Source organism: Thermotoga petrophila RKU-1, from assembly GCF_000016785.1.
Taxonomy (GTDB): Bacteria; Thermotogota; Thermotogae; order Thermotogales; family Thermotogaceae; genus Thermotoga; species Thermotoga petrophila.
In genome coordinates this window covers 286450-517135 of sequence record NC_009486.1, presented here as the reverse complement: position 1 = coordinate 517135, position 230686 = coordinate 286450, and the positions used below count along the sequence as shown (strand labels likewise).

General features: G+C 47.3%; 218 protein-coding genes, 11 tRNA genes, 1 other RNA gene and 1 pseudogene (2 of these 231 running past the window's edge). 129 read left to right on the top strand and 102 right to left on the bottom strand.

What is annotated here, in order from left to right:
• The 3 genes from TPET_RS02650 to TPET_RS02640 all read right to left on the bottom strand — a co-directional run.
• On the bottom strand, positions 1-198 hold the 5' end (the start) of the coding sequence (locus tag TPET_RS02650; RefSeq protein WP_004083229.1) for a glutamate synthase-related protein. The gene continues 1326 nt to the left of window position 1, outside the view; the window shows 198 of its 1524 coding nt (coding positions 1-198); the start codon lies at positions 196-198; its stop codon lies off the left edge, out of view.
• On the bottom strand, positions 191-1324 hold the full coding sequence (locus TPET_RS02645; RefSeq protein WP_012895854.1) for a class II glutamine amidotransferase: 1134 nt from the start codon (positions 1322-1324) through the stop codon (positions 191-193). Before TPET_RS02645 ends, TPET_RS02650 begins: the two co-directional genes overlap by 8 nt.
• Before the next feature lie 217 nt (positions 1325-1541).
• A tRNA-Gln gene (locus TPET_RS02640) sits at positions 1542-1615 on the bottom strand.
• 115 nt (positions 1616-1730) lie between these two features.
• Here TPET_RS02640 and TPET_RS02635 point away from each other — a divergent pair.
• Both TPET_RS02635 and TPET_RS02630 read left to right on the top strand, forming a co-directional pair.
• Positions 1731-2402, top strand: a complete 672-nt coding sequence (locus TPET_RS02635) for a response regulator transcription factor (protein WP_011943151.1) — start codon at positions 1731-1733, stop codon at positions 2400-2402.
• Entirely contained in the window at positions 2383-3600 is a 1218-nt protein-coding gene (locus tag TPET_RS02630; RefSeq protein ID WP_011943150.1) for a sensor histidine kinase, read from the top strand. Before TPET_RS02635 ends, TPET_RS02630 begins: the two co-directional genes overlap by 20 nt.
• On the opposite strand, the gene TPET_RS02625 is transcribed toward TPET_RS02630, so the two are convergent.
• On the bottom strand, positions 3584-4138 hold the full coding sequence (locus tag TPET_RS02625; protein WP_011943149.1) for a thymidine kinase: 555 nt from the start codon (positions 4136-4138) through the stop codon (positions 3584-3586). The two genes, TPET_RS02630 and TPET_RS02625, sit on opposite strands and share 17 nt — an antisense overlap.
• A 306-nt stretch (positions 4139-4444) precedes the next feature.
• Here TPET_RS02625 and TPET_RS02620 point away from each other — a divergent pair, with 306 nt between their 5' ends.
• The 20 genes from TPET_RS02620 to TPET_RS02525 all read left to right on the top strand — a co-directional run bounded on the left by TPET_RS02620 (position 4445) and on the right by TPET_RS02525 (position 22280).
• Positions 4445-5752: an ammonium transporter gene (locus tag TPET_RS02620; protein WP_011943148.1), complete on the top strand. Its 1308-nt coding sequence runs from the start codon at positions 4445-4447 to the stop codon at positions 5750-5752.
• 13 nt (positions 5753-5765) lie between these two features.
• Positions 5766-6107, top strand: coding sequence for a P-II family nitrogen regulator (locus TPET_RS02615; RefSeq protein WP_011943147.1), 342 nt, complete (start codon positions 5766-5768; stop codon positions 6105-6107).
• A gap of 143 nt (positions 6108-6250) precedes the next feature.
• On the top strand, positions 6251-6760 hold the full coding sequence (locus tag TPET_RS02610; RefSeq protein ID WP_004083243.1) for a deoxycytidylate deaminase: 510 nt from the start codon (positions 6251-6253) through the stop codon (positions 6758-6760).
• Positions 6757-7557, top strand: coding sequence for a 2-oxoacid:ferredoxin oxidoreductase subunit beta (locus TPET_RS02605; protein ID WP_004083245.1), 801 nt, complete (start codon positions 6757-6759; stop codon positions 7555-7557). Before TPET_RS02610 ends, TPET_RS02605 begins: the two co-directional genes overlap by 4 nt.
• Complete coding sequence (locus tag TPET_RS02600) at positions 7554-8156, top strand: 2-oxoacid:acceptor oxidoreductase family protein (protein ID WP_004083247.1); 603 nt, start codon at positions 7554-7556, stop codon at positions 8154-8156. The genes TPET_RS02605 and TPET_RS02600 overlap by 4 nt, the downstream gene beginning before the upstream one ends.
• A complete protein-coding gene (locus tag TPET_RS02595) occupies positions 8137-8619 on the top strand; it encodes a diacylglycerol kinase family protein (protein ID WP_011943146.1) in 483 nt (160 codons plus the stop codon). The genes TPET_RS02600 and TPET_RS02595 overlap by 20 nt, the downstream gene beginning before the upstream one ends.
• Positions 8582-9616 (top strand): protein-glutamate methylesterase/protein-glutamine glutaminase, encoded by a 1035-nt coding sequence (locus TPET_RS02590; protein ID WP_008191974.1) that lies wholly within the window; start codon positions 8582-8584, stop codon positions 9614-9616. Before TPET_RS02595 ends, TPET_RS02590 begins: the two co-directional genes overlap by 38 nt.
• Before the next feature lie 13 nt (positions 9617-9629).
• The gene (locus TPET_RS02585) at positions 9630-10445 is read left to right on the top strand and encodes a peptidoglycan DD-metalloendopeptidase family protein (RefSeq protein WP_011943145.1); all 816 of its coding nucleotides are present in this window, start codon (positions 9630-9632) and stop codon (positions 10443-10445) included.
• Positions 10442-10903: a 2-thiouracil desulfurase family protein gene (locus TPET_RS02580; protein WP_011943144.1), complete on the top strand. Its 462-nt coding sequence runs from the start codon at positions 10442-10444 to the stop codon at positions 10901-10903. Before TPET_RS02585 ends, TPET_RS02580 begins: the two co-directional genes overlap by 4 nt.
• Before the next feature lie 142 nt (positions 10904-11045).
• Positions 11046-12137, top strand: coding sequence for an ROK family transcriptional regulator (locus tag TPET_RS02575; protein WP_011943143.1), 1092 nt, complete (start codon positions 11046-11048; stop codon positions 12135-12137).
• 13 nt (positions 12138-12150) lie between these two features.
• The gene (iolM, locus tag TPET_RS02570) at positions 12151-13335 is read left to right on the top strand and encodes a scyllo-inosose 3-dehydrogenase (protein WP_011943142.1); all 1185 of its coding nucleotides are present in this window, start codon (positions 12151-12153) and stop codon (positions 13333-13335) included.
• A 10-nt stretch (positions 13336-13345) separates the two neighbouring features.
• On the top strand, positions 13346-14317 hold the full coding sequence (gene iolN / locus TPET_RS02565; RefSeq protein WP_008191988.1) for a 3-dehydro-scyllo-inosose hydrolase: 972 nt from the start codon (positions 13346-13348) through the stop codon (positions 14315-14317).
• A gap of 4 nt (positions 14318-14321) precedes the next feature.
• On the top strand, positions 14322-15326 hold the full coding sequence (iolG, locus tag TPET_RS02560) for an inositol 2-dehydrogenase (protein WP_008191990.1): 1005 nt from the start codon (positions 14322-14324) through the stop codon (positions 15324-15326).
• On the top strand, positions 15323-16180 hold the full coding sequence (locus tag TPET_RS02555; protein ID WP_008191991.1) for a PfkB family carbohydrate kinase: 858 nt from the start codon (positions 15323-15325) through the stop codon (positions 16178-16180). Before iolG ends, TPET_RS02555 begins: the two co-directional genes overlap by 4 nt.
• A complete protein-coding gene (gene iolO / locus TPET_RS02550) occupies positions 16149-16958 on the top strand; it encodes a 5-keto-L-gluconate epimerase (protein WP_012895857.1) in 810 nt (269 codons plus the stop codon). The genes TPET_RS02555 and iolO overlap by 32 nt, the downstream gene beginning before the upstream one ends.
• Before the next feature lie 209 nt (positions 16959-17167).
• Positions 17168-18499, top strand: coding sequence for an ABC transporter substrate-binding protein (locus tag TPET_RS02545; protein ID WP_011943139.1), 1332 nt, complete (start codon positions 17168-17170; stop codon positions 18497-18499).
• 36 nt (positions 18500-18535) lie between these two features.
• Positions 18536-19420 carry a carbohydrate ABC transporter permease gene (locus TPET_RS02540; RefSeq protein ID WP_011943138.1) on the top strand — a complete coding sequence of 295 codons (885 nt, stop codon included), beginning with the start codon at positions 18536-18538 and terminating at the stop codon, positions 19418-19420.
• Positions 19417-20268, top strand: a complete 852-nt coding sequence (locus TPET_RS02535; protein ID WP_015918758.1) for a carbohydrate ABC transporter permease — start codon at positions 19417-19419, stop codon at positions 20266-20268. Before TPET_RS02540 ends, TPET_RS02535 begins: the two co-directional genes overlap by 4 nt.
• On the top strand, positions 20268-21347 hold the full coding sequence (locus tag TPET_RS02530; RefSeq protein ID WP_011943136.1) for an ABC transporter ATP-binding protein: 1080 nt from the start codon (positions 20268-20270) through the stop codon (positions 21345-21347). The genes TPET_RS02535 and TPET_RS02530 overlap by 1 nt, the downstream gene beginning before the upstream one ends.
• Before the next feature lie 18 nt (positions 21348-21365).
• A complete protein-coding gene (locus TPET_RS02525; protein ID WP_011943135.1) occupies positions 21366-22280 on the top strand; it encodes a TIM barrel protein in 915 nt (304 codons plus the stop codon).
• Here TPET_RS02525 and TPET_RS02520 read toward each other — a convergent pair.
• The 13 genes from TPET_RS02520 to TPET_RS02465 all read right to left on the bottom strand — a co-directional run bounded on the left by TPET_RS02520 (position 22273) and on the right by TPET_RS02465 (position 38445).
• Complete coding sequence (locus tag TPET_RS02520) at positions 22273-23367, bottom strand: glycerol dehydrogenase (protein WP_011943134.1); 1095 nt, start codon at positions 23365-23367, stop codon at positions 22273-22275. The genes TPET_RS02525 and TPET_RS02520 overlap by 8 nt on opposite strands.
• A 286-nt stretch (positions 23368-23653) precedes the next feature.
• Positions 23654-24544 (bottom strand): AEC family transporter, encoded by an 891-nt coding sequence (locus tag TPET_RS02515; RefSeq protein WP_011943133.1) that lies wholly within the window; start codon positions 24542-24544, stop codon positions 23654-23656.
• A gap of 12 nt (positions 24545-24556) precedes the next feature.
• A complete protein-coding gene (locus TPET_RS02510; protein ID WP_011943132.1) occupies positions 24557-25543 on the bottom strand; it encodes a Gfo/Idh/MocA family protein in 987 nt (328 codons plus the stop codon).
• A complete protein-coding gene (locus TPET_RS02505; RefSeq protein ID WP_012310597.1) occupies positions 25537-26754 on the bottom strand; it encodes a Gfo/Idh/MocA family protein in 1218 nt (405 codons plus the stop codon). The genes TPET_RS02510 and TPET_RS02505 overlap by 7 nt, the downstream gene beginning before the upstream one ends.
• Before the next feature lie 17 nt (positions 26755-26771).
• On the bottom strand, positions 26772-28766 hold the full coding sequence (locus TPET_RS02500; RefSeq protein WP_011943130.1) for an FAD-dependent oxidoreductase: 1995 nt from the start codon (positions 28764-28766) through the stop codon (positions 26772-26774).
• Positions 28763-30070 (bottom strand): NADH:flavin oxidoreductase, encoded by a 1308-nt coding sequence (locus TPET_RS02495; protein WP_038051441.1) that lies wholly within the window; start codon positions 30068-30070, stop codon positions 28763-28765. The genes TPET_RS02500 and TPET_RS02495 overlap by 4 nt, the downstream gene beginning before the upstream one ends.
• A gap of 143 nt (positions 30071-30213) precedes the next feature.
• Positions 30214-30441, bottom strand: coding sequence for a DJ-1/PfpI family protein (locus tag TPET_RS09695; protein ID WP_416376430.1), 228 nt, complete (start codon positions 30439-30441; stop codon positions 30214-30216).
• 530 nt (positions 30442-30971) lie between these two features.
• Complete coding sequence (locus TPET_RS02490; RefSeq protein ID WP_011943128.1) at positions 30972-32666, bottom strand: glycoside hydrolase family 2 protein; 1695 nt, start codon at positions 32664-32666, stop codon at positions 30972-30974.
• Between the two features lie 25 nt (positions 32667-32691).
• Positions 32692-33654 carry an ABC transporter ATP-binding protein gene (locus tag TPET_RS02485; protein WP_011943127.1) on the bottom strand — a complete coding sequence of 321 codons (963 nt, stop codon included), beginning with the start codon at positions 33652-33654 and terminating at the stop codon, positions 32692-32694.
• Entirely contained in the window at positions 33641-34648 is a 1008-nt protein-coding gene (locus TPET_RS02480; protein WP_011943126.1) for an ABC transporter ATP-binding protein, read from the bottom strand. Before TPET_RS02480 ends, TPET_RS02485 begins: the two co-directional genes overlap by 14 nt.
• Position 34649: 1 nt before the next feature.
• Complete coding sequence (locus TPET_RS02475) at positions 34650-35504, bottom strand: ABC transporter permease (protein WP_011943125.1); 855 nt, start codon at positions 35502-35504, stop codon at positions 34650-34652.
• Positions 35505-35514: 10 nt separating this feature from the next.
• Positions 35515-36522, bottom strand: a complete 1008-nt coding sequence (locus TPET_RS02470; protein WP_011943124.1) for an ABC transporter permease — start codon at positions 36520-36522, stop codon at positions 35515-35517.
• A 63-nt stretch (positions 36523-36585) separates the two neighbouring features.
• Positions 36586-38445 carry an ABC transporter substrate-binding protein gene (locus TPET_RS02465; RefSeq protein WP_011943123.1) on the bottom strand — a complete coding sequence of 620 codons (1860 nt, stop codon included), beginning with the start codon at positions 38443-38445 and terminating at the stop codon, positions 36586-36588.
• Between the two features lie 199 nt (positions 38446-38644).
• On the opposite strand from TPET_RS02465, the gene TPET_RS02460 reads away from it, so the two are divergent.
• The 8 genes from TPET_RS02460 to TPET_RS02425 are packed head-to-tail and all read left to right on the top strand — an operon-like array spanning position 38645 to position 48099.
• Positions 38645-39748 carry a zinc-binding dehydrogenase gene (locus TPET_RS02460; RefSeq protein WP_011943122.1) on the top strand — a complete coding sequence of 368 codons (1104 nt, stop codon included), beginning with the start codon at positions 38645-38647 and terminating at the stop codon, positions 39746-39748.
• A complete protein-coding gene (gene pelB / locus TPET_RS02455) occupies positions 39745-41091 on the top strand; it encodes an exopolygalacturonase PelB (RefSeq protein WP_148186709.1) in 1347 nt (448 codons plus the stop codon). Before TPET_RS02460 ends, pelB begins: the two co-directional genes overlap by 4 nt.
• A 17-nt stretch (positions 41092-41108) precedes the next feature.
• Entirely contained in the window at positions 41109-42518 is a 1410-nt protein-coding gene (gene gndA / locus TPET_RS02450; RefSeq protein WP_011943120.1) for an NADP-dependent phosphogluconate dehydrogenase, read from the top strand.
• A complete protein-coding gene (locus tag TPET_RS02445; RefSeq protein ID WP_004081527.1) occupies positions 42515-43159 on the top strand; it encodes a GntR family transcriptional regulator in 645 nt (214 codons plus the stop codon). The genes gndA and TPET_RS02445 overlap by 4 nt, the downstream gene beginning before the upstream one ends.
• 6 nt (positions 43160-43165) lie before the next feature.
• On the top strand, positions 43166-44611 hold the full coding sequence (gene uxaE / locus TPET_RS02440; protein WP_011943119.1) for a D-tagaturonate epimerase UxaE: 1446 nt from the start codon (positions 43166-43168) through the stop codon (positions 44609-44611).
• Positions 44612-44616: 5 nt separating this feature from the next.
• The gene (locus TPET_RS02435; protein WP_011943118.1) at positions 44617-45375 is read left to right on the top strand and encodes an SDR family oxidoreductase; all 759 of its coding nucleotides are present in this window, start codon (positions 44617-44619) and stop codon (positions 45373-45375) included.
• Positions 45376-45388: 13 nt separating this feature from the next.
• Complete coding sequence (locus tag TPET_RS02430; protein WP_011943117.1) at positions 45389-46672, top strand: lactate racemase domain-containing protein; 1284 nt, start codon at positions 45389-45391, stop codon at positions 46670-46672.
• The gene (locus TPET_RS02425; RefSeq protein WP_011943116.1) at positions 46669-48099 is read left to right on the top strand and encodes a gluconokinase; all 1431 of its coding nucleotides are present in this window, start codon (positions 46669-46671) and stop codon (positions 48097-48099) included. The genes TPET_RS02430 and TPET_RS02425 overlap by 4 nt, the downstream gene beginning before the upstream one ends.
• Here TPET_RS02425 and TPET_RS02420 read toward each other — a convergent pair.
• The 7 genes from TPET_RS02420 to TPET_RS09520 form a co-directional block, all read right to left on the bottom strand.
• The gene (locus tag TPET_RS02420; RefSeq protein WP_011943115.1) at positions 48087-49463 is read right to left on the bottom strand and encodes an aspartate ammonia-lyase; all 1377 of its coding nucleotides are present in this window, start codon (positions 49461-49463) and stop codon (positions 48087-48089) included. The two genes, TPET_RS02425 and TPET_RS02420, sit on opposite strands and share 13 nt — an antisense overlap.
• Entirely contained in the window at positions 49460-50674 is a 1215-nt protein-coding gene (hydF, locus tag TPET_RS02415; RefSeq protein WP_011943114.1) for a [FeFe] hydrogenase H-cluster maturation GTPase HydF, read from the bottom strand. Before hydF ends, TPET_RS02420 begins: the two co-directional genes overlap by 4 nt.
• Positions 50675-50794: 120 nt before the next feature.
• On the bottom strand, positions 50795-51310 hold the full coding sequence (gene purE, locus TPET_RS02410; protein ID WP_004081520.1) for a 5-(carboxyamino)imidazole ribonucleotide mutase: 516 nt from the start codon (positions 51308-51310) through the stop codon (positions 50795-50797).
• Positions 51298-52440 (bottom strand): 5-(carboxyamino)imidazole ribonucleotide synthase, encoded by a 1143-nt coding sequence (purK, locus tag TPET_RS02405; RefSeq protein ID WP_011943113.1) that lies wholly within the window; start codon positions 52438-52440, stop codon positions 51298-51300. Before purK ends, purE begins: the two co-directional genes overlap by 13 nt.
• A gap of 13 nt (positions 52441-52453) precedes the next feature.
• Positions 52454-54589, bottom strand: coding sequence for a BamA/OMP85 family outer membrane protein (locus TPET_RS02400; RefSeq protein ID WP_011943112.1), 2136 nt, complete (start codon positions 54587-54589; stop codon positions 52454-52456).
• Positions 54586-55248, bottom strand: a complete 663-nt coding sequence (thyX, locus tag TPET_RS02395; protein ID WP_011943111.1) for an FAD-dependent thymidylate synthase — start codon at positions 55246-55248, stop codon at positions 54586-54588. Before thyX ends, TPET_RS02400 begins: the two co-directional genes overlap by 4 nt.
• Positions 55249-55338: 90 nt before the next feature.
• Positions 55339-55491, bottom strand: coding sequence for a hypothetical protein (locus TPET_RS09520; protein ID WP_011943110.1), 153 nt, complete (start codon positions 55489-55491; stop codon positions 55339-55341).
• A gap of 56 nt (positions 55492-55547) precedes the next feature.
• Here TPET_RS09520 and TPET_RS02390 point away from each other — a divergent pair.
• The 14 genes from TPET_RS02390 (at position 55548) to rpoC (ending at position 68901) form a co-directional block, all read left to right on the top strand.
• Positions 55548-55623 (top strand) — tRNA-Met (locus tag TPET_RS02390).
• 106 nt (positions 55624-55729) lie between these two features.
• Positions 55730-55802: transfer RNA gene (locus TPET_RS02385), tRNA-Met, on the top strand.
• A 23-nt stretch (positions 55803-55825) separates the two neighbouring features.
• Positions 55826-55901: transfer RNA gene (locus tag TPET_RS02380), tRNA-Thr, on the top strand.
• Positions 55902-55910: 9 nt separating this feature from the next.
• A tRNA-Tyr gene (locus tag TPET_RS02375) sits at positions 55911-55997 on the top strand.
• A gap of 25 nt (positions 55998-56022) precedes the next feature.
• Positions 56023-56172, top strand: a complete 150-nt coding sequence (gene rpmG, locus TPET_RS02370; protein ID WP_004081515.1) for a 50S ribosomal protein L33 — start codon at positions 56023-56025, stop codon at positions 56170-56172.
• A gap of 4 nt (positions 56173-56176) precedes the next feature.
• A tRNA-Trp gene (locus TPET_RS02365) sits at positions 56177-56252 on the top strand.
• A 26-nt stretch (positions 56253-56278) separates the two neighbouring features.
• Positions 56279-56476 carry a preprotein translocase subunit SecE gene (gene secE, locus TPET_RS02360; protein WP_004081514.1) on the top strand — a complete coding sequence of 66 codons (198 nt, stop codon included), beginning with the start codon at positions 56279-56281 and terminating at the stop codon, positions 56474-56476.
• 11 nt (positions 56477-56487) lie between these two features.
• A complete protein-coding gene (nusG, locus tag TPET_RS02355) occupies positions 56488-57549 on the top strand; it encodes a transcription termination/antitermination protein NusG (RefSeq protein WP_011943109.1) in 1062 nt (353 codons plus the stop codon).
• 47 nt (positions 57550-57596) lie between these two features.
• On the top strand, positions 57597-58022 hold the full coding sequence (gene rplK, locus TPET_RS02350) for a 50S ribosomal protein L11 (RefSeq protein ID WP_011943108.1): 426 nt from the start codon (positions 57597-57599) through the stop codon (positions 58020-58022).
• A 23-nt stretch (positions 58023-58045) separates the two neighbouring features.
• A complete protein-coding gene (gene rplA, locus TPET_RS02345; protein WP_011943107.1) occupies positions 58046-58747 on the top strand; it encodes a 50S ribosomal protein L1 in 702 nt (233 codons plus the stop codon).
• Between the two features lie 141 nt (positions 58748-58888).
• Positions 58889-59428 (top strand): 50S ribosomal protein L10, encoded by a 540-nt coding sequence (gene rplJ / locus TPET_RS02340; RefSeq protein ID WP_011943106.1) that lies wholly within the window; start codon positions 58889-58891, stop codon positions 59426-59428.
• 15 nt (positions 59429-59443) lie between these two features.
• Complete coding sequence (gene rplL / locus TPET_RS02335) at positions 59444-59830, top strand: 50S ribosomal protein L7/L12 (protein WP_011943105.1); 387 nt, start codon at positions 59444-59446, stop codon at positions 59828-59830.
• A gap of 190 nt (positions 59831-60020) precedes the next feature.
• Entirely contained in the window at positions 60021-63812 is a 3792-nt protein-coding gene (gene rpoB / locus TPET_RS02330) for a DNA-directed RNA polymerase subunit beta (protein ID WP_011943104.1), read from the top strand.
• A 16-nt stretch (positions 63813-63828) separates the two neighbouring features.
• Positions 63829-68901, top strand: a complete 5073-nt coding sequence (rpoC, locus tag TPET_RS02325; protein WP_011943103.1) for a DNA-directed RNA polymerase subunit beta' — start codon at positions 63829-63831, stop codon at positions 68899-68901.
• A gap of 50 nt (positions 68902-68951) precedes the next feature.
• Here the strand turns inward: rpoC and TPET_RS02320 are convergent, their stop codons facing one another.
• The 26 genes from TPET_RS02320 to TPET_RS02200 all read right to left on the bottom strand — a co-directional run bounded on the left by TPET_RS02320 (position 68952) and on the right by TPET_RS02200 (position 92686).
• Positions 68952-70799 (bottom strand): ABC transporter substrate-binding protein, encoded by a 1848-nt coding sequence (locus TPET_RS02320; RefSeq protein WP_011943102.1) that lies wholly within the window; start codon positions 70797-70799, stop codon positions 68952-68954.
• A gap of 60 nt (positions 70800-70859) precedes the next feature.
• Entirely contained in the window at positions 70860-73388 is a 2529-nt protein-coding gene (locus TPET_RS02315) for a helix-hairpin-helix domain-containing protein (RefSeq protein ID WP_011943101.1), read from the bottom strand.
• Entirely contained in the window at positions 73385-74266 is an 882-nt protein-coding gene (locus TPET_RS02310) for an RluA family pseudouridine synthase (protein WP_238374327.1), read from the bottom strand. The genes TPET_RS02315 and TPET_RS02310 overlap by 4 nt, the downstream gene beginning before the upstream one ends.
• The gene (gene lspA / locus TPET_RS09575) at positions 74178-74738 is read right to left on the bottom strand and encodes a signal peptidase II (protein WP_011943099.1); all 561 of its coding nucleotides are present in this window, start codon (positions 74736-74738) and stop codon (positions 74178-74180) included. Before lspA ends, TPET_RS02310 begins: the two co-directional genes overlap by 89 nt.
• A complete protein-coding gene (locus TPET_RS02305; RefSeq protein ID WP_012895879.1) occupies positions 74739-75587 on the bottom strand; it encodes a CheR family methyltransferase in 849 nt (282 codons plus the stop codon).
• Complete coding sequence (locus tag TPET_RS02300; protein WP_011943097.1) at positions 75529-76245, bottom strand: hypothetical protein; 717 nt, start codon at positions 76243-76245, stop codon at positions 75529-75531. Before TPET_RS02300 ends, TPET_RS02305 begins: the two co-directional genes overlap by 59 nt.
• Positions 76246-76253: 8 nt before the next feature.
• Positions 76254-77015 (bottom strand): YebC/PmpR family DNA-binding transcriptional regulator, encoded by a 762-nt coding sequence (locus TPET_RS02295; protein WP_011943096.1) that lies wholly within the window; start codon positions 77013-77015, stop codon positions 76254-76256.
• The gene (locus tag TPET_RS02290) at positions 77015-78352 is read right to left on the bottom strand and encodes a PP2C family protein-serine/threonine phosphatase (RefSeq protein ID WP_011943095.1); all 1338 of its coding nucleotides are present in this window, start codon (positions 78350-78352) and stop codon (positions 77015-77017) included. Before TPET_RS02290 ends, TPET_RS02295 begins: the two co-directional genes overlap by 1 nt.
• Positions 78345-78713: a response regulator gene (locus tag TPET_RS02285; RefSeq protein ID WP_011943094.1), complete on the bottom strand. Its 369-nt coding sequence runs from the start codon at positions 78711-78713 to the stop codon at positions 78345-78347. The genes TPET_RS02290 and TPET_RS02285 overlap by 8 nt, the downstream gene beginning before the upstream one ends.
• Positions 78706-79299: a TIGR03936 family radical SAM-associated protein gene (locus TPET_RS02280; protein ID WP_011943093.1), complete on the bottom strand. Its 594-nt coding sequence runs from the start codon at positions 79297-79299 to the stop codon at positions 78706-78708. Before TPET_RS02280 ends, TPET_RS02285 begins: the two co-directional genes overlap by 8 nt.
• A complete protein-coding gene (locus TPET_RS02275) occupies positions 79296-80285 on the bottom strand; it encodes a lysylphosphatidylglycerol synthase transmembrane domain-containing protein (protein WP_083756011.1) in 990 nt (329 codons plus the stop codon). Before TPET_RS02275 ends, TPET_RS02280 begins: the two co-directional genes overlap by 4 nt.
• A 40-nt stretch (positions 80286-80325) precedes the next feature.
• Positions 80326-80955, bottom strand: a complete 630-nt coding sequence (locus tag TPET_RS02270) for a nucleotidyl cyclase domain-containing protein (protein WP_011943091.1) — start codon at positions 80953-80955, stop codon at positions 80326-80328.
• Positions 80952-81518 carry a pyridoxal 5'-phosphate synthase glutaminase subunit PdxT gene (pdxT, locus tag TPET_RS02265; RefSeq protein ID WP_011943090.1) on the bottom strand — a complete coding sequence of 189 codons (567 nt, stop codon included), beginning with the start codon at positions 81516-81518 and terminating at the stop codon, positions 80952-80954. Before pdxT ends, TPET_RS02270 begins: the two co-directional genes overlap by 4 nt.
• 3 nt (positions 81519-81521) lie before the next feature.
• Positions 81522-82403 (bottom strand): pyridoxal 5'-phosphate synthase lyase subunit PdxS, encoded by an 882-nt coding sequence (gene pdxS, locus TPET_RS02260; protein ID WP_011943089.1) that lies wholly within the window; start codon positions 82401-82403, stop codon positions 81522-81524.
• A 13-nt stretch (positions 82404-82416) separates the two neighbouring features.
• The gene (locus TPET_RS02255) at positions 82417-83712 is read right to left on the bottom strand and encodes a nicotinate phosphoribosyltransferase (RefSeq protein WP_011943088.1); all 1296 of its coding nucleotides are present in this window, start codon (positions 83710-83712) and stop codon (positions 82417-82419) included.
• A gap of 10 nt (positions 83713-83722) precedes the next feature.
• The gene (locus tag TPET_RS02250; protein WP_011943087.1) at positions 83723-84247 is read right to left on the bottom strand and encodes a cysteine hydrolase family protein; all 525 of its coding nucleotides are present in this window, start codon (positions 84245-84247) and stop codon (positions 83723-83725) included.
• A 37-nt stretch (positions 84248-84284) separates the two neighbouring features.
• Positions 84285-84373: transfer RNA gene (locus TPET_RS02245), tRNA-Ser, on the bottom strand.
• A 67-nt stretch (positions 84374-84440) separates the two neighbouring features.
• Complete coding sequence (gene ompB, locus TPET_RS02240) at positions 84441-85694, bottom strand: outer membrane porin OmpB (protein ID WP_011943086.1); 1254 nt, start codon at positions 85692-85694, stop codon at positions 84441-84443.
• A gap of 34 nt (positions 85695-85728) precedes the next feature.
• Positions 85729-86931 carry an outer membrane anchor protein OmpA1 gene (gene ompA1, locus TPET_RS02235; protein ID WP_011943085.1) on the bottom strand — a complete coding sequence of 401 codons (1203 nt, stop codon included), beginning with the start codon at positions 86929-86931 and terminating at the stop codon, positions 85729-85731.
• Between the two features lie 82 nt (positions 86932-87013).
• On the bottom strand, positions 87014-88219 hold the full coding sequence (gene tyrS, locus TPET_RS02230) for a tyrosine--tRNA ligase (protein WP_011943084.1): 1206 nt from the start codon (positions 88217-88219) through the stop codon (positions 87014-87016).
• Between the two features lie 4 nt (positions 88220-88223).
• Complete coding sequence (secG, locus tag TPET_RS02225) at positions 88224-88454, bottom strand: preprotein translocase subunit SecG (protein ID WP_004081487.1); 231 nt, start codon at positions 88452-88454, stop codon at positions 88224-88226.
• 19 nt (positions 88455-88473) lie between these two features.
• A complete protein-coding gene (uvrA, locus tag TPET_RS02220) occupies positions 88474-91224 on the bottom strand; it encodes an excinuclease ABC subunit UvrA (RefSeq protein ID WP_011943083.1) in 2751 nt (916 codons plus the stop codon).
• Positions 91221-92369, bottom strand: coding sequence for a TIGR00529 family membrane protein (locus tag TPET_RS02215; protein WP_048810851.1), 1149 nt, complete (start codon positions 92367-92369; stop codon positions 91221-91223). The genes uvrA and TPET_RS02215 overlap by 4 nt, the downstream gene beginning before the upstream one ends.
• Positions 92370-92432: 63 nt before the next feature.
• Positions 92433-92507: transfer RNA gene (locus TPET_RS02210), tRNA-Gly, on the bottom strand.
• An 11-nt stretch (positions 92508-92518) separates the two neighbouring features.
• A tRNA-Leu gene (locus tag TPET_RS02205) sits at positions 92519-92605 on the bottom strand.
• A 5-nt stretch (positions 92606-92610) separates the two neighbouring features.
• Positions 92611-92686: transfer RNA gene (locus TPET_RS02200), tRNA-Lys, on the bottom strand.
• Between the two features lie 96 nt (positions 92687-92782).
• Between TPET_RS02200 and TPET_RS02195 the strand changes: the two genes are divergently transcribed.
• Complete coding sequence (locus TPET_RS02195) at positions 92783-97030, top strand: acyl-CoA dehydratase activase (protein WP_011943081.1); 4248 nt, start codon at positions 92783-92785, stop codon at positions 97028-97030.
• On the opposite strand, the gene TPET_RS02190 is transcribed toward TPET_RS02195, so the two are convergent.
• From TPET_RS02190 to TPET_RS02175, 4 genes are read right to left on the bottom strand one after another with little or no spacing between them, the layout of a single operon-like run.
• Positions 97014-97793: an ABC transporter ATP-binding protein gene (locus tag TPET_RS02190; RefSeq protein ID WP_235231264.1), complete on the bottom strand. Its 780-nt coding sequence runs from the start codon at positions 97791-97793 to the stop codon at positions 97014-97016. The two genes, TPET_RS02195 and TPET_RS02190, sit on opposite strands and share 17 nt — an antisense overlap.
• The gene (locus tag TPET_RS02185; RefSeq protein ID WP_011943079.1) at positions 97718-98668 is read right to left on the bottom strand and encodes an ABC transporter substrate-binding protein; all 951 of its coding nucleotides are present in this window, start codon (positions 98666-98668) and stop codon (positions 97718-97720) included. Before TPET_RS02185 ends, TPET_RS02190 begins: the two co-directional genes overlap by 76 nt.
• Entirely contained in the window at positions 98665-99417 is a 753-nt protein-coding gene (locus TPET_RS02180) for an ABC transporter permease (protein ID WP_011943078.1), read from the bottom strand. The genes TPET_RS02185 and TPET_RS02180 overlap by 4 nt, the downstream gene beginning before the upstream one ends.
• Complete coding sequence (locus TPET_RS02175; RefSeq protein ID WP_011943077.1) at positions 99389-99673, bottom strand: thiamine-binding protein; 285 nt, start codon at positions 99671-99673, stop codon at positions 99389-99391. Before TPET_RS02175 ends, TPET_RS02180 begins: the two co-directional genes overlap by 29 nt.
• Before the next feature lie 72 nt (positions 99674-99745).
• On the opposite strand from TPET_RS02175, the gene TPET_RS02170 reads away from it, so the two are divergent.
• The gene (locus tag TPET_RS02170; RefSeq protein WP_011943076.1) at positions 99746-100054 is read left to right on the top strand and encodes a metal-sulfur cluster assembly factor; all 309 of its coding nucleotides are present in this window, start codon (positions 99746-99748) and stop codon (positions 100052-100054) included.
• Positions 100003-100851 (top strand): peptide chain release factor N(5)-glutamine methyltransferase, encoded by an 849-nt coding sequence (prmC, locus tag TPET_RS02165; protein WP_011943075.1) that lies wholly within the window; start codon positions 100003-100005, stop codon positions 100849-100851. The genes TPET_RS02170 and prmC overlap by 52 nt, the downstream gene beginning before the upstream one ends.
• Here the strand turns inward: prmC and TPET_RS02160 are convergent.
• The 3 genes from TPET_RS02160 to TPET_RS02150 are packed head-to-tail and all read right to left on the bottom strand — an operon-like array spanning position 100832 to position 102664.
• Positions 100832-101356, bottom strand: a complete 525-nt coding sequence (locus TPET_RS02160; RefSeq protein WP_011943074.1) for a DUF6115 domain-containing protein — start codon at positions 101354-101356, stop codon at positions 100832-100834. The two genes, prmC and TPET_RS02160, sit on opposite strands and share 20 nt — an antisense overlap.
• On the bottom strand, positions 101353-102087 hold the full coding sequence (locus TPET_RS02155) for an NAD-dependent protein deacylase (RefSeq protein WP_011943073.1): 735 nt from the start codon (positions 102085-102087) through the stop codon (positions 101353-101355). Before TPET_RS02155 ends, TPET_RS02160 begins: the two co-directional genes overlap by 4 nt.
• Positions 102059-102664 carry a DUF4897 domain-containing protein gene (locus TPET_RS02150; RefSeq protein ID WP_004081475.1) on the bottom strand — a complete coding sequence of 202 codons (606 nt, stop codon included), beginning with the start codon at positions 102662-102664 and terminating at the stop codon, positions 102059-102061. The genes TPET_RS02155 and TPET_RS02150 overlap by 29 nt, the downstream gene beginning before the upstream one ends.
• Positions 102665-102730: 66 nt before the next feature.
• Here TPET_RS02150 and trpS point away from each other — a divergent pair, with 66 nt between their 5' ends.
• The 3 genes from trpS to scpB are packed head-to-tail and all read left to right on the top strand — an operon-like array spanning position 102731 to position 104897.
• Entirely contained in the window at positions 102731-103717 is a 987-nt protein-coding gene (trpS, locus tag TPET_RS02145; RefSeq protein WP_011943072.1) for a tryptophan--tRNA ligase, read from the top strand.
• 9 nt (positions 103718-103726) lie between these two features.
• On the top strand, positions 103727-104416 hold the full coding sequence (locus TPET_RS02140; RefSeq protein WP_011943071.1) for a segregation and condensation protein A: 690 nt from the start codon (positions 103727-103729) through the stop codon (positions 104414-104416).
• Positions 104394-104897, top strand: coding sequence for an SMC-Scp complex subunit ScpB (gene scpB, locus TPET_RS02135; protein WP_011943070.1), 504 nt, complete (start codon positions 104394-104396; stop codon positions 104895-104897). The genes TPET_RS02140 and scpB overlap by 23 nt, the downstream gene beginning before the upstream one ends.
• Here the strand turns inward: scpB and TPET_RS02130 are convergent.
• From TPET_RS02130 to TPET_RS02090, 9 genes are read right to left on the bottom strand one after another with little or no spacing between them, the layout of a single operon-like run.
• Positions 104862-106118 (bottom strand): PhoH family protein, encoded by a 1257-nt coding sequence (locus tag TPET_RS02130; protein WP_011943069.1) that lies wholly within the window; start codon positions 106116-106118, stop codon positions 104862-104864. The genes scpB and TPET_RS02130 overlap by 36 nt on opposite strands.
• Before the next feature lie 4 nt (positions 106119-106122).
• Positions 106123-106683: a 3'-5' exonuclease gene (locus TPET_RS02125; RefSeq protein WP_011943068.1), complete on the bottom strand. Its 561-nt coding sequence runs from the start codon at positions 106681-106683 to the stop codon at positions 106123-106125.
• A 12-nt stretch (positions 106684-106695) separates the two neighbouring features.
• Positions 106696-107550 carry a VIT1/CCC1 transporter family protein gene (locus TPET_RS02120; RefSeq protein ID WP_011943067.1) on the bottom strand — a complete coding sequence of 285 codons (855 nt, stop codon included), beginning with the start codon at positions 107548-107550 and terminating at the stop codon, positions 106696-106698.
• The gene (locus TPET_RS02115; protein WP_008192160.1) at positions 107534-108526 is read right to left on the bottom strand and encodes an ABC transporter ATP-binding protein; all 993 of its coding nucleotides are present in this window, start codon (positions 108524-108526) and stop codon (positions 107534-107536) included. Before TPET_RS02115 ends, TPET_RS02120 begins: the two co-directional genes overlap by 17 nt.
• A gap of 12 nt (positions 108527-108538) precedes the next feature.
• Positions 108539-109027, bottom strand: coding sequence for a hypothetical protein (locus TPET_RS02110; protein ID WP_008192162.1), 489 nt, complete (start codon positions 109025-109027; stop codon positions 108539-108541).
• Positions 109024-110178 carry an ABC transporter ATP-binding protein gene (locus tag TPET_RS02105; RefSeq protein ID WP_011943066.1) on the bottom strand — a complete coding sequence of 385 codons (1155 nt, stop codon included), beginning with the start codon at positions 110176-110178 and terminating at the stop codon, positions 109024-109026. Before TPET_RS02105 ends, TPET_RS02110 begins: the two co-directional genes overlap by 4 nt.
• A 3-nt stretch (positions 110179-110181) precedes the next feature.
• Positions 110182-111186 (bottom strand): ABC transporter ATP-binding protein, encoded by a 1005-nt coding sequence (locus TPET_RS02100; RefSeq protein WP_008192165.1) that lies wholly within the window; start codon positions 111184-111186, stop codon positions 110182-110184.
• Between the two features lie 12 nt (positions 111187-111198).
• Positions 111199-112140 carry an ABC transporter permease gene (locus TPET_RS02095; protein ID WP_004081440.1) on the bottom strand — a complete coding sequence of 314 codons (942 nt, stop codon included), beginning with the start codon at positions 112138-112140 and terminating at the stop codon, positions 111199-111201.
• Between the two features lie 13 nt (positions 112141-112153).
• The gene (locus tag TPET_RS02090) at positions 112154-113191 is read right to left on the bottom strand and encodes an ABC transporter permease (RefSeq protein WP_011943065.1); all 1038 of its coding nucleotides are present in this window, start codon (positions 113189-113191) and stop codon (positions 112154-112156) included.
• A gap of 136 nt (positions 113192-113327) precedes the next feature.
• Between TPET_RS02090 and ssrA the strand changes: the two genes are divergently transcribed.
• The 3 genes from ssrA to groL all read left to right on the top strand — a co-directional run bounded on the left by ssrA (position 113328) and on the right by groL (position 115788).
• Positions 113328-113684, top strand: a transfer-messenger RNA (tmRNA) gene (gene ssrA, locus TPET_RS09270).
• Between the two features lie 197 nt (positions 113685-113881).
• Complete coding sequence (gene groES / locus TPET_RS02085; RefSeq protein WP_008192171.1) at positions 113882-114157, top strand: co-chaperone GroES; 276 nt, start codon at positions 113882-113884, stop codon at positions 114155-114157.
• Positions 114158-114171: 14 nt separating this feature from the next.
• Positions 114172-115788 (top strand): chaperonin GroEL, encoded by a 1617-nt coding sequence (groL, locus tag TPET_RS02080; protein WP_008192177.1) that lies wholly within the window; start codon positions 114172-114174, stop codon positions 115786-115788.
• A gap of 188 nt (positions 115789-115976) precedes the next feature.
• Here the strand turns inward: groL and TPET_RS02075 are convergent, their stop codons facing one another.
• From TPET_RS02075 to tmung, 4 genes are read right to left on the bottom strand one after another with little or no spacing between them, the layout of a single operon-like run.
• Entirely contained in the window at positions 115977-117776 is a 1800-nt protein-coding gene (locus TPET_RS02075) for an AAA family ATPase (RefSeq protein WP_011943063.1), read from the bottom strand.
• The gene (locus tag TPET_RS02070) at positions 117748-118677 is read right to left on the bottom strand and encodes an SDR family oxidoreductase (RefSeq protein WP_011943062.1); all 930 of its coding nucleotides are present in this window, start codon (positions 118675-118677) and stop codon (positions 117748-117750) included. Before TPET_RS02070 ends, TPET_RS02075 begins: the two co-directional genes overlap by 29 nt.
• Entirely contained in the window at positions 118674-119192 is a 519-nt protein-coding gene (locus TPET_RS02065; RefSeq protein WP_011943061.1) for a metal-dependent transcriptional regulator, read from the bottom strand. The genes TPET_RS02070 and TPET_RS02065 overlap by 4 nt, the downstream gene beginning before the upstream one ends.
• Position 119193: 1 nt before the next feature.
• Positions 119194-119775 (bottom strand): type-4 uracil-DNA glycosylase, encoded by a 582-nt coding sequence (gene tmung / locus TPET_RS02060; protein WP_011943060.1) that lies wholly within the window; start codon positions 119773-119775, stop codon positions 119194-119196.
• 109 nt (positions 119776-119884) lie between these two features.
• Between tmung and fliJ the strand changes: the two genes are divergently transcribed.
• Positions 119885-120319 carry a flagellar export protein FliJ gene (gene fliJ / locus TPET_RS02055; protein ID WP_011943059.1) on the top strand — a complete coding sequence of 145 codons (435 nt, stop codon included), beginning with the start codon at positions 119885-119887 and terminating at the stop codon, positions 120317-120319.
• Here the strand turns inward: fliJ and TPET_RS02050 are convergent.
• Together TPET_RS02050 and TPET_RS02045 are read right to left on the bottom strand one after the other, a co-directional pair.
• Complete coding sequence (locus tag TPET_RS02050) at positions 120316-121821, bottom strand: YifB family Mg chelatase-like AAA ATPase (protein ID WP_011943058.1); 1506 nt, start codon at positions 121819-121821, stop codon at positions 120316-120318. The genes fliJ and TPET_RS02050 overlap by 4 nt on opposite strands.
• Entirely contained in the window at positions 121818-123551 is a 1734-nt protein-coding gene (locus tag TPET_RS02045) for a proline--tRNA ligase (RefSeq protein WP_011943057.1), read from the bottom strand. The genes TPET_RS02050 and TPET_RS02045 overlap by 4 nt, the downstream gene beginning before the upstream one ends.
• A 71-nt stretch (positions 123552-123622) precedes the next feature.
• Between TPET_RS02045 and mnmL the strand changes: the two genes are divergently transcribed.
• The 4 genes and pseudogenes from mnmL to TPET_RS02025 all read left to right on the top strand — a co-directional run bounded on the left by mnmL (position 123623) and on the right by TPET_RS02025 (position 126371).
• Positions 123623-124534: a tRNA modification radical SAM protein MnmL/YtqA gene (gene mnmL, locus TPET_RS02040; protein ID WP_011943056.1), complete on the top strand. Its 912-nt coding sequence runs from the start codon at positions 123623-123625 to the stop codon at positions 124532-124534.
• 115 nt (positions 124535-124649) lie between these two features.
• Positions 124650-125569, top strand: a pseudogene (locus TPET_RS02035) (clostripain-related cysteine peptidase).
• A gap of 5 nt (positions 125570-125574) precedes the next feature.
• On the top strand, positions 125575-126180 hold the full coding sequence (locus TPET_RS02030) for a hypothetical protein (protein WP_238374324.1): 606 nt from the start codon (positions 125575-125577) through the stop codon (positions 126178-126180).
• Positions 126177-126371 carry a DUF6485 family protein gene (locus TPET_RS02025; protein ID WP_004081411.1) on the top strand — a complete coding sequence of 65 codons (195 nt, stop codon included), beginning with the start codon at positions 126177-126179 and terminating at the stop codon, positions 126369-126371. Before TPET_RS02030 ends, TPET_RS02025 begins: the two co-directional genes overlap by 4 nt.
• A 9-nt stretch (positions 126372-126380) precedes the next feature.
• Here the strand turns inward: TPET_RS02025 and TPET_RS02020 are convergent, their stop codons facing one another.
• Positions 126381-127310: a GAF domain-containing protein gene (locus TPET_RS02020; RefSeq protein ID WP_008192214.1), complete on the bottom strand. Its 930-nt coding sequence runs from the start codon at positions 127308-127310 to the stop codon at positions 126381-126383.
• Positions 127307-128383: a tRNA 2-thiouridine(34) synthase MnmA gene (mnmA, locus tag TPET_RS02015; protein WP_011943054.1), complete on the bottom strand. Its 1077-nt coding sequence runs from the start codon at positions 128381-128383 to the stop codon at positions 127307-127309. The genes TPET_RS02020 and mnmA overlap by 4 nt, the downstream gene beginning before the upstream one ends.
• 81 nt (positions 128384-128464) lie before the next feature.
• Here mnmA and hslV point away from each other — a divergent pair, with 81 nt between their 5' ends.
• The 18 genes from hslV (at position 128465) to TPET_RS01925 (ending at position 145393) form a co-directional block, all read left to right on the top strand.
• Entirely contained in the window at positions 128465-128995 is a 531-nt protein-coding gene (gene hslV / locus TPET_RS02010; RefSeq protein ID WP_011943053.1) for an ATP-dependent protease subunit HslV, read from the top strand.
• Between the two features lie 11 nt (positions 128996-129006).
• Positions 129007-130398, top strand: a complete 1392-nt coding sequence (hslU, locus tag TPET_RS02005; protein WP_011943052.1) for an ATP-dependent protease ATPase subunit HslU — start codon at positions 129007-129009, stop codon at positions 130396-130398.
• A gap of 10 nt (positions 130399-130408) precedes the next feature.
• Positions 130409-131038, top strand: a complete 630-nt coding sequence (locus TPET_RS02000) for a hypothetical protein (protein ID WP_011943051.1) — start codon at positions 130409-130411, stop codon at positions 131036-131038.
• Between the two features lie 31 nt (positions 131039-131069).
• On the top strand, positions 131070-131321 hold the full coding sequence (locus tag TPET_RS01995) for a heat-shock protein Hsp70 (RefSeq protein ID WP_238374314.1): 252 nt from the start codon (positions 131070-131072) through the stop codon (positions 131319-131321).
• Positions 131248-132012 carry a class I SAM-dependent methyltransferase gene (locus TPET_RS01990; protein ID WP_011943050.1) on the top strand — a complete coding sequence of 255 codons (765 nt, stop codon included), beginning with the start codon at positions 131248-131250 and terminating at the stop codon, positions 132010-132012. The genes TPET_RS01995 and TPET_RS01990 overlap by 74 nt, the downstream gene beginning before the upstream one ends.
• Entirely contained in the window at positions 132009-132926 is a 918-nt protein-coding gene (miaA, locus tag TPET_RS01985) for a tRNA (adenosine(37)-N6)-dimethylallyltransferase MiaA (protein ID WP_011943049.1), read from the top strand. Before TPET_RS01990 ends, miaA begins: the two co-directional genes overlap by 4 nt.
• A 36-nt stretch (positions 132927-132962) precedes the next feature.
• Complete coding sequence (hfq, locus tag TPET_RS01980) at positions 132963-133235, top strand: RNA chaperone Hfq (RefSeq protein ID WP_008192227.1); 273 nt, start codon at positions 132963-132965, stop codon at positions 133233-133235.
• Positions 133236-133248: 13 nt separating this feature from the next.
• Entirely contained in the window at positions 133249-134469 is a 1221-nt protein-coding gene (hflX, locus tag TPET_RS01975) for a GTPase HflX (protein ID WP_011943048.1), read from the top strand.
• Entirely contained in the window at positions 134466-135407 is a 942-nt protein-coding gene (fmt, locus tag TPET_RS01970) for a methionyl-tRNA formyltransferase (RefSeq protein ID WP_011943047.1), read from the top strand. The genes hflX and fmt overlap by 4 nt, the downstream gene beginning before the upstream one ends.
• On the top strand, positions 135404-135616 hold the full coding sequence (locus TPET_RS01965; protein WP_011943046.1) for a heavy-metal-associated domain-containing protein: 213 nt from the start codon (positions 135404-135406) through the stop codon (positions 135614-135616). The genes fmt and TPET_RS01965 overlap by 4 nt, the downstream gene beginning before the upstream one ends.
• Before the next feature lie 16 nt (positions 135617-135632).
• The gene (locus tag TPET_RS01960; protein WP_011943045.1) at positions 135633-136802 is read left to right on the top strand and encodes an ABC transporter ATP-binding protein; all 1170 of its coding nucleotides are present in this window, start codon (positions 135633-135635) and stop codon (positions 136800-136802) included.
• A 15-nt stretch (positions 136803-136817) separates the two neighbouring features.
• Complete coding sequence (locus tag TPET_RS01955; protein WP_011943044.1) at positions 136818-138557, top strand: ABC transporter substrate-binding protein; 1740 nt, start codon at positions 136818-136820, stop codon at positions 138555-138557.
• A gap of 58 nt (positions 138558-138615) precedes the next feature.
• Complete coding sequence (locus tag TPET_RS01950; protein WP_004081376.1) at positions 138616-139581, top strand: ABC transporter permease; 966 nt, start codon at positions 138616-138618, stop codon at positions 139579-139581.
• A 13-nt stretch (positions 139582-139594) separates the two neighbouring features.
• Positions 139595-141145 (top strand): ABC transporter permease, encoded by a 1551-nt coding sequence (locus TPET_RS01945; RefSeq protein WP_011943043.1) that lies wholly within the window; start codon positions 139595-139597, stop codon positions 141143-141145.
• A 1-nt stretch (position 141146) separates the two neighbouring features.
• On the top strand, positions 141147-141728 hold the full coding sequence (locus tag TPET_RS01940) for a sigma-70 family RNA polymerase sigma factor (RefSeq protein WP_004081373.1): 582 nt from the start codon (positions 141147-141149) through the stop codon (positions 141726-141728).
• A gap of 6 nt (positions 141729-141734) precedes the next feature.
• A complete protein-coding gene (locus tag TPET_RS01935) occupies positions 141735-142352 on the top strand; it encodes a hypothetical protein (RefSeq protein ID WP_008192245.1) in 618 nt (205 codons plus the stop codon).
• A gap of 183 nt (positions 142353-142535) precedes the next feature.
• Positions 142536-143120 carry a hypothetical protein gene (locus TPET_RS01930; RefSeq protein ID WP_008192247.1) on the top strand — a complete coding sequence of 195 codons (585 nt, stop codon included), beginning with the start codon at positions 142536-142538 and terminating at the stop codon, positions 143118-143120.
• The gene (locus TPET_RS01925; RefSeq protein WP_011943042.1) at positions 143117-145393 is read left to right on the top strand and encodes an ATP-binding protein; all 2277 of its coding nucleotides are present in this window, start codon (positions 143117-143119) and stop codon (positions 145391-145393) included. Before TPET_RS01930 ends, TPET_RS01925 begins: the two co-directional genes overlap by 4 nt.
• Here TPET_RS01925 and TPET_RS01920 read toward each other — a convergent pair.
• On the bottom strand, positions 145390-146244 hold the full coding sequence (locus TPET_RS01920) for a cation diffusion facilitator family transporter (protein ID WP_011943041.1): 855 nt from the start codon (positions 146242-146244) through the stop codon (positions 145390-145392). The genes TPET_RS01925 and TPET_RS01920 overlap by 4 nt on opposite strands.
• 13 nt (positions 146245-146257) lie before the next feature.
• Positions 146258-147526 (bottom strand): TrpB-like pyridoxal phosphate-dependent enzyme, encoded by a 1269-nt coding sequence (locus tag TPET_RS01915; RefSeq protein ID WP_011943040.1) that lies wholly within the window; start codon positions 147524-147526, stop codon positions 146258-146260.
• Positions 147527-147571: 45 nt separating this feature from the next.
• Here TPET_RS01915 and TPET_RS01910 point away from each other — a divergent pair, with 45 nt between their 5' ends.
• Genes TPET_RS01910 through TPET_RS01900 form a run of 3 tightly spaced genes read left to right on the top strand, consistent with a single transcriptional unit; the run spans position 147572 to position 150010 of the window.
• Positions 147572-148390 (top strand): fumarate hydratase, encoded by an 819-nt coding sequence (locus TPET_RS01910; RefSeq protein WP_011943039.1) that lies wholly within the window; start codon positions 147572-147574, stop codon positions 148388-148390.
• Positions 148380-148874, top strand: coding sequence for a FumA C-terminus/TtdB family hydratase beta subunit (locus TPET_RS01905; RefSeq protein ID WP_011943038.1), 495 nt, complete (start codon positions 148380-148382; stop codon positions 148872-148874). Before TPET_RS01910 ends, TPET_RS01905 begins: the two co-directional genes overlap by 11 nt.
• A gap of 5 nt (positions 148875-148879) precedes the next feature.
• Entirely contained in the window at positions 148880-150010 is a 1131-nt protein-coding gene (locus TPET_RS01900; RefSeq protein WP_011943037.1) for an NAD(P)-dependent malic enzyme, read from the top strand.
• Here the strand turns inward: TPET_RS01900 and TPET_RS09570 are convergent.
• The 6 genes from TPET_RS09570 to TPET_RS01875 form a co-directional block, all read right to left on the bottom strand.
• Positions 150002-150208 (bottom strand): hypothetical protein, encoded by a 207-nt coding sequence (locus TPET_RS09570; protein ID WP_238374313.1) that lies wholly within the window; start codon positions 150206-150208, stop codon positions 150002-150004. The two genes, TPET_RS01900 and TPET_RS09570, sit on opposite strands and share 9 nt — an antisense overlap.
• A 102-nt stretch (positions 150209-150310) precedes the next feature.
• The gene (locus TPET_RS01895; protein ID WP_238374312.1) at positions 150311-151240 is read right to left on the bottom strand and encodes an ABC transporter permease; all 930 of its coding nucleotides are present in this window, start codon (positions 151238-151240) and stop codon (positions 150311-150313) included.
• On the bottom strand, positions 151222-151956 hold the full coding sequence (locus tag TPET_RS01890; RefSeq protein ID WP_011943036.1) for an ABC transporter ATP-binding protein: 735 nt from the start codon (positions 151954-151956) through the stop codon (positions 151222-151224). Before TPET_RS01890 ends, TPET_RS01895 begins: the two co-directional genes overlap by 19 nt.
• 11 nt (positions 151957-151967) lie before the next feature.
• Positions 151968-152813, bottom strand: a complete 846-nt coding sequence (thrB, locus tag TPET_RS01885) for a homoserine kinase (protein WP_011943035.1) — start codon at positions 152811-152813, stop codon at positions 151968-151970.
• Positions 152810-153856, bottom strand: coding sequence for a threonine synthase (thrC, locus tag TPET_RS01880; RefSeq protein ID WP_011943034.1), 1047 nt, complete (start codon positions 153854-153856; stop codon positions 152810-152812). Before thrC ends, thrB begins: the two co-directional genes overlap by 4 nt.
• Positions 153856-156018 carry an aspartate kinase gene (locus tag TPET_RS01875; RefSeq protein WP_048810850.1) on the bottom strand — a complete coding sequence of 721 codons (2163 nt, stop codon included), beginning with the start codon at positions 156016-156018 and terminating at the stop codon, positions 153856-153858. Before TPET_RS01875 ends, thrC begins: the two co-directional genes overlap by 1 nt.
• Positions 156019-156246: 228 nt before the next feature.
• Between TPET_RS01875 and ilvB the strand changes: the two genes are divergently transcribed.
• The 9 genes from ilvB to leuB are packed head-to-tail and all read left to right on the top strand — an operon-like array spanning position 156247 to position 167153.
• A complete protein-coding gene (gene ilvB, locus TPET_RS01870; protein ID WP_011943032.1) occupies positions 156247-157992 on the top strand; it encodes a biosynthetic-type acetolactate synthase large subunit in 1746 nt (581 codons plus the stop codon).
• Entirely contained in the window at positions 157989-158504 is a 516-nt protein-coding gene (gene ilvN / locus TPET_RS01865; RefSeq protein WP_004081340.1) for an acetolactate synthase small subunit, read from the top strand. Before ilvB ends, ilvN begins: the two co-directional genes overlap by 4 nt.
• A complete protein-coding gene (gene ilvC / locus TPET_RS01860; protein WP_011943031.1) occupies positions 158504-159514 on the top strand; it encodes a ketol-acid reductoisomerase in 1011 nt (336 codons plus the stop codon). The genes ilvN and ilvC overlap by 1 nt, the downstream gene beginning before the upstream one ends.
• Positions 159504-161168 (top strand): dihydroxy-acid dehydratase, encoded by a 1665-nt coding sequence (gene ilvD, locus TPET_RS01855; RefSeq protein ID WP_011943030.1) that lies wholly within the window; start codon positions 159504-159506, stop codon positions 161166-161168. Before ilvC ends, ilvD begins: the two co-directional genes overlap by 11 nt.
• Positions 161169-161180: 12 nt before the next feature.
• Positions 161181-162797 carry a citramalate synthase gene (cimA, locus tag TPET_RS01850; RefSeq protein ID WP_011943029.1) on the top strand — a complete coding sequence of 539 codons (1617 nt, stop codon included), beginning with the start codon at positions 161181-161183 and terminating at the stop codon, positions 162795-162797.
• A complete protein-coding gene (gene leuA, locus TPET_RS01845) occupies positions 162784-164325 on the top strand; it encodes a 2-isopropylmalate synthase (protein ID WP_011943028.1) in 1542 nt (513 codons plus the stop codon). Before cimA ends, leuA begins: the two co-directional genes overlap by 14 nt.
• A 1-nt stretch (position 164326) precedes the next feature.
• Positions 164327-165580, top strand: a complete 1254-nt coding sequence (leuC, locus tag TPET_RS01840; protein WP_011943027.1) for a 3-isopropylmalate dehydratase large subunit — start codon at positions 164327-164329, stop codon at positions 165578-165580.
• Positions 165581-165584: 4 nt separating this feature from the next.
• Positions 165585-166085 carry a 3-isopropylmalate dehydratase small subunit gene (leuD, locus tag TPET_RS01835; protein WP_011943026.1) on the top strand — a complete coding sequence of 167 codons (501 nt, stop codon included), beginning with the start codon at positions 165585-165587 and terminating at the stop codon, positions 166083-166085.
• A gap of 3 nt (positions 166086-166088) precedes the next feature.
• Positions 166089-167153: a 3-isopropylmalate dehydrogenase gene (gene leuB, locus TPET_RS01830; protein ID WP_011943025.1), complete on the top strand. Its 1065-nt coding sequence runs from the start codon at positions 166089-166091 to the stop codon at positions 167151-167153.
• 18 nt (positions 167154-167171) lie between these two features.
• Here leuB and carB read toward each other — a convergent pair whose 3' ends face one another.
• Both carB and carA read right to left on the bottom strand, forming a co-directional pair.
• On the bottom strand, positions 167172-170471 hold the full coding sequence (gene carB / locus TPET_RS01825; RefSeq protein WP_011943024.1) for a carbamoyl-phosphate synthase large subunit: 3300 nt from the start codon (positions 170469-170471) through the stop codon (positions 167172-167174).
• The gene (gene carA / locus TPET_RS01820; RefSeq protein WP_008192299.1) at positions 170471-171649 is read right to left on the bottom strand and encodes a glutamine-hydrolyzing carbamoyl-phosphate synthase small subunit; all 1179 of its coding nucleotides are present in this window, start codon (positions 171647-171649) and stop codon (positions 170471-170473) included. Before carA ends, carB begins: the two co-directional genes overlap by 1 nt.
• A gap of 211 nt (positions 171650-171860) precedes the next feature.
• Here carA and TPET_RS09565 point away from each other — a divergent pair, with 211 nt between their 5' ends.
• The 5 genes from TPET_RS09565 to TPET_RS01800 all read left to right on the top strand — a co-directional run bounded on the left by TPET_RS09565 (position 171861) and on the right by TPET_RS01800 (position 176411).
• Complete coding sequence (locus TPET_RS09565; RefSeq protein WP_235231259.1) at positions 171861-172124, top strand: PHP domain-containing protein; 264 nt, start codon at positions 171861-171863, stop codon at positions 172122-172124.
• Entirely contained in the window at positions 172121-172585 is a 465-nt protein-coding gene (locus TPET_RS09560; RefSeq protein WP_238374311.1) for a PHP domain-containing protein, read from the top strand. The genes TPET_RS09565 and TPET_RS09560 overlap by 4 nt, the downstream gene beginning before the upstream one ends.
• A gap of 97 nt (positions 172586-172682) precedes the next feature.
• Positions 172683-173231 carry a DNA protection during starvation protein gene (gene dps / locus TPET_RS01810; protein WP_004081317.1) on the top strand — a complete coding sequence of 183 codons (549 nt, stop codon included), beginning with the start codon at positions 172683-172685 and terminating at the stop codon, positions 173229-173231.
• A gap of 81 nt (positions 173232-173312) precedes the next feature.
• A complete protein-coding gene (gene corA / locus TPET_RS01805; protein WP_011943023.1) occupies positions 173313-174368 on the top strand; it encodes a magnesium/cobalt transporter CorA in 1056 nt (351 codons plus the stop codon).
• A 129-nt stretch (positions 174369-174497) separates the two neighbouring features.
• On the top strand, positions 174498-176411 hold the full coding sequence (locus TPET_RS01800; RefSeq protein ID WP_011943022.1) for a methyltransferase domain-containing protein: 1914 nt from the start codon (positions 174498-174500) through the stop codon (positions 176409-176411).
• A 1-nt stretch (position 176412) separates the two neighbouring features.
• Here TPET_RS01800 and TPET_RS01795 read toward each other — a convergent pair whose 3' ends face one another.
• Positions 176413-176952, bottom strand: coding sequence for an SNARE-associated domain-containing protein (locus TPET_RS01795; RefSeq protein ID WP_011943021.1), 540 nt, complete (start codon positions 176950-176952; stop codon positions 176413-176415).
• Positions 176953-177002: 50 nt separating this feature from the next.
• Between TPET_RS01795 and TPET_RS01790 the strand changes: the two genes are divergently transcribed.
• The 5 genes from TPET_RS01790 to TPET_RS01770 are packed head-to-tail and all read left to right on the top strand — an operon-like array spanning position 177003 to position 180229.
• Positions 177003-177590, top strand: a complete 588-nt coding sequence (locus tag TPET_RS01790) for a DUF2238 domain-containing protein (protein WP_011943020.1) — start codon at positions 177003-177005, stop codon at positions 177588-177590.
• Complete coding sequence (locus TPET_RS01785; RefSeq protein WP_011943019.1) at positions 177587-178966, top strand: MFS transporter; 1380 nt, start codon at positions 177587-177589, stop codon at positions 178964-178966. The genes TPET_RS01790 and TPET_RS01785 overlap by 4 nt, the downstream gene beginning before the upstream one ends.
• Positions 178887-179366 carry a flavin reductase family protein gene (locus TPET_RS01780; protein WP_011943018.1) on the top strand — a complete coding sequence of 160 codons (480 nt, stop codon included), beginning with the start codon at positions 178887-178889 and terminating at the stop codon, positions 179364-179366. Before TPET_RS01785 ends, TPET_RS01780 begins: the two co-directional genes overlap by 80 nt.
• Positions 179363-180031, top strand: a complete 669-nt coding sequence (sfsA, locus tag TPET_RS01775; RefSeq protein WP_011943017.1) for a DNA/RNA nuclease SfsA — start codon at positions 179363-179365, stop codon at positions 180029-180031. The genes TPET_RS01780 and sfsA overlap by 4 nt, the downstream gene beginning before the upstream one ends.
• A gap of 3 nt (positions 180032-180034) precedes the next feature.
• Positions 180035-180229 (top strand): hypothetical protein, encoded by a 195-nt coding sequence (locus tag TPET_RS01770; RefSeq protein WP_011943016.1) that lies wholly within the window; start codon positions 180035-180037, stop codon positions 180227-180229.
• Positions 180230-180247: 18 nt separating this feature from the next.
• Here the strand turns inward: TPET_RS01770 and TPET_RS01765 are convergent, their stop codons facing one another.
• Genes TPET_RS01765 through ftsY form a run of 4 tightly spaced genes read right to left on the bottom strand, consistent with a single transcriptional unit; the run spans position 180248 to position 183840 of the window.
• Positions 180248-180661, bottom strand: coding sequence for an Rrf2 family transcriptional regulator (locus TPET_RS01765; RefSeq protein ID WP_011943015.1), 414 nt, complete (start codon positions 180659-180661; stop codon positions 180248-180250).
• A 1-nt stretch (position 180662) separates the two neighbouring features.
• Positions 180663-182327, bottom strand: a complete 1665-nt coding sequence (locus TPET_RS01760) for a peptidoglycan DD-metalloendopeptidase family protein (protein WP_048810849.1) — start codon at positions 182325-182327, stop codon at positions 180663-180665.
• A complete protein-coding gene (locus TPET_RS01755) occupies positions 182303-182959 on the bottom strand; it encodes a DUF2225 domain-containing protein (protein ID WP_011943013.1) in 657 nt (218 codons plus the stop codon). The genes TPET_RS01760 and TPET_RS01755 overlap by 25 nt, the downstream gene beginning before the upstream one ends.
• Positions 182956-183840 carry a signal recognition particle-docking protein FtsY gene (gene ftsY, locus TPET_RS01750; RefSeq protein ID WP_011943012.1) on the bottom strand — a complete coding sequence of 295 codons (885 nt, stop codon included), beginning with the start codon at positions 183838-183840 and terminating at the stop codon, positions 182956-182958. Before ftsY ends, TPET_RS01755 begins: the two co-directional genes overlap by 4 nt.
• Positions 183841-183953: 113 nt before the next feature.
• Between ftsY and TPET_RS01745 the strand changes: the two genes are divergently transcribed.
• The 6 genes from TPET_RS01745 (at position 183954) to polC (ending at position 193689) form a co-directional block, all read left to right on the top strand.
• Complete coding sequence (locus TPET_RS01745; protein ID WP_011943011.1) at positions 183954-185333, top strand: DegQ family serine endoprotease; 1380 nt, start codon at positions 183954-183956, stop codon at positions 185331-185333.
• A gap of 96 nt (positions 185334-185429) precedes the next feature.
• A complete protein-coding gene (locus TPET_RS01740; protein ID WP_011943010.1) occupies positions 185430-186581 on the top strand; it encodes a DegT/DnrJ/EryC1/StrS family aminotransferase in 1152 nt (383 codons plus the stop codon).
• Positions 186574-188037, top strand: a complete 1464-nt coding sequence (lnt, locus tag TPET_RS01735) for an apolipoprotein N-acyltransferase (RefSeq protein WP_011943009.1) — start codon at positions 186574-186576, stop codon at positions 188035-188037. Before TPET_RS01740 ends, lnt begins: the two co-directional genes overlap by 8 nt.
• The gene (gene queA / locus TPET_RS01730; RefSeq protein WP_011943008.1) at positions 188012-189019 is read left to right on the top strand and encodes a tRNA preQ1(34) S-adenosylmethionine ribosyltransferase-isomerase QueA; all 1008 of its coding nucleotides are present in this window, start codon (positions 188012-188014) and stop codon (positions 189017-189019) included. Before lnt ends, queA begins: the two co-directional genes overlap by 26 nt.
• An 82-nt stretch (positions 189020-189101) precedes the next feature.
• Positions 189102-189599: a crossover junction endodeoxyribonuclease RuvC gene (ruvC, locus tag TPET_RS01725; RefSeq protein ID WP_011943007.1), complete on the top strand. Its 498-nt coding sequence runs from the start codon at positions 189102-189104 to the stop codon at positions 189597-189599.
• Positions 189586-193689, top strand: coding sequence for a DNA polymerase III subunit alpha (gene polC, locus TPET_RS01720; RefSeq protein WP_011943006.1), 4104 nt, complete (start codon positions 189586-189588; stop codon positions 193687-193689). Before ruvC ends, polC begins: the two co-directional genes overlap by 14 nt.
• Here polC and TPET_RS01715 read toward each other — a convergent pair.
• Both TPET_RS01715 and proC read right to left on the bottom strand, forming a co-directional pair.
• Positions 193686-194225 carry a GNAT family N-acetyltransferase gene (locus TPET_RS01715; protein WP_011943005.1) on the bottom strand — a complete coding sequence of 180 codons (540 nt, stop codon included), beginning with the start codon at positions 194223-194225 and terminating at the stop codon, positions 193686-193688. The two genes, polC and TPET_RS01715, sit on opposite strands and share 4 nt — an antisense overlap.
• Positions 194226-194993 (bottom strand): pyrroline-5-carboxylate reductase, encoded by a 768-nt coding sequence (proC, locus tag TPET_RS01710; protein ID WP_011943004.1) that lies wholly within the window; start codon positions 194991-194993, stop codon positions 194226-194228.
• Positions 194994-195082: 89 nt separating this feature from the next.
• Here proC and TPET_RS01705 point away from each other — a divergent pair.
• The 6 genes from TPET_RS01705 (at position 195083) to TPET_RS01680 (ending at position 201440) form a co-directional block, all read left to right on the top strand.
• Positions 195083-195158 (top strand) — tRNA-Thr (locus TPET_RS01705).
• Between the two features lie 63 nt (positions 195159-195221).
• On the top strand, positions 195222-196481 hold the full coding sequence (tilS, locus tag TPET_RS01700; protein WP_011943003.1) for a tRNA lysidine(34) synthetase TilS: 1260 nt from the start codon (positions 195222-195224) through the stop codon (positions 196479-196481).
• A complete protein-coding gene (gene ftsH / locus TPET_RS01695; protein WP_011943002.1) occupies positions 196468-198300 on the top strand; it encodes an ATP-dependent zinc metalloprotease FtsH in 1833 nt (610 codons plus the stop codon). The genes tilS and ftsH overlap by 14 nt, the downstream gene beginning before the upstream one ends.
• Complete coding sequence (locus TPET_RS01690; RefSeq protein WP_011943001.1) at positions 198297-198722, top strand: thioesterase family protein; 426 nt, start codon at positions 198297-198299, stop codon at positions 198720-198722. Before ftsH ends, TPET_RS01690 begins: the two co-directional genes overlap by 4 nt.
• Positions 198682-200142 (top strand): B12-binding domain-containing radical SAM protein, encoded by a 1461-nt coding sequence (locus tag TPET_RS01685; RefSeq protein WP_011943000.1) that lies wholly within the window; start codon positions 198682-198684, stop codon positions 200140-200142. Before TPET_RS01690 ends, TPET_RS01685 begins: the two co-directional genes overlap by 41 nt.
• Positions 200136-201440, top strand: a complete 1305-nt coding sequence (locus tag TPET_RS01680; RefSeq protein WP_011942999.1) for a nucleotide sugar dehydrogenase — start codon at positions 200136-200138, stop codon at positions 201438-201440. Before TPET_RS01685 ends, TPET_RS01680 begins: the two co-directional genes overlap by 7 nt.
• Here the strand turns inward: TPET_RS01680 and TPET_RS01675 are convergent.
• Genes TPET_RS01675 through TPET_RS01660 form a run of 4 tightly spaced genes read right to left on the bottom strand, consistent with a single transcriptional unit; the run spans position 201427 to position 205682 of the window.
• Positions 201427-202134 carry a rhomboid family intramembrane serine protease gene (locus tag TPET_RS01675; RefSeq protein ID WP_011942998.1) on the bottom strand — a complete coding sequence of 236 codons (708 nt, stop codon included), beginning with the start codon at positions 202132-202134 and terminating at the stop codon, positions 201427-201429. The genes TPET_RS01680 and TPET_RS01675 overlap by 14 nt on opposite strands.
• Complete coding sequence (locus TPET_RS01670; protein WP_011942997.1) at positions 202131-203213, bottom strand: Gfo/Idh/MocA family protein; 1083 nt, start codon at positions 203211-203213, stop codon at positions 202131-202133. The genes TPET_RS01675 and TPET_RS01670 overlap by 4 nt, the downstream gene beginning before the upstream one ends.
• Positions 203143-204048 carry a DMT family transporter gene (locus tag TPET_RS01665; protein WP_011942996.1) on the bottom strand — a complete coding sequence of 302 codons (906 nt, stop codon included), beginning with the start codon at positions 204046-204048 and terminating at the stop codon, positions 203143-203145. The genes TPET_RS01670 and TPET_RS01665 overlap by 71 nt, the downstream gene beginning before the upstream one ends.
• On the bottom strand, positions 204045-205682 hold the full coding sequence (locus TPET_RS01660; RefSeq protein ID WP_011942995.1) for a putative manganese-dependent inorganic diphosphatase: 1638 nt from the start codon (positions 205680-205682) through the stop codon (positions 204045-204047). The genes TPET_RS01665 and TPET_RS01660 overlap by 4 nt, the downstream gene beginning before the upstream one ends.
• Positions 205683-205763: 81 nt before the next feature.
• On the opposite strand from TPET_RS01660, the gene mreB reads away from it, so the two are divergent.
• Genes mreB through TPET_RS01640 form a run of 4 tightly spaced genes read left to right on the top strand, consistent with a single transcriptional unit; the run spans position 205764 to position 209408 of the window.
• A complete protein-coding gene (gene mreB, locus TPET_RS01655; protein ID WP_010865154.1) occupies positions 205764-206774 on the top strand; it encodes a rod shape-determining protein in 1011 nt (336 codons plus the stop codon).
• Complete coding sequence (locus tag TPET_RS09515) at positions 206774-207397, top strand: hypothetical protein (protein ID WP_011942994.1); 624 nt, start codon at positions 206774-206776, stop codon at positions 207395-207397. Before mreB ends, TPET_RS09515 begins: the two co-directional genes overlap by 1 nt.
• Positions 207394-207738 carry a hypothetical protein gene (locus TPET_RS09510; protein WP_011942993.1) on the top strand — a complete coding sequence of 115 codons (345 nt, stop codon included), beginning with the start codon at positions 207394-207396 and terminating at the stop codon, positions 207736-207738. Before TPET_RS09515 ends, TPET_RS09510 begins: the two co-directional genes overlap by 4 nt.
• Positions 207735-209408: a penicillin-binding transpeptidase domain-containing protein gene (locus tag TPET_RS01640; protein WP_011942992.1), complete on the top strand. Its 1674-nt coding sequence runs from the start codon at positions 207735-207737 to the stop codon at positions 209406-209408. Before TPET_RS09510 ends, TPET_RS01640 begins: the two co-directional genes overlap by 4 nt.
• Here TPET_RS01640 and TPET_RS01635 read toward each other — a convergent pair.
• The 5 genes from TPET_RS01635 to TPET_RS01615 form a co-directional block, all read right to left on the bottom strand.
• On the bottom strand, positions 209353-210081 hold the full coding sequence (locus TPET_RS01635) for an amino acid ABC transporter ATP-binding protein (protein WP_011942991.1): 729 nt from the start codon (positions 210079-210081) through the stop codon (positions 209353-209355). The two genes, TPET_RS01640 and TPET_RS01635, sit on opposite strands and share 56 nt — an antisense overlap.
• Positions 210078-210728 carry an amino acid ABC transporter permease gene (locus TPET_RS01630; RefSeq protein ID WP_011942990.1) on the bottom strand — a complete coding sequence of 217 codons (651 nt, stop codon included), beginning with the start codon at positions 210726-210728 and terminating at the stop codon, positions 210078-210080. The genes TPET_RS01635 and TPET_RS01630 overlap by 4 nt, the downstream gene beginning before the upstream one ends.
• Before the next feature lie 14 nt (positions 210729-210742).
• The gene (locus tag TPET_RS01625) at positions 210743-211483 is read right to left on the bottom strand and encodes a basic amino acid ABC transporter substrate-binding protein (RefSeq protein ID WP_011942989.1); all 741 of its coding nucleotides are present in this window, start codon (positions 211481-211483) and stop codon (positions 210743-210745) included.
• 38 nt (positions 211484-211521) lie between these two features.
• Positions 211522-212838: an NCS2 family permease gene (locus tag TPET_RS01620; RefSeq protein WP_011942988.1), complete on the bottom strand. Its 1317-nt coding sequence runs from the start codon at positions 212836-212838 to the stop codon at positions 211522-211524.
• A gap of 124 nt (positions 212839-212962) precedes the next feature.
• Positions 212963-214222: an ABC transporter substrate-binding protein gene (locus tag TPET_RS01615; protein WP_011942987.1), complete on the bottom strand. Its 1260-nt coding sequence runs from the start codon at positions 214220-214222 to the stop codon at positions 212963-212965.
• A 94-nt stretch (positions 214223-214316) separates the two neighbouring features.
• On the opposite strand from TPET_RS01615, the gene TPET_RS01610 reads away from it, so the two are divergent.
• From TPET_RS01610 to TPET_RS01595, 4 genes are read left to right on the top strand one after another with little or no spacing between them, the layout of a single operon-like run.
• Positions 214317-215579 (top strand): carbohydrate ABC transporter permease, encoded by a 1263-nt coding sequence (locus TPET_RS01610; protein ID WP_011942986.1) that lies wholly within the window; start codon positions 214317-214319, stop codon positions 215577-215579.
• A 9-nt stretch (positions 215580-215588) separates the two neighbouring features.
• Positions 215589-217694, top strand: a complete 2106-nt coding sequence (locus TPET_RS09505) for a carbohydrate ABC transporter permease (protein ID WP_011942985.1) — start codon at positions 215589-215591, stop codon at positions 217692-217694.
• Positions 217695-217707: 13 nt separating this feature from the next.
• On the top strand, positions 217708-219348 hold the full coding sequence (locus TPET_RS01600; protein ID WP_011942984.1) for a CehA/McbA family metallohydrolase: 1641 nt from the start codon (positions 217708-217710) through the stop codon (positions 219346-219348).
• A 3-nt stretch (positions 219349-219351) separates the two neighbouring features.
• Entirely contained in the window at positions 219352-220695 is a 1344-nt protein-coding gene (locus TPET_RS01595) for an NAD(P)/FAD-dependent oxidoreductase (protein ID WP_011942983.1), read from the top strand.
• Here the strand turns inward: TPET_RS01595 and TPET_RS09500 are convergent.
• Complete coding sequence (locus TPET_RS09500) at positions 220683-220997, bottom strand: hypothetical protein (RefSeq protein ID WP_235231254.1); 315 nt, start codon at positions 220995-220997, stop codon at positions 220683-220685. The genes TPET_RS01595 and TPET_RS09500 overlap by 13 nt on opposite strands.
• A 77-nt stretch (positions 220998-221074) precedes the next feature.
• On the opposite strand from TPET_RS09500, the gene TPET_RS01585 reads away from it, so the two are divergent.
• From TPET_RS01585 to rpsR, 4 genes are all read left to right on the top strand, one after another.
• Complete coding sequence (locus tag TPET_RS01585; RefSeq protein WP_011942981.1) at positions 221075-221530, top strand: metal-dependent transcriptional regulator; 456 nt, start codon at positions 221075-221077, stop codon at positions 221528-221530.
• 76 nt (positions 221531-221606) lie between these two features.
• The gene (rpsF, locus tag TPET_RS01580) at positions 221607-221993 is read left to right on the top strand and encodes a 30S ribosomal protein S6 (protein WP_011942980.1); all 387 of its coding nucleotides are present in this window, start codon (positions 221607-221609) and stop codon (positions 221991-221993) included.
• Complete coding sequence (locus tag TPET_RS01575; protein ID WP_011942979.1) at positions 221993-222418, top strand: single-stranded DNA-binding protein; 426 nt, start codon at positions 221993-221995, stop codon at positions 222416-222418. The genes rpsF and TPET_RS01575 overlap by 1 nt, the downstream gene beginning before the upstream one ends.
• 14 nt (positions 222419-222432) lie before the next feature.
• Positions 222433-222660 carry a 30S ribosomal protein S18 gene (gene rpsR, locus TPET_RS01570; protein ID WP_011942978.1) on the top strand — a complete coding sequence of 76 codons (228 nt, stop codon included), beginning with the start codon at positions 222433-222435 and terminating at the stop codon, positions 222658-222660.
• 25 nt (positions 222661-222685) lie between these two features.
• On the opposite strand, the gene TPET_RS01565 is transcribed toward rpsR, so the two are convergent.
• Positions 222686-223033 (bottom strand): hypothetical protein, encoded by a 348-nt coding sequence (locus TPET_RS01565; RefSeq protein WP_011942977.1) that lies wholly within the window; start codon positions 223031-223033, stop codon positions 222686-222688.
• 117 nt (positions 223034-223150) lie between these two features.
• Here TPET_RS01565 and TPET_RS01560 point away from each other — a divergent pair, with 117 nt between their 5' ends.
• The 7 genes from TPET_RS01560 to TPET_RS01530 form a co-directional block, all read left to right on the top strand.
• Positions 223151-224026: an MBL fold metallo-hydrolase gene (locus TPET_RS01560; RefSeq protein ID WP_011942976.1), complete on the top strand. Its 876-nt coding sequence runs from the start codon at positions 223151-223153 to the stop codon at positions 224024-224026.
• The gene (locus TPET_RS01555) at positions 224026-224736 is read left to right on the top strand and encodes a queuosine precursor transporter (protein WP_011942975.1); all 711 of its coding nucleotides are present in this window, start codon (positions 224026-224028) and stop codon (positions 224734-224736) included. The genes TPET_RS01560 and TPET_RS01555 overlap by 1 nt, the downstream gene beginning before the upstream one ends.
• A 5-nt stretch (positions 224737-224741) precedes the next feature.
• Complete coding sequence (locus tag TPET_RS01550; RefSeq protein WP_011942974.1) at positions 224742-225836, top strand: glycosyltransferase family 4 protein; 1095 nt, start codon at positions 224742-224744, stop codon at positions 225834-225836.
• On the top strand, positions 225833-226891 hold the full coding sequence (wecB, locus tag TPET_RS01545; RefSeq protein WP_011942973.1) for a non-hydrolyzing UDP-N-acetylglucosamine 2-epimerase: 1059 nt from the start codon (positions 225833-225835) through the stop codon (positions 226889-226891). Before TPET_RS01550 ends, wecB begins: the two co-directional genes overlap by 4 nt.
• A gap of 17 nt (positions 226892-226908) precedes the next feature.
• Entirely contained in the window at positions 226909-228102 is a 1194-nt protein-coding gene (locus TPET_RS01540) for a glycosyltransferase family 4 protein (protein ID WP_048810848.1), read from the top strand.
• Position 228103: 1 nt separating this feature from the next.
• A complete protein-coding gene (locus TPET_RS01535) occupies positions 228104-229507 on the top strand; it encodes a lipopolysaccharide biosynthesis protein (protein ID WP_011942971.1) in 1404 nt (467 codons plus the stop codon).
• Between the two features lie 334 nt (positions 229508-229841).
• Positions 229842-230686 carry the 5' portion of an AAA family ATPase gene (locus TPET_RS01530; protein WP_011942970.1) on the top strand. Its footprint extends 313 nt past the window's final position, so only the first 845 of its 1158 coding nucleotides appear in the window; the start codon lies at positions 229842-229844; its stop codon lies beyond the right edge, outside the window.

The window sequence follows — 230686 nt, the reverse complement described above, 5'->3', positions numbered from 1 at the left end:
CGTGATGGCCTCTGTTGGACAGATAGCCTCACAGAAGTGACATCCAACACACTTGGTGTTTTCTGTGTACACTCTGTTGGCGTTTTCATCGTAGAAATTCGCACCGTAGGAACAAACCCTCACACAGGCGAGACACCTTATACATTTATAATCATCGCGTTCCACAACAAATTCGGGGGGTACTTTTCTCTTAGCCATTTTCTCCCTCCAGTACCACCTGAGTTTTCCTGGCGGATTTCAGCACTCCAACGACGGGATCACCGGCTTTTGGAGCCCAGACCTCATCAGGTTCCGGACAAACAACTCTTATAGCGGACTCCTCGGAAGCGATGTATAGAAAGTCGTCTTTTGTAGCGGCGACGAGTGGTCTGAGCTTTATTCTGTCGTTCAGCCCCATCATCATGTTGTTGTTCGCAACGATAATGGCAAACGGTCCGTTCAAAAGTGCTCCTCCGTAGTTCATTCTCAAAGCGGTGTAGAGTTTTCTTTCCTCTTCTGGCATGAGGTCTATATCTTTCCAGAGAGGCGCTGCGAGGATCTTTGCCGTGAGCTGAGGACTGTAGCCGAACCGTCTCATGAAGAGATCCACCAGGTACGCCACCACTTCAGTGTCCGTCATGAGTGTACATTTGTAGCCGTACGCTTCCAAAAACCTTCTGTTTATACCGTAGGAAGATATTTCTCCGTTGTGAACGACCGTCCAGTCGAGAATACCGAACGGATGTGCTCCTCCCCACCATCCGACGGTGTTCGTGGGGAACCTGTTGTGCGCGGTCCAGATGTAACCCTTGTACTCGTCTATTCTGTAGAAATCAGCGATGTCTTCCGGGAATCCCACTCCTTTGAAAACACCCATGTTCTTTCCACTGGACATGACGAAGGCTCCGTTAATTTTTTCGTTTATGAACATGACAGTGCTGACGACAAAGTCCTCTTCGCTCATGTCTTCAGGAATGAATTTTGGCTTCAAAAAGTATCGCCAGAGGATGTGGACTTCCTTGATGTGGGGATTTTTCCTGGTGGGGATGGGTTCACTTTCGATGATTTCGTAGTGATCTTTTATGTATTCTTCGGCATTTTTCTTATCGAGATCGCTGTCGTAGAGCATGTGGAAACAGTAAAGATCTTTCAACTCCGGATATATTCCATACGCAGCGTATCCAGCCCCAAGCCCGTTTCCTCTTTCTCTCATGAGCGCCATGCTTTCCACGATCATGTTTCCACTGAATCTCTTTCCAGAGGTGTTCATTATCCCGGAGACTCCACAGGCGGATGGGACTTTGAAATCTTTATCTGGTATCAGACGGGGAAGGTCATAGGACAAGGCATTCACCTCCTGAAGGAGAAGAGCATGAATATAAAATCTTGTGTATAACATTTATACCATATGTGTTCTCTCAATCAAAGGACTGTATCAGTATTGTTTCGTTTGAGAAAAGTAAAAGTCTGTTATGAAACATCCGTGTAATTATTCCAGTTATGGCATAAAAATTAATTTAGTCTGTGGATAAAGAAAAAGGGGATGCATTGCATCCCCTTTCTGGCTGGGAGGGGAGGACTCGAACCTCCACCAGCGGATCCAGAGTCCGCCGTCCTACCGTTAGACGACCTCCCAACGGCCTTTCAAATTATACATCAAGAACAGGGATAGTTCAAGGGGTGGTGTTTCACGTTTTTTTCACGTTCAAACTGATAGAATTTGATCAAGGTCAAAAATCGGGGTGATGAACGTGAGAGTTCTTGTGGTAGAAGACGAAAGAGATCTCGCCGATCTGATAGCCGAGGCTTTAAAGAAAGAAATGTTCACCGTCGATGTTTGTTACGATGGAGAAGAGGGTATGTACATGGCTCTGAACGAACCTTTCGATGTTGTGATTCTTGATATAATGCTTCCCGTCCACGATGGGTGGGAGATCCTGAAGTCTATGAGGGAAAACGGAGTGAACACCCCCGTTTTGATGCTCACAGCTCTTTCAGATGTAGAGTACCGTGTGAAGGGTCTCAACATGGGGGCGGACGATTACCTTCCCAAACCTTTCGATCTCAGAGAGCTCATAGCCAGGGTGAGAGCTCTCATCAGAAGAAAAAGCGAAAGCAAAAGCACAAAACTCGTGTGCGGTGACTTGATTTTGGATACAGCCACTAAAAAGGCATACAGGGGCGGTAAAGAAATAGATTTGACAAAGAAGGAGTACCAAATTTTGGAATACCTTGTGATGAACAAAAACAGAGTTGTCACAAAGGAGGAGCTCCAGGAACACCTGTGGAGCTTCGATGATGAAGTTTTCTCCGATGTTTTGAGAAGTCATATAAAGAATTTGAGGAAGAAAGTGGACAAAGGGTTTAAAAGGAAAATAATTCACACGGTGAGAGGTATCGGTTATGTTGCCCGTGACGAATGAGAGGAAGGCTTTCAGAAAAACACAGCTCATCTGGACAGCTGTGTTTACACTTTCTATACTCCTCATAGTTGCCATCACGGTGGGTGCTGTTTTCATTGTGGAAAAGAGAAGAATAACCAGTCAGTTCGATGGAGAACTGAGAAGAACGGCTGATCTCATCGAAAGAAGGTTGAAAGCTCCCGGGATGATGGGAATGCTCCGCACGTTCAGAGGATTGGATCCTCTTTTTGTGCCACGTGGTGAGGCGTTCCAGTTTTTGTTTCCGTCTGGTGAGGTCTTTCTGGAAGTGGGAGAACAGATAGGAACTCCCGAAACTCCCGTGGAAGAGGGGTTTTCCACGGAAGGGAACTACAGGATTTTCACCAAAAAGATAGATCTGGGAGACACCACAATATTCCTGAGGGTGGGAAAGGACATCTCCGATCTCATAGAGCGAAGCAGAAGACTTCTTTCCATGTATTTGCTCGTGATTCTGTTTTCTGCGGGGGGAGCCGCTGTATTCGGATATTTCGTGTCCAGCCTGGCTCTGCTTCCCGTGAGGAATGCCTACAACAGCCTGAAAAGATTCTCGATGGACGCCTCCCATGAACTGAAAACACCTCTCTCTGTTCTGAAAACAAGTCTCGATGTTCTGAAGTATCGGGAAGATTTACCGGATGACGTGAAAAGCAAATTGAATGTTATGGAAAAAAACGTGGATAAAATGAGCAAGCAAATTAACCAGCTCCTTCTTCTCGTGAAAAGCGAAAGTTCTTTCAACGGTGTTGTGAAAGAGAGAATAAACCTCAAGGAGTTTCTCCAGCAGATCGTGAATGAATTCAAACCGAAAGCAGAATCAAAGGGTTTGGTGCTGGAAATAGATTGCCCAGAAGATCTATTTTTAGAAACCGAGAAAGATACCTTGAGGGTGATACTGGAGAATCTGATCGATAACGCTGTGAAGTTCACAGAGAAAGGGAAAGTGATCGTCGGTGCAAGAAAGGAAGGTAGATTAACCATCTACGTTCAGGACACAGGACCTGGAATTCCGAAAAAAGAACAGAAGAGAATCTTTGAGAGATTCTACAGAATATCCAGAAACACAGAGGGTTCTGGACTGGGTCTTTCCATAGTCAAGGAACTCGCCTCCAGATTGAAAGCGAAAGTGATTCTTGAAAGCGAAGAAGGAAAAGGTAGCACCTTCAAACTCGTTTTTTGAGGGTGTTGTAACAATCCCTGCAGACCGCAATGTATTTCTCCTGTCCCCCAACGTCTATTTCTTCTTCGCCTCCTGCTACTTTTAATGTGAGAGTAGCGTTGTACTCACCACATCGGTGACAGACTGCCTTCTTTTTGATCACGGTGTCGGCGAGGCTGAGAAGCAGAGCGGTTGTTTCAAAGGGATTTTGCTTGTGTGTGAGATCGAGTCCCGCACAGAAAACATCTATTCCTCTGTCGAGAAGATCTTTCACCACTTCAAACAAACCGGGGCTGAAGAACTGCACCTCATCTATGAAAACTCCCCGGGTGTCTTCTTCGATGTACTTTCGAATTTCCTCAGGACGTTCTATCACGTGTGCTTCAACACCGTTTCCAGAATGAGAGACGATCATGGTGGAGTGATATCTGCTGTCGATTTTTGGTTTAAAGACAGCAACTTTTTTCTTTCCCAGTTTGTATATCTCCACAAAGGAGAGAAGTTCTGTCGTTTTTCCAGAGTACATAGGACCCGTGATTATGGTTAATTTTCCTGACATGTCGATCCCTCCCCGACGATTATACAACCCGGAGTGTTAACAATCTTCCCAGTCAAACTGAAACATTCTCATAATTGACAGCGGTTTTTTGAATTGATAGTATTGAGACATATAAAATCCTCCAGAAATTTATTCCCGGAAATTAGTAATAAATATCCAATCCAACATGGGGTTTGTACCCTCAAGAAAACGAACCCCATGGTGTTTGTTTTTTGTTTTTCAAGAATATTGTTTATTTGTATCATATTGATAGAGAATTAATCTTAAAAGAGTCAACAAACATATTTACCAAAAGGAGGTGTTTTTATGCGAAAGAGAGTTTTTTCCTTGTTGCTAGTTCTTGCTTTTCTTTCTGTGGGTTTCGCCCAGAACGGTGTCACAGATGTCGGCTGGTCACTCGACATGGTCTGGATCCTCATTTCCGCAGCGCTGGTCTTCTTCATGCAGGCGGGTTTTGCCATGGTAGAGTCTGGTTTCACCCGCGCAAAGAACACGGTGAATGTGCTCATGAAAAACCTCATGGATTTTGCGATCGGATCTGTGGTCTTCTTCATCTTCGGTTACTGGATTATGTTCGGGAAACATCCTCTCACCTTTGATCCCTCCACAAAAGAAGGTCTCTGGGATTTTGCCATGTGGATGTTTCAGATGGCTTTCGCAGGTACGGCCGCGACGATTGTGTCCGGAGCGATGGCAGAGCGCACTAAGTTTTCCGCGTACCTCGCTTACACAGGTTTCATAACAGGAATCATCTATTCGGTTGTTGGAAGGTGGATCTGGGGAGGAGGATGGCTTGCACAGAAAGGTTTTATCGATTTTGCAGGTTCCACAGTTGTTCATTCTGTTGGTGGATGGGCTGCCATGATAGGTGCGGCTCTTCTTGGGCCCAGGTTTGGAAAGTACGACAGTCAGGGAAATCCCAGGCCTATTCCAGGGCATAACATTCCTCTTGCTGCTCTTGGAACCTTCATCCTCTGGTTTGGATGGTTCGGGTTCAATGGAGGGAGTACCCTTGCCGGAACGAACGGTGCGATAGGGATGATCATATTGAACACCAACCTCGCTGCCGCCACTGGAGCACTTGCCGCGATGTTCACCGTATGGGCAAAATATGGAAAGCCGGATGCGAGTATGACGATGAACGGTGCTCTTGCTGGCCTTGTTGCCATCACCGCACCGTGTGCTGTGGTGTCTCCTGTGAGTTCTTTGATCATAGGAGCGATCGGAGGGGTGCTCGTAGTGTTTGCGGTTGAGTTCTTCGACAAAGTTTTGAAAATCGACGATCCCGTTGGGGCCATATCCGTTCACGGTGTCAACGGTGCTTGGGGGACTCTCGCCGTGGGGCTCTTTGCGGAGAGCAAGTACGCTCTTGCAAGCGGGATGGGGGATGTGAACGGACTCTTCTTCGGAGGAGGAGTGCATCAACTTGGAGTTCAGTTTCTGGGGGTGGTCAGTGTGTTTGCCTGGACAGTAGTGACCAGTTTCCTTGTTTTCTGGTTCATCAAAAAGACAATTGGTTTGAGGGTGGACAGAGACATAGAGTTGAAGGGGCTGGATATAGAGGAGCACGGCATGGAAGGATACGCTGATTTTGAAATCTTCACCACAAGATGAAGGAGGTGACAGTATGAAACTGATCATAGCTGTTATACAACCCCACAAGTTACCGGATGTGAAAAAGGCACTTTTCGATGCTCAGATTTACAAGATGACTGTCATGAACGTTCTTGGATGTGGTCAACAGAAGGGATACACAGAAACGTATCGAGGTGAAGTAGAAGAGGTGAATCTTCTCAAAAAGGTGATGCTTCTCATAGCGGTCAATGAAGAATTCGTTGAACCAACTATCGAGGCGATTCAAAAAGGAGCAAGGACAGGAAACATAGGAGATGGGAAAATTTTTGTGCTGGATCTGCTGGATTGCATTAGGATCAGAACGGGAGAAAGAGGACGGGAGGCCATAGGATAAGGTTTCCTTTCGGGAGGAGAAACCTCCTCCCCTTTTTTCGGCCTCCCTTGAAACGACGTCTGGGATTGAAATTATACTACAGAAGGCGAGGGCACGTAAAGCCCTCGCTTTTGTTTGTGATACAATCTCATAAGGGTGAGTTTGTGAAAGACAGGCTGGAGGAATACCTGAACAATCTGAAAATAGAGAAGAAACCGGATAGTAGAGAATCCTGGGACTCCTACTTCATGAGGATTGCCAGGATGGTTAGTGAGCGATCGACCTGTGTTCACAGAAAAGTGGGAGCTGTGATTGTGAAAGATCACAGAATCCTCGCCACCGGATACAACCAGCCTCCCTCGAAATTTCCCCACTGCAACGAAATCGGATGTATCCGCGATGACCTTGAAATAAATTCTGGAGAACACCAGGAGATATGCTACGCGCTACACGCGGAGCAGAACGCATTGATGCAAGCGGCAAAGTTCGGTATAGCGGTCAACGGTGCTACCATATATGTCACGCACAAACCGTGTTCAATCTGTGCAAGACTCATAGTTAACGCTGGAATAAAGAGAGTCGTTTACGAGAAGGATTATCCTGATCCTCTGACAGATTTCTTCTTCAAGTTCACGGGAGTGGAAAGTGTTCGCTTTGTAGGTGATGAGATGTGAAGACGGAAAGACTCATTTCTTACCTCAGGCCGGGCAGGTGGCCGAGCGTCTGGTGCCCGGGTTGTGGGAACGGAATAGTCCTGAAAGCGTTCCTGGAAGCCGTGGATGACCTCGCACTTCCAAAAGAAAAAGTGGCTGTGGTGTCTGGAATCGGTTGTTCCTCGAGGGCTACAGGGTACCTCGATTTCAACACGTTGCACACCCTTCATGGAAGGGCAATCGCCTTCGCAACGGGAGTGAAGCTGGCAAAGCCGGATTTCGAAGTGGTTGTGATGGGAGGAGACGGAGACATTCTCTCGATAGGTGGGAACCATTTCATACACGCGTGTAGGAGGAACATAGATATAACCGTTGTCATTTTCAACAACATGATATACGGCATGACAGGTGGCCAGGTTTCTTCAACGACTCCTCAGTATTATCAGACTTCGACAACTCCTCTTGGGGCCTTTGAAAAACCGTTCGACGCGGTGGAGATAGCTCTCTCCGCTGGAGCCACTTTCGTTGCGAGAAGTACCGTTTATCACTACGATCACCTGGTGAGAGTCCTAAAAAAGGCCCTTCAGCACCGGGGAATTTCTGTTGTTGACGTTCTAACGAACTGTCACACCTACTTTGGACGGTACAACGGCATGCCCGAACCTCATCAGATGATGGAATACTTCAAGAACAACACGTGTTTTCTGGAACGACCCGAAGAAGGTAAAATAAAGATAGGAATCTTCCGTGAGGAAGAAAAAGAAGACTTTCTGACTGTTTACAGGCGTTTGACCAGAAAAGAAGGTGCGATGGAATGACAGAGCCTGTTTCCATACGAATAGCGGGTATCAGCGGACAGGGAAACATACTGGCGGGTTTGATACTCGCGAAGGCTCTCGTTTATGAAGGTAAATGGGTTGTCCAAACGCAGTCTTACAGCGCTCAGGTGAGAGGAGATGTCAGTTACTGCGACGTGCTTTACGACGACTCACCGATAGACTATCCAGAGAGTGAATATTTCGACATTGTGTGTATTCTTCATCAGAAAGCGATGGACGAGCTTTACAAGTCGGTGAAAGTAAACGGTGTGGTCATTCTCGATCAAACTTTTGTGAAGAACGTTCCTGACTTCGTAAAGAGAATAACCCGAAAGATTCTGTTTGTACCCGCTACAGAAAGGGCCATTTCAGAATTCAAGACGGCTATGGTTTCTAACGTCATAATGGTGGGGGTACTTGCCAAAGTTTGTAACATAGTGAAGCTCGATTCTTTGAAAAGAGCACTGAAAGATCACGTGAGGAGGCCTCTGTGGGACATAAACCTGAAGGCTTTGGAGTTCGGCTACAACATGTTCGAAAAACAGTTCAAGATAAAAACAGAGAGGGTGTGGAAGAGGCTTGCAGCGGGATTCGAATAATATTTTGAAATCCTTCAAAAACGCCTTTGAAGGAATAGAAAATGCCTTAAAACTGGAAAGAAATCTCAAAATACATTTCTTCATAGGGATCGTTGTGGCTATTTTTTCTCTCTTTTTGCCGTTGAGTGCGAATGATCTTTTGTGGATATACTTTGCCATATTCTCTGTCATTGGAGCGGAGCTTCTCAACACGGTGGTGGAAAAATTTCTCGATCTTTTCTTCAAGGAGTACAGTGAATCGGTAAAGCTCGTGAAAGATATAGCGGCCGGTGTGGTTCTCTGGTATTCACTTTTTTCAGTGGTTGTGGGTATTTTGATACTGGGAAAAGCTCTTTTCTCCTGGGAACCTTCGTTTGCCAAGTTCTTCGTTTCTGGTGTTTTGATATTCTTTCCTGTAATCTCTTTTTCCATGAGGAGGTACAGAAATGACAGACAGGGTGATAAGAGTACTGGTGGTAGATGACTCGGCGTTCATGAGGATGGTACTCAAAGATATCATAGATTCTCAGCCAGACATGAAGGTAGTGGGATTCGCTAAAGACGGTTTGGAAGCCGTTGAAAAGGCTGTAGAACTCAAACCAGACGTCATAACCATGGACATCGAAATGCCGAATCTGAACGGAATTGAAGCGCTGAAACTCATCATGAAAAAAGTCCCCACACGAGTCATCATGGTGAGCAGTTTGACGGAAGAAGGCGCGGCGATCACAATAGAAGCTCTCAGAAACGGTGCGGTGGATTTCATCACCAAGCCGCACGGTTCGGTTTCTCTCACTTTCAGACAAGTTGCCCCGGAACTTCTGGAAAAGATCAGACAGGCGATGAACGTGGATCCACGCACTCTCCTCTTTAAGCCGAAGGTTTCACGGCTCACCATAACCAAACCAGCTGTAAGTGGGAAAATCGTGGTTATAGGTTCCTCAACCGGAGGGCCCAGATCGCTCGACATGATCATCCCAAACCTTCCGAAAAACTTCCCAGCTCCAATAGTGGTGGTCCAGCACATGCCTCCTGGTTTCACAAAATCGCTCGCAATGAGGCTAGACAGCACCTCTGAACTCACAGTGAAGGAGGCCGAAGACGGAGAAGAGGTCAAGCCCGGTTTTGTTTATATCGCTCCCGGGGACTTCCATCTTGGTTTGAAAGCCCAGAACGGCAAGGTTTTTTTCTTCCTGGACAAGTCTGATAAAATAAACAACGTGAGGCCATCGGTGGATTTCACCCTGGACAAAGCAGCGGAGATATACAAATCCAAAACGATAGCTGTGATTCTCACGGGTATGGGCAAAGATGGCACCAAGGGAGCATTCAAGGTCAAGTTTTACGGTGGAACGGTAATAGCCGAAGATAAAGAAACATGTGTCGTCTTTGGAATGCCCAAGTCGGTGATCGAAGAAGGTTACTCTGATTACGTTCTTCCGGCCTATAAAATACCTGAGAAGCTGATAGAACTCGTATGAAAGGATGGGGAGGATGAAGAGAGGCTTCTTTTTGCTTTTTCTTGTTGTCTTTTTCGTACACGGATTCTCATCCTACTTCCTGATTCATTACAAGGTCCAGAAGAACGACACCCTTTACAGTATATCCCTCAACTTTGGGATTTCCCCCTCTCTTCTTCTTGACTGGAATCCCGGACTCGACCCTCACAATCTCAGAGTGGGGCAGGAGATCGTGATTCCTCAGCCGCCTGGCTACCTCTACACAGTAAAAAAAGGAGACACCCTCGATACTATTGCAAAAAGGTTCTTCACAACCGCTACTTTCATAAAGGAAGCGAATCAGCTCAAGTCTTACACCATATATGCGGGACAGAAGCTGTTCATACCTGAAAGTATCATTGGAAAGGCGTTCAACGATGAGAAATTCTTCATCTGGCCTGTTTATGGTGTCATTTCCTCCGGTTTTGGCTGGAGGATTCACCCCATAACCGGGAAATATTCCTTTCACTCAGGAATTGATATATCGGCACCTGAGGGTACACCCATATTCGCTGCTGAAAGCGGAGTGGTGGAGTTCGCCGGGGAAAACGGCGGGTACGGTCTCATGATAAAAATAAAATCTGCTTCTTACGAACACATATACGGGCATCTTTCCCAAATAGATGTATACGAGGGTCAGTACGTAAAGAAAGGTCAGATAATAGGAAGGGTTGGAAACACCGGTTTGAGTACAGGGCCTCACCTTCATTTCGAGGTTAGAGTGAATGAGAAAGCCGTGAATCCGATCAATTACCTGCCAAACCAGATCTGGGTGTTGAAAAAAGAACTCATAGGAACCGGTGGAGAATGAAGATCCTGGTAAGCGCGTGCCTTCTGGGACTTCCCACAAGATACGACGGACGTTCAGCAGCAGATGAAAGAGTTCTTTCGCTGCTGGAAAGGCACGATCTGATACCTGTCTGTCCCGAGCAACTTGGTGGTCTTCCAACTCCAAGGCCCCGGTGTGAGATTTATGGAGGCTGCGGATGGACCGGGAAGGAAAGAGTTCTCGATGAGTTTGGAAGCGACAGAACTGAGAATTTTTTGAAAGGCGCGGAAACCACCCTCAAGGTTGCTCGCCTTCTGAAAGTAGACCTCGCCATTCTGAAATCTAAAAGTCCCTCCTGCGGGAAAAACTTTGTCTACGATGGATCTTTTTCTGGAAGGCTTGTTCCAGGAAAAGGTGTCACAGCCTTTCTGCTGGAAAAAAACGGGTTGAAAGTCTTCGAGGAAAACGAAGTATTCGTGAATAACAATGATCTTCTTTGAAAATAGTCCCTTTCAGGCGATTGTTTTCTTTTGATGAAAGGAAACGTTTGTTTCTTACTCTTTTCTTATTTTTCTTTGTATTGACAAATTGATTATAATATGGTTGGTTAGTAAATGAAAACAAACCTACTGGGGGATTCCAATGCTGGGCGAGGTCGAAAGAAGGATTCTTCAGACGATCAAAGACAAAGGACAAATATCGAGGGTGGAGATAAGCAAGATTCTGAACATCAGCAAACCCGTGGTATCTCAAGCTGTGAGCAGGTTGATCGAACTGGGATTTGTGAAAGAAACGGGTAAAAAGGAAAGCTCTTCAAGAGGTGGTAGAAGACCAGTTTTGCTTTCTTTTGTTCCTGAAAGCAGATACGTTGTAGGAGTGGACGTTGGAGGCACGAAGATCGATGCCGTTCTCACCGATCTGAATGGTAGCATCCTGAAGAAAGAACACGTCGTTCTTCCTTCTGACCTAGACAAGGAAAAGCTTTTTGAGGAGATAAAAAGGGTTATGAAACCACTTCTCAAATACGACAAAATTTTGGGAATCGGAATAGGAATCCCGGGAACGGTTGATGAGAATCAACTGATAAAGCGCATACCAGCATTCAACATCACAAACTGGAATCTGAAAAAGGAACTGGAAAGTTTTGCTGGATATCCTGTCTTCATCGAAAACAACGCAAATCTCGATGCCTTCGCAGAGACCAGAGTGGGTGCAGGGAAGGGTTACAGATGTGTGTTTCTCATATCCATAGGCTGGGGTATCGGCTCTGGGATCGTTTACGAGGGAAGGATCTTCAGGGGAGCGCGGGGAAAAGCAGGTGAGTTCGGCCACATGATAACAGACTGGACGGTGGACAAAACCGTAGTGCCAGAGAAAGGTTTTGGTCATCTCGAAGAGTGGTTCTCCGGTTACTCTCTGAAGAAGAAATTTAGAAAACCCATTGAGACGGTGTTTGAGCAGAATCCAGAGGAATTGAGAGAAAGTCTGGAACACCTTGGAGTTGCGATAGCAAATACCACTGTGATACTCGATCCGGACGTGGTGATCATAAAGGGAGGAATAGGGTTTCACCAGTTCGACAGGATAGCACCCATTGTGAAATCAATCGTAGAGCGAACAGTTCCAAAAGATATCCTGGAAGATATCGTCATTAAAAGAGGAGAAATAGAAGAGTATGGAGTTGCAATCGGTGGAGCCCTGTATGTGATCGAAAATGTTCTGGGATTGAAATGAAGGGGGTGATTCTATGAAGGCGGTGAGGCTTCATGCAAAGTGGGATCCAAGGCCTGATTTCAAACTGGGGCCCAAGGATGTTGAAGGAAAACTTACCTGGCTTGGAAGCAAGGTGTGGAGATATCCGGAGGTGCGAGTTGAAGAAGTCCCGGAGCCAAAGATCGAAAAGCCCACAGAGATCATCATCAAAGTGAAGGCCTGCGGGATCTGTGGCAGTGACGTTCATATGGCCCAGACCGATGATGAAGGCTACATTCTTTACCCTGGTCTTACTGGTTTTCCCGTCACTTTGGGCCACGAGTTTTCCGGAGTTGTGGTGGAGGCAGGACCGGAGGCCATCAACAGAAGAACAAACAGAAGATTCGAGATCGGAGAGCCCGTCTGTGTAGAGGAAATGCTCTGGTGTGGTCACTGCAGGCCCTGTGCTGAAGGCTTCCCAAACCACTGCGAAAACCTGAACGAACTGGGATTCAACGTCGATGGAGCTTTCGCAGAGTACGTGAAGGTCGATGCCAAATACGCCTGGAGCCTCAGAGAACTGGAGGACAGGTACGGTGACAGACTCTTTCTTGCAGGAAGTCTCGTGGAACCCACCTCCGTTGCTTACAACGCTGTAATTGTGAGAGGAGGTGGAATCAGGCCTGGAGACAACGTGGTGATACTCGGAGGAGGTCCTATAGGACTTGCAGCCGTTGCGATTTTGAAACACGCAGGAGCAGCGAAAGTGATCCTGTCAGAGCCTTCCGAAACTAGAAGAAACCTTGCCATAGAGCTGGGAGCAGATCACGTGATAGATCCCACAAAGGAGAACTTCGTGGAAGCGGTGCTTGATTACACGAACGGTCTTGGAGCAAAGCTTTTCCTCGAAGCGACAGGTGTTCCTCAGATCGTCTGGCCACAGATAGAAGAGGTAATCTGGAGAGCCCGCGGTATAAACGCCACCGTGGTGATCGTGGCAAGAGCCGACGCGAAGATACCTCTCACTGGGGAAGTGTTTCAGGTCAGAAGGGCACAGATCGTGGGATCTCAGGGACACTCTGGTCATGGTACCTTCCCGAGGGTGATCAGTCTCATGGCCTCCGGGATGGACATGACCAAAATCATCTCCAAGACCGTTACCATGGAGGAAATACCTGAGTACATAAAGAGGCTTCAAACCGACAAGTCCCTGGTGAAGGTTACCATGGTGAACGAGTGAGGTGAGAGTTATGGGTAAGTGGCAGATACCACCTGAGGGAGGTCACATGGAAAGACCAACGGGTGTCTATTATCAGACGATGACGATGAAACAGATAAAGGAAAGACTAAAGGAATGTGACCTCATAATAATCCCTGTGGGAAGCACGGAAAACCACGGTCCAAATGCACCAACAGGAGAAGATACCTTCCTCGTCACGAGGATGGCCGAGCAGGTCGCATTGAAAACAGGTTGTACAGTTGCAGAGCCCATCTGGTATGGATACCATCCGTACCACCACATAGGAATGCCAGGAACGGTTCCAGTAAAAGATGAGGCGTTCATAGACTATCTTGTGAGCGTCATAGCAGGATTCTGGAACACTGGTTTCAGAAAGCAGATCCTTCTGAACGGCCATGGCCAGGAGTTCGTGATTCCTGTAGCCATTCACAAGTTCGCAAAGATTTTCCAGGTTCCTGCCATCATCATCAATCTGAACTGGTATCACGCCATACAGGACAAGTTCAAGACGAAGGAAGAAGGCGGCCCCTACGAAACACCGTTCATTCACGCAGACGAAGTGGAGACGTCATGGAGCCTTGCGCTCTTTCCGGAACTCATGCACCAGGAATGGGCTGTCGACACAGAGCCGAAAGGGTTCCTACCGGAAGGACACATAGACAAGGCGGGAAATCTCCTTCACAGACCCATTGCATGGTACGGACACGTAGGGGGAGGTCCCATAGAGGTTGTGGCGTATCCTGAGGGGGTTGTAGGAAAGGCAACCCTTGCGTCTGCGGACAAGGCCAAGGAAGGAGTTGAAGCCCTTCTGGATTACCTGGAAAAACTCGTGAGGGACATCATGGAAAGGTTCCCGCCGGGGAAACTGCCACCTGCGGAGATGCTGTCTCAGAGGCCAAAGGAAGAACTCGATGCACTCACAAAAGAGCCACTTACGGAAGGCTGGAGGAACCTGTACACGGCTGGGAACCTGTGGGGATGAGACCGTGAAACTTGGAATAATCGGTCTGGGGCGCATAGGAACGATACATGCCGAAAACGCAAAACTCCTGGAAGACGTGGAACTGGTGGCGGTGTCCGATATAAGGATTGAAAGAGCAAAGGAAGTGGCCGAGAAGTTGAAGGTGAAAAAGGTCTTTGCCAGCCCGGAGGACCTCATACGTGATCCAGAAGTGGAAGCGGTGATGATCTGTTCCAGTACCAACACGCACGCACCACTTGTCCTTGAATGTGCCAGAGCAAGAAAACACGTGTTCTGCGAGAAACCCCTCTCCCTGGATCTGGTGGAAGTGGACAGGATGATAGAGGCAATGAAAGAGGCTGGAAGGATCCTCTTTGTTGGATTCAACAGAAGATTCGACAGGAATTTCAAAAAGGTAAAAGAAGCAGTAGAGGAAGGAAAGATAGGGACACCCCATGTTTTGAAGATAACGAGCCGGGATCCTGAGCCACCCCCGATAGAGTACGTGAAGGTCTCAGGAGGAATATTCCTCGACATGACCATACACGACTTCGATATGGCGCGCTACATAATGGGTGAGGAAGTGGAAGAGGTCTACGCCAGTGGATCTGTGCTTGTGGACGAGGAGATAGGAAAAGCAGGGGACGTGGACACAGCCGTGGTCGTTCTGCGTTTCAGAAGCGGGGCTCTCGGGGTGATAGACAACTCCAGAAAGGCTGTTTATGGTTACGATCAGAGACTGGAGGTCTTTGGAACAAAAGGGAAAATCACCGTCGACAACATCAGAGAAGACACCACCATGCTCACAGATGAACAGGGTGACCACGGTTCGAAGTATCTCTACTTCTTCCTGGAAAGGTACAGAGAGTCGTATCTGGAAGAGTTGAAAACGTTCGTTAAAAACGTAGCAGAGAACGAACCACCGGCCGTGAGTGGAGAGGACGGGAGAATGGCTCTTCTGCTGGGATACGCTGCAAAGAAATCTCTGGAAGAAAAAAGGGCCGTGAGATTGGAAGAGGTGATTCCATGATCACCTTCATTGGACACGTGTCGAAGGACATCAACGTGATACATGGAAAAGAGGAAACAGCGTACGGTGGAGGAGTGGTGGCTGGTTCTATCACCGCAGCTCTTCTTGGGGTGAAAGCGAAGGTGGTTACAAAGTGTGCAAGGGAAGATATCGTACACTTTGAGTTTTTACGTGAAAACGGAGTTGAAGTGGTCTTTCTGGAAAGTACCAGGACAACCAGCATAGAGAACAGGTATGGAACCAGTCCAGACGAAAGGGAAAGTTTTCTGATTTCGGCAGCTGATCCGTTCACAGAGGAGGATCTTCTGCACGTTGAAGGAAAGGTTTGCCACGTGAATCCCCTGTGGTACGGTGAGTTTCCAGAAGAGCTCATAACAAAATTGCGCGAAAAGGTGGATTTTCTATCTGGAGACGCACAGGGTTTTGTCAGAGCCCCAGAAAACGGAAAACTCGTCTACAGAGACTGGAGAAAAAAAGAACACCTGAGATTTTTTGATCTCTTCAAGGTCGATATCAAAGAAGCAGCGGTTCTGACAGGAACAAAGGATCTAAAAGATGCGTGTAGAATCATCGGCTCCTTCGGGACCAGGATTGTACTTGCAACTCACTCCGCCGGTGTTCTTGTGTTCGATGGAGAGTTTCATGAAGCACCCTTTGAAGGATGGACTCTGGAGGGGCGAACAGGAAGAGGCGACACGTGTACAGCCGCGTTTCTCGTTGCTTTTCTCTTCAAAGGAATGAGTGTGGATGAGGCCACACGGTTTGCAGCAAGGGTTACTTCTGTTAAGATGAGACATCCAGGACCTTTGAGGAGGGATGATGTTGAAACTCTCTCTGGTAATCAGCACCTCTGATGCTGCCTTTGACGCACTGGCTTTCAAAGGAGACCTGAAAAAAGGAATGGAACTTGCAAAAAGAATCGGCTATCAGGCGGTGGAGATCGCTGTCAGAGACCCTTCTGTTGTGGATTGGAACGAGGTAGCCAGGCTCTCAAAGGAGCTGAGTCTTCCTATCTGTGCCATAGGAACTGGTCAGGCGTTCCTCGCTGATGGGCTTTCTCTAACACATCCGGATGAGAAGATCAGAAAAAAGTCGATCGAGAGGGTCAAGAAACATGCGGAAGTTGCAGAGTCATTCGGAGCATTTGTTATTATCGGCCTTGTTCGTGGAAAAAGGGAAGGAAGGCCATATCGAGAGGTAGAAAAACTCTTCCTTGAAAGTATGAACTCTTTACTGAGCGATACAAAAGAAGTGAGATTCGTCATAGAGCCTCTCAACAGGTACGAGTCAGATTTCATAAACACCGTTGAAGAGGCACTGAGGGTGATTGAAAAAATCAACTCTGACAGGGTGGGAATTCTCGCAGACACCTTCCACATGAACATAGAGGAGGTAAACATTTCAGAGAGTCTGAAAGTAGCGGGAAAGAAACTGTACCACTTCCATGTGGCAGACAGCAACCGATGGGCACCGGGATGCGGACACTTTGATTTTGAAAGCACTTTCAAAACCCTGAAAGAGATTGGCTACGATGGATACATCTCCGTTGAGTGTCTTCCTCTTCCGGGAGGGATGGAAAAGGCTGCGGAGGTTGCCTTCAGGACTCTAAAAGAACTAATTGTTAACTTGTAGTAACACAATGAGGGCAGTCTTGATTAATGATAAACAGGACGATTGCTCATACTCTTTAGTTGTGGGAGTAAAAATCAACCTGAGATGGCTTTTCTATTACAATGGGTAGCACTGCACCTGACCTTCCGAGCCTACAGGAAAGAAATTTGATGTTTTTTAACGGAAATTGAAAAAATAGTGATAAAATTAATAAAACGGGGGGTGAAAGTATGAGAAAGCTTCTACTTGTGATCATCTTGACCATAGGTCTTTTGATGTTCGCAGAAGAGATCACCATCACCGCGTGGACCGTGGGACCCGATAATCCATCTTACTACAGGTTTGACAATCTGAAAACAGCTGCAGAGAGGCTGAACAAGATTCTGAAGGACCTTGGAGTCGATCTCACCGTCAAAGTCGATGGCTACTTTGATACGACGGATTGGAGTTCTTTCAAGCAGAAGGTTGTCTTTGGAATCAAGTCTGGTCAGGTAGTGGATATCATCTGTTCGGGACACGACGACATAGGAGCCTGGGCGAAAGCGGGTTACATCATTCCTCTAGACGACTATGTGAAGAAGTACTGGGACGAGGAGTACTATGACTTCATTCCATCGCTCTGGGAGGCTACCAAGTACAAAGGAAAGATCTACGGAATCCCACAGGACACAGAAGCAAGACCTTTCTACATCAACAAGCAGGTCTTGAAAAAACTCGGCTGGTCGGATGAAGAAATCAACTCTCTGCCAGACAGGATCGCCAGGGGAGAGTTCACCTTTGAAGACTTCATTGAAGTGGCAAAAGAAGCCGTTGAAAAGGGTCTTGTGGAGTGGGGACTCTACCACAGACCGAAAGCAGGTATCGACTACTACCAGCTCATGATCAGCATGGGTATCGACTTCTACGATGAGGAAAAGGCTGTGTTCGTTTACAACGTAAAAGAGATGAAAGACTACTTCAAGCTCCTCTACGACCTTGCGAACACCTACAAGATTCTTCCAAAGAACATGATAGGAACACCGTGGACCTCTGTTCACAAGGATGTCACGAGCGGAAAGGTCCTGGCATGGATGGGTGGTACATGGAACTGGGCTGAATGGAAGAAAGATTACGGAAAGACAGAGGAAGAACTGCAGGACATGTTCATCCTCGCTCCTGTTCCGAAGTTCAAAGGCAGAGGAAGGCCGAACACCCTGTCCCATCCAATCGTTTACATGATCCCGAGCACGAGTAAATACCCAGACATTGCATTCTTGCTCATAACCTTGGCTTCTGCACCGGAACTCAACATGAGACACGCTGTTGAGAGCGGGCACCTGCCGATCAGATGGCAGCAAACGGTGCTTCCTGAGTACACCAAGGAATTTATCATGGTGGAAGGAACGAAGCTTTTGCCGTACTCCGGTTTCATTCCAAACGATGACATGTTCAACCTCTACACCCAGATCATCTTCGAAGGAATGCAGATGGCCGAAAGCGGTATGGATCCAGAGAAGGTGGCAGAAGACGTTGCAAAAAGGCTGAAGTCCCAGCTGAAAGATAGGGTTGTGATCGTGGAGTGAGGGGGTTTCCCTCACTCCTTTTGTGGGGTGAACAGGGTGAAAAGACTGAAGCCGTTACTTTTGCTTTTTCCTCTTCTTGCCTTCGTGATCATTTTCTTTGTGATCCCTGTTGTTCTCACCGTAGTGATCGCGTTCACAGACATGGACTATTCGTTCGTATGGAATTTCGTGGGGTTTCAGAATTTCAGGGATATTTCCACGGATTTCATTATTCCACGTGTGATAGCGAACACCTTCATATACACTTTCGGTACGTTGGGACTTTTCAACCTTGGAACGGCCCTTCTTATTTCACTTCTCACAACGTCGATCAGCGATAGATGGGGTAACTTCTTCAGGACTCTCTGGATGCTTCCAAGACTCACGCCGTCTGTTGTTTATGGACTCCTCTGGCTCTGGATGTTCGATCCCACAGAGTACGGACTTGTGAACTTCATACGGGGACTCTTCGGCCTTCCTCCACAGGACTGGCTTCACAGTGCTCCTATGTGGATGGTGATCTTCGCAAACGGTTTCATAGGTGCTTCGATGGGAATGCTTGTCTTCACAGCGGCGATAAAATCCATACCAGAAGATTACTACAGGGCAGCCCGTATCGATGGAGCGAGTTGGTTTATGGTGGTGAGGAGAATCACCCTTCCTCTGATAAAGTGGCATCTTCTCTTCGTGACTGCATACCAGACACTTTCCCTTCTTGCCTCTTTTGAATACATACTCATCATCACGGACGGTGGACCCGTTTACAGAACAGAGGTGTGGGCACTCTACACGTACCACAACGCCTTTTCACACTTCAGATTCGGCTACGGTGCAGCCCTTTCGATCATCCTCGTTATCATAGGTGTGGTTTCTGCTCTTGTCTACATGAAGTTCTTCGGTTTTGAATCTCTCATGGAAAAACCGAAGGTCGAGGTGGAATGATGAAACTCTCGTTCTGGCAAAAAAATTCGGAAAAAATCAGAAATTTTGTGATAATCCTCGTGCTTTTTCTCATAACCTCACCGATTCTGGTGGGGTACGTCTGGCTCATTCTGAGATCTTTCAGCGAGGATCTGGTGAACGGCTTTGTCCCCACGAAGCTCACCCTGAAAAACTGGAGATTCCTCTGGCAGGAGATCAAGGGATATCCGAACATCTGGCAAACCACGCTGAACACCGCTCTGCTAGCACTCGGTGTGATGGGAATTGAGGTGTTGATCACAAGCCTTGGTGGGTATGCACTCTCAAGGTACGATTTTCCTGGAAGGTCCTCTATGATGAAGTTCATTCTTGCACTTCATGCTTTTCCGGCAATATCTCTCATGACAGCTGTGTTTTACCTCCTCTGGACGCTTAGACTGCTGGATACCCTCTGGGGAGTGATACTCCTCAAAGCCTCTCTGGAAGTGCCGTGGGGCACCTGGATTATGAAGGGGTTTTACGATGGTATTCCCTGGGAACTCGAGTGGGCAGGCCTTGTTGATGGCTACAGCAGATTCGAGGTGTGGAGAAAGATTCTTCTTCCACTTGTAAAACCAGGGATCGCCGTTACGGCCATCTTTGCTTTCCTTTCCGGATGGTCTGAATTCGTTTTCGTGAACACGTTCATCTTCTCGCAGAACCTGTGGACACTCTCAAAGTACGTAAAAGGGTTCATCGGAGACTACAGATTCGCAGACTACGGGCTTGTGACTGCCGTGGGATTGTTCTACATGATACCAACGATCATCTTTTTCTTCTTCGTCAGCAAGCACATGATAAAACTGACCATTGGGGGAGTGAAAGGATAATGCCCAGTATCAGGGTTGTGAATCTGAAAAAGTACTTCGGAAAAGTGAAAGCAGTAGATGGCGTGAGCTTCGAGGTGAAGGATGGAGAGTTCGTGGCGCTGCTTGGTCCATCCGGTTGCGGCAAAACCACCACTCTCTTGACGCTCGCGGGTATTTACAGACCCACCGCGGGAGAGATCTACTTCGATGACGTGCTGGTCAACGATATCCCTCCGAAGTACAGAGAGGTGGGGATGGTCTTTCAGAACTACGCGCTCTATCCACACATGACCGTCTTCGAAAACATCGCCTTCCCCCTGAAAGCGAGAAAACTCCCGAAGGATGAAATAGAAAAGAGGGTCTTGGAGATCGCCAGGAAACTCCTCATCGACAACCTTCTCGATCGAAAGCCGTCACAGCTTTCCGGAGGACAACAGCAAAGAGTGGCGCTCGCAAGGGCTCTGGTGAAACAACCAAAGGTGCTCCTTTTTGATGAACCGCTGTCAAACCTGGATGCAAACCTCAGGATGATCATGCGGGCGGAAATAAAACACCTTCAGCAGGAACTTGGAATCACCTCTGTTTACGTCACACACGATCAAGCTGAGGCGATGACGATGGCTTCAAGAATCGCTGTTTTCAATCAGGGGAAACTCGTTCAGTATGGAACACCCGATGAGGTTTATGACTCTCCAAAGAACATGTTTGTCGCTTCGTTCATAGGGAATCCTCCAACGAACTTCCTGAGGGATTTCTCTGTCTCCGTGGAAAACAAACAAACAATTTTGAAAAGAGACGATGTCATCATTAAACTGCCAGAGCCAGTTGATGTAAAATTGAAGGAAGTCGTTGTCGGCATTAGACCTGAGCACTGCAGGATTTCCTGCGAGCGTGTGGAAAACTCAATTCCCGGTGTTGTCTATGTTGTAGAACCATTGGGAAGGGATATAATAGTGAACGTGAAAACGGAGAAAGGAGAGATAATAAAGGTCTTCGGCGACACTGGAAAAGCTCCACAACCGGGTGAGAATGTATTTCTGGTTCCTGATCTCGGGAGGATTCATCTGTTTAATCCAGAAACGGAGGAAACGATTCTGTAAAAGAAAGAAGGTGCAGTTATGATAAAGGGAATAGGAACCAACGTGGATACAAGGAGGGTAAACGGTTCAATAAAAAGACTGGTGAGCGAACTCGAGTTTTTCAAAAGCATAGGATTCGATTATGTGGAGATTCCAGCTGCTGGCCTCGATGTGATAGCACGGGGCAGGATCATTAGGAAAAGGCTTGAGCGAGTGAAAGAACTTCTTTCCAACTACAATTTCCGATACACGGTTCATGCTCCCGATGTGATAAATCTGAAGATAAAAACCAATCCCTGGCACTACCAGGTTATGGAAGCCACAATAGAATTCGCCGGTGAGATAAATGCGGAAGTGGTGGTTTACCATTACGGAGAAGTGGATCATTCGATAGATGTTCCCGAGAGAGTTCAAAGAAAGACTGAAATCGTGGCTCTCCGTGAATTGGCGGATCTTGCAAAAGAGAAGGGTGTTGTCATAGGCGTTGAAAATGTTGGTCATCCAGTTTCTGAGGTGTTGAAGCTTGTAAGAGCGGTGAATCATCCAAACGTGAAGCTCGTCATAGATGTGGGTCATTTGTTTATAGTTTCAAACTACACCGGTATAGATTTCTACGATGAGTTGAAGAAGGGCCTTCCATATGCAGTTGAACTGCATCTCAGCGATAACTTCGGGGAGTCTCCGCAGACTTATCAAAAAATACCGGATGTAGAAGCCTTTCGTTTCGTCTATGGAATAGGAGATCTTCACCTTCCCATTGGAGAAGGAGATATTCCGTACAACAAGGTCTTCAGGATAATCAGAGAGTCTGGTTTCGATGGTATCGTAATTTTAGAAATAAATTCCATGGACAGATTCGCTGATGAGTATGCGGACTCCCTCAACCTTCTGAGAAGGCGTCTGATTCTTGCAGCAGACAACAACAAGACTAAAAAAAGAAGAAAGGTCAAGTGAGGTTTTTTCTCATCCTTCCGTACCTGTCTGCTGCTTTTAGGGCGAAAAACACATCTTTTGATGTCAAAGGTTGGGGTTCGTTGTGTATTGTTTCATTCTTGTCACAGGCTTTCTCAGCCACTTTCATCAGATCCTCGTCCGAAACACCATCAAGTCCTATCTCTGCCAGAGTAGTAGGTAATCCCACTTCTTCACAGAAAGAGTAGACCTCTTCGATCATCTTTCTGGGTTTGTCAGTCAAAAACAGTGATGCGAGAACTCCTATGGCCACTTTTTCCCCGTGTAAATACTTGTGGGTATTTTCCAGAACGGTGAGACCGTTGTGAATAGCATGTGCAGCTGCCAGTCCTCCACTTTCGAATCCCAGACCACTTAAAAGGGTGTTCGCCTCAACGATTTTTTCAAGGGCAGGTGTGACAGACTTTTCCTCCACCGACCTTTTCGCGAGTACACCGTATTCTAAAAGTGTCTCATAGCAAAGTCTTGCGAGTGCGTAGGCTGTCATCGAACCAAGTCTTCCCGTCATATTTGGAGCATATTTCTGTTTACAAGATTCTGCCTCAAACCACGTGGCAAGGGCATCTCCCATTCCGGCAACGAGAAATCTCGCGGGGGCTTTCGCTACAATCTCCGTGTCTACTAGAACGACATCTGGATTCTTTGGCAAAAACAGGTATCTTTTGAACTCCCCGTTTGGTGTGTAAATCACGGAAAGGGCACTGCATGGAGCATCTGTAGAGGCAATAGTTGGAACAATCACAACAGGCTTCTTCAACTTATAGGCGACCGCTTTAGCGGTATCGAGTGTTTTTCCGCCACCTATGCCCACCACCACGTCTGTTTCTTCTTCAACAAGACCTGAAAGTCTCTCTATCTCTTCGTCTGAACACTCTCCACCAAAGATCTGTTTGTTTACCCTGACGTTTATAAAAGAGCTGAAGAAATTTTCTCCTAGCACGTTTTTGTCCACAAAATCATCGATCACCACAAATGCCCTTCCTCCAAAACGAGAAAGTTCTTCTTCTAGAATGTCGATAGCACCTGCCCCCTGAACATATCTACCTGGAAATATGGTGGTTGTTATCATGATTATCACCTCCTACCATTATTATCAACCTTAATTGTTAAATTTTTCACGAAGTATAGAAAAATTTTTATTAAGACTTGCAAAGAGGACTCCATCTTCTACAAGGTGCTTGAATGTTAGAGAATGGACGTGAAGTGCATGTGGAACGCATCACGATAGGGACAGGAACCGTCCGAGTTCATGCCCGTGGAACGTACTCTGGCGGCAGAACCCGAAAAGAGGCTACGATCTATCACGGGTCGAAGCGGAGAGCCTTGCCTCCTATGGAACAGGGTAGCTGACAATATCAACTGAATATTCTCTCTAAGATGACAGCCCAGACAGGAAGAGTGAAGATGGCAAAGAAAGTGGTGAGAGTAACACCGTAACCCACTGTTTCACTGTCTCCATCGAGGGCAGAAGTGAGAACCACTGCGTTCACAGCAGCAGGCATCGCGGTTTCCAGCACGAAAACCTTGGCTGTGAGTCCTTCAAGACCGTAAATCAGAGCGAAAACCAGTGCAATGAGGGGGGCAAGGAAGAGCTTATTCACAACGATGATCCCGCCAATCTTCGAAAGATGTCTTCCCAGTTTCAGTTTGGAAACAGACAATCCCACGTAAAGAAGAAGGTACGGTATGGCAGATTGCTTCAACATCAAAATAGCATTTACAAGCCATTCGGGAAGTTCTCGAAAACTCCAGCCCAATTTTCCGGTTAGAAATCCTGCAATCAGAGCGTACACGTAAGGAAGTCTGAACAGATTTTTAATGTTCACTTTCTCACCAAGGAACATGGGAAGAACTGCGGAGAACATGATGATGTTCAGGGTGGCGTAAACCACTCCGAGAGAAAGTGCTTCTTCTCCCCACAAAGAAAGAAGGATAGGATATCCCAAATAGCCAACGTTTGCGGTAACTGCGGTGACGTGAATCACTTCTTTTTTCTCCTTGAAGAGTCTGGAATAAAGATAGAAGATAACAAAAATAATAGCCACTCCAAGTCCGAATTCTCCAAGAGTTGAAAAACTGGGAGTGTATTCGTTTATAAAGGTAAACGTTACCGTTGGAACCATGACCCAGATTGCAACTTTTGAAGCAAGACCCATTGTTTCTTCAGAAAAAACTTTCCCCAAAGTGTAGCCGATGAGGATTATGAGAAAAGAAGGAATTATCGCCGAGAACGTCGTATAGAGCATTTTTTTCCTCCTTCAAATCCTAACGATTTGCCCTGTATCTGCTGAAAGTCTTGCTTTCAATGCGATCTCGGTGGTGAGAATAGAGTCTTCCGGGGTTACCATGCACTTTCCTTGACCACGAATTTCCCTCAAGAAATCTTCGAAAATCTGCCCTTTTTCAACGAGTGGTACTTCTCTGTGTCCTTTCTCGTCAGTGAGAAACACTCTTTCATTAATGACCTCGACGATTCCCTTGGTCCCCACTATTCTCATTCTGTCGTCGTCGTGGGTAGGGGCACCATGGGGTCTGAGATAATCTATGGAAAGGGATGCGAAAACTTCGTCTTCCAATGTGAAGTGGCAGAGTGCCGTCGTTTCGAGTTCTCCATGGCCTGAATTGTGAAGACGTGAGTGAGTAGCATAAACGGAGAGAAATTTTTTTTCGGTGATCCAGTGGATCCAGTCAATCGCGTGTATTCCAACCCAGGGAATGGTCCCTCCGTATGTTTCCCTCTTTTTGTAAAAATCTGGTCTTTGTCCGAGTTTGTATGACTTCTGTGTGTTCACGAGTCTGATTTCACCCACAGCACCTTCACTGACAAGTTTTTTGGCGGTGAGAAAATGTGGCCGGTATCTGATACCAAACATGGCTGTGAAGAAAACCTCGTTCCTCACCTTCTGATAGACAGACCTGATCTTTTCCAGATCTTCGAAGGTGGTAGCTATGGGTTTCTCTACGAAGGCATGGATTTTTCTCTCTAAAGCTTCTAGCAGGATCTTTCCGTTCAGAGAAAAAACGGTATTTATAACCAGAATATCGGGTTTTTCTTTTTCTAACATTTCCCACCAGTTGTTGTATTTCTTCGGTTTTATGTTCATTTCAGATATAGCTTTTTCCAGCTTTGACAAATCTTCTTCTGGTACCCCTGGTGCGATTCCGGTAACGGAACACTCCTCGTCGAGTCCTTCTAAAGCATATCTGAAATGACCAGAGGAGCCAATTACGCATATCTTCAGCATGTTATCTCCCCTTCGAGCCCCTCGAAGTTTTCAAGCTTTACTTCTTCACCACGCTTCGCCCACGGTAGATTCAGTTCAGAAAAGATTTTTTCCTCCTCGTAGGCTCTCTCCATGGCCTCTTTTAATCCTTCTACCCAAATCAGAGGAGGTTCTCCCTCTACTCTTTTCAGTTCTGTTGGAAAATCCTGGATTTCTTTCATGGAAACGTGTGCTTCATTTATAGCAATTGTGTGGGCCATGGCCGATTCAAGGGTACAGATGAATTCCTTTTGCCCCCTCACTGCATCTACCACAACCCAGAGTTTTCTCATACTACCGTGATCTGTTGGACCGTAAATCTCTTTTCTGCCATCTTCATAAACAACGAGAAGATTCTCTTCACTTTCAGGATATTCCGGGTAATTACATATGACCCGGGCCTTTTCAAATCTGTATTCAAAAACAGGTCCTTTACGTTCTTTTACAGCGTGTGTTGCGAAGAAAAGAACGGGTATCTTTCTCACAGTCATTTTCAAAGCACAGGTGTCGAAACTTTCTATGTCGTTGGCTCTGTAGAGCTCCGCAACTATACTTTCAGGATACGCACTTTCTTCCATTTTTTCACCCAGCAAGAAAAGCATGTTGTGGAGAAAGTGTGCTGTAGCGTTTCCCGCCACACTGTCTAAAACCCATCGATTGTTCACCTTCAATTTTCCTGCCCAGGAGTTTCTTCTGTAATAAGCCGTATCTCTTGGCCAGAGGACAAGAGTTTTAAAAAGAACCGGCTTTCCAAATTTTCCAGCGAGAATATCCTCCTTGAGCTTGAGAACCGCAGGATTATAGGACCACTGATAACCTATCGCTACGATCTTTCCGTATTTTTCTCTGCATTCGATCATCTTTTTTACTTCCTTTACAGTAGCTGCAGCGGGTTTTTCACAGAGCACGTGACTTCCGTTTCTGACTGCCGTACAGGTTTGCTCGCAGTGATAATGGATAGGAGAAGAAATGATAGCAAGATCTGCTGTATGGTGAGAGTAAAATTCTTCGAGTGTGTTGTACATAGGAACGTTTAACGAACGGAGTTCATCATAGAACCTGCTGTTCTGTGGATACGGATCTACCACACCAGATATTCGAACACCTTTTTCTCTTCCTTCTCTCAGTATGTACTCTACATATTTGTTACCGTAACCCCCGATGCCTACGAGAACCACAGAGACTTCTTTCATGAGTTGTTGCCTCCTTCTCATCTGAGAACTTCTCTCCTCATGAAGCTATTCCATACCGTTTCGAACCAGGTATCTTCCCTTGGAATTTCCTTCACAGGATCCCAGAAAAATTCACACCTGTTTTCTTTGCAACGAACTCTCTGAATTTTCTTGTTAAAAGATTCGCCAGCCAGGCTGTATCTGAACATCTCTGGTAGATTCGGGATGGGAAGTTCTCCGGTCGGATCGTGAACGATGTAAGAACCTCTACTCTTTCCACCCGATTCTATGTAATTTTCAACTGCTGAAAGATACACGTATTGTGTGAGAAGAACGTCGTAAAGTCTGAATGCGAAAGGAAGTTGTCTTATAGAGGAGAGTTCTACTTTTTCAATCAGATTATTGAAATCTCTGAGGGTCTCGTTTTTCCCTTTTCTCGCTTCTTCAAGAGATCTCACTATACCCATACTTCTCATGGAACGCTCGCTTATCTCTTTGAGAATGGATGACACATTGGATTTTCCAGTGATTCTTTTCACAAAACTTTCGCCCAGTTCAATTTTTTTGAGGATTTGATCTTTCGCCTCTTCCAGAATTTCCTCTTCGCACAGAGGATCACCAGAGTAGTTCTCTACTATGTACTGGGCGGCCCTCACTCCTCCCACCTGTCCAGAGTTCAGAGCGCTACCACCGGGTCTGTATACTCCATGGGATCCGTTCACTTCTCCCACCGGGAAGAAATGTTTCAGATTGCTTTCCCACCAAATGTTTCCATGAAGACCTCCGTTGTTATGCTGGGCGCAGACTCCGATTTCTAAGTATTCTTTTCTCAGATCTATTCCGTGCTGTAAATAGACTTCTATCGCGGGTCCGTTCATTTTTTCAAGCCTGTCTATGGGTCGACCGAAGAGAGCACCTGAATTTTTCAGGTATTCGTACGCTTCTTTTCCAAGAAGGGAGAAGTCCAGTTCCCCGTTTTTGCTTCCCCAGCTGGGGTTTCTTGTGAAATCCAACCAGACCCTTCTACCTTTGATTACTGTTTCGTAGAACACGAGGATATCTATCAGAGAGGAACCGTAGTTTTTTATCTTTCTCACATCGAACGGCCACTGGTAACCTTTCAGAAAAATGGCGTTCAGCATCGTGGAAGGATCCGGGAAGTACTCTTCAAGGAACTCTCTTTCATCGTTTCCATTTTCATCCGTAGAAACGTACCTCGGTATGACCTGTTGATAGGTACCAGACAGGTTCCATCTGAACTTTTTGGAAGCGATTCCAAACTGCCATTCCGTCAGATTCTTCCCCATAACCCCCGCTTCGAAAGCGATACCAGTGGCTCCAAAATGCACAGGAGGATAAACCGAGTGGAAATAGAACATTCCCGCAGGTCCACCGGTTGCATAGATTATGTTTTTCACGTTGAAGAGAACGTATCTCTTTTCCGGATCATAGAGGTTGTTCAGATCGAGCGCGATGAGACCAATTGTTTTTTCTTCGTTTCTGTCTGTTAAGATACCAATCGCCTGGTAACCTTCAAAGATCTTTATACCCTTTCTTCTGATCTCCTCCAGGAGTTTTTCGCACATGTAATAGGAAGTCAGAGGACCTGCAGAGGTAGCGCGCTGTTTGGGATCATGATCTGTCTTGTATCCAACGTACTCACCGTACCTCGAATGGGGAAAAGGAACCCCAAGTTCCACGAGCCTGAAAAACGCCCGGGCCGAAAGGGCAGCTTCAACGAGTGCGATGTCACCGTCCATACTTCCTCCGTTGAACAATGTTTCAGCAAGTTCATAAACGGAATCAGGTACATTACCTGCGAGCGTGAGCTTGTAGTATGTTTGCTTGTCAGAGCCAGTGTTTCTGGATGTTCCCCATTTCAGGTTGTCCGTTAAAAGTGCCACATCTTTCTGACCAAAAGAGAAAACCCTGTCTACCGCATTCAAACCCGCAGCACCAGAACCCACCACGATAGTATTGAGAGAGAAAATTCTCAGGGTGTGTTCGTTTAACTTAACAACCGACTCTCTCATGATTTCTTGTTCTCCTCCATCTTTCTGTATATGGGAAGGTACACTTCACTGTCTCTGACAACGCAACCACAGCTTTCTCCCGCGGCTTTCAGTTCTGCACATTTGTTACAGGTGATACAGACCTTCTTCGGATCGAGTTCCCCCTTTGTCAGTATGTCTTTTGGATAGTCTGGATAAGCGAATGTCATTCTTCCAAAACCCACAAGGTCGCACCAGCTGTTCTTCAGCATACCGGCTGCAACGTAGGGTGCGAACTGTCTGAACCAGGTGAAGCCGCTCGCAACAACGAGCGTTCTTGAAAGAGTTTCTTTGGCCAGTTTCGCCAGGTTCAGAAGTCTCATGGCTCCAACGATGGGATGCTCAGGGGGATTGTACTTTCCCATTTCATCATACGGTCTGTTTATATGAGGTTTCAGATACGGTGTGGAAGCGGTCACGTTGATTATTTTCACACCGAGTTCTTCCAGTTCTTTCAGAAGTCTTCCAGGTTCTGTGAAATCGAGTGTTCCTTCTTCTGTCGATCCCCATCCGTATGGGTAAGGAATGAAGTCAGAAAGGTTCAATCGCACGGTAATATCTATTTCGACTTCCTCTCTAACGAGTCTTACGATGTCTTTCAGAAGTTTTGTTCTGTTTTCGTAGGAACCCCCATATTTTCCCTCGCGTGTGTGTGCTGCAAGTAGTTCGGAAAGAAGGTATCTGTGACACGCTTTGATATCAACCGCATCGAATCCAGCTATTTTTGCGAATTTTGCAGCTCTCAGGTACTGTTCTTTCAAGCTGTCCAGTTCTTCATCGGACATGAGGGGGAAATCTTCTGTTATACCGTATTTTTCATCCAAGAATTTATCGTGGAAGAGAATCTTTCTGTTCTTTCCAAATCTTCCAGGATGGGTAAGCTGGGCTACAACGTACGGTTCAAAGTTGTTTGTTTTCAAGGAAGCACTTTTTATCTCTGCAACAAAGCTTCTGAAAGAGTTCACAGTTTCTTCTGTTAACATTAGTTGTCTGTCGTTTCCCCTCGCTTCCCTAGAAATGGCGATGGCTTCCACCCATATCACACCAGCTCCACCTTCGGCGAGTCTTCTGTAACGTCTCAGTGTGAGGGGACCAGGGGTTCCATCGAGCTGTGCGTCGTTTCCTTCCATGGGTTGATCAACGAACCTGTTCGGTATTGTCTTTAAACCAAGATCAACAGGATCTCTGAAAACATCGAAATCATCCAACAGTGGAAGATCCATTCCCAACGTAATAGCTTCCCAGCGCATCTCTTCGAGTGTTCTGTATTTGAACCTTTTTTTCACTCAGATTCACCTCATATTTTAAGTTTCTTATCATAATTCGAAAAACTTTCAGAAAAAAACGCACAGCTATTTTCGTGAGAAAGAACTTTTGCTTTTTAAGACAATAACTGGCTTAGTTTAACTGTTTACTATCTTTTTTTCTTTTAAAACTCATTCAACAAAGTAACAGTGCGAATATCCACAAATTCTGGTATTTCAGGAGGAGTTCTGACGCTGACTATACGACCACAAATAACCGCTACGTGTTCTGGAACAAATTCTACTCCCATAATTTCGATAGGGTCCTTACAGGCAAACCACCCAGTAAGCTTTTTACCTGCTACTATATCAGCTACCGCCAGAGCAATCAGACCATGACAAATAGTTGCTATTATTTTTCTAGGTACTTCATTACAGCTTTTATAAAGTCCACAACCTTATCTTTTTCATATAAAACGTCTCCAGACCAACCGCCTACAATAATGAGCGCATCATAATCATCGGACTTTGCCGTTGGGAATTCTCATGGCCTTTGCCTGGCTGCAGGAGGACAGGAGAAATTATTCTTGCCTCTTTAAAACCAAGTCCCACATTGAATGTATAACCCTGTTCGTCCAGTTGGTTCTATTGGTGCTTCGCTTCCAAAAAGAAAACGAGAAACTTTCCAGAGATGATTATTATCAAGAATGAATTGAAGCATGCCACCATATTCTCCGATGTAAACTGCTAGATAATATGCCTATCAATCTCTGAAATCACTTTCCACTATTATACTGATCTTTTTCCAGCAAGAGTACTATTGGGGTTCATTCTTCCTCCATATGGTCCCGACCAAAAAATTGTGTTGCCTTCCTTCTTAATACCTATGCCTAACTCAGACATTTTTTGGAGAAGATCACTGGTGTCAAGTATGTTTCTTCTTCTAATCACCATCACTCCACAGTCTTCTCAGTACATGAGCAACGAGTTTGGGTTGTCTGTCTCTTGTGAAAACACCTTTGTGGTTGAGAATGGGTCTTCTCACATTCTGAGGAGTCTTGAAATCTGCAAAGGCCCACACGTGCGTTCCAATGATGTAGTCTTTCTTCAAAAGAAGTCTGATCGTCTTTTCAACGAGCTCTGCTTGGTACTCTTCGGAGAACATTTGAGGTGGATCGTAGTGGATGCCGGCTATCGCGTCCGCACCGAATTCTGTGACAAAGATAGGTTTTCTGTGCCTTGCGTAGAGCTCTTCTATGTCTTTTTCCAGAGCCTGAAGCCCTTCTTCTATCCTTCCCTGATAGATGTACCAGCCGTAGTATCTGTTCACACAGACGATGTCGAAGTACTTCAGCGCCACGTCTCTTGTTCTCTTGTCTGGTGCGTCCATCATGCTCACCATGACCACGGGACGTGTTCGATCCATCTCTTTGGCAGTCTCATAAAGGGCTTTGAAGAAACCCTCCGCGTCTGGATGGTTGGACTCTGGTTCGTTCGCCACACTCCACATGATCACACTGGGATGGTTCTTGTCTCTGTCTATCATTCTTCTTATGTTGTCTTCTGCTATCTTTTGGGTCTCTGGGTTGTAGTGATACCTTGTGATACCAACGTGCGGGGCTTCGTCTATCACAAGGATTCCGAGTCTGTCGGCAAGATCCAGCCACTCTTCACTGTAAGGATAGTGAGAGGTCCTGAAAGAATTCGCGTTGATCCACTTCAGAAGGTTGAAGTCTTTTATCATCAGTGGATAGAAAGTACCCTGCCCCAGAACGGGAAATTCTTCGTGCTTTCCAAAGCCCTTCAGAAAGACGGGTTTCCCGTTCAGGTAGAGCTTTTTCTCGTCCCAGCTGATCGTTCTGATTCCGATGTCCAGAGTGTACTCGTCTCTTTCGAGTTCCACCTTGAGAGGATAAAGATACGGATCTTCGAGGTACCAGAACCTGGCGTTTTCGAGGATGAACTCCTCCTCGACGAATCTGTCGGATGTTCTGACCTTTTTTTCTGCCTCTCCAAGTTTGATCGTCATCTCCTGTCCCACCGCTTCTTCTGAGACTTCTATCTTCACTTTCACTTTTCCAAGTTTCTTCTCCGGTTCAGATTCACTCGTGTCCACCCAGATGTCAAGTATCCTTGCGTGATTTGAGAACTCTACCAAAACAGGCCTTATGATTCCACCGTAAGGGAAGAAGTCAAAGTTCGCGGGTGGAAAGCTTCCAAAGAATCCCACGGTGTGCGTGCCACTGTCTGGAACCTTCGAGGGAAATCCTCCCACCTTTAACCTGTTCTCAACAACCACTCTGAGTTCGTTCTCTCCAGGTTTCACTTTCCCTGTCACATCTACTTCGAAGGGAAGGTATCCAATGTGATTCTCTCCCACTTTCTCTCCGTTTAGGAAGACATCGCAGTCTGTGTTCACGGCAGCAAAGTAAAGTCTGATGTGTTTTTGTGAAAGTTCCTCTGGAACGTAGAAGGTGGTTTTGTAGGTGAAGGGTCCTTTTTCGTAGCACAGATCCTGGTACTGCTCATTCCAGCTTCCAGGAACGGCGATGGGCCTTTCCTCCCCGTTCACTTCAAGGGACCAGATACCAATCAAGACTTGAATCTGTCTTCTTGCATTCCTCTGGCTTCTCAACATTTACATCCCTCCCAAACTTTGTTAATTATTTATACAACCAGCACTTCACCTGCACACCATCTACTTCAAAATATGGAGGAGGCTCCTTTCTGCATATATCCATGGCCTTTGGACATCTTCCTGCGAACTTGCAGCCCTGTCTCAGATACTCTGCCTGCTCTGTCTCGGACAGTTTTATCCTGATGTCCCACTTTTTCTTCGGATCCGGTTCTGGAACGGATTCCCTCAAAAGCTGGGTATATGGATGCTTTGGTTCCATGAGAACTTTCTCTGCGGGTCCCAGTTCCACTATGTTTCCTCTGAACATGACGGCGATTCTGTCAGAGACGTAGTAAGCCGTTGTGAGATCGTGGGTGATGTAGAGCACGCTCACACCGTACTGTTCTTTGAGATCCTTGAAGAGGTTCACGATCGACATTCTCAAAGAAGCGTCGACCATCGAGACAGGTTCGTCTGCAACGAGAAGAGAAGGATTCGTGAGAAGTGCCCTTGCGATGGAAATTCTTTGAAGCTGACCTCCCGAGAACTCACTTGGGTACTTCTCGGAGAATTCTTCAAAGGAGATACCGACTGCGGAGAGTTTCTCTTTGATGATCTCTTCTGCCTTCTTTTTTGTATCCGCTATGCCAAGGTTGAAGAGTGTCTCATAGAAGTACCTGTCCACCTTCCTGAGGGGGTTGAACGTGGAGAACGGATTCTGGAAGACTGCCTGTATTTCTTTTAGAAGCTCTCTTCTTTCTTTTTCGTTCTGATGCACACGATCAATCTTTCTTCCTTTGTAGATGATCTCACCGGAGGTGGGTTCTTCAAAGCCGAGGATGATCTTGGCGGTCGTGGTCTTTCCACAGCCGCTCTCTCCAGCGAGGGTGAAGATCTCTGCTTCTTTTATATCGAAGTTCACGTTATCCACAGCCACTATTCTCGTTCTGGAGAAGATGCTCCCTATGGTGAAGATCTTCGTCAGATTTTTTATCTCAAGAAGCGGCATTCTTTCCCTCCTCTACTAACCAGCATGCAACTCTGTGGCCCGGCAGGTATTCCTTGAGAGGGGGTACTTCTTTTTTGCACCTATCGAACGCATGTGGACATCTTGGATGGAAACTGCATCCTGGTGGAAGATCGGCGAGTGACGGAGGACTTCCAGGAGCGCTTTCTCTCCTTCCTTTGTCTCCAAACTTTGGAAGCGAGTAGATCAGATACTTCGTGTAGGGATGCAAGGGGTTTTCAAAGATCTCTTCTGTTTTCCCTTCTTCTATGATCTTTCCTGCGTACATGATTGCTATCCTGTCTGTCACGTTCGCATGAACCCCCATATCGTGTGTGACAAGGATGATGGTGTTCTGTCTTGAAGATTGTATCTCCTTGAGAAGCTGGATCACACCTCTCTGAGTCACAACGTCGAGAGCCGTCGTCGGCTCGTCCGCTATGATCACCTTCGGTGACAGAACGGTTGCAAGGGCGATCGTTACCCTCTGCCTCATTCCACCAGATAGCTGGTGTGGATAGGCGTTGAGAATTTCTATTGGAAGCCCCAGCTCTCTTATGTGTTCTTTTGCCATCTCGTACGCTTCTTCTTTCGTCTTTCCAGTCGTGTGGCTTTCTATGAAATCCTTGAAGGTCTCTTTTATCTTCACCACGGGATTGAGAACACTCATAGATCCTTGAGGAACGTAGGAAATGAAATTCCATCTGAGTTTTCTTCTCTCTTCATCGCTCAGAGAATAAACATCCACTTCTTTTCCGTTTTCTCTGTACAAGACCTTTCCTCCCACTATTCTCTGTGGTGGTTCTATTGCAGCAAAGAGAGCTCTCAAAAGAGTGCTCTTTCCACATCCGCTCTCTCCTGCGATACCGTATATCTCGTTCTCCATGATCGAAATGTTCACCTCGTCCACTGCTTTCACTACTCTCTTTTTTCCGAATATGTCCAGAATGTAATAAGACTTGAGATTTTCTGTTCTCAACACTTCCACCGCTATCACCTCATGCCTGTCCTATTCTCTGTATCCTCATCCTCGGATCCAGATACTCACTGATGCTGATGGAAAGGAGGTAGATGGAAACAAATAGAAAAACTATGATAAGCACCGGAAAAACTATCCACCACCAATAACCTAAAAACAAAGCTTGATAACTGATAGCCCAATATAATGTGGTTCCAAGCGTTGGTACGAGGAGATTTGTCAAACCAAGGACAGAGAGGGTGGTTTCTATTCCGATTGCCCACATCATGTTGTTTAAGATAGAAGCAAAAATTATGGGAGTGATATGAGGGAAGAATTCTTTAAAAACAATTGAAAGAGCCTTTGATCCAGAGAGAAGAGCGGTGTAAGTAAAATCCCTTTCCCTCAGACTCAAAACCTGAGACCTAATCACCCTCGCATCCCATGCCCAACCAATTGATGCCAGAATTATAGCTAATGTAGAGAGACGAAGAGATTCCTTGAAAATAGCTCCTATAAGAATTAAGATAGGAATCCTGGGAAGTGAAATGAGAGCGTCAGATATTGCCATGAGAACTTTATCGAATGCTCCTTTTTTGAAACCAGATAACATACCTAATGTTACAGCTATAGCTCTTGATATTGCAGCCGTTATGATAGCAAACACCAGACTATTCTTTACAGCTGAACAAATAGTCCAAAAAAGATCCTGACCTAACGAAGTAGTCCCAAAAGGGTGTTTAAAAGAAGGAGGTAGTTCTTCAGGTACAACTTGCCATTGCGTCGGTTCGTATGGAGAAAATAAAGAAAGAATCACCAGAAATGTTAGTGAAAGCATTACTATAAAGCTAAATCGAAATTTTTTATCAAGAAGTAAATCCTTCAAATATCTCATTCAATCCACCTCACCTATTTGAGTATCTAATTCGAGGATCAAAAAGAGGATATGTTATGTCCAAAATTAATGTTCCAAGTGAAATGGCCAGAACTGAAAACATAACAATTCCTAAAATTGTATTGTAATCTGACTGCAGAATGGCTGAATAGAGTACTCCACCTAGCCCTGGGTAAGAAAAAACAATTTCTGTTATCAAAGCTCCTCCAAAAATTTGACCCAACGAAAGGGATAGGCCTGTTATTTGAGGTAAAAGGGCATTTCTAAATATATATTTCATAACTATTTTCTTATCCGGTACCCCTCCATACTTTGCATAAACGACAAAATCTTCTCTTTTAATATTAATTGATATAATTTTCATACTTTGAAACCAACCGGCTATTCCAAGGAGTAGTAAACTCAAGGCAGGGAGAAATGCATGTCTTAATATATCGAGAAAGAAACCCCAGTTCATTTGAGGAATTATACCTGGTGTGTAAGCCCCTCCTATGGGAAAAATTGGAATATAATAAGCAAATACTATAAGAAGCACAAAAGCGAGAATGTAGTAAGGAATAGGTCTAACAATCATGAAAAGTGTATCAATCAAATTCAACAAGCGTGAATTCTGACCATAATAACCTGCTAAAACTCCTAGTATATTTCCTATTATCCACGATAAAACGGTTGTCGTGCCTAACAATCCTATTGTCCAAAAAACAGATTCTCTGATAATAGATTTCACAGGGGTTGGAAAGTAAGTCAAGGATGGGCCAAAATCTAAAGTGAGCAATCTTTTCCAGGTGTTGATATATTGTTCAAACAAATTTCCTTTTAAACCATACATTTCTTTCAAAGAATCTATCATTTTTTCTACAAGACTTGGTTCTAGGTAGGCTCCACTTGATGAAATTCTTGCTATTGCGTTTTCAACAGGACCGCTCGGAGTTAATCTTACTATTAAAAAAATAGCCGTTACGCTTATAAATACAACTATGAGAAATTGTATGAATCTAGCGATTGTGTACTTCCACATAGCTGGACCTCCTCCAAAATAGGGGGGGAGGCCCCCCCTGAAAAATTCAGATTTTAGAAGAATTTATTTTGTTCTTTTCAGATACGGCAATTCAAAACCGAAATTAGGCCAAGTATGGACAGGATGTACGTAGATATTCTCCACGGTTGACCAGTTTGTCCAGTAGTATTCATCGTAAATCACAAACCATGTCAGTTGGAAAGCGGGAATGCTTGGCATTTCTTCAATTAACAATTTTAATCCTTCTTTACCTAACTCTATTGTTTCTGGATCAAATGGAGATGTTTTTTTCATTTTTTCTAATATTTCATCCATTCTAGGGTCAGACCATCTGGAAGCATGACCAGCGTTGAATTCGCCTATTGGTCGCTGATATCTGCTCGCGAAAGGAGATAATGTTCTATAAATATCTGCTACTCCTCCCCATGTTTCTACTGCTGGCCAGGCACTGCACGCATCAAATTCTCCATAAGCGTGCACAGTAGAATCAGAAGTTGGTCTTATTTCAATTTGGATTCCAAATTTTTTCCACTGTTGCGCAATTGCTGCAGGTACCCTATTGTCTGGCCTGTTTGCGTCTGGGTTAACAATTATTTCCATCTTCCATGGGGTTCCGTTGGGTAACAACCACTGTCCCTGTTCATTTCTCTTGAAACCATGTTTTTTCAGTAATTTTTCTGCTACGTCAGGAGCATATCTCCACCAACCGATGCCAAACAACTCTTCTAGTTGACCTTTGGAGACTTTATAACCCTTCTTCCTTGCCATTTCTGCCAGCTTATCGGGTAGTGTGGTATCAAAAGGTTTGAATACCGTCTGATCGTCAATTTGCAATGTGAAGTTCTCTAAGAAATCTTTCAAGGCTGTATAGTAATACTTTTCACAGACAGGTTCTGGTGGCACATGTAATGGGGCAAATCTAACAGCCCCATCAGCAACTAGATCTGCAACTTCCAGTATGTTTATAGCAAGTACCAATGCCCATCTTACATCACGAATGTTGTAAGGATAGCGCATTGTATTCAGAGTAATGCCTGTAACTGTTGGTTCTAGTGTTTCACCCCAAGGGAAATCTTTTCTGAAGACTCTAACAGTAGGTATTTTCAAAAAAGATTTAACCATTTCCAAAGAAAATGTATATGTGACGTCCAGTTGGTGTTGTCTCATGGCAAGAATCATTTGGCTAGGAGAATCATAAGCCTGGAAGAGCACATAGCGAGGTTGTGGCATTCCATAAAGTATACCATCTGGTGTTCTTTCCCAATCTTCTCTTCTCTCATACAAAAACCAATATCCATTTGGATCATAGGATTTTAAAACATAAGGACCCGTTCCAACAGGTGGATAGAAATTGAATTTAACGGGATCTTCTACTTTCTCAAATATATGTTTGGGGAATGGTCTCCAGCAACCCCATCTGTCGACAAAATAATAATGGAATCTAGGATTGGATTTGTTTAGCTTAAAAACGACAGTGTATTTATCTTTTGCCTCGACATCTTTGACCCATTCTTTGAGTTGAACGTGGTTAGACATACCTTCATTTTGAATCGTTAATTTCACTCCGAAGACAACATCATCGGCAGTGAATTCCACTCCATCACTCCAATATATCCCTTTGCGAAGTTTAACAGTCATTTCCGTGAAATCATCGTTGTAAATAGGGCTAGTTTCTGCAAGAACATTGATAATTTCCATTTTCGCAGGATCAACCATCCAAAGAGGTCTAACGATCAACTGATGAAGCCCTCTGGCCGGATATCTCCAGGATGACGTGAAAATATTGCAATTAGCAGGATCAGAGACTCTACCGTGAGAGTGTTGAACAATTAGTAAGTCCGACCTTGGCACATTGGCTACTTGAGAAAAAGCAAGCGTGAATATCAGTAATAAAAACGATAACCAAACAAGTTTCCTTTTCATACTTTCCCCTCCTTATAATGTAAGATGTTTGATATTTCATCTCTTGAAATTTTACACCAATTAATGTTTCGAAATAAAGAACCAATAATTACACAAATATGAATTTGATTTTGTACAACAACAAATCTTTCTTCACAGTTGTGATATAATTGCAATCAGGATTGCGCTATCTGAAACATCAAACATCTTAAAGGGAGTGATGGGGTTGAAAGCTCACGCCATGGTGCTGGAAAAGTTCAATCAACCTCTTGTATGTAAAGAATTCGAGATCTCAGACATTCCACGAGGATCTATTCTGGTTGAAATTCTCTCTGCAGGTGTTTGTGGTTCCGATGTTCACATGTTTCGCGGAGAAGATCCCAGAGTACCCCTTCCCATCATCCTGGGACACGAGGGTGCAGGAAGAGTTGTCGAAGTGAACGGAGAAAAGAGGGATCTCAACGGAGAACTTCTTAAACCCGGTGATTTGATCGTCTGGAACAGAGGTATCACCTGTGGTGAATGCTATTGGTGTAAGGTGTCAAAAGAACCTTATCTCTGTCCGAACAGAATGGTCTATGGAATAAACAGGGGATGTTCTGAGTATCCTCACCTCAGAGGATGCTACAGTTCTCACATTGTGCTGGACCCAGAAACAGATGTTTTGAAAGTATCGGAAAAAGACGATCTTGATGTTCTTGCCATGGCGATGTGTTCAGGAGCAACTGCATATCACGCATTTGATGAGTATCCTGAATCCTTTGCTGGGAAGACCGTTGTTATACAGGGAGCGGGACCTTTGGGATTGTTTGGAGTTGTTATAGCAAGGAGTCTTGGTGCGGAGAAGGTGGTTGTAATAGCGGGTTCTCCGAACAGGCTGAAACTCGCCGAAGAAATAGGAGCAGATCTCACATTTAACAGAAGAGAAACGAGTGCTGAGGAGAGAAGAAAAGCAATAATGGACATCACACACGGTAGAGGAGCAGATTTTGTCCTGGAGGCGACGGGGGACAGCAGAGCGCTTCTCGAAGGAGCTGAGTTACTGAGAAGAGGAGGATTTTACGCTGTTGCGGGGGTAGCTGTGCCACAGGATCCTGTACCTTTTAAGGTTTACGAATGGCTTGTTTTGAAGAGCGCGACTTTCAAGGGAATTTGGGTCAGTGATACTTCACACTTTGTGAAGACGGTTTCAATCACGTCCAGGAATTATCAACTTCTTTCCAAACTCATCACGCACAGACTTCCTTTGAAAGAGGCAAACAGAGCACTGGAACTCATGGAATCGAGAGAGGCTTTGAAGGTAATCCTTTATCCGGAGGGATGATCATGGAAGAACTGGCAAAAAAGATTGAAGAAGAGATTTTGAATCACGTGAGAGAGCCCGAAATACCCAATCGAGAGGTTAACCTCCTCGATTTTGGAGCGAGAGGGGATGAAAGAACCGACTGTTCTGAGAGCTTCAAAAGGGCCATAGAAGAACTTTCAAAACAGGGCGGAGGAAGACTGATTGTTCCCGAAGGTGTGTTTCTAACGGGACCAATTCATTTGAAGAGCAACATCGAACTCCACGTGAAGGGAACCATAAAATTCATTCCTGATCCTGAGAGATACCTTCCCGTCGTTCTCACCAGGTTCGAGGGAATCGAACTGTACAATTATTCTCCCCTGGTTTACGCCTTGGATTGTAAAAACGTGGCTATCACCGGAAGTGGGGTTTTAGACGGTTCAGCAGACAACGAACACTGGTGGTCCTGGAAGGGAAAGAAAGATTTCGGATGGAAGGAAGGACTTCCCAACCAGCAGGAGGATGTAAAAAAACTGAAAGAGATGGCAGAGAGAGGAACACCAGTTGAAGAGAGAGTGTTCGGAAAGGGACATTATCTGAGACCGAGTTTTGTTCAGTTTTACAGATGCAGGAATGTTTTGGTAGAAGATGTGAAGATCATCAACTCTCCTATGTGGTGTGTACATCCTGTTCTTTCTGAAAATGTGATCATAAGAAACATCGAAATTTCGAGCACGGGCCCAAACAATGATGGTATCGATCCTGAATCCTGCAAGTATATGCTCATTGAGAAATGCAGATTCGACACAGGTGATGATTCTGTGGTCATCAAATCGGGGAGAGACGCGGACGGAAGGCGAATCGGAGTGCCTTCTGAATACATTCTTGTGAGGGACAACCTGGTGATCAGTCAGGCGAGTCATGGTGGACTTGTGATTGGGAGTGAAATGTCCGGTGGTGTGAGAAACGTCGTTGCAAGGAACAACGTCTACATGAATGTGGAAAGGGCTCTCAGGTTGAAAACGAATTCCAGGCGTGGAGGATACATGGAGAACATCTTCTTTATAGACAACGTGGCTGTGAACGTTTCGGAAGAGGTGATCAGAATAAATCTCAGATACGATAACGAAGAGGGGGAATATCTCCCTGTAGTCAGAAGCGTTTTTGTTAAGAACCTGAAGGCGACAGGTGGAAAATACGCTCTACGGATTGAGGGTCTGGAGAATGATTATGTAAAAGATATCCTGATATCTGATACTATAATGGAAGGAGCGAAGATCTCTGTTCTTCTTGAGTTCGGTCAGTTGGGGATGGAGAATGTTATCATGAATGGATCAAGATTCGAAAAGCTTTACATCGAAGGTAAAGCTCTGCTGAAATAAAAAGGGAGGTGACACCGGTGAAATCTCATATCGGTCTCATCGGTCTTGCGGTGATGGGTCAGAATCTTGCACTGAACATTGCGAGGAAAGGCTACAAAGTTTCGGTTTACAACAGAACAGCACAGAGAACGGAAGAATTTGTGAAAAATCGTGTAACGAATGAAGAGATAGAACCTCATTACGATATCGAAAGCTTCGTGAAGTCTCTCGAAAGGCCAAGAAAGATAATCTTAATGGTAAAGGCAGGTAAACCCGTGGATGATACGATTTCTCAGCTTCTTCCTCACCTCGAACCAGGTGATTTGATAATAGACGGTGGTAATTCCCATTACATGGATACCGAAAGACGCTTCAAGGAACTCTCTGAAAAGGGAATACTTTTCCTCGGTATGGGAGTTTCTGGTGGTGAGTACGGGGCTCTTTACGGGCCTTCTCTCATGCCTGGAGGAAGTAGAGAAGCGTACAACCTGGTTGAGGAGATTCTTTTGAAAATAGCAGCGAAAACAGAGGATGGACCATGCTGTACATACGTTGGGGAAAGATCAGCGGGCCACTTTGTGAAGATGGTTCACAACGGCATAGAATACGCCATCATGCAGGCGATAGCGGAAGTTTATCACATTATGAGAGATGTTTTGAGCCTATCATCTGAAGAAATGTCCAGTATCTTTGAAGAGTGGAACAGAGGAGAACTCAGCTCGTTCCTGGTGGAGATCACCTACAAGATTTTGAGAAAGAAAGATGAAGAAACAGGAAAACCGATGGTCGATGTGATTCTGGACAAGGCGGAACAAAAGGGAACTGGAAAGTGGACATCCCAAGCAGCCCTTGACCTCGGAATACCTACCCCTTCCATAAACCTGGCGGTGGTTGAAAGGGTGATTTCCCATTTCAAAGACATAAGAACAAGGCTTTCGAAACTGTATAATAAGAGAAGAAGCGCTACTCAGGGTAGCGAGGAATTTTTGAGAGATCTCCGAAACTCTCTCTTCTTTGCCATGTTCATGGCCTTTTCTCAGGGCATGTGGTTGATCGCAGAAGCATCGAAAGAGTTCGGCTATGGGGTGAACCTCTCGGAGGTGCTCAGAATATGGAAGGGTGGATGTATCATAAGGGCGAAGTTGATAGACACACTCAGAAGGTACATATCTAACGAGAACGCGTATTTGCTGGAGAACGAAGAAGTGATGAATCTATTGAAAGGCAAAATCGATTCTCTAAAGAACATATTGAAGGCGTCCATAGAGAACGAAATCCCCGTTCCTGTTTTGAATTCCTCTTACAACTACTTCATGAGTCTTACCGAAGAGAGACTGCCGGCGAATCTCATACAGGCTCAAAGAGACTTCTTCGGAGCACACACTTTTGAGAGAGTAGACAGAGAAGGTGTGTTCCACATCAACTGGGAGGAAGGAGAGATAGGATGAAAAAAATCGAAGTGGACCTCGTGAGAACGAAGGTCTACAATCTTCTCAAAGAAATGATACTGAACCACGAATTGAAGCTTGGAGAGAAACTAAACGTGAGAGAACTCTCCGAAAAACTTGGTATCAGCTTTACTCCTGTGCGGGATGCCCTTCTCCAGCTTGCAACTGAGGGTCTTGTGAAGGTGGTTCCAAGGGTTGGTTTTTTTGTAACCGACGTCGATGAGAAATTCATAAGAGAAACCATAGAAACGAGAATCATGATGGAAGTCTTCTGTCTTGAAAATTACTTCGATAAAATTGCTGGTTCCGAAGAACTTTTAGAGATAAAGGGAGAAATCGATGATGTGGAGAAAAGCGCCAAGAGAGAGATTTTTGACGATTCCGATGAAAGGCTACACAAACTCTTCATCAGAGCCTCGGGAAATGAACTCATCATATCTTTGTATGAAAAAATATGGGATCGTATAGACCTCGTAAGGCATCTGAACGAAAGATACGTCGTTTCGAACAGGGAACACAAAGAACTCATAGAGAGAATCATCAGCGGCGATAAAGAAGGCGCTATTGAAAAGTTAAAAGAACACTTGAAAAATGTGGAGGCGGAGACCATAAAGAACCTGTACACATATGAAAGGAGTTGAGAAGTTATGGTCTTGAAAGTGTTCAAAGATCACTTTGGAAGGGGATACGAAGTTTACGAAAAGTCTTATAGAGAAAAGGATTCTCTCTCTTTCTTCTTGACAAAGGGAGAGGAAGGAAAAATTCTGGTAGTGGCTGGAGAAAAGGCACCTGAGGGTCTGTCGTTTTTCAAAAAACAGCGGGTGGAGGGTGTTTCGTTCTTTTTCTGTGAGAGAAATCATGAGAACTTGGAAGTTCTCAGAAAATACTTTCCAGATCTCAAACCAGTTCGAGCGGGATTGAGAGCGTCTTTTGGAACAGGTGACAGACTCGGTATCACCACACCGGCTCACGTGAGGGCGTTGAAGGATTCAGGGCTTTTTCCCATCTTTGCGCAGCAGTCGGTGAGGGAGAACGAGAGAACGGGAAGGACCTGGAGAGATGTGCTGGACGATGCCACATGGGGAGTTTTCCAGGAGGGATACAGTGAGGGATTCGGAGCAGACGCCGATCACGTGAAGCGGCCGGAGGATCTTGTTTCGGCTGCAAGGGAAGGTTTCACCATGTTCACAATCGATCCTTCGGATCATGTGAGGAATCTTTCAAAACTTACAGAAAAGGAAAGAAATGAGAAATTCGAAGAGATTCTGAGAAAGGAAAGGATCGACAGGATCTATCTCGGTAAGAAATACTCTGTTCTCGGTGAGAAGATCGAATTCGATGAGAAGAATCTCAGAGATGCGGCGCTCGTGTATTACGATGCGATTGCCCACGTGGATATGATGTATCAAATTTTGAAAGACGAAACCCCGGATTTCGACTTCGAAGTGTCAGTTGACGAAACAGAAACTCCCACGAGTCCTCTCTTCCACATTTTCGTTGTGGAAGAACTCAGACGAAGAGGTGTGGAGTTCACCAATCTTGCCCTGAGATTCATCGGCGAATGGGAAAAGGGAATAGATTACAAGGGGGATCTTGCACAGTTCGAGAGAGAAATCAAAATGCACGCAGAAATCGCAAGGATGTTCGAAGGATACAAAATATCACTCCACTCTGGAAGCGACAAATTTTCCGTGTATCCTGCTTTTGCTTCCGCGACAGGAGGCCTTTTCCACGTGAAGACAGCCGGAACGAGTTATCTTGAGGCGGTGAAGGTCATATCCATGGTCAACCCGGAGCTCTTCCGGGAGATCTACAGGTGTGCTCTCGATCACTTTGAGGAAGACAGAAAGTCCTATCACATATCTGCGGATCTGTCGAAAGTTCCGGAAGTAGAGAAAGTGAAAGATGAAGATCTTCCAGGTCTTTTTGAAGACATCAACGTGAGACAGTTGATCCATGTCACCTATGGCTCTGTTCTGAAAGATGCATCTTTGAAAGAACGGCTGTTTAAGACGCTTGAACAAAATGAGGAACTCTTCTACGAGACCGTGGCAAAACATATAAAAAGGCACGTAGACCTGTTGAAGGGGTGATTTGTGTGTTCGATCTCAGGGGGAGGGTTGCCCTCGTAACCGGTGGCTCTCGTGGGCTGGGTTTTGGAATCGCTCAGGGGCTGGCAGAGGTTGGATGTTCAGTGGTCGTTGCAAGCAGAAATCTGGAGGAAGCATCAGAAGCGGCTCAAAAGTTGACAGAAAAATACGGCGTTGAAACGATGGCTTTCCGATGCGATGTTTCAAACTATGAGGAAGTGAAAAAACTTTTGGAAGCAGTGAAAGAGAAATTTGGAAAGCTCGATACGGTGGTCAACGCTGCGGGGATAAACAGAAGACATCCAGCGGAAGAATTTCCTCTCGATGAGTTCAGACAGGTGATAGAGGTGAACCTTTTTGGAACTTACTACGTGTGTAGGGAGGCCTTTTCACTCCTGAGAGAATCCGATAACCCCTCTATCATAAACATAGGATCTCTCACCGTTGAAGAAGTCACCATGCCCAACATATCCGCGTACGCTGCTTCGAAAGGGGGCGTAGCTTCTCTCACAAAAGCTCTGGCGAAGGAGTGGGGAAGGTACGGCATAAGGGTGAATGTGATAGCGCCGGGCTGGTACAGAACCAAGATGACAGAGGCTGTATTCAGCGATCCAGAAAAACTGGACTACATGCTCAAGAGGATACCCCTTGGCAGAACGGGTGTACCAGAGGATTTGAAGGGTGTGGCAGTCTTCCTTGCTTCCGAAGAGGCGAAGTACGTGACTGGACAGATCATATTTGTAGACGGTGGTTGGACTGCGAATTGAAGGGGTGAGGCCAGTGACGGTGTATCTGGAAGGAGATCCTTTGACCGAAGAGAAGATAAAAGAAGGTCTTTCAAAATTGGTTGAAGATCTTGGAAAAGTGAAAAAAGTGCTGGTGGTGCACACAGATTACACCCGCGTGGATTTCACCCACTTAGTGGCAAAGAACCTCTACAGATTTCTCCTTGAAAGAGGTCTGAAAGAGTTTCATACGCTCAACGCGAGCGGTACACACAGGGCCATGAAAATTGAAGAGTTCGAAAAGAAACTCGGTATCTCAAGAAACGAAAGAGGAGTGTTTTTCCACAACCATGAGTTTTTCAATCCTGAAGCACTGGCGTTTGTTGGCACACTACCGGCTGATTTCGTTTCAGAGATGACCGAGGGAGATCTGGAAGAGGAGATACCGATAAAGGTGAACAGAATCCTCTTTGAAGATTTCGACGCGATCTTTTTCATAAACGGTACAGTTCCTCACGAATCGACAGGTTTTTCCGGTGGCTTGAAGATCGTTATTCCGGGAATCGCCAGCACGGAAGTTGTAGATACTTTCCACTGGGCAGCAGTTCTCATGGGCATTCCAAAACTCATAGGCACGGTGGACAATCCCGCGCGTAAGATCATAAACAGGGCATCGGAGATGATTTTTGAGAAGATAAAAGCAAGATCCTTCACACTCAACATGGTGTACGAAGAGGAAGAAGAAGTGATTCCAAGAGCTCTCTACATAGATGAAGGATACAAAGGCTTTTTAAGGGCATACGAAAAAGCTTGCGAGCTCAGCTCTCAACTTCACGTGAAATACATAGACCGACCTCTCAGAAGGGCTGTCCAGGTGATAGGAGAGGAATACGACGAGGTCTGGACGGCGGGGAAGGGGTCCTACAAGCTTCAAAAACCAGGTGTGATGGCAAAGGGCGGTCAGATCATCATCTACGCACCGCACATAAAGAGGTTCCACTCCAACCCGCAGATGGACAAGTGGATCAGGGAAATAGGATACCACTGCAAAGACTACGTGAAATGGTATCTGAAGAAACATCCCGATTTCAACAAGAACGTTGCAGCACATGTGATCAACGTAAGAGGAGCTGGAACGTTCGATCCAGAAACGGGTAAAGAGGAGTTCGAATTCGATGTGATTCTCGCTACCTCCATTCCTGAAGACGAATGCAGGGCAGTGAACCTTGGATACATGGATCCGTCGAAGATCAGAAAAGAAGATTTCATGGATGAGGATAGTCTCTGGATAGTCCCGGGTGGAAAGTACCTCTACGATCTGAAGGGGAGGAGAGGATGATAGCGGCCATAGACATTGGAACAGAGAGCGCTCGTCTTATGTTCAAAAGTAACGGTGAGTGGAAAGTTCTGAAAAAGTCATATAGAATCTTCTTTCCATCACCCGAGGCGGCAGAACAGGACCCGAATGAGATCTTTTCCGCTGTTTTCGATCTTTTAAAGCAAGTACCCAACGAGGACGAGGTTCTCTACGTTGGTATGAGCTCTGTGTTCCACAGCATCATCGGTCTTGATGAAAATCTCAATCCGGTTACTCCCCTCCTCAACTGGGCAGACAGGAGATCCTTTAGGGAAAAGGAAGAACTGGAGAAGAAGTACGGTGTCAGGTTCTTTTATGAAAAAACCGCGTGCCCGCTCCATCCGATGTACTGGCCTTCAAAGATCCTGTGGATGAAGAAAAACTCGAATGCGAAAAAGTTCTGTTCGATAAAAGCCTACATCGTCAACAAGATGACTGGAGAATTTGTGGAAGAGCTTTCTCTCGCATCTGGAACCGGTATGATGAACATACATTCCCTCGAATGGGACGGGGAAATCCTGGAGATCACGGGAGTGAGGAAAGAAGATCTTCCTGAGATCAAATCACCTTACACACAGGTGAGGGTGAAAGACGAGATAGCAAAAGAGCTTGGCTTCAAGAAAGTCTACCTGATCCTTGGCGGTGGAGACGGAGTGATGACGAACGTGGGATTGAGCGCGATGGATCCTGATTCAGCCACCGTGACGATCGGAACGAGCGGCGCGTTTCGTGTTGTCATGGACAGACCGGTGATCGATCGGGAGGGGATTTCCACCTGGTGCTATCTGATCGATGAGGAAAACTACGTTCTCGGCGGGGCGATAAACAATGGCGGTATCGTGTTGATGTGGCTTAAAGATGTCATGAGGTTCGACAGTTACGACGATATCATAGAAGAAGCAAAGGAGTCTCCAGCTGGTGCGAACGGACTGGTATTCCTGCCGTTTCTCAACGGGGAAAGGGCACCGCACTGGAGAGAAAGATACAGGGGCGTTCTGGTAGGGCTCACTTCCTCTCACAGAAGGAGTGACATTGCAAGAGCGGCACTCGAGGGAATCTGCTTCAGGATAAAGGACATACACAACGCGGTTAAAAGAGTGGGAAGTGTTGATCCCAATCGAATCGTTGCGACGGGAGGTTTCACCAGCTCTCCGTACTGGGTCCAGCTCTTATCGGACGTTCTTGGAAAGGATATAATCGTCACAAACGTGGAGAATCCTTCCGCTTTTGGAGCCTACGTAATGGCTTTGAAATCGCTGGGAGAAGATGTGGAAGGCTTTATCGAAAAAGAGGTTCGGGTAGAGCGGGTGTTTCACCCTGATTCTGAAAGAAACGCGGTGTACGAGAGACTGTACAGTGATTATAAGTTCCTGTACGAAAAACTCGTGGACTATTATTACAAGGAGTAGCCAAGCCCCGTCATCTTTTTGAGGTTGAGAACCTTCAGTATCTCTTCGACAGGAATGTTTTTCTCCTGGGATAGAATTTCAACGGCTTTCTTTATGTCCCAATTCGCTTTTTTTATTGCTTCAGAGACCGCTTCGTATCCAAACAACTTTATCAAAGGTGTGAGGTTCGAAACAGACCTTCGAAGGTGTTCCTCGCACCGCTCGTTGTTCGCTTTTATTTTTGAGATGTAGCTGGCGAGTGATCTACAGGCGTTTGTGAGGAGTGTGAGAGATTTCAGTGTTAGGTGAACTATCAGAGGAGCGAACTGGTTGAGTTCTAAATTCCCAAGTGCGCAGGCATGGTTCAGGATCATGTCGTGACCGAAAACCATGTGACAGATTTGCATCACGTACTCGGGAACAACCGGGTTTATTTTTCCTGGCATGATGGAGCTTCCCGCCTGCACAGCTGGAAGAATCAGTTCCCCGATCACGGTGTTTGGTCCGCTTCCCAGCAGTCTGATGTCATTTGAGATCTTGTAGAGGTTCACAGCAAGAGATTTCAAAAGACCATGAACCTCAGCAAAAACGTCCCAGTTCTGCGTGGCGTCTATGAGGTTTTCTGCTTTAGCAATCTTCACTTTCGTTACTTCTCTCACTTTTTCGACGATCTTGAGGATGTAGTCTTTCGGCGCCCCAACTCCCGTTCCGATGGCCGTTCCCCCGATGTTTACACTTCTTATTCTTTCTTCGACTTTGTAGAGCCTCCATCTGTCTCTTGCGAGGGCATCCGCGAAAGCGCCGAATTCCTGCCCTAACATGATGGGCGGTCCATCCATGAGCTGTGTTCTTCCTGGTTTTCTTATGGAGTAGAACTCCTTCTCTTTCTCCTGAATCTTCTCCTGAAGGTTTATCACTTCATCTATGAGTTTTCTGAGTTTCACGATGGTGGCGATTTTCGCACTCGTTGGGAAGGTATCGTTCGTGGACTGGTGCAGGTTCACATGGTCTATGGGATCGACCAGGTATTCTCCTTTCTTTCCACCGAGTATTTCCGTAGCCCTGTTTGCGATCACTTCGTTTACGTTCATGTTTATGGAAGTTCCAGCCCCACCAGAGAGTGGATCCACAACCACGTGTTTTTTCAGGTCTTCCCATTCGTCACAGGCCTTCACGATGGCGTTTCCTGTTCGTTCGTCCAGATAACCGAGCTCTGTGTTCAAAAGGGCGCAGGCTTTTTTCACCATGAAATAGGCCCAGATGAAAGTTTCGTCAAGCTTTTCACCTGTGGATGGGAAGTTCATGAGGGCTCTCTTTGTGTGTATTCCATAGTAGGCTTCGTCTTCTATCTCCAGTTCCCCGAGGTAATCGTGTTCCTTTCTCACACCTTCACTTCCTCTCTGAAGGGACGTATCGCCCGGTCGAGTACTCCATGGAGGTAAGAGATCGTCACACCGTAGTTCGTCATGGGAATACCGAGTCTTTTTGCCATTCTCACCCTTCTCATCATAGCTGCCCTGTTCAGAACACATCCTCCGCAGTGAATGATGAGTTTGGCATCTTCGATCTCTTCGAGATCCGGGAAATCCTTTCCCGCTATGACTTTGAAGTTCAACTGGGCTCCCGTGTGGTTCACAAGCCACCTTGGAATCTTCACCCTTCCGATGTCTTCGGTGAGAGGTCTGTGGGTGCAGCCTTCCATGATGACAACAGTGTCTCCGTCTTCCAGCTCTTCTATCTTTCTCACGCTTTCCACAAAGTAGGCCAGATCGCCTCGATATCGTGACTCCACAATGGAAAAGGTGGTGAGTTCCACGTCTTCCGGGACATCAGACGCTACTTTCATTACCACCTGAGAGTCTGTGATGACGAGTTTTGGTTTCATCCCTATGTTTTCCATCACGTACCTGAGCTCTCTTTCCTTCACCACGAGGGCGATGGCTTCTCTGTCGAGGGCTTCCCTGATCGCGTGGACCTGAGGCATGATGAGCCTCCCCTTTGGAGCACCGAGATCTATAGGGACCACGAGGATCACAAGATCGCCGCCATCTATCAGATCACCGAGGTAAGGAATCTCTTCATCACCCGGAAGAATTTCGGAGATGGTCTTCCCGATATCGTCGAATCCCTTTTTCTGCAAAGCCGAGACAAGGAGTACTTTCGCTTCGTAACGGCTTTCGTAGAGTCCCTTCAGCTCTTCGGCCTTTTCTCCAAGAACGTCGATTTTGTTTACGACAACTACGAAGGGAATTTCCATCTCTTTGAAAAGATTGACAACGTCGTCTTCGTACGGTGTCGGTTCGCTGTCTGTTACGAGTATTCCACAGTCCGCTCTATAGAATACTCTCCTTGCTTTCTCCACTCTGAGTCTTCCAAGTTCTCCCACATCATCGAGCCCAGGAGTGTCGACCAGCGTTACAGGGCCTACGGGGTAAAGCTCCATGGATTTGTAAACGGGATCTGTCGTGGTGCCTGCGTATTCACTCACGATGGACACGTTTTGTCCAACGAGTGCGTTCATGAAGGATGATTTCCCGACGTTTCTTCTTCCGGCGACAACGATGTATCTCCTGAAACCAGCGTCCGGCAATCTCACGATATCACCCTCTATAAAGAAAAATCCCCTTCGCACGACCGAAGGGGTGAGTTCCCCCTCGGTGTCGGGTGCCCTCCACCTCAGGTGGAACGGTCTTTTTCATGTTAATTTTATCACAAGTTACTCTTTCTGGTTCAGATATTCTTTGTAACCAATTTGTTCTAATCTTTGGGCTTTTTCCAGAACTTCCCGTTTCATTCTTTCTTTATACTCTTTTACCTTCCTTGCGATCTCCGGATATTTGATTCCCAGAATAGACGCAGCGAGGATTCCCGCGTTCTTCGCGTTGTTTATGGCAACGGTGGCAACGGGCACACCCCCTGGCATCTGAACTATGGAGAAAAGTGAATCCAGACCGTTCAGTGTGGATGTTTTCACGGGAACACCTATCACAGGAAGGTGGGTGATGCTTGCCACCATTCCCGGGAGGTGAGCTGCTCCTCCCGCTCCCGCAATGATCACTTCTATTCCCCGTTCTTCGGCGTTCTTTGCGTACTCGAACATGCGATCCGGTGTCCTGTGGGCAGAAACGATCGTAATCTCGTAATCTATTCCGAATTCTTCCAAAATTTCAGCTGCCTGCTTCATTACAGGAAGATCGGAGTCACTTCCCATGATGATTCCTACCCTTGGCACATCGCTCCCTCCTCCGAGACGACTTTCAGTATTTTCTTCGCTCTGAGCGCTTTTTCGAGCGCTCTTTCAACGTCTCTGTCCACCACCGTGAAATGTCCCATTTTTCTGTACGGTCTGGTTTCTTTTTTTCCATAGAAATGAAGCGAAAGACCTTCTATGGCCAGAGCTTCTTCCAATCCAATGAGGGCGGGTTTCCCATAATATCCTTCCTTACCGAGGAGATTCACCATCACCGCGGGGATGAGAAGCTCCGTTGATCCGAGAGGCAGGTTCATGATCGCCCTTATGTGCTGTTCGAACTGGCTCGTCACACACGCTTCAATGGTGTAATGGCCGGAATTGTGTGGGCGTGGAGCGATCTCGTTGACGAGTATCTCACCCTGTTTTGTGAGAAACATCTCTATTCCAAAGATACCGACACCTTCTAACGCCTCTACAACACTCGTTGCGATTTCTCTGGCGATCTTCGAATGTTTTTCTTCTATTCTGGCAGGTGCTATCACCGTATCGCAGATGTTCGCATCTTCGTCGAAGTACATCTCCACCACGGGATAACACGCTGTTTCTCCTTTTTCGTTTCTCGCCACCATGACAGCGAGTTCTTTCTCTATCTCAACGAACTCCTCAAGGTAGGTCTCGCCTTTTATAGCGTTTTCGAGATCTTTTTCGTTTTTTATGATGAACACACCTCTGCCGTCGTATCCTCCTTTTCTCGCCTTTTGAACAACAGGGAAACCGAACTCCCTGACGTCGCTTTCCAGATCCTTCACCGGTTTGTATCTGGGAACTGGGATGCCGTTTTTCTTCAAAAATTCTTTTTGAATGAACTTATCCTGTATGATTTCCAAGGTGTACGGAGAGGGATGTATTCTGTAGCCCTCGTCGTAGAGTTTCTTCAGCGTCTGAACGTTGATGTGTTCAAGATCGTAGGTGGTAACATCTGAACCTTTTACCAGATCTTCAATTCTTTTTGAGTCGAAAAAGCCTGCGACTATCTGTTCGTCCGCCACCTGCCCAGCGGGGCTTCTGGGGGTTGGATCGAGCACTATCACGTAAAAACCCATCTTCTTCGCTTCGAGGGTCATCATCTTGCCAAGCTGGCCACCGCCGATGATACCGATCTTTTTCAAAACTCCTCCCTCCTCACCAGCTTCCCATGAAGAAGTAGAACTGCCAGTCTTTCTCGTTGAATCTGTAGGCACCGCCAACTTCCACGCTCCCAAGAAGGGGAACGACGAGATCGAGTTTCACTCCTGCTGAGGAGAGAGTGTTCATATTTCCGTTCTCTTCTATTCCGCCGTAGTCAACAAACAGTCCGGTGACGACGGGTACGTTTTCTTTCTGAAGAATCCAGTTCAGATCGGCTGAGAGTTTGAACATCTTTTCAGTCTCGAAGTAGTTGTAACCACGCACCGCATAAGGACCAGACACTTCCAAAAGTTCCGTTCCAATCTCGTTGCGGACCATTCCGCCTGTACCTTTGAAGCTCCAGAAGAGACTTTCAAAGATCGGGTAGTACGCTTCTCCCGAGAGGATGCCCTTCCAGTACTTTTGATCGTCCAGCCCGAAAAGACCCGCGCGTGTCAGGTCGAGCGAGAGGTAGTACCCTTCGGTTGGAAGGATTGCGGAGTTCTTGGTGTTGTATCTGTATCTCGTGAGGATTGCGAGAGTTCCCTTGCTTCCGTCGACCAATGTTTTTTCGTAGATGGGTCCGATACCGAAGGAATGTCCCTTGTACGGAAGAGAAGAGATCAAGCCTTTGAGGCTGATCGTATCGGTGCCGCTGGAGGTGGTGTAATCTGTGTATCCAATTCCCAGTTCAAGGTTCATTGGAACTTCGAATTTGACAGGGAGTTTCATGCTTCCTTCAACGCTTCTTTCGGTGAAACCGAGGTTGAGATTCACTGAGAAGGACTCTCCGTATCCGAAAGTGTTCACTGCGGAGAGCTGAACCATTCCGCTGAAGCCCTGCCACCAATCGCCTTCTTTCGGCATGGTCCATCCAATTCCACCGATGAAATTCCTCGTTTTTTCCGCTTCTTTGAGATCTATTACGACATCCACCTGAGTTGCGCTTGGAGAAAGCTGTGGATATATGTTCACAGAATCGAAGTACCTGCTGTTCTGCAGATAAGAGTAGGTGAGCATGATCTCTTCTTTGTTCAGAGGTTCTCCTTCTTTTATGGTGACCAGGTTCTCCACCACGTAGGGTTTTGTTTTCTTGAGTCCTTCGATTTTAACGGAGCGAACGTATTTCTCGTAGATATCGAACACGAGGCTGTCGTCTTCTACCTTTGCTTCCACCCATGCGTACGGGAAATTGTTCTTCTCGTAAAAATCAACTATTCTGTTCATCGCGAGAAGCACCTGAGCATTCGTGTAGGTCTGATCTGGAGACAACCCGGACGCTTTCAAAAGCTCCTGATCCGTGAAGATCGTGTTACCGTGGAATAGGATCTCTTTGAAAGCTTTCTCTCCTTCAAACAGTCTTCTCTGTACTACATTGACCACCATGATCACGACATTCTTTTCTTCGATATCCTTCACTGTGGTTTTCTTGAAATTAACCGTTGTTTCTTTCGAGAAGAACGGGTAGGAGTTTATAACTGAGATGAGGTTGTTTATATCGGAGTACTTTGGATAGAAATCTTTCTTGCTCATGGTGAAAAACCTCACCAGTGGAGAGGAAGAATAGAAGTCTCTCAGGGTTTTTATCTTCGCTTTCGAAAGGATGGAAACGATATCCAGCCCATCCACTTCTCCGTTGAAAACGATGTCCCATAGAGCGTATTCTTTCACAACGATTTTATAAGTACCGTCCTCAAAGTTTCCGTTTATCTCTACAAGAAAGTATCCTGCTTCCTGATACTTGTTTCTCATAGTTTCGAACGTTTCTTTCAAAAGGTTCACGTTCAACGGCATGCCTTTCTCGATTTTAACGAGCTCTTTGAGTTCTTTTTTGTCCACCAGACCAGGGCCCTCTATTTCCAGTTTCCAATCTTTGACAACTGGATTTTCCTCCAGTGAGACGACAAGTCTGTAACCCACATCAGCTGGTTCCAGAGAGGGTGTTAGAGAGGAGAAATATCCAAGGTCGAAGACTTTTTTCAGATACTCCTGAATTTCATCGGATGATACCTCTCCGAAGAGTTTTCCGACTTTTTGAACTATGAATTCGGAATTGAGTGTGTTCAATCCCTTGAAATCGACTTCCGAGATGTAAATTGCCATCGCGGAAACAGTCAGCAGAATCAGCAGAAGAACCAGTTCTTTCTTCATACCTGTACCTCCTTCAGGATATCTCCTTTATAAGCATACTTGAGAAATGCCTCAAAAGTCCAGGGACACTTCTCTTTGAAAATTCTCGCGATTGCCAGAGCGTACTGTTGAATTTCCCACTGAGCGTGAGAATCTGCCCTCAGGTTCAAAAAGTTCATGAGACTTCTTGCATTCACAGTCCAGAAAAACCTCGTGTACAGATTCAAAGGGAGCACTATCCTTGCCACTTCTCGAGGAACACCGCTTTCTATCAACTCCAGATACGTTCGATACGCTTTATCGACTATTTCTGAGATCTTCTCCGTCACCTGTTCGGGAGGGATGGTCGTTTTGTACCCTTCCAGGCGTTCGGGAGAGGGGATATAAAATTCGTAGGAGAGCTTCGAGTATCTGCCGCTCAATTCGTTGTAGGATGCGATCCTGTGTCTGAACCACTGCCTCGCCACGAATATGGGAGCTTTCACGTGGAAAGTGAAGACAATGTGTTCGAAAGGTGTCTCGTGACCATGTTTCATGAGGTATTCGATGAGATGTCTATCCCTTTCTTCGTCTTTCAAACCCATATCGAAAGAAACGCGGGCAGCCCGTACAGCGGAGAGGTCGTTTCCCATCACATCCACAAGTTCAACGAATCCTTTGTCCAAGATATCGATCTTCATCGATATCCTCCCTTCTGGAAAGTGCTCGTTGTTGGAGGGTGCCGGTCTTTTATAACAATACTAACATATAAGCTTAGAGGGCTGAAGTTTTCAGCCCTCCTTTTTGGTCATGATCTTGACGATCGTTTTTTCGATCCGTTCTCGGTCTATCTTATTTCCGTCCTTTAAAATCTTCAGAGCGGCTTTTATCACGAGAATTCTCGGATATTTTACGAGCATTTCCTTGATAGGATCTCTCTTCATGCTGATCACACTCCTTGACAACGGGGATGTGTTAGAATATAATCTGATAGCGGTGTGGGCTCGTAGCTCAGTTGGCAGAGCGCCCGGCTCATAACCGGGTGGTCGGGGGTTCGAATCCTCCCGAGCCCACCAGTTCCTGAAGGAGAGCACGGCTCTCCTTATTATTTTAACACATCGTTCAAAGATGTTCGAGGTTGACAAAGAAAAGCTCTGATAGTAAAATTAATGAACGGTCTTGGGCGGCGTAGCTCAGCGGCGAGAGCGGGTGATTCATAATCACCGTGTCGTGGGTTCGAGTCCCACCGCCGCCATAGGTCATCGGAAAGGAAATAGGGCCAGCGTAGCTCAACCGGTAGAGCGACTGATTTGTAATCAGTAGGTTGTGGGTTCGAGTCCCACCGCTGGCTCCAAAAGTATGTGGTGGGGTGCCCGAGTGGCCAAAGGGGGCGGACTGTAAATCCGCTGGCAGAATGCCTTCGGAGGTTCAAATCCTCCCCCCACCACCAGATTTTTTGAGAAAGGGTGGAAGATATGCGAGTGAAAGTGGCTCTGAAATGTTCTCAGTGCGGTAACAAGAACTACTACACCACAAGGAACAAGGACAAAAGAGCAAAGCTCGAACTGAGAAAGTACTGTCCAAAGTGCAACGCCCACACGATTCATACCGAAACGAAAGCGTAATCGCAGGGCCGTAGCTCAACTGGTAGAGCGCCGGTCTCCAAAACCGGTGGTTGCGGGTTCGAGTCCTGCCGGCCCTGCCATTTTTTGATCTGAGGGGGCATCGAGAATGGAGAAACTCCGAAAGTTCTTCAGGGAAGTCATCGCCGAAGCAAAGAAAATTTCCTGGCCCTCCCGAAAGGAGTTGCTCACTTCTTTTGGTGTTGTTCTCGTGATACTCGCTGTTACAAGCGTTTATTTTTTTGTGCTTGATTTCATCTTTTCAGGAGTTGTGAGTGCGATTTTCAAAGCGCTGGGAATAGGATAAGGTGATAGGTGATGAAGAAAAACTGGTACATAGTGCTCACCATGTCTGGTTACGAAGAAAGAGTTAAAGAAAATATCGAAAAGAAAATCGAAGCCACCGGGATAAAGAATCTGGTGGGCCGTATTGTTATTCCTGAAGAGGTAGTTCTGGACGCCACCAGTCCTTCCGAGAGGCTCATACTTTCTCCGAAGGCCAAATTACACGTGAACAATGGAAAAGATGTTAACAAGGGAGATTTGATAGCTGAAGAGCCCCCTATTTATGCTCGAAGAAGCGGTGTGGTTGTTGACGTGAAGAACGTCAGAAAGATCGTCGTGGAAACCATCGATAGGAAGTATACGAAGACGTATTACATTCCTGAATCCGCGGGGATCGAGCCGGGTTTGAGGGTTGGAGCAAAAGTGAAGCAGGGACTGCCGCTTTCAAAAAATGAAGAGTACATCTGTGAGCTGGATGGAAAGATCGTTGAAATAGAACGAATGAAAAAAGTGGTCGTTCAGACACCTGATGGTGAGCAGGATGTTTATTACATTCCTCTGGATGTTTTTGACAGGGATAGAATAAAAAAAGGAAAAGAAGTGAAACAGGGTGAAATGTTGGCAGAAGCCAGGAAATTTTTCGCCAGGATTTCAGGAAGAGTTGAGGTGGTGGATTATTTAACAAGAAAAGAGATCAGAATTTACAAGACGAAAAGAAGAAAACTCTTCCCTGGTTACGTATTCGTGGAAATGATCATGAACGATGAAGCCTACAACTTCGTTCGTTCCGTGCCATACGTTATGGGGTTTGTCAGTTCGGGAGGACAACCCGTTCCCGTAAAAGACAGAGAAATGAGACCTATTTTGAGACTTGCGGGGCTCGAAGAGTACGAAGAGAAGAAGAAGCCTGTGAAAGTCGAGATCGGTTTCAAGGTTGGAGACATGGTGAAGATAATAAGCGGTCCTTTCGAGGACTTTGCGGGTGTCATAAAAGAAATCGATCCGGAGAGACAGGAATTGAAGGTAAACGTGACCATATTCGGGCGGGAAACTCCTGTTGTGCTTCACGTTTCTGAAGTGGAGAAAATCGAGTGAGAAAACGTGGGAGGAGGAATCCGCACCACGCATAGGGAGGTTCGAACATGGCGAAGAAAGTAACGGCTCAGATTAAATTGCAGTTGCCCGCCGGGAAAGCCACACCGGCGCCACCTGTTGGACCTGCTTTGGGTCAGCACGGCGTAAACATCATGGAATTTTGTAAAAGGTTCAATGCCGAAACAGCGGATAAAGCAGGCATGATTCTTCCTGTTGTTATAACGGTGTACGAAGATAAGTCGTTCACCTTTATCATCAAAACACCTCCGGCTTCCTTCCTTCTCATGAAAGCGGCAGGTTTGGAGAAAGGTTCTTCCGAACCAAAGAGAAAGATTGTTGGAAAGGTTACCAGAAAACAGATCGAAGAGATAGCGAGAACAAAGATGCCGGACTTGAACGCAAACAGTTTGGAAGCGGCCATGAAGATCATTGAAGGAACCGCTAAGAGCATGGGAATAGAAGTGGTGGACTGAAGTAACGGAAAGGAGGAGGCGCAATGCCGAAGCACTCCAAGAGGTATCTTGAAGCAAGGAAGTTCGTAGACAGAACGAAATACTACGATCTCGATGAGGCCATAGAACTTGTTAAAAAAACTGCCACAGCGAAGTTCGATGAAACGATAGAACTCCACATTCAAACTGGAATAGACTACAGGAAACCTGAGCAGCACATCAGAGGAACTGTTGTCCTTCCACACGGAACGGGTAAGGAAGTCAGGGTTCTGGTGTTTGCCAAAGGAGAAGCGGCGAAAGAGGCATTGGAAGCGGGTGCAGATTACGTAGGGGCTGAGGATCTGGTAGAAAAAATAGAAAAGGAAGGTTTTCTCGATTTCGATGTTGCAATAGCCACGCCCGATATGATGAGAGTAATTGGAAGACTCGGAAAGATCTTGGGACCAAGAGGTTTGATGCCGTCGCCCAAATCAGGAACGGTAACTCAGGAAGTAGCGGAAGCGGTTAAAGAATTCAAAAAAGGAAGAATAGAGGTCAGAACGGACAAAACTGGGAACATTCACATACCCGTTGGTAAAAGGAGTTTTGACAACGAAAAATTGAAGGAAAACATAATTTCAGCTGTAAGACAGATCATGCAGATGAAACCCGCAGGTGTGAAAGGACAGTTCATTAAAAAAGCGGTTTTGTCTTCTACAATGGGACCCGGTATAAAGTTGAATCTTCAGAGCCTGTTGAAAGAGTAAAGCAATCGAAAACTCAATAAGACGCCGTAGATGGCAGGGCCCTTGGGGTTAAAGATCCTGCCGGAGGCGTCCCAGAAAGGTTCTATGACCTTTTTGTGGACCCTCCGGGGTCCACAAAATTTTTTTTGGGAGGTGAATCCTTTGCTGACCAGGCAACAAAAAGAACTCATAGTTGAAGAAATGAGTGAAATATTCAAAAAAACATCGCTGATACTCTTTGCCGATTTCCTGGGTTTCACGGTGGCTGATCTCACCGAACTTCGCTCCAAATTGAGAGAAAAGTACGGAGATGGAGCAAGGTTCAGGGTTGTGAAAAATACTCTCTTGAATCTTGCGCTCAAGAACGCTGAATACGAAGGCTACGAAGAATTTCTCAAAGGACCTACAGCTGTACTCTACGTCACGGAAGGAGATCCTGTGGAGGCTGTCAAGATAGTTTACAACTTTTACAAAGATAAAAAGGCTGATCTTTCGAGGCTCAAGGGTGGTTTCCTCGAAGGAAAGAAATTCACGGCAGAAGAAGTGGAAAACATCGCAAAACTCCCATCCAAAGAAGAGCTCTACGCTATGCTCGTTGGTCGTGTGAAAGCTCCTATTACCGGTCTTGTGTTTGTTCTGAGTGGTATTTTGAGGAATCTCGTGTATGTGCTCAATGCCATTAAAGAGAAAAAATCCGAATGATGGAGGTGTTTGAAGATGACGATTGATGAAATCATCGAAGCGATTGAGAAACTCACGGTTTCAGAGCTTGCAGAACTCGTGAAGAAGCTCGAAGACAAATTTGGAGTGACTGCTGCAGCACCTGTGGCCGTTGCTGCCGCTCCAGTTGCCGGAGCCGCTGCCGGTGCCGCTCAGGAAGAGAAAACAGAATTTGACGTTGTTTTGAAGAGCTTCGGTCAGAACAAGATTCAGGTCATCAAGGTTGTCAGAGAGATCACCGGACTCGGTCTCAAGGAAGCCAAAGATCTCGTTGAAAAAGCCGGTTCACCCGACGCAATCATTAAGAGCGGTGTTCCCAAACAGGAAGCAGAAGATATCAAGAAAAAGCTTGAAGAAGCCGGTGCTGAGGTAGAACTGAAGTAAATTTTCGTTTGTGAAAAAAGAATGTTTCAACCCTGTACCGCCTCTTGCCGGTACAGGGTTTTTGTGTTTTAATAAATAGAGTGTGGTACAAAAGCTCTTCCTCACCCTATTGTTTCCTTTCCGTTCAATCTAAGCAAAACCCGGGAGAGAAATCCTGGGAGTTTCTTATTCCACATTGAGAGGTGAGAAAATGAAAGAGATCTCTTGCGGTAGGAGGACAAGGGTTTCTTTCGGCAAGACTCAGGAACCCCTACCAATTCCAGACCTTGTGGAGATTCAGAAGATTTCCTACCGAAGATTCCTCGAAGAAGGTTTGCTCGAAGTCCTCAAAAAATTTTCCCCCATTTATTCGCAGGCGACTCGCTCAGATTTGAAAAAATCGGACAGAGGATTTGCCCTTGAATTTGTTTCAACCAGGATAGGAGAACCTGTTGTTGATCCCCTTGAATGTAAAGCAAAGGGTTTAACTTACAGTGTTCCAATATACGCAACGGCTCGCCTTACCGACATGAAAAGCGGTGAAATGAAGGAAGAAGAAGTGTTCCTTGGCTACATTCCCTACATGACAGATCGTGGAACGTTCATAATAAATGGAGCAGAAAGAGTTGTGGTCAATCAGATAGTAGTTTCTCCAGGGCTTTACTTCTCGTCTGAGTACATCGACAGAGAAGAGTACGGCGGATACTTTCTTCCATCTCGAGGCGCATGGCTTGAAGTTATCCTCGATCCCTACGATGGAGTTCTTTACGCGGGTCTTGACGGAAAGAAGGTCAATCTTTTCCTCTTTCTGAAAACGATCGGTTATGAAAAGGATGAGGATATCCTCTCTCTTTATCCCACCTATCTGGATGCCGACGATGAAGACAGTCTCCTGCTCCATGTGGGTTCCATTCTGCTTGAAGACATCTACGATGGTGACAGGAAGATCGCCGAAAAATGGGATATCCTGACCAAAGATCTCGCGGAAAGGATTTTGATGATAGATGACATAAATCAGATAAAAATAGTTCATCCAATAGCTCAAAATACATTTGAAAAGATGCTGGAATTGGTGTCTTCCTCGGGCGAAGAGGGAGAGGAAGAAGAGGAAAAGACAAAGATTTACGGTTTAAACGAAGTTACCGTTGTGGACGCTTATCTGGAGATATTTAGAAGATTGCGACCCGAGGAACTTCCAAGAATAAACGCGGCGAAGAGGTATCTTCACGATCTCTTCTTTAATCCAGAAAGATACGATCTTTCCGAGGTGGGAAGGTACAAAGTCAACGAAAGACTAAGAAACGCTTACATCAGGTACCTCATAGAGGTTGAGGGAGAAGATCCCGAAGAAGCGAGGAAGAAGGTTTACAACGAAAATTCTCTCGTTCTGAAACCACTCGATATAGTCCTCGCTTCCAGAATTCTCTTCGACTACTTTGAGAGAAGATACGTCAACGATTTTGAAATAGATTCCTACGAGTTGAGAAATTTGATCAGAATCTTCAAGGAAGAATATTTGGAAAAGAGAAAAACAGCTTCTTACGACCTCAGAAAGCTTGTATCGGTGTTTCGGAGGAACTATGGAGTAACATCCGATCTCAGTGTCCTTGCTGCTATCAGGTACATCTCCAACATAAACAAGGAGCTTCCTTCGATACCTTTCGATACAAAAGACCATCTCGGGAACAAGCGCGTTAGAACGGTGGGAGAACTCGTCCAGAGAGAGTTCGAGAGGTTGTTCGCAAGGGCACAGAAGGCCATTCAGGAAAGACTCACACTCATAAACTCTCTGAGCAAGGTTTCCATTCAGAGTCTTATAAACATAAAATCTATCATATCAACGGTCAACCAGTTTTTCGCGATGAACCAGCTTTCTCAGTTCATGGATCAGGTGAACCCTCTGTCGGAACTCACTCACAAAAGAAGGGTTTCCGCTGTTGGACCTGGTGGGTTGAGAAGAGAATCCAAAGTCTTCGAAGCAAGAAACGTGCACTACTCACAGTACGGAAGGCTGTGTCCCATTGAGACACCTGAAGGTGCGAACATAGGATTCATAACATCGCTGGCTATATACACCAAAATTGATGAATACGGATTTCTCATGACTCCTTACAGAAAGGTAGTCAATGGAAAAGTGACGGATGAAGTAGTCTACTTGAGGGCCAACGAAGAAGAAGATTTCAAAATTGTACCTGCCACCACACCCGTGGATGAAGAGGGCAACATAATACCAGAGAGAGTAGTGGCTCGAGTGGGTGAGGATATCAGGCTTGTTCCCAGAGAAGAAGTAGATTTCATGGATGTATCAACAAAACAGCCCTTCAGTGTCTCGGCTTCACTCATTCCATTCCTCGAACACGACGATGCCAGCCGAGCCCTTATGGGTTCGAACATGCAGAGGCAGGCCGTCCCGCTTCTGAAAGCGGAAGCACCCTTTGTTGGAACTGGAATGGAATGGGAAGCAGCGAAAAATTCTGGTTATGTCACTCTCGCAGAACACGATGGAATAGTGAAAGAGGTTGACGCCGCCAGAATCGTTGTTCACAGAACAGACGAGAATGGAAATCTCATGTACGATGATAAGGGCAATCCAGTGGTTGATGAATACAGACTTCTAAAATTTGTGAGATCCAACCAGGATACGATGATAAATCAAAAACCCATTGTCAACGAAGGCGATTTTGTGAAGAAGGGTGATCCCATAGCCGACGGTCCGGCAACCGACATGGGAGAACTGGCACTCGGAAGGAACATCCTCGTCGCCTTCATGCCATGGGAAGGTTACAACTACGAGGACGCTATTCTCGTGAGTCAGGAGCTTCTTGAAGAAGACGTTTTCACGTCGATCCACATAGAAGTTTATGAAACTCAAGCAAGAGAAACGAGGCTCGGTCCTGAAGAGATCACCGCTGATATACCGAACGTGAGCAAAGAACTCCTGAAAAATCTCGACGAGAACGGAATCATCAGAGTTGGAGCGTACGTTGTGAGTGACTATGGAGTGGGTTCTCAGGCAATACTGGTTGGAAAGGTGACACCGAAAGGTGAAGGAGACACAACACCAGAAGAGAAGATCATCAGATCTGTTTTTGGTGAACGTGGAAGAGACGTGAAGGATACATCTCTCAGGCTGCCTCACGGGGTTGAGGGAAGAGTTATAAGGGTCGATGTTTACGATCAAAACGATATAGCAGAACTGGGAGCGGGAGTTTTGAAACTCGTCAGGGTGTACGTCGCCTCAAGAAAGACGCTCGACATCGGAGACAAGCTCGCGGGACGCCACGGAAACAAAGGTGTTGTCTCAAACATACTTCCAAAAGAAGACATGCCGTTCCTACCCGATGGAACACCGGTTCAGATGGTACTGAACCCGCTGGGAATACCCTCACGTATGAACGTCGGTCAGATTCTGGAAACGCACCTTGGATGGCTCGCCAAACTAACTGGAAAATGGTTTGCAACACCTGTTTTCGAAGGGGCGAAAGAAGACGAAATTCTCAGACCGCTCTACGAAGAAAGGAAGAAGAGGGGTCTTCACCTTGGAGACGACGAAAACAACCCGAATGGAAAAGTGGTTCTCAGAGACGGAAGAACGGGAGAACCCTTCGACAATCCTGTGGTGGTCGGTTACATGTACATGCTGAAGCTCGTTCATATAGCAAAAGAAAAGATTCATGCAAGATCCACAGGACCTTACTCTCTCATTCACCAGCAGCCTCTCGGAGGAAAGTCTCACTTCGGTGGACAGAGGCTTGGAGAAATGGAGGTCTGGGCTCTGGAAGCGTACGGAGCTGCTCATACTCTCGCGGAGATGCTCACCATAAAATCCGACGACATAAAAGGAAGAAACGAAGCCTACAAAGCCATACTGAAAAACATGAATATACCTGAACCTGGTGTTCCCGAAAGCTTTAGGGTTCTCATCAAAGAACTCAGAGGTCTCGCGCTCGATGTGAGACTCTATGATGAGAACGGTAACGAAATAGATATCGACAAGTACTGATTGGGAGGTTGGTAGAATGCCAATGTCCTCTTTCAAGAGGAAGATAAAGGCAATTCAGATAAAGATAGCCTCTCCAGAAGTGATAAGAAGCTGGTCTGGAGGAGAGGTCAAGAAACCAGAAACGATCAACTACAGGACATTCAAGCCCGAGAGAGACGGCCTTTTCTGTGAGAGGATTTTTGGTCCTGTGAAGGACTACGAATGTGCCTGTGGTAAGTACAAGGGGAAGAAATACGAAGGTACCGTCTGTGAAAGGTGTGGAGTCAGAGTCGAATCCAGAGAAGCCAGGAGAAAAAGGATGGGGCACATAGAACTGGCAGCACCCGCTGTGCACATCTGGTACCTCGAGAGCATACCGAGTGTCCTTGGAACACTCTTGAACATGAGCACTTCAGACCTGGAAAACATCATCTACTACGGCAGCCGCCGTGTCATAGAAAGGGCTTTCATTGTGACTGATCCCAAAGATACTCCGTTCTCCCAGGGGGACGTGATCTACGAGACCGAGTACAGGATATACAGGAAAAAGTGGGATTTCGAAGTTGAGCAGGCGTTCGTGGTGAAGAATCCAAAATCTCCTGTTCTTTCTGATATTGATGGAGAAGTGACTTTGAAGACAGAAAAGTCCATCACAGGAAGGGAAATCACCTGGATCATAGTGAAGAACATCACCAGAGCCACACACACGGTGCTCCCTGGAATGATTCTCGTTGTGAAAGATGGTCAGGAAGTGGAAAAAGGACAGGATCTGACGAAAGAAATGACAATCGACCCTGTTTACGCTCCGTTTGACGGTCACGTGGAAATAGATGAACTTTCGAATACTATTACGTTGAAACCTCTCACAACCAGTAAGGATCAGCCGGTTGTTTTCACGGCTCCTTACGGAGCAAAGATTCTTGTTTCGAACGGCCAGAAGGTGAAAAAAGGTGATCAGATCACGACTTCTACCAGCCTCCCATCCGTCAAATCGAGCATATCTGGTACAGTGAGATTTGGTTCCAACCTCAACATAAGAGCGCTTGAAGACGGAAACTTCGAAGTGCTCTCCACCGGTGAAGTCTATGTAGAACAGGTTATAGAGGAGAGAAAATATCCTGTCTTTGAAGGAGCGCTTGTCTACGTTAACAACGGCGACCAGGTGAAGAAAGGGGATCACTTAGCTGACAGATTCCTCTTCGAGGAAGAGTATCTCTCTGCCACCGAGTACAAAATCTTCGAGTCTCACTATCCAACCATGTTCGATGTTGAAGAGAGAACGGAAAACGACAGACCGATCGTGGTCATAACGGATATAGATCCCGAGGTTTCCAAAGAGACAGGCTTGAAAGTTGGCGATATAGTCACAGAAAACGAGTACGAAGCGTATCTTCAGATATATCCAGAAAAGATAGTGGCTGATGCCGGAGCGCAGGCGATAAAGAAACTGCTTCAGAATCTGGATCTGGAAGCGCTTCAGGCGGAAATCGAAGCGGAACTCAAAAAGTTACCTTCTTCCAGCTCGAAGGCGATAAAGCTCAGAAGAAGGTTGAAGATGGTGAAGGATTTCCTGAAATCTGGCAACAAACCCGAATGGATGGTTCTTGAGGTCGTTCCCGTGATTCCACCCGATCTCAGGCCGATGATACAGATTGAGGGAGGAAGGTTCGCCACAACAGATCTCAACGAACTTTACAGAAGACTCATAAACAGAAACAACAGACTCAAAAAACTCCTGGAACTCGGGGCACCTGAGATCATTCTGAGAAACGAGAAAAGAATGCTTCAGGAAGCGGTTGATGCTCTCATTCACAACGGCTCTGATTCGGAGGGAAAGAGAAGCAGAAGAGCCGTTTTGAAAGACAGAAACGGCAGGCCTCTGAAATCGCTCACCGATCTCCTGAAGGGAAAGAAGGGAAGGTTCAGAAGAAACCTGCTTGGAAAGCGTGTGGACTACTCTGGAAGAGCGGTCATTGTCGTGGGACCGCATCTGAAAATACACCAGTGCGGTATTCCAAAGAAAATGGCAATGGAGCTCTTCAAACCGTTTGTTCTGGCGAAACTTCTTGGAGAGGGTTCTTCCAGCAAAACCATGAGAAAGGTCAAAAAAGCGATCATAGAAAAAGAGATGCCGGAAGCTTGGGAAGTGCTCGAAGAAGTGATAAAGGGAAGCGTTGTTCTTTTGAACAGAGCCCCAACACTCCACAGAATGTCGATCCAGGCGTTTGAACCAAAACTCGTCGAAGGAAACGCCATACAGCTTCATCCCGTTGTGTGTCCGCCTTTCAACGCGGACTTCGACGGTGACCAGATGGCGGTTCATGTACCGCTTTCAGCGGCAGCCCAGGCAGAGGCGAGATTTCTCATGCTTTCGAGATACAACATCATCTCCCCAGCACATGGAAAACCGATTTCGCTGCCGACGCAGGATATCATCATAGGTTCTTACTACCTCACGACGGTCAGTAAAGAATTCGACTCACTGAAGGAAGAAGATGTGAAATGGAAGTTCTCTTCACCCGAAGAGGCAATGCTGGCTTACCACCTTGGATTCATAAAACTTCACACTCCGATTCTGATAAAGGTCGTTATCAACGGTGAGGAAAAACGAATAAAGACGACACTGGGAAGGGTAATCTTCAACAGCATCCTTCCGGAGGATTTGAGGGATTACAATAGAATTTTCGACAAAAAACAGATAAACACCCTCGTCTATGAAACGTTCAAGAGACACGGTATAGACAGAGCGGCAGATCTTTTGGATGACATAAAAGACATCGGCTTCCACTACGCAACCGTTTCCGGGCTGACTCTCTCACTGAAGGATCTGAAGATACCACCAGAGAGAGATGAGATTCTCAGAAAGACCTGGGAGAAGGTCAGAATAATCGAAGAGAATTACGAAAAGGGTTTCTTGACAGAGGAGCAGAGAAAGAGCGAAATCATACGACTCTGGATGAGTGTGACAGAGGAGATCACAAAGCTCACATCCAGAACACTTGCAGAGGATCCGTTCAACCCCATATACATGATGGTGAACTCTGGTGCCAGAGGTAACATAGATCAGGTGAAACAACTCGCTGGTATCAGAGGTTTGATGATCAAGGCGTACGACCCGAGATCCAGGGAAATAAAATCCAAGATCTTCAAGGGTCAGGCGATACACGAAGCACTCACCTTCGATTACCCGGTTGATAAGAACCTCAGAGAGGGCGTTGACATCCTGCAGTTCTTCATATCCACCTACGGTGCCAGAAAAGGACAGGTTGACACGGCAATGAACACATCCTTCGCGGGATATCTGACGAGGCGTCTTGTGGATGTGGCCCAGAGTGTTACAGTAGCAGAACCCGACTGTGGAACCCACGAGGGAATCAGAGCTATGGACCTGATAAAAGAAGGAACAGTTGTAGAAAAGATGAACGAATTCCTCTTTGGTAGAGTGCTCGCAAAGGATGTACTTGATCCAGAAACAAAAGAAGTTTTGAAGAATCCAGAAACGGGCAAGGAGTACACGAGAAACACCATGCTCACGGACGACGACGCGAATTTCCTGGCTTCTTACAAGAAGATGGTTGATGTTGTGAGATACGAAGAGATAGACATAACAGAACTCTCACTCCCCAACATGTACGCTGAAATTGCGGAACCCGTTGGAGAGTACGAAGAAGGAACGGAACTCACCTGGGATGTGGTAAAAGCCGCTAAGAACGAAGGGAAATACCGCATAAAGGTGAAGGTCTATCCTGTCGTTGGAACCGTTTACGCGGAGGAGGAACCTTTGTACGATAAAAAAGGTGAAAGACAGCTTCTTGTGTACCAGGAAGTGATAAACGAGATTGTGGCGAAAATGCTCGAAGAAAATGGAATAGAAAAAGTTCCCGTGAGACCCGATATCATTGTGAGATCACCTCTCACCTGTGAGTCTGAGTACGGCGTCTGCGCTGCCTGCTACGGTATGGATCTTTCCAACCACAAGATAGTGAACGTCGGTGAGTCGGTGGGAATCGTGGCCGCTCAGTCCATAGGAGAGCCCGGCACACAGCTCACGATGAGGACTTTCCACGTTGGAGGAGTCATGGGTGCGAGCGACATCGTCAGCGGTCTCACAACTGTGGAGAAGACGTTCGAACCGTACGCGTTCTTGAGAGAAGAAAAGAGCGGTGGAAAGAAAGAAATCAGAAAATACTATGGATCCGAATCGATTCTGTGTGAAGTCGATGGTTTCGTGAAAGACATAGCAACCGACGAGAGCGGTAGAACGGTGATTTACGTCGAGGATTACGCCGGTAACATCCACGCTTACAAAGTACCGAAGAGAGCGAAAGTAAGGGTAGAGAAAGGCCAGAAAGTCCTGAGAGGAGAAACCCTCACCAGCGGCGCCATTGTGTGGTGGAAACTCCTGGAGCTCGAATCAGAAAAAGGTGTAATGACGGCGATGAATCTTTTGAAGATCATAAAGAACGCCTACGTCCAGCAGGGTGTGAGTATACACGACAAGCACTTCGAGATCATATTCAAACAGATGCTAAGCATGGCAACGATCGTCGATCCTGGAGACAGCGATTATCTACCGGACCAGCTTGTACCACTTGTGGATATAAAGAGATTCAACAGGGAAATCCTCGAAGGAAATGCGAAAGTGGAAGAGAACAGGAAGTGGGTCATAGGAAAGACGCTCGCAAAGAGGATCATCGCGGAAACAGAAGAGGGAGAACTCGTGGAACTCGCGCAAAAAGGCGATGAAGTGACCGAGGAACTTTTGAAGAAGATCATAGAAGCGGGAATAAAAGAGATCGACGTCTTCGAAAAAGATAAAGTTGTGACGTACCAGATTCTTCCGAAGGAACCTATCAAGTACAAGAGAAGACTCCTGTCGCTCAAGAAAGCGGCTCTTAACTACCCCGGCTGGCTCAGCGCGGCTGCGTTCGAAGAAACCGCATGGGTGCTGACTGCGGCGGCGATCGAAGGGAAGGTCGATCCACTCATTGGATTGAAGGAAAACGTGATCGTTGGTCAGCTGATACCCTCAGGAACGGGGCTCGACGTTTTTGCGGGGATTCAGGTGGAAGAAACCCCAAGGGCCGCGGTGGAAGAAGAACTCGCGTGAGAAACAAAGAGAAAAGAAGAAGGGGCTCCGAAAGGAGCCCCTTTTATTTTTTACTCTTCTGCTTTCCAGAGCACGTAGTAGTCGTCACCAGGTCTCATTGGATTGTAGTACCATCCTTTGACCCAGCTTCTCTGGACTCTCACACCGAGCGGCTGGTAGAGAGGCATACCAAGGGCGTGCTTCATTGCGAACCTCTGGATCTCTTCGTAGAGTGCCTGTCTTTCTGCGGGATCGGTCTTCGCGATCGCTTCTTCTATGAGCTCGTCGAGGCTTCTACCACCAAGGTCGGGATGTGGTGTGGAAATGAACTTCCTGAAGTTCTCACCCTGTCTTCCAGAGTAAACTCCTGCACTGTGGTAGTATGTGAAGATGAAGTTGTGAGGATCCGGATAATCTGCGAGCCATCCTATGATGAAGACAGGCACTTCTCCTCTCTTGGTTGCGTCGAGATACGTAGGCCACTGAACGCCTCTCACTTCGACCTTGAACTTCGTCGGATTGATCATCTCGATGTATGCCTTCAGCATCTCCGCGGCCTGTCTTCTCACATCGTTACCGGTGTTGTAAAGCAGTGTGATCTTGAATCCTTTCTCCCAGACTTCTCCGTTCCATGCCTTCTTGAAGTACTCTGTTGCTTTCACAATATCGAAGTGTGGAGCGTCTGGATCGTTCAGCAGCTCTTCGTTGAATCCGAGGAGTCCTTCTGGAAGGTCTGTTGGTATCTTTCTACCAAGACCTTTGAGCACTTCGTTTATGAATGTGTCGTAGTCGAACGCGTAGATGAAGGCTTTTCTCACGTTTTCATCAGTGAAGAAGTCTGGTGGTATTCCGTTTCCGTCGAGTTTTCCAGAGCCTATGTACTTGCTGTCTTCGGGAACGTTCCACGCGAAGTGAAGGGATGTTACCGCAAGTTCAGGAAGTCCCTTTATAACGGTGACACCGGGTTTTCCTTCCACCTGCTCGAGGTACTGGGTTGGGACAGCACAGATATCGGCGTCTCCCTGAAGGAACATCGCCCTTCTTGTGCTCCACTCGTCGATTCCCCAGATGATAACTCTTTTGATCTTCGCGGGTTCTCTCCAGTAGTTGTCGTTTCGCTCGAGGATGACTTTCTGCTGAGCTCTGTCCCATTCGACGAATTTGAAGGGTCCAGTTCCGTTCATTCTCGCGTAGAGAGGAGAATCTTCTTTTCTGATATCGTGGTACTTCCACCAGGTATCGGCTCTTCCGTCCCAGCATCCTATCTCTATACACCACTCTTTGTCGAGGACAGCACTCCAGCTGGCGCTCTGGGCGAGTATGTACATGAACGGTGCGAAGGGTCTCACGAGGTGGAACACAACGGCGTCACCTTCAACTTCGATGGCGGGATCGATGTAATCCGTGTAGATCTTTATGAGGGCGTCTCTGTACTCTGGAAGCGGCTCACCGTTTTCGTCGAAGAGTTCGCTGTAAGGCTTGCCGATCTTTTCCTCGACGAAAGTTTCCAGTGAATCCACACCGAACAGGGCTTCCCAGAGCATCCACATGGGACCCGCTGTTGGGTCGAAGATGAGACCTCTCTCAAAGCTGTATTCCACGTCTTCTGGTGTGAGATCTCCTCCTTCGTGGAACTTCACACCTTTCCTGATGTAGAACTTGTAAGTTTTCCCGTCGTCCAGAATTTCCCATCTTTCCGCAAGGCGTGGTTCGAATTCTGTGAGGCTTTCTCCTTTGTAAGCGATCAGGTTCTCGTACACGTTGTAGATAACTTCGCCACTCGCCGTGTCATAGGCGTAGTGTGGGTCGAGAGTGTCGGGTTCTCCAATGGTGGCATCGATTATGGTGTCAGGGTTTTTCACTTCGGCCAGTACCAGAACTGACAGGATTGCCAGAAACAGCACAAACAGTTTCTTCATAACGAAACCCCCTTTCCAAAAATGTGATGACTCCTTACTATATTTGAATTATAGCATAGATCACCGAGGAACGACTCTGTAGCGATATTCATCCGTTAGAGGTCTGTATCCTTCATACCTTACGACAGCCCCGTTTTTAAGGACTTCCGTTATCTCGTTTTGACCGGCCTTTTCCAGTGTCGCGGTAAAATCCACTCTGTACACGAACCTGGTGTTTTCATTGAAGGGCCAGATTTTGATGATCTTCTGAAGGGGTGAGAGGAGCACAAGGTGAACACCATCGGGAACGTCTGCCCTTACCCGGCAAATAGAAAGGCCATCCGTCACGATGTTTCTCGAAACTCTTTTGACGAGCACAGGAAGAGTCCTACCATACGTGAAGACATCGGCTATACCGGCAAAGAGTCCTGTAGGAACTTCAGGAACGGGTGTCAACGGAAATCCCATGCTCTTCTCTTCGAGTTCGGTGATGTCTCCTATTTTGATGTTTGAACTTTCCTGCTCTACCTTTTCTCCGAAGAGGCTTCGAATCTCAAGAATATCTTTCTCAACCTTTTTGTTCAGTTCTTCCAGTGCCAGTTTTCTGTTTTCATAAAGTTTGTCGAAGACGCCTGCTGTGATCAGGCTTTCCACAACGTTTCTCGGAACTCCGGTTACCCTTTCCTGAAGTTCTCTCACACTGTTGATCGGCCTGATTTTTTCGATTTGTTCAACCAGGGTTGCTCCCACTCCTTTCACAACCGTCAGGGGAAGGTAAACGTCTTTACCGTGAAAGACCAGTTCTTTTCCAGAGGTGTTGATATCTGGAGGATGTACTCTGTATCCTTCGCTTCTCAGTTCCTGAACGGCAAGGAAGATCTTTTCGGTGTCTGAAGAATTGTACGCGAAGTAGAGCTTGAAGAATTCTTCAAGATGATGGACTTTCAAATATGCCGTCTGGTATGTGATGTGGGCGTATGCGACGCTGTGAGACTTGTTGAAGGCATAGGAGGAAAAGTTCAGGAGGATCTCGAGGATCTGTTCTGCGTTCTCCATACCTTTTTCAAGAAGGCCTTTTTTCATCTTTTCAAGGAGAGGTTCCATTTTTTCTCTTTCTTTCTTTGCAATGGCCCTTCTCAAAATATCCGCTTCGGTGCCTGAGAGACCCGCGAACATGGCGAGTCGCATGATCTGTTCCTGATAGATCAGAACCCCTCTTGTCTCTGGAAACGTCTTCCTGAAAAACTCGGGAACGTTCTTCGGATTCGAAAACATAACATCCAGGCCAGACCTCAATGGACCAGGTCTGTTGAGGGCAAGGAGAATGGAGAGTTCGTCCATGTTTCTGGGAGAGATTCTTCTGCATAGTTTTCTTGCCTGGAGACCTTCGAGCTGAAACACACCGAGAGTTTTTCCCTTGGAGATGAGATGATACGTTTTTTCATCAGAGTAATCGAAAATCTCTTTTTTGAAATCCTTTATGAACGAGAGTGTTTTAAGACCCAGTATATCGATCTTCACAACACCTATTTCTTGAAGATCGTACATGTCGTAGTCCGTTATTGGGATATCTTCTTCCTCTCTTGTGGGTAATGGCAGAGGATTTTCTGAGATCACGATTCCCGCGGCGTGAACACTGGGATGGTGCGGCAGTCCATAAACGATTTTGTAGATTTCGTTTTTTTCTTCAAGAGACGCATCTGGAAGAACGGAGTTTATGAGGTTTTTCAGAGATTTCTCTGTGAGGTTTCCGAAGGTTGAAACCTGATAGACTTGAAAAGACTTTGATAGCTCCTTTATCAGGTCCTTTCTTCTTCTGTCTTCCACATCCACATCTATATCGGGTGGTTCCTGCCTTTCTTCGTTTAGGAAGCGTTCGAAGAGAAGATCGTATTTTATGGGATCTATCTCGGTTATTCCACACAGGTGTGCAACGAGGGAACCTACCGCACTTCCTCTTCCTGGACCAACTTTTATACCCAGTTTTCTTGCGATCTCTACCACTTTTTCCACCGTGTAGATGTACGGGGTGAAGCCCTTTCTTTTTATCACCTCGAGTTCTCTTTTCAGGCGGCTAACGTACTCTTCACCCAGCGACTCTGCCTTTTCTATGAGTGATTCGTCCCAATCCTCTGGAGGAGTGGGAAATCTGTGATTCACTCTGAGATCGTAGGCTTCTGCGTTTAAAGTGTCGACTGCATCTTCACATTTTTCCGGAAAACCCTGAACGTCTTCGTCGAGCCCGAAGACTTTTCTCATGAAGATGCTTGCCTTCCTTTCAGAGTTATCGAGGTATCTTACGGGTGTTAGTTCGCTTTCGTGGAAAATGGGTACGTTTTCGAGTTTATCTATTTCTCCGTTGTAGTACCTGACCAGTCTGTCGAATTCCTCTCTGTTTCTCGCGACGAAGATTCTGCCGCCTTTCCAGAGGCCGTGAACCGGTATCAGGCCGTGTTTTCTCATGATCGTGTTGAACTTCACAGCGGCGTGGAAGTTTCTGTCGGCGAGGATGACAGATTTCAATCCCTTACTTTTCAAGAGAAGGGCCAGTTTTTCGAATCGAACGACTGAGCCATCGAAAGAATAGGGAGATATCACCCATGGAATCATGATCTTTCCCTCACGTACTCATGGATCCTTCTGATGGCTTCTTTGAAGTCCTCTGGCAGAGGTGAGACGAACTCCATCCATTTGCCCGTTCGAGGGTGGAAGAAACCGAGTTTCAGGGCGTGAAGCATCTGCCTTTTTATTCCGAAGATCTCATCCTCTTTCGGCTTCCCGTAGATTTTGTCTCCCATGATCGGATGCCCGAGGCTTTTCATGTGCACCCTGATCTGGTGTGTTCTACCTGTTTTAGGAAAGGCGAGAACGAGCGTCGCAACGTCATCGAACCTTTTCAGAACTCGGTACTCCGTGATCGCTTCCTTCCCTGTTTCAACGACGGCCATTTTTATCCTCAGAACAGGATGCCTTGCGAGAGGAAGATCGACAACCCCTTCATCTTTCTTCACTCTACCCTTCACCAAGAGTATGTAAGTTTTCTTCACCTTTCGATCTTTGAACTGCTTCGAGAGGCTCTGATGGGCAAAATCGTTCTTGGCTACCACTATGACACCGGAGGTTTCTTTGTCGAGCCTGTGAACTATTCCCGGCCGGAGCTTTCCTCCCACTCCCTGAAGATCTTTGCAGTGATTGAGGAGGGCGTTCACGAGAGTTCCGCTGAGTTTGGAGGGAACAGGATGAACGATCATGTCTCCAGGTTTGTCGATAACTACGATGTCTCTATCCTCATAAAGAACTTTCAATTCTATCTCTTCGGGTTGAACTGTCGCTTCCTGTGGCTTTTCAGGGAGGTCAACCTCTACTATCTCACCCTCTTTCAACTTGTAACTCGGCTTTTTAATCTGACCGTTGACCTTCACTTTGCCCTCTTTTATCGCTTTTTGAATCAGTGATCTCGAGATCCATGACGGTGTCTTCTCCTTCAAAAACTGATCCAGTCTCCAACCCTCTTCTCTTTTTTCGACTCTCCAAACTTTCATTGTCTCCACCTCTGAAAACTCCCAGTATCATAAGTGCTCCTCCGACTATGATGAACACGTCTGCAAGATTGAATATCGTTGGGAGAAAAGTCAGATTCAGGAAATCAAGAACGTATCCGAATCTGATTCTGTCGAGAAGGTTACCGAGAGCTCCCCCAAGAATGAAGCCCATGGCTGTTCTTTCCAGCCTGCTGAACTTGAAAATATAAGGAAGTAGGGATAGAAAAACAACAACGAACATCACGGTCCAGAGAAGCTGTTCGGAAAGATTTTTAAACAACCCGAGTGCGATTCCTCGGTTGGTTGCCTTCACGAATCTCAAAAAACCCGGAACTATGAAGAAGGTTCCGTGTATCTCGCTTGCTATCCGCTTTGTAAGCTGATCCAGAACAATCGTGAGAACCATCACAAATGCCATTTACTCCACCTTTCTGTAGATGAACGGTTTGTATATCTCAAATCCCAGTTCTTTGTAATTGAAAATTCTTTCAGTGTTTCCAACGAAGAGGAATCCCCCCGGTTTCAGTGATTCAGCGAACTTTCTGTAGAGCTCATTTTTCGCTTCTGGTTCGAAGTAAATGACCACGTTTCGACACACTATCAGATCGAAGTTCTTTTCGAACGGATCCTTCAAAAGATCGTGCCTTTTGAACTCCACAATTTTCTTCACAGAATCTTTTATCCTGTACCTTCCATCTGGTAACTTCTCGAAGTATTTTTCCAGGTATTCCTTTGGAGTGCTGACGAAGGCCCTTTCTTCGTAAACACCTTCCTGGGCTCTTCCGAGCACGCCGATGTCAATGTCTGTTGCCAGAATACGAGTTTTATAGGAAAGATTGAGTTCGTTAACCAGGATGGCCAGGGAGTACGGTTCTTCTCCGGAAGAACAACCCGCACTCCAGAACTTCATCCTCAGAGAATTTTTTGCAATCAGAGGAATGATTTCGTCTCTGAGTTCCCACCACTTTTCCGGATTTCTGAAGAACTCCGTCACGTTTATCGTCATCTTATCCATGAATTCATCGAGGTACTTTTTGTCTTTGATGAGCATGTTCAAATACTCTCTATATCCCACGTTGTACTTTCTGAGAAGGAGTTCTGTTCTGCGCTTCACCCTCTGCGGTTTGTAAGAAGAGAGGTTCAGTCCGAACCTCTTTTCAGCTTCTTTCACGAACCATTCGAATTCCTCCTGAGGAAATTCTTTCCACTCAAAATTCGATTGAAATTTGAAAGGCCCAATTTTCTTTTCCGATCTTTCCTCCTGCATGGAATCTTCCCACCTTCCAGCTTCCTTCTACGTAGTCACTGTTGACAAAGATCCAGCCGTTTTCCTCGAGCAACGCCAAACCGGGTTTAAATTCTCCATCGTAAAGAAAACGAACCACCGTTTTTTTATGTTCAAAGATCAAACCAACCCAGTTCGAAACACCAACTTTTAAACTTCCAAGTTCTAACCAGACACCGGGCTTTTCGTTTTCAACGAAGAGTTCAAGACCTGTATCGAACACTTTGAAGTTCAGCCCAATGTGGTAGTTATCATCGTTCGACAAAACGAGAAACACGGGTTTCTCCGTGAAGAAGAAAACATTTTCTCCGTTCCAGATTCCACCCATGAAACCAAGTCTCACATTCCAGCTCTTTTTGAACGGTACAAAGGTCGCTTTCAAGACTGCTGGTGCGTGATATTCGAACGAAAAATCATCGATTCCGAATCGAAAATAAACAGGATTGTCATAAATGAAAGGAAGGAGAGAGAGCTCCCCTTCCGAAAAACTTGCAAAAAAATCGAACCTGAACTTTCCTTCTATGAAGTCTGTTTTGAGCTCAGGAGACAGTACAAAACCCACCGTGGGAACTTCATTATAAACTCCTGCTCCCACTTCGATGAAACCAGCGTACGCAGAAACGGTTGCCAGAACAAACAAAATCAGAGTTATCCTTCCAGTCTGGAAAGTATCTCCTCCATCTCTTTGTCGTCCATTTCAAAGTTCGAATACACTTCCTGCACGTCGTCCATATCTTCCAGTGCGTTGAGAAATTCGAGGACTTTTTCGGCATCTTTACCTGTGACTTTCATCGTGTTCTTTGGAATGAATGTTACCTTTGCTTCCACCTCATAGCCGGCTTCCTCCAGCTTGCTCTTCACTTCCGAAAGATTCTCAGGGGTTGTAATTATCTGTATCGGATCTTCTGTGTCTTTTATGTCTTCCGCACCGGCGTCTATAGCGATCATCATGAGTTCTTCCAGATCTTTCACCTTGTCTCTTGGGATCTCGATAACTCCTTTTCTTTCGAATATCCAGCTCACCGAGCCGCTCTCTGCAAGACTGCCACCGTATTTGTTGAACAGGTGCCTGAGCTCCTGAGCGGTTCTGTTCTTGTTGTCTGTGAGCGCTCTGATGTACACGGCGACTCCTCCGGGTGCGTATCCTTCGTAGATCACTTCCTGGTAATCTACACCTTCGAGTTCTCCCGTTCCTCTCTTTATGGCTCTTTCAATGTTTTCTTTGGGCATGTTTTCTGCCCGTGCTTTTTCAACTGCCGCTCTCAATCGCGGATTTGTTTCTATGTTTCCTCCTCCTTCTCTTGCTGCAACTATGATTTCTCTGATCAGCTTTGTGAAAATTTTGGATTTCTTCGCATCCTGGGCCATCTTCCTGTGTTTAATATTGGCCCACTTGTTGTGACCTGACATCATTCCACCTCCTGCTGTCCTTTATATTTTAACACCACGATTGTCATATCATCGTGCTGCTGGGCATCTCCTATAAACGACTTAACGTTTTTTCTCAGCGTCTCCAGCAATTCAGCGGGTGTTTCACCCTTGAATTCCCTCAATATATTTTCCAGCTTTTCGTATCCGAATTCTTCACCGGCTTCGTTCCTCGCTTCTGTCAATCCGTCGGAGTAAGATATCACGAACGTATCTGGTTTCAAATGAATGGTGTGCTTTCTGTATTCCCACTCTGTTATACCGATTGGGATCGCAGAAGTTTCAATCTTGACGAGCTCTCCCTTATGCAGGAAATAAACTGGATTGTGGCCTGCGTTTATAAGATTCAAAGTTCCATCTGGAGATATCTCTATAAAAGCCATCGTTACAAAGCGGTCGTTTGTCATGTCTTCGCAGAGAATGGAGTTCAACCTGTTCACGAGTCTTTCCAGATCGGGACACGTGGTGACCAGCACTTTCAGATAACTCCTCACTGCGCTCATTAGCAGAGCCGCCGGTACACTCTTTCCTGCCACATCACCCACGACTGTGAGAAACCTTTTCTCCTGTGACACAAAGAAATCGTAATAGTCTCCACCAACCTGAACGGCGGGTTGAGAGAAGACATCCGCTTCTATGAAACCAATCTCTGGAGTTTTCCGGGGAAGAAGATTGGCCTGTATCTGTCTTGCTATGTTCAATTGTTCTTCCAGTCTTTCTCGCTCTATCTCCTTTTTGAGAAAATCCAGTCTGTCGAGAGCACTCGCTATGTATCTTGCCGTCATCTCAGCTATTTTCCTGTCACCTGCGGTGAAAACTCCTCCGTCTTCTTTTCCAGTGAAGCACATGTATCCGTAGTATCTGTTTCCTTTTATCGGTACAAACAGAAGATTTGAAAACTTCTCAGATTTTCCGGGCTCTATCAGAACGGTCTTCTCTGGATTTCCTATTTCTGCTTCTATTTCTTCTCTGTTTAGATCCCCGGCTGTCAACTCACCTTCCAGATGAACAACATAACCCTCAAATTTTATCACGTTCCTGAGGAGTCGAATGACTTTTTCCAGTTTGTTCTGCAAGTTCAAAGGGAACTCGAACGTACCGAAAATCTCCGAGATTTCGAGCAGAGTTGATATTTCTTCGTACGAGCGCGAAAGCTCTTCGATTTGAGCTTCCATGAACATGGCCTGTTCTTCTAAGCTTTTTCGATATTCGTTTATTTCGTACTCCAGGATCTCCAAAAGATCATCTATTCCTTTCGAACAGTCGTGTTCAAGATTCAAGATTTCAGCGATTCTTTCGCAAATTTCCCTTTCATTCATTTAGTAAATGCTTCACCTCCTCGATGAATTGGGAGGGGCTGAACGGCTTTCTCATGACCTTTCTGGCACCCAGGGAAAATGCCAGAGATTCGTCCTCTTCACCACCCTTTGCCGTGAGGACTATCACCGGGATTCTTTTCCAATTTTCTTTTTCTTGAAGTTTTTTCAAAACGGTGAATCCATCCATTACGGGCATCATTATGTCGAGAACTATCAGGTCTGGTGTGAACTCCGAGAGCTTTTCTAGGGCTATCTGCCCGTTTTCCGCTTCTATCACTTCGTACCCTTCTTTTTTCAGATTGAAAGAAACGATTTTTCTCAGAACCGCTGAATCGTCAACAAGAAGAATCTTTTTAGACACGCGTACCACCCCTTTCGAGGAGAGAAGAGAGAGGACCGTGCCCGGTCATGGCTTCTTCACATATGGGTAAGAAAAAAGTTCCTTCTTCTGCAAGGAGTAACGGGTTTATCAGTTTCTCCCTCTTTTGAGTATACCTGAAGATGTGATACTTTTTTCCACTCGATATTTCAAAATCCAGAAGACTCTCTTTGAACGAAACTTTTTTGTTCTTTTTCAAAATAGTCTTCTCCAGATCCACAGGTTTTTCTGAGATCACTAAGAAACGATACGAGTTGACCAGTTCGTTGATGTTTCCATCGAAGATCCATGCGCTTTCTAAAGCGAAATCCTTTGGGAGGATGTTTTTCAGAGTCTCTATGTGTTTTTCTGAGATGTTTTTCACAAAGAGTTCCACGTAGAAAGCGAGGTTCACCACACCCACCGGCATGGCGTCGAGGAAACTCATCTTCGGTTTTGGATGGAAACCTTCCGTGAAAACGATTGGAAAATCTGCTCTCCTTATGGATCTTTCCACGAGTTTTATAGACTCAAGTGTTGAGAGAAATCTCCTCATTCCTTTTTTCTTGAATCTGAGAACGATCTTCATTTTGCCACTTCCTTCGGATAGCGGTAAATCAAGAGGAATGCTATACCGATGAATATCGGAAGATAATAGGTAGAAATCCTCCAGATGAGAATGGAGGCGAGTGTTTTTTCAGAAGAATTCAAAATCTTGGAAAAAACGATCTGATAAACCGCTTCCACTCCTCCACTCGCTCCAGGAGTGGGTATGTAAAACACGACCAAACTCAGGAAATAGAAGAGGCCTGTGACGTCGAGAAAACCTATTTTTCCGGATGTGAGCCAGATGGCAAGGTAGAGAACAAAAGATTGAACAAGCAGGGAAATGAAAGTGAGAGGAAAATCGAAAAACATAAAGCCACTTTTCCAGAGTACTTGAACGCTTTCTTTCAATTTTTCTGTCCATTCCAGGAATCTGGTATCCCAATCTTCTATTTTGGTGATCTTTTTGATGAGTCGATCTATCCACCCTATTCTCTTGAAAACGTTAAAAAGACGTGCAATGAGAGTAGGATTTATCAGTGAAACCATCAAAACGGCTATGAACGATACACTAATGAGATACGCGAGAAGTATCAACTTTGAGGTCAAAAGTGCGTTCGAGAAGAGAAGGTTTCTGTATCTCACAAGGCCCAGAATCGAAAGAACAGTAACAGAGATCAGGTATTCTACGAATCTGGAAAGAATCACGTTCACATTGTGTTCAGATCTGAAACCCATCCTTGAAAGGTGGTACGTCTGAAAAAACTGTCCTCCGAAATAGAAAGGAGTGAGCATGCTGAAAACAAAACTCATGTAATTGTTGAAGAAGGCATCGTACAGCGGAAATTTCTCTTTCCATACGAACGAATAAAGCCATTTCATTCTGAGAGAGTCTATGACAATAGAAAAAACGAATGTTCCGCAGAGAAGGAACATGTAAAGGAGAGATTTTAAATGAAAATATCTGGAAAATTCAGCGGGATCTACTTCCCTGAAAATAAAAAAGACGGCGAGAAATCCAAAAGCCAGCGCCAGAATTATGTTGATCCACTCTTTTTTACTCAGATTTTTACAACCTCCTCAAAGAAGATTCGAGGGATGCAAGCAGATCTTCAACGGTTTCCATCCAGTCTTCGACCTGGGCGACTCCGTACTCAAGCATCGGCTGTTTCGTCCAATCCAATCTCAGGAACTTTCTCTTCAACCTTTTGAGGAGTCTTTCCGCGCCTTCTTTCGATGTTCCGGGAAGAACGATCATTATTTCGTTTCTCTTCAGGAAATCGAATCTATCAGAAGACCTCAAAAGTTCTCGGAGGATTTCATAGACGCGTCTTGCTGTGCCGTCATCTTCGAAAAAGAGATAGATAACAGAAAGTGGGAATCCATATCGCTTCGATTTTTCGAACTCGTCTTCGAGATAACTGAGGATACCAGAGGGGAATTTCAGGTACACCTTCACCATTTCAAATTTTTTTCTTAGCAGAAAGTCCGGAAGGCGTGGATCGATCACGTCCAGCACACCTTCCGGAATATTTTCAGGTACGTTCTCTGAAACCAAAATCATCCACCGATCCTGTTCCTTCAAATTGTCGGTGATGATTACATCCGATGATTCATTTATGAGAAATCCCACCTCTTGAACGATTTTGACTATCCGTTCACGAAGTTTTTCATCTTCCAGATCGATTTTCACTTTCATTTCACCATCTCCAGGAAGTATCTGTGCAGTCTCAAATCGTCGGTGAGTTCTGGGTGAAACGTGCACGCGAGTATATTTCCTTCTTTCACCAGAACAGGATCGTAGTCGTAGGTTGCCAGAATTTCCACATTCTTTCCTGTTTCAACAATTTTTGGAGCCCTTATGAAAATGGCTCTGAATGGATCTTTTCCTACAGCGGGTATCTCTACAAACGTCTCAAAGCTTTCGACCTGTCTTCCGTAGGCGTTTCTTTCAACGGTTATGTCCAAAACTCCAAGTTTTTCCTGGGAGTAGTTTTCGATGCGCTTTGCGAGAAGGATCACACCGGCACACGTTGCAAAGACTGGTAATCCTTCGTTTATTCTTTCCACCAACTTTTCATCCATATCCATCTCTTTGAGAATTCTTATCATGGTGGTCGATTCTCCACCAGGCAGGATGAGACCATCCACCATGTCCAGCTGCTCTGGAAGTTTCACTATCAGAGTCTCAACTCCGAGCTTGTGGAGAGCTTCCACGTGTTCTCTGACATCTCCCTGAACACCCAGAACACCTATCTTCATTCTTTACCACCCTCTCTCCTGCATTCTCACTTCGAGTTCTTCGACATCGAGCCCTCTCATCGGCTCTCCTATGTCTTCGGAGATCTTGAGGAGTATCCTTGGATTGTCCCAGTAGGTAACGGCCAGCACCATGGCTTTCGCCATCTTTCTTGGATCCTTGGATTTGAAGATACCGGATCCTACAAACACTCCATCTGCTCCGAGCATCATCATGAGAGCCGCATCCGCAGGAGTTGCCACACCACCCGCTGCGAAGTTCACGACGGGAAGTCTTCCAAGTCTTTTGACCTCCCTGAGAAGCTCCACGGGAGCTCCTATTTCTTTTCCGTAAGCGACGAGTTCTTCGTCTTCCATCTTGGTCACCTGTTTTATCTGTTCCATCATCCTTCGCATGTGCTTCACCGCTTCCACGACGTTTCCCGTTCCAGCCTCTCCCTTCGTTCTGATCATAGCGGCGCCTTCCGCTATTCTTCTGAGAGCCTCTCCAAGATCTCTTGCACCGCAGACAAAAGGTACTTTGAATTCGTGTTTGTTGATGTGGAACCTGTCGTCAGCTGGTGTGAGTACCTCAGACTCATCGATGAAATCGACTCCGAGTTCTTCCAGTATCTTTGCCTCGGCTATGTGTCCGATTCTCACCTTCGCCATCACAGGGATGGACACTGCTTCCATGATTTCCCTGATCTTTGCGATGCTTGCCATTCTGGCGACTCCGCCCTCTTTTCTGATATCGGCCGGAACTCTTTCGAGGGCCATTACCGCAACGGCTCCCGCTTCTTCTGCGATCTTGGCCTGTTCAGCAGAGGTGACGTCCATGATGACACCGCCTTTGAACATCTCCGCAAAACCCTTCTTTATGATCCAGGTACCCTTTTTGATTTCCATTCCATTCACCTCCTCACTCTTCTTCCCAGTAGCGCTTCTCCACTTTTTTCAGTCTGGGGTTTTCTATCTTGTACCTTCCCACCTTTGCGCAGTGTCTTCCATTGACTTCAACGATGTCTGCCGTGATATCCACCTTCTCCCTCAGCAGGCGAGATCCAACACCATAAGCATCTGCAGGAACTCCGAGTCTTTCGAAGAGATCTATCTTCTTCTCGTCGAATCCTCCGGAGACGACTATCTTCAGATCCTTGAGCCCCACTTTGTCGAACTCCTGACGGGCTCTCCAGACGAGTTCCGGACACACCCCAAAGGAAGACTCGTCCTTTGGTACCACGGATTTATCTCTTAGATTCCCGGAGGTGTCGAACCTCACACCCCATATCTTGTTCTTTCCAGGACCTATGATCGGTGAAGGATCTGTCACTCCGAGTTTGAACGGCTTTTTCATCACGTACTCGTAGAACTTTTCGATGACCTTGAAGGTTGTTCCTATCACATCGTTGTCCCAGTCCACAAGAATGATCCTGTTCACGTCTTCCTCCATGTGCATATCGAACGCGATGGCAGCGTCCTCGGTCTTCCCATCGTAGCAGGCTATCAGGGCGTGAGGCATCGTTCCCATGGATTTGACACCCCAGTAGTCCGCGTTCGCGTCTGTAGAAACTCCAAAGGCCCCCGCTTTGAGAGCTGCGTAGCCGTCCGTTGCCTGGACCCAGTAGTGATCAAAACGGGCACTGAAAAAGAGCACGGGTTTTCCTCTCGCTGCCTTCACCACTTTCTTGACGGCCGTTGCCGTGCTGGTGGCTCTTGCGATCACACCGAGAAGCACCGTTTCGAGATACCCGAAATAGGTGGGATCTCCCTCTATTGTCATTATCGGCTCTCCTTCTTTCGCTTCCTCGCCGTCGTAGAGGGCGTGTACTTCTATCTCATCCCATTTGTCTACCCAAAGATCGTTCAGTTTCAATCTGAGGTCCCACTTTTTCTGAGTGAGCTCCAGAATCTTCTGAACGTCCATTTCAACTGAAGCAGCCTGCATTTCTTTGTCTAATTTCAAGATCTCTTCGAAGAGTTCCCTCGCTTTTTCCTCGTCTTTGTAGTATCCCGTGCAGAACTTCAGAATGGCGAGGGCCTCGTCAATTCCGCAGATTACGGCGTCTTTCCTCGGAAAGAACTGATAGTACACCCGTGGATGGCGGTTGTCCCTTTTCAAGACCTTCACATAGTTTATGAAGTATATGTCCGAGTAGTAACCGTTCCTGATGCGGTCGATGGGAACCTTGAAGACCTCGGGACTGAGTCTTTTCACATTGATCACCTCAAATGAATTCTGCTCCTAAAATTTCTTTCATTTCCCTCAGTGCAAAGCGGTGAAGCTCTTCATCGTAAGAAGCAACGCCTTCAGTGATTATTTTAACAGGGATATCCCTGTTTCTCAACTCTTCGACGGTGAAGAGCACACAGATGTGTGTTACAACTCCACAAACGTAAACTTCGTCTATCTCGTTGTCTCTGATTATCTTTTCAAGATTCGTGTTGTAGAAGGCACTGTATCGGTTTTTCTTCACAGAGAAGTGATTGGGATAGTCTTCCAGGGCTTTCTCGAGCTTTTCGGTGAGTCTTGCACCATCGGTGTTCGCAACACAGTGTTTCGGCCAGAGGCTGAATTCTCTGTCTTCAGGATCATGCCAGTCTTGGGTGGTGATGATGGGGAGGTTCTCCTTTTTGAACTCTTCAACCCACTTCAAAATGGGATCGATCACCTTCTCTGCTCCTTCGAAGTAAAGAGCACCTCCTCTGTCCACGAAATCTCTCTGAAGGTCTATCACAAGAAGGGCTCTCACGTTTTCACCCCCTAAAAAGAAAAGCCCCGTGCGGGGCTGGCGGAGGCGGTGGGACTCGAACCCACACGGGCCTTCCGGCCCACCGGTTTTCAAGACCGGCTCCTTAGCCAGTTCGGACACGCCTCCAGTTTTAAATTATACAACAAAACAAAACCCCCGGCAAGTGCCGGGGGTTGATTTGCGGTGGTGTGGATTAGAATGCAACGGAAGCTTTCAAGTAGAGGTACCAGGTGAAGTAATCGTTGATATCAGCAGTACCATCACTATTGGAATCAAACAGAGTTCCGAAGAAGAATCCTGTTGTGAGAGGACCGTAGACGTAGCTGGCGTCGACGTTGTAACCCAGTTCGTTGGTGGCAACTTTGTATTGTGCAGCTGCTTTGACTGTAAGATTTTCAACGGCTGTGACTGTCAGGTTGGCATCGATGGTGACATTAGTAGCAGAAGCGACAGCATCATCCCAGGAAGCGCTCACATTTGCCTCTGCCATATCGGAGTCGTAAGCAAGAGCAAGCGTCACAGGCAGGCTGAAAGAATTGGCATCAAGATCGTAAGTCGGTGTCAGTTCTGCACTGAAGGTCACTTCATCGGTGACACCAGCTTCCGCTTTGAGACCAACTTTCACGAGTTTGGATCCCCAGGGTGCTGTCCAGCCATCGCCATCAACAGAATCATCGTCGTAGTATGTGGGGGCTCCTTCAGAATAGACAAAGTATGGAGACACCGTCAGAGTAACAGGTTCCATTTCAAAGGATTTGCTGTACTGTGCTTCTACCAGGTACATGCTGGTTGCTTCGTAGGCGTAGGCAAGATCGACCACGAGATTTTCAAGGATGTCTTTTCCAGTGAGATTCAAGTGGGCAGCATAGCCATAGGCGCTTGTGGCATTGTTCGTATCAGTATCATAGAACGCACCGAAGAGTGTCGCATCAAGGAGATCAAGGTTTGTCACGCCGAGTTTCAGAGCAACGGCATCGTCGAAGTAGTTGTTGGTATTGTTTGTAGCGTCGGTAAGGTCCGTTTCAGAAACGATGTCTGCAAAGTATACGGTCAGAGAGATTCCTTCAAAACCGAGTTTTGGTGTGAATTCAAGTGTTCTGTCTCCTACGTAGTAGAACACATAGCCATCCCCATAGATATCATCGTTGTAGTAAGTGAGATCGAACAGATCTGTTGTGATAGCTATCTTGCTGAGAGAAGCTGTTTTTCCAAGGACGTCAATGGAAAACTCTGCTGTAATGGTAGCCGGTGCTGTTACACTGCCAGAGCTTGGAGAAATGGACACAGACAAATCACTAATATCACCTTCGAGGTCGATGCCTTCTTCGTCGAGGTACGCGTTGAAGTAGCCAGTTCCAGAGACATTGACTTTAACGACGTCTTCGTAGGCAAACGCTGCTGTGACTAAAAGACCCAGTACCAGGAAAAGAGCGAGCAACTTCTTCATAACATCTTACCTCCCCTCAGAATAAATTTTGGTTTTATTTACCACTGATTGCGATCAGAATGAGACCGAGAATTCCAAAGAACGCACCTGTGAGGATGCTGAGATTCCTGTTGTAAGCCTTCACGCTTTCGATTTTGTCCTCGAGTTCCGCCTTCACCTGATCGATCTTTTCGTTAGTCTCGTTGTACTTCATGTTGAGGTCTTCTTCGAGAGACGACGTTTTTCCGTAGAGGTTGACGATATCCTGTTCATGAAGATCAACCGTCTTCTGTATCTCCGCGTCCTTTTCCTTGAGAGCGGAAATTTCATCGTTCAATTTGCTTTCTGTGTCGAGGAGTTTTGTGTAGACCATGTTCAACGTTTTCTCCTGTGACTCTATTTTAGCAGAAAGTTCGGCCTTCGTGTCAAGTATTTTTTTGCTGAGATCTTCGTTGAGTGCAGCGACCTTGTTGTAGAGGTTTATGATGTCCTTTTCGTGGAGTTCGACCATTGCGGAGATTTCTTCGTCTCTTCTGGAGAGTTTCTCTTCTGTCGCGGCGATCTTGTTGTTGAGTTCCTCGTTAACGGAACCGATCTTGTTGTAGATGTTTATGATGTCTTTCTCGTGGAGATTGACTATTCCCTCGAGATCGGCGATCCTATTTCCGAGATCCTTTTCAAGGGCTGCGAGTTTTTCGTTCACTTCAGAGATCTTTGCGTCCACATTCTCCTTGTATCTTTCGTAGTCTCTTGAGAGATTTCCAAGTTTAAGGCCGATATTGTTCACAACTTCTCTGTTGAGCGAAATCTCTTTGTCGAACTCCATCTCGATCTCCTCTTTCACAGCTGCGATCTTTTCAAGCAGTTCTCTTTCGGTTTCTGTGAGATTGGCCTGAGTGGTGCCTATCTGGGATGCCAGAGTATCCAGTATCCCGGTAAGACTGTTAACCTTCTCCTCGAGGGCCATGTACTTGTCAGAGAGGTTTCCAACGACCTGTGTCAGGTTACCGGAAGCACCCGCAAGCATCTTCTGTTCGATGAAATCGAGGAGCCTGCTCACAGCCGTTGCCGCTTCGTATCTGGTGATGTACCTGTCCCCTTTGAACTCGCCATCCGGATAACCTATGAAGACACCCCTCTGCCACAGCTTCCAGACGTACTCGTAAGCCCAGTGATCTTTTGGGACATCTGGGAAGAACGCGAACATCGCTGAGAAGAAAACGGACAACATTGCAACGGTAAGAAGAACTCTCTTCATGGGACAAACCTCCCTTCTCATTGATCACAGTTAAATCCTGTGGTGATTATACCATCTCGTCCAAAGGAAATTCAAGAGTTTTCTAAAGTTTTTTTGTCTCTCCACCCGATATCCTGTAGAACTTCCTCTTTCCAACTTTCAAAACTTGCTCTCCAACGGGTTTCACGGTGAATTTTATGTCTTCTATTCTCTCCCCGTCGATGTACACTCCACCCTGAGCAACGAGTCTTTTAGCCTCACTTTTGCTGGATACAGCTCCTATCTCCACGAGGAGATCCACGATGTTCTTCTCCTGAGAAATCTCAACGATCGGCATCTCGTCAGGAATTTCTTTCTTTTGAAAGACCTTCACGAATTGTTCCTGGGCCTTTTTTGCGTTTTCTTCACCGTGGAAGAAGCGTGTTATTTCGTACGCGAGAACCATCTTCACGTCTCGTGGATTGATCGTTTTTTCTTTCATCTTTCTTTCGTACTCTTCGATCCGTTCTTCTGGAACGTCCGTGAGAAGACGCATGTACTTTATAATGAGTTCATCCGGTATGGACATGAGTTTCCCGTACATCTCCTCGGGTGGATCGTTGAAAGCGATGTAGTTTCCGTAGCTTTTGCTCATTTTCAATTTTCCATCCGTTCCTTCGATGATCGGCATCGTCATGACGATCTGGGGCTCCTGACCGTATTCTTCCTGTATCTTCCTTCCCACAAGGAGGTTGAAAAGCTGATCCGTTCCGCCGAGTTCCACATCTGCCTGAATGGCAACGGAATCGTAGGCCTGTGCGAGAGGATACAGGAACTCCGATATGGTTATGGGGATGCCTTCTTTGAATCTTTTCGCGAAATCGTCTCTTTCGAGCATCCTTGCAACCGTGTACTTTGAAGCCAGAACGATCACGTCCGCGAAGGTCATTCTGTCGAGCCACTCACCGTTGAAACGAAGTTCCGTCCTTTCGGGATCCAGTATCTTGAAGGCCTGTTCCTGATAGGTCTTTGCGTTCTCCAGAACCTCTTCTCTGGTCAGCATGGGACGTGTTTCGTTTCTTCCGGAGGGATCACCAATGCGGGCAGTGAAGTCTCCTATGATCAGAACTACTGTGTGACCGAGATCTTGAAACTCTCTCAACTTCCTCAGAACGACCGCGTGGCCCAGATGCAAATCGGGCCTTGAGGGATCCACGCCGAGTTTCACGCGGAGTTTCCCTTTTCTCTTTATTCTGTCGAGGAGTTCTTCTTCGCTTACGAAGTCAACAACGTTTCTTTTGAGAATTTTTACCTGTTCCTCCGGTGTCATCCCATCACCTCGTTAGAACGAAGGCTGTTACCACGCAGGAAACGAAAAAGAGTACAGACAGGACAAGAGTGATCTTTCCACCGGTGTCGAGGCCCTTCCTTCTGCCAAAAACGGTGTGAAGTCCTCCACTTCCGAAGGCACCACCGAGCTCCGAGAATTTCGACATCTGTACCTGGACCATGTAGATGAGAGCCACGCTTATGATGGTGTGAACGATGAGAAAAAATGTCTTCATCACTACACCTCCCTGGGCATTATAACACGTTCTTCAAGAATCTTCCGGTGTAAGAGTGAGGATTCTTCGCTATTTCCTCGGGTGTCCCCGCTGCGACTATATAGCCGCCTTCTTTTCCACCTTCAGGGCCGAGATCTATGATGTAATCAGCGTTCTTTATGACGTCGAGATTGTGTTCTATCACGATTACGGTGTTGCCTCTGTCTACCAGTCTGTGGAGCACCTCCACAAGTTTCCTCACGTCTTCAAAGTGAAGGCCCACAGTTGGCTCGTCGAGTATGTAGAGGGTTCTCCCCGTGTCCCTTTTTCTCAGCTCGGACGCGAGCTTTATCCTCTGCGCCTCACCACCGGAGAGGGTGGTGGCTGGTTGCCCGAGTTTCACGTATCCCAGACCCACATCGTGCAAGACCTGAAGCGTTCTCTTTATAGAGGGAATGTTCTTGAAAAACTCCAGTGCTTCATCCACCGTCATATCGAGTATATCAGAAATGTTCTTTCCTTTGTAGGTTATCTCGAGTGTTTCTCTGTTGTATCTCTTTCCCTTGCAAACATCGCACTCCACGTACACATCGGGAAGGAAGAGCATCTCTATCTTCACGTAACCCTGACCCTGACAGGCTTCGCACCTTCCTCCTTTCAGATTGAAACTGAACCTGCTCTTGTTGTAACCACGTGCCTTAGCAGCTGGGGTCATGGCAAAGAGGCTTCTTATTTCGTCGAACACCTTGGTGTAGGTGGCCGGGTTGCTCCTTGGTGTTCTTCCAATGGGAGATTGATCTATCGCGATCACCTTATCGATGTTCTCGTGACCTTCGATCGAATCGAATTCGCCGGCCGGAAGTTTGGTTCTGTGAAGAAGATTCATCAGCGCCGGATAGAGCGTTTCCATGACGAGAGAAGATTTTCCGGATCCCGACACTCCCGTGACACAGACGAAAACTCCGAGGGGAATCTCAACGTCTATGTTCTTCAAGTTGTTGTGACGAACACCTTTGATCTTCAAAGATGCGTAAGGCAGCCGCCTCGCTTTGTTTACAGAGATCTTTCTTTTGCCCGAGAGGTATTCACCCGTCAGAGAGCTGTCTGGATTCTTCAGGAGTTCATCCACGGTACCCTGGAAGACGACCCGACCGCCGTTCGTTCCCCCACCCGGTCCGATGTCTATGATGTAGTCAGCACTTCTGATCACTTCCTCGTCGTGTTCCACCACTATCACAGTGTTTCCAAGATCCCTGAGCTTTTTGAGGGTCTTTATCAGGCGTTCTGTGTCCCTCGGGTGGAGTCCAACAGTCGGTTCGTCCAGGACGTAGATGACTCCTGTGAGACCCGAACCTATCTGTGTCGCGAGCCTTATTCTCTGAGATTCTCCTCCGGAGAGCGTGGTGGCGGATCTGGAAAGGGACAGATACTCAAGACCCACGTCCACAAGGAATTCGAGCCTTTTTTCTATTTCCTTCAAGAGTTCCCCCACGATTTCTCGTTCTCTTTCGGTGAGATTCAGATTCTTCAAAAATTCGAGTTCTTCTGAGATAGAAAGCTCGGTGAACTCGTGTATGTTCAGACCGTTTATCTTCACAGAGAGGGCTTCCCTGTTCAACCTTTTCCCACCGCAGACGGAACAGGTTCTCTGTACGATGAAGTTCTTTTCCAACCACTCTTTCATCTCAGGAGATTCCGTTTCTCTGTGCCACCTTTGAACTTTTGGAACCACTCCTTCGAAACGGTCATCTCCGTACAAGACGAACTCTTTCACATCTTCAGGAAGATCCTTGAATGGAAGATGAGGGGAAACACCTTGCCTTTCTATCTCCCTTGCGACCCATCTTGAGAGCCTTCTGTCCCATCTGTACGGAATGATCGCACCCTCGGGAACACTTTTTTCCTCGTCTATCACGAGGGATGGATCCACTTCGAATGTGAAGCCGAGGCCGTGACAGTTCGGACACGCACCGTACGGGCTGTTGAAAGAAAACAGCTTTGGTGTGATCTCTGGAAATCCGATACCACACACCGGGCACATGAGGTTTTCGCTGAAGATCTTGCTCTCTCCAGTGTCGACGTTTCTGATCTCAACGAATCCTTTCCCCTCTCTCATCGCTACTTCGAGACTGTCCAGTATTCTGTGTTCGTTTCTGGTTTCAAGGATCAATCTATCGACTACCAGTTTCACGGTGTGCCGTTTGTTCTTGTCGAGTTCCGGCACTTCCTCGAGCCTGTAAATCTCGCCGTCTATTTCTATTCTCGCGAATCCTTTGGAGATGAACTCTTCGATCTCTTTTTTGAACGTTCCTTTCTTCTCCGTTGCAACCGGTGCGAGTATATAGATTCGACTTCCCTCTTTGAAAGAATGGAACAGATCCTGGAGGATCTCATCGATGCTCTTTTTTTCGAGAGGTCTTCCACACTCAGGGCAGTGGGCTTTTCCTATCCTCGCGTAGAGCACCCTCAGGTAATCGTAAATTTCCGTCACTGTTCCAACGGTCGATCTGGGATTGTGAGAGACGGTCTTCTGATCTATGGCGATGGCGGGGGAAAGTCCCTCTATCTCGTCAACATCGGGTTTTTTCAGGTTACCGAGGAATTGCCTCGCATACGTGGAAAGTGACTCCAGATATCTTCTCTGCCCTTCGGCGTATATCGTGTCCATGGCGAGCGAAGATTTCCCCGATCCTGAAACTCCTGTTATGACAACGAGTTTATTCTTTGGGATCTTCACGGTTATGTTCTTCAGATTGTGAACCCTTGCTCCCTTCACTACGATTTCGTTCACAGAATCACCCCCAAAACGAGGACGCCGAGACTCAGAGTCAACACCAGGGGGAGGAACACCTTCTTTAGAATGTCGAACACCTCTACCTCGAAGAATTTCGCAGACAACACGACACACAGATGAACCGGAGACAGTATGACACCACCCACGGCGAACATGTAGGTGTACACGGCGTACGTGCTACTGAACACCTCCATCAAGACAGGAAGAGAAATACCAACGGCTGCCTGCGTGATACCTGTGGAGATTCCCGACACGAGAGGCAAAAAGATGAGAAGGATCCAGGGAGACAAGTTCCATCTGACGAATTCCGCCGCGATACCCTCACCCACGCCGGAGTGTTCAACTATGACCTTGTAGATGTAAACAAGAAAGAGGACAAGGAAAACATCCCACTTATTGAAAACCTGCTTCAGAGTCTTCAGAAGGTATCTTCTTCTGAACACAGCGTAGCCCGAAGTGCTCAAAAGAAGTGCGAACCAGCCCGGAACTTTGAAAAGGAGTATGAGAACACCCGTTCCCAGAACGGGTATCAGTGGTAGGAGGTTGAAGAACGATCTGGGTTTAGATAGACGGGGAAGTTGCCTCCCGTTGAAAAAAAGCCATCCCAGAAGGAAGGCTGCAACGAACACGGGAAAGAGGGTCAGAGATACCCTTCCCGGATGAATCCTGGAGAGTTCAGAAACGAGCACTACAGCCGGATATATGGGCCAGAAGAATTCTATCGTGTGTCTGAACCAGTAGTTCTTGATGGCGAGTTTCAACGAATTCTCTTTGGGAAGTGAATTCTTCACTATGGGAGCTGTGAAGAGAGCCCCACCGGGCATCGGCATGAGACCAATGAGAGCGGGAACGAACGAATCCACGTTATTTGAAAAGATAGTTCGCATTTCCTCGGAAAAGCGGTTGTAATCACCTGAGTTCTCCATCATTCCTGAAAGAAGGTATATCAGAAAAACCGTCGCAATGAGTGACCAGAAGGAATCTGAAGAGATCGTCCAGGAAAGAATTTCCGGAATGTTTCTCACCTTGAGAGAGAGAACCATCACGATGACACCAGAGAGCAGAGAAATGGAAAGTTTTTTGAAAACTCTCTGCACAACAACGACTGTGAAGAGTGATAACAACACCGATAGAGTGTTCAATGCTCTTCTACCTCCACGACATAAAGAAAAAGAAGAAGGGGAAATTCCCCCTTCTTTTTTGTCTGGAGCGGGCGACGGGATTCGAACCCGCGACCCCCAGCTTGGCAAGCTGGTGCTCTACCACTGAGCTACACCCGCCTGCTCTATCCTGGTGCGAGAGGTGGGACTTGAACCCACACGGGCTTCAGCCCACTGGATTCTAAGTCCAGCGCGTCTGCCAGTTCCGCCACTCTCGCACCGCTGGTGACCCGGGTGGGACTCGAACCCACGACCCCCTGATTAAAAGTCAGGTGCTCTGCCTGCTGAGCTACCGGGTCGCCGGTACAAATGATATCACAGACCGGAGAGGATTTCAAGAGGTGAGTTGTGAACATGAACGTTAGGTGTTAAAATATTCAACGAGGTGATGTAGAATGACTGGTGTGTGCATCGGTTCCTCGAGTGTTTCATTCTGCGGTGAAAGGGAGAAAGGAAATCTCCCTCACAACGGAGATCCCCTCGCTCTGCTTTCCATGATGGTCCCCGCCTTTCTCGATGAAGGACCCGTGGTCATCACAGGTCGAAAGACAAGGGAAATAATAGATCTGCCTCAGATATCCGAAGCGGAGGCAACGGAAATCGCCTACAGGCATCTCATGAAAAAATACGGAAAGGTCGAAGCCGTTGTCAGCGCCGGTGGGGAGAACACCATTCTCTACAGGGTGAACGATAAAGGAATCATAACCGGTATATACACGGGTAGCAAGTGTGCCTCGGGAACGGGTGAGTTCTTCCTTCAGCAGCTTCAGAGGATGGGAATATCTCTTGAGGAAGCAAACGGTGTCGAAGTGGAAGACTACTACGAACTCTCCTCGAGGTGTACCGTTTTCTGCAAGAGCGATTGTACCCACGCACTGAACAAAGGAGTTCCAAAGGAACTCGTTCTGAACGGACTTGGAAAGGTGATGGCCGACAAGATAGTGGAACTGGCCCACAAGGCAGGAGTGAAGAAGATCCTCCTTGTCGGTGGAACGACGAGAAACAAGCTCATGCTGAAGCACCTGAAAAAGGTTCTGGAAGTGATCGTTCCGGAAGAAGCGCTGTTCTTCGAGGCTTATGGGGCTTACCTGTGGGGAAAACTGAACAGAGTGGTATCGAAAAAGACCTTCGTAATCAAAAAAGAGAAGATGACCAGTTTTCCCACTCATGAACCTCTCAAAAAGTACCTCCACATGGTCGAGTTCAAGGAGATGCCGTTTCAAGAGGTAAGGGATGGAGATGTGTGCGTGCTGGGGATAGACGTTGGATCCACCACAACGAAAGCAGTGCTGATGAGATACGATGATGAAGCCATCCTGGCGGGAGTGTACCTTCGAACTCTGGGAGATCCCATAAGAGCGGCGCGGCAATGCTACTCCTCTATTTTGGAACAGCTCAACGGGACGAAAGTGAAGATAATCGGACTCGGTGTGACAGGATCAGGGAGGAAGATCGTTGGGCTGTATTCTCAGACCGACGCTGTGTACAACGAGATAATGGCACACGCGAAGGCGGCTGCTCGTTTCGATCCAGAGGTGGACACGATCTTCGAGATAGGTGGCCAAGATGCCAAGTACACCTATCTGGTGAACGGTGTTCCGGCGGATTACGCGATGAACGAAGCCTGTTCGGCCGGGACGGGATCCTTCCTCGAAGAGGCAGCGGGAGAGTCACTTGGAGTCCACTACACCGAGATCGGTGATCTCGCTCTGAGAGGTGAAAATCCACCGAACTTCAGCGATCAGTGCGCAGCCTTCATTGGTAGTGACGTCAAAACGGCGGTGAACGAAGGGATCTCTAAAGAAGACATATGTGCCGGACTTGTGTACTCCGTGTGTATGAACTATTTGAACAGGGTGAAAGGAAGCCGGCCCGTAGGAAAGAAGATCTTCATGCAGGGTGGAGTTTGCTACAACAAAGCGGTGCCTGTTGCCATGGCTGCCCTCGTTGGGAAAAACATAGTCGTTCCCCCGCACCCGGGTTTGATGGGTGCGTATGGAGTGGCTCTGCTCACCAAAGAGAATCTTGAACTCGGTTTTCTGGAAAAGAAAGAGTTCAAACTGAAGGAATTGATCTCCAGAGAAGTCAGATACAGAGGAACGTTCATCTGCCCTGGTGGAAAAGAAAAATGTGATAGAAAGTGTGAGATCAGGATCATAGAGATCGATGGAAAACGGTTCCCGTTCGGTGGTGCCTGCAACAAGTACGAGAACGTGCTGAGACATACCAGCGTAGACAGCACGAAGTACAATTTCGTCAAAAACAGGGAGAAATACATATTACACTTCGAGAGTGAAGTGAAGGGGACAAAGACCATCGGTTTGAGCAGATCTTTGGCGATGAACAACCTTTTCCCGCTTTTCTACACCTTCCTTACAGAACTCGGTTTCGACGTTGTGGTTCCCGAAAAGTCCGACAGACGCGGCTGGGAGATGATGAACTCCGAATTCTGCTTCCCGGTGGAACTCTCCCATGGCTACATGTACGATCTGATCTCGAAGAATCCCGATTTGATATTCGTTCCAAGACTGAGAGGTATCAGAGTGGAAAATTCGGAGAACTACAATGTCTTCTGTCCCTTTGTTCAGAGCGAGGCTGATTGGCTCACATCCGCGTTTCCCGAACTGGAAGAAAAGCTCGTGACGGGCTATTTCGATTTCTCGCGCGGTGATGAGAAGGAAGAATTTCTCAGAGTGGCCGAAAGGCTTGGAAGGTCACGCGAAGAAGGAGAAAGGGCCTTTGAAAAGGCCTGGAAGATTTTCAACGAAAGGTTCAATCTCATAAAGAAACAATGGAATGAATTCTTGAAAGTTCTTGACGAATCGGAATTCGGAGTTGTTCTCTTCGGAAGATCTTACAACGCCTTTTCTTCTGATGCGAACATGGGAGTCCCCGAAAAATTTGCCACTCGCGGAATTCCCATCATCAACTTCGATTCCATACCCTTCGAGGATGAAAAGGGCTACAGAAACATGTACTGGTCATGGGGAGAGATGATTCTAAAAGCGTCACGATTCGTCGAAAAGCACCCAAAACTCTTTGGAGTTTACATCACCAACTTCAGTTGTGGTCCTGATTCCTTCATCATCTCTTACTTCAGAGACATAATGGCAAAGAAACCGTCGCTTGTGCTGGAGCTTGACAGTCACACGGCGGACGCGGGCATAGAAACAAGAATCGAAGCTTTCATAGACATTGTGAAGAGTTACCTCAAGTTGCAGAGAGGGAACGAGGAAAGAAAGAGTGCAGAAAGGCCCCGGACGGTGCTGGAGAAAAACACCCTCTATGTGATCACCCCGGACGGAGAGAGACTAAGACTCAACGATGAAAGGGTGAAAGTTGTTTTCCCGTCGATGGGCCAATTCGGGTCTCAGTGTCTCTCCGCGGCTTTCAGATACTACGGTGTCAAATCCGACGTGTGTCCTCCACCGGACGTTGAGGAGTTCAAACTCGGTAGGGGGAACTCTCTTTCAAAAGAGTGTCTCCCTCTTCATCTCACTCTTGGGAGTCTCATAAAGTACATCAGAGAGAAGGTAACCGATGACGAGATCGTGCTTTATTTCATGCCGGAGACGATGGGACCGTGCCGTTTTGGACAGTACAATGTCTTCATGAATCTGTGGCTTGACAGGAACAACGTAAGGAACGTGACGCTCTTCGGGTTGAATTCCGAAAACGCCTACGCGGGGCTTGGTATCGCTTTCAGAATCAGGGCATGGTTGGCGGTTGTTGTTTCTGACGTGTTCTTCGACGTGGAACGCGCCGTGATGACACTGGCAAGGGACAAAGAAGAAGCGAGAAAAGTCCTGGAAGGATGCAGGGAAAAGATATTGATCAGCCTTGCGAATGATTCCCTCAGGGACTTTTTCAAAACACTCGATGAAGTCTCAAAGATACTTTCGGGTGTTGAGATGATCATGGATTACGAGAAAGCGCCGAAGGTTCTCCTAACAGGAGAAATCTATGTGAGAAGGGACGAGTTCTCCAGGAAATACCTCGAAAACCTGATGGAGAGGAACGGCATCATCATGCACATATCGCCGGTTCACGAGTGGATCTATTACACGGATTATCTGTACCTCAACAGGTTGATCTCTCCGAATTCTACCCGAGTAGACAGACTGAAGAAACGAATCGAGATCCTCGTGAAAAGGTACATAGAGAAAAGAGTGAAAAAAACCTTGGAGAAGAGTGGTTTTTACAGGGCTCGGATGGTGGATGTGGAAGCCATCGTTGAATCGGCGAAAGACTATCTCAATCCGAAACTCACCGGAGAAGCGATCCTCACCATAGGAACTGTACTTCATGAAATCGTGAACCACTACGATGGTATCATCTCCATAGGACCATTTGGTTGCATGCCGAGCAGGATAGCGGAAGCAATCGTGAAGAGAGGCTTGAAAGAACAAAAAAGAGAGACCACAGGAGTTTTGAGAAAAGTGCTGGACGAGTTCGGAGACCTTCCCGTGATACACATAGAGTCCGATGGGAATCCGTTCACACCAACGGTACAGAGCAAGCTGGAGGCGTTCATGTTCCAGGTCAGAAGATTGAGAAACTACCTGAACGGTCTGCTGAACACGGAGAACACCCTGGAGGAAACTGAAGAGACTCTCCCTGAAAATATCAGGGTTGATTCATGAGAGTCTCCAGCACCTCTTCTTCTATTTCTGAGAAACGAGGATCGGAAAAAGTTTTTATGGTTCTCGGCTTTGGAAACGGCACGCGTATTTCCTTCAAAATCCTTGCGGGGCGATCGGAGAGGATCAATATTCTGTCTGAAAGGAAGACCGCTTCCTCCACGTCGTGAGTGATGAGTACGACCGTACTTTTCATCCTGTGTACGATCTCAGAAAGCCATATCTGGAGTTTCTTTCGAGTGTAAGCATCTACCGAAGAAAAAGGTTCATCGAGTACGAGGAGCTCCTCGCCCGATAGAACGGCCCTCAGAAGAGACAGTCTCTGCCTCATACCGCCACTCAGCTGGTACGGCCTTTTCTCTTCAAAGCCAGAAAGACCGAATCGTTCAAACAATTCTTTTATGTTTGATGGCGGCAGTTCTTTTCTGAGAACGAGTGGGAGCACGGCGTTCTCATAGGCGGTCATCCAGTCGAACAGCACATCCTTTTGAGGACAGTATCCGAGACGAGATGTGAAGATCTCTATCTTTCCCTCGTAGGGAATCAATCCCAGAATAGCCTTCACAACGGTGGTCTTTCCACATCCGGATGGTCCCACAAGGGAGAGGATCTCTCCCCTTTGAACCTCCAAGGAGAGATCCTCCACCGCTTTGAGTTCTCCGTAGCAAACCGTGAGGTGGGATACCTTTATCACGGTAGGAACTCGTTTGTGAACGCCTTCGTCACGTCTATCGTCTCTTTCAGGAATCCCATAGAGTGAAGCCATTCCGCGTATCTCCTCCAGACTTCTTCTTTCTGGTAGCCCCATTTTTCCGCGTCCGCTTTGTACTGACCTGCGAGGTACTTTTGAGATTCTACAACGATCTTTTCATCCAGTTCCGGAGCGTATTTGAGGAGTATTTTGGCTGCCTCCACAGGGTGCTGTATTGCGTACTCGTATCCCTTGGCCGTGGCTCTCAAAAATCTTCTTACGAGATCTGGATTTTGCTTTATGAGAGATTCGCTCGTTATCAGAACCGGCGTGTAGTAGTCAAAGACTTCGTCTATATCCTTCAGCGGGAGGAACTCTATCTCTATCCCTTTCACCTTGCTGGCAACACCGTCCCATCCGTAGAAGATCCAGGCAAAATCGAACACATTGTTCAGCGTTCCCGCAAAGAAATCCATCTGTCCCACGTTCACAAAAATCACCTTTGAAGGATCTGCACCGTATTTTCTCATGATGTATTCTATGGTCGCCTTCTCTATAGGAGAACCCCAGCTTCCGTATCTCTTACCCTCCCAGTCTTTCACACTTTTGATTCCTTCATCCTTCAGCCAAGCGAAACCCGATGTGTTGTGCTGGATGATGGCAGCTATGGAGACGATGGGCATCCCTTCTCCTCTGGAGAGGGTGACCGCTTCCTGATAACTCACGCCAAATTCCGCTTTTCCACTCGCTACAAGCTGTTCCGCTGTCAACCGAGACGGTTGAACGATCTTCACATCCAACCCTTCTTCTCTGTAGTATCCAAGGTCCTTGGCTACGTAGAGCCCCGTGTGGTTCGTGTTGGGATACCAGTCCAGTACGACCGTTACCTCTTCAGCGAAAAGTGCAAGGACAGAGATCAAAAACATCGCAATGAAGGTCAGTCTTTTCATTTTACCAGCCTCCTTTCCTCGAACCAAGGTGTGAGTTTTCTGGAGAGAATATCAGCTATCTTGAAGACGGCAACGCTGAGCACAACCACAACTATCACAGAGAGAAAGAGCCTGTCAGCTCTGAAGGTGTTCATTGCCCTTATCATGTATATGCCCAGGCCTTTTTCTGCTCCAAGCCATTCTCCTATCACAGCGGAAACCACAGCGTATGTGGCGGATATCTTGAGCCCAGAGAGAACGTAAGGTAACGTGTGCGGTAGTACAAGGTACCTGTAGATCTGGATCTTCGTTGCCTTCATCACTTTGAAAAGATCCAGAGCGTCCTGATCGATCGTTCTGAATCCTTCGAGAGTGTTGAGCGCAACCGGAAAGAGTGTGACGAACGCTACTATGCCTATTTTCGTGCCCACGCCCAGACCGAACCAGATGATGACGAGCGGTGCCACAGCAACGATGGGTATCGCCTGTGAGATGATGAGGATCGGGTACATTACCTCTTTCACCGTCTGGAACAGATCCATCAGGACCGCAAGCCCCATTCCCAACACGAGGCCTATAACCAGGCCAGAAAAAGCCTCAAGGATCGTGTAGAGACTGTGATCCATCAAGATTTTCCACTGCGAAAGTCCCTCGAGAACTATGGAAGAAGGTTTGGGAAGAAGATACTGTGGGACTTTCGAGAACTCCCACACGAAAATCAGAGCTATAAAAAACAGCCATTTAGCGGTACTTCGATACCTTCTCTTCAATCGTGATACCTCCGACTTTGTAATCGATGTCCAGCTGAAGAACGAATCGTTTCGCGAACTGTTCAAGGTATCTGACGAGCTCTTTCACACGATCCATGATCTCTTCGAATTCACCTTCCACGGTGGTGTTGGAAGGACCCACTTCGTATTTCATGCCCCACGAAGAGATCTTTTCGATCGCTCTGTCGATCACCTCGTGGAGTCTTCCATCTTCCACGGCGGGAATCACCTTTATGGAAACCGTTACTTTCGGCATTTTTTCACCTCCTCAATTCGGCTCTTCTAATTTGAATTATAACATAGTATAATAGAACCGGGAGGGATGCCGATGTCGAAAAAGGTGACTAAAGAAGATGTTCTGAACGCCCTGAAAAACGTGATCGATTTTGAACTCGGTCTGGATGTGGTGAGTCTGGGTCTGGTGTACGACATCCAGATAGACGATCAGAACAACGTGAAAGTCCTCATGACAATGACCACACCCATGTGTCCTCTTGCCGGAATGATTCTTTCCGACGCTGAAGAGGCGATAAAGAGGATCGAGGGAGTCAACAACGTGGAGGTGGAGCTCACATTCGACCCACCATGGACACCAGAAAGAATGTCTCCGGAGCTGAGAGAAAAATTTGGAGTTTGATAAAAGACTGCTCTGGAAAACTCGAGGGAGTGACCGAAACTCCTGTTCTTGAGGTGTTACTCATCGTTTCCCGGGTACTTGGGATCCGCAAGGAAGATCTCTTTTTGAAAGACTTGGTAGTTTCTCCAACTGAGGAAAAAAGGATTCTGAAACTCGTGGAGAAAAGAGCAAGTGGATATCCCCTGCACTACATTCTCGGTGAGAAAGAGTTCATGGGTCTTTCTTTACTCGTGGAAGAAGGTGTGTTCGTTCCAAGACCGGAGACGGAGGAACTGGTCGAACTCGCCCTCGAGCTGATAAGAAAGTACGGAATAAAAGCAGTCGCAGACATAGGAACAGGAAGCGGTGCCATTGGAGTGAGTGTAGCGAAATTCTCCGATGTGGTTGTTTTCGCGACGGACGTTTCTTCCAAAGCTGTTGAAGTCGCCAGAAAAAACGCGGAGAGGCACGGTGTTTCCGACAGATTCTTTGTGAGAAAAGGTGAGCTTCTTGAACCGTTCAAAGAAAAGTTCGCATCGATCGAGATGATCCTTTCGAATCCTCCATACGTGAAATCAAGTGCTCATCTGCCAAAAGATGTTCTTTTCGAACCTGCAGAGGCGCTTTTTGGAGGAGAGGACGGCCTCGACTTTTACAGAGAATTTTTCGGCAGGTACAACACGAGTGGAAAGATTGTGCTGATGGAGATAGGAGAAGACCAGGTGGAGGAGTTGAAAAAGATCGTTTCCGACGCTGTTTTCCTGAAGGATTCCGCCGGAAAGTACCGTTTTCTCTTTCTCAACCGGCGTTCCTCTTGAACAGTTGGAGTATCAGTCTGACTTCTCCAACCGTGATACCCAGTTTTTTGGCGATATCCACTTCTGAAAATCCCCTGTCGTACATCGAGACGATTCTTCTTTCTAAAGCGGTTTCCAGTTCCTCTTCTTTTTCTTCCGCTTTCGTTTCATCCTGCTCTTGAATAACAGGGATAATTGGTTTTTCCATCTTTTCAGATTTTTCCCCTTCATCTTCAGAGGAGAAGATCCTTTCTCTTTCTATTTCGGACATCTTGACCATCAGCCTTGACATCACGGTGTTGGCTTCGGATATGAGTTTTCTCAGTTCCTGGGTTTTCTTTTCGAGGAGTTCGAGTCTGTTGGCCGACAGGTAGCGGAACTTTCCCATGAGTTCCATGATCCTCTCTTCTACATCCTCCTGATTCGGCTCTTTTGAGTTACCGTTCCTCCCAAGGAGAAGATACGTCCACGAAAAGACCACCGTTCCCACCGTGGAAAGCACCACCAGATAGTCTACGAGATTCATGAGATACCTCCTTCTTCCATCACTCTTCTGGCGAACTCGACAACGTCCATGTTGTACTTCAAAGTTGCGATATCATCGAAAGGAGTTTCTCCCAAATTCACGATAACGAGCTTTCCACCGCTCCTGACAGTTATGAGGGGAAGCTCGGCAGCGGGATACACAACGAGCGAAGATCCCAGGACGATCATCAAACTGGCCTTGGATGAAAGTTCGATCGCTTCCCTGAGGGCGTCTTGCGGCAGATTTTCCCCAAAGAACACGATGTTCGGCCTGATCAAACCGTTGCAGTCATCACAGCGTGGAACATCCAATGATTCGAGTTTCTCTATAACATCTTCGACGGTGTATTTTTTCTCACACCTCACACAGTAATACTCCTCAACGTTTCCGTGTAGCTCTATCACTTTTTTACTGCCCGCTCTCTGGTGAAGTCTGTCTATGTTCTGTGTGATCACAGCCTCTATCAGGCCCTTTTCTTCCAGTTTTGCGAGCAGCACGTGTGCAAGGTTCGGTTTTGCTTCTAACATAGGGAAAATACCTTCCTTGGCGAATTGGTAGAATTCCTCAGGGTGAGAGTAGAAGAAATCAATGTCGAAGACATTCTGGGAATACTTTTTGTATATCCCATTCGGTCCTCTGAAATCTGGTATGCCGCTTGGGGTACTGATACCGGCTCCCGTGAGAGTGACGGTCAATCTGGATTCATTGAGAAGATCCAGGAATTCCTTCATTTTCATTCACCCTTTTAAAGATAACTTTTGGAAACACCATGGATGAATCTGGACGCCAGATCAGAGTGTTGTTCTCACGTTCAGATGGGGTTGGTGTGACCGATATCACAGCTGCGTCTTCAGGTAATTTCACGACGATCTCCGTTTCACCCGCTACGTTCATTGTGAGACTTCCCATGCTGGTGTCCAAGACATCACCCTTCACCTGTGCAGCTCCCCTCAGGAGCGTTGTTTCTGTGACTTCGAGCATACCTCCTGTGTCTTCAACTCTCACGTTGTAATCCAGTGGAACTATTTCTCTTCCAACTTCTTTGCTGATCTGAGAAAAGTATTTATTCAACTCCTCCTTAGATGCAGAAGCATAATTGATCTTGTACTCTTCTTTTTTCTTCTCATCTTTAAAATAAAGCTTCGCACTGGTGGTGAACGTGGCGTTCCCGGAATAATCGTATTCCATGGTGCTCCTGTAGTATACTATTTCAAAGGGAGCTCTTCCTCCCAGAAAGAAAAAGAGAAATTCGACGAGCATGAAAACAACCATGATGATCAGCAAGATGTAGATGGTTCTTGAGCTCAACCTTTTCACTCTCCTCATTCTTGATATTCTCAATTAATATTATCACAGAACATGGAGGGATAAAAGTTGAGAATACTGAGCGGCATGAGACCTACCGGAAAACTCCATATAGGTCATCTCGTGGGAGCTCTGGAAAACTGGGTGAAGCTTCAGGAAGAAGGAAACGAATGTTTCTACTTTGTCGCGGATTGGCACGCTTTGACCACCCACTACGACGATGTTTCGAAGCTCAAAGAATACACCCGCGACCTGGTGAGGGGATTTCTCGCCTGTGGAATAGATCCTGAAAAGTCCGTGATTTTTGTTCAGTCTGGTGTCAAAGAGCACGCTGAGCTTGCACTGCTTTTCAGCATGATCGTTTCTGTTTCACGTCTCGAGAGGGTTCCCACTTACAAAGAGATAAAAAGTGAGCTGAACTACAAAGATCTTTCCACGGCTGGTTTTCTCATCTATCCCGTTCTTCAGGCAGCCGATATTTTGATCTACAAAGCTGAAGGAGTACCAGTCGGTGAAGATCAGGTTTACCACATAGAACTCACGAGGGAGATCGCCAGGCGTTTTAACTATCTCTACGATGAAGTCTTTCCAGAACCAGAAGCAATTCTGTCTCGAGTTCCAAAGCTTCCAGGAACGGACGGCCGAAAGATGAGCAAAAGCTATGGGAACATAATAAACCTTGAAATCACGGAAAAAGAACTGGAACAGACTATACTGAGAATGATGACCGACCCGGCAAGAGTGAGAAGGAGCGACCCTGGAAATCCGGAGAACTGCCCCGTATGGAAATACCACCAGGCGTTCGATATCAGTGAAGAAGAGAGCAAATGGGTATGGGAAGGCTGTACAACGGCCAGCATCGGTTGTGTTGATTGTAAGAAGTTGCTGTTGAAGAATATGAAACGAAAATTGGCACCGATCTGGGAAAATTTCAAAAATATAGACGAAGATCCACATTACGTAGAAGACGTTATAATGGAAGGGACGAAGAAGGCCAGAGAAGTAGCCTCTAAAACGATGGAGGAAGTGAGAAAGGCCATGAACTTGATGTTCTGAGGTGAAAGAATGGAACTTGTCTTCAAACTTCCCGTTTTCGAGGGACCTCTCGATCTTCTGCTCTATCTTGTGAGAAAGAAAAAGGTAGATATCAGAGAAATACCCATCGCACAGCTCGCAGACGAGTTCGTAGAATACCTCGAGCAGATGAAAAAGTTGGATATGAAGGTCACCTCCGATTTTCTGGAAATGGCCTCCACTCTGATGGAGCTCAAGTCGAAAATGCTCATTCCGAGAGTGAGAGAAGAAGAAAAAGAAGAGGTAGACAGAAAGAAAGAAGAACTCTACAGAAGAATTGAGGAATACTCCAAGGTGAAGGAAATTATCCAGAGAATCAGAAATGAAACGAATCTTCTGAAGAGAAAACAAATCAGGGTGAGAAGTGTCTTCTTTGAAAGAATAGAAGGCCTGGAAAGGTTCAGGAAAACGCTCGAGAGGATATGGAAAGAAGAATCACTACGTGAAGCTGTACACAAGGTGAGGAGCGAAACTCTTTCTGTTGAAGAGATGATGGAGAGAATACTTGATGAAATAGATGGTGAGATCGAGATCCTGCGATTGCTTTCCAGAGCGGAGAATGTCTACGAACTGATAGTCAGACTTCTTGCTATCCTCGAGCTTGTGAAGATAGGGAAATTGATTCTCGTGGGAGAAAGCAGGATCAGGAGGTACACAAATGCAGCTCAAGGCCGCTATTGAGGCACTCATATTTGCTTCAAATGGTATCACTCTGGAAAGGCTTATCAAAATACTCGAAAAAGATCCTGAAGAGATAAAAAGAGTTCTCGAAGAATTGAAAAAGGAATACGAAGACGAAGCACACGGAGTTGTTCTGAGAGAGGTGAATGGAAGGTATCGTTTTTTCACCAAACCTGAGTACGCTGATTTCGTTTCTAAGCTGTCCGGAAGGAAGTACAAAAATCTCACCGATGCGCAGATGGAAGTGGTGGCACTGCTTCTCCTCTCAGGACCGATTCCAAAGAGCGAAATAGACGCGTTCAGGGGGAAAGACTCATCCGCTGTTCTCTCCTCGCTTCAGAGAATGGGAATTGTCAGAAAGAAAAGAAAGGGGAAAAGCTATCTGTATCAGCTTTCCCCTTCGTTTGTTGAAAGCACCATGCTGGATGAAATATTGAAAGAGGTCTCACAGAAGCTCAGCAGCGATGGTGGCGAGTCTTGACCTTTCTCCCTTCTCCAGCTTTATCACCGCGGAAAGATCCGATTCCAGAAGTTTCAAGGCTGCGTAAACCAGTCCGTTCGTGTCTTTGTCCAGATACGGGGTGTCGATCTGGTACGGATCTCCAACGAGAACTATCTTGGTGTCTTCTCCCACACGTGTGAGGATCGTTTTTACCTCGTGTGGAGTGAGGTTCTGTGCTTCGTCTATGATGATGAACTGCTTTGGTATGGATCTTCCCCTGATGAAAGATATCGCTTCCACTTCCAGTATTTCCTGTTTCTCGAGTTCCTTGATTTTCAAACCGGAAAGAGAAGATATGAGTTCAAGATTGTCCATTATCGGTTGGAGCCACGGTTTCATTTTCTTTTCAAGTTCTCCGGGGAGATACCCGATATCGCGTCCCATGGGAACCGTAGGACGAGTCACTATCAGTTTTTTGTAGCGTTTTTCAACGAGGACTTTGTAGAGACCGCAAGCGAGAGCGAGAAGCGTCTTTCCGGTTCCTGCGATTCCAACAAGGAAGACCAGAGGTATTTCGTCATCCAGAAGGGCATCCATGGAAAAGATCTGTTCTCTGTTCCGCGGAGAAATGCCCATAGTCTCGAAAGGTTCCACTCTCAGAACTTTTCCTTTGCGATATTTCCCGTACACTCCACCCAGATCTATGTAGAAATTGTCGAGAAGGTCGAGTTTCTTTTCCACAACTCCTTTCACTTTTAACTGTTTTTTGAGTTCTTCGTCGTCGATTTCGACATACCCCTTAGGCATCGTCTCCAGCTCGGATCGATCGGTCAGATAGTCCTGGGCGGGAATACCAAGAGCGTCCGCTTTCACCCGAAGATTTATATCCTTGCTGACGAGAATGGTGGGGATCTTTTCTCTGTTCATGAGCTCTATCACGTACGCGAGAATGATGTTGTCCACGTAGCGTTCGTGAAGGAATCTTGGAACGTTCTCCACTTCTCTTTCCAAAACCATGACGCGGAGAATTCCGCCGTTCTCCAGCGGGATTCCTTTTCTGAGATTTCCTTTCTTTCTGAGTTCATCGAGGTGTCGAATCACCTCTCGGGCGTTCTTTCCCACACTTCCGTGTTCTCTTTTCAGCTTGTCGAGCTCTTCAAGAACGGGAAGAGGAATGATCACGTTGTTGTCTTCGAAGGAGAAGATGGAATCTGGATCGTGAATCAAGACGTTCGTGTCGAGAACGTAGTTCTTAACCATTTTATTACCCCCGTTTTCCACGGATGAATTCGTTGACTCTGTTTTCACCAAGAAATTCAACAAGCTTCACAAAAACTCTTGCGGTCACCAGGGCATCTGGAAGTGCACGGTGCCGTATCGTGGTTTTTATCCCAAGTCTTTCGCAGAGCCATTTGAGAGAATGGGGTCTTCCAAAGATCTCTTCTGAAAGATCGAGTGTGTCAATGTAGGGATTCGTTATTGGAAAATTTCCCGTTTCTTTTGCCATCATATCCAGAAAAGTGAGGTCGAAGTTGGCGTTGTGAAACACGAGCACCGTCCCTTTCACGTAGTCTCTGAAGAGATTGTAAACCGCATCCATATCAGGTGCTTCCTCAATGTCCATGTTGCTGATACCGTGAACTTTCTGAACCAGCGCAGGGATTCTTATTCTGGGATTCACGAGAGAGTGAAACGCTTTGTTCCTGTAGATCTTCCCCTTGAAGACAGGAACAGCGGCTATTTCAACTATCCGGTCTCCGGCAAAGGGATCGGTTCCCGTGGTTTCTGTGTCTACGACGCAAAAAACGGTGTCGTTCCATATCATGGCGAGCACTCCTCAGATTTCGATTCCAAAGATCTTCCTCGCGAGTATACCGACGAGGAAAGAAAATCCTGCCACACCGAAACTCAAAAGGAACATCTCAAGAAAGTATTTCGCGAAATCCTTCTCTTTAACCACCGAGACAAAAAAGGTGAAAAGAAGAACTATGAGAACGGCTCCCGTCAAAGTAAGGACAAGTGATAAGAATGGGTTTTTGAGTATGAGGTATGGAGCCACCAGCACGGCGACCGTTACGATGTAAGCGATGCCTGTGTAGATGGCGGCTTTTAAGGGTTTGGATTCACCTGATCCTTCTTCCGCTCTCTGCGAAAGATACTCGGAAGCTGCCATGGAGAAGGCTGCAGCGATACCGGTTATCAAGCCGGACAATCCGACTATCTTGGTGTTTTGAAAGGCGAACGTGAGACCAGCGAGTGCCCCCGTCAGTTCCACGAGAGCATCGTTCAACCCGAGAACCATAGAACTCACGTAATTGAGACGCTCTTCGTCGAGCATGTTCAGAAGCTCTTCTTCATGCTTTTCTTCGTCTTTGAGAATATGGACTACTTCTGGATACTCTTTCTCCAGTCTTTCATAGGCTCTTTCCGCTTTTTTCTCGTTGTTTTCCATGAGTTTGAGAGTGAAAGTCAAACCAAAAAGAACGGAAAGCAGTGAGTACCAGAACATCCTGATATAGGAAGGCTTAACATCCTTCCCGGTGATGTTTTTCAGTTTTTCGTAGTGGCTTTTCTCATCTTCCGCTATCGCAAGAAGGATCTCAGCGTTTTTCTTGTTCGTTCTCTTCGATAGCTTTCGATACACGTGGTATTCAGTGATCTCGTTTTTCTGAAAATCAAGAATTTCTTTCAAGACTCACTTCCTCCTCAACCGGATTGAAACATCTGACGTAGTGGTTTTCTTCTATCTCGGAAAGCTCTGGTAATTCTTTCAAGCACCTCTCCACTCTTCTTGGACAGCGAGGCAAGAAGGGACACACCGGTGGTATGTCGACCATCCTTGGGGGTTGCCCCGGTATGGACTCGAGCTTTTCAAGTCTTTTATCCACTCTCGGCACGCTTCTCAGGAGCATCTTCGTGTAAGGGTGTCTGGGTGAGTAGAAGATCTGATCGGATGTTCCTATCTCGACCTGTCTTCCTCCGTACATCACCATAATCCTGTCTGCCATGGAAGCGATCACACCAAGATCGTGTGTTATGAAGATGAGTCCCGTTTTGAACTCTTTTTGAAGTTCTTTCATGAGTTCCAGGATCTGTGCCTGTATGGTCACATCGAGGGCGGTGGTGGGCTCATCCGCTATGAGCACACTGGGATTGCAGGACAGGGCGATGGCTATAACCACCCTCTGCCTCATTCCACCTGAGAATTCGAATGGATAGTTGTTCATTCTTTTTTCGGGTTCCGGTATTCCAACGAGTTCCAGCATTTCCACCGCTCTCAGATAGGCTCTTCTCTTGTCGTAGCCAAGATGATACCTGATCGTTTCCATGAGCTGGTCTCCTATCGTGTAAAGCGGATTAAGAGACATCATCGGATCCTGAAAGATCATTGCGATCTCTTTTCCTCGAATCCTGTGCATTTCTTTTTCGGGTATCTTCAGTATATCCTGACCTTTGTATATGATCTCACCGCTCACTATTTTTCCGGGAGGCTTTATGAGGCGCATTATGGATTTCACTGTCACACTCTTGCCGGAACCAGTCTCACCGACAATTCCGAGAACTTCGTTGGAATTCAGCGAGAAGTTCACATCGTTCACGGCTTTGACTACACCTTCTTCCATGTAAAACCACGTGCTGAGGTTTTTCACTTCCAGAAGCGTTGCCAAACCGTTCACCTCCTATTTATCGAGAAAAACGAGTTCTCCAGTTGACGGATCGTACTCCGCCACACATTTTCCGTTTGAAAACACGTAGATCTCCCCGCAGTAGTAAGAATTCTCAAACAGAGACTGATTTCCTTCAAAGAAACTTTCGATCACAGCTTCCAAAAACACCTCTGCTGTAGCCATCTGTGATTCTGTGGCGGAAAGCTCTATCTTTTGAAAGAACGGTTCAACCAGTTCTTTCACCTTCTCTTTCACTTTCTCCGGCCAGTCCAGGTGGAGAACTACTTCGTTTGGCGGTACGATAGCTCTGTCCTTTTCTATTATCAGAGCTCTCTCTCTGGTGTCGGTGAACTTGTATCTGTAACGTTTTTCCCGAAGAATTTCCTCAACCATTTTTTTGATCTCTGGATCTTCAACGTGTATTCTCTTCACTTCCCACTTCACTCTAAAAAACAGAATGACGATGGCGATCAACAAAATTACCAGCCAGTACCTTCTCACCTCAGCTCACCCGGGAAGTGACAGGCGACGAAGTGTCCCTCTTCAACCTCTCGAAAAGCCGGTTCTTCCTTGGAGCAAATCTCTTTCGCTATGGGACATCTTGTGTGGAATCTACAGCCAGACGGCGGATTTATAGGGCTCGGAACATCTCCTTTGAGAATGATTCTTTCCCTCTTCTTTGTTGGATCAGGTACCGGTATCGCAGACATGAGAGCTACAGTGTAAGGGTGGAGCGGTTTTTCGAACAAGTCTTTTTTAGGAGCAAGTTCCACCATCTTTCCAAGATACATCACACCTATTCTATCGCTTATGTGCTTTACAACAGCCAGATCGTGCGAAATGAAAATGTACGTGAGTTTGTGTTCCCTCTGAAGATCTTCCATGAGGTTTATGATCTGACTTCTTATCGAGACGTCCAGAGCAGCGACGGCCTCGTCCGCCACGACGAGTTTGGGTTCCAAAGCCAGGGCACGTGCGATTCCGATTCTCTGGCGCTGACCACCGGAGAATTCATGTGGAAACCTGTACACGTAAGCCGAAGGAATACCCACATCCTCCAAGATTTCTTTGATTCGTTTCTCTACTTCTTCCCCCCTTGCGATCCTGTGTGTGACGATGCCTTCACCCACTATGCTCTTCACTCTCAACCTCGGGTTCAGGGAACTGTATGGATCCTGGAACACTATCTGCATCTCTCTTCGAAATTTTTTCCTTTTCTCCGGTAGATCATCGAGAAGAATGGACATGAACTTCTTTGGAGAACCCTTTGCCTCCTCAAAGAAAATACGGGCGTACTCTCTGTCGACACCTTCCAGTTTTTCCACATCTGACTCCTTCATGTTGACGAACCTGCTCAGATAGGTGCGCTTTATGTATTTTTTTGCCTTGGAACGCGGCATGAAGTAGTAGGTCGTGTTTTCGTTGTCCACGATGATGCGTCCCGATGTTGGCTCGTACAGTCTGAGCAGGGTCATTCCAATCGTGGTTTTTCCACAACCCGACTCTCCAACGAGGCCGAAGGTTTCTCCCTCGTTTATGCTGAAGCTGACACCATCGACGGCCTTCACCCATCCAACAATTCTCTTAAAAACACCAGCCCTTATGGGAAAATGTTTCACCAGATTTTCAACTCTAAGGATTTCCCTGCTCACGTTTCACACCTCGCTTTTTGCATGTCTCATTTCATCGAGTTTTTGCCAGAAGAAACACCTCACCTTGTGATTGCCATCCAGGTCTTCCAGTTCAGGTTCTTCAACGTCGCATTTTCCTTTTTCGAAGAATTCACATCTGGGATGGAATTTACATCCCGGAGGGAAGTTGAGCGGGTCGGGTACGTTTCCCGGAATGCTCTTCAGTCTCTCCTGTTCTACGTCTATTCTGGGAATGGATTCGAGAAGAGCATAGGTGTAGGGGTGCTTGGGTTCGGTGAAGATGGTTTTCACGTCTCCGTACTCGACCACCTTTCCCGCGTACATGACAGCAACTTTATCGGACATTTCCGCAACGACGCCCATATCGTGGGTGATCAGAATGATTGCCATTCCGTATTCTTTCTGGAGTTCCTTCATGAGCTCCAGGATCTGAGCCTGTATGGTCACGTCGAGAGCGGTGGTGGGTTCGTCCGCTATGAGAAGACTCGGTCTGCAGGAGAGTGCCATGGCTATCATAGCCCTCTGTCTCATCCCACCGGAGAGCTGGTGGGGGTACTCATCCACTCTCTTTTCAGGTTCGGGAATTCCCACTTTTCTGAGAAGATCTATAGCCATTTTTCTCGCTTCTTTTTCAGAGACGTTCTGGTGAAGAATTATTGCCTCCATTATCTGATCCCCTATCGTGAAAACAGGGTTCAAAGCCACCATGGGTTCTTGAAATATCATGGCGATCTCTTTTCCTCTGATCTTCCTCATTTCGCTCTCTGAAAGTTCGAGAAGATTCCTTCCTTTGAAGATGATCTTTCCATCAACTATCTTTCCGTTCTGATCCAGGAGTCTCATTATTGAGAGCGATGTCACACTTTTTCCACTTCCGGATTCCCCAACGATGCCCAGGGTTTCTCCCTCTCTGACCTCAAAAGAAACACCATCGACCGCCTTCACCACACCGTCTTCTGTATAGAAATAGGTTTTCAGATTTTCCACCCTAAGCAGAGGCTCTGTCAATTCGATCCCTCCTTAGAATTTTAGCCTTGGATCGAAAGCGTCTCTGAGCGCATCGCCCAGCAGATTCCATCCCAGAACGAAGAGAACCATAGCGGTACCGGGATAAACGAGGGCGTACCAGTGCTTTCCTATCTCCATCATCCAGTCTCTCGAGTAACTGAGGATGGATCCCCAGTCGGCGTATCCCTGGGGGGCACCGAGTCCCAAGAAACTGAGCACAGCGGCCGTTATCACGAGAGATCCCATGTTCATGGAAGCCCATATCAGGACGGGGAAAATGGTATTCGGAAGAACGTGTTTCAGTATGATGAGAAAATCGGGCACACCTATTGCTTTCGCTGCCAGAACGAATTGTTCTTCCCTCACCTGAAGAATGTTTCCTCTGATGAGCCTTGCCGCTCCCATCCATCCAAACACGATCATCGCTATCATAACCTTGTCGAGACCTGTCCCGAGAACGGTTGTCAGCACAACAGCCGCTATGAGGAAAGGAATAGAGAGAAAGATATCGGTGATCCTCATGAGAACCTCATCTATCCATCCTCCAAAGTAACCTGAGATTGAACCTATGAACACTCCTATCAGGAGTCTTGCGAGTGTGACTATGAGACCTATCTTGAAAGCCGTTCTTGTGCCCCAGACGATTCCGTATAGAATATCACGGCCACCAATGACACCGAATGGATGATAATCAACACAGCGTATAGGTTCTCTGTTGGGATTCTTCGCCAGGGCATCCTCTTTCGTGGTAGGGGGTTGTGGGCTCTGATTCCAGCTCACCACGGGCATCAAGTAAGGATCGGGTAGCTTGGCTCTGGTGAGCGGGTGAATGGGAGGAGCTATAACAGGCGCGAGAATGGCTATCACCACAAAGAAGAGCACCAGAGAGAACCCTATGATGGCGGATGGATCTCTAAAAAATCTCTTCATTATTCTTTTGAATTCCTGGTTCACGTCGTTTCACCTCTCATCCAAGTCTTATTCTGGGGTCTATAAGGGCGTACAGAATATCTATTATGAGATTTCCAACAACAAGAATTGTTGAGAAAAACAACGCAGAAGCCATCACCGAAGCGTAATCGAGCTGCAGAGCTGCCTGCGCGGTGAAACTTCCCACACCCGTTCTGTTGAAGACCGTTTCCACGATCACGGTACCGGAGAAGAGACCGATGACCATACCACCGGCAACCGTGGTAACAGGAATCAAGGCGTTTCTTCTGGCGTGTTTGTTTATAACCACATCTTCGGGAAGACCCTTTGCCCTGGCGGTTCTCACGTATTCTTTGTTCAGGACTTCCAGCATGCTCGACCTGGTGATTCTCAGAAGATACGCCCACCAGAGCCACGAAAGAGTTATGATGGGACCTATGAGGTGCTTTAGCCCATCCCAGAAGATGTCCAGTCTGCCGTTCAAAAGTGCGTCTATTGTAACGAGCTTTGTGTAGCGATGAAACTCCGGAGATTTGATCACTTCTTCAGCCCACATACTCAGATTCCCAGGAGGAAGCCAGTTCAGTATGCTGTAGAAGATCATCAGAACGAGCAATCCAAAGACGAAATCAGGAAAAGACCAGCCAACCACGGCGAAGATTCTTATGAAATGATCGAGGAATTTTCCTCTGTGAACCGCAGCCTTCACACCGAGCCATATTCCAACAAATACAACAGGGAAGATGGCGTAAAGCGCAAGTTCAACGGTGTATGGGAGTCTTCTCAAAAGAGCATCTTTCACCGGTTCTTTCCCAACAAGGGACCACCCGAGATCACCTCTCAGAGTGTTTGAGAGCCATTTGACGTATCTCACAACGAAAAAGTCGTTCAAACCGTACTTTTCCTTCAGGGCATCCATTTGCTCAGTCGTTAATTTGTCCAGCATATTCGGGTTGACGTACGCTGCGAGCAATTTATCCGGCCCGAGGGACTGGATCATCGAGAAGACGATGAAAGTTACTCCTAAGAGAATCAGGGGCAAGAGCAGAAGTCTTCGTATGATGTATGCGGTCACCTGGTACACCTCCTGGTCGTAAATTGGGTATGTATCTTCATATGATTATACAACATACCCTGAACCTTCCGACATTTGGAAGAGTCTGAACAGTGGTATAATAAAGGTGGTATAATAAAGATGGATTGATAAACCAGGGGGCGAACGGGTTCGACGGGGATGGAGTCCCCTGGGAAGCGAGCCGAGGTCCCCACCTCCTCGTAAAAAAGGTGGGACAAAGAATAAGTGCCAACGAACCTGTTGCTGTTGCCGCTTAATAGATAAGCGGCCGTCCTCTCCGAAGTTGGCTGGGCTTCGGAAGAGGGCGTGAGAGATCCAGCCTACCGATTCGGGCTTCGCCTTCCGGCCTGAATCGGGAAATTTCAGGAAGGCTGTGGGAGAGGACACCCTGCCCGTGGGGGGTCCCCCCTGAAATCGAAAACACGGGCTGCGCTCGGAGAAGCCCAGGGGCCTCCATCTTCGGACGGGGGTTCGAATCCCCCCGCCTCCACCAGAAAAAGGGCGCTTCAAGCGCCTTTTTACTTTTCTTCAACCTCTTTGACTCATTGTTTACCCATTATTAACGATAATGTTGAGTTTGTGTTCGTTTTTCTTAATCAATATCCCTTGAAGAGGCTCGTAAAAAGTAGTATATTTATATTAGCAGTCGAACGATGAGAGTGCTAAAAATCTACGAAGGAGGGATGGATGATGAAAGTGATACCTCTCGGTGAAAGGCTTCTCATCAAGCCCATCAAAGAGGAAAAGAAGACTGAGGGAGGAATCGTTCTTCCAGATTCCGCAAAGGAGAAACCGATGAAGGCAGAGGTCGTAGCCGTGGGAAAGATCGATGACGAGGAAAAATTTGACATCAAAGTTGGAGACAAGGTTATTTACTCCAAATATGCGGGTACAGAAATAAAGATTGATGATGAGGATTACATCATCATCGATGTGAATGACATACTCGCGAAAATCGAAGAGTGAAGGAGGTGTGAGATATGCCGAAGATTCTGAAGTTCAATGAAGAAGCGAGAAGGGCACTCGAAAGAGGTGTGGACAAGGTTGCTAACGCGGTAAAGGTGACTCTCGGACCGAAGGGAAGGAACGTTGTTATCGAAAAATCGTGGGGTTCTCCAACAATAACCAACGACGGTGTTTCCATAGCCAAGGAGATTGAGCTCGAGGACAAATTCGAAAACCTCGGGGCTCAGCTCGTGAAAGAAGTTGCTTCCAAAACAAACGACGTTGCCGGTGATGGTACAACAACTGCTACGGTTCTCGCACAGGCTATGATCAAAGAAGGTCTCAAGAACGTTGCAGCGGGCGCCAATCCAATTCTCCTCAAGAGGGGTATAGACAAAGCCGTTGAGAAAGCCGTTGAAGAGATCAAGAAGGTCTCCAAGAAACTTTCCGGTAGGGAGGACATTGCCCACGTTGCCGCTATATCTGCGAACAGCGCCGAAATAGGAGAGCTCATCGCAGAAGCTATGGACAAGGTAGGAGAAGACGGGGTCATCACTGTGGAAGATTCCAAAACACTCGAAACCTACGTTGAATTCACCGAAGGTATGCAGTTTGACAGAGGTTACATCTCACCATACTTCGTCACGGATGCCGAGAAGATGGAGGTCGTTCTGAAGGAACCCTTCATACTCATCACTGACAGGAAACTCAGCGCTGTGAAACCTCTCATTCCGATCCTTGAAAAGGTCGCTCAGACCGGAAGACCACTTCTCGTTATAGCGGAAGACGTTGAAGGAGAAGTTCTGACAACACTTGTTCTCAACAAACTCAAGGGTACTCTCCAGTCCTGTGCCGTGAAGGCTCCTGGATTCGGTGAAAGAAGAAAAGCCATGCTTCAGGACATAGCAATTCTCACCGGAGGTCAGGTGGCAAGTGAAGAGCTCGGAATCAATCTCGAAGATCTCACCCTTGAAGATCTCGGAAGAGCCGATCTTGTGAGGGTCAAGAAAGATGAAACCATCATAATTGGAGGAAAAGGTGATCCAGAGGCTATCAAGAAGAGAATCGCTCAAATCAAAGCCCAGATAGAGGAAACCACATCTGAGTACGAAAAAGAAACTCTCCAGGAAAGGATGGCAAAACTCGCAGGAGGAGTAGCCGTCATAAAGGTTGGAGCGGCCACCGAAACAGAGCTCAAGGAAAAGAAACACAGAATTGAAGACGCACTGAGCGCTACAAGAGCAGCCGTTGAAGAAGGTATCGTTCCCGGTGGAGGAGTAACACTCCTGAGAGCAAGAAAGGCCGTTGAAAAGGTCATAGAAGAGCTCGAAGGCGACGAGAAGATAGGAGCACAGATCGTTTACAAGGCACTCTCAGCCCCCATTAAGCAGATTGCTGAAAACGCAGGATACGACGGAGCGGTGATCATAGAGAAGATACTCTCGAATGACGATCCAGCCTATGGATTCGACGCACTCAGGGGAGAATACTGCAACATGTTTGAAAGAGGAATCATTGACCCAGCAAAGGTTACAAGGAGCGCCCTGCAGAACGCCGCGTCCATCGCTGGAATGCTCCTGACAACGGAAGTGCTCATCGTTGAAAAACCCGAGGAGAAAAAAGAAACACCGAGTATTCCTGAAGAATTCTAAATGATAACAAGGGGGCCAAAGGCCCCCTTTACTTTTTTTACTTTCTGTGGTATGATGAAAATATCAATAGTTCCTTTCAGGTATGGAAATCTGTTGCGGAATAGATCCAAGAACTCGTTTGAGTTGATTCAATACTTCCTCAGAGGTCTTAAAAAAAGAAGGGGCGTTTGCCCCTTCTTTTGGTTTCATCAAACGCTGAACTTTTCTTCGAAAATTTTCGTTGTTTCCTCGTCTATATTGCATATGCGGATTTCTTCCAGAGCGGTATCCGGATGTTGATCGATGAAATCTTTTATTGCCTTTGAAAAGATTCCCACCGCTCTTTCTTTCGGAAATCCGAAGATTCCTGTGCTGATGGCAGGCATTGAGATGCTTTTCAATTTCAGTTCGTGAGCTCGAAGGAGTGCGTTGTAAACTGCTTTGTAGAGGAGTTCGTCCTCTCCATGACTGCCTCCTCTCCAAACGGGTCCCACAGCGTGAATCACGTATTTTGCCTTCAGCTTTCCAGCGCCGGTTACCACCGCTTCGCCTGTCGGAATTCTTCCACGCTCCTGAACGATCCTGTCGCTTTCCTCCTGAATAACGCTTCCACCCGCTCTCACGATCGCTCCCGCTACTCCTCCTCCGTGTTTCAGATATTCGTTCGCCGCGTTCACTATGGCGTCCGCTTCTTCTCTTGTGATGTCTCCCTTTACGATTCTGATCTTTTTCCCTTTGTATTCCAGTTCTTTTCTCACTTCGGCCATACTTTCACCCCCGTACTTCTCGGGCCAAAGACGTTTGAGCCTTTCAAAGAGTTCTTCCTCAAAACCTACTCTTTTTGGCTGGAAGATGACCTCACCTTTCAACTTTTCTGGAAGATAGTTCGTTTTCACAAAGCCGCCGAAATCATGAGGATAAAGATACCCTTCCCCGTATCCACGCTTTTTCATTTCTTCGGTGACGGGATTTCTCAAAAAAAGCGGTACGTCCTCCACAAGAAGTTCCTGGGCCTTTTTCATTGCAAGATAAACAGAATTGCTCTTGGGAGCGAGGGAAAGGTAGATGGCACACTCTACAAGGTTCATCAAGCATTCGGGAAGTCCCACGTGTTCGACAGCGATGGAGGTCGAAACGGCGATATGTAGAGCGTTTGGGTCGGCGAGTCCAACGTCTTCGCTGGCGAATATGATCATTCTTCGTGCTATGAATCGCGGGTCTTCTCCCATCTCTATCATCTTGACGAGGTAGTAAACGGCGGCGTTTGGATCGCTACCCCTCATACTCTTTATAAAGGCTGAAGCGAAATCGTAGTGTGATTCCTTCGTGTACCCGCTCACATTTCCCAGCAGAGTTTCCAGATCTTCAAGAGTTGCCCTCTTGTTTTTGAACGCCTGGTGGACGATCTCCAGGGTGTTCAAGAGTTTCCTGGCGTCTCCTTCGGAGTGCTTTACTATGGCCTTTTCTGCTGTCTCTTCCAGATCGAGTTTGAGAACCCTTGTCGCTTTCTTCAAGATCTTCATCAGATCCTCGTCAGAGAGTTTTTTGAAATAAAGAATCCTGCATCTCGAGAGAAGGGCGGGTACGATGGCAAAACTTGGGTTTTCAGTTGTTGTCGCAACCAGTACGATGTCTCCTCGTTCAACATGGGAAACCAAGACCATCTGCTGGTTTTTGTTCAGGCGGTGTATTTCATCGAGAAAAAGAAGCAGTTTTTTTCCGTATTTTCTCAGCTGTTCTCCTCTTTTGAGAACGTTCTTTATTTCAGAAACCCCGTGAACGGTGGAGCTCAGATAAACTACCTCGCCGTTGAAATACCTTTTCAGCAGTGAAAAAACCGAGGTCTTACCAGACCCCGGTGGTCCATAAAGGATGGAGGAGAACATGTTGCCTGTTTTTAAAGTTCGCCGGAGAATCCCTTTATCGCCGAATATATGATCCTGACCGACGAAATCCTCGAAATCTTTCGGCCTGAGCAGTTCATTCAAGGGTTTTTCTGAAATACTCAACGGTGAGCTTCAATCCCTCCTCAAGAGGAATTTTTGGTTCCCAGCCGAGCTTCTCTTTCGCCTTCGTGTAATCGAGAATGCTCTTTCTCACGTCGCCCTTACGCGGTGGTTTATAGACGGGCTCTTTATCGTAGCCAGTGATCTCTTTCAGCAGTTTGAAGAGCTGGTTCACGGTCGTGCCCCTTCCCGTTCCTATGTTGAAGACTTCGTTGTCGCCTTTCTCCATGGCGAGAAGATTCGCTCTGACTACGTCATCAACGTAAACGTAGTCTCTGACGTACTCTCCATCACCGAATATGTGAACTTCCTCTCCCCTGAGCATCCTTTCAGTGAAGATGGCCACCACGCCCGCTTCACCGTACGGATCCTGTCTTGGCCCGTAAACGTTGGCGTATCTGAGGACTGTGTACTTCAGCCCGTACTCTCTTGCGAAGAATTCCAGGTACATCTCGATGCTGTACTTCGCAATACCGTAAGGTGATATCGGATGAGGTGTCTCCGTCTCTGGTGTTGGAAAGACCTTCACATTCTCTCCGTATATAGCCCCACCGGTGGATGAAAAAATGAATTTTTTAACACCGTGCTTGATGGATTTTTCAAGAAGCACAAGAGATCCAATGATGTTCGTTTCCGCGTCTCTGACAGGTTCCCTAACGGAGATGGCGACACTAGCCTGAGCGGCGAGGTGAAAGACATACTCGGGTCTGTGCAGAGAGAAGATCCGCTCCATCATTTCTTCGTCCTCTATACTCTGTTCATAAAACAGCGCGTTTCTGTTGAGGTTTTCGACCTTTCCAGAGGATAGATTGTCCACCACAATGACGCCGTATCCGTTTTCTATCAGTTTGTCCACCACGTGGGATCCTATGAAGCCCGCTCCGCCTGTTACCAGAACGTTCATGGTTGAGCCTCCTCTTCTTCATCTTCTTCCATAATTCTGGCTTCTTCAGGGATTTCCTGAACGTTCACAAGTCTTCTGCTCTCTTCGAGGAATTCCTTCAGTTCCTGCACCTTGCTCTCATCGAAATTCACCATTATGTCGTAAAATCTCTTGAATCTTTCTCTCGTTTTTGTATCCAGGAAGTGTGAGAAATGACGCGCGAGTTTTTCCGCGGTGGGCGAAGGTATTCCCATCACGTAGAAGAAAAAGTTTCTGAGTCTGTTCTGAGAACCTCTCAACGATCTTGCTCTTCTTTTTCCCTTCTCGGTAAGGGTTATGTATCCGTACTTCTCGTATTCGACGTATCCAAGTTCCGCCAGCCTCTTCATGGCGTTTGTCACACTTGGAAGGCTCACACCCATCTTTCTCGCGATGGTGCTCACCCTCGCCGCGGGTTGTTTCTGAAGTATCTCCTGAATCACCGCAAGGTAATCTTCGAGCGCAGGTGTCAGGGTTTTCTTTCTTCCTCTTGGCATGCTATCGACCCTCCTTCTTTATGAAACTTTTTGCTTTCTCAATATCCTCAAGAACGATCTTTCTGAGTTCATTACTTCTATTTCTCAGAAGATAACTCGGATGGAATGTTGGAATGACCTTTTTTCCTGCGAGCCAGTCGATGGGATTTCCTCTGATTTTGGTTATGGATACCTTTTTCCCATCCATGAGGAAAGACAATGCCGTGGCTCCGAGAGCAACTATCACATCTGGGTTGATGATTTCGATCTGAGCGAGTAAAAAATGTCCACATGCCGCCTGTTCTTCAGGAGTGGGTGTTCTGTTGTTGGGAGGCCTGCATTTCACAACGTTGCATATGTAAACATCTTCTCTTCTGATACCTGATTCTCTGAGTAGCTCCGTCAGAAGCATTCCCGCTCTTCCGACGAAAGGTCTTCCCGTCTTGTCTTCTTCCTCTCCCGGTCCTTCTCCCACAAAAACGATCCTCGTATCCAGATTTCCTTCTCCTACGACAACGTTTGTCCTATTCAGATGAAGTGGGCAAGCCGTACACTTTTTCACTCTCTCTGACACTATCTCCATGAGTTCTTCCCTTGTATACAAGCCTTTCTCCCCCGGATTCTGGTAAAATATTTCTGGAAATTATCAGAACCTTACTTAATTTTATCATCCACTATAAATTTTTCCAAAAATCTTATTGGGGTGATGATTCGTGCCTTTTAGATTTAGACTTCAGAGAATATACGATGTTCGAAGAAAGGAAGAAGAAACTTTGAAAAACGATCTCTCAAAAATCAATGAAAAAGTGGAAAATACCCAGAGAATTATACAACAACTTTCCGCTGAAAAGAAGCGAATAGAAAGTAATTTTCTTCACAAAAAGGTTCTCAGAAAGGAAGATCTCCTGAATATGGAGATGCAGATGGTGTTTTTTGAAGAAGAGATCAAAAAAAAGCAAAGTGAACTTTCTGAACTGATGAAGGAACAGGAAAAAACGAGAAGTAAACTTTTTGAAAAAATGAAGGAGAGAAAGATTCTTGAAAAATTAAAAGAAAGAAAGATGCGAGAGTACTTTCGTGAGGAAAACCTCAAAGAAAGGAAGACCATGGATGAAATAGCGGAGAGGAAGTTCTGGTGGGAAAGTTAACTCTCCCTAAACCTGTACTGGAGTGCTTCCGCGAGGTGTCTCATTTCTACACCGCTTGAACCTTCCAGATCCGCTATCGTTCGTGAAAGTTTCAGAACTTTGTCGATCTTCCTACCTGACAGTCCATATTTCTCCACGTATCTTTTCAAGAGGTCCTCACTCTTCTCGTCCAGCTGGACAAACCTCCTCAGCATTCTGTGAGACATCTGTGAATTGCAGGAAATATGAGTATCCCTGAAACGTCTTTTCTGTATCTCCCTCGCCTTAATCACCCGCTCTCTGATTGAAGAGCTTTTCTCTCCTTCGGGTTTTTTCATCATTTCCTCGAAGGAGAGCTTCGGAACGTTGATCACCAGATCCATCCTGTCCAGAAGAGGACCTGAGATTTTCTTTCTGTACCTCATGATGTCTCTGGGAGAACAGACGCAAGGTTGTTTCGGATCTCCAAGATGCCCACAGGGACAGGGATTCATGGCACCGACCAGCATGAAGCGAGCGGGATATGTGACGGTGAACTTCGCTCTGGCAACCGTGACGATACCTTCCTCAAGAGGCTGTCTCAAGGCTTCCAACACATCCCTTTTGAACTCCGGCAGTTCATCGAGGAACAGAACACCGTTGTGTGCAAGAGAAATCTCACCGGGTCTTGGGTTGGTACCGCCACCGATGATGGAGACGGTCGACGCTGTGTGATGGGGAGATCTGAAGGGACGGAGTTTCACGATCCCGGGATAACCAGATGCGCTGTACACCTTACTCGTCTCGAGGATTTCCTCTTCGGACATGGGAGGAAAGATCGTGGGAATTCTCTTCGCTATCATGGTCTTTCCGGAACCGGGATTTCCTATCATGAGGATGTTGTGAAAACCTGCGACGGCTATCTCCACCGCTCTTTTCACCATCTCGTGGTCTCTAACGTCGGAAAAATCAATCTCGTATTCAACGTTCGTGTTTCCTATACCCGAATACTCGATCTGTTTCAGCGCTCTATCTCCCCTCAAAAACTCAACGCATTCTCTGAGAGATTCCACTGCGTATATATCCAGTCCTTTCACACACTTTGCTTCCTCTTCGTTTTCTTTTGGGATGAGCACCGTGCCACTGAACTTTTCTGAAAGTGAAAGAAGAACGGGAAGAACCCCGTTCACCCTCTTCACTTCTCCATTCAGCGAGAGTTCTCCTATAGCGAGGATGTTTTCGCTCACCTGAACTATTCCTGTTGAAGCGAGTATGCACAGTGCGATTGGCAGGTCGAGCATGGAACCTTCTTTTCTCACGTCTCCAGGAGCGAGGTTCACCACGTATTTACCGTGTGGAAGAGAAAATCCGCTGTTCAGAATAGCACTTTTCACCCTTTTTCTGCTCTCTTTCACAGCGGTGTCACCGAGACCGACCACGTCTATATCGTTGAAAACGCTCCTGTTGTCGAAATCCACTTCCACATCTATTTTCATTGCTTCTATTCCCTGTATCGTGGCGGAGGAGAGTTTGCTGTAGTTCACCTGGCAGCCTCCTTGGGATCGTACTCCCGCTTCATCTTTTCCAGTGTTTCCAGAAGCGTGCCGAAACCGTTTTTGATGTTCACCTTGACGAGTTCTTTCGAATAGCGTTTCTTCAGTTCAACAACACCTTCCTTGAGGGATCTTCCCACGTTTATTCTTATGGGAAAGCCTATGAGATCGGCGTCTTTGAATTTGAAACCAGGCGAGACTTCTCTGTCATCCAGAACAACCTCTTCTCCTTTTTCTGAGAGAACCTGGTAAATCTTTTCTCCCACCTGCTTCTGTTCAGCGTCGTTCATGTTCAGAATGTCCACCACAACGGTGTAAGGGGCGATCGAAAGGGGCCAGATCATACCGTTCTCATCGTGGAAATGCTCCACAACAGCCGCCATCGTTCTGGAAACTCCCCAGCCATAACAGCCCATGATGAAAGGCTTCATCTCACCGTTTTCATCCATAAAGTAGGCCTTCATGGCTTCGGAGTATTTTGTACCGAGTTTGAATATGTGACCAAGTTCTATGCCTTTTGTTGCCTTGAGAGGCTCACCACAGACGGGACAGGGATCGCCCTCCACCATCGTTCTCAGATCGTACCACTCGTCCACCTTGAAATCTCTGGGATGGTTTGCGTTTACGTAGTGCGTGTCCTCTTCCATACCCCCAACGACGAAGTTTTTCAGCCCCCTGACGCTGTGATCGGCCACTTTCTTCACATCCACACCGATGGGTCCAATGAATCCGACAGGAACACCGAAGTCCTTCAGAATTTCTTCTGGAGTTGCCATTCTCAGCGACTGATCTTTCAAATGTGCTTTGAGTTTCGCTTCATTGAGCTCCAGGTCTCCTCTTATGAGTACCATGACGTATCCTTCTCTTCCTTTGTAGAGAAGGGATTTCACGATCTTCGACGGGGAAACACCGAGAAACTTTGAGACTTCCTCGATCGTCTTCACCCCGGGTGTAGGGACCTTCTCGAGAGTTTTTTCTTTTTCCTGTTCCTGAGTGTATTCACCCCTGTATTCGGCTTTTTCATCGCTTGCCTGATAACCGCACTTTTCACAGAAAAGCACGTTCGTCTCTCCTATCTTCGCGGGGACGACGAACTCGTGGGAAGCGTTCCCTCCGATGGCACCCGTTTCTGCCTCTATGATCATGTACCTCACGCCGAGCCTTTCCATAATTCGGGAGTACGCTTTTTTGAACTCTTCGTACGTCTCGTCCAGAGATTCCCAACTCGCGTGAAAGCTGTAAGCATCCTTCATGATGAACTCTCTCGCCCTGAGAAGACCGAAACGTGGTCTGATTTCGTCTCTGTACTTGTTCGCTATCTGATACAGAGTGAGAGGAAGCTGTTTGTACGAACGGAGCTCGTTCTTCACAAGGTCCGTGACGATCTCCTCGTGCGTGGGACCGAGTGTGAAGTCTCTTTCGTGCCTGTCTTTGAGTTTCATCATTTCGGGACCGTAATCGTCCCACCTTCCTGACTGTTTCCAGAGTTCCGCAGGTTGAAGGATGGGCATCAGAATTTCCTGTGCCCCTATCCTGTTCATCTCTTCTCGGACTATGTTCTCTATTTTGAGAAGTACTCTTCTTCCTAATGGGAGGTAGGTGTATATACCGGCGGCTACTTTTCTGATGAAACCCCCTCGAAGAAGATACTCGTGGCTCACTGTCTCAACATCGGAAGGGGTTTCTTTGAGAGTAGGAGCGTAGAGGTCTTTCATCCGCAAGGCCGATCTCCTCCTCGATTTCGAGTTCTTTTGAAACTATTGTATCATAGATAGGAAAAGGAGGATGGGCCGTGCGATACAGAAAGCTCAGCGATTATCTGAAGGAAAGATACGGTGAAAGGGTTCAAAGAATAGTGATACACGGGGGATTCTCCTGTCCGAACAGGGACGGTACGAAAGGGAAGGGCGGCTGTATCTACTGTGATGCCACGGGAAGCGGTTTTACCACTCTGATGAGGCTCCCGATAAGAGAGCAGGTCATGGAAATGAAGAGAAAATACGAAAAACGGGGGATCAAAAAGTTCATCGCGTACTTTCAGTCGTTCAGCAACACCTACGCTCCTGTTGAGGTGCTCAGAGAACGCTACGAGGAAGCCCTCGTGGACGACAGTATAGTCCAGCTCTCCGTTTCTACAAGGCCCGATCTCGTGTCCGAACGAGTTTTGGATCTGTTCGAAGAATTCAAAAAGCGTGTCGATGTTTCCGTTGAGCTTGGCCTTCAGACGGCAAACTATCGAACACTCAAGAAGATCAACAGAGACCACACCCTCGCGGAGTTCGTGGATGCCGCTGTGAGAGTGAAAAGGAGAGGCATCGAACTCGTGGTGCATGTGATTTTGAATCTGCCCTGGGACGATATGGAGGATGTGGTAGAGACGGCCAAGATTCTCTCCGCTCTGGATGTAGACGGTGTGAAACTCCACTCGCTCTACGTAGTGGAAAGAACAAAACTCGCGGAGATGTACAAAAAGGGAGAAATAAAAATCTGTTCACTCGAGGAGTACATCGACAGAGCGATCACATTTCTCGAATACCTCTCCCCAAACGTGGTCATTCACAGACTGGTCGCAGATCCTCCGAGAAAGGGAACGATTTTCGGCAATTGGGGAAAGAGCAAGATAGAAATCATCAACATGATAGAAGAAGAACTCGAGAGGAGAGATACGTATCAGGGCAAGAAGTTTGATTATCTTAACAGGTAGTCTTTTTCTCTTGATTTTCGGGTGCATTCCTGTTTACAACCACACGCTTTCGTTCCTCGTCTGGATAGCAGGGGACAACGATCTGGAGCAGTTCATCTTTCAGGATCTGAAGGAGATGATAGGAAATCCATCTTGGATAAACGTTTTCGCTCTGGTAGATTACAGGTCTTCTTCTGATACGCTCTACCGTGTGGAGGAAGGTTTGATTCCTCTGGAAACTTTCGATGAGATAAACTCAGGAGATCCGGTTGTTCTTTCTTCTTTCCTGAACGCGTACAGGGGAGAAGATCTTTCCTTACTCGTTATCTGGAACCACGGAGATTGGTGGCGTGGAGAGTCTCAAAAACAGGTTAAAGGTGTGGCTTACGATTTCACGGATCTGGATTTTTTCACCATAAGCGAGATAAAGAGCGTTTTGAGGGTTCTCCCGTTACGGTACTGGGCTTCGATGCCTGTTTGATGGGAACGTTTGAGATCCTGTGGGAACTGAAAGATTGCGCTCGATACGTGGTTGTGTCTTCAAAAGAGGCGCCCGGGAACGGCTGGGACTACTCAGTGTTGAGGTACTCAAAAGATCTCTCTTCCCTTCTCTCGAACATCGTTAAGAGATACGGAGAGATCTACGGCACAGAATATTCTCTGAGCGTCTGGGACACTTCGAAACTGGATGAGATCATGCTGTGGTTGGACAGAGTTGCCCAGTACATGATCGAGAACAACCTTTCTCCGTGGGAGTTCGAAGTTGAAAGAAGAACTGCGGGCGGAAGTACCACCGAACTCGTAGAACTTGGAAGTTTTGCAAAATCGCTTCAAAATTCATCAGATGTTGTCCTCAGAGAGTACGGAGAAGGTCTCTACAGTGCCATAGTTTCTGCGAGGGTCTACGGAACACCTGATAACTACACGGACCTAACGATTTATCTGCCTCAGAAGGTGAAAAATCCGGAGTACTGGGACGATTTCGTTGCTTTAAGCGACTTCACCTCGGAGAGCTCCTGGGACGATCTCATCGAACACTGGAGGGATAAAAATTGAAAAGAGTGAACATGAACCTGGCCTGGATGGGTGTTGTCTTTTCTGCAATGAGTTCGATTCTGCTGTTAGAATATTACAGGGAGATTCTGGCAGGATCTCCCAGTTACACCCTTGGGACTGTGACCCTTTTTCTTTCTCTGATTTCCACAATTTCTCTTTTGATCGTTTACAGACAGTGGAGTGTGCTCCTGAACATCAACGTTCTGCAAACTCTGAGACTGGCGGAGCAGCGTTCTGTGAACTTGAACGAGAAGCCGTTTGTTCCAAACTGGCCGTACATCGCCTTTATAGCTTTCTGGTTCTTTGAGTTTCTCTTTGCGGGAATATGGATTTTCTCGCTGCTTCAGTTGATCTTTTTTGTGATCTTTCTTCACTACCTGTTTGAAACTATAAGGAAACTCCAAGAGATAAAAATCTACCTCTACAGAACCCTTTTCAACATCGACTACAAACCGGTCATAAAGGAAAGGAACGTGTTATCGGTTTTTCTTCTCACTCTGTTCACTCTCGGTGTGTACTGGTTGTATCTTGTTGTTAGGCTCTCTCGAGAAATAAACGGATTTCTCGATATGGACGATCAAATCATGAGAAATCTGGAGGTGAAATCGTGAAGGCCTGCCCGAACAAGGAGAGGAACCTCTCTTACTGCAACTGTTCTTATCCTGGATGTCCGAGAAAGGGCATCTGCTGTGAATGTATGCACTATCACAGACAGCACGGAGAACTTCCCGCGTGTTATTTCCCGAACGACGCGGAGAAAACCTGGGACAGATCCATCGAGCACTTCAAAAGAGTGGTGTGAGGGAGAACCTCACACCACCTTTGATACGAGTTCACACACCTTTTCGAGAAAGGCTCTGTCTTCTTCGGAGAAAGGAGAAGGACTGTACGAATCTATATCCAGTTCTCCTATGATTTTCCCATCTTTGAAAATGGGAACCACGATTTCCGCTTTCGTCTTTGGACTGCAGGAGAGATAGTTTGTTTCTTTGCTCACATCCTGGACAACGAAGGTCTCCTCTCTCTCCGCTGCCTGACCACAGATTCCAACTCCGAACGGTATCTCCACGTGTTCCGTGGGCTCTCCCACGAACGGACCGAGCTTTAACTTTCCATCCTCCACGAAGTAAAAACCCACCCAGTCATAGTACGAAACGTGGTTCCTCAAAAATTTGCACAGATCACCGAGAGCTTCTTTTCCTCTTTCTAAAATCTTCTCGATCTCTTTCAGCAGTGAATCGAAGTACTCTTTTTTTCCTCCGTAGTTTCCGATTTCTTTTCCTTTTCTGAACTCTATCACCGCGTGGAGCGTGGCGAGTGAAAGCTCTCTTAGAAGGCCCTTTCTCCAGAGAGAGAACACATCCATCACCACGATCTTCTCTTTCTCTCCATCCACAACAACCCAGTCTGAAAGACCCAGAAGCGACATGAGGAACACGGAGAAGTCTTCTCTTTTCAAATCGAGGAAATCTTCTCTCTCTGATAGCGATTCTGCGCACTCTATTTTTTTGTTCCTCGAGACGTCCAGCCAGTCCCACTTGAATCTGTCGAGCTCTCTTCGTTCTATTTCCCGAAGGATCTTCTCGATCTTTTCATCGTTCAGTTCGAGTTTTCTCTCGTAGTTTGGGACTATCGGGCCAAACTTTCTTCTCAGCTCTCTCCAGAAGTCGATCCATTTCGTTTTGTCCCGCTTCAATATCTCGAGACACTCTTCCACCTTGTTCTGAACGATGCTTCTCATCGGATACCCTCCTTTATAATCGCTCCTCCGAGGAGTGTGTCTCCATCGTAAAAGGCAGCGATCTGACCCGGTGTGACGGCGAAGACTTTCTTCTCGAACCTGACCTCCACTTCGTTATCTCTTAACTTGACAACTGCGGGAGCCTCTTCCGATTTTTTCCTCACTCTGCAGACACATTTGAACTCTTCCGGTACTTCAACATGCCAGACAGGATCTTCTGCGATCAAACCGGAGAAGAAAACATCTTCCAGATCTGATACGACAACAACGTTCTTCTCCGGAATCTTGCCCCTCACGTAGTATCTTCTTCCGAATTTTTCTATTTTGAAGCCCTTCCTCTGACCGATTGTGTAGAGAGGATACCCGAAATGCCGACCAACGACCTCTCCCTCAGGTGTGATGAGATCACCCTCTTTGAGCGTTATACCTTCGTCTTTCAAAAAGTTTTCGATGCTGCCATCCGGTATGAAGCACACATCCTGACTTTCCTGTTTCTTTGCAACGTGTATTCCCGCTTCTTCTGCGATTTTTCTGATCTCTTCTTTCGTGTAGATGCCGTTCGGGAAGATGAGTCTTTCTATTCTCCAGGGCTCGATCCTGGCAAGGAAATACGACTGATCTTTCTTCAGATCCACACCCTTTTTTATCACCTTTCTCCCGTACTTTTCGCTGAACTCTATTCTCGCGTAGTGTCCACTCGCAAACGCATCGAATCCCTGGTTGAGAACGTAATCCATGAGGTATCCAAATTTCACGAAGCGATTACAGTGTACGCAGGGATTCGGAGTGAGACCTTTGAGAAGATCACTCTTGAACGGTTCGATGACTTTCTCTCTGAAGATCTCCTTCACATCGACGATCTCTATCTCCACTCCGAGAAAGTGTGCTATTCTCATTGCGTCAGCCGTATCCGATGGACTACAGCATACCTTCTTCTTTATCTCTTTTCTGATGAAGAATTCATCTTCCTTCGTCTTCATGTGGAAGGCCTTTACCTCGTGCCCTTCTTTCAGCAACAGATAGAGAGCTACCGCACTGTCCACTCCTCCGCTGAGAGCCACCCCTACTTTCAAGTTCGCACCTCCTCATTTAAGATGATACCATTTCCTTCATTTGAGAAATTGAGTTAAAATAACTTGAGGAGGTGTTGAACCATGAAATTTCACGGAACAACGATACTGGTTGTGAGAAGAAACGGGCAAACGGTGATGGGAGGAGACGGTCAGGTCACTTTCGGTTCGACCGTTTTGAAGGGAAACGCGAGAAAGGTTAGAAAGCTTGGGGAAGGAAAAGTACTCGCTGGTTTTGCGGGATCTGTGGCGGACGCTATGACGCTCTTCGATAGATTCGAAGCGAAACTGAGGGAATGGGGCGGCAACCTCACAAAGGCCGCCGTTGAGCTCGCAAAAGATTGGAGAACGGACAGAGTTCTGAGAAGACTGGAAGCCCTGCTTCTTGTAGCAGATAAAGAGAACATCTTCATCATATCGGGAAACGGCGAGGTCATCCAGCCCGACGACGATGCGGCCGCCATCGGTTCAGGAGGACCTTACGCACTCGCCGCCGCCAAGGCCCTTCTCAGAAACACCGATCTCTCCGCGCGGGAAATCGTGGAGAAAGCGATGATGATAGCAGGTGAGATCTGCATCTATACGAACCAGAACATAGTGATCGAAGAAGTTTAGGAGGTGTTCTTATGAAGAGTTTCGATGAAATGACTCCGAAGGAAATCGTTCAAGAACTCGATAAATACATAGTTGGTCAGTACGAAGCGAAAAAGGCCGTGGCGATAGCAGTTCGAAACAGAATCAGAAGACAGAAGCTTCCAGAAGAATGGAGAAAAGAAGTGCTTCCCAAGAACATCCTGATGATCGGACCCACGGGTGTGGGAAAGACAGAGATCGCCCGGAGACTGGCTCAGCTTTCCGGATCCCCGTTCTTGAAAGTCGAAGCGACGAGGTTTACGGAAGTGGGATACGTGGGAAAGAACGTGGACTCGATGATAAGGGATCTGGTTGAAATCAGTGTCAACATGGTGAAGCAGGAAAAGATAAAAGAAGTGGAAAGACAGGCAGAAGAACTGGTTGAAGAGCGAATTCTCGATGCTCTCGTGCCCGAATCGAAAGCCGTGCCGGTTGTCACGAATCCCTTCATAAACCTCATAACCGGTGGACAGCAACAGCAGTACACGCCGGAAGACAGGAGAAGGTTCAGAGCGAAAAGGGAAGAAATGAGGGAGAAACTGAGAAAGGGAGAGCTGGAAAACGAAGAGATCGAAATAGAACTCGAAGAAACGGTTTCTCCGTTCATGGGAATCTTTGGACCGGGTATGGAAGACCTCGGGATAGAGATCACGAATATGTTCAGTGGGATGCTTCCAAAGCAGAAGAAAAAGAGAAAGATGAAAGTCTCTGAAGCGAGGAAGGTTCTGCTGCCTTTGGAAGCGGAAAAACTCATAGACATGGACAAGGTGGTTCAGGAAGCACTCGACAGAGCTCAGAACAGGGGAATCATCTTCATAGATGAAATAGACAAGATCGCCGGGAAAGAGAGTGCGGTGGGACCAGATGTCTCCAGACAAGGTGTCCAGAGAGACCTTCTCCCCATCGTCGAAGGTACCACGATCATGACCAAGTACGGACCGGTGAGAACGGATTACATTCTCTTCATAGCGGCTGGAGCATTTCACGTTTCGCGACCATCGGATCTCATCCCGGAGCTTCAGGGACGTTTCCCGATACGTGTGGAACTGTCACCTCTCACCGAGGAGGATTTCGTGAGGATACTGAAAGAACCAGAGAACGCCATCATAAAACAGTACCAGGCACTTCTTTCAACGGAAGGCGTGGAACTCGTCTTCACCGAGGATGGAATCAGAGAAATGGCTCGAATAGCGTATCAGCTGAATCAAAGACTCGAAAACATCGGAGCCAGAAGGCTATACACGGTCGCTGAAAAGGTCCTTGAGGAGATCTCTTTCGAAGCACCGGATATTCCGGAAAAGAGGGTCGTTGTGGATGCCGAATACGTGAGAAGAAGACTCGAAAAGATCGTTCAGGACGAGGATCTGAGCGCGTACATACTGTGAGGTGTTTCCCGTGAGGATTCTTCTTCCTGCTTTTCTTCTGCTGCTCGCCGTTGGCTGTACTCTGGTGAGCCCTGGAAAAGCGGATCTGTACGTCTATTTGTTCAACGTGGGGACAGACGAAAGCGTTACTGTGGATCTGGAAAGCAGTTATTTATCGGTGAACGGAAAAGAGTACACGCTCGAGGATGTATTGGCCAATGAGGGAGTCTTTTTGACCACGGTGGATATACCGTTCGATCTGTCGGATTTTGAGCTCACCGTGGCGGCTACGATCGTGTTTGATGAGCAGACAAAAGAAGTGTCTTTCAAAACAACGCCGGTGGTGCTTTACCACTCCGCGGGGACGTTCAGCACCGACACGGTGCTGAGAAGCAACGCGTACCTACTCCTCGATCTCAAAAACGAAAAAATTTTCGCAGTGGAAGACCCTGTGAAAGTGTACGGTGAACTCACCAGCGTGGGAAGTGTAGTGACACTGAACTTCGGGGAATACGAAATGAAAGTTCCCGTTTACAATGGGGAATTCCTGTTTTATCTGCCAGGAACGGATGAAAGTTACGATGTGGATGTGTTTTTTGATAGTGAATCAACATCCCTCACCATACAGGATGGGAGGGACGAATACGAGGTCGCGTTCTAAACTGAGGCCAAGAAGACGGAAGCATTTCAAAGTGAATCTGGGACTTCTGACGCTTCTTTTCTTTATGATCTTTGTTTTTCTCGTGAGCTATCACAACTATCAGGTGGCACTGGAGAAGCACAATCGGTTGATGTCGAAGTATCAGGAATTGAAGACAAAGATAGAGGAACAGAAAGCGCTGAACGAGAAGCTCTTAGAGGTGATAGAGAATGAAAAACTTCGTGGTCACAACCTCACACAAACCGGACAGGGAGCAGGTAATGAAAGCGAAGGAGCTCGCTGAAAAGCTCGGCACCATCTACGTTTCAAGAAGGAGATTGAAAGAGTTCAAAGTGGACTTTTACTACGTGGTGGAGAAGAACAGAATCTCAATAAAATGGCCCGGAGGAGAGTTCTTTTTTCATCCTTCTTCGGCTATCCTCCGGATGAGGAACATAAGAAGCGGTCAGAAGGACTACCTGATAGAATCCCTTCAACCGGAGGGAAACGAAATCGTGCTGGATACGACCTTTGGTCTTGGAAGCGAAGCCATCCTCATGGCCGCTTTTCTTCCTGAGGGTAAGGTAATCGGTCTTGAAGGATCCATTCACATATACACCATCGTGAAATACGGAATGGAAAATTTTGAGACTGACATTCAGTGGTTGAAAGACGCTTTAAAAAGAATAGAGCTTTATCACGCGAATTTCAAAGAATACATCAGAAGTCAGCCCGACAATTCTTTCGATGTGGTCTACTGTGATCCCATGTTTGAGAATCCCGTGTACGAGTCCTCTGCCATGAATCCTCTGAGGCCCTTCGCTGTGTACGACACGGTGAACGAAGAAGACATTGAGGAAATGCTGAGAATCGCGAAGAAGAAGGTGATCCTCAAAAGCCACGTGAAGGATTCTCTCTTCAAAAGAATCAGGGTTGACGAACTGAAAGGTTCCAGAAAGAGCGGTGTTCTCTACGGGGTGATATACAAGCGATGAAGATAGCCATAGTCGGTGGGCCCACTGCTGTTGGAAAGACAGATATCATGATCGAAGTCTGTGAAGAGATAGGTGCGGAGATCATCTCGATGGACTCGAGGCAGATCTATCGCTATATGGACATAGGAACAGCCAAGCCAACATCGGAGCAGAGAAGAAGGGTTCCTCATCACATGATAGATATCATCGATCCCGATGAATATTACAACGCTTTCATGTACAGGAAGGATTCTCTGAGAGCAATGGAAGACGTTCTCAGACGTGGGAAGATTCCTGTTTACGTTGGAGGAACGGGGCTGTACGCGGATGCGCTGGTTCGGGGTATATTCGAAGGAGTGCCTGCCGATGAAAACATAAGAAAAGAACTCAGAGAACTAGAGAGAAGAGAACCCGGGATTTTGAGAAAAATGCTCGAAGAGTTCGATCCTGAAGCGGCGACGCGCATTCATCCAAACGATCTCAAGAGGACGATCAGAGCCCTTGAAGTTTACATGAAAACGGGAAGAAGGATCTCGGAACTTCAAAAAGAAGCAAAGGGTGACGACAGGTTTTTCATAATTGTTTTGACTCGGGAAAGGTACGAACTTTACGAGAGAATAAACAAAAGAGTTGATAAGATGATAGAGATGGGCCTAGTAGATGAGGTGAAGAGACTCTTGGGGATGGGATATTCGAAAGATCTCAATTCGATGAAAACGATAGGATACAGAGAAGTCATTGACTATCTGGAAGGGAAGTACGATTTTGACAAGATGGTTCATCTCATAAAACGAAACACCAGACACTTTGCCAGAAGACAAATCATATGGTTCAAAAGATACAAAGAAGCTGTGTGGTACAATTTAACGTTCGAAGATGTAGGAGAAGTAAAGGAGAAACTCAAGAAGCTGATAGTTGAAAATTTTTCAGTATAATTCTATTTTGAAATCACATCGAGGGGGGAGTTGGCCTTGGCGGAGAAGTTTAACCTTCAGGACAGGTTTCTGAATCATCTCAGGGTTAACAAGATCGAAGTGAAGGTGTATCTGGTGAACGGTTTTCAGACAAAGGGATTCATCAGATCTTTTGACAGCTACACGGTCTTGCTGGAGAGCGGAAACCAACAGAGTCTCATCTACAAACACGCGATCAGCACGATCATTCCTTCTTCTTATGTGATGCTGATGCCGAGAAAACAGGAAACAGCACAGGAGGCTGAGACCTCTGAAAACGAGGGATCTTGAAGGGAAAAAAGCGGTGATCGTTGCTGTTGGTAAAGATGAAGAGAAAATAAAAGAGTCTCTCGAAGAAATGAAGGGTTTGTGTAAAACCCTCGGTGTTGAAGTCGTTGAATGGCTCTGGCAAAAGAGAGCAAAGCCAGATCCGGCCACCTACCTTGGAAAGGGGAAATTGCAAAAGCTCAAAGAGGTAGTGGAATTCTGTGAAGCGGATCTTGTGGTCGTTGACGATGAAATCACACCGGTGCAGTACAAAAATATGCAGGAAGAGCTGAACATAGATGTTCTTGATAGAACGCAGGTGATCCTTGAAATCTTTGCCCGTCACGCAACGAGCGAAGAAGGAAAGCTCCAGGTGGAGATGGCGAGTTTGCTTTACGAGCTTCCAAGGCTCGTAGGAAAGGGTGAGGAACTCTCCAGACTCGGTGGAGGTATTGGCACCAGAGGGCCGGGTGAACCCTTGCTGGAGGTTTTGAGAAGGCACATAAAAAACCGCATCGCACAGCTTCGAAAAAGATTGAAAGAAATAGAGCAAGAAAGAAACACTCAGAGAAAACAAAGACTGGAAAAGAAAATCCCACATGTTTCCATAGTTGGATACACAAACGCCGGGAAATCTACTCTTCTCAAGGTTTTAACCGATAGTGATGTGTACGTCGCTGACAAACTCTTTGCCACTCTCGAGCCAGTCACGAGACGGTTGAAGCTGAAGAGCGGAAGAGTAGTTCTTGTGAGTGACACTGTCGGGTTCATCAGAAAGCTACCTCACACCATTGTGAGTGCGTTCAAAGCGACACTCGAAGAGATAAAGTATTCGGATGTGCTCATACATCTTGTTGACGCTTCCGATCCGTATCTCGAAGAAAAGATGAAAGCCTCTGAGAGGGTTCTGGAAGAAATCGGTGCCGATAAGATTCCAAGGATTCTTGTTTTCAACAAGATCGATCTCTGTCCCAGAGAGAGGATAGAAACGCTGAAATGGAAGTATCCGGAGGCTCTGTTCATTTCAGCGGAAAAAAGGATAGGACTGGATCAGCTTCTGGACACACTGGAAGAAATCATGGGACAAAAGGATATTCAGGAAACTTTGAAAGTTCCCCTGGAAAAGATAGGGCAGATCTACGCTCTGAAAGATCGACTGGAGATACTGAACGAAGACTACGGGGAAGGATACGCTCTTATCACGTTGAAGACTGATCGGGAAACTCTTGAGATGTTGAAAAGGAAGGTGGCATCTTGAGAATTGTCTTTGTGGGGACACCGGAGTTCGCAGCGGAAATACTGGAGCATTTGATCAAAAACGGGTTCAACGTGGTGGGTGTGGTCACCCAGCCGGACAAACCGAGGGGACGGGGAAGGAAAGTTGAGCCAACTCCGGTGAAGGTAGTAGCTGAAAAACACAGAGTTCCTTTCATTCAACCCGAATCGATAAACAAGAAAGAAGCTTTAGAATTTCTCCGGTCTGTGGGGCCAGATGTTATAATAGTCGCATCCTACGGAAAGATCCTGGGTGAAAAGGTACTTTCTCTTCCAAGCCTCGGTTGTTACAACATTCATCCCTCTCTTCTTCCAAAATACAGGGGCGCTTCTCCTATACAGAGAGTGCTCGAGAACGGTGAAGAAAGAACGGGCGTTACCATATACAAAATGGTGAGAGAGCTCGATGCAGGTCCCATCGCACTCCAGAGGGAAATTTCTATAGATCCATTTGAAACTTTCGATCAGCTGGAGAAACGTTTGATAGAACTGTCGAAAGAGATGTCGATCGAATTCTTAGAGAAGTTGAAAGTGGGGGACATAGAGCTGAAAGAGCAGGATCATTCTAGAGCAACCTATGCTCCAATGATAAAAAAAGAGGACCTGATCGTGGATTTCTCAAAGGACGCTGAATCGGTGAAGAACAAGATCAGGGCTTACGATTCCAGACCCGGTGCAAGAGCCTTCTTGGGAAACGATGAGGTGAAGTTGTTCGGAGTGACAGCGATAGATAGTTCGGGAGATGAACCAGGTTTGATAAACTATATTAATAAGGAAGGTGCATGGATAGGTACCGGCAGAGGAAAAGTGAAAGTAGGATGCATTCAATTTCCCGGAAAGAGGAAGATGACCTTCTGGGAAGCAAAAAACGGAAGATTGATAATCGAAGGCATGAGATTCGAAAGGAGGCATGAGATTTGAGAAGACTGAACTATTTCATGCTCAAGGGTGCAAAAACGGAGGAAGATTACAAGAGAGTTAAAGAAGCCATCGAGAAACTCGACGGTGTTTTCAAGGTAGATTACGAAATGGCGGCTGAGGTTGTCGGCGTGGATTACGATGATGAAAAGGTCTCCAAAGAGCAAATAAAAAGCGCTGTGGATAGTTTGGGATACACACTCATCATATGAAGGGGAGCTGTTCAGGATGAAGAGTATCGAAGTGCTGAGTCTGAGAAAGTATTTCCCGATCAGAAAAGGATTTCTTGTGAAAAAGATCGTTGGTTACGTGAAAGCGGTCGATGATATCTCTTTTTCCGTGGAAAAGGGAAAAACGTTCGCCCTCGTTGGCGAGTCGGGATGTGGGAAGACAACGACCGCAAAGACGATCCTGCGCCTCACGAATCCCACCGCGGGCCGTGTTGTGATCGACGGTGACGACACAACATACTACTTCATGAAGAGAAAAGATGCGGAGAACTACCTGAAAACGACCTACGTGGGTATATTCCGCGAAATGAGGGAAAAACTCTCACCGGATCAGATTGTGGACGTGCTCGAGGATGTGGATAAGAAGTACGCGGAGATCTTCTTTAAAGAAGCGAAAGAAAGCGAAGAGAAGTTCTATAATATCCTGCTTGATAACATCGATGAAAAGAGGATGAAATTCAGAAGGAAGATACAGATCGTCTTTCAGGATCCCATGAGTTCCTTGAACCCGAGAATGACGGTTGGCGACATCCTCACTGAGCCCATTCTGTTCCACGGACTGGCGAAAACACGAGAAGAAGCCGTAGATATGGCAAAAGATCTTCTCAAAAGCGTGGGGCTCAAGGAATATCACCTCGAAAGATATCCCCATCAGTTCAGTGGAGGCCAGAGACAGAGGATCGCTATCGCAAGGGCGATCTCCATAAACCCCGAGATAGTGATACTCGACGAACCCACGGCTTCACTGGACGTTTCCGTTCAGGCACAGGTTATAAACCTGTTTCTCAAACTGCAGGAAGAGAAAGGTTTTACGTATCTCTTCATCTCGCACGACCTTGGACTTGTGAGATTTATAAGCCACGAGGTCGGCATCATGTACCTCGGCAGGATCGTGGAGATGGGAAACACCGATGAGATATTCGACAATCCCCTTCATCCGTACACCCAAGCCCTGCTTTCTGCTGTTCCCGTGCCGGATCCGAAGGTTGAGCGCACAAGAAAGCGTATCATTCTCAGGGGTGGGGTTCCAAGCCCGATCAACAGGCCGACTGGCTGCTTCTTCCATCCGAGGTGTCCTTACAAGATGCCCGTGTGTGAGAAAGAGTATCCGGTGATGAAGGAAATTTCCCCAGGTCACTGGGTGGCGTGTCATTTACATTCGTCATAGAGGAGGTGTGATGTTATGCGTAGGTTTCTTGGGATTTTCCTTATGATTGCAGCCGTTGCACTTTTCGCAGAACTTTCACCGTTCGCTCAGTTCGAAACGTACATCGGAGCAGAGTTCACAGGACAGTACGGGGGAGTGCTCGTAGTACCGACGCTTTCTGGTCCCAGAACGTGTAACTATGTCGTGGCTCAGGAGACGAGCTCCACAGATGTTATAGCGAGGTTCATGGCTTCCATGATCGAGCTCGACAATCACGCGAGGATCCATCCCGCTCTTGCAGAAAGCTGGGAACTCATCCAAAACGAGGACGGAAGCATGGAAATCGTTTGGCACCTGAGGAAGGGTGTCAAATGGAGTGACGGAACACCGTTCACAGCAGACGATGTGGTCTTCACAATTAACGATGTCTATTTCAACCCTGACATACCGAACGATATGCAGGATCTCTTTGCAGACAACTGGCCAGTAGCCGAAAAGCTCGACGATTACACGGTGAAAACCACTCTCAAAGAAACGTACAGACTCGCGGTAAGGTACATTGGAGGTATTCCCATCTTCCCAAAACACCTCGCGGAACCGTACGTGAAGGAAGGAAAATTCAAGGAATTCTGGACGGTTGACGCCATCAACAAGGGAGAAATCGTAGGACTTGGTCCGTTCATTCCGGTTGAGTACGTTCCCGATCAGTACGTGAGATTCGTGAAGAACCCCTACTACTGGAAGTACGACAAAGAAGGAAAGCAGCTTCCTTATCTCGACGGTATCATCTTCAAGATCATTCCGACACAGGATGCGCAGAGACTCGCGTTTGAAAACGGAGAAGTCGATGTGTATGGACCTCGCGGAACAGAGTACGCAGAACTCAAAGCCATGGCAAGAGAAAAAGGCTGGGTTGTGGGTATTGGAGGCCCGAATTTTGGAACCACTTTCATCACTTTCAACTGGAACGCTCCCGATCCTGTGAAGCGGAAGTGGTTCAGGAACGATTTCTTCAGAAGAGCTGTGGCGTACGCCATCGACAAACAATCCATGATAGACACGCTCTACAACGGCCTCGCGGTTGAACAGTGGGGTCCCATCAGTCAGGCTGCGACCGTTTATTACGACGAATCCGTTCTCAGAAAATACCCGTACAACCTTGATCTCGCCAGAACGATGCTCAAGCTCGGTGGTTTCAAATGGGATGAAAACGGCCAGCTCCTCGACAGCGAAGGAAACCCGGTGAAGTTCATCATCATGACTAACGCCGGACACCAGATCCGCGAAGGAATGGGTAACATCATAACAGAAGCGCTCAAAAAACTCGGAATGGATGTCACCTTTGCTCCCATCGATTTCAACACGCTCGTCCAGAAGCTCGTTGTGAACGGTGACTGGGAATCTATCATTATAGGACTCACCGGATCCGATGAACCTCAGGGAGGAGCCAACGTCTGGAGAATCAAGGGATCTCTCCACTTCTGGAACTACCATCCGGAGGTCAAAGACTTCGTCGATCCCAACGATTACTACCTGCCAGACTGGGAAAAAGAGATCGACAGAATCTTCGAAGAGAACGTGAAGATACTCGATCAGCAGAAAGTCGTAGATATGTTCAGAGAATTTCAGAGGCTCGTGTCTGAACACATACCGCTCATCTACACCACCCAGCAGCTCTATCTCTACGCCTACAGCAACAAACTTCACAACGTGGAACCCACCGCTTTCGGCGGTGTGTGGGGTTGGAACCAGGATTGTGTCTGGAAAGAGCAGTAATCTATCGGGAGGGGATCTTCCCCTCCCCTTCAAATTCTGTTCAAAGAGGTGATCTTGCTTGCTCAAGTACATCGCACGTAGATTGATCATCATGATTCCTGAGCTCATAATCATCTCTTTCATAGTTTTCATCATCATGGAGGCGGCTCCAGGAGATTTCCTGGACATGTACCGTCTCGATCCTTCCGTTTCTCAGCAGTTCCTCGAGAAGATGGAAAAGGAGCTTGGCCTGGACAAGCCCTGGATCGTTCAGTACGGCATCTGGCTGAAAAACGTTTTGAAAGGAGATTTTGGTTACTCGTTCTACTACAGAAGGCCCGTTTCCACACTCATCTGGGAGAGGGTCTTCGCTACGGTGATACTCTCCGTTTCTTCCCTTGCGTTCGAGTGGTTGCTTGGAATAATCGTCGGTGTTTTCTCGGCTCTGAAGAAGTACAGCATCTGGGATAAGATTCTCACAGTTGTCGCTTTCAGTGGAATTGCCCTTCCAGGGTTTTTCCTGGCCATTCTGCTCCTTTACATGGCTGCGAAGACCGGCTGGTTTCCAATCGCCGGTATGGTCTCGGTGAATCACAACCAGATGACAACCTGGGAGAAGTTCAAGGATATCGCATCTCATCTTGTTCTTCCAACCATCGCTCTTGGTTTCGGTGGTTTTGCTTCCCTCATGAGATACATGAGAGGTAGTCTTCTCGACGTGCTGAACGAGGACTACGTGGAATTTGCCCGTGCGAAAGGAATGCCAGAACGTGTGGTGATATACAAGCACGCCCTGAGGAACGCTATCAACCCCATGATCACTTTCCTTGGGTTCAGTATTTCCAACGTTCTCGGAGGAGCGGTCATCATAGAGAACATCTTTGCCTGGCCCGGCATGGGAAGGCTCATTTACCAGGCACTCCTTCAGCAGGACATTTACATCGTTATGGCGTCCGCCGTGATCAGTGCGATAATGCTCGTGATTGGTAACCTTGTGGCGGATGTGCTTCTCGCCGCTGTGGACCCAAGGGTCAGATTCGAGTGAGGGAGGAATCGCAATGGCTGAGGAAAAGACGATGATAGAGAACGGGGAAATAGAGTTTAAGGAAAGGGTCCTTTCCAGGAGGGAACTCGTCTGGAGAGCCTTCAAAAGAAACAAACTCGGAATGTTCGGGCTGTACGTTCTGATCGTCCTCTATCTCATGGCGTTGTTCGCGGATTTTCTCTCCCCGCACCATCCCTACGAACAGTCTCTCAAGCATTCCTTCGCTCCTCCCACGAAGATACACAGGGAGTACAAGGGAGAACGAGTGGGTGCCTACGTGCTTCCCACGATAAGCTACGTGGACAAAGCAACTTTCGAGAGAAAATTCTACGAAATGCTCTTCCCGAAAAGGCTCGTTCTCGATGTTTTCGGAACACAGGTTGAGTACGAAATCGGAAAAGACGGTGTAACGGGATTCTCTTTCATGCTGGACGAAGAGTATTACATCGTTCCAAAGGACGGCACCATGAAATACGCCGGTTCAACAACGAAAGTGGTTGATTACCTTCTGTTCGGATACGACGAAAAGGTTCTAACGAAAGGAGAGGCAGATATAGAAACCTCTTCCGAAGCCGCGAAAGACACGTACTTTGGGAAATACGGTTTCAGACTTGGCCTGAATTCCCCCGATGAGATCGAAAAGGTCGTCATAAAAGAGAAGCTCAACATGATCCTCGTGAAAAAAGGTGAAGACATTGAGATGATCACAGGAAAGGTGGTCGATTACGATTACAAAACGTATCCGGTAAAATGGTTCATCAAATCTTGGGGTGGTGACAGAAAGCACAGACTCGGTTATCTTTTTTGGCTCATACCCTTCAGGTACCACCTCTTCGGTGTGGACAATTATGACAACAACGAATACGTGAGATTCTACATAATGGGTGCGGATCAGTACGGTAGAGACATCTGGAGCAGGCTCGTGTTTGCTTCGAGGATCTCCCTTTCCATTGGTTTCATAGGAATGTTCATCACCTTTGCGCTCTCTTTGATCTTTGGCGGAATCTCCGGATACTACGGTGGACTCGTGGACGAATTCATGATGAGGTTCTCCGAGATCATCATGTCGCTTCCGGGATTCTACCTTCTGATCCTTTTGAGGTCGTTGCTTCCCCTGGACATCCCATCCACACAGGTGTACATCTTGCTTGTCTTCATACTCTCTTTCATCGGATGGGCGGGCAGAGCCAGGGTGATAAGGGGAATGGTGCTTTCCATAAAGCAACGGGAGTTCGTGGAGGCAGCAAAGGCGCTCGGCTTTCCAGACACGAAGATCCTCTTTCGTCACGTTCTTCCAAACACGACGAGCTATTTGATAGTTGCCGCCACTCTTGCAATACCCGGATACATCCTGGGGGAGGCGAGTCTCAGCTTTCTGGGTCTCGGTATAAGAGAACCCGATGCAAGCTGGGGGCTCATGCTCGCACAGGCTCAGAACGTCACCTACATGACGAAGTACCCCTGGCTTCTCATACCCGGTATCTTCATCTTCATCACCGTGCTTTCTTTCAACTTCGTTGGTGACGCGTTGAGAGACGCTCTGGATCCGAGGTCTCTCGGATAGAATGCTGAAATACAGACTGAGAAGTAAGAGAGTTGAAGAACTCGTTGAGTACGCGCAGGCAGGATTCAAAGAAGCCATCGACCTCATTGTTGAGAAGTATTACCCTATGGTTGTTAAGATCGCTTCCCAGTATTTTGCGAGCTGGGCCGAACACGAAGATATAGTTCAAAACGGCCTTGTGGGATTGATAAAGGCGATTTTCTATTACGATAAAACCAAAAGCTCTTTCACGTCTTTTGCATGGAGGAGTGTTGACTCCGAGATAAAGTCCTTTCTCACTTATCTGAACAGAAAGAAGAACAGGATGCTCTCAGACGCTGTGAACGTGGATGGTATGGAAAAAGAGGAAGATGACGCACCTTTTGAAGTGCCCGATAGCGAGACCGATGTTGCCAGAAGCGCATTTTCTGGCATAATTTTAGAAACAGTCCTTGAACTATTGAATGAAAAAGAAAAAGAGATCTTTCTCAGATGGCTTGATGGATGCTCATACAGCGAGATAGCGAAAGAGCTCGGTGTGAACACAAAGAAAGTTGACAACACGGTTCAGAAGGTGAAGAGAATGATTTCTGGATTAGGGTGATCGAAGATGAAAAAAGACAGTCTCGTAACGTTTTTCGCTTCTTTGATAGTCATCGCTATTTTACTCTTCTTCGTGCTGTCTGTTTTCAATTTCTATTTTTTGAAGAAGCTTGAAGCCAGGATGGACGAAGTGGAAAAACAGTTTCAATCTACACTGAAGAGTTACGAGGAACGACTGAAGGTGGTAGAGGAACTTCTGAAACCCAATTCCATTATCAGTCGCTATATAACTGCGTACGAATACTTTGAAAAAGCCAGCGTGGATTTTGAAAGGATATTTTCTGAGATCGAAGACGATCCCACGACTGGATACATGAGGATCTTTGTCATAGGGAACGATCCCGTGTGGATCACCGTCAAGGACGGAAATGAAGTACTCTTTTCAAGGGATGTGAAGCCAGGTCTTTCACCTTACAGGTTCTTCTACTACAAAAAACCGAAGATCTCCACAGAATACGATATTGTAATACCACGAGACGCCACCTTAATAGTGGGGATTCCAAACAGGGTGTTCCTGCTCGTTTTCGGGGTTGGTACAACCTACCATCCCACGAAGATCGTTCAGGTGCAGCAGACCAGAATAGACAACATCGAGCGTGATTTGAAGCTTTACATACCTAAATAAAAACACAAGGAGGGACTTTCGTCCCTCCCATACTTTGTGTCTTGTCTTCATCGGGTCAGGGGGGATCGGGGGGATGAGGGACACGCAAGTTAGAATTTAACCGATCTCCGTAACATCCTCTTGAAACGATCAAAAAGAACGCCTTAAATTTTCTTGAAAAACCCTTGAAAAAGGAGGGGTGAAATGAAGTACATTTTGATCAAAGGTTTGAGGTTTTTCGACTACCCGGGGGGCTGGTTGTTTTTTCGGAAAGAACTGGACAGCGCAAAACTTGAACTTTTGAACCACGTCTTGAGGACATTTGAAGGAGTGTTTGTGTTTATAAACCTCTTTTCAGAAGAGGTGGATCCTATCATCGCTGAAAAATTCATAAAGGACTATATTCCTCAGAATTCGATTGTTCTGGATGAGATCGTGGATTATCTCGATGTTTCTGTTGAACGAAGGCTGGATTTTTCCTACCCTGAGTTCACGTCTTCTCCCCTCTCTGAAAAATGTGAATGCCTCGTGTACGATGGTGAAAGATTCGAAAGAATAGATCTTTCAAGTTTCAGAGTGAAGCTCGAAGAAATAAGCGTTTTCGACGAATTGATGGAAGTTCCCGAGGAATCTTTTACCCTTTTGAAAGGGATCTTCTGGGATAGGGAAGTTGAGAGAATAAAGAACAGAAGAAGCGTAAAGTTCGTTGGTAAAATCTTGAAAAAGAAAAACCGGCCAAAGCTTGATGCATTGCTGCTGGAAGAAATCGAAACGGGGGATGAAACATGAAAATAGAGCGTGTACACGTTGAAGGGTTTGGAAAATTCGAGAATTTTTCTTTCCCCCTGAAAAGCGGGTTGAACATCATCTTCGGAGGGAACGCAGCTGGAAAAACCACCCTTGCGAATTTTATAAGATACTGCCTCACGGGAGAGCTTCCCGAACTTGAGAACTACAGGCCATGGTTTTCGAACAGGTTTGGGGGATATCTCGAGACGAGTGAGGGAAGGGTGGAATTCGGTCAGGGAAGACTGGATCCCGAACTGTTTTCCTTCACTTCTTTCATATCGGAGGGAGTGGACAACACCCTCAACGGTTCGAAAAAGGTCGCTTCCTTCCTTATGGAAAGCTACAGAAACAGACCCGAAGCAGTGGAACTTGAAAGGATATTGAACGAGGATTTCTCTGTCTTGATGAAGAAGACGAAAGAACTGGAGGCTGAGATCTCAAACCTGAAAGAGAGAGTTGAGGCCTGGAAAGAAAAAAGACGATCGCTCCTTCTGGTTTTGAAGAGAAAGAAAGAGCTTTCGCGGGATCTTCAGGAGAAGAGAAGACTTCTGGAGGAAGAGATCAATAGATTCGAGAGTGAAAAGTCTGAGAGATTGTCTTCTATCGAAGCCAGAATCAATGAGATGAAAGCGGAGCTTCTCCGTGTTGAAAAAGAACTCGAGGAGATCGAAAGGAAAACAGCGGTTTCCGAAGAAAAAGTTCGTGAAGCGATCGAGATTGCCCAGAAACTGGATTATTTGAGAGAGCGCGGTAAAGAACTGGAAAAAGAGATAGAATCACTCGAGGAAAAATCGAAAGATACGGAAGAAAGACTGAAGACGATCATGAAAGACTTCTCCGTCAGCAGTCTTGAAGAACTGAAACTCAAGTTGGAGAACATGAAGTTACAGATAGAATTGGTGGAAAACGAACAGAAAGCAAAGCTGAACGAGATAATAGGTCATCTCAGAGAGCCTCTCAGGGAAATAGATGAAAAACTCGAAGAAACTCAGGCAAAGATCGAAAATACAGGTGACGACATGAAGCGCTTCGACAAAACACTTTCTATTTTCAGGATTTTTGTTGCCGTTTTCCTGACCTTTGCACTGGTTTCCATCATCTTTGCCTTTCTCAAGTCGGGATACCTGTTCTTCTATCTGACACTGGCAGGAACAGGTGCCTCCGTGGTTTCCATGTGGAACTATTACAGGTTGAGAAGGAAATTGTTTGAACTTGAAAGTGAGCTCATGAATCTTTCGACGCAAAAGAGGTCGTTGATCGAGAGAAAGAACCAGATCGTGAGCAAGCTGAAGGAAACCGCAGGTGTTGATAACATCGAAGAACTCGAAAAATTTTTGAGGGATCAGATCGTGAAGAAGGTCTTCGAAAGAATACCGTTTCTTTCGAAGTACGGAAGTGAACCACGAAAGGCGGTTGAAAACGTGGAAGAACAGATGAGAGAACTTCTGATTTTGAAAAGCTCCGTTGAGGCTTCTCTATCTGCCAAGAAAAAGAATCTGGAAGAACTGCAGGAGTACTCCAGAGAGCAGGAAGAAGTACTGAAAAACACGCTGAAGGAAATAGGAGTCGACAGCGAAGATGAATTGAAGGTGTTGAGAGACCTTCTGGAAAGACGTGCAAATCTGAGGAAAACCAGAGATTCACTGGAAAAAGAAATCGCTAACTTCATGAAAGAAAAAGAAGAGATAGAATCGAGCAGATCAAACGCGAGAATAGAAGAACTCAAAAGAGAAGTGGAACAGATAGAAAGTGAACTGGAGAAACTCGTGGTTTCACCTCTCGAAGAACCTTTCGATGTTCTGGAAGCGCTTTTCAGGAAGAAGGTTGAACTCGAGATTTTTGAGCGGGCCATTGGTTACATTCCCGAGTTTAAGGATCGGATCAAAAAAGAACACGAGGAACTGTTGAGGGGTTACACAAGGGATCTGGCAGTAGAGTTGACGGATGTTTACAGAAGGTTCTTCAAGGAAAATCAGGTTTTCAAGGTTTCTCCGGATCTGATGGTGACGATCAACGTTCCCGAAGAAAAAAAGGTTGTCGATGTGTTGAACACCTCCGCTTTGAAACTCCTGAGTTTTCAGATGAAGAGGTTTATAAGTCGTGTTCTGGAGGTTGAGAGTCCCCTTGTTGTGGACAACACTTTTGTCGATCTGGACGATGAGAAGATAGACCTACTCTGGCAGGAACTGAAAGAGGTGTCCAAGACCAGACAGGTTGTACTATTCACCAGCGACAGGAGGCTTTTGAAAGAAGAACCCGTTTTGAAACTCTAACTGCAGATCATCTCTTTGCTGCATCTTTCACATTCGAGCTGAACGGTGGTGTGGGTTATCCCGTATTTTTTCAATCTTTTTTCTATTTCGTCTATGATCTTCTGGGCGTCTTTCAGTTCCATGTTGTCCACTTCAACGTGACACTCGAAGTGGATTTCTTTCTCTCCCACTCTCCAGGCGTGAAAATGGTGGGCGTTCCTCACACCTTCTATTTTTTCAATTTCCTCCTTTATTTTCTCAAAGTCCAGGTTCGGTGAAGCTTCCATGAGAATTTCAAGAGACTCCTTCACTATCTCATAGGCTTCTTTGAACATGTATAAGGCTATAACGAAGGCGAGAACAGGGTCGAGCCAGTATATTTTCCAGACCCTCATGAAAACAGCCCCAAGAACCACAAGGATCGAGGACAGGGTGTCTGCGATGAGATGCAGGTACGCAGATCGAACGTTCATACTTTCTTTGCTGTGGGTGTGAAGAAGGATGACAGAAAAGAAGTTGGCAGTGAGACCTATCGAGGAGACGAGGAGAAGCACCGACGTGTGAACGGTGGCGGGGTTTACCAATCTTTTCACCGCTTCGATGACAACGAGTGTTGAAACAACGAAGATGGATACGGAGTTCAAGAAAGCCACAATGATTTCGCTTCTTCTGTAGCCGAAGGTGTACTTTTTGTTCTTCGGTTTCTCGCTGATCTTCATCGCGATGAAGCTTCCGAGAAGGCTCATGGTATCGGAAAAATTATGAAGGGAGTCGCCCAGAAGGGCGAGACTCCCGGATATCAAGCCGCCGACCACTTCAGAGAGCGTTATGATGGCGTTCAGCCATATGGAGAACAGCAGTTTCTTCTTCACGTGTTTTACCTCCTCACACGTACGCTGTGAGATCGAGCAGACCGTGGCCGCTCAGAGTGAATACTATCACACGTTCTTTTCCTTCTTCTTTCGCTTTCTTTGCTTCCCTTATGGCTCCTGCGATGGCGTGAGCGGATTCCGGGGCGGGAATTATTCCTTCGAGCTTTGCGAAGATCTTCGCTGCCTCAAACGTCTCGTCCTGATCGAAAGCCTGTGCCTCCACAAGTCCTTCTTTCACGAGTCTTGCGATTATCGGAGCGGAGCCGTGGTATCTGAGACCTCCCGCGTGTATCTTCGGAGGAATGAAGTCCTTTCCAAGGGTGTACATTTTCAGCAGAGGTGTGAGTCCCGCGGTGTCTCCGAAATCGTAATCGTAATTCCCTTTCGTCAAGGATGGACACGCGGCGGGCTCGCAGGCGACGAACCTGATATCCCTTCCGGAAAGTTTGTCTGGAACGAAGGGAAGTATCGTTCCTCCAAAATTCGATCCTCCTCCGTGACATCCCAGTAAGATGTCTGGTTTTTCACCTATGAGTTCGAGCTGTTTCTTGATTTCGAGGCCTATAACCGTCTGGTGGAGCAGAACATGGTTCAATACGCTTCCGAGGGAGTACTTCGTGTTCGGATCAGACACGGCCACTTCCAGTGCTTCACTGATGGCGATGCCAAGACTACCTGGATTGTCTGGATCTTCACTCAGGATCTTCTTTCCGAAGTTCGTTTCTTCACTGGGGCTTGGAGTTACCTTTCCTCCGAAGAGGTTCATCATGTATTTTCTCATCGGTTTTTGCTGGTAGCTGATCTTCACCATGAACACTTTTACTTCCAATCCGAACTTGGCGCCGGCATATGAGAGAGCGCTACCCCATTGTCCCGCCCCCGTTTCTGTGACGAGCCTTTTGACCCCTTCTATCTTGTTGTAGTAGGCCTGGGCGATGGCTGTGTTCGGCTTGTGGCTTCCAGTGGGGCTCACTCCTTCGTACTTGTAGTAGATCCTCGCCGGAGTCTGGAGGTACTCTTCTAAGAAAGTGGCTCTGATGAGGGGAGTGGGTCTGTAAACGGCGTATTCTTTCAGAACGGGCTCGGGTATTTCGATGAAACGCTCTTCTGAGACCTCCTGTTCGATCAAACTCATGGGGAAGATAACAGAGAGCTTCTCGGGTGAAATGGGTTGTTTCGTTTCGGGGTCCAGCGGCGGATCGAGTTTGAACGGAAGATCTGCGAGTACGTTGTACCAGTGCTTTGGGATTTCCTCAGGTTTCAAATTCACAACAATTCTCATATTCCCCCTCCTTCAGTGATATAATCTTCCTTGAGGTGAAGAGCTTTGATAAACAAACATGTTATTTCCGAAAAGATCAAGAAGGCTATCATTGATGCCAACATAAAGATCAATCCAGAGGTAGAAGAAATCATCGAGCGGTACGAAGGTCCCTTTTCAGATATAATAAAGGAAAACTACCGCGTTTCCAAAGAGGAAAAACTTCCACTCTGTCAGGACACAGGGATAGTGGAATTCTTCGTCTTCATCGGTCACGAGGTAAAACTGGAAGAACCCATTGAGGAAACTCTGAACAGAGCCGTTGGAGAGGTGTACAGCGAGTATCCTTTTCGTTATTCGATCGTCACCGATCCACTCTTTGAAAGAATCAACACTGGAACGAACACTCCCGCAATCGTCCACATCTTCCAGGTGAAGGGAAAATCCCTTGAGATCAGATTTCTGGTGAAAGGTGGAGGCAGTGAAAATCTCACGGTTCTTCGTATGATGACTCCCACCTCGGATGTGGAGAAAGTCAAAGAATTCGTTATCGAGCACATCAAAGAACACGGAGCAAAGGCCTGCCCGCCGCTTCACGTGGGTATCGGAATCGGAGGAACAGCCGATAAGGCCCTTCTCCTCTCGAAGTTAGCGCTTACGAAGAGCTTCAAAGAGAGAAACAAAGATCCAAAGTACGCAGGGCTCGAAAAGGAACTTGAAAAGGAACTCAACTTTCTCGGAATAGGCTTTCAAGGTCTCGGAAAGGGTATCACTGTTTACTCTGTTCACATAGAACATTTTCCGACCCATATCGCCACCCTGCCGGTTGCCGTCTCGGTGGATTGCTACCTCTGCAGAAGGGGGAAAGTGACTTTTGAGGATTGAAGATCTGAAAGCCGGTCAGGAAATTCGTTACTCCGGTAAGCTCATCGTGATGAGAGATCAGGCTCAAAGACGCTTGAAAGAAATCGTTGATAGAGGAGAAGAACCACCGGTGGATCTCAGGGGTCAAATTGTCTTTTACGCGGGTCCCGCCAAAACGCCGTCTGGAAAGCCCGTGGGTGCCATAGGACCCACCACGAGTGCTCGAATGGACGACTACCTGGAGATGCTTTTCAAATTGGGAGCCATCGCAACGATAGGGAAGGGAAAGCGTTCAAAAAAGGCGATAGAGGCCTGTAAGAAGTGGAAGAGGGTTTATTTCGTTACCCCAAGCGGCACGGCCGCTGCCCTCTCGAAAAGGGTGAAGAAATCGAGAGTTTTGGCCTTTGAAGACCTCGGGCCCGAAGCGATCTACGAGATAGAAGTGGAGGATTTTCCCCTCATCGTGGCGATCGACAGCAGTGGGAACACGATTTTCAAGGAGTGAGAGATATGGATGCGCTCGAGATACACAGATTTCTGAAGGGAAAGATAAGAACTGCCCTTCCTGTTGAGAAGGTTGATAGGGAGACGCTATCTCTGCTCTACACACCCGGTGTCGCGGACGTTGCCAAAATCTGCGCTGAGGATCCAGAAAAGACCTACGTTTACACCTCAAGATGGAACACAGTTGCCGTTGTTTCAGACGGAAGCGCCGTTCTGGGACTCGGTGACATAGGGCCTTACGGTGCCCTTCCAGTGATGGAGGGGAAAGCCTTTCTTTTCAAGGCTTTCGCCGATCTCGACGCCTTTCCCATCTGTCTCTCTGAATCGGATGAGGAAAAAATAATCTCCATTGTGAAGAGTTTAGAGCCGAGCTTTGGCGGCATAAACCTCGAGGACATAGGAGCGCCGAAGTGTTTTCGAATCCTTCAGCGCCTCTCGGAAGAGATGAACATTCCTGTTTTCCACGACGACCAGCAGGGAACCGCCGTTGTGGTGTCCGCGGCTTTTCTCAACGCACTGAAACTCACGGGGAAAAAGATCGAAGAAGTAAAGGTGGTTGTGAACGGCATAGGAGCCGCTGGCTACAACATCGTGAAATTTCTACTCGATCTTGGTGTAAAAAACGTTGTAGCTGTCGACAGAAAAGGTATCCTCAACGAAAAGAATCCGGAGACCTGTTTGAACGAGTACCACCTCGAAATCGCACGTACCACCAATCCAGAAGGACTATCGGGCGATCTTGAAACGGCCCTGGAAGGGGCTGATTTCTTCATAGGTGTTTCGAGGGGGAACATCCTCAAACCAGAGTGGATAAGGAAGATGAACAGAAAACCTGTGATATTCGCCCTCGCGAATCCTGTTCCCGAGATAGATCCAGAACTCGCAAGGGAAGCGGGTGCCTTCATCGTTGCAACGGGAAGGTCAGATCATCCAAACCAGGTGAATAACCTCCTCGCTTTCCCCGGCATTATGAAAGGAGCTGTGGAAAAAAGATCGAAGATCACAAAGAACATGCTTCTCTCCGCCGTGGAAGCCATCGCTCGCTCGTGTGAACCAGAACCAGAGCGCATCATACCGGAGGCTTTCGACATGAAGGTTCATTTGAACGTCTATACTGCTGTCAAAGGTTCAGCGTGAGAAGAATTTCAGCCTTTTCTCTCTTTGCCATCCGAGAACAACGTAATCTGAGTTGAATATTCTGAACACAAAAACTGTGGTGACAATCGAAAAGATGAGAAGGTACAGAATTCCTGAAACAATGAGACCGTAGTCTCCATAGAAAGCCAGCTTTGGAGACATTATGGGATGGGAGAAAGGAATCAGGAAAACGATCACTTTGAGAACTCCTGGAAGGTTCGAAAAATCCATTATCATGTTCGCTATCATCGGAACCAGTGCGAGTATCGAAATGGGAAACGTGAGAAGCTGAGCGCTTCTTTAGTCTTTTGCCATCATACCGAGTAGCATACAGAGAGAAAGGCCAGCTAAGATGGAAAGAAAGAGACTCGACCCCATCAGCAGGAAATCCACAGCCTTAAAGTTCAACCCCATTCCCTGAACATTCTGCGTCAGAGAATTCATATAGCTGTAAAAGCCTGCCATGTATATTCCCGCAAGGATCAGACCAACGATCGCACTTCCCACGATCTTTGCGAGTGCGATGTGTTCTCGCTTCACGGGCATCGTGAGGAGTGTCTCGAGGGTCTTGTTCTCTTTCTCCATCGCGAGTGAAGAGATGAGGGAAGATCCTGACATGACTATCAGCATCATGATGAGAATGGGAATCATTATGTTTTGAGAGTAGAAGACGTTCATTATCGCTTCTGGTGAGTGATTTTTGAAGAGGCTTCCCCTCAAGTAGGTGTGTTGAACGATCTCGAGTGGATCGAACAGAAGCTGGGCTTTTTTCGGATCGTTCAGTAAGAATGAAGCAAGCTGCACCTTGAGGGATTCGATCAGGGATGAGATCGTACCCGTGGAGACCGCTTCTGACAGGCCGGTTCCTCTCAGGTACCACACAATTTCCAACCGCGCTTTTTCACCTGATTCCAAGCTTTGAGAAAAACCTTTGGGTATCACAATGATCGCAGGAGCCTTTTCCTTCTTCACAGCTTCTTCCGCTTCTTTCAGATCACTTCCTGCGTACACGATATCCACCATATTGCCGAGTGCTTTTTCTGCGAGTTCGGCGATCGTTCCTGTGTCTTCCCTCACGATCGCCACCTTCTGACCAACAGTGGATTTCTCTACGGTGCTTTTGAACACGTTGCCCAGTGAACCGTACAGAACAGCCACCACAATGACAGAGACAATTGCTCCCAGATTGAGAAGTTCTTTTATCTCTTTCTTCAGAAGTTTTCCGAACATTTCACCACCTCCTCGAAGACCTCTTCGATGTTCTGTGCTTTGTACCTTTCCTTGAGTTCTTCAACGGTTCCCGTTTCCACAATCGTTCCGTTGTGAATCAGCGCTATTCGATCACAGAGGAATTCCACTTCGAGCATGTTGTGAGAAGAGACCAGTATGGTGAGACCTTCCTGAGATGCCTGTTTCAATATCTTTCTCACTTCTCTTGCGTTGAGGACATCGAGGCCGGAGGTGGATTCGTCGAGGATGGCGAGACGAGGATTCACCATCAAAGCCCTCGCTATGAGGAGTTTTCTCACCATACCTTTGCTGTAGGTTGAGACTCTGTCTTTTATCTTTTCACCGAGACCGGCGATCTCCGTTGCCCGTTCGACCATCTCTTCTATCTCGCTTGAGCTGGAAGCGTAGAAACCCGCAACGAATCTCAGGTATTCGATTCCCTGCATGTTCCTGTAGGCGCCCGCTTCTTCGGGAAGGTAGCTGATCAGCTTTCTCACTTCGTGTGGTTCTTCAACAACGTTCTTTCCAAATACGGTGACGATTCCGGAGGAAGGCTTGATCAGCGTGGAGATGATCCTGAGTGTGGTGGTCTTTCCCGCACCGTTCGGTCCTATGAGACCAAAGATCTCTCCTTCTTCGATCTCAAAAGAAATTCCCTTCAGGATCTCTTTCTTTCCAATTCTTTTTCTCAGATCCTTTACAACCACTGCCCCCATCGATACACCCCCTATTCTGAAACTATCATCCCCCTGTTGTTCACCCTCAGCTTCAGAACGTCCTTGAGATAGGGAATCCCTTCAAAGTCATTTATATTGGAACAAACAGAAGGACCGGATCCGCTCACAAACCAGTACTCGGGATTTTTTGATAAGATGGCTTCCACAAACTCTTTCATCTTCTTATTGCCGTTTATCCTGTAGTTCTGGTGAAGTCGATCTCCCACGTATTTCAGAGCCTCTTTGATCTTTCCAGCTGCGATCTTTGCAAGGAACTGGCATGAATTCTTTATGTTGAAGACCGCATCTTCGAAAGGGACCTTCTCCGGAAGGATCTTTCTCATCTCGTTCGTGCACATCGAAAAGTTTGGAACGAAAAATGTGAGAGAAAGATCGATCTCGAACTTTTCAAAATCAAGATGACTTCCGTTTTGATAACAGACCACAAGCCCCCCTGTGAAAGCGGGTACAACGTTGTCAGGGTGTCCTTCCAGCTCCACAGCGAGTTTCATAAGATCTTCCCGTGAAAGATTTCTGCCCGTTCCTTCGTTCGCAATGTGGAGTGCCGCGACGATCACAGCGGCGCTCGATCCAAGACCGCTCGATACAGGGATGTTGCATGTCTGCTTGATCCTGACTGGCGGAACTCTGTACCCGGTTTTTCTCTCAAAGAACCTGAAGACTTCGAAAAACAGATTGTGGTCCTTCAAATCCGAAGCGTATTTTCCAGTACTTTCTATGGTTGTCTCTTTTGTATCGAAAGAAAACTCCACTTCGTTGAAAAGATCCAGCGCGAGTCCAAAGACGTCGAATCCCGCTCCGAGATTGGTCGTTGTGGCCGGTACCAGGACCTTCATATGTCGAGTACCTCCAGAATCTCTTCTACTCTTCCTTCTATGATCCTTGGGGGTTCAAGCTGTGAGATGACGATGTTCGGATCTTTCAAACCGTTCCCTGTGAGGGTACACACAACGATCTCTCCACCCCTGAAGATTCCCTGTCTGTGCTTCTTCAAAAGCCCCGCTATCGATGCAGCGGATGCGGGCTCACAGAAGATCCCTTCTTTCTGAGCCAAGAGTCTCTGTGCGCGCAGTATTTCTTCGTCGCTCACCATGTCGATGTCTCCACCCGATTCATCGCGTGCCCGGACCGCTTTTTCCCAGTTCGCGGGGTTACCGATCCTTATTGCAGTGGCGACCGTCTCCGGGTTTTCTATGGGATGACCGCGAACTATGGGGGCGGCCCCTTCCGCCTGGAATCCCATCATCTTCGGCAGTTTGGTGGAGAACCCATGCTGATAATACTCCTTGTATCCCATCCAGTAAGCGGAGATGTTGCCCGCGTTTCCCACGGGGATGAAGTGGTAGTCCGGTGCATCTCCGAGCTCGTCGACTATCTCAAAAGCGGCCGTTTTCTGACCTTCGAGTCTGTAGGGATTGATACTGTTCACGAGTGTGATGGGATATTTGGATGTGATCTCCTTGACCAGTTCCAGACACTTGTCGAAATTCCCTCTCACCTGAAGCACCACGGCGCCGTATATCATCGCCTGAGCCAGCTTTCCGAGTGCGATCTTCCCTTCTGGTATCAGAACGATCGCCTTTATTCCTGCCCTTGCGGCGTACGCGGCAGCGGATGCGGAGGTGTTCCCCGTTGAAGCGCACATGATGGCTTTCGAGCCTTCTTCCAGTGCCTTTGCGACGGCAACGACCATTCCTCTGTCTTTGAAGGACCCCGTCGGATTGGCCCCTTCGTATTTTACGTAGATGTTTATTCCGAGTTCCCTGCTCATGTTCACGAGGGGTATGAGAGGAGTGTTCCCTTCATTCAAAGAGAGCATGGGGGTTTTGTCTGTTACGGGAAGAAATTCTCTGTACTTTTCGAGTATTCCCAATTTCATCACTCCCTGTCCAGTTCGAATCTGCTGTGGATCGCCTTCACGGCATCCTCCACGTATTTCCCGTCTATGATCACAGAGATCCTGCTGTTCGATGCACTGATCATATCGATGTTGATCCCCTCGTTCGCCAGTGTTTCAAAGAGAGTGGCGGAGATTTCAGGTGTTGAGGTGAGGTTCACCCCTACGATGGAGACCTTTGCGAGTCCTTTTTCAATGATGATTTCTTTTGCGTCGCTTCTTGTTTTCAAAAGGTCGATGTCGAGTTTTCCAAGCTGGGATTCTGGAACGATGAATGCTACAGTGTTGTACTCTCCATTTTTCATTCCCTGTATGATCATGTCGATGTTCACTCCCATCTGTGAGAGAGTTCTCATAATCCGTGCTGCGACACCGGGTTTGTCCGGTACATCCTTCAGAACAACCTTCGCCATACCATCTTCAAAGGTAACCGCCCTGACGATTGGATTCTCCACTTTTGTCCCCTCCCATATGAGAGTTCCACGAGTCTCCTTGTGTGCGTTCTTTATGAGAACCTTGACACCGTACTTTCTCGCGAATTCTGCCGCTCTTGCCTGCAGCACCTGGGCACCGTGTCTTGAAAGCTCGATCATCTCTTCCCAGGAGAGCTCTTTTATCACCCGCGCGTTCTTTACGATCCTGGGATCCGCCGTGTACACCCCGTCCACGTCTTTGTAGAGTTCACACAGATCCGCTCCCAGTGAGTAAGCGAGAGCGATCGCTGTGAGATCCGATCCACCCCTCCCGAGGGTGGTGATGTCCCCCGTCTCGGTTATACCCTGAAACCCGGCGACGACAGGTATGAAATCTTGTTTCAAATACCTCGAAATGATATCCGTGTTGATATCGATGATCCTTGCCGATCCGTAACGTTTGTCGGTTATGATCCTCAGTTGATTTCCAGTGAAGGAAATCGATTTGTAACCTCTCTTTCTGAGTGCGATACTCATGAGAGCCACGCTCTGTATCTCTCCTGTCGAAAGAAGGAGGTCGAGTTCTCTCGGATCAGGGTTTTCGTCGATTGTCTTTGCGAGTTCTATCAGGTGATCTGTGGTGTCTCCCATAGCGGAAAGTACGACAACGGGTTTCACACCGCTCTTCTTCCTCTTTATGATCTTCTCGGCCACCTTCTCGAGTTTTTCCACATCGGAGATGGCGGCTCCACCGAACTTCATCACCACAACTGAGAACTTCTCGGCACCGACGAGAACTTTGTACTTCGCCACTCTGAAGAGATCCGCTATCACGGCGCTGGCGGTGGGATATCCACCCGCTCCCCTTCCCTTCAAAAGGAAATCTCCAGCGAGATCGGTTGAAACTTCTATCGCGTTGTCCACACCGTCCACGTTGAAGAACGGATCCTCTGGTGTCACTTCTCTCAAACGCACCTCGTATCTGTTTGTCGCAAAGTCGAGTTCTCCGATCAGCTTCAGCTTTCTTCCAGAGCGAACGATCTCCTTGAGATACTCCGGATCTATTCTGGTTATGCCTTCAAACTGCACGCTGTCTATGCCCGGGAACCTTCCCGTTACCACACCGGCCAGAACGGAAACCTTGTACGCCACGTCGTAACCTTCGATGTCGTTTGTAGGGTCAGCCTCAGCGTAGCCAAGATCCTGAGCCTCTTTCAAAACTTCTTCGAAAGATCTTCCCTTGCTCATCTCCGTGAGGATGTAATTCGTTGTTCCGTTCATTATTCCACGTATCCTTGTGACTTTCTGAAAGATCAGATAATCCTGAAGGAGAGATATTATGGGAATACCCCCACCCACAGATGCCTCGAAGAAAAGCTTTCGTTTCTTTATGTACTCTAAGAATTCATTGCCGTACTCGGAGATGAGATTCTTGTTTGGGGTTACCACGATTCTCCCCAGCTCCAAAGCACGTCGTACGAGATCGACCGCCACGTCTGTCCCACCTATTGCTTCCACAACCACGTCGCTGTTCAAGATGAGATCATCGAAATCGAAAGCTATCTCCTCTTTCGACACACCGAGTAGTTCGTATTTTTTAGGAGAGCGATTTATCACCTTTGAAATGATGAACTTTTCACCGACTCTTTTTTCTATTTCATTTCCTCTTTCTTTCAGTATGCGATATATACTGCCGCCCACAGTTCCAAGCCCCGCGATTCCTACCCGCACTTTTCTCACTCCCTGGGAAGAGTTTGTGAACATTTTAAAGGATCGATATGTTCGCATCTTATCCTAAATTTTACATTTTCATGATAAAAATGCTACTTCTAACAAAAAATTCGATTCAACAACTTGACATTTTAAAGCGAGTGATATACCATTCCTAAAAACCCCTCTTGATTTATTTATTATTCCAGATCTGGTATAATCATTCAACCTCCGAGAGGAGTGGTTCACGTGAAGATGAAAGGTTCAAAGATGTTATTTGAAGCCCTTCTGAAAGAGGGAGTCGATACGATTTTCGGTATCCCTGGTGGTGCAATCATCAACGTATACGACGAACTCTGCAATTACGAAGATAAGATAAAATTCTATCTCTTCAGACACGAGCAGGGAGCCACACACGCGGCAGATGGTTACGCGAGGGTCACGGGAAAGCCCGGAGTGGTCATCGTCACTTCCGGGCCAGGTGCCACGAACACGGTCACAGGCATAGCCACCGCCTACATGGATTCGATTCCGATCGTGGTGATCACCGGTCAGGTTCCCACCTCTTTCATAGGAACAGACGCCTTTCAGGAAGTGGATGTCACGGGAATCACCATGCCCATCACCAAGCACAACCACCTCGTTACGAGTATAGAAGAACTTCCTTACGCGATAAAAGAAATGTTCTACGTTGCCACAACGGGAAGGCCGGGACCTGTCCTTCTGGACTTCCCAAAGGATATACAAACTGCCGAGGGGGAATTCAACTATCCTGATACGGTGGAAATTCCGGGATACAAACCCACGGTGAAAGGTCATCCCAAACAGATAAAGAAAGCGGTTGAACTCTTGAAAGAATCGAAGCGCCCCGTTGTCATTGTAGGTGGTGGAGCGAATCTTTCCGGTGCAATGGATCTCGTAAACCAGTTCATCGACAAATTCAAGGTTCCCGCTGTCAGCACGCTCATGGGACGCGGTGTGAATCCTTCCGACGAGAAGCTTTACTACGAAGGAATAGGAATGCACGGTACTTACTATGGAAACTACGCTGTGGCCAACGCGGATCTTGTCATCGCCCTCGGTGTGAGATTCAGCGACAGGATCCTCGGAAATCCCAGGACATTCGCAAAGAACGCCAAGATAGTCCACGTTGACATAGATCCCGCCGAGATCGGGAAGAACGTAAGGGTAGACGTGCCCATAGTCGGTGATCTGAAGAGTGTCCTACAGGAATTCTTGAAATACGAAATCGAGACGGACTTCTCAGACTGGGTCGAAGAGCTCCAGGAGATAAAGAAAAAGTACCCGCTCACCTACAAGAGGGATGGGAAGCTCATAAAACCTCAGTACGTTGTGGAAAAGGTGAACAAAGTCTTTCCAGATGACACGGTGGTCGTTGCGGATGTGGGACAGAACCAGATGTGGGTTGCACAGTTCTACAAATTCAAACATCAGAGGTCTTTCCTGTGTTCCGGAGGACTTGGAACGATGGGATATGCCCTTCCTGCCGGGATAGGAGCCAAAATAGGAGTTCCTGACAGAGAAGTTGTAGTCTTCGCTGGAGACGGTGGTTTCCAGATGAACATACAGGAGCTCATGACGATAAAAAGGTACAACCTTCCTGTGAAGATCATCGTGATGGACAACAAAGCGCTGGGAATGGTGAGACAGTGGCAGCAGCTCTTTTTCAACTGCAGATACTCTGCCACCATTCTGTCTGACAACCCGGATTTCGCGAAGATAGCGGAAGCTGTTGGTATAAAAGCAATGAGAATAGAAAAGCCCGATCAGGTCGATGAAGCGATCGAGAAACTCGCAAAATCCAAAGAGCCGATGCTCATTCACGCCGTCGTTGATCCCGCCGAGAACGTTCTTCCGATGGTACCACCGGGAGGAGACGTGGGAACACCGCTCATTGAAGCCCCATACGACGAAACCTTCGTGGAAAGAGTTCTGAAGGTCATCGAAGAGAGCAGGAGAGGTGATGAAAGATGACGGACCAGATTCGAGAGCATCTTGTGTCCATGCTCGTTCACAATAAACCCGGTGTAATGAGGAAGGTGGCGAACCTGTTCGCCAGAAGGGGGTTCAACATCAGCAGTATCACCGTTGGAGAATCGGAAACTCCGGGTCTTTCTAGGCTCGTCATAATGGTGAAGGGCGACGATAAAACGATAGAACAGATAGAAAAACAGGCCTACAAACTCGTGGAGGTTGTGAAGGTAACTCCCATCGATCCCCTTCCGGAGAACCGCGTGGAAAGAGAAATGGCTCTGATCAAGGTGAGGTTCGATGAGGACAAACAGGAGATCTTCCAGCTCGTCGAGATATTCAGGGGTAAGATCATCGATGTTTCCAGAGAAGGTGCGATCATAGAGATCACTGGTGCGAGAAGCAAAGTGGAGGCTTTCATAAATCTTCTTCCTCAGAAGCAGGTGGAAGAAATAGCGAGAACAGGTATCGTGGCCATGAACAGATGGAATGTAAAAGAAGGGGAGGGATTCTGATGGCAGTGATTTATTATGACAAAGACGCGGATCTCGAACTGATCAGGGACAAAAAGATCGCGATCATAGGGTACGGAAGTCAGGGGCATGCGCACGCGTTGAATCTGAAAGACAGCGGTCTCAACGTTGTGGTCGGATTGAGAGAGGGAAGCAAGAGCTGGAAGAAGGCGGAGGAACAGGGTCTCACCGTGAAAGCAATAGAAGAAGCGGCAAAAGAGGCCGACATCATCATGATGCTCATCCCAGATGAGAACCAGCCGGAGATCTACAAAAAATACATAGAAAAACACCTCACCGAGGGTAAGATGCTGATGTTCGCCCACGGGTTCAACATCCACTATCACCAGATCATACCTCCGAAGAACGTGGATGTGACGATGATCGCTCCGAAGAGCCCTGGTCACATCGTGAGAAGAGAATACGTCGAAGGAAGGGGTGTGCCGGCTCTCGTAGCGGTCTATCAGGACTACACCGGTAAAGCCAAAGATATAGCGCTCGCTTATGCCAAAGGTATCGGTGTGACAAGGGCGGGTGTGATAGAGACGACCTTCAAGGAAGAGACGGAAACGGATTTGTTTGGAGAGCAGGCGGTCCTCTGTGGTGGAGTAACGGCTCTCATAAAAGCTGGTTTCGAAACTCTTGTGGAGGCGGGTTATCAACCGGAAATAGCTTACTTTGAGTGTCTCAATGAGCTCAAGCTCATCGTTGACCTCATCTACGAGGGTGGTCTCTCTTTCATGAGATACTCCGTCAGCAACACCGCGGAGTACGGTGACTACATCAGTCAGGAAAAGATCGTTACAAAAGAAGTGAGGGAGAACATGAAGCAGATGCTCAAGGACATTCAGACGGGAAAGTTCGCCAAGGACTGGATACTCGAAAATCAGGCGGGAAGACCCTACTTCTACACCATGAGAAAGAAAGAATCAGAGCATCTCATAGAAAAAGTAGGAAAAGAACTCAGAAAAATGATGCCTTGGCTCAAGGAGAGGAACGTGGATGAGGAGTGATGTGATAAAGAAAGGTCTCGAAAGGGCTCCCCATAGATCACTTTTGAAAGCGCTCGGAATAACGGACGACGAAATGCGAAGGCCTTTCATCGGCATAGTGTCCTCGTGGAACGAGATCATTCCCGGCCATGTCCACCTTGACAAGGTCGTTGAAGCGGTGAAAGCCGGTGTGAGAATGGCCGGGGGAGTTCCCTTCGTCTTTCCAACGATCGGGATCTGTGACGGAATAGCAATGGATCACAGGGGGATGAAGTTTTCCTTGCCCTCGAGGGAACTCATAGCGGACTCCATAGAGATCGTTGCAAGCGGTTTCCCCTTCGATGGTTTGGTCTTCGTCCCCAACTGCGACAAGATCACACCCGGCATGATGATGGCCATGGGAAGATTGAACATCCCGTCCGTTCTGATATCCGGCGGTCCCATGCTCGCAGGTCGCTACAACGGCAGAGACATCGATCTCATCACCGTCTTCGAAGCGGTTGGTGGATACAAAGTGGGAAAAGTCGATGAAGAAACGCTCAAAGCGATAGAAGACCTCGCGTGTCCCGGTGCCGGTTCGTGTGCTGGATTGTTCACCGCGAACACGATGAACTCTCTGGCGGAAGCTCTCGGAATTGCACCGAGGGGGAATGGGACTGTACCGGCCGTCCACGCGAAGAGGTTGAGAATGGCGAAAGAAGCGGGGATGCTCGTTGTGGAACTCGTGAAAAGAGATGTAAAACCAAGGGATATCGTCACTCTGGACTCTTTCATGAACGCTGTCATGGTGGACCTCGCAACGGGAGGTTCCACGAACACAGTTCTGCATTTGAAGGCGATAGCCGAGAGTTTTGGAATAGATTTCGATATAAAGCTCTTTGACGAACTCAGCAGGAAGATTCCTCACATCTGCAACATCTCTCCCGTTGGTCCGTACCACATCCAGGATCTCGACGATGCTGGTGGTATCTACGCTGTGATGAAACGTCTCCAGGAAAATGGTCTTTTGAAGGAAGACGCCATGACCATCTATTTGAGAAAGATTGGAGATCTCGTCAGAGAGGCTAAGATCCTGAATGAAGATGTGATCAGGCCCTTCGATAATCCGTACCACAAAGAGGGCGGACTCGGTATCCTCTTCGGGAACCTCGCTCCAGAAGGAGCGGTTGCCAAACTCTCCGGTGTTCCCGAGAAGATGATGCACCACGTTGGCCCGGCCGTCGTCTTTGAAGACGGAGAAGAGGCGACAAAAGCCATTCTATCTGGAAAGATCAAAAAAGGAGATGTGGTTGTGATCCGCTACGAAGGGCCGAAGGGCGGTCCCGGGATGAGAGAGATGCTCTCACCCACCTCCGCCATCGTGGGGATGGGCCTTGCGGAGGACGTGGCTCTCATCACAGACGGTAGGTTCTCGGGTGGATCGCACGGTGCCGTGATAGGTCACGTTTCTCCAGAAGCGGCAGAAGGCGGTCCTATAGGTATCGTGAAAGACGGGGACCTCATCGAGATAGATTTTGAAAAGAGAACCCTGAATCTCTTGATCTCAGACGAAGAGTTCGAAAGAAGAATGAAAGAGTTCACGCCTCTGGTGAAAGAAGTGGACAGCGATTACCTGAGAAGGTACGCATTCTTCGTACAGTCGGCGAGCAAGGGGGCAATCTTCAGGAAGCCCTGAGGAGGTGGTCTTTTGAGTATAAAGGTCTACGATACAACGCTCAGGGACGGTGCGCAGGCCTTTGGAGTTTCTTTCTCACTCGAAGATAAGATCAGAATTGCCGAGGCACTCGATGACCTCGGTGTTCACTATCTTGAAGGGGGTTGGCCTGGCTCCAACCCGAAGGATATAGCGTTTTTTGAAGCTGTAAAAGGTATGAACTTCAAGAATCTGAAAGTGGCGGCCTTCAGTTCCACAAGAAGGCCCGACGTAAAAATAGAAGAAGACGCGAACATTCAGACCCTCATAAAAGCGGAAACACCTGTTTACACGATCTTTGGAAAGAGCTGGGATCTTCACGTGGAGAAAGCTCTGCGAACAACGCTCGAGGAGAATCTGAAGATGATATACGACACAGTTTCATATCTCAAAAGATTCGCCGATGAAGTGATATACGACGCGGAACACTTCTTCGATGGGTACAAGGCGAACAGAGAATACGCCCTCAAGACCCTGAAGGTGGCAGAGGAAGCGGGTGCTGATTGTCTTGTTCTTGCCGATACGAACGGGGGAACGCTTCCCCACGAGATCGAGGAGATCATCGAAGATGTGAAAAAACACGTGAAAGCTCCGCTCGGTATACACGCTCACAACGATTCGGATGTGGCGGTGGCGAACACACTTGTGGCCGTGAGAAAAGGAGCTGTGCACGTTCAGGGAACCATAAACGGACTTGGGGAGAGATGTGGAAACGCGAATCTTTGCTCGGTGATCCCAAATCTCGTCCTCAAGATGGGGCTCGAGGTTATACCAAGAGAGAACTTGAAGAAACTCTTCGATGTGGCACACCTCGTGGCGGAACTCTCCGGAAGACCTCACATCGAGAACATGCCTTACGTGGGTGATTACGCCTTCGCACACAAGGGAGGAGTTCATGTTTCCGCTATAAAACGCGATCCAAGGACTTACGAGCACATCAACCCAGAGCTTGTGGGAAACAGAAGGATCATATCCATCTCAGAGCTTTCCGGTAAGAGCAACGTGCTGGAGAAGATAAGAGAAATGGGATTCGAAGTAGATGAATCATCGCCCAAGGTCAGGGAGATTCTCGAAAAGATCAAGGAATTGGAAGCGCAGGGATACCATTTCGAAGGAGCGGAAGCATCTTTTGAACTCCTTGTCAGGGATATGCTCGGGAAAAGAAAGAAGTACTTTGAGTTTCTCGGCTTCACCGTGATGACCATAAAGAACAGGGATGAGGAGAGTTTCTCCGAAGCAACCGTGAAGGTCAGAGTCCCGGACGAAGTTGCAAAAAAACTGGGACACGACGAACCCTTTGAACACACCGCAGCAGAAGGAGAAGGACCGGTAGAAGCGCTCGACAGAGCGGTGAGAAAGGCCCTCGAAAAATTCTATCCGTCTTTGAAAGACACGAAACTCACAGACTACAAGGTGAGAATCCTGAACGAGCAGGCGGGTACCAGAGCGACAACACGGGTTCTCATAGAGTCCAGCGATGGAAAGAGAAGGTGGGGAACTGTGGGTGTCTCACCAAACATCATAGAGGCTTCCTGGACCGCTCTTCTCGAATCCTTAGAGTACAAGCTTCACAGGGATGAAGAGGAGATGAGAAACGATGAGGAGAATTAAGATCTTCGATACAACGTTGAGGGATGGAGAGCAATCCCCAGGGGCTTCGATGTCGGTTGAGGAAAAAGTAGAAATGGCACTCATGTTAGAGGATCTCGGTGTCGATCTCATCGAGGCTGGGTTTCCCGTTTCATCTCCCGTGCAGTTTGAAGCTGTAAAAAGAGTTGCGAGCGCCGTTCAGAAACCCATAGTGGTGGGACTCGCAAGGTGTGTTGAAAAGGACATAGACGCGGTGTACGAGGCTCTCAAGGATCGACCAAAAGACAAACGTATGATACACGTTTTCATAGCGACCTCTCCGATTCACAGAAAATACAAACTGAGAATGGAGAAAGAGGAAATCCTCGAGAGGATCAGAAGATACGTCGGCTACGCAAAACAGTTTTTCGACCTTGTGGAGTTCTCGGCGGAAGACGCTTCGAGAACGGAGGTTCCCTTTTTGATAGAAGCCTACAAGACGGCGATCGAAGCCGGAGCCACAACGATCAATGTTCCGGACACGGTGGGGTACGCCCTTCCCGATGAGTTTGGAGAACTCATAAAGACCTTGAGAGAGGGTGTGCCCGGTATAGAGAATGTCGATCTTTCTGTGCACTGTCACAACGATCTTGGACTCGCTGTGGCGAACTCCCTCGCTGCCGTTCAGAACGGAGCCACCCAGGTCGAAGTGACTCTGAACGGTATCGGAGAGAGGGCAGGAAACTGTGCCCTGGAAGAGTTCGTGATGATCCTCAAGGTGAGGAAAGACAAACTTCCCTACGAGACGGGTATAAAGACAGAGCTCATATACCCCGCTTCCAGGCTCCTCACACATATAACGGGGCTCATCCCGTCCAGAAACAAACCCATAGTGGGAGAGAACGTGTTCCTTCACGAGTCGGGTATACACCAGGATGGTGTGCTGAAACACAGGGAGACCTACGAGATCATGAAACCATCCGATATCGGCAGGTCTTCCGAGACGCTCGTGCTTGGAAGACACTCCGGAAAGCACGCCCTCAGAAAGAAGCTGGAGAGCTACGGCATCAAACTCGACGAAGAGACCTTCCAGAAAGTGTTCGAGAAGTTCACAGAACTCGCCGACAGAAAGAAAGAGGTTTACGACGATGATCTTTTCTCGATCGTCTCGGAAGTTTTGAGGGAGCCCATCAACGGTTACAAGCTCGTTCACTTCCATGTACACACCGGAAACACGCTGCTTCCAACCGCGGCGGTCGTGCTTCAGGTTGGAGATGAAAAGAAAGAAGCAGCAGAGGCAGGAAACGGTCCAGTGGATGCTATCTTCAAGGCTATAGACAAAGCGCTCGGTATTCAACCGAAGCTCGAGGAGTACATAATTCAGGCGGTTGGAACTGGAAAGAACGCACAGGGAGAGGTCAAACTCACGTTGAGAATAAACGGTGAACTCTACAGTGGAAGGGGTGTCTCCACGGACATAGTGGAAGCCTCTGCGATAGCTTACATAAACGCAATAAACAAGTACCTCATCGCTAAAGGCCTTCTCAGAAAAAACGGGGGTGCTGAGTGATATGACACTTGCAGAAAAGATACTCTCCCAAAAAGCGGGAAGAAAGGTGGAACCGGGAGAATTTCTCCTTCTGGAGCCAGACGTCGCCCTTGCAAACGACATAACGGCTCCGCTTGCGATAAAGAAGTTCAAGGAGTACGGTGGAAAGAAAGTGAAGTATCCAGACAGAGTGGTGCTCGTTCCGGATCACTTCACCCCCAACAAGGACATAAAGTCCGCTATGCAGGTAAAGATGATGAGAGAATTCGCAAGAGAGCAGGGGATCGAAAAGTTCTTTGAAATAGGCAGGATGGGAATTGAACACGTGCTGCTTCCAGAAGAAGGAATCGTAAAATCTGGAGATCTCGTGGTAGGCGCAGATTCGCACACCTGTACCTACGGAGCCCTTGGAGCGTTCGCGACCGGGGTGGGGTCCACCGACATAGCGGGCTTCTACCTCATAGGCAAGGTGTGGTTTCGTGTCCCTGAGAGCATAAAGGTGACTCTTCGTGGGAAGTTCGGGGATCTGGTGACTGCCAAGGACCTCGTGTTGAAGCTCATCTCCATACTGGGAGTAGATGGGGCCAACTACAAGGCGATAGAATTCTCCGGACCCGGTGTGAAAGAGATCAGTATGGACGGCCGTTTCACCGTTTCGAACATGGCGATCGAGGCGGGAGGAAAGACGGGACTGTTTCCGGTGGACGAGATCACCATTGCCTACGAAAGAGAAAGAGGCATAGAAGTGGAAGAGATGTACCCGGACGAAGACGCAAAATACGTGAGAGAAGTGGAAATGGACCTTTCTGAGCTCGAACCTCAGGTTGCATATCCCTTCCTCCCATCCAACGCGAAGGACGTTTCCGAAGCTGAGAAAGAGAGAATAAAGATAGATCAGGCGGTGATAGGAAGCTGTACCAACGGAAGGATAGAAGATCTCAGACTTGCCGCGCAGATTCTGAAGGGAAGGACAGTATCACCGGACGTTCGATGCATCATAATTCCGGGATCCCAGAAGGTTTACAAACAGGCTCTCAAAGAAGGACTCATCGACATATTCATCGACGCGGGCTGCGCCGTTTCCACGCCCACATGTGGACCCTGTCTTGGCGGACACATGGGAGTGCTCGCAGAAGGAGAGGTTGCGATCTCCACAACGAACAGGAACTTCGTTGGAAGGATGGGACATCCGAACAGCAAGGTTTTCCTGGCATCTCCTGCAGTGGCGGCGGCCAGCGCGATAAAGGGATACATCGCAGATCCGAGAAAGCTGTGAGGTGATGGTGGTGAAGATAAAGGGAAAGGTTTTCGTTTTTGGGGACAACGTGAACACGGACGAGATCATACCGGCTAGGTACCTCAACACTTCTGACCCTCAGGAACTCGCAAAATACTGTATGGAGGACGCGAGACCCGGCTTTGGAAGACGAGACGATATAAAAGGATCGATCATCGTGGCAGGAGAGAACTTCGGATGCGGTTCCTCGAGGGAACACGCTCCCGTTGCCATAAAGGCGGCTGGAATCTCCTGTGTCATAGCCAAGTCTTTTGCAAGGATTTTCTTCAGGAACGCTATAAACATCGGTCTCCCCATCGTCGAACTGAAAGAAGCCGACGAATTCGAAGAGGGTGACGTAGCAGAGGTGGATCTGGAAAACGGAGTGGTGAGGAATCTCACGAAAGGGAAAGAGTACAGAATAAGACCATATCCTGAGTTTCTCATGAAGATCATGGAAGCGGGTGGATGGCTTGAATACTGTCTCAAAGAAGTGGGGGAGTGACGGATGAAGATAGCGGTTTTGCCTGGAGACGGCATAGGTCCCGAGGTTGTAAGGGAAGCTCTTAAAGTGCTCGAGGTGGTGGAAAAGAAAACGGGGAAAACCTTTGAGAAAGTCTTTGGACACATCGGAGGGGATGCCATAGACAAATTCGGTGAACCCCTTCCTGAAGAGACAAAAAAGATATGTCTGGAAGCCGACGCGATCTTCCTTGGAAGCGTCGGAGGACCTAAATGGGACGATCTTCCTCCGGAGAAGAGGCCGGAAATAGGGGGGCTTCTTGCCCTAAGGAAGATGCTCAACCTTTACGCAAACATAAGACCGATAAAGGTCTACAGATCGCTTGTGCATGTCTCTCCTTTGAAAGAAAAGGTGATTGGATCCGGGGTCGATCTTGTGACCGTCAGGGAACTTTCCTACGGAGTTTACTACGGCCAGCCGAGGGGATTGGATGAAGAAAAGGGATTCGACACCATGATCTACGACAGAAAAACCGTGGAACGGATCGCGAGAACTGCCTTTGAAATCGCAAAAAACAGAAGAAAAAAGGTCACCTCCGTTGACAAAGCGAACGTCCTCTACAGTTCCATGCTGTGGAGGAAAGTTGTGAACGAAGTAGCGAGAGAATACCCTGATGTGGAGCTGACGCACATGTATGTGGACAACGCTGCCATGCAGCTCATCCTGAAACCATCGCAGTTCGATGTGATCCTCACAACGAACATGTTTGGAGACATTCTCTCGGATGAGAGTGCGGCACTTCCTGGTTCTCTTGGTCTTCTGCCGTCCGCGTCTTTCGGTGATAAGAACCTCTACGAGCCGGCAGGAGGTTCCGCTCCTGATATAGCCGGAAAGAACATCGCCAACCCGATCGCACAGATCCTCTCTCTCGCCATGATGCTCGAGCATTCCTTTGGAATGGTGGAAGAGGCAAGAAAGATAGAAAGAGCGGTTGAGCTGGTGATAGAAGAGGGATACAGAACCAGAGACATCGCAGAGGATCCAGAAAAGGCGGTTTCGACCTCTCAGATGGGAGATCTCATATGTAAAAAACTCGAAGAAATATGGTGAAGGGCCCTTCAGGGCCCTTCACATTTTCCATGTGTCGGTGAGTCTTCTCACCTTCACGATGGAGCCCTTCTTCATCTTTCTGATCGCCGCCACCGCTGCTCTGAGTGACTCGACTGTGGTCAGGTATGGGATCTTCCTCTTCAGCGCCGTGGTTCTTATCATGTATCCGACGGTTCTTCTTCCTTCAACTTTGAAGGGTTCTTTCCCGTGAGAGACGGCGACGAGCGCAGGTTCATCACTGGACTGGGTGATCACGACAAGGGATATCTTTCCCTGCTCCAGAAGATCTATCACGTCCGGTCTTCCTTCTCCCACCTTTGGAACCACCTTCACTTCCACACCGTGTGACTGCAGAGCCTTTGCTGTTCCTCTGGTTGCGTATATCTCAAAGCCCATGTCCGCGAGGTGAGCCAAGAGAGGAACGGCTTCCCTCTTGTCTTTGTCTGCGACGGTTGCGAGAATGGCTCCCGTTGTTGGCAGGGGGTTTCCGGCGGCTATCTGAGCCTTCGCGAATGCCTCTGCGAAATCTTCACCGATTCCCATCACTTCTCCTGTGGAGCGCATCTCTGGCCCGAGAAGTACATCCGTTCCCGGGAACTTATGGAACGGTATCACCACCTCTTTCACAGAGAACATCTTCGGCCAGGGAGTTGGGAGGATCTCGCTCTCATCCAGTTTATCAACTTTTACCCCTGGTCTTGTGGGATATGGGAAGTACTCAGAAAGGAGCTCAGGCAGGTTTCTTCCCACCATGATTTTGGCGGCGATTCTCGCCACGGGGATTCCGATCGCTTTGCTCACGAAAGGAACTGTTCTCGATGCCCTGGGATTTGCCTCTATGATGTAGATCTCCTCGTCTTTCACCGCAAGCTGTATGTTCGCAACTCCCACAATCTTCAACGCTTTTACAAGCTTGTAAACGGTTTCCTCTATCTCTTCCACGAGTTTCTCAGAAAGACTCACAGGGGGCAGAACACACGCGGAATCTCCCGAATGGACTCCGGCTTCTTCTATCTGCTCCATCAATCCTGCTATCCACACATATTTTCCATCCGACACGACATCTACGTCGAGTTCTATCGCGTCTTCAAGAAATTTGTCTATCAGAACGGGGTATCCCGGTGAGACAACGGCCGCTTCCTTGACGTACATTTCGAGTTCCTGAGGAGTGTCCACAATGGCCATGGCCCTTCCTCCGAGCACGTAGCTCGGCCTCACAAGAACGGGGTATCCAAGATTCTCTGCTACCCTCAACGCTTCTTCCACGGACGATGCCGTTCCAAATGGAGGGCACTTCAACCCGATTTGTTTCAGAAGCTTAGCGAATTTTTCCCTGTCTTCGGCGATCTCAATCGATTCGAAGCTCGTTCCTATGATGTTCACCTTCTCTTCTACGAGGTATTTTGCTATCTTCAGTGGTGTCTGACCGCCGAATGCCACCACCACTCCCTTCGGTTTTTCGTTCCTCACGATCTCCAGAACATCTTCAACGGTGAGCGGTTCGAAGTAAAGCCTGTCTGAAGTGTCGTAGTCAGTCGAAACGGTTTCGGGGTTGGAGTTGACCATTATGGTTTCGTATCCTTCTTCCTGGAAGGACCACACTCCGTGGACGTTCGTGTAGTCGAATTCTATTCCCTGACCTATCCTGTTGGGACCGGATCCCAGAATCATGATCTTCTCTCTGTCTGAAGGTACCGCTTCGTTCTCCACGCCGTTGTAGGTGGAGTAGTAATACGGGGTCTGTGCCTCGAACTCAGCGGCGCAGGTGTCCACCATCTTGTAGACGGGAAAGATCCGGTTGTCTTCTCTCATCTTTCTGATTTCTTTTTCTGAAACACCCCATATCTCCGCAATTTCCCTGTCTGAGTATCCCCACTGTTTTGCTTTCTTCAGGATCTCCACATCGAATTTCTTCAACTTCAGCTCTTCCTCGAGCTCTATACACGCTTTCATTTCTCTGAGGAACCATCTGTCGATCTTAGTGAGTTCGTGCACCTCTTCTACATCCATTCCGTTCCTGAACGCGGCGAAGACGTAGGAGATCCTTTCCGGCGTTGGATTTGCAAGGTGTTCTCTTATGTGTTCAAGATCCAGTTTGGGAGCGGCATCGAGTTCAAGGGATCTGAGGGCTTTTCCCAAGGCTTCTTTGAAGGTCCTGCCTATCGCCATCACTTCTCCTACGGACTTCATCTGGGTGTTCAGTCTTGGGTCAGCCCCGGGGAACTTTTCGAGCTGGAATCTCGGTATCTTCACCACGACGTAGTCTATGGAGGGTTCAAAGGCGGCCATCGTTTTGCCGGTGATGTAGTTCGGTATCTCATCGAGAGTGAAACCAACAGCAAGAAGTGCAGCAACTTTCGCGATGGGATAACCCGTTGCCTTCGATGCCAGCGCGGATGACCTGGAGACCCTTGGGTTCATCTCTATGACGACCATTCTACCGGTCTCTGGATCCAAAGCGAACTGGATGTTCGATCCACCCGTTTCTATACCGATCGCATCGATCACTTTGTAAGCTGCGTCCCTCATTCTCTGGTACTCAACGTCCGTGAGTGTTTGCGCAGGTGCCACCGTTATGGAATCTCCGGTGTGTATTCCCATGGGGTCGAGATTCTCTATGGAACACACCACAATGAAGTTTCCAGCTCCGTCTCTCACCACTTCGAGTTCGTACTCCTTCCAGCCGAGGACCGACTCCTCTATGAGGACCGTGTGAACCGGACTTTCTATGAGACCCTTTGTCACGATGTCTCTCAGTTCTTCTTCGTTGAACGCGATTCCACCACCTGTTCCACCAAGGGTGAAACTCGGCCTTATTATGACGGGGTAGCCGAATTCTCTTGCCGTCTCCAGTGCATCGGCGAGGTTGTTCACGAGTCTGCTTCTCAGAACCTCAAGGCCTGCCTTTTCCATGGTTTCCTTGAAGAGTTCTCTATCCTCGGCCTTCTTTATCGACTCGAGCTTTGCGCCGATCAACTGAACGCCGTATTTATCGAGGATTCCCCTTTCGGCAAGTTCCACAGCGAGATTCAGGGCGGTCTGTCCTCCAAGGGTGGGGAGCAGGGCATCTGGTCTTTCTTTTTCAATAATCTTTTCGAGGAACTCCACCGTTAGAGGTTCTATGTAAACGGCATCGGAAAACTCCGGATCTGTCATTATGGTCGCGGAGTTGGAGTTAACTATGATCACCTCGTAGCCGGCGCTTTTGAGAGCCTTCAGGGCCTGGGTACCTGAATAGTCGAACTCCGCAGCCTGACCGATTGTGATCGGACCGGATCCTATAACGAGGATCCTCTTTATGTCTTCTCTCTTCGGCATTACCTTACCTCCTTTATGAGGCGTTTGAATTCTTCGAAGAAGTACTTGGCATCGTGAGGTCCGGGAGAGGCTTCAGGGTGATATTGAACAGAAAAGGCTGGATAATCAACCAGCCTCATTCCTTCCATCGTTCCGTCGTTCAGGGAGATGTGGGTGATCTCGACTTTTATTCCCTGAGGACTGATTCCTTCGAGGACGGATATCTTCTGAAGATTTTTCGTGAGAACGTTCGCGTCCTGATCCTCGCTTCCCAGTTCTGGAAGGCCGAAACTCTTTGGATCCACAGCGAAGCCGTGGTTGTGCGTTGTGATCAGAACACGACCGGTTCTCAGATCTTTAACGGGATGGTTGATGCCTCTGTGACCGAATTTCATCTTGTAAGTCCTTCCACCAACGGCGAGGCCAAGGAGCTGATGCCCAAGGCAGATCCCCGCGAGTGGAATTTCTTCTTTCAGAAGGTCTTTGATCAATCTGACGGTTTTCAAAAGGGCGGCGGGATCACCGGGACCGTTCGAGATCAGAACACCGTCGGGATTCAGCTTTTTGATGTCGTCTATATCAACACTGTAAGGAACTCTCATCACTTTTGCTCCCACTCTCTTCAGGTCTCTGAGAATACCCCATTTGACACCGGAATCGAGTACCACCACTGAGAAATCTCCTTCCGGGTTTTCTACGATGACTTCCTTCGGTGAAACAAGACCGGCTAAATCCCTTCCAACGATACTGGGGCTTTCTTTCACCCGTTTTACAAGGGAATCCGGATCGAGATCAACGGTCGATATGGCACCTTTCATAGCACCTTTCACTCGAATTTTCCTGGTGAGTGCTCTGGTGTCCACTCCTTCTATGGCCACGATGTTGTACTTTTTCAAGTAATCGGGGAAAGACATGGTGGCTCTCCAGTTGGAAGGGGTATCCACGCTTCTGTAGACAACAAAACCGGCAACTTTTATTCCATCTGATTCTACGTCTTCGTCGTTCACTCCGTAGATTCCTATTTCCGGGTAGGTCATGACGACGATCTGACCGGTGTAGGAGGGATCGGTGAGGACTTCCTGATAGCCTGTCATTCCCGTGTTGAAGACCAGTTCACCAAAAGTTTCACCCTCTGCACCCAGACTCTGTCCAAAAAAAAACGAACCGTCTTCTAAAGCGAGAAGTGCTTTTTTGGACATGTTGCACCTCCTTCCCTTTCTCAGAGATTATACCCGCTGAAAGGACCTCCCGTCTTTTTCTTTACTTTGAATTAAAGGAAAGTCACAGGACTTTAATTTGGAATAAACATTTGAAATTTGAGAATTTTAATGCAATGAATGCAGGGTTCTGAAAACTAATAAACAATGGCTTAAACATCACCTTCCAAACCAATCAAAGGAGTGACGATAAATGAAAACCGATACGGAATGGCTTCTTTGTGATTTCCATGTACACACGAACATGAGTGACGGGCATCTTCCTCTGGGAGAAGTGGTGGATCTGTTTGGAAAACATGGAGTGGACGTGGTTTCCATAACAGATCATATAGTCGACCGAAGAACTCTCGAGCAGAGAAAGAGGAACGGAGAACCGCTCGGAGCGATCACAGAAGATAAGTTTCAGGATTATTTGAAACGTCTCTGGAGAGAACAGAAAAGGGCCTGGATGGAATGATCCTCATACCGGGTGTCGAAATCACGAACAACACGGATCTGTACCACATAGTCGCCGTGGATGTGAAGGAGTACGTAGATCCTTCACTGCCTGTAGAAGAAATTGTGGAGAAGTTGAAGGAGCAAAACGCTCTTGTTATAGCCGCGCATCCGGATAGAAAAAAGCAAGATGAAGAACATCTTTCGTGGTATCTCTGGGCGAACATGGAGCGTTTCAAGGACACGTTCGACGCGTGGGAAATCGCGAATCGTGATGACCTGTTCAACTCTGTTGGTGTGAAAAAGTATCGATACGTGGCGAACTCCGATTTTCACGAACTTTGGCACGTTTACTCCTGGAAAACCCTTGTGAAGTCGGAGAAAAACATCGAGGCGATAAAGGAAGCAATCAGAAAGAACACGGATGTGGCGATCTATTTGATGAGAAAAAACAGGTTGAATTCTCTGTCAGATGTGATATAATGAATGAAACTTTGGAGTAAAAATAGAACAACTACGATTTGTTACAAACACGAAAAGAACGCGTACTGAGTTAAGAAAGTGAGCAGGAGGTGTTACTATGGCGAGAGTGGCGAGGGAAATGGTGGAAAAAGCAGGGGTTGATGTCGATAAGCTGCTGGAACTTCTGATCAAGAATGCGGCGGCCGAACTCACGACTTATTACTACTACACCATCTTGAGAGCGAACCTCATAGGACTTGAGGGAGAAACCATCAAAGAGATTGCGGAAGTCGCAAGAATCGAAGACAGAAATCACTTCGAAGCACTTGTTCCCAGAATCTACGAGCTCGGTGGAAAACTTCCAGATTGCATGAAGGAGTTCCACGATCTCTCTGCATGTCCACCAGCAAGACTTCCGGACAAACCAACTGTTCAGGAGATTCTGAGGGTGCTCGTTGCCGCTGAAAGATGTGCGGTGAAAGGGTACACCGAGATATGCAACATGACCGCGGGTAAAGATCACAGGACCTACGAACTGTCTCTTGCTATTCTGAACGAAGAGATCGAACACGAATCCTGGTTCTCCGAGTTCCTCGGAGAGGGGCCATCTGGTCACTTCATGAGGCGTGGTGAAACTTCGCCGTTCGTTTCGAAATTCCTCAAGTGAAGATTCAACAATTCAGGCAGGCGCACCTTTGGGTGCGCCTTTTGTTTTAAAATAGGATCAAAAAGATCGGGAGGGATCGCAGTGGAGGAAAAGAGGCTGTCTGCTAAGAAAGGTCTCCCCCCAGGAACGCTCGTTTACACAGGGAAGTACAGGGAAGATTTTGAGATTGAAGTGATGAATTACTCCATAGAGGAATTTCGCGAGTTCAAAACCACAGATGTCGAATCCGTTCTTCCCTTCAGAGATTCTTCAACACCCACCTGGATAAACATAACAGGCATACACAGGACGGATGTGGTTCAAAGGATAGGTGAGTTCTTTGGTATTCATCCTCTCGTGCTCGAAGACATCCTCAATGTGCATCAGAGACCAAAAGTGGAGTTTTTCGAAAACTACGTGTTCATCGTTCTGAAGATGTTCACCTATGATGAAAATCTTCATGAACTGGAATCGGAGCAGGTCAGTTTGATACTCACAAAAAACTGCGTTCTTATGTTTCAGGAAAAGATAGGGGACGTGTTCGATCCCGTACGGGAAAGAATCAGATACAACAGGGGAATCATAAGAAAGAAGGGAGCGGATTATCTCCTCTACTCACTGATAGATGCACTGGTAGATGACTATTTCGTCCTGCTGGAGAAGATCGGTGATGAGATCGATGTACTGGAGGAAGAAGTGCTCGAAAGACCTGAAAAAGAGACAGTTCAGAGGATACATCAACTCAAGAGAAATCTGGTTGAACTGAGAAAGACGATCTGGCCGTTGAGAGAAGTGTTGAGTTCTCTTTACAGAGATGTTCCTCCTCTTATAGAAAAAGAAACGGTCCCATATTTCAGAGATGTATACGATCACACTATTCAGATCGCAGACACCGTAGAAACCTTCAGAGACATCGTGAGCGGTCTTCTTGATGTGTATCTTTCGAGTGTAAGTAACAAAACAAACGAAGTGATGAAGGTGCTCACCATCATAGCGACGATCTTCATGCCTCTCACCTTCATAGCGGGTATCTACGGAATGAACTTCGAATACATGCCGGAGCTCAGATGGAAATGGGGCTATCCTGCAGTTCTCGCTGTTATGGGTGTGATCGCTGTCATCATGGTGATCTACTTCAGGAAAAAGAAGTGGCTGTGATTCGTATTTAATAATTATTTAATCATTACTTAATGATAAGTTATCTGTACAGTCGATTGAGATGTAATGATAACCGGAGTAATAGATACTTTCAGAAAGTCAAAAACTATCCAGGGGGGAATTTAAAAAATGAAGAACAACGGATCTCCAAGGAAGAACATTCAGAGGAAGTACAGAAGATTTTTGGGACCTGTTACGGATCTGGAAGAACATGTGGAGCCTGACTGGTGGAGTCGTATCTTCAATTCGCTCTATCTAAAAACAGATGCAGATGTGGTGGACGATATAAACATTACCAGAGAAGAAGTGGATCTGTTCTCGCGCGTGTTGAATCTCTCTCCAGATGATCACATCCTTGACTTGTGTTGTGGCCACGGCAGACATTCTCTCGAGTTGGCGCGACGCGGTTTCCGAAACGTCGAGGGGCTCGATCGTTCTCACTATTTGATTCAAAAAGCAAAAAATCAGGCAAAGAAAGAGGGGCTGAACGTCAAGTTCAGAGAAGGAGATGCAAGAAAACTACCGTACTCTCCTGATACATTTGATGTGGTGTTGATCCTTGGTAACAGTTTCGGCTATTTCGAAACAGTGGAGGAAGATTTAAAAGTTCTCAAAGAAGTCTTCAGGGTTTTGAAGCCATGGGGAAAAATTCTCATCGATGTGGCGAATGGAGAATATTTGAAAAACAACTTCCAGCCGAGGTCTTGGGAATGGATCGACAAGAAACATTTCGTCTGCAGAGAGCGATCTCTTTCGGTTGATGGGAAAAGGCTCATTTCACGTGAGGTGATCGTCAACGCCGAAAAGGGAGTTATAGCGGATCAGTTCTACGCGGAGCGTCTTTACACACATGAAGAACTGGAAGGTCTTCTGAAAGCGGCGGGATTCAGCGATGTGAAATTCCATGGTGAGCTTTCTCCCACATCGCAGAGAAACCAGGATCTTGGGATGATGGAAAGAAGGATCATAGTAACAGCTGTTGCAAAGAAAGAATGGACCCCTGTCAGAAAAAAACCTGAACAAACCACAAAGAACGTGGTGGTCGTTCTGGGAGATCCCAGAAAACCAGATCATCTGAAACCGAATTCAATTTTCGATGAAGATGATTTTTACACCATTGATCAGATGAAAGCAGCTCTCAGAAGCTTGAAAGGGTATAACTTTTCCTATCTCGATAATCACGACACATTGATCACTGACCTGATGAAGTTGAAAGGGAAGATTGACTATGTCTTTAATCTGTGCGATGAAGGTTTCAACAACGATCCCAGGAAAGAAGCCCATGTCCCAGCATTGTTGGAAATGCTGGGAATCCCCTACACCGGTTCAGGTCCTCAGACGCTCGTCCTCTGTTACGATAAGTCCCTCATCAGAGGAATCGCAAGGGAGATGGGTATTCCTGTTCCAAGAGCTGTCTTCATCAAACCAGAAGACACCACTTTCGAACTACCATTTCCTTTTCCTGCCATCGTGAAACCCAACTTTGGGGATTCAAGTTTCGGAATAACACAAAAAAGTGTTGTGTACACACCTGAAGAACTCATAAATGCTGTTTCAGAGATAAGGAATAAGTTCGGTTACGATAAACCTGTGCTGGTCGAAGAATTCTTGACAGGAAAGGATCTGAGCGTGGGTATAATAGGAAATCCACCGGATTCTTACATGGTACTGCCGATAATAGAGGAAGACTACTCCGCGCTCCCTCCAGAGCTTCCAAGGATATGTGGGTACGAGGCGAAGTGGCTGCCGGACTCCCCGTACTGGAACATAAAGTCCATTCCGGCAGACCTTCCCGAGGAAACGGAGAAGTTCATCATCGATTGCTGTTTGAAACTCTTCGAAAGACTTGAGTGTAGAGATTACTGCAGATTCGACTGGAGGCTCGATGCCGAAGGTAACCCGAAGCTTCTTGAAGTGAATCCGAATCCCGGATGGTGCTGGGATGGGCATCTTGCAAAAATGGCAAAGATCGCGGGGATGTCTTACGCGGAGATGCTGGGGGCGATTCTCAAAGCGGCTGAAGAGAGGCTGAACATCAGATGATCTATCTTGGATGCTTTACAATGGATTTCGAGATTCTGCTCTTCCAGAGAAGATAAACAAGTATCACAACTGCAAAAAGAACGATCCCCAGAATTTTTGAAAACTTCAGGAAGACCTTTCCAGCTATCAGACTGGAAAAGAAAAAGGTACTCTCATAGAGCAAGCTCCCAAGCCATATGATAAGGAGTGCTGGGAGATTTCTTCCCGTGTAGCCCGCCAGAAACGGAGTGAACTTTCCCACCCAGGGAACGAATTTGCAAAGTGGGAGCAGTATCTTTTCCGAAGAAATATAAACGTTTAAGAACTCTATGAGAATCTTTCGTACGAATTTCCACTTGAGATTGAAAGACACCGATTTGAGCTTTTTTCCAGCAAAGAATGTCACAGTATCCCAGCTCAAAAGCCCCAGGTAGATCGTAAAGAAGGATGGAAAAATCTTCAGCTTTCCAACGGAGATCAGTGCTGTTGTTGTTAAAATTGGGATGGGAGTGCCCGAGTTGTCGAAAAGAAAAGTCGCAAAGAAGAGTAACAGATATTTCAATCTTTTCATCCCTCCCGTGAAATATAATAGCGCAAGGAGGTGGTGAGAAAATGAACGAAGTACTGGTGAAAAAGCGGAAAGAAAAATTGAACAAGGTTTTAGTGGCTCTCCTGGGAATTCCAGTTGTTTTTTCCATTATTCAAGCCAAAATCGTTGAAACGATAGGATATTTCATATTCTGGCTCGGTGGTTTTTCACCATACGTTTATGAGAAGATAACCCATCAGGAGATACCTGAGAGAACGAAATTGATGCTCTCTTCATCGGTATTTCTCCACTCTCTGATGGGACAGTTTTTGAACTTCTACGAGAAGATATTTTTCTGGGACAAGATACTTCACTTCTACGGATCTTTTGTCATAACGTACTTTTTTTACCAGATTCTGACGAAAAAATCGAGATTCTGGGACGAGGTGCCGGGTGCCGTTTTGATGGCGTTCCTTCTTGGGGTCTTTTCCGGGGTCCTTTGGGAAATAGCCGAATTCACGACGGATAAGATACTGCCAGACTACAACACACAAAAAGGGCTGGACGGCACCATGCTGGATCTCATTTTTGATCTTCTAGGATGCTACACGATGGCAAAGATTGTGTACAGGAAAAAGACTGGACGATTCTTCTGGAGACCTCGTTCATGAAGAAGGCCTATCTCTTTCTCACACTCGAAGGTGTCTTCTCTCTGTTCTACGCGCTTCTAATACAGGGACCTGTGTTCACAGGTCTTGCGATGCTTTTCAATCTGGACGAGTTTCTCCTGAGTGTCGCCGCTGCAATCCCTCCCATGATGCAGTTTTTTCAGCTGTTTGCCTCTTTCTTTGTTCAGAAATACAGAAAGAGGCGTTTTCTGGTCAACGTGTTCAACGCTTTCAGCAGATTCAGTTTCGCTTTTCTCATCGTTTTTCTACTGCTTGGGAAAACAGAACCGTTGATTTTCATCGTTGCGCTCGTGATTTCCCAGATCTTCGCGGCCCTCTCCAGCAGTACGTGGAACTCATGGATGAGAGATCTCGTTCCTCCAGAGGAAAGAGGAAGGGTGTTTGGAAACAGAAACATGTTTCTATCCATAGGAAATGCTCTCATTATATACCTCTATTCTTCTATAGTTGATCATTTCTCTTCGGGTTTTGTTCTTGTGCTTCTCATATCCACAGTGGGAACCGTCCTTTCTATCTTTGCCATGAACAAAATACCGGACGTTCCTGTTAGGGAAACAGTAACGGGAATTCCTCTCAAAGCGGTGTTCAAGGACGAAAACTTTATGAAGTTTGTCTTCTTCACCTTTTACTGGAACATGGCGGTCACGTTCTCTTCTGCTTTCTATCACTATCATCTTTTGAAGAACCTGGGTGTGGATTACACGTACATCGCTTACATGATGATCGTGAACAACTTTGTGGCGATGCTGGTTTACAGGATCCTTGGAAAAGTGTCTGACAGGGTAGGACACAAAACGATAGCCGAGTTCGGTATCATCCTTGCTTCTTTTGTCTCCGGTATGTGGTTTTTCATGAACACCAATACTTACAGAACCCTGATGGTAGCGGACGCCTTCCTTTCTTCCATCGCGTGGTCCGCTATAAACCTGTCACTCGCCATCCTTCCTATGGAGGTTGCTTTCGAGTCTGATCCCGTTTTCTTCGGTTTGAACGCGTCTTTTGCCAGCGCTGGAAGTCTTATAGGCTCATTTGCAGGTGGAATCACGGCGAAATTTCTCTCTGATATTTACGTAAATCTCCACGGTTTCGAAATTTTTGGACTTCAACTGCTCTTTTTGATGGCAGGAATCTTCAGATTCTCCGCTGTGTTCTTTTTGAGAAAAGTCAAGGTGAAGAAGCACATCCCGTTCAAAGCCTTCATGTTGAGTACCCTTTCTGTCACTCTGAGACGTCCCATAGACAGAATGCTCGATGTGTATCTACTTTTGAAAAGGGGGAATGAACGTGTACGAGAGCTTGTTGGAAGATCTAAGAGAAGGGAGAGTAATACTGACGAGCAAGGCGGGAAACAAGGTTAACGGCATGACGATTGGATGGGGTTTCTTCGGGATCATATGGGAGGAAGAGTATTTCATCTCTGCTATGAGACCTCAGAGATTCACCTGGCGTCTTGTGAAGGAGAGCAAAAGATTCACCCTGAACTTTCTAAGCGAAGAATACAGAGAAGCGCTTAATTACTTTGGACGTGTGAGTGGATACCAGGAGAACAAGTTTGAAAAGGGACTTCTTCACTTAGATGAATTGGAAGGATTCACCGCTCCCATTAAAGAAGCCCACACGCTGATCGAATGTTCTGTGACCTTTGCTAGCAACGTGGAACCATTCGTTCTTCCCGTGGAAATCATCGATAAATTCTACAAAGATCATGGATTCCACACACTGTTTTTTGGGAAGATCGAAAAGGTGCTTCAAAGATGAGACTGATACTTCCAGCTGATACGGAAGGGATCTTTCTGGAAAGAAAGAGCAGATTTACGGGAGTTGCTCTTGTCGAAGGGAAAAAGACCCTGATACACATCCACAATACAGGGCGCCTTCCGCTTTTGAAAAAAGGAAAAAGAGTTCTCCTGAAGCGTGCAGAATCCGATCGAAGGAAGACCGGCTGGGACCTTCTGGCAGTCGAACACAGAGATGAATTCGTCTTTGTCCATTCGGGTTTCCACAGTATCGTGGCCGGGAAGATTCTGGAAGAACTGTTCCCAGGCTCCACGATAGAAAGCGAGAAACGCTTTGAAAACAGCAGGTTCGATTTCCTGATCGACAGGAGGACCTTTGTGGAAGTGAAGGGATGTACGTACGAAGAAGATGGTGTCGCGATGTTTCCAGACGCACCCACAGAACGTGGAAGAAGACACATCGAGGAGCTGATCAGTTCTGTGAAAAGCGGTTTCAAGGCTCTTCTGCTGATCCTGGTTTTCCTCGAAAGCGACTGTTTTCTTCCGAACAGAAACGTTGACCCGGCTTTTTCAAGAGTTTTCTGGCGCGCTCTGAAAAGCGGTGTGAATATCGACGTGTTCAGGGTAAAATACGATGGAGAGTACCTGTGTTCAACAGAGAAGCTGTCGATCTGTGAGGAGGTGTAGCGCATGGAGAACCCCACCATTGAACAGTTGGTGAGAAGGTATGTGGAAATCAAGGACCTCATGAAAGAACTCAGGGCGGAGAAGAAAGAGATCGAGGAAGTTTTGAGGGAATACGCTCAGAGAACGGGGATAAAAGAGTTCGAGGTGGATGGGAAGAAGGTATTTTTTGAAGAAAAACTCAGCCTGAAAGTAAAATGAGCCCGCTGGAAGCGGGCTTTACTGTTTCAGTTTCTCCTCCTGTTCTTTTATCAGATCTTCGAGGGTCACACCGCTTAGAATCTTCTCTATTTCGTTCTCTACCCTTTTCCACAGAGCTCTGATAACGCAGTCCAGCTCGTCCGGACAGCCGGGCATGTCGAAGAAAACCTTCGACTTCCTGTCCAGAAGAAACACGATCTCAGAGACCTTTATTTCTTTTGGCGGACGCGCCAGCATGTATCCACCGCTTTTCCCTCTTCTTGTCTTCACCAGTCCGGCTTTTTTCAGGGTGTACAGGATTTTTTCTGCGAATTCCCTTGGAACTGACTGTTTCGCTTTCTCCAGTATTTCTGTCATCGAAAGGTAGTTTCCGTACTCTTTTGCCATCACGATCATGAGCCTGAGCGCGTACTCACTTCGCATCGTGAACATTTCAATCCCTCCACACGAAGACTCTGGACACGATCTTTCTGTTTTGGAGCGCCTCTCTTATGCTGTTCAGATATATATCGATCTTTCTTCCTTTGATCACCCCGCCGATGTCTTCCACAACGAAAACCCCACCACTGGGCGTGTCTCTGAGCTCTGGTATGTAGAGAACAGAACCCAGGGGGAAGATGGTGGTATCCGCGGCCGCTGTTTTCCAATCTTCAGGAATTTTGCCGGATTTTGTGAGTCTGAAGGCGGGGTGTTCCGGTAATTTTCCATCTTCCCACTCCGTGTAGAAACTGATTTCGAACTCTCCCATATTGGAAAAGAAAAGGAGCATGGGGTCCTTAGGTTCTCCTTCCACATACAGTTCGAAGACAACGTTCTTTCCACCGTATCCTATGGTGTCACCCGCACTCACCCAGTCACCAGCGTTCACCGAAACCACAGCGAGATTTCTGTACACCGTTTCCACATCGTTTCCGTGATATATGACAACGGTTCCGTTGCTTACACTCTTCACTCGCCCTGGAAGCGCAGCTTTTACCTTCTGCCCGTTGCTTTCCACCTCAACCCCCGTGGAAAAAGTTCCATCGGTTTTCAGGCCAAAGCCGGAGACGATCACCTTTGGATCGGGTTTTTCTCCAACTGGAAAACTTGTCGAAAGATTCGTGACGGGAACCTTTATGATTCTCCCTGCTATGAGCTTCCTCGGGTCGTCTATGCCGTTCAGCTTCATGATTTTTTCCACACCGTCGGGTCCAAGGTTGAACGCGTTGCTGATCTTCGCGAGGGTGTCGCCCCGCTCCACTCTTACAAACACGTATCCTTCCTCTATTCCAAGGATCCTTGCGATCTCATAACTCCTCACGAGTCTTCTGAACTCGTCGAGGTATTTTTTCAACTGCTGTGAGTAACTCTCAACATCTATGTTCGCGTAGCTGGAAGGCTTCTGATCTTTCAGATTTTGAACGATCTGTTCCAGCGCCTTCTGGTTGGTTTCGAGATAGGAAAGCTTTTTCTCGATATCAGATATCCTGCTTTCCAGCTCATCGTTTGAAACGTTCACCACCTTCGCTTCCGTTTCGCCCTGTGAAAGAACGCGTAAGGCCACTTTGGAGAGAAGTTTTTCAGTACTTTCCAGCCTTTCTTCTATTCGATCCACCACCGAAACGTTCTTTTCCAGAGTGGAAACCCTCTCTTCGAGATCGAGAAGGATGTGTTTCAGATCTTCTGAGACTTCCGGGGAACTTCCGAGTGAAACAATACTCACTTTTCTCTCCAATTCTGAGATTTTCGATTTCATGTCTTCTATCTCGGAGAAGATGGAGGCGGCTTTTTCCACTGCAGGAAGTTTCATGGAGATGGAGTAGTAACTGTTCTCGAGATCGCTCATTTTGCTGGAGAACTCTTCCTGCAGGGAAGATAGATCCTCTTTGAGATATCTTACATCTCTTTTCAGCGCTTCCAACTCTTCCTGAGAACTTTCCTGTGCCTTCATCTTGTTTTCCAAGTCCAGCATCTTCTTTTCGATGGAGTCTATCTGAGTGTTCAGCTGTCTTATCTGGTTTTCTAAATTGTTCAATTTTTCCTCCAGTTCGGGAGATACGCATGCTGCGAGAAATATCAGTATCAGAGAAAACATTAAGATCTTCTTAATTCCTGCCATCTTTCCCTCCCCACCTTCGCGTAAAGGGATTTGCCGTCGTACTTTCTCAGGAGGAGTTCGTACCACCTCGCGGCTTCTTTCCTGTTGCCCAGGATTTGATTCAAAACACCCAGATAGAAGAGTATCATGGGTTCGTCCGATTCTTGGTAATAGTCGTACTTGTAGTGGCTTTCGAATTCCTTCAAAGCTCTTTCGAGATAGCGCTTTTCTTCTTCTGACTTTCCCAGCTCTCTGAACAGCCAGGCGATCTTTAGATAAGAGATCGCTACTTTCTTTCTCTGGTTCAAAACAGAGTACACCATTCCACTCAAAGCGTAGCGCTTGATCGCTTCCACGTGGTTCTCCACGTTTTTCAATTCGACCTTTTTCTTGGCTTCTTCGAGCAGTTTTTTCAGCTTTCTTTCCGTCTCTTCTCCTTTTATGGTGATGGTCTCGAAATCTTTGTCGAACGCAGAAAAGTAACAGTTCGGGCAGGTCACCACTTCGTAAAACATCGGGTTCACATCTTCAAAAACAGGTTTCAAGTCGATATCTCTGGCTTTGATCTTTATGGAGTCGAAAAAGACCATCTTCTTTTTGAACTTCGTTCCACAGAAAGGGCAGGTGAATTCTTTTTCCCAGAACTTGCTCATTCTGAAATCAATACCTCCACAAAGGCTTCAGGATCGAAAGGCCTCAGGTCTTCTGCCTTTTCTCCGACACCGATGAACTTTATGGGTATTCCCAGTTCCCGGGCAATGGCCAGAGTTATTCCGCCTTTCGCGGTTCCGTCGAGCTTTGTGAGAATTATACCGGTGACATCCACCGCTTCTTTGAATATTTTTGCCTGAACAAGTCCGTTTTGGCCGGTGGTGGCGTCTATCACGAGGAGCGTTTCGTGCGGAGCGTCGGGGATCTTCTTTTTGACAACTCTGTGAACCTTCCGCAATTCCTCCATGAGATTCTTCTTCGTGTGAAGTCTTCCGGCGGTGTCTATTATGACCACATCTTTGTTTCTGGCGAGAGCGTGAGCCACCGCGTCAAAGGCAACGGCGGCCGGATCTGCTCCTTCCGAGTGGGATATCACCGTGGCACCGACACGTTCTCCCCATATCTTCAGCTGTTCTATGGCGGCCGCTCTGAAAGTATCCGCCGCAGCGAGCACCACACTCTTTCCTTCATCCACGAACATCTTTGCGAGCTTTCCGCAAGAGGTGGTCTTTCCCGTTCCGTTGACACCAACAACCGTGATCACAAACGGAGGTTCAGGAGGAACGTTCAGCTTCGTATCGAAGTTCAGAATTTCCAGAATGATTTCCTTGAGAGACTCGAGAGCGTCTCCGTCCTTCTCTTTCAATCTCTCCAGAATGTATTCCGTTGTCTCGACTCCCACGTCCGCTTGAATGAGAAGTTCTTCCAGCTCCTCGCGGGTTTCATCGTCCAGCTTTTTTCCTTTGAGGAGCTTCACCACTCGTCCAAAAAACGTTTCTTTCGTCTTCTGGAGTCCCTTTTTCAAAAAATCGAAGAGTCCCATCCTTTCTACCTCCTGGTTTCCCGACTAATATTAAGCATACCACACGTTTTTGAACCAGTCCTTCGGGGTGTTTGTCTAAGAAACCGGAAACCTTTCGAAGGGAGGGGTAAAAGATGAAGAAATTCTTTCTGACCATCGCTGTGGTACTGATGCTCACCAGCGTCTTTCCATACGTCAATCCCGACTACGAAAGCCCCATCGTTAACGTGGTCGAAGCGTGTGCACCGGCCGTTGTGAAGATAGATGTTGTGAAGACGGTGAAGACTTCCTTCTTCGATCCTTATTTTGAGCAGTTCTTCAAAAAGTGGTTCGGTGAACTTCCACCCGGTTTCGAAAGGCAGGTTGCCAGCCTCGGATCGGGCTTCATCTTCGACCCAGAAGGTTACATACTCACAAACTACCACGTGGTCGGTGGAGCGGACAACATCACTGTGACCATGCTCGACGGAAGCAAATACGACGCGGAGTACATAGGAGGAGATGAAGAGCTCGACATCGCGGTCATAAAGATCAAAGCCAGCGATAAGAAATTCCCCTATCTGGAATTCGGTGATTCTGACAAGGTAAAGATCGGCGAATGGGCGATAGCCATAGGGAACCCCCTCGGCTTCCAGCACACGGTGACTGTGGGAGTGGTCAGCGCTACCAACAGGAGGATTCCAAAGCCAGATGGAAGTGGTTACTACGTGGGACTCATCCAGACCGACGCGGCGATCAACCCGGGAAACAGCGGAGGACCCCTTCTGAACATACACGGTGAAGTGATAGGCATAAATACGGCCATCGTCAACCCTCAGGAAGCTGTGAACCTCGGTTTTGCCATCCCGATCAACACGGTGAAGAAGTTCCTCGACACCATACTCACCCAAAAGAAGGTTGAGAAGGCTTACCTCGGTGTGACGGTCATGAACCTCACCGAAGAAACGGCGAAAGCTCTGGGGCTTGAATCTACGAGTGGTGCTCTGATAACGAGTGTTCAGAAAGGATCTCCCGCTGAAAAAGCCGGGCTCAAAGAAGGGGACGTGATCCTCAAGGTTGACGATCAGGATGTGAGAAGTCACGAAGAGTTGGTTTCCATCATACACACTTACAAACCGGGAGACACAGCCGTTCTCACCATAGAGAGAAAGGGAAAGATCATGAAAGTTCAGGTGACGTTCGGTTCCTCATCTGAAGAAGAGAAAACAACGACTGGTGAGGAAAAAATCGATGTTCTTGGCATCACAGTGTCGAACATCACGCCGGCCGACAGGGAGACTTATTCGATCCCGGAAGAGATAAACGGGGTCATAGTGAAGGAGAGCACCGGGAAGTTCGGTCTACAGAAGGGAGACGTAATCACCACAGTGTACGTGAACGGTAAAAGGTATGATATAAACTCTGTAGAGGATCTCAAGAAAGTTACATCCATTGTTAAAAATGGTGACTACATCGCCCTTTACATTTACAGGAATGGAGCGAAAGTCTTCGTGAGCTTCATCTATCAGAGATAGAGAACCTCCCCTCAATGTTAATACAGCCCCCTTTGGTGATCTTTCCCCCTCCGGTGGAGGGGGATTTTTTGATATCATTGAGACGAGGTGATATCGATGATTCCGTTATCAAGGCCCGATATAAACGAGCAGGACATCGAAAGGGTAGTGGAAGTTTTAAAAAGCGGAAGGCTCAGTCTCGGTGAATACACGAAGCGTTTTGGAGAGATGGTGGCCGAATACACGGGTGCCAGATTCGGCTGGGCGGTGAGCAGTGGAACAGCTGCGCTCCATCTCATCCTGGAGAGTCTCGATATCGACGAGGGAGATCTGATCCTTGTGCCTTCCTTCACCTTCATCGCTTCTGTTAACGTAATCCTCATGAAAAGGGCAGTCCCTGTTTTTGTGGATGTGGATGAGAGAACTCTGAACGTTTCTCCAGAAACACTGGAGGAGGCGGTGAAAAGGTGCCTCAAAGGATTCAAACAGGGAAACGTTGAGATAAAAGGAAAACCCCGTCTCTTCATGGCCGTTGATGTTTTTGGGCATCCCCTCGACTGGGACGGGATTCTCGACGTCTGTCAGAGGTACGGCATCGCGGTGGTGGAAGACTCCTGTGAGGCTCTTGGATCCGAGTACAAAGGAAGAAAGGTGGGCACCTTTGGAGTGGCCGGCGCTTTCGCGTTTTACCCGAACAAACAGATCACCACAGGAGAGGGTGGTGTTGTTGTGACGAACGATGAAAAGATACACACCGTTGTAAAGAGCATGAGCAACCAGGGAAGAGGTGAGGGGAACGAATGGCTCCACCATGTGCGTTTCGGTTACAACTACAGAATCGACGAGATGTCGGCTGCGCTTGGATGTTCTCAAATGGAAAGAATCGATGAGATCGTAGAAAAACGCGCAGGAGCGGCGGAGAGATATTCAAAGATGTTGAAGGAGTTTTCCTGGGTAAAGGTGCCCGTTGTGGAAGATTACGTCACTAAGATGAGCTGGTTCGTCTACGTCGTGAGGCTGGAAGATCCTGATAGAAACCGTGTGATGAGGTACATGGAGGAGAAGGGAATCCAGGTTAGAAACTACTTTTATCCCGTCCACTTTCAACCCTTCTACGAAAAACTCTTCGGCAGCATGAAAGGACTGCTTCCCGTGACGGAGAGGGAATCTGAGAAAACGCTCGCCATACCGTTCTTTACGAGCATCACAGAAAGTGAACAGAAGACGGTGGTGGAGGTCCTTAGAGAGGCGGTGGAGAGGGTTGGTTAGCCTTCTTCTCAGTGTTCTCTCCGGCTTTCTCACCGCTCTTTCGATGCCGGGATTTCTCTCCGGAGCTTTGATCTGGTTTTCTCTGATTCCACTTCTGTACGCGGTGGAAGGCAAGGGAGTGTGGAAAAGGGGGTTTCTTTCTTTCGTTTACTTTTTCACTCACGTACTGATATCTTTCTTCTGGGTACTTCCAACTCTGACGGAGAACGTGCCCCTTGTCTTTGGAAGATACCCTTCCTGGCTTGGAATCGTGGTGTTTGTGCTGATGGGAATCATTGAAGCTGTTCCATTTTTTGGGTTTGGATTTCTCTCGTACTTTGCACCGCGATCGATCGTTCTGAAGACTCTTTACCTTGCCTCCGTCTATACCATCTTCGAGTATCTCCGCGGTGTGGGAGAACTCGGATTCACCGGAGGAAGGATCTCAGAAGCGCTTTACAGCCACACCGGATTGATACAGATCGTTTCCATCACGGGGACTCTGGGCCTCGTTTTTTTGATAGTTTCCCTGAACGTCCTCTTCCATGAGTTCTTGAAGAGAAGAAAGGGTCTTCTCATATTTCCTGTGATCTTCTTCGTCTATCTGTTGAACTCTTCTGTTGTACACCTTCTTCCCGTTCCTGAACGTGGTTCTTTCGAGGTGGTCGCGCTTCAACCAAATGTTCCCACTTCTCTGAAATATTCTGTGTCAAGTGGAGAGATGCTTGAGCTTCTCGAGTCGATGACGAAGGATTTCCACGGAAGCATCGTGATCACTCCCGAGGCGTTCTTTCTGGAGGATGTGCGTTATTCTCAGAAGCTGAGAGAGCTCTCGGAGGAGAACACCTTCGTGATAGGATTTCCCGCGGACAACCAGAACAGTGTTTTTGTTCTGGAAGATGGAAGATTCAGAAAGGTCTATTCCAAGGTGAAGCTTTTTCCCTTTGTGGAAAAACTGCCGTACCCGAGGGTCTTTGGGGTTTTCAGTTTCCTGAAAGGATTGTCCTACTATGAACCTGGACGGGGTTTTTCTGTCTTCAACGTTGGGGAGAGTCCCCCGCTCTCTGTTCAGATCTGTTTTGAAAGTTACTTTCCGGAGGTATCACGCGCTTTCGTGAAAAACGGAAGCGAAATATTCATCGTTGTGACGAACGATGGGTGGTTTCACTACAAAGCAGCGCTGTTGAATCACTTTGTCCAGGGAGTGTTCAGGGCCGTTGAAACGAGAAGACAGTTCCTTCAGGTGGCGAACACCGGGATCACAGGTCTCGTTGACGAGTACGGTAGAATAGTAGATGCTCTTCCTCTGCGGGTGAGACTGGCAGGAGAGTTTCACATCAAACCGAGAAAAGGCGAAACGTTCTACGTCAGATACGGAGACTGGTTCTTTTACCTCTCTGTGATTCTGGCGGTAGTCAGTGTTTTCATTTCCAGAATGCGAGGTGAAAGGAATGAAGGTATCAGAGTTCGATTATGAACTTCCATCAGAACTCATAGCGCAGGAACCTGTGGAACCACGGGACGCTTCCCGACTCATGGTGCTCCACAGAAAGACGCAGAGAATAGAACACCGCATATTCCGGGAGATAATAGAGTATCTTGAACCCGGCGATCTGCTCGTTCTGAACGTGTCGAAGGTGATACCAGCCCGCCTCTACGCGAGGAAAAAAACGGGTGCCAGCATCGAAATTCTTTTGATAGAGCGTTTGGAGGAAGGTATCTGGAAGTGCCTTGTGAGACCGGGTCAGAAGGTGAAAAAAGGAACGGAACTTGTAATCGATGAGGATCTGTCCGCCGTCTGCCTCGGTCGGGGTGAAGATGGAACGAGGATTCTGAAGTTTCAGCCTCAGGACGATAGATTGATCTTCGAGAAGGGCAGAACACCTCTTCCGCCGTACATAAAAAACGAAGTTCCGCTCGAGAGGTATCAAACCGTGTACGCGAAAGAAGAAGGCTCCGTCGCTGCACCGACCGCGGGGCTTCACTTCACACCAGAACTCATAGAGAAGTTGAAGAAAAAGGGAGTTCAATTCGCTGAAGTTGTTCTGCACGTGGGAATAGGGACTTTCAGGCCCGTGAAGGTTGAGGAAGTGGAAAAACACAAGATGCATGAGGAATTCTACCAGGTTACAAAAGAGACGATCAAAAAACTCAGAGAGACAAGGGAAAGGGGAAACAGAATTGTAGCGGTTGGAACAACAACGGTGAGAACCTTGGAGACAATCGCCAGACTTCCCGAGCAGGAAGAATACGTGGGAAAAACCGACCTCTTCATATATCCACCCTTCGAGTTCAAACTCGTTGATGCTTTGATTACCAACTTTCACCTTCCTCGTTCCACTCTTCTTATGCTGGTTGCAGCGTTCGCGGGGAAGGATTTCGTCATGGAGGCCTATAGAGAAGCCGTGAAAAGAAGATACAGATTCTTCTCTTTCGGTGATGCGATGCTGATTCTGTAACGGTTTGGAAAAAACACCCTTCTCTTAAACACAAAGTATAGAAAACGAAAATATGTGAACAGTATAATGGAGGTTGGGTTCCTTGAGGATCCTTGGGGTAGATCCCGGCTACGGAATTGTAGGAATAGGCATCATTGAAGTGTCCGGAAACAGGATCTCTCACGTTTTCCACGGAACGATAGAGACTCCCAAAGATCTTCCAGCAGAGAAGAGGTTGAAGCGAATCTACGAAGAGTTTTTGAAAGTTCTTGAACGTTTCTCTCCAGACGAGTGTGCCATGGAAAAGCTGTTCTTTGTGAAAAACGTTACCACTGCCATAGGTGTGGGGGAGGCACGTGGTGTACTTCTTCTCGCTCTCGCGGAAAAAAACATACCTGTCTTTGAATACGCACCGAACGAAGTGAAGGTTTCGCTGTCGGGGTATGGAAGGGCAAGCAAGAAACAGATTCAGGAGAACATAAAGCGTTTTCTGAACCTTTCGGAAATTCCCAGGCCCGACGATGCGGCAGACGCACTCGCCATAGCTTGGTGCCACGCCCTTCAGAGCAGAGCAAGGAGGGTAACACATGGAGAAAATTGAAAATCTGAAATGGAAAGATGTAACATTCGAGAGTATAGAGATAGATCCCGACGCGGGTGTGGTTCTCGTTTCTGTGGAAAAATTTTCCTCCGAAGTAGAGAATCTTGTTAGCTTACTCGAAAAGGAAACGAGGTTTCGAGTCATCGTGAACGGCGCTCAAAAAAGTAACGGGGATCTAAAGGGAAAGATACTTTCTCTTCTCAACGGTAACGTCCCCTACATAAAGGATGTTGTTTTCGAAGGAAACAGACTGATTCTGAAAGTGCTTGGAGATTTCGCACGGGACAGGATCGCCTCGAAACTCAGAAGCACGAAAAAACAGCTCGATGAATTACTGCCTCCCGGAACGGAGATCATGTTTGAGGTCGTGGAGCCTCCGGAAGATCTTTTGAAAAAGGAAGTACCACAACCAGAAAAGAGAGAAGAACCGAAGGGTGAAGAATTGAAGATCGAGGATGAAAACCACATCTTTGGACAGAAACCCAGAAAGATCGTCTTCACCCCCTCAAAAATCTTTGAGTACAACAAAAAGACATCGGTGAAGGGCAAGGTCTTCAAAATAGAGAAGATCGAGGGGAAAAAAACGGTCCTTCTGATTTACCTAACGGACGGAGAGGATTCTCTGATCTGCAAGGTCTTCAACGACGTTGAAAAGGTCGAAGGAAAGATATCGTTGGGAGACGTCATCGTTGCCACAGGAGACCTCCTTCTCGAAAACGGAGAGCCCACCCTTTACGTGAAGGGAATCACAAAACTTCCCGAAGCGAAAAGGATGGACAACTCTCCAGTCAAGAGGGTGGAGCTCCACGCCCACACTAAGTTCAGCGATCAAGACGCGATAACGGATGTGAACGAATATGTGAAACGAGCCAAGGAATGGGGCTTCCCCGCGGTAGCTCTCACGGATCATGGGAACGTTCAGGCCATACCTTACTTCTACGACGCAGCGAAAGAAGCTGGAATAAAGCCCATCTTCGGTATCGAAGCGTACTTAGTGAGCGACGTGGAGCCCGTAATAAGGAACCTCTCCTACGATTCATCGTTCGAAAATGCCACATTCGTCGTCCTCGACTTCGAGACAACGGGCCTCGACCCTCAGGTGGACGAGATCATCGAGATAGGAGCGGTGAAGATACAGGACGGCCAGATAGTGGACGAGTACCACACTCTCATAAAGCCTTCCAGGGAGATCTCAAGAAGAAGTTCGGAGATCACCGGAATCACTCAAGAGATGCTGGAAAACAAGAGAAGCATCGAGGAAGTTCTACCGGAATTCCTCGGTTTTCTGGAGAATTCCATCATCGTTGCCCACAACGCCAACTTCGACTACAGATTTCTGAGGCTGTGGATCAAAAAAGTGATGGGGTTGGACTGGGAAAGACCCTACATAGATACGCTCGCCCTCGCAAAGTCCCTTCTAAAAATGAGAAGCTACTCTCTGGATTCCGTTGTGGAAAAGCTCGGATTGGGTCCGTTCCGTCACCACAGGGCCCTGGATGACGCGAGGGTCACCGCTCAGGTTTTCCTCAGGTTCGTTGAGATGATGAAGAAGATCGGGATCACGAAGCTTTCAGAAATTGAGAATTTGAAGGATACGATAGACTACACCGCGTTGAAACCCTTCCACTGTACGATCCTCGTTCAGAACAAAAAGGGATTGAAAAACCTCTACAAACTGGTTTCTGATTCCTATATAAAGTACTTCTACGGTGTTCCGAGGATCCTCAAAAGTGCGCTCATCGAAAACAGAGAAGGACTGCTTGTGGGAAGCGCGTGTATCTCCGGTGAGCTCGGACGTGCCGCCCTCGAAGGGGCGAGTGATTCAGAACTCGAGGAGATCGCAAAGTTCTACGACTACATAGAAGTCATGCCGCTCGACGTTATAGCCGAAGACGAAGAGGACTTAGACAGAGAAAGGCTGAAAGAAGTGTACCGAAGACTCTACAGAATAGCGAAAAAGCTGAACAAATTCGTCGTCATGACCGGTGATGTTCATTTCCTCGATCCCGAAGATGCCAGGGGCAGAGCTGCACTTCTGGCACCTCAGGGAAACAGAAACTTCGAGAATCAGCCCGCACTCTACCTCAGAACGACCGAAGAAATGCTCGAAAAGGCGATGGAGATATTCGAAGATGAAGAGATCGCGAGGGAAGTCGTGATAGAGAATCCCAACAGAATAGCCGATATGATCGAGGAAGTGCAGCCGCTCGAGAAGAAGCTCCACCCGCCGATCATAGAGAACGCCGATGAAATAGTGAGAAGCCTCACCATGAAGAGGGCGTACGAGATCTACGGTGATCCACTTCCCGAAATCGTTCAGAAGCGAGTGGAAAGGGAACTGAACGCCATCATAAATCATGGATACGCCGTTCTCTATCTCATCGCTCAGGAGCTCGTTCAGAAATCTATGAGCGATGGTTACGTGGTTGGATCCAGAGGATCCGTTGGATCTTCACTTGTGGCCAATCTCCTCGGGATAACCGAGGTGAATCCTCTGCCACCGCACTACAGGTGTCCGGAGTGCAAATACTTCAAGGTTGTCGAAGACGACAGATACGGAGCGGGTTACGACCTTCCCGATAAAAAATGCCCAGTGTGCGGTGCTCCTCTCAGAAAAGACGGTCACGACATACCGTTTGAAACGTTCATGGGGTTTGAAGGTGACAAGGTCCCCGACATAGATCTTAACTTCTCAGGAGAGTATCAGGAACGTGCTCATCGCTTCGTGGAAGAACTCTTCGGTAAAGACCACGTCTACAGGGCGGGAACCATAAACACCATCGCGGAAAAAAGCGCGGTGGGTTACGTGAGAAGCTACGAAGAGAAAACCGGAAAGAAGCTCAGAAAGGCGGAGATGGAAAGACTCGTTTCCATGATCACGGGAGTGAAGAGAACAACGGGCCAGCACCCAGGAGGACTCATGATCATACCGAAAGACAAAGAAGTCTACGATTTCACTCCCATACAGTATCCAGCCAACGATAGAAACGCGGGAGTGTTCACCACACACTTCGCGTACGAAACGATCCACGACGATCTGGTGAAGATAGATGCACTCGGTCACGATGATCCTACTTTCATCAAGATGCTAAAAGACCTCACCGGAATTGACCCTATGACGATTCCCATGGATGACCCCGACACGCTCGCCATATTCAGTTCTGTGAAGCCCCTCGGTGTGGATCCAGTTGAGCTGGAGAGCGACGTGGGAACTTACGGAATCCCGGAGTTTGGAACCGAGTTTGTGAGGGGAATGCTTGTTGAGACGAGACCGAAGAGTTTCGCCGAGCTTGTGAGGATCTCAGGACTGTCACACGGTACGGACGTCTGGTTGAACAACGCGCGCGACTGGATAAACCTCGGCTACGCCAAGCTCTCCGATGTTATTTCGTGTAGGGACGACATCATGAACTTCCTCATACACAAGGGAATGGAACCTTCTCTTGCTTTCAAGATCATGGAAAACGTCAGGAAGGGAAAGGGTATCACAGAAGAAATGGAGAGTGAAATGAGAAAGTTGAAGGTTCCAGAGTGGTTCATCGAATCATGCAAGAGGATCAAATATCTCTTTCCGAAGGCTCACGCTGTGGCTTATGTGAGTATGGCCTTCAGAATCGCTTACTTCAAGGTTCACTATCCTCTTCAGTTTTACGCGGCGTACTTCACGATAAAAGGTGATCAGTTTGATCCGGTTCTCGTCCTTAAAGGAAAGGAAGCCATAAAGAGGCGCTTGAGAGAACTCAAAGCGATGACCGGTAAAGATGTTCAGAAGAAAAACGAAGAGAGCGTTCTGGAAGTCGTTCTGGAAATGATACTGAGAGGTTTTTCCTTCCTACCACCCGACATCTTCAAATCCGACGCGAAGAAATTTCTCATAGAAGGAAACTCGCTGAGAATTCCCTTCAACAAACTTCCAGGACTGGGTGACAGTGTGGCCGAATCGATCGTCAGAGCCAGGGAAGAAAAACCGTTCACTTCGGTGGAAGACCTCATGAAGAGAACCAAAGTCAACAAAAATCACATAGAGTTGATGAGAAGCCTGGGTGTTCTCGGAAGCCTTCCAGAAACGGAACAGTTCACACTTTTCTAATCCAGAAGAAGCGCCATAACGAACACATCCTCGAAGGAGCCGTCGTCCCTTCTGACGGCCTTTCTCTTTACTCCCTCGAGTTCGAAGCCAAGTTTCCTGTAGAGACTTATGGCCCTTTCGTTCGACTTCAGAACTTCGAGCTGGATCCTTATAAAATCGTTCCTGCGTGCCCATTCTATGGCGCTTGTGATCATTCTGGTTCCGATTCCAATGTTCCAGTATCTCTTTTTCACACTTATGCCTATTTCTCCAACGTGCTTCGTCCTCTTTCTTCCGAATCCTGTGAAGGTCAGCAGGGAAACGATTTCTCGGTTGATCTCTCCCACTATCATGAGTTTTCCGGGGTTGTTTCTGTACATTCTTATGTAGTTTCTTTCCGTGGAAACATCGTAAACCTCATCCGGTCGGGTGATCAGAAAATCCGTTTCTGATGTTACTTCTTTCATGTACTCCACAATTCTTTTTGCGTCCCAGATGCTGGCTTCTCTTATCAGGAGCAGAGAACCGTTTTTCAGGAATTCCTTTCTTGGAAACATTCACTTTTCCTCCAGTTCGAGTGCCCTTTTGTAAGAAGACACCAGAGACTCTATAACACCACTTCTCACGGCGAACCTCTCCATTGTGATGAGTCCTTCTATGGTTGTTCCGGCCGGAGAGCTCACCCTGTGTTTCCACAGAGCCGGGTGTTCGTCCGTCTCTATTAAAAGCTCCGCGGAACCTCTGAAGAGCCTATAAACAAGTTCTTTCGCCGTGTCGAGTGGGATGCCCATCTTCAGCGCGGCGTCGAGGAACGCCTCCACCACGACGAAGATGAAAGCGGGACCGCTTCCAGTGAGGGCGGTGACGGCTGAAAAGAGCTTTTCCTCTATTTCAACGACGAAACCGAGTTTCTCAAGGAGTGATTTGACGAGTTCTCTCTCTTCAGAACTCATATCAGCGCTGAAGGCGGTGGCGAGCACCCCTTCTCCCACTCTCACAGCGACGTTCGGCATAATTCTTGCCACCTTGTGAATACCGTACTTTCTTATCTCTTCGATTTTCAAGCCGGCAACTATCGAGAGCAGGATTCCGTCGAAACCTTTCAACGTGCCGAGCACAACGGGAGCGTCCTGAGGTTTGACCGCGAGGACTATCAGATCTGCCTCACGAGCTTTTTCCAGATCGGCAACTTCGTATGGAGGTGCATCGAATCGGGAGAGTTTTTCACTGTCCTTTTCAACAAGGAGAATCCTTTCGGCCTCCTTCGAAAATTTCTCTGCGAAGATCGAACCCATGTTACCAACACCGACGATACCGATCGTCATGATCTTCCCTCCCGGTCTTTTTGGATATTATACAACCCGGGAGGTCTTGAAAATTCCTGTGCGGCTGGTAAAATAGAAACCAGAGGGAGGCCAGCGTAGCTCAACCGGCAGAGCGGCGCATTCGTAATGCGCAGGTTGTGGGTTCGAGTCCCACCGCTGGCTCCATTTCTTTTTAATGGAGGGGTGTGAAACATTTCCGACGAATTTGAAGAAAGATTTCTGAGCTTTTTGAAGGAAGAAAAACTGCTTGAAGAAGGAGAGCACGTACTTGTTGCTGTCTCCGGCGGAATAGATTCGATGACCCTCCTGTACGTTCTGAAAAAATTCTCCCCCCTTTTGAAGATCAAGATCACAGCGGCTCACCTCGATCACAGGATAAGAGAGTCTTCCAGAAGGGACAGGGAGTTCGTGGAAAGGATCTGTCGCCAGTGGAACGTACCTGTAGAAACGTCAGAGGTGGATGTTCCTTCTCTCTGGAAAGATTCGGGTAAAACATTGGAAGAGATCGCAAGAGAGTTGAGATACGATTTTCTGAGGAGAACGGCAAAGAAGGTCGGCGCTACAAAGATCGCCCTCGCACATCACAAAAACGACCTTCTGGAAACGGTTGTCCACAGACTGATAAGAGGAACAGGCCCCCTTGGTCTTGCCTGCATTTCTCCTAAAAGAGAAGAGTTCATCAGACCTTTTCTTGTTTTTAAAAGGAGCGAAATAGAAGAGTACGCCAGAGAGAAAGGTGTTCCTTACGTTGTTGACGAAACCAACTACGACGTCAAATACACGAGAAATTTCATCAGACACAGAATAGTCCCTCTCATGAAAGAATTGAACCCCACTGTGGAGGATGCCGTCTATAGACTGGTTTCTGTCACCCTTTTGTTGAGAAATTTCGTTGAAAGAACCGTGCAGGATTTTGTCGAGAGAAATGTCTATTTCTACAAAGACTACGCCGTGTTCGCTGAGCCTGAAGATCCTTTTTTCTTCCTCGAAGTCACAAGATGGGTGTTGAAAGAGATGTGCGGAAGGGTACCAGAATACGAAAAACTGATCGGAGCCTTGAAGTCGAAGAGAGTAGAGCTCTGGAGCGGAGTTTTCGTGGAACGATCTTTCGGTTATGTGGCTGTGGGAAAGACCGTTTTCAGGGAAAAATACCGTGTTGAAGTGAAAGGTGACATGCTGGAGATGGAAGGGTTTAAAATAAGAGTGGTGAATAACAGAAACGATATGAAATTTTGGGTCAGAAACAGAAAAGAAGGTGATAGAATAATAGTCAACGGCAGGGAGAGAAAGTTGAAGGATGTTTTCATCGAGAAGAAAGTCCCAACTTTTTACAGAGACAGGGTTCCTCTCCTCGTCGATGAAGAAGATCGTGTTCTCTGGGTTCCGGGAATCGCCCGCTCAAACTTTTTGCCAGAAGATGTGGTTGTGGAGCTTCTGGAATACCCTGTCGGTTATGTGAAAGGAGGTACATATTTTGAACAGATCTAACATCTGGAATCTGCTGTTCACGATTCTCATAATAGTTACACTTTTCTGGCTCGCCAGATTTTTTTACGTCGAAAACTCACCTGTGTCCAAGCTGAGCTACACGAGTTTTGTTCAGATGGTCGAAGATGAAAGAAGTGTGGTCTCAGAAGTTGTGATCAGGGACGACGGAGTACTGAGAGTTTACACCAAAGACGGCAGAGTTTACGAAGTGGACGCTCCGTGGGCTGTGAACGATTCGCAGCTCATAGAAAAACTGGTTTCGAAGGGAATAAAAGTCTCTGGAGAGAGAAGCGGAAGCAGTTCCTTTTGGATAAACGTCCTCGGCACTCTCATACCGACGATTCTCTTCATTGTCGTGTGGCTCTTCATCATGAGGAGCCTCTCCGGAAGGAACAATCAGGCGTTCACTTTCACAAAGAGCAGGGCAACGATGTACAAACCCTCTGGGAACAAGAGGGTCACCTTCAAGGACGTTGGAGGCGCTGATGAGGCTATAGAAGAACTCAGAGAGGTAGTTGAATTTCTGAAAGATCCCTCTAAATTCAACAGGATCGGTGCAAGAATGCCCAAAGGGATCCTCCTTGTAGGGCCTCCGGGTACCGGTAAAACGCTCCTTGCGAGGGCAGTTGCGGGCGAAGCGAACGTACCGTTCTTCCACATCAGCGGTTCTGACTTTGTGGAGCTCTTTGTCGGAGTCGGTGCCGCGAGGGTGAGAGATCTGTTTGCACAGGCGAAGGCTCACGCTCCCTGCATCGTCTTCATCGATGAGATCGATGCCGTTGGAAGGCACAGGGGAGCGGGACTTGGAGGAGGACACGATGAGAGGGAACAGACCCTGAACCAGCTCCTCGTGGAGATGGATGGATTCGATTCGAAAGAGGGCATCATAGTCATGGCGGCCACAAACAGGCCCGATATCCTGGACCCTGCACTTTTGAGGCCCGGAAGATTCGACAAGAAAATCGTGGTCGATCCACCTGACATGCTCGGAAGAAAGAAGATACTCGAGATTCACACGAGAAACAAACCGCTCGCGGAAGACGTGAATCTGGAGATCATAGCGAAGAGAACGCCGGGATTCGTCGGGGCGGACCTGGAAAACCTCGTCAACGAGGCGGCGCTTCTTGCGGCGAGGGAAGGTAGAGACAAAATCACGATGAAGGACTTCGAGGAAGCCATAGACAGGGTGATAGCCGGACCCGCAAGAAAGTCGAAGCTGATCAGCCCGAAGGAAAAGCGCATCATAGCGTACCACGAGGCGGGACACGCCGTGGTATCCACCGTGGTTCCAAACGGGGAACCCGTTCACAGAATCTCCATAATCCCCAGGGGATACAAAGCACTCGGATACACGCTTCATCTCCCTGAAGAGGATAAGTACCTCGTTACGAAGAGTGAACTTCTCGACAAGCTCACGGCTCTGCTCGGAGGCAGGGCAGCGGAAGAGGTGGTCTTTGGCGATGTGACGAGCGGAGCAGCAAACGACATAGAAAGGGCCACGGAAATTGCGAGAAACATGGTCTGTCAGCTGGGAATGAGTGAAGAACTCGGACCCCTCGCCTGGGGGAAGGAAGAGCAGGAAGTCTTTCTTGGAAAAGAGATCACACGGCTCAGAAACTACAGTGAAGAGGTAGCGAGCAAAATCGACGAAGAAGTGAAAAAGATAGTGACGAACTGCTACGAGAGGGCGAAGGAGATAATAAGGAAATACAGAAAACAGCTGGACAACATCGTGGAAATACTGCTGGAGAAAGAAACGATAGAGGGAGACGAGCTGAGGAGTATTCTGTCTGAAGAGTTCGAAAAGGTGGTGGAATGATGGATTTTGAATTCCTTGAAGGAAAAAGACTCACCGAAGATGTGGCTCTCGACGAAACTATGGTGTGGAACGAAGACATCGAGATGCTCGATCTCCATCTCGTCGCGACTTCAGCTTTGATAGGGGTAGTTCACAGGGTGTCGTACGAGCTTTTGAGCAGGTATCTCCCCAGTGATTACACGGCGGTTGTGGTGGAGAGCCTGGTAAGACACGTAAAGGCCGTCTCAACGGGGACGAGAGTCGCTGTTGGAGTCAGGGTGATTGGAGTTGTGGGAAACAGGGTGAAGTTCAGAGGAATCGTGATGAGCGGTGACGAAAAGATACTGGAGGCTGAATTCGTCAGAGCGATAGTTCCCAGGGAAAAGCTCCGGAGGTTAGCCCTTGAGAAGGCCGAGAAGACCTCAAGACTTTTTGGAATATGAGAAGGTGTTGAAATTCAAAGAGAGTGAAAAACAGATCGAAGAAACGGAGACAAAGGGCGACGTTCGAGTCGCCCTTGTTGTTCCTTCCGGCTACGAAGTGGCGGCCTCTGGACTCGCCTTTCACTACGTCCAGAAGCTCCTCAACTCCCATCCGAGGATCAGGTGTGAGAGATTCTTCTACGACGAGACCTTCAAGAAGTTCTACTCCCTTGAAACGCAGACACCGATAGATGAGTTCTCCATATGGCTTTTCTCCGTGAGCTTTGAGAACGACTTTTCAAACCTTCTCGATATTCTGAAGAAAAAAGACGTTCCTCTTTCCTGGAAAGAAAGAGAAGATTATCACCCCATCATAATAGCTGGTGGGGCGGTCACCTATTTGAACGAAGAATTCCTCATTCCGGTGGCGGATGCCGTCTACTACGGTGAGCTGGAAAAGTACCTGGATCTGTTCACGGAAGCCCTCACGGGAGAGACGAAGCAGGAAATTTTGAGTTCTCTTTCCAGGATTCCCGCTGTGGAGGTTCCCTCTCTGAAAGAACACACCGAAATAGCAGCAGGAGTCGATCTGAACGATTTTTTGCCTCACTCCAGCGTTGTTCCATCGCTGGGTGTCTTTCCCGGAAAACTTCTGGTCGAGGTGGGAAGGGGATGTATAAGGCGCTGTGCTTTCTGCATATTTGGAAAGAATCTGAAGCCGGCAAGGTTCGTGAAACCTGAAAGGTTCGAAGAGCTGGTGAGAAACACTCCATACAGAGAATATGGCCTTATAAGCGCCACCATAACCGATTACCCCTGGCTCGAGGATCTTCTCGATACAGTGGAGAAATATCAATTGAAGATCTCGGTTTCTTCCCTGAGACTGGATCGACTCTCGGAAAGGTTGCTCAGGACCCTCAAAGACTCCGGTCAGAGATCCTTTACGATCGCCCCAGAGGCGGGATCGCAGCGAATCAGGGACATCCTTAAAAAGGACATCACCGATGAACAGATAGAAAACGCCTTGAAACTGGCAAGGAGGCTGGATTTCGACAGGGTGAAGATGTACTTCATCTACGGACTCGAAGAAGAAACGGAGGAAGATCTTGAAGCCTTCAAGAAACTCGGAGATCTCGCGGTTCGACTCGGATACAGGGAGGTCCACATGAGTTTCAACCCGCTCATACCAAAGCCGGGAACGGAGTTCGAAAGAAGAAAAATGGAACCGGTTGACGTTCTGAGAAAAAAAGAGAAAATTCTGAAGGACTTACTCAGGGGCTTCAGAGTGGATTTCGAAAGCATCAGAGAATCTGTGGTTCAGTACACGATCGCACACGCCAGGAAAGAAGAGGTAGAAAGCTGGCTGAAATTCTTCGAAAAATCGGATAAAAAATCACTTGGTAAGTTGATTTACGAAGAAGGGAGGAAAAGACTGTGTTGAAAGAAAAACTTCTGAACAAAACGGCTCTTCTCGGAGTGATCGGCCTCGGGTACGTGGGCCTTCCACTCGCCGTTGAAAAAGCAAAAGCGGGATACAAAGTGTTAGGGTTCGATATCCAAAAGAAGAGGGTCGATATGGTGAACCGCGGGGAAAACTACATAGGAGACGTGGTCGACGAGGACCTCAAAGATCTTGTGGAAAAAGGTATGCTCAGGGCCACCACAGATTTTTCTGAGATGAAGAACTGCGACGTCGTCACGATATGCGTTCCAACACCGCTCGGGAAGTACAAGGAACCCGACCTCACCTACGTCATAAATACTGCAAAGGAGATTGCAAAGTACCTCCACAGAGAAATGCTTGTTGTGCTGGAGAGCACCACCTACCCGGGAACCACCGAGGAGGTCGTCCTGCCCATCCTGGAATCCACTGGACTGAAAGTCGGGAAGGATTTCTATCTCGCCTTCAGTCCTGAAAGGGTGGATCCCGGAAACAGAATTTACAAGACGAAGAACACACCGAAGGTAGTCGGTGGTGTGACGGAAAAATGCACGGAGCTTGCGAAGATCCTCTATGAAAACGTGCTCGAGGCACCCGTTCACACCGTCTCTTCACCGAGGGCGGCGGAGATGGCGAAGGTGCTCGAGAACACCTTCAGACTGGTCAACATCTCCCTCATAAACGAAGTGGCCATCGTCGCGCGAAGAATGGGAATCAACATCTGGGAAGTGATAGACGCTGCTGCAACAAAGCCCTTTGGATTCATGCCCTTCTATCCCGGACCTGGTGCGGGAGGGCACTGCATCCCGATAGATCCCTTCTACCTCGCTTACAAAGCGAAGGAGTACGACGTGAGGCTCGACCTCGTGGAGATGGCCGGTGAAATAAACGACTTCATGCCCGAGTACGTGGTGATGAGAGTTCAGGACATCCTGAACGAGAGAAAGAAACCTTTGAACGGCTCGAAAGTGCTTCTTCTTGGAGTCGCGTACAAGGGTGATATAGACGACACGAGGGAGTCGCCTGCGCTGAAGGTCTGGGACCACCTCGAAAAGAAGAAAGCGGTAGTTGAATTCTTCGATCCTTACGTTCCGGAAGTGAAGAGAGGAGACAGGATTCACCGACGGGTCGAACTCACTGAAGAGTACCTGAAAGGCGTGGACATCGTGGTGATCACGACCGCCCACAAGAACGGAGTTGATTACGACTTCGTTGTGAAGAACGCGCCCGTGGTCTTCGACACCAAAAACATCACAAAAGACGTGAAAGAAAACAGAGACAAGATCATCCTGCTTTGAACCTTCTGATCGCTTCGTCGATCTCCGGGATCTGTCTAATCAGGAAAACGTAAGAGAGAACGACGAGCGAAACGACGACTATCGCGAGGACCCTCCAGAGGGTCCTCCTTTTCCACGAGAAGGGTCTCATCGTGTATCCAAGAAGCATTCCAGACAGGAAACCTCCAAGATGAGCCGCGTTGTTGATGTTCGTGCCCGGGAGAAATCCGTACACAACGTTGATCAGAATGATGGGAAGAAGCGACATGCCGGTCACAGGTTTCATGAAGAAGGGTGTGTCCTTTCGAAAACCCGCCGCGAAGAGTATTCCGATGAGGCCAAAGATGGCACCACTAGCCCCGACGGAGATTGTGTCGTGGTAGAACACGTGCGTTGCCAGATTACCCACGATTCCGGTGAAGAAATAACCGACCAGGAACTTCTCCGTTCCGTATATATCCTCCACGATCAGGCCAAAGTAGTAAAGCGCGTATGAATTGAACAGTATGTGGAGTATTCCTCCGTGGACGAACAGAGCGGTGATCAACCTGAACCAGTCTCCCGCGTCGACTCTGGGACCGTACTGCGCTCCGTATCTCAACAAAAGCAGCATCTGAAGAACAGGATCCCTGGTCGAGAAAACACCAGAAAAGGTCATCATCACGAATATGAACGCGTTGAAGAGCAGAATGAAATAGACAGCCCGTTTTCTCATCGAAGTTTTACTCCTTTCATCTCTTCTGTGGAGAAGTCGAAGGGGTACTTCACCGGTCTTCCTTCCAGGAAAGACCTGTATATTCCAAGAACTATCTCCACCGCTTTTTTGCCGTCTTCTCCAGAGATGTAAGGCTTCCTGTCGTTCGTCACGGCCTCGTAGAAATCTCTGTACACGTACTTGTGACTGTCTCCGTACACCGTGTCCGGATCCGGTAGATTCATGAACGGATGACCCTCTTCCCCTTCGAATCTCCAGGTGAGGATCCTGTTGACGGCGAGTCCGCCGATGACCACCGTTCCTTTCTCACCGAAGATAGCGAGTGTCTCTTCTAGGTTTCTCGGAAACACGTTGCTCGTTGCTTCTATCAGGCCCGTCTTTCCACCTTTGAACTTCACGATGGCGAAACCTTCGTCTTCCGCCTCTATGTACGGGTGATTCGTGTTCGCTATGTGCCCGTAGATCTCCTCTATCTCTCCTCCGAGGAACCACTGAAGAAGATCTATGGCGTGCGTGGACTGGTTCATCAGGACCCCGCCGTCCATCTCCCAGGTACCTCTCCAGCTCGCCTGTTTGTAGTAATCCTCGTTTCTGTTCCACCTCACGGCGACAGACGCGTAGAAGATCTTTCCAAACGCCCCCGAATCGAGTTTTTTCCTCACTTCCTGAACGGGTGGATTGAATCTGTTCTGGAAGAAAACACCGAGTTTTAGATTCTTTCGTTTCGAGAGTTCTACCATCTCGTTCATGTGCTTCGTCGAAAGTGCCATGGGTTTTTCCACGAGGACGTGTTTTCCAGCTTCGAGCGCCTCCATGGTGATCTGGTAGTGTTTTCCGCTCTCGGTGGCTATGGAGATCACGTCTACGTCTTCTCTTTTGAGGAGCTCTCTGTAGTTCGTCATTGTCTCGGGTCTTCTCAAGCCCGACTTTTCGAACTGTTCGGCGGCGCGATTTGCCCTTTCTTCCACGAGATCACACACCGCCACCGTTTCGAACAAATCACGTGTTTCAATCAGCGCTGGAACGTGTTTCTTCTGTCCGATCCTTCCGCATCCCACGAGTGCTATCCTCAGTTTCATAATGAACCTCCCTTTCGAAGATCAAAAGACCAATCACCACAAGCACAACTCCTCCCACAAGAAGAGCGGAGGGAAGTTTCAGTTTCAGCAGGTGTTCCGCCACGGCCGTTACAACTGGTATGTAGTATATCATGTTCGTTGTCGTTCTGCTTCCCAGTCTCTCTATGGCTTTGTTCCAGAGAAAGTAAGCAAGACCCGAGCAGACGAGTCCCAGATAAAGAAGAGAAATCACAACGATTGAGTTCATCTCGCTTATCTGCCAGAACTTTCCGGCTGAGAAAGGAAGGAAGAACACAACGCCCCAGAACATGATCCCCGCGTTTTCTCTGAAGGAGAGACTCCCGAGACTTTCTATGTGGTGAGTGTAAAAGACCCACGACAGAGCCGCGCCGAAGGCGAGAAGGTCTCCGAGGGGATTCAGTTTCAGAACGAACCTGCCGTTCAAAACGACGAGGGCCACCCCGAGAAAGGACAGGATCACACCCAGGTACATCTTCGAAGTGGTTTTCTTTTTCTGAACGAGATGCGAGAAAAGGAGAAAGAATACAGGAGCTGAAGACACTATGATCGCTGCGTTGGTGGGCTCTGTGAACATGAGGGCGGAATTCTCGAACGCGAAGTAGCTGAACACTCCCCAAAAGCCAGCCATCACGATATTTTTATTGAAAAGCTTTGGTCTTCCACCGGATATGAGGAAAAGAAAAAAGAAAGCGAAGATGAACCTCAGAAAACCCGCAAAGAACGGATCCAGAACCTGAACTACCACTTTGGTGGCAAGAAAAGAGATCCCCCAGAACACCACAACGAGCCACGCGAAGAACCTTTCCAAAGTCATCTCTCCCTTCTCAGCACCTCACCGATCTTGGGAACGAAGTCCTTCTTTCTGGACATAACCCCCTTCAACAGAAAGAGACCGTCCTTCTTTTCCGCGTTGAAGGCTTTTTCCACTAACTTTTGATCTCCATCCATCATCAGAAGACTCGCTTCTTCCACAGGATTCGTGAAGAGCACAAAGAAATGTTTGACACCGAATTCTCCCTTGAGGGTCTTCAGTGCGTTCGTGAAACGTTCCTTTTCTTTCAAAAGTGTTGAAAAGTCCGACGTCATTATCTGAGAAACGGCGAAGGATTCTTCTTCCATCTCGTAGACTTTCACGTCGCGCTTCAGCAGTTCAGCGGGATCGACGTCTTCCGGTATCTTCATCCCTTCTTTCAACAGTTTCTTCGCAAATTTTTCCAGATCGAGTTTGGCAACATCAGCCAGGAGATTCGCCATCTTCCTGTCTTTCTCTGTCGTCGTGGAGAGTTTGAAGAAGAGTGTATCGGAAACGATGCCCGAGAGCAGAATTCCGGCTATCTCCCTTTCCATCTTCACACCGTTTTTCAAGAAGAACTCTGCAACTATTGTTGAGGTGCTTCCGACGGGTTCGTTGTAGAAGAAAACGGGATTCAGAGTGCTCAGTCCACCGAGCCTGTGATGGTCTATGATCTCGAGGATTTCCGCTTTCTCGACTCCTTCCGGTGCCTGGGTGATCTCGTTGTGATCCACGAGGATCACTTTTTTCCTCACATCTTTGAGCAGGTCCGTCCTAGTTATAACACCACAAAGCCGCCCTTTCTCGTCTTCTACGAACGCTGCTCTTATCTTCGAGTTGAAGACGATCTCTTTTACTTCTTCGAGTGTGTCCTTCTTCGTCACCGTGGGGAATTTCTTGCTCATCACGAGGGTCACGGGGAGTGAAAGGTTTATGAGCTTTGCGGCGCCGAACGCGTCGAACTTCACTCTCAAAACGGCGGCGTTCTTTTCTTTTGCTATTTCAAGCACCCTGTTTGATACTGGGGCGTTGTTCACGACTATCATGAGTTTTGCTCCTTTTTCCAGAAGAGCGATCTGGGCCGGTTCGTTGTCTCCCACGATCACCACGTCACCTATCTCTATCTTTCCCAGGAGCACATGAAGGGCATCCACCGCTATGTGAACCTTTCCAGCCACGATTTTTTCTTTCATGTGGTCACACACGACCTCTGCTTTCAGTATCCTTACTAGCTGATCGAACGGAACCGGGTGTATAACCAATGGTTCTATCTTCAATCTCCTCACGTAGACTCGAGCAATGTTGCTTTCAGTGACCACTCCTATCATTTTCTCCTTTGAAACCACCGGAACGTTTTTTATTCCTTTGCTTTCCATGAGCATGGCCACGTCGTAAACCGGAGTGTTCGGAGAGACAAAAATGGGGTTTTTCAGCTCGAGATCTTCAACGGTAGGTTCGAGCGTTTCAATGAGAACGGGAGGCTTTACTCCAAAATATTTGAGTACGAAGAGAGACTCGTTCGTGAGTTCACCACTTCGAGCTGGAATGAATGTTTTTCCCTTTTCCACATTGTTTTTGAAGTGCGCGTACCCTATCGCAGAGCAGACACTGTCGGTATCCGGATTTTTGTGTCCTATCACGTACACTCTTTCCAATGTTTTCACCTCCACTACTAAAAAGATTCTATCAGATGATATAATCCTTATCGAGAACGTGACCATGGGAGGAGGAATACGGTGTTGAGAAAAGACATAGGAATAGATCTCGGTACGGCGAACACCCTCGTTTTTCTCAGAGGGAAAGGCATTGTGGTGAATGAACCATCGGTGATAGCGATAGATTCGACCACAGGTGAGATACTGAAGGTCGGTCTCGAAGCGAAAAACATGATAGGAAAAACTCCCGCCACGATCAAGGCCATAAGGCCCATGAGGGATGGCGTTATAGCGGACTACACCGTGGCCCTTGTGATGCTCAGGTATTTCATAAACAAAGCCAAGGGCGGAATGAATCTGTTCAAACCTCGTGTGGTTATAGGAGTTCCCATAGGAATAACGGATGTGGAAAGGAGAGCCATTCTCGATGCTGGGCTCGAGGCGGGTGCCAGTAAGGTCTTTCTCATAGAAGAGCCCATGGCGGCTGCTATAGGCTCAAATCTCAACGTCGAAGAGCCCTCCGGGAACATGGTGGTGGACATCGGTGGAGGAACGACGGAGGTCGCCGTCATCTCCCTTGGAAGCATTGTCACGTGGGAGTCGATACGTATCGCTGGAGACGAAATGGACGAAGCCATAGTTCAGTACGTGAGGGAGACCTATCGGGTAGCGATCGGTGAGAGAACGGCCGAACGGGTGAAGATAGAGATAGGGAACGTCTTCCCATCCAAAGAAAACGATGAGCTCGAAACGACGGTTTCCGGGATAGACCTTTCCACTGGACTGCCCAGAAAACTCACTCTGAAAGGAGGAGAGGTGAGGGAAGCCCTCAGGAGTGTGGTGGTAGCCATAGTGGAGAGCGTGAGAACCACTCTGGAAAAAACGCCTCCCGAGCTCGTTTCCGACATCATAGAACGCGGAATTTTCCTCACCGGCGGCGGGTCTCTTCTAAGAGGGCTCGACACTCTGCTTCAGAAAGAAACGGGGATCAGTGTCATCAGGTCCGAAGAGCCGCTCACCGCTGTGGCTAAAGGAGCGGGAATGGTTCTGGACAAGGTGAACATTCTGAAGAAGCTTCAGGGTGCCGGGTGATGAAAAGACTGATCCTTTTTCTTCTCTTCCTCACCGTTTTCTTTCTGAACGAGACTTTCAACGTGTCTGACAAACTACAGCCCTTTTTTTACAGAATAACTTTCCCCTTCCTGAAGCTGAGAGCCACGGTTCAGGAAGTGATTTTGAGGTTTCAAAACAGGATCTATCCAGGTGATGTTTATCTGGGAACCAAGAGCGTGGGAAACCTTTTCTTTGTGACCGGGAAGGGAGAAGGTTTTTTCTACATTCTGGGAGAAGCGGAAGAAGGTGCCATCGTTCTCGATCCGCTGGAGAAGAGGTTCCTTGGGATAGTTGTGGAAAAAGGTCCTATTTCAAAGGTTATGAGAGTGTTTTCTGAGGATTTCGTGGAAAAGGTGAGGGTGGAAAACGATCGCGAGTCCGTTGTGGGAGTCGTCAAAGGGGAACGTGTTCCCAGACTCTCTGTTATAGAAGACATAGACGTGACGGGCTGGAAGGTGTACTTCGAAAGCGAAAAATGGAACGTGGCCTTCAAAGAGTACCTGTTCATAGGAACCGTAGCGGGACGTGATGAGGAGTACTTTCTGCTGAACGTGACACGGGACGTTCCGGACAGGGTGATCGTCATCGGGGTGGTAGAATGATCTATGTTCTTGCCTTTCTCAGCATCTTCTGGGACTACGTCTTCCAAGACGTTTTGAGTTTCTTTCCCGCCTTTCTGGGCCTTGCCTTCTGCAGGAGAAACATTCCTCTTTTGTTTATTGTGATTTTGATCAGACTCTTCGCAATTCCAGGATACTGGTATATCTTCGTTTTGATCGTATTTTTGATCCTTGACGCCTTGAGGGAGCATTTCTCTTCAGTGTTGCTCCCCGCTGTTGTCCTTGTGGCTGTCGGCTGTCTTGTCGGTGAAATTCGGATGCTGACGGTTTTGCTTTCCGCCGCCACTGGCATCGTGTTCATTCTGGGAGGATCGAAGCGGTGAAGAACAGGTTGATTCTGATCCTGATGGCCCTATCGTTTGTCTTGATCATCATGAAAGCTTTCCAGGTGCAGATCCTCGAACACGAGAAACACAAAAAGTACATAGACCTTCTTCAAACAAGGCTCGTGAAGATTCCCGCTCCACGGGGAAAGATCATCTCAAGTGATGGAAAAGTGCTCGCAAAAGATGAAGTGGTGTACGTCCTCGATCCGTGGCTGAACAGCATAGATGAGCTGAAAAAAACAGGCCTCTTCACTCCCGAGGAGATTCTCTCACTTGTCAAAGGTGAATCCATAGTCATCGACAAAGCGAGAGCGGATGTGATTTCGAAGGCTGGAATGCGGGTCGTCATGGATTACAGGAGAAAGTACGAGCCGCTCGCACCGCATGTGGTTGGTTACGTGAACGCAGACAGGTCGGGAATGTACGGTGTGGAGAGTGTGTACGACGAATTCCTGACGGGTACAGACGGTGTGAAGATGGTCTTTGTGGAACCGTCCGGCGCGATATCTTCCGAGGTTCTTAGAAGCCCTCCAAAGCCCGGCGAAGATGTAACACTCACGATCGATACCAGGATACAGAAAGTTGCCGAGGAATCTCTTGAAAAAACTGGAAATCCGGGCTCTGTGATCCTCTCTGATGTCAGAACAGGAGAAATCCTCGTTCTCGCATCGTTTCCAGGATACAATCCCCAGGATTTTTACGAGGGCTTCACAAAAAGAGAGTGGGAAAGGCTCGCCAGAAATTCACCTTCTCCTCTGGTCAACAGAGCGATATCGTCCGCGTACAGCCCGGGGTCTTCCATAAAGGTCCTTTGGGCCATAGCTGCTTTGCTGAACGGAGTCGATCCAGAAGAGAAGATCAACTGCCGTGGAGTGTTCGATTACAGAAACAGCAAGGGAGAAGTGGTGGCGAGGTACAGGGACTGGAAAGAAGAGGGTCACGGCCTCACCGATCTTAGAAAGGCGATCAGGGTCTCCTGCAACGTCTACTTCTATCAGCTGGGACTGAAGATCGGTGTGGACAAAATGGCGGAAGTTGCGAAGAAGTTGGGCATTTTCGAAAAGACAGGAATAGACCTTCCAGGTGAGAAGAGCGGTACATTTCCAACCCCCGAGTGGAAGATGTCCAAGATAGGAGAACCCTGGTATCCTGGTGACACCATCCTGATGTCCATCGGCCAAGGATATCTCACAGTGACTCCTTTGGAGCTTTTGAAGCTTGTTTCACTTGTGGCAAACGAAGGAATATTCTACAGACCACACGTGGTGAAAAAGATCGGTTCAAAGGTGATGAAACCGGAGATTGAAACACAGGTTCAGATCGATGAGAAGATATGGACCTTTCTCAGGAACGCCATGGTCGACGTGACGTCCTTCAAAGGAAACGAGGAGGAAGACCCCGGAACGGCGTACCACGTGTTCGGAGACTTTCCGTACAGAGTGGCTGGGAAAACGGGTACCGCCGAGACCGGGAGCGGTGCTCCTCACTCGTGGTTCATAGGTTTTGCTCCCGCGGAAAATCCAGAAGTTTCAATCGTGGTGATGGTGGAACACGGGGGATACGGTTCCGGTGTAGCGTCCCAGATAGCAAGAAGAGTTCTGGAAGAATACTTCAAACTGAAAGAAAGTGCTCAAGAAACTCCCGCGTCCTCTCGTTCTCAGGATTAGAGAAGATCTTCTCGGGAGGTCCCATCTCGACGATTCGTCCATCGTCCATGAAAACTACCCTGTCGGAGACGTCACGGGCGAATCTCATTTCGTGTGTCACGATCAGCATGGTCATACCCGATTGGGCCAGGTCCTTTATGACGTCGAGCACCTCTTTCACGAGCTCAGGATCGAGAGCGGAGGTGGGTTCGTCGAAGAGCATGAGCTCCGGGTCCATCATGAGGGCCCTCGCTATAGCCACCCTCTGCTGCTGTCCACCGGAGAGGTTTCCGGGCTTTTCGTTTATCTTTTCGATGAGACCCACCCTTTCCAGGAGCTTTCTCGCTTTTTCTACAGCTTCATCTTTCGGCATGTTCTTCACCTTCATCGGAGCGAGTATGAGGTTGTTCAGGACGGAAAGGTGCGGAAACAGGTTGAACTGCTGAAAGACCATACCTATGGAACTCCTTATCCTGTTTATGTTCCTGTGGGTGATGAGTTCACCTTTGAAATAGATCTTCCCCTGTTGATACTCCTCGAGCAGGTTTATACAGCGAAGAAAGGTGCTCTTTCCGCTGCCGCTCGGGCCGATGATGGAGATCACTTCACCCTTTTTCACCTCGAGGTCGATTCCCTTGAGCACGTAGAGTTTTCCGAAGTACTTGTGAAGATCTTCGACTTTTAAAACGGTCATACTTTCAACCTTCCTTCCACGAACTTCACCAGTCTGGAAACGGAGAAAGTTATGGCAAAGTAGATCAGCGCAACACCACCGTATATGGGGAAACTCATGAAGGTTCTGCTCACGATGTATTGAGCGCTTCTCATGAGTTCCACGGTTCCTATCACCATGGCGAGGGAACTGTCCTTTGCGAGGGCGATGAACTCGTTTCCGAGGGCCGGAAGTATGTGCCTGAAGGCCTGGGGAAGGATCACATAGATCATCGCCTGTGCGTGTGACATACCGAGAGATCTCGCCGCCTCGTACTGTCCTTTTGGAACGGATTGTATCCCCGCCCTCACGATCTCGGCAACGTACGCACCGCTGTTTATTCCGAGCGCAACGACAGCGGCTGTGAACCTGTCGAATTCGAGCCCCAGTTCGGGAAGTCCAAAGTACACGAGAAACAGCTGGACCATCAGGGGTGTTCCCCTGAGAAACTCCACGTAGATAGAAGACGGGTACCTTATGATCCGGTACTTCGAGAGCCTTCCCATGCCGACGAAGATCCCTATGGCGAGCCCTATGAGAACGGCCAGAGAAGTAAGCTGAAGGGTGCGCAGGGCACCCTTCAGAAGGAGCGGTAGATTATCCACAATTACGCTCAACCATTCCGGCATCTTTCACTCCTCCATCACTCTGAGAACCATTTTTCTATGAGCACGTCGTACGGACTCTTTTTGAGCTCTCTCAAAACGCTGTTGATGAATTCCAGAAGATCCGTGTCCTCTTTCCTCACGGCGATACCGTACTGCTCGCTGGAGAGCACTCCACTCGAGATAACAAGATCCGGATTCTTCGCCACAAAGGCCCTTGCCGTGGCGGAGTCCAGCACCACCGCGTCTGCTCGGCCTCTCTTCAGTTCGAGAAACGCGTCCGTGAATTTATCGAACCTGACGACCTTGATACCTTCGTACTTTGAAACCTCTATGTCTCCGGTGGTACCGATCTGAACAGCCACGGTTTTCCCTACGAGATCTTCGTAGGTCTTCGGTCGGAAGTCACTGTCTTTCCTCACTACGATGACCTGTCCCGCGTCGAAGTACGGATCGGAGAAGGCCACGACCTTCTTTCTCTCCTCCGTGATCGTCATGCCGGAGATGATCACATCGATCTTCTTTGTGAGCAGGCTCGGAATGAGTCCGTCGAAGGTCATATCGACGATCTTCAGCTCAACACCGAGTCTTCTCGCGATTTCCTTTGCAAGATCGACGTCGAAACCCGCGATGTTACCGTTCTCATCGACGAATTCGAATGGGGGAAAATCCGCGGAGAGTCCAACGAGCAGGTATCCTCTGCTTTTGATCTCGTCGATGGTTCCAGAGAAGATCACGATCGAAACCAGAAGAACCAAAACCACGAGTAATTTTTTCATATTATCACCTCCGATTTATTATAACACAGTGCTGCATATCAATGCTTTATGAAGAGCAGCCACAGAGCGAAGGCGAGAGCGAGAATCCACGTGAACCAGTGTACTTCTTTCGATTTCCCGGAGAAGAACTTCACCAGTGCATAAGAAATGATACCGAGCGCTATTCCATTGGCTATGGAGTATGTGAGTGGCATAGTTATAACGGTGATGAACGCAGGGAGCGCTTCTGTGATGTCGTCCCATTTCACTCTTCCAAGGTTTCCGATCATGAGCGCACCAACGAAGATCAGAGCGGGAGCGGTCGCGTATCCAGGAACCGTCTGGGCGAGAGGGGCGAAGAAGAGCATGGCGAGCATACAGAGTGCAACGACGAGGGCCGTGAGGCCAGTTCTTCCTCCTTCTGCGATACCCGCACCGCTCTCGATGTACGTGGTCACCGTCGAAGTTCCAAAGAGTGCACCCACGGAAGTTCCTATCGCGTCCGCGAGGAACGCCCTGTTCGCCCTCGGAAGCTCTCCGTTCTTCATGAAACCAGCGCTCTGAGCGAGTCCTGTGATGGTACCGAGTGTGTCGAAGAAGTCGACGAAGAAGAAAGTGAGAACAACGATCCAGAAGTCAAGGCTCAAAAATCCAGAAAAGTCGAGCTTCATGAACGTCGGAGATATATCTGGAACAGGACCGACGATTCCCTGGTACTTCGTGACTCCTATGCCGGGGATGGCACCTACGAGTGTGGCCACGAGAATCCCTATCATCACCGCTCCCGGGATCTTCCTGTGGTAGAGCGCCACGATCACCAGGAGCCCCACGACCGTCACGAATACACCGGGATTCGTGAGATCACCGAGGGCAACGGAAGTGGCGGGATTGGAAACAACGATTCCCGCACTCCTCAACCCTATGAAGGCGATGAAGAAACCGATACCCGCGGAGATGGCCACTTTTATGGACTCGGGTATGATCCCGGCGACGAACTTTCTGAACCCAACGAGTGTCAAGCCTATGAAGATCAGACCTTCAACGAACACGGCAGCGAGGGCCACTCTCCAGTCTATCCCCATGCCGAGGCACACAGTGTAGGTGAAGTACGCGTTCAGTCCCATACCGGGTGCGAGTGCGAAAGGATAGTTCGCGAAGAAGGCCATGACGAGAGTGGCTGTGGCGGATCCCAGTATCGTTGCGACCATGAATGCTCCGAAGAACTGCTGGTACAGGGGGCTGCTCGCGTCCACACCAACCGCCTGAACGAGGATGGAAGGATTCACAAAAACGATGTAGGCCATGGTGAGGAAAGTGGCGATACCCGCGAAGATCTCCGTTTTCACGTTCGTCCCGTTCTCTTTGAGACGGAACACACAGCTCACCTCCAAATATAAAAAATTTAAGGGGATCTCTGGATCCCGTACTTTGTTTTGATTTTCTCATGTTTTCTTTAAAGGAGTTTTAAACAAAGGAAAAGCGGGAGGAACAACCTCCCGCTCACTCGCCGTACTCTTCCTTGAGATACTCCCTTATCTTCTGATCCGCCGTCTTTATCGCAGTTTCCATGTCTACCTTTCCGTTGATGAAATCGGAGAACATGTTTCCAACCACCGTTCTGATCTCGTACCATACACCGATCTGTGGATCGAACACGGCGTTGTCTATCTGCTTCAGAGGTATTTCGATCAGAGGATCGGATTTAGCCGCTTCCTTCCAGATCGACGTTTCGAGGGCGCTTCTTCTCACAGGAATGTAACCCGTGTTGATCGCCCAGTAAGCAGTCACCTCAGGAGAGATGAGGTACTTCATGAACTCCCAGGCGGCACGTTTTTCCTCATCGCTTGCCGTGTTGAACATGATGATGTCTGTTCCGGCGAACGGCACCTTGTTCGTCACCCAGGTGGGAACTGGAGCCCAGCTCCAGGTGAACTTCCCCTTTGTGGAGCTTTCCACGTAGGGCCTTCCCGCTATTGTGTCGATGTACATCATGATCTTCTGCTGACCGAAGATATCGTTGAGGTATCCACCTTGGAAGTACGCGATACCATCGTCCACCATCTTCTTCACGAAGGCAAGGACCTCTCTTGTTTCCTGGCTGTCGATGTTGGAAACCCATTTGCCGTCGACCTGTTTCAGGATGGAACCACCGCGGAGGATGAGGAGTATCTGGAAGAAGTCAACGGTCGTCCTGAAGCCAAAACCGTACTGGTCGATCTTCCCATCTCCGTCAAGATCTTCCGTCATGATTCTCGCGGCTTCGTAGAGTTCATCGATCGTTTTGGGCACATCCACACCGTACATTGCAAAGGCGTCCGCGTTGTAGTAGAGTATGTAGAGACTCTTGTTGAACGGAACCGCGTAGACGGTGTCTCCCCACATACAGTTGTCTCTCAGAGGTTTGAAGACATCTTCCCACTCTTCCCTGGTCAGCCCTATCTTCGGATCGTTCACGAACTCGTTCAGAGGCTGCACGACACCGCTCTGGATGAGTTTTGCCGTCCAGTTGGAATAAGACTGTGCGATCGTGGGAAGTTCTCCTGCCTGCGCTGCTGCGAGGAGCTTCTGAGAGAGTGCACCGTAGTTTCCAACGTAGACCGCTTCGACCTCGATATCCGGGTGAAGTTCGTTGAAGGTGTTCACTATCTCTTGGAGAGTTTTGCCGTGTCCCCCGCCCATGGCGTGCCAGAACGTGACTTTCACCTTCGCGAGGGCAAAAACACTGAGAATCACCATGAAAACAACGAGAAATTTCTTCACAGGAATCCCTCCTTTCTCAATGATTTCCCCTTGAATTATACCGCATAGGTTATAATTTGAATGTGAAGAAACTCAAGGAAAGAGAGGTCTGAGTATGAAACCCTCGAAGAAGCTGAGAGAAGCGATTCTTGCGTACCTCTTTCTTCTTCCGTCACTTGTGATCCTTGGGATGTTCGTTTTCTGGCCAGTTGGATTCTCTTTTGTCCTGAGTTTCTTCAAGTGGGATTTCAGAAACATGAAGAATCCATACTTCACGGGACTTGACAACTACATTGAGATCTTCAAGTTCGACTATCCACCGAAGTACTCTTTCGTTTTCACCGTTCTGAACACCTTCTTTCATCTCGCGGTTGCCGGTGCGATTGTGATGCTGATCGTCCATCTGATCAGGAAAAGAACCCTCTCGGGAATCGTTTCCAACACTCTCATTGTATTGATTTACATCGTTTTGAACCTCTTCAACGCGGAAAATCCCATCCTCTCTTTTCTGGCTGCGGCTATCTCCTGGAGCTGGCTGGTGTACGATTTCAAGCGGGTGGAACTCAAGAACACCTGGCTCTGGTTCATCCTGTTTCTTGCGGTCTTCGTTTTCGTGGAGCTGAGCTCGTCTCTTCCTGGGCTGGTGAACTTCCTGCTCGACGCGAAGGACAAGAATCTCTTCCTGAAGTCGCTCACCAACACACTGTACTACGTGATACTGAGCGTTCCTTCGCAGATTTTCCTTTCTCTCGTGATCGCCCTTCTTCTGAACAGCAACGTGAAGTTCAGGGTGTTCTTCAGGACCGCCTACTTCATACCCTTCGTCACATCAGTTGTTGCAATCTCTCTTGTCTGGAAGTGGATCTTCAACGACGAGTTCGGTCTCTTGAACTACATCCTCTCTCTGTTCAACATAGAACCCATCTCCTGGCTGAAAGACGAAAGATGGACTATTCCCACGATAGCCATCGTCTCCGTCTGGAAGACCGTAGGGTACGATGCGGTGATCTTCCTCGCGGGGCTCCAGAACATAGACAGGTCTTACTACGAAGCGGCTGAGGTGGATGGTGCAAATTCCCTGCAGAAGTTCTTCTACATCACCTGGCCGCTTTTGTCACCGACGACCTTCTTTCTGCTCATCGTCTCATTGATAGGAGCCTTCAAGGTCTTCGCGGAAGTCTACGTTCTCTACGATGGGCTTCCGGGACCGTACAACAACAGCGGAATGACGCTCGTTTACTACGTGTTCGATCTGTTCTACAGACAACAGAGAATGGGAATTGCTTCGGCGGCAGCCTATATTCTTTTTGCGATCATTCTGATCTTCACCTTCATCCAGTACAGGGTTGGAAGAAGAGCGGTCGAATATGTTTCGTGAGGTGATAGTGTGAAGAAGCTGGTCATATACATTCTCCTCGTATTCGGTGCCGTTGTCATGCTGGGACCTTTCATCTGGATGCTGCTCACCTCCTTCAAAGCACCTTCGGAGGTTCAGCAATGGCCCCCGAGCTTCTACACGAAGAACTTCGCTTTCTCACGCGACGTGAAAACGATCCTGAAACCTGGTGTTCAGAGGGTCGCAAAGGGAGTCAGCCTGAGAGAAGCGTACGCTTTGAAAACGGCCGAAAAAAATCTGCTCACCATCACGGTGAACGACGACCCGTTCCAAAGAGGAACGATGGTGATCCCTCTCAAAGGGGCAAGATACACAACGGAGGTAGATGTTGAAAAAGTCAAAGAACTCTCCTCTAAATCTCCGGTGGAATTTTCCTGGAAAACACCAGAAGAATTCTTCGAGCAGTTCTTCATACACTACAAGAGTGGTGCGGATCCGTACCTTCAACGTGCAAAACTGGTGAACGAAATTCTGAGTTCAGTAGAGGGTGCTCTGCGGACCATCTCTCAGATGAATCGATTTGCGGACGTCAGGATAAAAGATGAGGAGGAAAAGGAAAGATTTCTTTCTTTTCTCGAGACCGTGAGTGGGGAACTCTCTTCTTTCCAGGAGAAGGTGCTCAGCATGAAATCGGGTACCACTCTCGTTCTCTCCGACGAAGAAGTGGAGAAACTCTATGAGCTTCTCGATGGTTTACGGCTCGAATACTCTGGAGACAATCCGCTCGTTCCTGTCTACAGAAAGAATGTGGTCTCTCCTTTCGAAGAGGTGAAGAGAAACGTCTCCTACTACCTTGAGGTCAGCGGCTTCTTCCAGAGCGTTCAGAACCTCGCTGTGGAAAAAGACATCGTCGCCCGCTCGATGAAAAAAGATGAGAGAAAAGCTCTCTTTTTGAAAAAGATCGGAAACTTCCCCGACAGAGAGCTCGTGGAAAGGCTCCTGGAGGAATCGGAAAGCCCCGTTGAGGACTACGTCTCTTTGAAAGAGAAAGAACTCTCGGAGAAACACCACGTGGATCTTCTTACCATCGCTTCGGCGAAGCCGGTTGTCTCTTCTCTGATCTCTCTCGCACAGGAAAACGGGATCGAAACAGAAAACTTCTCTCAAATGGTCGCTGAGATGGACATCAAACTCGCTGAAAGTAGCACCTACAGAGTGTTGAAGTCGAAACTCTCCCAGCTTGGTCTGGATGAGAAGTTCCTCACCGAAGTGGCCGGTTATCTCAAAAGCGTTGCGCTCCTCAGAAAGGCCTACGAAGACGCGATGAGCTCCTGGAAGATTGTGGACGCTCCTGACTTTGTGAAGGAAGTCCGTGTGAAGGGTGGCGAAGTGATAGAAGTTCTTCTGGAGGGTGTCCCTTCCGTTTTCCTGAGTGATGAACCCATCGACTCTGTGAAACTCAGGTTCTCTTTCTCCGAAGTGCTGGCTAACATCTTCCAGAACTACGTTGATGCCTGGAACGCAGCACCCTTCCCAAGGTACTACTTCAACACGTTTTTTGTGGCGACGATAACCACTCTGCTCGAGGTGGTTACCGCATCTCTCGCCGCGTACGCCTTCTCTTGGATGGTCTTTCCCGGAAGAGACTTCATCTTCGGTCTCTTCCTTGCGACCATGATGATCCCGGGAGAGGTGCTCCTCGTTCCCAACTTCATCACGATCTCGAAACTCGGCTGGATTGACACCTACTACGCCCTCATAATTCCCTGGATCGTCAGTGTCTTCGCGATATTCCTTCTGAGACAGCACTTTCTGACCATACCAAGGGAACTCTTCGATGCTGCAAAGATAGACGGATGTTCTCACTGGAGGTTTCTCTGGCAGATGGTGGTGCCTCTCAGCAGGCCTGCCGTCATCACCTCTGCACTTCTCAAATTCGTCGGAAGCTGGAACGCGTTCCTGTGGGTCCTCATCGTCACAAACAGCGAAAAGTACAGAACACTGCCCGTGGGACTCCAGGCGTTCAGTTCAGACGTGGGAACTCAGTACAACCTGCTCATGGCGGCCGCTACGTTCTCGATTCTTCCCGTGGTGATACTCTTCATCTTCACCCAGAAGTACTTCATCCAGGGAATCGCGAGGACCGGATTGAAATGAAGGAGGCGGTGATATGAAAAAACTCGTTCTTCTGATTCTGATTCTTTCCTGTGTGGTCTTTGGAGGGATATACTATGGAAACCTTCACTCACACACCTCCTATTCAGATGGTTCTGGAACACCAGACCAGGCCTACGAGTATGCGAAGAGTTATCTCGACGTTCTCGCGATAACGGACCACGCCTACTACTTCACCCAGAAGATCGATGGAAATACGAAGCCTTATCTGACGAAGCTTGCCGCGGAGAGGCACACAAAAGACGGTGAGTTCGTCGCACTTCAGGGTTTCGAGTGGACCGCGGGAGTGGGACACATAAACGTGTACGAGTCTCTCGAGTGGATCGACAGAAACCAGGAAAGTTCTCTAGAAGGTTTCTACAGGTGGCTCGTTGAACACAAAAAACTCGCCCAGTTCAACCATCCCATAAGCACCTTTGGGACCTTCGATTCGTTCCGGTATTTCCCGGAAGCGGACCAGTACGTGAACCTGATCGAGGTAGGAAACGGGAACTGGGCCTCAGGAGACGTGATAAACGAAGAGATGTTCGGAAACTACATCCTCGCGTTGAACAAAGGATGGCACCTCGGTGCCACCGTGGGACAGGACAACCACAAGCCCAACTGGGGAAGCGCGAACGAGGGAAGAACCGGCATCGTGGCGGACGCTCTGACCTACGACGACATAATGGACGCCCTCTGGAAGAGGCACACCTTCGGAAGCGAAGACAAGAACGTCAAAGTTCTTTTGAAGAGCGATACCCATCTGATGGGAGACATCGTTTTTGTGGAAGATCTCTCTCCCCAGAAGATCAACCTCGAGTACGAAGACACAGAAAAACTCCTCTACCTTGCCGTCATCTCTCAGAGCGGGACCGTTTTGGAACTCAGACCGAACACAGAGAGATTGAATCTGACTCTCTCAGTCATACCTCCCGATGGATACGAGTGGTACTTCGTTTACATGAAACAGTTCGACGGTGACGAGATAGTCACCTCACCGATCTGGTTTCAGATCTCTTCTTCTGTCTACGTGAACAGTGTGAGGATCTCTCCAGAAGAGATACACGACGGTGAATCGGCGAAGGTCTACTTCGAGATCTACAACGTGACCGGTGAAGACCAGAATGTGAAGCTTTCCGTTCTTCTCGATGGAAACCCGTTGAGAGAGGTAGAGCTGAAGTTCTCACCGTACCAGGTGAAAAGATTCGTCGTTCCCACAGGATCGCTGGAGAAAGGCTACCATCGTGTTTCTTTCCTTGTGGATGGGAAACTCGTTCAGTCGAGCGTTTTCTTCGTGAAAGAAAAGCTGAAGGGTGTGATCATGATCGACACCCTTCACGAGAACGATCATCTGGAAGAACTCAAATCGCTCGTAGAAGAACTGGAAAAGAGAGGATACAACGTGAAGTACCCGAAAGTGATGCTGAAAGACCTGGAGGGTGTGGACATCCTCATCGTCTCAACTCCCAAAGAAGGTGGATTGAGCTTTGCAAAGAAGCTTTCGGACAAAGAGATCGAGGCCATTGAGAATTTCAAGGGCAAGATATACATCGTCCCGGGTGGTGACGAGGAGTACAGGAAGATCTATCTGGAGAAGATAAAAGGGGAGGTTGTCACACTCGAAGAATTGAGAAGGAAACTGCTCGAGGAGTGATGAATGTTGAAGAGGCTTGGAATAGTCGGCTTTGGAGCGAGTGCCATCGGGTTCATCAACGGACTCATAGAGAGTGGAAGGGTGAAAGACTACAGGATCATCGTTCTGGAAAGGGGAAAAGACTACTCCCACAACACCATCTCCGGTGTGAGGATGGACGGGAAGATCTTCATCTCCCACGGCATGGGAGGAGAGATCTACATTCCTCTTGAAATACAAGCGAAGACGGTGGAGTTCTACCTGAAGTTTTCCGGCTACACTCCCACCGTCGATAAAAGAGAAGGCATCGTGAACTACCTGAAGTCCTTCGAAAGGGATGGCAGGAAGATAGAGTTCGGAGAGTCCTTCTCGAACGAAGAGATCTACAAGCGCTTCTATCACCACGGTTTCGAACCGGTGAAGTCCTATTTCTTCCATCTGGGAACGGATATCCTGAAAGAGACTAACAAGAACATATACGAGTACTTCTCCTCCTTTGAGAACATAGAGTTTTTCTTTGGAACCGCTGTGGAGGATGTGGAGTTCGGCCCTCCCCACAGGGTGCACACAAGCAGGGGAGAGTTCGAGTTCGACGAGCTCGTGATCGCCGTTGGAAGAAGCGGACACAGACTCATGGAGCGTCTCAAAGAGAAATATCCACAGCTTGTCAAGCCGAACCAGTTCGTCGACATCGGTGTCAGGTACGAACTCCCGAACCACGTGATGGATCCATTCTCCGATATGTACGAGGTGAAGGTTCGCTACAGGACCAAAACGGGTTACATCTGCAGGATCTTCTGCCAGAATCCGGCAGGGAAGGTGACACTGGAAAAGTACGAAGACTTCACCACGGTGAACGGCTATTCTGACAGCCTGCATAAGACGGAGAACACGAACTTCGCCATTCTCGTCACCACGCGCTTCACAGAGCCGTTCAAGGATCCCACGGGATACGGTGTCAACCTCGCAAAGCTCGCAAACATCTTAGCCGGCGACAGAGAGAAGGTGATTCTGCAGACGTACGGGGATTTCAAAGAGTTCAGAAGGACGAAGAGGCTCGGAAGGGTTCATCCCACTCTGGATCCCGAAAGTTACATTTTGGGAGACGCGAATCTCGTCTTTCCGTCGAAGATCAGAGAATCCCTCGTGGATTTCGTGGAGAACCTGGAGAAGGTCATACCGGGGGCTTCCTACTTCGACAACCTGCTCTACGCCGTCGAGGTGAAGTTCTACACGAACAAGTTCCTGAACGACATCGTGGAAGGTCTCCACGTGGTGGGAGACTGCTCCGGGTGGACCAGATCGATCCAGTACGCCACCTCGATGGGATACATGAGAGCTGTTGGAATGAAGATTCAATCTCTGTGAGACAGAATCGCAAAGAATCCCCACTCGATGAGAAGAACAGAGAAGAAAACGACGAAACCTTCCCAGAAGGTGAACCTGTGCACGTTGAAGATGTGAAGAAACAGAACGGTGGCTATGGCACAGGAAACAAGACCGTTCGGGAAACCCTTTTTCACGAGAGCGCTGATTCCCGCGTATCCGAAGAGAGTGGCAAAGACGATTCCAAGAAACTTTCCAAACGAAACATCGAACACATTGAAAACGGAAAGAGGAATGAGTACACCGAGAAGTATCAGAACCATTCCAAAGAATCTCAAGTCCATCCCTCCCTCATCTGCACTCGAGAATATTCTACCACTTTAAAACCTGTGTTAGAATAACCTTAAAGGGAGGTAGAAATATGTTATCACCAACGGAAAAAAGGTATCTACTCGCCGTTCTTTTGACAACGGAAGAGGGAAGCACGAGACTGAAGAGAGTATCGGACTTTTTGAAAGTGAAAATGCCCTCCGCGAAGCAGATTCTGGAGGACCTCGCAACCAAAAAGTTCATAAATTACGTGAGAAGAGGCCCTATCTCTTTGACGAAAAAGGGAATGGAGCTCGCTCAAAAAGAAATGGAGCGATTCAACAACCTGAAAGAATTTCTGAAGAAGATTCTCTTCCTCAACGAAGAAGAGGCAGAAAAAGGTGCCTGGGAGATCTTCTTCAACCTCGAGGAGAGTATCGCCGATAGGGTCGTTGATTTCATGAACTTCCTCACCCACTGTCCACACATAACGCCGATATGCATAAAGGGCTTCAAAGAATATCTGGAAACAGGAGAGTTTCCAACTCTTTGCAGACTCAGAAGGTGATGGTATAATCGTGAAAGTGAAATCCCGCTCCACCCGTCCGGAGGTGGGGCCGAACGTCCGAGGGAGGTGAGTTTCTGTGGCTTACGTGAAAGAGAGGATCTACGAGAGCATGTTCATCATCGCACCGAACGTTCCAGAGGAAGAGAGAGAAAATCTCGTCGAAAGAGTCAAGAAGATCATCGAAGAAAGAGTCAAGGGAAAGATCGAAAAAGTGGAAAGGATGGGTATGAGAAAGTTCGCCTACGAGATCAAGAAGTTCAGCGAAGGAGATTACACGGTGATTTACTTCAGGTGCGATGGTCAGAACCTTCAGGAGCTGGAGAATTTCTACAGAGTGACACCCGAAATCATCAGATGGCAGACCTTCAGAAGGTTCGATCTGGAAAAGAAAGAGAGAAAGGCGCAGAGAGAAAAGGCAGCTGCTGAAGCTGTCGAGACAGGTGAAGGAGGATCCGAAGCTTAATGTCTTTCTTCAACAAGATCATACTCATAGGAAGACTCGTGAGAGATCCTGAAAAGAGATACACGCTCAGCGGAACTCCCGTCACCACCTTCACGATAGCGGTGGACAGGGTTCCCAGAAAGAACGCGCCGGACGATGCTCAGACAACGGATTTCTTCAATGTTGTTACCTTTGGAAGACTCGCAGAATTCACGGGAACCTATCTCACCAAGGGAAGGCTTGTTCTCATCGAAGGTGAAATGAGAATGAGAAGATGGGAAACACCGTCTGGAGAAAAAAGGGTATCTCCGGAGGTTGTCGCAAACGTTGTTAGATTCATGGACAGAAAACCTGCTGAAACGGTCAACGAGACTGAAGAGGAACTGGAGATACCGGAGGAAGACTTTTCCAGCGATACTTTCAGTGAAGATGAACCACCATTTTGAGGGAGGTGTGTTTGATGGCTTACAAGAGAAAAAGAAAGAAGGTCAAGAAGTGCAGACTCTGTGAAATGGAATTGGACTACGTTGATTATAAAGACACAAGGCTTCTCAGTGAATTTCTCACCGACAAGGGAAAGATCATACCAAAGAGGCTCACCGGAAACTGTTCAAAGCACCAGAGAATGGTGAAGGTAGCTATCAAGAGGGCAAGACAGATGGGACTCCTTCCATACCTGAAGATATGAAAGAAGGGCGCTGAAGCGCCCTTCTTCATTCTCCGTCCTCTTCAGTGTCTTCTTCGAAGAAGATCTCTTCGATATCGGGTATGCTGTTCTGCCACTTTTCGAAGACTTTCTGAGCCGTTGCGTATTCTACTCCTTCAAGCATAACACCCTCGGGGGTTTCTTCCGCTTTGAAGATGTAGACTTCACCGAGGTCTTCGATCATGTCTCTTGCGTCGTTCAGAAAGACCTCTTCGCAGACCCAGAAGAGATTTCCTTCGTCCTCCACTTCTCCCAGCTTGTGGAAGAAGACTTCGTTTCCATCCTGATCGATCAGGCTGAAAACTTCCGTTGTGTGTTCGTGTTCATGTTCATGCTCATGTTCGTGCATACTCATAATAAAAACCTCCTTGACAAAAAACTGGGCTCTGAGAAATACTACCATTTGTGGAGGATAAAATCAAGTAGCCGGTATGGTCTTCCAAAGACTCGATCTTCGGGAGGTCCTGAAACCGTGGAGATAGAACGCCTCACAGAGAGGGTGTCTTACGTTCCAAACCCGGTGAACATAGGAGTCGTTCACGCAGAAAATTCCAGCGTTCTCATAGACAGCGGCATCGACGAAAGCGTTCCGAGAAAGGTCTCACGTCTTTTAGAAAAGCCTCCGTTCTATCTCATAAACACCCACTCACACGCCGACCACTGCGGCGGGAACGCCTTTCTGAAAAAGCGCTTCTCCACCCGCGTGTTCGCCCCAAAGATGGAAAAAGAGATCATAGAAAACACCGTCTTTGAGCCTTTCTACCTGTACGGTGCTCATCCTCCAGGTGAACTCAGAAACAAGTTTCTCATGGCAGACCCCTCCGCTGTCGATGAGGCGATCGAAGAGGGAACCATCACGATTGAGAGCGTGGATCTTGAGATAGTACCTCTTTCTGGACACTCACCGAACCAGATCGGAGTGGCTGTGGATGGTGTCCTTTTCTGTGCAGACGCCGTGTTTTCTGAAGAAACACTGAGAAAACACAGAATATTCGTCATCTACAGCGTGGAGAAGTTCCTTGAAACGCTCGACTTTCTTGAAAAGACAAACTACAGCTGCTACGTTCCGTCTCATGGAGAGGTGACTCGAGATATCGGTGAACTTGTGGAGAAAAACAGAAAGACGGTGGAGAACATCATCAACGCTGTTCTGGAAATCACAGTAAATCCTGTGAGCACAGACGAACTGATGAAACAGCTCTTCAACAGATTCGAAATCACACTGGAGAATCTCACACAGTACATACTCTACAGATCCACCGTTCACGCGTATCTGAGCTTTCTTCTGGACAGGAAAGAGATAGAGAGGGAATTCAGAGACAACGTTCTTGTATGGAGGCGGTGCTGATGCTGGTGAACTGGATGTTCCTTGGACTCGAGTATCTTGTGGGAGTTCTTCTTGTTTTCTTTGCGATACGTTTCTTCGGCCTGAAAGGAATGTACGCTCTTGGAGCGATTCTTGTTCTCTACATGAACGTTGCCGTTTTGAAGGCGTACGAACTGCTTCCCGGTGTTCAGCTGTACGCCGGGGTTTTCCTCGGACCTTTCTTTGTCACGCTGATCGCCATCGTGACCGAGGTGTACGGGTACAGAGAGGCGCAGAAACTGGTGGCGGTGGGTTTCTTTGCCCAGGTCGTGTTTCTGGTGGGGATGCTGATCGCGCTCGGTTACATCCCTTCCAGCGAAGATTGGGCACACGAACACATGAAGGCTCTCTTTCTCCCCGTCTGGAGAACCACGCTCTTCAGCTGGCTTGCGTTCATCGCGTCCGGTATATTCAAGGCGAGGTTTCAGGATTTTTTGAAGGGAACGAAGGGACTTTTCGGAAAACACCTGTGGCTGCGCGACAACGCTGCAACGAAACTGTCTCAGCTTGTGGACAACGTGATCTTCTTCTACGGAGCCCTCACCGGGTACTTCTCCCTGAGAACGATCACGGTCTTTCTGATCTGGACCACGCTCTTTGAGTGGCTCTTCGACTACCTTGACACGTGGGTCGTAGTGAAGGGTGTGGGGTGGATGTTGAACAGCAGTGAACCTTATCTTCAGAAGGAGTGAGCGGTTTGAAAGTGCTCGTCATTGGATACATGCACCTGAGAAACGACAAGAGGGTCTTCAGAACAGTTCAGGCTCTGTCCAAGAAAGGTGAAGTTATTTACCAGTACTGGACGGAGAAAGAAGAGCTACCTTTTAAGGAGAATAACATCAGATACATCCCCGTGAAATGTTCGAACAGGGGAAATATTTTCCAGAAAGCCGTTGAAAGAAAACAATTCGATGAAAAAATCTGTCATCTTGTAGAGAGTGAGGATTACGATATCCTCTACATGCATCACTTTCCGGCTACAAAACCTCTAAAACCCTTCGTTGTGGCTAAAAAGCGTGGAAAAAAGATCGTCTACGATATACACGAGTATCATCCTCAGAATTTTCTCAAAACTCTTCCCAGGCCTTTGAGTGATCTGAAAGAATTTGTGATGTGGAGGATATTCAAAAAACAGCTTCAGCTGTCTGACCTGTGTATCTTCGTCTCTGAAGAAACACGGAACGATGTTGTGGCAAAGACCGGACTGAACCCGGAGAAAACTTTCGTTGTACCAAACTACGCATCGATGAAAATCGAACCAGATCCGGATAAAAAGAGGATGGAAATCGTTCTGGTAGGAAAAACAACGAGAAATCTCATTCATGAAAAGAGGCTCGTAAAAGCACTTGTCGAAAGAGGATTTTCCTTCAGAATAATAGGAATGGATTCAGAAACGTTTTCCGATGTTCCGCACACGTACACATCTTTTCTGCCGTACGAAAAGATGATGGGAGAACTCTCAAAAAGCATGTTTTCATTGATATCGTACAGCACTATCGGGAGAGAAGATTACAAGAACGATCTGTACGCTCTGCCGCACAAATTCTACGACTCCATCGCTGCCGGAACACCCGTTATCGTGAAGAATTCTTTCGTTTCGATGGCAAAGATAGTTGAGGATCTGGGAATAGGAGTTGTTATAGACCCGGCAAACGTTGAAGAAAGCTTGAAGAGAATAGAAAACGCCTGTCAGAGATATGAAGAGATACTGGAGAATATTAGAAGACATCAGGAGGGATTCGTGTGGGACAAGAAGAAGGAAGAAGAATTTCTGGAAAGAGTCATGGGTTGAGAGTACTCTCACTGGTCGGTGCAAGGCCTCAGATCATAAAAGAGGCGATGCTTCACAGGGAATTCAAAGAGAAGGGGATAGAGGAGATCCTCGTTCACTCCGGACAGCACTACGACTACAACATGTCAGATGTGTTCTTTGAAGTTCTTGAAATCAGACAACCTCATTACAATCTCAACGTGGGATCTGGAACACATGGAGAAATGACGGGAAAGATCATGATCGAGTTTGAAAAGGTTCTCCTCAGGGAAAAACCTGATCTTGTTCTGGTTTACGGTGACACCAACACGACTCTGGCTGGCGCGCTCGTGGCTGCAAAACTCAAAATACCTGTCGCACACGTTGAGGCAGGGTTGAGACAGCATCCCAAAGACATGCCCGAGGAGATAAACAGGATCGTCACAGATCGAGTCTCTCAGATTCTTTTCTGTCCCAGTGAACTTGCCGTGGAGAACCTGAGAAAAGAAGGCATTACAGAAGGTGTTTATTTCACCTGTGATGTGATGTATGACTTATTTTTGAAAATGAAGCCGCTGTTTAGATATGATTTGTTCAGAACGCTGGGTTTAAAAGAAAACGGGTACATTGTATGTACGATACATAGGGATTTCAACACAGATGTTCCAGAAAGATTGAGAGAAATACTTGAGCAGCTCAGAAGATTATCGAAGAGATATGAGGTAGTATTTCCAGTGCATCCTCGAACTGCAAAAAGAATAAGAGAATTTGGACTGGCTGAATTGCTAAATGAAATCCTTGTGATAGAACCTGCCGACTATCTCAACATGATGGGCCTGATAGAGAAAAGCAGATTTGTGATAACAGACTCTGGAGGACTGCAGAAAGAAGCCTACTGGTGTGGGAAAAGAGCGATAGTGGTGATGCCAGACACAGGCTGGAGAGAACTCGTCGAGGCAGGCTGGAACGTTTTGAGTGAACCAGATGAGATCACAGAAAAATCAGAGTATATTGACAATCATGTCAGTCTTCCAGAGAATGTCTATGGTGAGGGCAATGCCAGTGAAAAGCTCGCAGAAGTGATCCTTCAACTCTAGCCAGGGAGGATAGGAAGTTGATGGTTCTCATCCTGACAAATCTCTTCCCAACAAAAGACAACCCAAACTCAGGTATCTTCATAACAAAAAGGCTGAAGGAGCACGAAAAACTCGGCGTTGATTTTACGGCCGTTTCGCTGGCGTTCAGGGATAAGGGAAGACTTCTAAGTCTTCTAAGAAGCCTTCTACGCAAACCTTCTGAAGTTCCTCTTAAAGAACTGGAAGGAGTGTCTTTCAATCCTGTTTTTGTTGAAAGAGGGCTCTTTGATGTAGTTATTCAAAAGTTCTGGACAATGAAAAAAGCACTCGAAAACTTCACGGATCGATTTGCTGAACAGATTTTTCAGAAGTTTCCAAAACACAACATCATCCACGCACACGGGATGTATCTTCCCGCACCAGCAGGTGTTGTTGCAAGGAAGGTCTCTGAGATCTGGAACGTTCCTTACGTTGTGACGCTTCATGGAAGCGATGTGAACCTGAACATGGCAAGACGTGATGTGAGAGATATATACCTGGAAACTCTAGAAAACGCCGCAAGATGCATCTTTGTAAGCAGAGCACTTCTTGAGAAGGCAAAATCTTTTGGCTATTCTGGTCAAAACGCAACTGTGATACCAAACGGATACGACCCGGATGTCTTCAAACCCATGGACAAAAACACCGTGATAAAAGAACTTGGAATATACAAAGAAGACACGCAATACGTGGGTTTTGTCGGAAATCTGATACCCATAAAAAGGGCAGATAAACTGCCTGAGATATTTAGAAAAATAGCAAAAGAACTTCCAAACACCAGATTTTTGATCGTCGGAAATGGAGTGCTGAGAGATAAAATACTGAAAGAGATGGAAGGGCTCGATGTTATCTTTGCCGGAAGGGTGCCGCAGGTGGAAGTTGCAAAGTACATGAACGCGATGAACGTGATGGTTCTTCCAAGCAGGAATGAAGGATGGCCATGTGTTGTGCTGGAAGCCCAGGCCTGTGGAACGTGTGTGGTTGGAAGCAGTAATGGTGGTATTCCAGAAGCGATAGGCTTTGATGAGTACGTGGTGGAAGAGGGAGAAAATTTCGAGGAAAGGTTTGCCAGAAAAGTGGTTGATGTTCTAAAAAGTGGCTATGATAGAAACAGGTTGATAGAAAGAGCAAAAGGATTTACATGGGAAGAGATAGTGAAAAGGGAAATAAAAATTTACGATCAGGTGGGATGAAATGAAACAGTATATAAAGGGATTCCTTTCGTTTTCTGCTGGCACATGGATCCGTGCTATTGTTAGCTTTTTTTCTACTCCCGTCATAAGTTATCTGATTGTTCCTGAAGAGTTCGGAAAAGCAGCCATGTTCACACTCGTTTATAACATCGCTCTTCTTGTTTCTCTAACAGGGCTCGATCAGAGTTTTGTGAGATATTATTACCAAGAAGAGAAAAGGAATGAGTTGTTCTGGAGTTGTGTATTTTTACCTTTTACTTTTGGTATTTCTGTATCCCTTATTTTCATTCTTTTCGAGTCTCATCTTAGTCTGATTCTTTTCGGAAAAGACTATCAAGGAATAGGACTTATTTTCTCCATCTCTCTTATGACGGGCATCTTCCAGAGGTTCAACCAACTCTCTATCAGAATGCAAAAGAGAGGAGTTCTCTATTCTATACTTGATGTAGTGAATTCTCTTGGAAACGTGGGAGGAACCATAGTTTTTGCTCTGACCGTTTCAAAAAGTTTTTATGCTGTTGTCTGGGGACAGATCTGTGGAAACGTATCAGCTCTGGTTTTGGGTTTTATCACCGACAGAGAGTCACGGAAGTTCGCGAAGGTAAATTTCAAAAAAATAGGAGAGTTCCTAAAGTACGGTTTGCCGCTTCTTCCAAGTTCTCTTCTCTTTTGGCTTTTTTCTTCGATAGACAGAATTTCCCTGAGACAGTACTCAAATTTTACAGAGATAGGACTCTACAGTGCGGCTTTCAAGATAGTCTCTGTGATGCAACTGTTTCAGGCAGGTTTCACCACATTCTGGATTCCGCTCGCTTATGAAAGATTCGAGACCCGGCCCGACTCCAGAGAATTCTTCAAAAAGGCAAATCAAATGGTAAGCCTCACCATATTTTTGTTTGGTCTTCTTGTTCTTTCCTTCAAGGATATGATCTTCTTGCTCTTTGCCAGAAGTTACAGAAATGCATCTTTCATTGCTCCTTTTCTGATTTTACAACCGATCATGTATGTTGTATCAGAGACAACGGTTCTTGGGATAAACTTCACGAAAAAGACGTACTGGCACATCGTCGTGACCGGACTTTCTGCTCTGGCCAATTTTGCAGGGAACCAGCTTCTTGTTCCATACCTTGGAGCAAAAGGTGCCGCCATATCCACAGGTCTTTCATATGTTCTTTTCTTCACCCTCAGAACACTCATAGCCGAGAAACTTTATCCGATCGGTTTTAACCTTAAGAAGATCTACGCTGGTGTCCTTGTTGTCTCACTGGTAGCATTTTTTGGAACTTTCCTGGAAAATTTCCTGATCTTTCCTCTTCTATCCGTCACAGGGATATTTCTTATCTTACTTCTCTACAGAGACGAGATGATCTATCTGAAAAACCATTTCAAAAACCTGCACAGGTAAAAATCTCAATCAGCCTCCACCAGGGCCAGAAACAGCCATGCGGGAATTCCTACAACACCTTCGTCTTTGAAGATGGTATCCTGGGTGATGAGAATTTCCCTTCAACTATACCAAACCGTTCGAATTTATCGAACACATTCGATAAACTCGTACGAATTTATCGATTACATTCGATAAATACCTACAAGTTGAAACCAGTCCGTTCATCGAAAGTGTTTTTCTGAAGTCTGTCGAACCTGTCCGGTGTCTGTCGAGTTTGTCGACGGTGTCGAGACGGTAACAGGAATTTGTAGTATAATCTAAACAAAACAGAAAATAATACAGGGGTGATTTTGTGAAGCAAACGGTGGCCGATCTTTTGAGTGTTCTGGTGGACAGACCGCTCAGAGAAGGCGAATCAGAGTACCTGGTGAACAGGGCCAGGGAGATAAACTATCTGAACTCAATAGCACTTCATCAACCTTTTGGGATTGTTGGTGTTTCTGGAGAGACGGGCATTGGAAAAACGACGGTACTCAACTTCGTGAACCCGGAAGGAGTATTCACGGTCAGGGTGAACATCTCGCTCAGAGACTCCATGGAGAGCATACTCTACGATCTTTTGCACAGTCTGGCGCTTTCCCTGGAGAAGGTGGAGGGAGTGTCGGATCTTGCAAAAGAGGTTAGAAAGTGGATAACGGATGAAGTTTCAACCATAAAGGGCTTTTCCCTTGGTGTTTCCTTTGGTGTGAACGCCAGCCTGACACACGAGAAATCGATCAGACCGAGGTTCAACTTCTTCGAAGCCAGAGAAAAACTCGGAGAACTGATAAAACAGACGGTTCAGAGAAAGGGAAAATTCCTTCTGATCATAGACGAACTGGACAAGGAGAAGAAGGAAGACGTTCTCAGGGTGATAGATTCGATAAAGAACTTCATCATCATGGAGGATTTTGTCGTTATACTTTCTCTTCCCTTTTCGATATACCGCGAATACGCTGCCGACAGACTGAGATGGAACGAAGCAGGAAATCTGGAAAACATATTCACGGACATCGTTTTTGTTGAGACTCTGAAGAAACTTGAGATCAAAGAGTTGATCATCAAAAGGCTTGGATCTTACATTGAACTCATCGAAGACGGAGTGCTCGATATAGTGGCCGGTTTTTCCGATGGAAACCCAAGAGACGGCCTGTGGAT

Excerpts from the sequence above, each read along its gene's own strand:
- TPET_RS02630 (WP_011943150.1), top strand. The coding sequence starts at position 2,383 with ATGTTGCCCGTGACGAATGAGAGGAAGGCTTTCAGAAAAACACAGCTC.
- TPET_RS02625 (WP_011943149.1), bottom strand. The coding sequence starts at position 4,138 with ATGTCAGGAAAATTAACCATAATCACGGGTCCTATGTACTCTGGAAAA.
- TPET_RS02620 (WP_011943148.1), top strand. The coding sequence starts at position 4,445 with ATGCGAAAGAGAGTTTTTTCCTTGTTGCTAGTTCTTGCTTTTCTTTCT.
- TPET_RS02615 (WP_011943147.1), top strand. The coding sequence starts at position 5,766 with ATGAAACTGATCATAGCTGTTATACAACCCCACAAGTTACCGGATGTG.
- TPET_RS02600 (WP_004083247.1), top strand. The coding sequence starts at position 7,554 with ATGACAGAGCCTGTTTCCATACGAATAGCGGGTATCAGCGGACAGGGA.
- TPET_RS02590 (WP_008191974.1), top strand. The coding sequence starts at position 8,582 with ATGACAGACAGGGTGATAAGAGTACTGGTGGTAGATGACTCGGCGTTC.
- TPET_RS02585 (WP_011943145.1), top strand. The coding sequence starts at position 9,630 with ATGAAGAGAGGCTTCTTTTTGCTTTTTCTTGTTGTCTTTTTCGTACAC.
- TPET_RS02580 (WP_011943144.1), top strand. The coding sequence starts at position 10,442 with ATGAAGATCCTGGTAAGCGCGTGCCTTCTGGGACTTCCCACAAGATAC.
- TPET_RS02575 (WP_011943143.1), top strand. The coding sequence starts at position 11,046 with ATGCTGGGCGAGGTCGAAAGAAGGATTCTTCAGACGATCAAAGACAAA.
- iolM (WP_011943142.1), top strand. The coding sequence starts at position 12,151 with ATGAAGGCGGTGAGGCTTCATGCAAAGTGGGATCCAAGGCCTGATTTC.
- iolN (WP_008191988.1), top strand. The coding sequence starts at position 13,346 with ATGGGTAAGTGGCAGATACCACCTGAGGGAGGTCACATGGAAAGACCA.
- TPET_RS02555 (WP_008191991.1), top strand. The coding sequence starts at position 15,323 with ATGATCACCTTCATTGGACACGTGTCGAAGGACATCAACGTGATACAT.
- TPET_RS02545 (WP_011943139.1), top strand. The coding sequence starts at position 17,168 with ATGAGAAAGCTTCTACTTGTGATCATCTTGACCATAGGTCTTTTGATG.
- TPET_RS02535 (WP_015918758.1), top strand. The coding sequence starts at position 19,417 with ATGATGAAACTCTCGTTCTGGCAAAAAAATTCGGAAAAAATCAGAAAT.
- TPET_RS02530 (WP_011943136.1), top strand. The coding sequence starts at position 20,268 with ATGCCCAGTATCAGGGTTGTGAATCTGAAAAAGTACTTCGGAAAAGTG.
- TPET_RS02525 (WP_011943135.1), top strand. The coding sequence starts at position 21,366 with ATGATAAAGGGAATAGGAACCAACGTGGATACAAGGAGGGTAAACGGT.
- TPET_RS02520 (WP_011943134.1), bottom strand. The coding sequence starts at position 23,367 with ATGATAACAACCACCATATTTCCAGGTAGATATGTTCAGGGGGCAGGT.
- TPET_RS02515 (WP_011943133.1), bottom strand. The coding sequence starts at position 24,544 with ATGCTCTATACGACGTTCTCGGCGATAATTCCTTCTTTTCTCATAATC.
- TPET_RS02510 (WP_011943132.1), bottom strand. The coding sequence starts at position 25,543 with ATGCTGAAGATATGCGTAATTGGCTCCTCTGGTCATTTCAGATATGCT.
- TPET_RS02505 (WP_012310597.1), bottom strand. The coding sequence starts at position 26,754 with ATGAAAGAAGTCTCTGTGGTTCTCGTAGGCATCGGGGGTTACGGTAAC.
- TPET_RS02500 (WP_011943130.1), bottom strand. The coding sequence starts at position 28,766 with ATGAGAGAGTCGGTTGTTAAGTTAAACGAACACACCCTGAGAATTTTC.
- TPET_RS02490 (WP_011943128.1), bottom strand. The coding sequence starts at position 32,666 with ATGTTGAGAAGCCAGAGGAATGCAAGAAGACAGATTCAAGTCTTGATT.
- TPET_RS02485 (WP_011943127.1), bottom strand. The coding sequence starts at position 33,654 with ATGCCGCTTCTTGAGATAAAAAATCTGACGAAGATCTTCACCATAGGG.
- TPET_RS02475 (WP_011943125.1), bottom strand. The coding sequence starts at position 35,504 with ATGAGATATTTGAAGGATTTACTTCTTGATAAAAAATTTCGATTTAGC.
- TPET_RS02470 (WP_011943124.1), bottom strand. The coding sequence starts at position 36,522 with ATGTGGAAGTACACAATCGCTAGATTCATACAATTTCTCATAGTTGTA.
- TPET_RS02465 (WP_011943123.1), bottom strand. The coding sequence starts at position 38,445 with ATGAAAAGGAAACTTGTTTGGTTATCGTTTTTATTACTGATATTCACG.
- TPET_RS02460 (WP_011943122.1), top strand. The coding sequence starts at position 38,645 with ATGGGGTTGAAAGCTCACGCCATGGTGCTGGAAAAGTTCAATCAACCT.
- pelB (WP_148186709.1), top strand. The coding sequence starts at position 39,745 with ATGATCATGGAAGAACTGGCAAAAAAGATTGAAGAAGAGATTTTGAAT.
- TPET_RS02445 (WP_004081527.1), top strand. The coding sequence starts at position 42,515 with ATGAAAAAAATCGAAGTGGACCTCGTGAGAACGAAGGTCTACAATCTT.
- uxaE (WP_011943119.1), top strand. The coding sequence starts at position 43,166 with ATGGTCTTGAAAGTGTTCAAAGATCACTTTGGAAGGGGATACGAAGTT.
- TPET_RS02425 (WP_011943116.1), top strand. The coding sequence starts at position 46,669 with ATGATAGCGGCCATAGACATTGGAACAGAGAGCGCTCGTCTTATGTTC.
- TPET_RS02400 (WP_011943112.1), bottom strand. The coding sequence starts at position 54,589 with ATGAAGAAAGAACTGGTTCTTCTGCTGATTCTGCTGACTGTTTCCGCG.
- thyX (WP_011943111.1), bottom strand. The coding sequence starts at position 55,248 with ATGAAGATCGATATCTTGGACAAAGGATTCGTTGAACTTGTGGATGTG.
- TPET_RS09520 (WP_011943110.1), bottom strand. The coding sequence starts at position 55,491 with ATGAAGAGAGATCCTATCAAGGAAATGCTCGTAAAATATCCGAGAATT.
- rpmG (WP_004081515.1), top strand. The coding sequence starts at position 56,023 with ATGCGAGTGAAAGTGGCTCTGAAATGTTCTCAGTGCGGTAACAAGAAC.
- secE (WP_004081514.1), top strand. The coding sequence starts at position 56,279 with ATGGAGAAACTCCGAAAGTTCTTCAGGGAAGTCATCGCCGAAGCAAAG.
- nusG (WP_011943109.1), top strand. The coding sequence starts at position 56,488 with ATGAAGAAAAACTGGTACATAGTGCTCACCATGTCTGGTTACGAAGAA.
- rplK (WP_011943108.1), top strand. The coding sequence starts at position 57,597 with ATGGCGAAGAAAGTAACGGCTCAGATTAAATTGCAGTTGCCCGCCGGG.
- rplA (WP_011943107.1), top strand. The coding sequence starts at position 58,046 with ATGCCGAAGCACTCCAAGAGGTATCTTGAAGCAAGGAAGTTCGTAGAC.
- rplL (WP_011943105.1), top strand. The coding sequence starts at position 59,444 with ATGACGATTGATGAAATCATCGAAGCGATTGAGAAACTCACGGTTTCA.
- rpoB (WP_011943104.1), top strand. The coding sequence starts at position 60,021 with ATGAAAGAGATCTCTTGCGGTAGGAGGACAAGGGTTTCTTTCGGCAAG.
- rpoC (WP_011943103.1), top strand. The coding sequence starts at position 63,829 with ATGCCAATGTCCTCTTTCAAGAGGAAGATAAAGGCAATTCAGATAAAG.
- TPET_RS02320 (WP_011943102.1), bottom strand. The coding sequence starts at position 70,799 with ATGAAGAAACTGTTTGTGCTGTTTCTGGCAATCCTGTCAGTTCTGGTA.
- TPET_RS02315 (WP_011943101.1), bottom strand. The coding sequence starts at position 73,388 with ATGATTCCATGGGTGATATCTCCCTATTCTTTCGATGGCTCAGTCGTT.
- lspA (WP_011943099.1), bottom strand. The coding sequence starts at position 74,738 with ATGGCATTTGTGATGGTTCTCACGATTGTTCTGGATCAGCTTACAAAG.
- TPET_RS02305 (WP_012895879.1), bottom strand. The coding sequence starts at position 75,587 with ATGCAGGAGGAAAGATCGGAAAAGAAAATTGGGCCTTTCAAATTTCAA.
- TPET_RS02295 (WP_011943096.1), bottom strand. The coding sequence starts at position 77,015 with ATGTCAGGTCACAACAAGTGGGCCAATATTAAACACAGGAAGATGGCC.
- TPET_RS02290 (WP_011943095.1), bottom strand. The coding sequence starts at position 78,352 with ATGAATGAAAGGGAAATTTGCGAAAGAATCGCTGAAATCTTGAATCTT.
- TPET_RS02280 (WP_011943093.1), bottom strand. The coding sequence starts at position 79,299 with ATGAAGATCGTTCTCAGATTCAAGAAAAAAGGAATGAGGAGATTTCTC.
- TPET_RS02270 (WP_011943091.1), bottom strand. The coding sequence starts at position 80,955 with ATGAAAGTGAAAATCGATCTGGAAGATGAAAAACTTCGTGAACGGATA.
- pdxT (WP_011943090.1), bottom strand. The coding sequence starts at position 81,518 with ATGAAGATAGGTGTTCTGGGTGTTCAGGGAGATGTCAGAGAACACGTG.
- pdxS (WP_011943089.1), bottom strand. The coding sequence starts at position 82,403 with ATGGAAATCAAAAAGGGTACCTGGATCATAAAGAAGGGTTTTGCGGAG.
- ompB (WP_011943086.1), bottom strand. The coding sequence starts at position 85,694 with ATGAAGAAGTTGCTCGCTCTTTTCCTGGTACTGGGTCTTTTAGTCACA.
- ompA1 (WP_011943085.1), bottom strand. The coding sequence starts at position 86,931 with ATGAAGAGAGTTCTTCTTACCGTTGCAATGTTGTCCGTTTTCTTCTCA.
- tyrS (WP_011943084.1), bottom strand. The coding sequence starts at position 88,219 with ATGACACCGGAGGAACAGGTAAAAATTCTCAAAAGAAACGTTGTTGAC.
- secG (WP_004081487.1), bottom strand. The coding sequence starts at position 88,454 with ATGAAGACATTTTTTCTCATCGTTCACACCATCATAAGCGTGGCTCTC.
- TPET_RS02195 (WP_011943081.1), top strand. The coding sequence starts at position 92,783 with ATGACTGGTGTGTGCATCGGTTCCTCGAGTGTTTCATTCTGCGGTGAA.
- TPET_RS02190 (WP_235231264.1), bottom strand. The coding sequence starts at position 97,793 with ATGGCTTCACTCTATGGGATTCCTGAAAGAGACGATAGACGTGACGAA.
- TPET_RS02185 (WP_011943079.1), bottom strand. The coding sequence starts at position 98,668 with ATGAAAAGACTGACCTTCATTGCGATGTTTTTGATCTCTGTCCTTGCA.
- TPET_RS02175 (WP_011943077.1), bottom strand. The coding sequence starts at position 99,673 with ATGCCGAAAGTAACGGTTTCCATAAAGGTGATTCCCGCCGTGGAAGAT.
- TPET_RS02170 (WP_011943076.1), top strand. The coding sequence starts at position 99,746 with ATGTCGAAAAAGGTGACTAAAGAAGATGTTCTGAACGCCCTGAAAAAC.
- prmC (WP_011943075.1), top strand. The coding sequence starts at position 100,003 with ATGGACACCAGAAAGAATGTCTCCGGAGCTGAGAGAAAAATTTGGAGT.
- TPET_RS02160 (WP_011943074.1), bottom strand. The coding sequence starts at position 101,356 with ATGAATCTCGTAGACTATCTGGTGGTGCTTTCCACGGTGGGAACGGTG.
- TPET_RS02155 (WP_011943073.1), bottom strand. The coding sequence starts at position 102,087 with ATGAAGGAATTCCTGGATCTTCTCAATGAATCCAGATTGACCGTCACT.
- TPET_RS02140 (WP_011943071.1), top strand. The coding sequence starts at position 103,727 with ATGGAACTTGTCTTCAAACTTCCCGTTTTCGAGGGACCTCTCGATCTT.
- scpB (WP_011943070.1), top strand. The coding sequence starts at position 104,394 with ATGCAGCTCAAGGCCGCTATTGAGGCACTCATATTTGCTTCAAATGGT.
- TPET_RS02130 (WP_011943069.1), bottom strand. The coding sequence starts at position 106,118 with ATGGTTAAGAACTACGTTCTCGACACGAACGTCTTGATTCACGATCCA.
- TPET_RS02125 (WP_011943068.1), bottom strand. The coding sequence starts at position 106,683 with ATGATATGGAACGACACCGTTTTTTGCGTCGTAGACACAGAAACCACG.
- groES (WP_008192171.1), top strand. The coding sequence starts at position 113,882 with ATGAAAGTGATACCTCTCGGTGAAAGGCTTCTCATCAAGCCCATCAAA.
- groL (WP_008192177.1), top strand. The coding sequence starts at position 114,172 with ATGCCGAAGATTCTGAAGTTCAATGAAGAAGCGAGAAGGGCACTCGAA.
- TPET_RS02070 (WP_011943062.1), bottom strand. The coding sequence starts at position 118,677 with ATGAACGTTCTGGTAACAGGCGGAGCGGGCTTCATAGGATCCCACGTG.
- TPET_RS02065 (WP_011943061.1), bottom strand. The coding sequence starts at position 119,192 with ATGCCAAGAGGAAGAAAGAAAACCCTGACACCTGCGCTCGAAGATTAC.
- TPET_RS02020 (WP_008192214.1), bottom strand. The coding sequence starts at position 127,310 with ATGAGAAGCATCGTTCAGAACAAGGTGGAAGAGTGTCTCGAGATATTG.
- hslV (WP_011943053.1), top strand. The coding sequence starts at position 128,465 with ATGAAATTTCACGGAACAACGATACTGGTTGTGAGAAGAAACGGGCAA.
- hslU (WP_011943052.1), top strand. The coding sequence starts at position 129,007 with ATGAAGAGTTTCGATGAAATGACTCCGAAGGAAATCGTTCAAGAACTC.
- TPET_RS01990 (WP_011943050.1), top strand. The coding sequence starts at position 131,248 with ATGAAAAACTTCGTGGTCACAACCTCACACAAACCGGACAGGGAGCAG.
- miaA (WP_011943049.1), top strand. The coding sequence starts at position 132,009 with ATGAAGATAGCCATAGTCGGTGGGCCCACTGCTGTTGGAAAGACAGAT.
- TPET_RS01960 (WP_011943045.1), top strand. The coding sequence starts at position 135,633 with ATGAAGAGTATCGAAGTGCTGAGTCTGAGAAAGTATTTCCCGATCAGA.
- TPET_RS01955 (WP_011943044.1), top strand. The coding sequence starts at position 136,818 with ATGCGTAGGTTTCTTGGGATTTTCCTTATGATTGCAGCCGTTGCACTT.
- TPET_RS01945 (WP_011943043.1), top strand. The coding sequence starts at position 139,595 with ATGGCTGAGGAAAAGACGATGATAGAGAACGGGGAAATAGAGTTTAAG.
- TPET_RS01940 (WP_004081373.1), top strand. The coding sequence starts at position 141,147 with ATGCTGAAATACAGACTGAGAAGTAAGAGAGTTGAAGAACTCGTTGAG.
- TPET_RS01935 (WP_008192245.1), top strand. The coding sequence starts at position 141,735 with ATGAAAAAAGACAGTCTCGTAACGTTTTTCGCTTCTTTGATAGTCATC.
- TPET_RS01930 (WP_008192247.1), top strand. The coding sequence starts at position 142,536 with ATGAAGTACATTTTGATCAAAGGTTTGAGGTTTTTCGACTACCCGGGG.
- TPET_RS01925 (WP_011943042.1), top strand. The coding sequence starts at position 143,117 with ATGAAAATAGAGCGTGTACACGTTGAAGGGTTTGGAAAATTCGAGAAT.
- TPET_RS01915 (WP_011943040.1), bottom strand. The coding sequence starts at position 147,526 with ATGAGAATTGTTGTGAATTTGAAACCTGAGGAAATCCCAAAGCACTGG.
- TPET_RS01900 (WP_011943037.1), top strand. The coding sequence starts at position 148,880 with ATGGATGCGCTCGAGATACACAGATTTCTGAAGGGAAAGATAAGAACT.
- TPET_RS01895 (WP_238374312.1), bottom strand. The coding sequence starts at position 151,240 with ATGTTCGGAAAACTTCTGAAGAAAGAGATAAAAGAACTTCTCAATCTG.
- TPET_RS01890 (WP_011943036.1), bottom strand. The coding sequence starts at position 151,956 with ATGGGGGCAGTGGTTGTAAAGGATCTGAGAAAAAGAATTGGAAAGAAA.
- thrB (WP_011943035.1), bottom strand. The coding sequence starts at position 152,813 with ATGAAGGTCCTGGTACCGGCCACAACGACCAATCTCGGAGCGGGATTC.
- thrC (WP_011943034.1), bottom strand. The coding sequence starts at position 153,856 with ATGAAATTGGGAATACTCGAAAAGTACAGAGAATTTCTTCCCGTAACA.
- ilvN (WP_004081340.1), top strand. The coding sequence starts at position 157,989 with ATGACGGACCAGATTCGAGAGCATCTTGTGTCCATGCTCGTTCACAAT.
- ilvC (WP_011943031.1), top strand. The coding sequence starts at position 158,504 with ATGGCAGTGATTTATTATGACAAAGACGCGGATCTCGAACTGATCAGG.
- ilvD (WP_011943030.1), top strand. The coding sequence starts at position 159,504 with ATGAGGAGTGATGTGATAAAGAAAGGTCTCGAAAGGGCTCCCCATAGA.
- leuA (WP_011943028.1), top strand. The coding sequence starts at position 162,784 with ATGAGGAGAATTAAGATCTTCGATACAACGTTGAGGGATGGAGAGCAA.
- leuC (WP_011943027.1), top strand. The coding sequence starts at position 164,327 with ATGACACTTGCAGAAAAGATACTCTCCCAAAAAGCGGGAAGAAAGGTG.
- leuD (WP_011943026.1), top strand. The coding sequence starts at position 165,585 with ATGGTGGTGAAGATAAAGGGAAAGGTTTTCGTTTTTGGGGACAACGTG.
- leuB (WP_011943025.1), top strand. The coding sequence starts at position 166,089 with ATGAAGATAGCGGTTTTGCCTGGAGACGGCATAGGTCCCGAGGTTGTA.
- carB (WP_011943024.1), bottom strand. The coding sequence starts at position 170,471 with ATGCCGAAGAGAGAAGACATAAAGAGGATCCTCGTTATAGGATCCGGT.
- carA (WP_008192299.1), bottom strand. The coding sequence starts at position 171,649 with ATGTCCAAAAAAGCACTTCTCGCTTTAGAAGACGGTTCGTTTTTTTTT.
- TPET_RS09565 (WP_235231259.1), top strand. The coding sequence starts at position 171,861 with ATGAAAACCGATACGGAATGGCTTCTTTGTGATTTCCATGTACACACG.
- TPET_RS09560 (WP_238374311.1), top strand. The coding sequence starts at position 172,121 with ATGATCCTCATACCGGGTGTCGAAATCACGAACAACACGGATCTGTAC.
- dps (WP_004081317.1), top strand. The coding sequence starts at position 172,683 with ATGGCGAGAGTGGCGAGGGAAATGGTGGAAAAAGCAGGGGTTGATGTC.
- TPET_RS01800 (WP_011943022.1), top strand. The coding sequence starts at position 174,498 with ATGAAGAACAACGGATCTCCAAGGAAGAACATTCAGAGGAAGTACAGA.
- TPET_RS01790 (WP_011943020.1), top strand. The coding sequence starts at position 177,003 with ATGAACGAAGTACTGGTGAAAAAGCGGAAAGAAAAATTGAACAAGGTT.
- TPET_RS01785 (WP_011943019.1), top strand. The coding sequence starts at position 177,587 with ATGAAGAAGGCCTATCTCTTTCTCACACTCGAAGGTGTCTTCTCTCTG.
- TPET_RS01780 (WP_011943018.1), top strand. The coding sequence starts at position 178,887 with ATGAACGTGTACGAGAGCTTGTTGGAAGATCTAAGAGAAGGGAGAGTA.
- sfsA (WP_011943017.1), top strand. The coding sequence starts at position 179,363 with ATGAGACTGATACTTCCAGCTGATACGGAAGGGATCTTTCTGGAAAGA.
- TPET_RS01770 (WP_011943016.1), top strand. The coding sequence starts at position 180,035 with ATGGAGAACCCCACCATTGAACAGTTGGTGAGAAGGTATGTGGAAATC.
- TPET_RS01765 (WP_011943015.1), bottom strand. The coding sequence starts at position 180,661 with ATGTTCACGATGCGAAGTGAGTACGCGCTCAGGCTCATGATCGTGATG.
- TPET_RS01760 (WP_048810849.1), bottom strand. The coding sequence starts at position 182,327 with ATGGCAGGAATTAAGAAGATCTTAATGTTTTCTCTGATACTGATATTT.
- TPET_RS01755 (WP_011943013.1), bottom strand. The coding sequence starts at position 182,959 with ATGAGCAAGTTCTGGGAAAAAGAATTCACCTGCCCTTTCTGTGGAACG.
- ftsY (WP_011943012.1), bottom strand. The coding sequence starts at position 183,840 with ATGGGACTCTTCGATTTTTTGAAAAAGGGACTCCAGAAGACGAAAGAA.
- TPET_RS01745 (WP_011943011.1), top strand. The coding sequence starts at position 183,954 with ATGAAGAAATTCTTTCTGACCATCGCTGTGGTACTGATGCTCACCAGC.
- TPET_RS01740 (WP_011943010.1), top strand. The coding sequence starts at position 185,430 with ATGATTCCGTTATCAAGGCCCGATATAAACGAGCAGGACATCGAAAGG.
- queA (WP_011943008.1), top strand. The coding sequence starts at position 188,012 with ATGAAGGTATCAGAGTTCGATTATGAACTTCCATCAGAACTCATAGCG.
- polC (WP_011943006.1), top strand. The coding sequence starts at position 189,586 with ATGGAGAAAATTGAAAATCTGAAATGGAAAGATGTAACATTCGAGAGT.
- TPET_RS01715 (WP_011943005.1), bottom strand. The coding sequence starts at position 194,225 with ATGTTTCCAAGAAAGGAATTCCTGAAAAACGGTTCTCTGCTCCTGATA.
- proC (WP_011943004.1), bottom strand. The coding sequence starts at position 194,993 with ATGACGATCGGTATCGTCGGTGTTGGTAACATGGGTTCGATCTTCGCA.
- TPET_RS01690 (WP_011943001.1), top strand. The coding sequence starts at position 198,297 with ATGATGGATTTTGAATTCCTTGAAGGAAAAAGACTCACCGAAGATGTG.
- TPET_RS01675 (WP_011942998.1), bottom strand. The coding sequence starts at position 202,134 with ATGAGAAAACGGGCTGTCTATTTCATTCTGCTCTTCAACGCGTTCATA.
- TPET_RS01670 (WP_011942997.1), bottom strand. The coding sequence starts at position 203,213 with ATGAAACTGAGGATAGCACTCGTGGGATGCGGAAGGATCGGACAGAAG.
- TPET_RS01665 (WP_011942996.1), bottom strand. The coding sequence starts at position 204,048 with ATGACTTTGGAAAGGTTCTTCGCGTGGCTCGTTGTGGTGTTCTGGGGG.
- TPET_RS09515 (WP_011942994.1), top strand. The coding sequence starts at position 206,774 with ATGAAAAGACTGATCCTTTTTCTTCTCTTCCTCACCGTTTTCTTTCTG.
- TPET_RS09510 (WP_011942993.1), top strand. The coding sequence starts at position 207,394 with ATGATCTATGTTCTTGCCTTTCTCAGCATCTTCTGGGACTACGTCTTC.
- TPET_RS01635 (WP_011942991.1), bottom strand. The coding sequence starts at position 210,081 with ATGACCGTTTTAAAAGTCGAAGATCTTCACAAGTACTTCGGAAAACTC.
- TPET_RS01630 (WP_011942990.1), bottom strand. The coding sequence starts at position 210,728 with ATGCCGGAATGGTTGAGCGTAATTGTGGATAATCTACCGCTCCTTCTG.
- TPET_RS01625 (WP_011942989.1), bottom strand. The coding sequence starts at position 211,483 with ATGAAAAAATTACTCGTGGTTTTGGTTCTTCTGGTTTCGATCGTGATC.
- TPET_RS01610 (WP_011942986.1), top strand. The coding sequence starts at position 214,317 with ATGAAACCCTCGAAGAAGCTGAGAGAAGCGATTCTTGCGTACCTCTTT.
- TPET_RS01600 (WP_011942984.1), top strand. The coding sequence starts at position 217,708 with ATGAAAAAACTCGTTCTTCTGATTCTGATTCTTTCCTGTGTGGTCTTT.
- TPET_RS01595 (WP_011942983.1), top strand. The coding sequence starts at position 219,352 with ATGTTGAAGAGGCTTGGAATAGTCGGCTTTGGAGCGAGTGCCATCGGG.
- TPET_RS09500 (WP_235231254.1), bottom strand. The coding sequence starts at position 220,997 with ATGGACTTGAGATTCTTTGGAATGGTTCTGATACTTCTCGGTGTACTC.
- TPET_RS01585 (WP_011942981.1), top strand. The coding sequence starts at position 221,075 with ATGTTATCACCAACGGAAAAAAGGTATCTACTCGCCGTTCTTTTGACA.
- TPET_RS01575 (WP_011942979.1), top strand. The coding sequence starts at position 221,993 with ATGTCTTTCTTCAACAAGATCATACTCATAGGAAGACTCGTGAGAGAT.
- rpsR (WP_011942978.1), top strand. The coding sequence starts at position 222,433 with ATGGCTTACAAGAGAAAAAGAAAGAAGGTCAAGAAGTGCAGACTCTGT.
- TPET_RS01565 (WP_011942977.1), bottom strand. The coding sequence starts at position 223,033 with ATGAGTATGCACGAACATGAGCATGAACATGAACACGAACACACAACG.
- TPET_RS01555 (WP_011942975.1), top strand. The coding sequence starts at position 224,026 with ATGCTGGTGAACTGGATGTTCCTTGGACTCGAGTATCTTGTGGGAGTT.
- TPET_RS01535 (WP_011942971.1), top strand. The coding sequence starts at position 228,104 with ATGAAACAGTATATAAAGGGATTCCTTTCGTTTTCTGCTGGCACATGG.